Source organism: Kitasatospora sp. NPDC097643 (genome assembly GCF_040302625.1).
GTDB lineage: Bacteria > Actinomycetota > Actinomycetes > Streptomycetales > Streptomycetaceae > Kitasatospora.
Genome location: NZ_JBEOSA010000002.1, coordinates 1 through 230686, shown reverse-complemented (window position 1 = coordinate 230686; position 230686 = coordinate 1). Strand labels below are relative to the sequence as shown.

Here is a 230686-nt window from a genome sequence, read left to right as displayed (position 1 = left end):
GGCCGAGGGTGGGGTGGGTGTCGAGGACGTGCGGGGCGATGGTGACCCGCAGCCCCCAGGAGCGCAGGATCTCGGCCCCGGCGGTGAGCCGCTCGGGGTCGATCGGGCCGCTGGGGGCGATCACGACGACGTGGTCCCCCGGACGGAGGTGCGGCGGGCGGGTCAGCCCTCGGTCGGGCGGGGTCAGGTGCTGGTCCATGGCCGGAATCCTTCCAGGGTGCGGGGTGGGTGCGGGGCGGCGAGGGTGTGGCGGGGGTGACGTGCGCTCAGTTCCGGCGCGGCCCGCCGGGACTGGTATGCCCCGTCCGCTTCAAACCGATCCCATCACCGCCCTGACCTCGGCGAGGGTGGCGTCGGCGACGACGTTGGCGCGCTCGGCGCCGTCGCGCAGGACCTGCCGCAGGTGGGCCCGGTCGGCGGCGAGCTCGGCACGGCGGGTGCGCAGGGGGCGGAGGAACTCGTTGACGGATTCGATGACGGTCCGCTTGAGCGCGGCGGCACCGCCGTCGCCGAGCTCGTCGGCGACCGCCTCGGGTGTCCGGTCCTGACAGAGGGCGGCGAGCAGGACGAGGCTGGAGACCTCGGGGCGGTTGACCGGGTCGTAGCCGATCCGGCGGTCGTGGTCGGTCCTGGCGCCGCGGATGAGCCGGGCGGTCTCGTCCTCGGTGGCGCCGAGGGGGACGGCGTTGCCGCGGCTCTTGCTCATCTTGCGCCCGTCGGTGCCGAGCAGCAGCGGGGCGTCCGAGAGCAGGGCCTGGGGCTTGGGGAAGACCGCGGTGCCGTCGGCGTGCGGGTAGCGCTCGTGGAAGCGGCGGGCGATGGTGCGGGCGACTTCGAGGTGGGGCAGCTGGTCCTGGCCGACCGGGACGAGGTCGGCCTTGCAGAAGAGGATGTCGGCGGCCTGGTGGACGGGGTAGGTGAACATCAGCCCGTTGACGGCGGCCTGGTCGGAGTGGGCGATCTCGTCCTTCACGGTGGGGTTGCGGCTCAGTTCGGCGACGCTGACCAAGCTGAGGAAGGGCAGGAGCAGCTGGTTGAGGGCGGGGACGGCGCTGTGCGCGAAGATCGTGGCGCGGTCGGGGTCGAGGCCGGCCGCGAGGTAGTCGAGGACGAGGTTCTCGGAGTGTTCGGCGAGCCGGTCGGCGAGGTCCCGGTCGGTGATGACCTGGTAGTCGGCGACGACGACGAACATCTCGACGCCCTGGCGCTGGAGGCGGACGCGGTTCTGCAGGGTCCCGAAGTAGTGGCCGAGGTGGAGCGGGCCGGTGGGGCGGTCCCCGGTCAGGACGCGGTGGACGGCGGGAGCGGCGGTGGACGTGGTGCGGGTGTCGGCGGACGTGCCCGGGGTGGACGTGCTCACGGTGGTCATCGGGTTTCTCCTCGGTACGGCGGTGGTGGTGGCCGTCCGGGGCTCGGGCCCGTCCCGTGGAAACGCAGCAGGGCCGTCCATCCCGGACGGCCCTGGTCAGGCGTGAGTGGTGGCCGTCCTAGGACGGCCACCAGCACAGGCCCGCGTAGCGCTTCATGGGGAGAAGGCTAGCGTCGGTCACTCCTCGACCACCAGGGCCGGCCCGGCTGTCCGGACGGGGCGGCTCCGAGGCCTTCGTCGCACCCGGCAGCCGAGCCGCCACACCCCGTAGGGGCGGCGGCGGGCAGCGCGCACTGGCGCGGAAATGACGCTTGGAGCTGGTCGCGCGGTGCGGGAGGATCGTCGGGACCGTCCCCCGAAGGGCCCGCCGATGACCTCGTTCCAGCCGTCCGCCACCGTCCCGTCCTTGCCCGGCCCGCCGACGGACGGTGCCGGCTCTCCGCCCTTGGCCTCGCCCTCGTCCCTGGCCTCGGCCTCGGCTGCCGCGCGGTGCTCGATCGCCAGGGCCGCCGCCGACGTCGGCCAGGGCGCCGGGGCGGCCGGCCGGTCCCGCCACGGCTTGGTGCCGCAGCCCCGCGGGAGCGAGGACGCGACGCGGGCGGGCGCCCCTTCCGAGCGCAGGCCGACGGCGGCCGGCGACCCGACGACGGCCCGGCTGCGGGCGGCGCTCGGCGACCGGCTGCGCGCCGCGCACGCCCAGGGACGGTCGATCGAGGAGCTGGCGGCGGCGTGCAGACGGCCGGTCGAGGAGGTGCGGGCGCTGCTCGCCGAGGGCGCCCGGCACGGCTCGGCTCGTTCGGAGGGGTCGGCGTGGTCGCAGGGGTCGGCTCGGTCGGACGGCGCGGACGGTGTGGACAGCGCGGACGGCTCGGGTGATCCGGACGCCCTGGACCAGTCGGTGGCCGAAGCGGGGGAGGAACGGTTCGTCCCGGTGCTGCGCGCGGCGCGCGAGGAGCCGCGCACCACGCTGACCCGGCGCCCCTCACCCTCGCGCCGGCTGCGCCGGATGCATCCGCTGTCCCCGGACGCCGGGCAGGAAGCGGCCGCACGGGAGACGGCCGCCACCGACCCGCTGTCCACGGCGGCCGGCGCATGGGTCGGGATGACGCCGGGCACCATGACGCCAGGCACCACGACGACGGACGCGGCGGCGACCGGCGCGGCGGCAACGGGCGGATCGGGTGAGGCCCTGACCGCGGGCAACCGCGATGCGCGAGAGCCCGCCCCGGCCACCGAGACGCCGCTCGGCATCCTGATCGGCGGCACCCCGAACCAGCCCGAGGCCGTCGGCCGCCCGGAGGAGCGGGCGCCGGTCCGGGTGGTGGCGGAGCCGGTCCGGATCGGGCGGGGCACCAGCCTGGTGGTGCTGCCGTCCTGGCGCCCCGCCATCGCCGTCTCGGTGCCGACCGATCAGCTGCTGTCCGCGACCGGGCTCACCGTCGAGCAACTGGCCGACGCCCGGCTGACGGTGCTGATGAACCCCGCCGCGCTGCACGACCGGGAGCTGGACCTGCACGGCTGGCGGACCGGCCCGGACGGACGGGGCCGACGCGGCCAACGGCCGTAGGGCACACCCCGGGACGGGCCCGGTGGCGCCGACGACCCCGGCGCTCCCGACCACAGTGGCCGTGCGACCAGCGGCGGAGTGCGGTCAGCGGGCGACCGGGGCGTTCGGGACGTAGCCGAGGTCGACCGGGACCGGCGGGCGGCCGTCGACGGCCCAGCCCGCACGGACGGCGGTCAGCAGCTCGGGCAGCCGGGGCGGCCAGAGCGCGTCGGCGTTCTCGTCGGCGAGGTCCGCCGGGGTCCACCAGCGCCAGTCGAGGATCCGGTCCTCGGCGTGCACCGCGCTGACGTCACCGACCGGGCCGCGGTGCGGCCCCGTGGTGAGGTAGATGTGCTCGTGCTGGCGGACCGGGGTGCCGTGCCAGGTGAAGTCGTGTTCCCAGGTGCAGAGCAGCGGGCCGGGTTCGAGGTCGGTCCAGCCGGTCTCCTCCCAGAGTTCGCGCCGGGCGCCCGTGACCGGGGTCTCGCCGGGTTCCAGGCCGCCGCCCGGCATCGTCCAGTGGACGCCGACCTCGTCGTTGTCCGAACGGAGCAGGAAGACCGAGCCGTTCTCGTCCAGCACCACCGTCCTGGCGGCCTGCCGGGGAACGCGCTTGCGGGGTCGTAGCAGGTTTCGCATCGGATCAATCTGACAGCCGCCGTTCCGGGCGTCGAGCGAATTGGGGCCCGTCCGAATTGGGGCCCGTCGAGACCGGCGCCACCGGCGACCGGTGGCCGTACCCTGACGGCCATGCCCGTACCCGCGATCCTCTTCCCCGCCGACCCGCTCAACCCGCGCCGGCCCGACCCGCACTTCGCCTGGGAGGCCCGGCTGCTGCGGGAGTTGGGCGGCGAGCACCACCTGGTCGACCACGACGCGCTGCTCGCCGGGCACGCGGAGGAGGCGGTCCGGCGGGTGCCCCGGGACGGCGGGCCGCTCTGGTACCGGGGCTGGATGCTCCCGTCCGCTCGGTACGCCGCCTTCGCCGCCGCGCTGACCGCGCGCGGCTGCGGTCTGCTGACCAGCCCGGCCGGCTATGCGACGGCACACGAACTGCCGGGCTGGTACGACGTGTTCGACGGGGCGACCCCGGCCAGCGTGTGGATCCCGTCGACCGGGGTGCCGGCACCGCCCGGGCCGACGGAGCTGGCGGCCGCGGTGGCCCGGCTCGGCGGGCACGGGCCGGCGATCGTCAAGGACTACGTGAAGTCGCGCAAGCACGAGTGGCACGAGGCCTGTTACGTACCCGAGTTGGCCGACCTGGCGGCGGTCGGGCGGGTGGTGGCGCGGTTCGTCGAGCTACAGGGCGAGTTCCTGGCCGGTGGGGTGGTGCTGCGGCGCTACGAGGAGTTCGAGCGGGCGGACGGGGGTCCGGGCTCTGCGGACAGCTCTCCTGGTCCCGCGGGCGGGCGGGGTGGTCGGGCCGCGGAGGCGCGGGTCTGGTGGCTGGACGGCGAGCCCGTGCTGGTCGGACCGCATCCGGACGCACCGCACGACACCGTCGAGCCCGACCTCACCGGCGTGCACGCCCTGGTCCGGACGCTGGGCTGTCGCTTCGTCACCACCGACCTCGCCAGCCGGGCCGACGGCACCGGCTGGCGGGTGGTCGAGGTCGGGGACGGGCAGGTCAGCGACCTGCCGCACGGGATCGATGCGGCGGGGCTGCTGGCCTCGCTGATCGCCGCCTGACGGGCCGGAGCCGACCGGCCGCCAGGCGGCGGGAGCAGGCGGCGCCGTCCCACGGCGCCGTCCCGCGGCGGTGCTACCCGGCGGCGACGGGCTCGACCGCCGGGTGTCCGTCCGCGATGAAGGCCTGCCAGAGCTGGGCGTACGCCCCGCCGCGGGCGAGCAGCTCGGTGTGCGTGCCGTCCTCGACCACCCGGCCGTGGTCCAGCACGACGACCCGGTCGGCGCGCTCGGCGGTGGTCAGGCGGTGGGCGATGACCAGGGTGGTGCGGCCGCCGCTGAGCCGGTCCGCGGCCTGGTTGACCGCCGCCTCGGTGGCCAGGTCGAGCGCCGCGGTGGCCTCGTCGAGCAGCAGGATGTCCGGGTCGACCAGCTCGGCCCGGGCCAGGGCGATCAGCTGGCGCTGGCCCGCCGAGAGGTTGCGGCCGCGGCCGGCCACCTCGTGGTCGTAGCCACCGGACAGCCGGAGGATCATCTCGTGCGCGCCGACCGCCCGGGCCGCCGCCTCCACCTCGGCCGCCGAGGCCGAGGGCCGCCCGTAGGCGATGGCCTCCCGGACCGTGCCCGCGAACAGGTAGGCCTCCTGCGGCACCACGCCCAGCCGGTGGCGGTACTGCGCCAGGTCGTAGCGGGTGAGGTCGACCCCGTCGACCCGCACGGTGCCCTCGGTCGCGTCGTAGAACCGGGCGACCAGCTTCACCAGCGTGGACTTGCCGGCGCCGGTCTCCCCGACCAGGGCCACCGTCTGTCCGGCGGGGATGTGCAGGTCCACCCCGGTGAGCACGTCCGGCGCGCCGTCCGCGCCGCCGTTGTACGCGAAGCCGACGCCCTCGAAGGTGATCTCGCCGCGCAGCCTCCCGGGGACCCGGACCGGTTCGGCCGCCTCGGCGGTGGTGGTCGGGGTGCGCAGCAGCTCGCGGATCCGGCCCAGGCCCACCGCAGCCTGCTGGTAGCCGTCGAACACCTGGGACAGCTGGTTGACCGGGGCGAAGAACTGGTCGATGTAGAGCAGGTACGCGACCAGCGCGCCGACCGTCAGGGTGCCGCTGTCGACCCGGGACGCGCCCACGATCAGCACCAGCGCGCCGGCCACGGTGGAGAGGAACTGGACGAACGGGAAGTACAGCGAGATGTACAGCTGGGCGCGGACCCGGGCGTCGCGGTAGGCGATGCCCCGGGCGACGAAGCGGTCGGTGTTGGCGTCCAAGCGGCGGAAGGCCTGGACGATCCGCATGCCGGCCACGTTCTCCTGAAGATCGGCGTTGACGGTGCTGATGAGGTCCCGGGAGATCTCGTACTGGTCCTTGGACTTCTTGCGGAACACCAGCGTCGCGATCACCAGCAGGGGAAGCACCGCGAAGACCACCAGGGCCAGGCCGGCGTCGATGATCAGCAGTGCGGCGAAGATCCCGACGAAGGTCAGCAGGCTGACCACAGCGGTGACCACGCCGGTCTGCAGGAAGGACGTCAGCGAGTCCAGGTCGGTGGTCATCCGGGTCATGATCCGCCCGGACAGCTCGCGCTCGTAGTAGTCCAGGCCGAGCCGGTTGAGGTGGGCGAAGATCTTGAGCCGGAGCACGTAGAGGACACGCTCGCCGGTGCGACCGCTGACCCGGTTCTCGGCGCTCTGCACCACCCAGTCCAGCAGGACCACCACCAGCGCGGTGAGCGCGGCCACGGCGACCCCGGACATCATGGCCTTGCTGACGCCCTCGTCGATGCCGTGCCGGATCAGGATCGGCAGCACCAGGCCGGCGCCGGCGTCCAGCGCGACCAGCAGGAGGGCGAGGGCGAGCGGGGCCCGGAAGGGGCGCAGCAGGCGGCGGAGGGTGAAGTCCGGGTCGCCGGCCTCGGCCTCGGCGCGCGGGATCGCCGGGGTGTCGGTGGCCGGCGGGAGGGCGGCGACCTTCGCCAGCAGGTCGGGGTCGGGGTCGGCGGTGCGGGCCGCCTTGACCAGGGCGGGGGTGGCCGGGGTGATCTGCGGCGCCTGCTGTGCCTGCTGCGCCTCGGCGGGGGCCGGGGTCCCCGCCGGGGTCGTGGCCGGTGTCGCCGTCGGTGTCGCGGTCGGCTCGGCCTCGGGGTGGCGGGGTGCCTTGCCGGCCTCGGGGTCGGTGATCAGGGCCCGGTACCGGGGACATCGGGCTTCGAGTTCCTCGTGCGTCCCGATGTCCAGCAGCCGGCCGTGGTCCAGGACGGCGATCCGGTCGGCGAGTTGGAGGGTCGAGCGGCGGTGCGCGATGAGCAGCGTGGTGCGGCCGGTCATCACCGAGCGCAGCGCGTCGTGGATCTCCGCCTCGACCTGCGGGTCCACCGCCGAGGTGGCGTCGTCCAGCAGCAGGATGCGGGGGTCGGTGAGGATCGCCCGGGCCAGGGCGATGCGCTGGCGCTGACCGCCGGAGAGGGTCATGCCCTGCTCGCCGACCTTGGTGTCGTAGCCGTCCGGCAGCTCGCGGACGAACTCGTCGGCCTGGGCGGCGCGTGCGGCTGCGACGACCTGCTCGTCGGTGGCGTCCGGGCGGCCGTAGGCGATGTTGGTCCGGACCGACTCCGAGAACAGGAAGCTCTCCTCGGGGACGATGCCCACCGCCGCGCGGACCGAGTCGAGGGTGAGGTCGCGCAGGTCGTGGCCGTAGAGGCGGACGGCGCCGGACGCCGGATCGTAGAACCGGGGCACCAGCTGCGCCACCGTCGACTTGCCGGAGCCGGACGCGCCGACCAGGGCGAGGGTCTCGCCGGGGGCCAGCTTCAGGCTGAGGCCGTGCAGGACGGGAGCCGGGTGCTCGGGGTCGTAACGGAACTCGACCTGGTCGAACTCCAGGGCCACGTCGGGGGTGCGTGGGGCTCCGGCCGGCGCGGCGTCCGCGCGCCCCTCGGCCGGGTGGGCGGTCGGGGTGGCGGTCAGGTCGAGGGCGACGGCGTCCGGACGCTCCTGGACCAGCGGGCGCTCGTCGATCAGCTGGAGGACGCGCTCCACGCCGGCCCGGGCCTGCTGGCCGACCGTGATGACCATGGTGAGCATCCGCACCGGGCCGGTCATCTGCGCGACGTAGGTGGAGAAGGCGACGAAGGTGCCCAGCGAGACCTGGCCCTCGACGGCCAGCCAGCCGCCGAACGCCAGCACCGCGACCTGCGCGAACGCGGGGACGGCCTGCATCGCCGGGTTGTACCGGGCGTTCAGCCGGATCGACCGGAGCCGGGCGGCGAAGAGGTGGCGGGAGGCGTCCTCCAGCTTGTCCAGCTCCTGCGCCTCCTGCCCGAAGCCCTTGACCACCCGGACGCCGCCGATCGCCCCGTCCACCACGCCCGCCACGGCGGCCGCCTCCTGCTGGGCGGCCCAGGTGGAGGGGAACAGGCGCTTGCGGCTGAGCCCGGTGACCCACCACAGCACCGGGGCCATCACCAGGGCGATCAGGGTGAGCGGCGGGGACAGCCAGATCATCACGGCCAGCGACATGACGAACATCAGCAGGTAGCCGGTCATCATCGGCAGCATCGAGAGCAGGCCGTTGACCAGCTGGAGGTCGGAGGTCGCACGGCCGACCACCTGGCCGGTGTCCAGCCGGTCCTGGCGGTGGCCGTCGAGGCGGCCGAGCGAGCGGAACAGGTCGCTGCGCAGGTCGTGCTGGACGTCGACGGCGAGCTGGCCGCCGTAGTAGCGGCGGACCTGGGTGCAGCCGAAGACCACGGCGGCGGCGAGCAGCAGCAGCACCGCCCAGGGGGCCAGCGAGCGGGTGTGCGCGGTGATGACGTCGTCGATGATCACCTTGGTGATCAGCGGCATCAGCGAGGTGACCGCCATGCCGAGGAGCGAGGCACCGAAGGCGAGCAGCACGCTGCGACGCGAGCGCCGGCAGTACCCCATCAGGCGGCGCAGCCAGCTGGCGTGCCGGGGGTCGTCGGGGATCTGCGGTCTCTGGCCGGCCGTCTCCGGGGTCTGGCCGGGGGCCGGTGAGTCGCTCGGGGAACGCTCCACCATGGATCCGTGAGTCTCAGGCATATTTAGGGAGTCTAATCATCTCGTCGGGTGGCCGCCAAGGCGTTTTCCGACCGGGACAGCGCCGGGGAATGAGCCCGGGCAGCCCGGATCGTCCGGTCCGGCGGAGTGGCCAACAGCCCGCGGCCTGCGCTGATTCCCGTTCGAACGAGCGCACTGCCGAACCGGCCCCGCACCTTGCCCCGCCTCCCTCCAGGGTCGCGGACGGACCGGCACCCGCCCAGCGGCCGCGGGGCGGGCGAGCCCCCTTCTTTGGACCTAGGCCGCAGGCATGGCGGGGCACGGGGTCGCGACCAGGCACGGGGCGCAGCTGGGTCCGAGGTCGCAGCCGAGCGCGGGGGTGCAACCAGGCCTGTGGTCGCCGCCCGGGCGGGGTCAGTGGTGGGCGGACGCGGAGTCGGCGGCCGCCGCGAAGGCGCCGTGGGCCAGGCTGTGCAGCAGGGCGGCCATGCCGTCGCGCTGGAGGCCGGTTCGCTCACCCTGGGCCGGGTTGGGGCCGAGGCTGTGCGGGGTCGAGTTGATCAGGCCGAACACGGCGTGCACGGCGGCCCGGGCCACCGGCTCGGCGCCGGGGTCGGCCAGCGGCGGGTAGGCCTGCCGGACCACGTCCACCCACAGCTCGACGTAGCCGCGCTGGAGCCGGCGGACGGTGCGGCGGTCCTCCTCCTTGAGGTTCAGCAGCTCGCGGTCGTGCAGGGTGATCAGGTCGCGGTCGTCGAGGGCGAACTCGACGTGGCCGCCGATCAGGGCGTCCAGCGCGGCGGCCGGACCGTCGCCGCCGCCCGCCCGACGCCGGCCCTCCTCCAGCAGGCGCTCGCTGATGCCGATCAGCAGATCGGCCAGCATCGCGTCCTTGCCGGCGAAGTGGCGGTAGAGACCCGGGCCGCTGATGCCCACGGCCTTGCCGATCTCGTCCACGCCCACGCCGAGGAAGCCCCGGGCGGCGAACAGTCGCGCGGCCTCCCGGCGGATCTGGTCGCGGCGTGGGAGCGCGGAGGCTGCGGGGACGTTCGGCATGCTGCCCATCGTAGACAGTCGGGTTATCGGCCGTTAACCTGGGCGCGTAAGTTAACGTTAATTAACGTGGGGATCATGGGCGACCCGCACCCGGCCGCCCACCTGGTGCCGAGGGCAAGGGAGCTCTTGGGAATGGTCATCTCAACCGCCGGCGTACCCGCCGGCGTCCATGGCAGCGCAGCGAACGGCGCCCCGGCGGCGCCGAGTGCCGTACCGCCGGGAGCCGCCGCTCCGGCACCCCGGCTCGGCACCTCGGTCGACCCGGGCTCCGAGGCCTTCCGGGCCAACACCGAGGCGCATCAGGCCCTGGTCGCCGAGTTGCGCGGGAAGCTCGACGCGGCGGCCCTCGGTGGGGGCGCCAAGGCCCGCGCCCGCCACACGGCCCGCGGCAAGCTCCTCCCCCGCGACCGCGTGGACACCCTGCTCGACCCGGCCTCGCCCTTCCTGGAGCTGGCCCCGCTGGCCGCCGACGGGATGTACGACGGGGCCGCGCCCGCGGCCGGAGTGATCGCGGGCATCGGCCGGGTCGCCGGCCGCGAGGTGGTGGTGGTCGCCAACGACGCCACTGTCAAGGGCGGCACCTACTACCCGATGACGGTGAAGAAGCACCTGCGCGCCCAGGAGGTCGCGCTGGAGAACCGGCTGCCCTGCGTCTACCTGGTGGACTCCGGCGGCGCCTTCCTCCCCATGCAGGACGAGGTGTTCCCGGACCGCGACCACTTCGGCCGGATCTTCTACAACCAGGCCCGGCTCTCGGCCGCGGGCATCCCGCAGATCGCCGCCGTGCTCGGCTCCTGCACGGCCGGTGGCGCGTACGTCCCGGCGATGAGCGACCAGGCCGTGATCGTCCGCAACCAGGGCACGATCTTCCTGGGCGGGCCGCCGCTGGTGAAGGCCGCCACCGGCGAGGTGGTCACCGCCGAGGAACTGGGCGGCGGCGAGCTGCACTCCCGTACCTCGGGCGTGACGGACCACCTGGCCGAGGACGACACCCACGCCCTCTCCATCGTCCGCACGATCGTGGCCGGGCTCGGCCCGCGCCCGGCCAGGCCGTGGCCGCTCACCCCGGTCGAGCCGCCGGCCGTGGACCCGGCCGGGCTGTACGGCGCCGTGCCGGTCGACCCGCGCACGCCGTACGACGTGCGCGAGGTGATCGCCCGGCTGGTCGACGGCAGCCGGTTCGCCGAGTTCAAGGCCGAGTACGGCGCGACCCTGGTCACCGGCTTCGCCCGGATCCACGGCCACCCCGTCGGCATCGTCGCCAACAACGGTGTGCTGTTCGCCGAGTCGGCCCTCAAGGGCGCCCACTTCATCGAGTTGTGCGACCAGCGCGGCATCCCCCTCCTCTTCCTGCAGAACATCACCGGCTTCATGGTCGGCCGGCAGTACGAGTCGGGCGGCATCGCCAAGCACGGCGCCAAGATGGTGAACGCCGTCGCCTGCACCCGCGTCCCGAAGCTGACCGTGGTGATCGGCGGCTCGTACGGAGCCGGCAACTACTCGATGTGCGGCCGGGCCTACTCGCCCCGCTTCCTGTGGATGTGGCCGGGCGCGAAGATCTCCGTCATGGGCGGGGAGCAGGCGGCCTCCGTCCTCGCCACCGTCCGCCGCGACCAGTTGGAGGCGCACGGCGAGCAGTGGCCGACCGAGGCGGAGGAGGAGTTCAAGCGCCCCGTCCGCGAGCAGTACGAGCGTCAGGGCAACGCCTACTACGCCACCGCACGACTCTGGGACGACGGCGTGATCGACCCGATGGACACCCGCACCGTCGTCGGCCTCGCCCTCACCGCCTGTGCCAACGCCCCGCTCCCGGCGCCCGCGCCCTACGGCGTCTTCCGCATGTGACCCCCTCCTTCCGGGCGTGACTTCGACGGCGCCGGCGCACCGCCCCGGCCGGCGCCGTTCCCGCCCACCGCCACCCTCCACCTCCTTCGTACGGCTCCCCTCGACCCGGAGGAACGCCTCCCATGTTCGACACAGTTCTGGTCGCCAACCGCGGCGAGATCGCCCTCCGGGTGATCCGCACCCTGCGGCGGCTCGGCGTGCGTTCGGTCGCCGTGTTCAGCGACGCGGACGCCGACGCCCCGCACGTCCGCGAGGCGGACGTCGCGGTGCGGCTCGGCCCGGCCGACCGCAGCGACAGCTCCGCCGCCGAGACCTACCTGCGGACCGACCAGATCCTCGCCGCCGCCCGCCGCACCGGCGCCCAGGCCGTTCACCCCGGCTACGGCTTCCTCGCCGAGAACGCCGGCTTCGCCCGCGCCTGCGCCGACGCGGGCCTCGCCTTCATCGGACCTCCTCCCACTGCGGTCGAGCTGATGGGCGACAAGATCAACGCCAAGGAGGCCGTCCGGGCCGCCGGCGTCCCGGTCGTCCCCGGGAGCCAGGCCACCGCGCCCTCCGACGACGAACTCGTCGCGGCCGCCGACGAGATCGGCTACCCGGTGCTGCTCAAGCCGTCCGCCGGCGGCGGCGGCAAGGGCATGCGCCTGGTGCGGGACCCGGCCGAGCTGCCCACCGAGATCGCCGCGGCCCGCCGCGTCGCCCGGACCGCGTTCGGTGACGACACCCTGCTGCTGGAGCGCTGGATCGACCGCCCGCGCCACATCGAGGTGCAGGTGCTCGCCGACGCCCACGGCACCACCGTCCACCTCGGCGAGCGCGAGTGCAGCCTTCAGCGCCGCCATCAGAAACTGATCGAAGAGGCTCCCTCCGTCCTCCTCAACGAGGAGACCCGTGCCGCGATGGGCGCCGCGGCCGTACGCGCCGCGGAGTCCTGCGGCTACACCGGGGCCGGCACCGTGGAGTTCATCGTCCCCGGCATCGACCCGGACTCCCCCGCCCCCGCCGAGGGGGTACGGGACTTCTTCTTCATGGAGATGAACACCCGTCTCCAGGTGGAACACCCCGTCACCGAGCTCGCCATCGCCGTCGGCGCCGACGCGGCCCGCCTCGACCTGGTGGAGTGGCAGCTGCGGATCGCCGCCGGCGAGCGGCTCTCCTTCGGCCAGTCCGACATCTCCTTCCTGGGCCACGCCATCGAGGCCCGTATCTGCGCCGAGGACCCGGAGCGCGACTTCCTGCCCACCGGCGGCCGCATCCTCACCCTGGACGAGCCCCAGGGCGAGGGCGTGCGCGTCGACTCCGGGGTCGCCCCCGGATCCGTCATCACCAGCGCCTACGACCCCATGCTCGCCAAGGTCATCGCGTACGGGCCCGACCGCCCGACCGCGCTGCGCCGGCTCCGTGCCGCGCTGGCCGACACCCGCATCCTGGGCGTCACCACCAACACGGGCTTCCTCCGACGACTGCTCGCACACCCCGACGTCGTCGCCGGCCGACTGGACACCGGCCTGGTGGAACAGACGGCCCAGCAGCAGCCGGCCCTGCTCGCCGCGCCGTACTCCCCGGCCAACGCGGCCCAGGACCACCCCGCGCACCGGACCGACGCCGCTGCGACCGACCCGCTGACGGCCGAACCACCGTCACCTGCCCACCTCCTCTACTACGCGGCCGCGCTGGCACGGCACCTGGACCTCACCCCGCCCGCCGACCCGGACGGCTGGACCGACCCGTTCTCCCTTCCCTCCGGCTGGCGCCTGGGCGGCACCCCCGCCTGGACCACCCACCGACTCCGCACCCCCGGCCAGGATCCGGTGCCGGTGCGCATCCGTTCGATCACTGCGGGCAACGTAACCGACGCCACTGACAATTCCTCCGGCGTCACCCGCGAGGTGGAGCTCCAGCTGGACGGCGGCCCCGTGCACCGCGCCCGGGCGACCCGGTCCGGCGACCGGCTGCACGTCACCGTCGACGGTCTGCAGACGACCTTCACGCTGGCCGTCGACGCCACCCCCGGACTCCCCGCCGGCCCGGTGACCTGGCTCGGCATCGAGGGCGACGCCTGGCCGCTGCACGCCTACGACCCGGTCGTCGAGAGCACCGGCGGCGCCGGCGCGCACCACGGCGCCCTGACCGCCCCGATGCCCGGCACCGTCACCGTCGTCAAGACCACGGCGGGCGAGACGGTCCGCAAGGGCCAGCCCCTGCTCGTCCTGGAGGCCATGAAGATGGAACACGTGATCGCCGCGCCGCACGACGGCGTCGTGACCGAGCTGCGGGCCACCGCCGGCGCCACCGTCGCGATGGAGGAGCTGCTGGTCGTGGTCGCCCCCGCCGAGGAGGGCGGCGCCGAACCGGCCGCCCCGGCGGACGCCGAGGCCCCCGCGGAGGTGCGGTCGTGACCGCCCCCACCCCCGCCCGCGAGCCCGACGCGCTCGACCTGGGCCTGCCGGACCCGGTCCGCGCCCCGGGCCTGCCCGAGCAGGTCCGGATCCACGAGGTCGGAGCGCGCGACGGGCTGCAGAACGAGGGCTCGCTGGTGCCCGTAGAGGTCAAGGCCGAGTTCATCGCCCGGCTCGCGGCCGCCGGGCTGCGCACCGTCGAGGCGACCAGCTTCGTTCACCCGAAATGGGTACCGCAGCTGGCCGACGCCGAGGAGCTGATGCCCCGGCTCGCCGACCTGCCGGAGCGTCACCCCGGCCTGCGACTGCCCGTGCTGGTGCCCAACGAGCGCGGCCTCGACCGGGCGCTCGCCCACCACGCCACCGACATCGCGGTGTTCGCCAGCGCCACCGAGACCTTCGCCCGCCGCAACCTCAACCGCTCGGCGGACGAGGCGATGGAGATGTTCCGCCCGGTCGTCGAGCGGGCCACCGAGGCCGGGGTCCCCGTCCGCGGCTACCTCTCGATGTGCTTCGGCGACCCGTGGGAGGGCCCGGTCCCGGTCTCCCAGGTGGTCGGGTTCGGCGTGCGGCTGCTGGAGATGGGCTGCGCGGAGCTGAGCCTCGGCGACACCATCGGCGTGGCCACCCCGGGCCAGGTCTCCACCCTGCTCGCCGGCTTCGCCCGGGCCGGGGTGCCGGCCGACCGGCTCGCCGTGCACTTCCACGACACCTACGGCCAGGCGCTCAGCAACACCCTGGCGGCGCTGCGCGAGGGCGTCACCACGGTGGACGCCTCCGCCGGCGGCCTGGGCGGCTGCCCGTACGCGAAGAGCGCCACCGGCAACCTGGCCACCGAGGACCTGGTGTGGATGCTGCACGGGCTCGGCATCCGGACCGGGGTCGACCTGCGCGCGCTGGTCGCCACCAGCGGCTGGATGGCCGAGCGCCTCGGCCGCCCGAGCCCGTCCCGCACCGTCCAGGCGCTGCTCGGCGCCTCCCGGGGCTGATCCGCCCCGCGACTCCCCCGGTGCCGGCCGGTCCGCGACCGCAGCCGGCCGGCACCGCGCACCACGTTCATCCCTCAACCGGACCGTACGACCGTCACACCGTCAGACGGACGCCGGTCATCCCGCTTCCGCCCGCGGCCACCCCGGCCGGGCCCCAGGAGGATCACCATGTTCGACCACCGGCTCAGCAGCGAATACGAGGAACTGCGGCGCACCGTCGCCGAGTTCGCCCAGGACGTGGTCGCACCGAAGATCGGCGAGTTCTACGAGCGGGAGGAGTTCCCCTACGAGATCGTCAGCGAGATGGGGCGGATGGGCCTGTTCGGCCTGCCCTTCCCCGAGGAGTACGGCGGCATGGGCGGCGACTACTTCGCCCTCGGCATCGCGCTGGAGGAACTCGCCCGCGTCGACTCCTCGGTGGCGATCACCCTGGAGGCCGCCGTCTCGCTCGGTGCGATGCCGATCTACCGCTTCGGGACGGAGGAGCAGAAGCGCGAGTGGCTGCCCCGCCTGACCTCCGGCGAACTCCTCGGCGCCTTCGGCCTCACCGAGCCCGAGGGCGGCTCGGACGCCGGGGCGACCCGCACCACCGCGCGGTACGACGAGACCACCGACGAGTGGGTCATCAACGGGACCAAGTGCTTCATCACCAACTCCGGCACCGACATCACCGGACTGGTCACCGTCACCGCCCTCACGGAACCGATCGCTCGTTCGAGTGAAGAAGGCGAATTCCGCTCGCCGACGCGCGAAATCTCTTCCATCATCGTTCCCACCGGGACCCCGGGGTTCCAGGTCTCGAAGAAGTACTCGAAGGTCGGGTGGAACGCATCCGACACCCGCGAACTGTCCTTCACCGACTGCCGCGTTCCCGCGGCCAACCTGCTGGGCGAGCGTGGCCGAGGTTACGCCCAGTTCCTGCGGATCCTCGACGAGGGCCGCATCGCGATCGCGGCCCTGGCCACCGGCCTGGCCCAGGGGTGCGTCGACGAGTCCGTCAAGTACGCCGGCGAGCGCCGGGCCTTCGGCCGGCCGATCGGCGCCAACCAGGCCATCCAGTTCAAGCTTGCCGACATGGAGCTGCGCGCCCACACCTCCCGCCTGGCCTGGCGGGACGCCGCCTCCCGGCTGCTGCACGGCGAACCGTTCAAGAAGGAGGCCGCTATCGCGAAGCTGTACTCGTCGGAGGCCGCCGTCGACAACGCCCGCGAGGCGACCCAGATCCACGGCGGGTACGGCTTCATGAACGAGTTCCCGGTCGCGCGGTTCTGGCGCGACTGCAAGATCCTGGAGATCGGGGAGGGCACGTCGGAGGTTCAGCGCATGCTCATCGCCCGGGAGCTCGGCGTCTCGTCCTGAGCGAGCTCGCGGTCAGGGCCTGAGCGACCAGCGCGGTCAGGCCCGGGACGAGCACGCGGTCAGGGCCGGAACGACCGCGCGGTCAGGGGATCACGATCACCGGGCGGTTGGCGCGCCGCGCCAGCCGGCCGGAGACCGAACCGAAGAGCTTGCCGAGCAGGCCGTGCGTGGTGCCGACGACGATCGCGTCGGCGGCGTACTCACGGCCGACCTCCTCGATCTCGTGGCAGATGTCCCCGCCCCGCTCCACCAGGATCCACGGCACCCCGGAAAGGAAGTCCGCGCAGGCGAGTTCCAGACCGAGGACCTCGGTCCGGTGGTCGGGGAGATCGACGAAGACGGGAGGTTCGCAGCCCGCCCAGACCGTGGCGGGCAGGCGGTTGGCGACGTGCACGATCACCAGGCCGCACTGTGAGCGACGCGCCATGCCCACCGCGTAGGCGAGGGCGCGCTCGCTCGACAGGGAGCCGTCGAAGCCGACCACCACACCGTGCTGGAACACCGGGTCGAGCGAGCGCCCGGCCGCCTCCTGGGTGGTCGACTCGGTGGGCAGGTCACCGATCGGGCCGGATGTCTCCGGGCGGTCGCCGCCAGGGCCCGGGCGGCCCGTCACCGGAGGCTCCACAGGGCCGGCCGGGGGCTCGCCACGCCGCTGGCGTGGGCCGGGCCGACCACGTCGGGCGATGTTGCGCACGGCACGCGCGAGGCCTCGGCCGCCGTCCCGGCCCGGGTCCGCACGGCCGTCGTCTCTCCCGGTCCCTGCACCCGTACTGCGGGGCGCGTCCGGTTCCACCGGTCGGGAGAACTCAAAACCAGCCATGGCTCACGGCTCTTCGAGGGAGAGGGGCCGACAGGAGAGGACAACGCTGCCCGGGCAGCAGGCCCGCCCACGGGATGACGTCGGTCTGCGCCGCGCAGCACCGTATGTGACCTGTTCCTTTCAGAGTACGACGGGCGCGTGGCGCCGCCCAGCGGCAAGGCCCCGGAGCGACGTTGTTCCCGCGAAAGGGGGATGCGCCCGCCGGTGGCAGTGCGCCCTGCCCGAAGGCGATCGCGCCCCCTCCAGAAAGGAGGTTCTCTGGAGCTTGACTGAGCGGACCGGGTGACGCAACAGGCCAGCGGAACACCGTGACCGGACTGTCATGGATCGGCGACGATCCGTTGCGGGGCGTCGCGAACTGTCACACCCCACCAGCCCCGTCGGCCCCGACCGGCCCGGCGGGTCCCACCCGCCCAACGCGCCGTGGAACCCGATCCAGCCACTTCGCACGGCTTCGCGACGCTGTTTGGCATTTGCCAAGTGCATAGGCGCGGCCGCTGGCACCATGCTCGGCATGCCCCTGCTCCTGTTCGACCTCGACAACACGCTGCTCCCCAGGGACGCCGCTTTCCGGGCCTGGGCGCAGGAGTTCCTGTCCGAACGCGACCTTCCGCCCGGCGACATCGACTGGTTCGTCACCCTCGACGGTGGCGGCTACGTGCCGCGCAGCACCGTACTGTCCGCCGTCCGGCGCCGCTACGGCCTGGACGTCTCCGCCGAGTTCCTGCTCGCGCACTACCGACACGGCATCAACTCCCACATCCACTGCCCGCCCGGGCACGTCGACGCGCTGCGGGCGGCGCGGGCGGCCGGGTGGACGCTCGGCATCGTCAGCAACGGCGGCACCGGGCCGCAGTTGGAGAAGATCCAGCGGACCGGGCTGGGGCCACTGGTCGACGGGTGGGTCATCTCGGAGGAGGCCGACTGCGTCAAACCGGACCCGCTGATCTTCGAGATAGCGGCCCGGCGGTGCGGCGTCGCGCCCACCGGGGGCTGGACGACGCGCACCTGGATGATCGGCGACCACGCGCCCGCCGACATCGCCGGGGCCGAGCTGGCCGGGCTGCGCAGCGTCTGGCTGCACCACGGCCGCCCCTGGGCCGAGGCCGGCTACCGGCCGACGCTGAAGGCGGCCGGTCTGCCGGAGGCCGTCGGGCAGGTGCTCGCGGCCCGCGGCGCGCCGTCCCCCCGGCCGGGCATCCGCGCGGGCGGTCCGGCCCGACAGCGGTCCGCCGGGATGGCGGCGCGCGCGACGGCGCTCCGCGGCGCGCGGTCCGGCGCACGTCCGATGACGGCCGCCCCGGACAGCCCCTGTGCACCCGTTCCCCTGTTCGCCGGGACGGCCGGCGACGCGGGCCGGGGGACGGGCCCGGGAACGGGTTCGGATGTCCGAAACCGCTCCAGTGAGCTTGCCGTGATCGCCGAAGCGCGCTCGGCGGCGGGCACGGCACCGGGACAAGCCGTGGGATAGCCGTGGGGCAGGCGGGGGGCCGGGCTCAGGTACGGGCTCGGGTGCGGACGGCCGGCCCGGCACCCCGGTGGTGCGCCCAACGGCCGTCCGTACGAGGGGTGATGGAACAGGGGCCGGGTAGCGGCCGTCCGGGAAGCGAACGGCCGTCGGGCGCCGGCGGCCGTAGCCGTCAGCCGGCGGCCGTCAGTCGTCCACGGCTGCGCGGGTCCACCAGCAGGTGCGGGCCTGTTCGGTGAAGCCGAGGGTGCGGTAGAGCGGTTCGCCCTGCGAGGTGGCGACCAGGGTGGCCGGGCGGTCGGGGTGCGCGTGGGCCAGGGCGGTCCGCAGGACGGCGCGCGCCACCCCCTGGCCGCGCTGGTCGGGCAGGGTGGCGACCCAGTACACCCCGGTGGCCCGCCCGTCGTCGAAGGTGAGGCAGGCGCCCGCCGTGACACCGTCGACGCGCCCCAGCCAGGCCCGGCAGCCGGGGTCGCCCAGCAGTTGCTCCGGGAGCGCGCCGCCACGGGTCCAGGGCTGCCGGTTGGGCAGCGGGAAGCCGTCGACGACGGCCCGTTCGACCTGCGCGAAGGTGTCGCCGTCCAGTGCCTCATCGACCGTCAGTGAACCGCCGCCGTACGCCTCGGAGACCGCCGGGAGTACCGCGGTGGCGCCTTCGACCGGGCCGGGCTCCCGGGTCATCACCGGCATGACCGACGTCCGGTCGGCACCGAGGTGGCCCAGGTCGAGCCCGCCGTACGGGTCCTCCACGGTGAAGCGGACGGTCGCCCAGGCGTCCAGGACAGCCACCAACTCCTCTTCCACCGCTGCTGGTTCGGCGTAGGGGCGGGTGACCACGAAGCGGTGCGGGTCGTCCGGGGTCCGGGCGCAGCGGACCGCCGTCCAGCCCCGGCGGGTACTGGACTGCCAACCGTGCGCGCGGGCCTGGGCGAGCCAGAAGGCGGCGGCATTGTCGTTGGCCTGTTCGAGCCGGCTGAGGGTGTTCACAGCAGGACCGTAACGCCGGCTTCCGCACCCCGCTTCCGCCGCCCCGGCCCTGGCCGGATGAAGCCTGGGAGGCGCACGGTGCCGGCTCGTGCGCCCTCTCGTGCACCGCCGATTTTCGGTCAATTTCGCGCGGATCCCTCCTCCTTGGGCAAATCCGCAGCCCAGACCCGCCGACCGGGCGCGCGGAAGCCGGACGCCCCAGGACCGGTCCTGCGACAACCAGCCACCGTTGCACCGGCCCTCTTCCCAGAAGGGTCGACGGGTGCCACGCTTCGTGATCGAATGCATCACGCCAAATTGCCATGTCGACATAGCGTCGGATGGTGAACTTGTCACAACGGCAATGGTCCGCCCGATAGATTTCGATCTTGGCTAGCAGTGCCGCACCACCCACACCACACCACCGAGGGGGCTTGAGCGCCTTGAGCAGGGTGAGCAGGAGCGACGCGGGTCCTGACAGCGGCCAGGCGGTGGCCGGCATCGCGGGTCGGACCGCGAGAAGCACTGGCACCTCCGCGATCGCCGCCACCACCCGCACCTCCGGCACCCCGGGCCACTCGGGCGCCGCCACGCATCCCACGTACCCCGCGGCGCCCGCCCCCGGCGCCGTCGCCGGCCCCTCGGCCGCCTTCGGCGGTGCCGAGCACGGCGGACCGGTCGCCGGCCGAGGCCTCGTCAACCCCGGTCCGCCCTACGGCTCGGAGTACTCCGCCCACTCCGCCTACTCCGGCTACACCGGGGCGCACGGCATCCCCGGCCCGAACGGCACGTCCGGCGGCCCCGGCTTCCCCGGCGGCCCGGCCGGGTCGCTCGGCAGCCTCGCCCTCGGCGCCGCCGGGCACGGGCCGCTCGGCCACGGCGGCGGGGCCGGCGCGAACGGCTCCGCGACCCCGGTGGTGGCGAACGCACCCCGCAAGCTGTCGGGCCGGCGCCGCCGGGAGACCGTCGCGGTGCTGATCTTCGGCGGGGCCCCGATCTTCGAGAGCTCGATCCCGCTCTCCGTCTTCGGGGTCGACCGCCAGGATGCCGGTGTGCCGCGCTACCGGCTGCTGGTCTGCGCCGGCGAGGACGGCCCGCTGGCCACCACCGGCGGCCTGACCCTCTCCGCGCCGTACGGTCTGGAGGCCCTCGCCCGGGCCGGCACGATCGTCGTACCGGCCTGGCGCTCGATCTCGCAGCCCCCGCCGGTCGAGGCGATCACCGCCCTGCGCAAGGCCCACCACGAGGGGGCCCGGATCATCGGACTCTGCACCGGCGCCTTCGTGCTCGCCGCCGCCGGTCTGCTCGACGGCCGCCCGGCGACCACCCACTGGATGTACGCGCCGACGCTGGCCAAGCGGTACCCCCGGGTGCACGTCGACCCGCGAGAACTCTTCGTCGACGACGGCGACGTGCTCACCTCGGCCGGCACCGCCGCCGGCATCGACCTCTGCCTGCACGTGGTGCGCAGCGACCACGGCGCCGAGGCGGCCAACGCGCTGGCCCGCCGTCTGGTGGTGCCGAGCCGTCGCGGCGGCGGTGGACAGGCCCAGTACATCGATCAGTCTTTACCGGAGGAGATCGGCAACGACCCGCTGGCCGAGGTGGTCACCTGGGCGCTGGAGAACCTCAACCAGCAGTTCGACGTCGAGGTGCTGGCGGCGCGCGCCTACATGAGCCGTCGCACCTTCGACCGGCGGTTCCGCACGCTCACCGGCAGCGCGCCGCTGCAGTGGCTGATCACCCAGCGGGTGCTCCAGGCACAGCGGCTGCTGGAGACCTCGGAGTTGTCGGTGGACGACGTCGCCCGCCGGTGCGGGTTCCGTTCGCCGGTGGCACTGCGCGGACACTTCCGCCGTCAGCTCGGGGTGTCCCCGGCCGCGTACCGGACCAGCTACCGGGCGCGCCGGCCCGGGCCGCAGTCGGCCGCGCCGGCCGGTCCGCACGGCGGCGACCTGCGGCTGCCCGGCGCCCTGCCGCACGCGGCGGCGACCGCGGCCGCGGCGGCGAACGGGGTGCCGTTCGGCGGGGCGCACGGCGGGCAGCCGGCGCACCCCGGCATGGCCGGACACCTCGGGCACCCCGGCCAGGGCGTGCCCGGAGCGCCGGTACCGGCCGGGGCTCACGCGCAGCACGGCCAGCACGGCCAGCCGGTGCCGGTCGTGCACGGACAGCCGGGCCCGCACGGTCAGCCCGGTCCGTTCGGTCCGGGACAGGCCGGGGCGCCGGCCACCCAGGCGTTCCACGCCCGCGCCGGGCAGCCGTACCCGCACCAGCCGGCCGGTCAGCCTCCGCACCCCGGGCAGCAGGGTGCGGGGCGCGGTCCGGCGCGGCCGCCGCTGGTGCCGCCGCAGGCCGGGCCGGGGGCGGGGCGTCCGCCACGCACCGCGGAGCACGCGGCGGCCGAGGACGGGCTCCCCCAGCCGGGGGCGCGCGGCCAGGGCCAGGGGCACCGCAGCGCGGGCGAGCGGCCCGCCGACGAGCCGGGCGGCGGGGCGGGCTCCGCCGCGCGCGGTCACGGCGCGGCCGGCGGCCGGGGTGCGGCCCCGTCCCCCGCCGGGCAGCCGGCGGCCGGGGCGGGCGAGCTGCGGGGACGGCAGGCCCGGGTGCCGCAGGTCCGTCCGCAGGGCGGCCGGGCCGGGGCCGCGGACGGTGCCCGTGCGGCGCGCGAGGCCCGTCCGGCCCGCGACGGCCACCCGGCCCGCACCGGCCGGGACGGCGAGCATCCGGACGGTCACGGCGCCCACCCCGGCGCCGACGAGCACCGGGCCGAGGGCCATGCCCCGGCACCCCGCTCGGCTCCACCGGTGCCCGCGGCGCGTGATCGCGCCGTAGGGTGAGTTGCGTGAATGACCGTTTGGTATGGATCGACTGTGAGATGACCGGCCTCGACCTCGACCAGGACGCCCTGGTCGAGGTCGCGGCACTGGTGACGGACTCCGAGCTGAACATCCTCGGCGAGGGTGTCGACGTCATCATCCGCCCGCCGGCGGAGGCGCTGGCGAACATGCCCGAGGTGGTGCGCGCGATGCACACCGCCTCCGGCCTGCTGGACGAGCTGGAGCACGGCGTGACGCTGGCCGAGGCCGAGGCGCGGGTGCTCGCGTACGTGCGAGAGCACGTGCCCGAGGCCGGCCGGACGCCGCTGTGCGGGAACTCGGTGGCCACCGACCGCGGCTTCCTGGCCCGGGACATGCCCGCGCTGGAGAAGCACCTGCACTACCGGATCGTGGACGTCTCCTCGATCAAGGAGCTGGCCCGCCGCTGGTACCCGAAGGCGTACTACAACAGCCCGCAGAAGGGCGGTAACCACCGGGCGCTCGCCGACATCCGCGAGAGCATCGACGAACTGCGGTACTACCGCGAGGCGGTGTTCGTCCCGCAGCCCGGTCCGGACACCGACACCGCGCGTGCCATTGCCGAGAAGTACCAGGCCGCGACGGACTGACCGGCGCGACCACCGGCCCGGCCGGGCCGGTGGGGCACCTCCGCGGGGTTCGCGGGGGTGCCCGCGTTCGCCCGGCGGAAACCCTGGCGCGAGCACCCTCTCGGATCCTGTAGAGTTCTTCCTGTCGGAACGGGAACGCGAGAGCGGGAACGGACCGGACAGATGGTGGGTGTAGCTCAGTTGGTAGAGCACCTGGTTGTGGTCCAGGTGGTCGCGGGTTCGAGTCCCGTCACTCACCCCAGAGCCCGAGGGGCCGATCTCTTCAAGAGGTCGGCCCCTCGGGCGTTTTCGCGTTCCCTCAGTTCTCCGCGCCGCCAGGACGGTTCGGGTTTTCCCCTCGCCTGGCCTGCCGCCCGAAGCTACCGGCTAGTAACATCGTCGCCATGACGACTCCTTCGATCGGCCAGCTGCTCGACTCCACCGTGCCGATGGCGCACACCCTCAAGCTCGAGTACCTGGAGACCACCCCCGAGCGCGCCGTGCTCCGGCTGCCCGACCAGCCCGCGTACCACAACCACGTCGGCGGACCGCACGCCGGCGCCATGTTCACCCTCGCCGAGTCCGCCAGCGGCTGCATCGTGCTCGCCGCCTTCGGCGACCAGCTCTCGCGGGCCGTGCCGCTCGCCGTGAACGCCGAGATCGCGTACAAGAAGCTCGCCATGGGCGATGTCACCGCCACCGCCGTGCTCGGCCGCCCCGCCGCCGAGGTCGTCGCCGAGCTGGACGCCGGCGGCCGCCCCGAGTTCCCGGTCACCGTCGAGATCACCCGGGCCGACGGCGCCGTCACCGGTGTGATGACCGTCACCTGGACCCTGCGCCCCAACTCCTGACCGCCCGGCGGTCGGTGGCCCCGGGGCTCCGGCCCCGGGGCAACTCGCACGATGACTGTCCGTGACGGCGGGCGTGACCTCACACCCCGTCCGCTCGTTCTCAACTCACGTGCGAGCCAATCACGCGAGCAGGCCCCAGGAACCCGCCCCCCGCGGCGTCGCCCGCGCACGACGCACGCCCGGCCGGTGGCTGCCCCGCCCGCGCGCGGTCGCGGCCGGCGGGGCCCTGCTCGCACAGCTCTGGGGCCTCGGCGCCACCGGCGCGTACGCCGCCGCCGACCCGCTGCCGGAACAGGCGAACCCCACCGTCCGACGCACCCTGGGCGGGGGTACCGCAGTCGGTGGGGCGGCGGTCGACGGGACGGGCGCCGGTGAGGCGGTCGGTGGGGCGGCGCACGACGGCCCGGCGCACGACGGAACGTCAGCCGGACCGGGGCACCAGCCAGCCGGACAGACCGCCCACACCCCCGGGCTGGTCGGGGAACTGACCGGCACCGGTGGCGCCCCCGACACCGTCCCCGGCGCCGTCGGCGGAGTCCTCCAGGACCGGATCCGCGCCGGCGGACTGCCCCTGCCGGGCCAGCGGGCGGCCGTCCCCGACGCCTTCGCGATCGCCTCCGGCCTGCTCGGCAGCGTGCCCGCCCAGGCCCACCCCGCCGACACCCGCGCTCCCCGGAACGGCGAACCGGCCGCACCGGCCACCACCCCGCACAGCGGCAGCGGCAGCCGCCCCGGCCACCCGGGCGCCCCCGCACCCACCGCGCGACCGACCGGGGCGGGCGCTGCTCCCCCGGCCCGGGAGAACGCGGCGCGGGACGGGCACGGCGCACCTGGACCGGCCACTGCCTCCGGCCGGGCCGGCGGCACCACCCCCGTACCGGTCGGCACCGGGACGCCGGAAACCCTCGCCCTCAGCGACACGGCCACCGTGACGGCGGTGGACGACGGGGCCGGCAGCACCGCGACGGCTGTCCTCGCCCCCATCGCGGCCGGACTGCTGCTGACCGGCGCGGCCATGTGCAAGCACCGCGGGCTTCCCCGCGGGCACTGATCGGGCGCAGGCCTGAGCGGCTCAGGCCTGCGCGGCCGTCTCCGCAGCCAGGTCCAGCGCCAGCAGCGGGAGTTCCCGGCCGGGGATCGAGCCGGACGGCGTGGAGCCGATCCGGGTGGCACCCATCGCCCGGTAGAACGGCTCCGCGTTCGGGTCGGCGTCGATGAGGAGCCGGCGGAAGCCGAGCCCTTCGGCGTGCTCGCGGACGTGGTCGAGGAGCGCCCGGCCGATGCCGCGGCCGATGTGCTCGGGCTCGACGAAGAGCATGTCCAACGCGCCCTGCGGCGGGGCGCCGACCACCGTGGCGAAGCCCAGCACCCGCTCGCCGTCCTCGGCCACCACCGCGTGGATGCGGCCGATCGTCGCGGCGTCCACGGTCAGTTCGTCGCGGCAGGCGGCCATGAAGGCCTCGTCGTAGCCCCAGTAGGCCTTGGACCGCAGGGCGATCTTGGTGAGCAGCTCCGCCTCGTCCGGTCGTGCCGGTCTGATGTGCATGGCATCCCCTCGGTCGGCGACCACGTCCGGATTCCGGACGGTGGCGGCCATTGTCAGCCGCAACTCGGCGCACCGCCAGCGGATTTGCCGACGGCACGGGGCGGGCGGAGCACGGCGCACCGGAAGGTAGAGGCGCGGGGCAGCGGAAGACGCCCGGGGGCGGGGAAGGGGTGGGGGCCGTGGCGGCGGAGCGCGACGCACCGGTAGGTGAGAGGCGCGGGGGCAGCGGAACACCCGGGCACGGCGGCGGCGAAGTCCGCGACGGGACTGCGAAGCGTGACGCGTCCAGGACGCCCGAGCCCCAGGGGTCAGTGGAAGACGCCCGGGGGCGGTGCTGGGGACGGGGTGGCGGTGGTGTCCGTGGTGGGGGTGGCGCCGGCGGCGAAGTCGGCGAGGGGGCGGCCGTGTTCGACCCGGCCGTGGGCGGCGTCGGAGGCGACCCGGCGGGTGAGGTCGGCGATCGGGAGGGGGGTGTGGGCGGCGGCGAGGACGAGGTTGCCGAAGCGCTTGCCGCGCAGGACGGCGGGGTCGGCGACCAGGCACAGTTCCGGGAAGACCGCGCTCAGGGTGGCGATCTGGGAGCGGGCGAAGGTCAGGGCCGAGCCGTCGGCGATGTTGGCCGTGTACCAGCCGCCGGGAGCGAGGGCGCGGGCGGCGAGGGTGGCGAACTCGACGGTGGTGCAGTGCGCCGGGGTCCGGGCGCCGGAGAAGACGTCGGCGATGACGAGGTCCACGCCGCCCTCGGGGGCGCGTTCCAGCACGCTGCGGGCGTCCGCGCCGCGGACCTTGATCTGCCAGCCGCGTTCCAGCGGGAGTTCGGTGCGGACGAGTTCGGTGAGCGCGGTGTCGATCTCGGCGACCTGCTGCCGGGAGCGGGGCCGGGTGGCCGCGACGTAGCGGGCCAGGGTGAGGGCGCCGCCGCCGAGGTGCAGGACGGTGAGCGGGCGGCCGGGCGGGGCGACCAGGTCGATCAGGTGGCCGAGCCGGCGCTGGTACTCGAAGCCGAGGTGGGTGGGGTCGGCGAGGTCGACCAGGGACTGCGGGGCGCCGTCGATCAGCAGCGACCAGGCGGCCGACCGGTCGCGGTCGGGGCGCAGTTCGGCCAGGCCGGAGCCGACGGGGCGGGTCAGCGGGCCCTGGGCGTGGGTGCGGCCGCCGGGGCCGGTGGCGGTCGGCTCGGCCTCGGCCGCCGTCCGGCCGCGCTCGGCGGCCCGGCCGGTGCTGCGGTCGGCACCACGGGTGGCCCTGCTGCTTCGTCCCATGGCGGCCATTATCGCCGCCGGGCCGCACCACCGGACGGGGCGACCCCGCAGGTCAGCGGTGTCCGCCGCGTGGTCGGCAGCGGCCGCGGCGCCCGTCGAGGGGTCGGCGGCGGCCGCCAGGGCCGCGGGGCGTGCTGGGTGGATCCGGCCGGAGGGGCGGGTCCGGGCACACCGGCCCGGCGGGATCCGCACGGCACGCCCGCTAGAACGGGCCGAGGCCGCCGGCGGTGAGGGTGCAGGCGGCCTCGCACAGGGCGGAGCGCAGGACCCAGGCGTCGGTGGGGCGGCTGGGGCGGGTGGTGCCGGCGGGGGGGATCACCCAGCGCGGGTCGGTGGCGGCGGGCAGCAGGGCGCCGGCCGTACAGGAGCTGCCGGGCAGGTGCCAGCTGTCGCTGGTGCCGGCCGGGACGAGGAAGGCGACGGTGCTGCCGTTGCGGCTCTGCAGCACGGCGCCGCAGGCGCGGCGCAGGCGCAGGATGTCGACCGCCTCCAGGCCGTGGCGCAGGGCGACCGTCACGGTGTCGTAGGTGGTGACCAGGGTGTCCTCGGCCGCCTCGCCGAGGCGGTCGCCGACGCGGTCACCGAGGTGGTCACCCAGCCGGTCACCACGGCGGTCGCCCAGCCGGTGGCCCGGGTGGCGGGCGCCGCAGGGGGCCCGGCCGCCCTCGACCGGGCCCCGGCCGGGGATCCGGTCGTCGGCGGGTTCGGGGAGCAGGGCGGGGGCGGCCGCGGCGAGCACACCTCCGGCGACGGGTCGGTACTGCGGCAGTCCGGTGGCCATCACGGGCCCTCCTGTACCTCGTCGGGTCGGAAGCGATGCCGCCGGGGAGGTGGGGGCCGCCTGGGGGCGGGCGGCGGGCCGGGGCGGCGACCTGGGCTTCCACGTATCAGGACAACGCGGTGCGGGCGGCCCAGGCCACGGGGCGCCTTACAGCAAGGCATGGCATTTCATGGCGGATCTCCGCAACAACGCCCGCTATGTACCGAATTGACCGCACATCGCCCGCACACCGGCTGTGGTCGGTCGGTGACGGCCGGTACTGTCGGTGGCTATGGCAGCCACCCCACCGGCCGAGCCGACCCGCCCGTCCCCCAACACCGTGATGCGCGCGCTGCGCGGCGACCGCTCACCCGGCGAGTTCGCCATGGCCGTGCGCCGGGCCGCCCGCGAGATCGGCGAGCACGTGTCCTGCGACGCCCGGTACGTCGGGCGGGTCGAGTCCGGTGAGATCCGCTGCCCCAACTACGCCTACGAGCGGGTCTTCCGGCACATGTGGCCGGACCGCACGCTCACCGACCTCGGCTTCTCCCCCCGCACCGCCGTCCGCCGCCGCGCAGTGGACGGCCGCGGCGGGAGGGCCGACGCACCCCCGCTCCACCCGGCGTTCCCGTCCGTGCCCGCCCCGCGCTCACCGCTCTCCACTCAACTCCCGTACGCTGCCTCGCCGTACGCGGATCCGGCCGGTCCCGACGGGCCCCCGTGGCCGAGGGCCGGCGCGGTGCCCCGGGGGCCCGATGGATCGCCCTGTCTCGACGAGGAGAACGACGACGTGCGTCGCCGTACGTTCCTGGCCGGCGGCTCGACCGCGCTGGCCACCGTGATCGGCATCGACCGGCCCGCCGCGGCCGTCGCCGACCACGCCACCGGTGGCGCCACCGCCCCGGGCCTGCTCGGCACCGGCGGGTTCGACCCCCGAACGCCCGGTGCCGACGGCTTCGGCACCACCGGCTTCGGCGGCGCCGGGTTCGGCACCGGCGGGATCGTCCCCGGCCGACCCGGGCCGGTACCGCCGCCGCGCCGGGTCGGCTCCGCCGAGGTGCTCGGTGTCGAACAGGCCGTCCGGGACATCCGGCTGGCCGACGACGTCTGCGGCGGCGACACCCTGTTCGAGCTGGCCGGGCAGTCGCTGCGCACCGCGTACGTGCTGCTCAACGAGGGCGAGTACAGCACCGAGACGGAGCGCCGGCTCCAGGCCGGGGCCGGTGAACTCGCCATCTCCGTCGGCTGGTTGGCACACGACTCGAACCGACTCGGGGACGCCCGCTCGCTCTACGCCGAGGCGCTCGCCACCGCCCGGATGGCCGGCGACGCCGCCCTGGAGGCGCACGTCTTCTGCAACAGCGCCTTCCTCGCCCGGGACGCCGGCCGGCCGCGCGAGGCGCTGCGCGCCGCCCAGGCCGGGCAGGCCGCCGCCCGGCAGCTGGACTCCGACCGGCTGCTCGCCCTGCTGGCCATGCGCGAGGCCGGCGGCTGGGCCCTGCTGCGGGACCGCGCCGCCTGTGAACGCGCGCTCGCCCGGGCGTACACGCTGTTCGACCGCGGCCCCGCCGAGGCCGATCCGGAGTGGATGTCCTTCTTCGGCGAGGCCGAGATCGCCGGGCTGCAGTCGCAGTGCTGGTCCGCGCTCGGCGACTGGGACCGCGCCAGCGAGCAGGCCGGGCTGGCCATGGCGCTTCAGGAGCCGCACTTCGTCCGCAACCGGGTGCTGTACACCGCCGAACTGGCCCACGACCGGCTCGGCCGGGGGGACCTGGCGGGTGCGGCGCACCACGGCTCGGCCGCGGTGGCGCTGTTCGGCGAGGTCCGCTCGGCCCGGATCCGGAGCATGCTGGCGGACACCGCCGACCGGCTGCGCCCGCACGCCGCCGTGCCCGAGGTGCGCCGGTTCCTGGCCGGGTACGACCTGGCGGCGGCGGCCTGAGGCCCGGAGCCGCCGGGGTGATCCAACGCCCGACGGGCGGTCAGTGCGCCCAGCCGGCCGTCAGTGCCCGGCGGCCGCCCCCTCCAGGTGGGACAGGTCGTTCCAGACCTCGACGGCCGGGGCGCCGTACTCCCAGGACAGCACGCACAGGGCGGCCGTCCCGAGCTTGAAGCGCTGGGCGAACTCGGGCGGCAGGCCCAGCCAGCGGGCGGTCAGGATGCGCAGCAGGTGGCCGTGGGCGAACAGGACCACGTCCCGGTCGGCGCAGTGCATGACGGTGGTGTCCGGCTCGGGGACGCCGTGCTCCTCGTTGAGCCCGGCCAGGAAGGCGTCCACCCGGGCGGCCACCTCGGAGAGCTTCTCGCCGCCGGGCACGCCGTCGCGCCAGATCAGCCAGCCGGGGTGGTCGGTGGCGCGGATGTCCGGGCCGGTCCGGCCCTCGTACTGCCCGTAGTCCCACTCCAGCAGCTCCGGGCGCTCGACCGCGCGGTCGCCGAAGCCGGCCAGCGCGCAGGTCTCCTTGGCGCGGCCGAGCGGGCTGGTGTAGACCAGCGCGTCCGGCAGCCCGTTCCAGGGGGCCTTGGCCAGCCGGGCGCCGAGCGCCCGGGCCATCGCACGACCCTCCTCGGTCAGCGGGATGTCGGTGCGGCCGGTGTGTCGGCCGGTGGCCGACCATTCGGTCTCGCCGTGGCGGACCAGCACGATTCGGGCGGGCATGGGGGCTCCTCGCAACGGGGCGGTGGCAACGGTCGGTCTCACCCTTGAGCACCGGGTTCCATGATCCCCCACCCGGACGGCGGACACGATCCCGGGCCGTGGCACGCCCCGGGGTCGGGCGGTCGGCGGGCGGCTGTCGGGTGGTTCAGGCCGGAAGAAGCCGGTCCGCACCGCATTGTCGGACCCGGGTGCGACACTGGGCCGCACCATGAACGTCTCGACGAACGTCCCGTCCAACGGGCACGCTGAGCCGCTCGCCCAGCGGCTCGCCGAGCTGCGCGGTCCGGCGCCGCAGCGCAGCCTGAACGCCCGTTCCCTCGCCGCGCTCGCGGCCAATCCGGGCTGCCACCGCCGCGCCGTGCTCGACGCGGCCGGGGTGGACAAGTCCGCGCTGGCCGCCCGGCTGGGCCGCCCCGCGCCCTTCGGGCAGTCCCCGTTCGCGATCGCCCGCGGCGTGATCTTCGAGTCCCGGCTGAAGGCGGACGACTACGCCGCGCTGCTGGAGCCGCTGCGCCGCCACCTCGGTGTCCCGGTGGACGGCGACGCCCCGCTCCAGGTGCCGGACCTGCTGCGCCGCTCCGGCCCCGCCGTCCGGGCCGACCGGACGGCCGAGGCGCTGGCGCGGGCGGCCGCCGACCCGGCTGCCTGGACGCTGCTGGACCACCCGCTGCTGCGCCTGGAGGTGGCCGGCAGCACCGCCTACCTGGAGCCGGACGCGGTCGTGGTGCACGGCGGGCGGTGCACGGTGGTCGAGATCAAGTCCTTCCCGGTGCTGGACGGCAGCGCGGACCCGGCCAAGGTCGGCGCCGCCGCCCGCCAGGCCGCCGTGTACGTGCTGGCGCTCCAGCAGGCGGCCGCCGCACGGGCCGGTCGACCGGTCGCGGCGGACCCGTACACCGAGCAGGCGCTGCCGGGCAGCCCCCGGCTGAGCGTGCTGCTGGTCTGCCCGAAGGACTTCGGCAACCGGCCGACCGCGGTCGCCGTGGACGTCCGCCGCGAGCTGGCCACCACCCGCCGCCAGCTGAGCCGGATGACCGGCATCGGCCGGCTGCTGGACGCGCTGCCGCCCGGGGCCGACTTCGACCTGGCGCCCACGGAGGACGGCGCGCCGGTCCGCTCCGCCGGGGAGCTGGCCGCCTCGGTGGCGGCGGTGCCCGCCGCGTACAGCCCGGACTGCCTGTCGACCTGCGAGCTCGGCTTCCACTGCCGCGCCCAGGCCCGCTGCGGCGACCGGGTGGAGCAGCTGGGCCGGGGCGTCCGCGGCGAGCTGGGCAGCATCCGGACGGTGACCGAGGCGCTGGCCGCCGCAACCACCGGCACCGGGCCGGACGAGGCGGCCGAGCGGCTGGCCTACGCGGCGGCGCTGCGGGCCGAGGCGCTCGGGCGGGTCCCGGCGGGGGCTGCCCCGGTCCCGGCAGGGGCTGTCGTGGTCCCGGCGGAGGCTGTCCCGCTCCCGGCGGGGGCCGCCGGATGAGTCTGCTGACGACGCTCGCGCGGCTGGAGGCCGTCCGCAGCGGGCGGGCCGAGCCGCTGGCCACCGTGCGGCACCGGCACCTGTCCGACCGGCCGATGGTGGTCGTCCCGCTGACCGCCGCCGGTGAGTCCGGCGCGCCGCTGGCCGTCATGCTGGGCACCGACCGGGACACCCCCCGGCTGCACCTGGTGCCGCAGCCGCTCAACCGCACCCTGCGGTTCGACTTCCTGGCCGCACTGGCCGCTGATCTACTGCCCTACCTGGAGTCCTTCGCCACCGACGTGGTGCAGATCGAGGGCTCCGAGAAGGACCCGGAGACCGGCGAGAAGACCCAGGTGCTGCGCGAGCTGTGCGCCGACGCGCCGCAGCTGATCGTGCCGAACGGCGGTGGCGTGCACCACCTCGCGCTGCTCGGCCGCTCCACCCGGTTCCGCCGCACGATCGAGGACGACGAGCCGGGCCCGTACCCGGCGCCGGTGCGGGTGCCGCTGCTCGGCCGCTGGCTGACCCACCTCACCGACCGGGCCCAGGTGCCAGGTTCGAGCCTGCTGCTGCCGATGACCGGCCTGCTGGCCCGGCACTGGGCCACCGGCCAGAGCCACCTGGAGGACCAGCACCTGGCCGCCCAGCTGGCCTGGCACGCCCCGCCGCCCGGGCTGACCGCCGCCGAGGCGACCGAGCGCGCCGAGTCCGCCCGCGACGAGCGGGGGCAGCTGCTGCACCCGCCGGCCGGTCCGGCCACCGATCCACGGTTCGACGAGTTCGTACTGGGCCCGGCGATCGCCCGCTACGACGCCGCCACCGCCGCCCTGCTGCACGGCGTCGAGCAGCGGGACGAGCCGGCCGCCGAGCGCGCCCGGCAGGCCGTCCGGAAGGCCGTCGAGCAGCTGCGCGAGGTGCTGACGGCCGTGCTGCTGCCCACCTGGCACGACGTCTGGCACGGCCTGGACCTGCTGCGGGCGCTGCCGCCCGCCGGGCACCTGGAGGAGCGCTGGACCGGCGACCGCTGGTCGTACACCGGCCACCGGGACCGCCTGGCGGCCGGCGAGCCGCCGCAGCCCCGGCAGGACGACGCCGTCACCGCTGCCCGCAAGCTGGCCCAGCGCGAGCGCGAGCAGGCCCGGCTGGACGTCCAGGAGGCGCTGGACGATCCGCTGGCGATGGCCGAGCACCGGCTGGCCGGCGAGGCGTTCAGCGGGGTGGTGACCGAGGTGGTGCCGGACTGGGACACCTCCGGCCGCTCCCCCAAGCCGCGCCCGCTGGTCACCCTGCGCACCGACGACCGCCCGCACGCCGACCTCGGCCGGGAGGCGCACCGGGTATGGGGGTCCCCCCGGCCGGAGGGCGGGGGAGGCCCGAGCGCGCAGAAGGCCGAGATCGTGGCGGTCGACCCGGAGCGGGGCAGCATCACGCTGCGGATCCTCTCCGGCATGGGCCGCAAGAAGGAGCCGGAACCGGGCAGCCTGCCCGAGCCCGGCGAGCCGGTCCTCTTCACCCTGTTCGAGTTGACGGTGCGCCAGTCCGCGCCGCTGCCCGAGCCGGACGACACCCCGTGGACGCACGGCGGCCCGCCCGGCTCCGCGCCGCCCGGGTCCGCCGGATCCGCCGCATCCGCCGCCGAGGAGTGGGAGTGATGGCCGAGTTGAGCAGCGAGCAGGACCCGGGCGCGGCCGCCGACGCCGCGGTGGCCCGGATCCTGGCGGCGACGGTGCACCCGCCGGCCGGCGCCCCGCGCGGCGTGGTGGTGGACTCCCCGCCCGGCGCCGGGAAGTCCACCCTGGTGGTGCGGGCCGCCCGGGAGCTGGTGGCCTCCGGCGAGCGGCTGATGATCGTCGCCCAGACCAACGGCCAGGTGGACGACCTGGTGGGCCGACTGGCCGAGAAGGCTCCGGAGTTGACGATCGGCCGGCTGCACGCGACGGACTCCCGGCCGGGCCCGGAGGTGCTGCGGCACGCCAATGTCACGCCCTCCGACAAGGTCTCCGACCTGGTCGAGCACGACGTGGTGGTCTCCACCTCCGCCAAGTGGCAGTGGGTGCGGGCCGAGGCCCCGTGGCGGCACGCGATCGTCGACGAGGCGTACCAGATGCGCTCGGACGCGCTGCTCGCGGTGGCCCGGCTGTTCGAGCGGGCGCTGTTCGTCGGCGACCCGGGCCAGCTGGACCCGTTCACGGTGGTCGGCACCGAGCAGTGGGCGGGGCTGTCCTACGACCCGTCGAGCAGCGCCGTGGTCACCATGCTGGCGCACAACCCGCAGATCGAGCCGCACCGGCTGCCGGTCTCCTGGCGGCTGCCGGCCAGCGCCGCGCCGCTGATCTCGCAGGCGTTCTACCCGTACACGCCGTTCCGATCCGGCACCGGGCCGGACGACCGCCGGCTGACCGCCGCCGTCCGGCCGGACGGCTCGGCACTGGACGCGGTGATCGACCGGGCCGCCGAGCACGGCTGGGCGCTACTGGAGCTGCCCGCCCGGCACACCGTGCGGACCGACCCGCAGGCGGTGGCGGCGGTCGCGGCGGCCGTCCGCCGGCTGCTGGAGCGCGGCATCACCGCGCACTCGGAGCAGGGCGAGGCGCCGCTGACCGCGGACCGGATCGCGGTCGGCACCGCCCACCGGGACCAGGCCGCGGCCGTCCGGGCGGCCCTGCTCAAGGCGGGCGTCCCGGTCGACCAGGCGGCGGGGCCGGCGGTCACGGTGGACACCGCCAACCGGCTTCAGGGCCGCGAGTACGACGTCACCGTGGTGCTGCACCCGCTCTCCGGGCGGCCGGACGCCACCGCCTTCCATCTGGAGACCGGCCGGCTCTGCGTGCTCGCCTCCCGCCACCGGCACGCCTGCATCGTGGTGGCCCGGGCCGGGATCGCCGAGCTGCTGGACGACCATCCGTCCACCGAGCCGGTGCAGCTGGGTGTCCCGGTGGCCTTCCCGGACGGCTGGGAGGCCAACCACCAGGTGCTGCACCACCTGTCCGGCCACCGGGTCCACCTGCGGTAGCGGTCAGTCCTCGGTCTCGCACACGGCGACGGCCGTCACGTTCCCGTGCGAGGCCCGGACGATCCAGCTGTTCGGTGCGGAGGAGTCCGGCCCGTTGGCCACGACGGTGTCGTTCGGTCCGGCGGGAGTGAACTCGTAGCCTCCCCCGGTCAGGTGGGTGTGCTCGGGGCAGGTCGCCCTGGACGGACCGCCGGGGGAGCTCACCGGCCCCTTCACCGCGACGGACGTCTCGGCGGCGACGGCCGGTGACGCCGCGGCCAGGCCGAGGACCGGACAGATCAGCAGGACGCCGCTGGACAGGATCTTCGGCACGCGCATGGGGGGTTCTCCCGGTTCGTCGGACGGCGGAACGCCTGGACACCCCGACAACCGGTTCGCATGCGATCAGGACACCCGGCGCCCGAGGCAATCCCCCCGGCGCGTGTCGGGGAATAGCGCCCGCACGCGCACCGTTCCGTTACCGGTCGCTGCCGCGAGACAATGGACGACGGCCACGACCGGGCGGCGCGGACCGGAGCAGCCCGCCCGCCCTCCCTCACCGAGACCCCGGAGGTGTCCGTCCATGCCCGACTCCCCAGCCGAGGCACCCGAGCCCACCCGGCGTCTGCGTCCGGCGCAGCTGCTGTTCGAGCCGCAGTCCGCCGAGCCGGAGCCGGAACGCTTCTTCGACCTGGAGTCGATCGAGGACCCCGCCGAGCTGCTGCGCCGCTCCACCGAGCTGGCGCTGGCCTTCCGCGCGGCCGCCGAGCGGGCCACCGACTTCCAGGCGGTCGCCGCGGCCCAGCTCGCGGACCCGCGCCGCTTCGACGCGTTGTCGGACGCCGAGATCGCGCAGCGCGTGGACTGGACCCCCGACTACGCCGCCAAGATGATCGAGTACGGCCGCGGTCTGCTCCAGCCGCGCCGCCACGAGGACTGAACGCTCGGGGCACGGGCTCACCGAGCCGCCGGGTCACTGGGCCAGGGTCACTGGGCCACTGGCATATGACACGAGCGGCGGAAGGGTACGCCGTTCCCCGCCGCCCTGTCCGGCAAACCGTGCTTTCCGTCCCATCCGGCCCCCGCACGGCGCACGCTGCTGTGCGTGGACATCTGGACGTATCAGTCGGTGGAGTACGTCACCGTGGCCGGGGAGGCCTGGCTCGCCTCCGCCAGCGAGTACCCGCGCAGTATGCGCGCCCTGTGGGAGTCACGCCCCTGGGCGCCCTCCGTGCTGCCCTGCGGGCGCGCCTTCGACGTGATCAGCATGCCGTCGCTGTTCGGCCGCCGGATGCTGGACGAGTTGTGGGCCTCCGGGCCGGGCTGCGGCCCGGTGGCCACCTACCGGGGCCGGATGCTGCTGTTCGTCCAGCCCGGTGCGGGACCCCGGCTGCGCCGGCTGCTGGCCTGGGAGGAGTGGGCCCGGGACGTGCCGCCGCTGCTGTGCCACGGCCGGGGCGACGCGGTGACCGTGCCGCCGGTGCAGCGGATGGTGAACAGCCCGGACTCCCCAGGGCTGGGCGCCGGCCGGTGGATCGTCGCGCCGGAGGACCGGGAGCCGTGGCTGCCGGGCGCCTCGGTGGTGCTCTGGGCCTGCGTCCGGGCGGCCCGCGAGCCGGGTGCGGCCGCTCCGGCCGGGGCGGCCGCCGTGACCGGCGGGTGAACGGCGGGCAACGGTCATTCGATTTGGGATCGGACGCGGGCCGCTGCTAGAGTCTTCTCTGTCAGCAGGCGCCGCTAGCTCAGTTGGTTAGAGCAGCTGACTCTTAATCAGCGGGTCCGGGGTTCGAGTCCCTGGCGGCGCACAGACAGCCGAGAGGCCCCTCGCGAAAGCGAGGGGCCTCTCGGCGTTTTCCGTACGACGCGTTCCCGGACGACGTGCTTTCCGGACGACGACCGGGCGGACGCGGGAACGCGACGGACCGGGCCGCCCGCCGGGGAGGCGGGCGGCCCGACCGGGGTCAGCGCCCGCGCAGCGCGCGGTAGCGGGCGACCAGCTCGGCGGTGGAGCTGTCCAGCTGCTCGGCGCCCTCACCGGTCAGCAGCACCGGCTCGATCCGCTTGGCGAGCACCTTGCCCAGCTCGACGCCCCACTGGTCGAAGGAGTCGATGTTCCAGATCGCGCCCTGGACGAACACCTTGTGCTCGTACAGCGCGACCAGCTGGCCCAGCACCGAGGGGGTCAGCTCGCCGGCCAGGATGGTGGTGGTCGGGTGGTTGCCCTTGAAGGTCTTGTGCGGGACGAGCTCGGCCGGCACGCCCTCGGCGGCGACCTCCTCCGGGGTCTTGCCGAAGGCCAGCGCCTGGGTCTGGGCGAAGAAGTTGGCCAGCAGCAGGTCGTGCTGGGCGACCAGGCCCGGGAGCAGGTCGGCGACCGGCTCGGCGAAGCCGATGAAGTCGGCCGGGATGAGCTTGGTGCCCTGGTGCAGCAGCTGGTAGTAGGCGTGCTGGCCGTTGGTGCCGGGGGTGCCCCAGACCACCGGGCCGGTCTGCCAGCTCACCGGCGAGCCGTCCCGGGTCACCGACTTGCCGTTGGACTCCATGTCCAGCTGTTGCAGGTAGGCGGTGAACTTCGACAGGTAGTGCGAGTACGGCAGCACCGCGTGCGCCTGGGCGTCGAAGAACGCGCCGTACCAGACGCCGAGCAGACCGAGCAGCAGCGGGACGTTCCGCTCCGGCGGGGCGGTGCGGAAGTGCTCGTCGACCAGGTGGAAGCCGTCCAGCATCTCCCGGAAGGCGTCCGGGCCGATGGCGATCATCAGCGAGAGGCCGATCGCCGAGTCGTAGGAGTAGCGGCCGCCGACCCAGTCCCAGAACTCGAACATGTTGGCGGTGTCGATGCCGAAGTCCTGCACGCCCTGGGCGTTGGTGGACAGCGCGACGAAGTGCTTGGCGACCGCGTCGGTGTCGGCGCGCAGGCCGGTGAGCAGCCAGTTGCGGGCGGAGACCGCGTTGGTGATGGTCTCGATGGTGGTGAAGGTCTTCGAGGCGACGATGAACAGCGTCTCGGCCGGGTCGAGGTCGCGGATCGCCTCGTGCAGGTCGGCGCCGTCCACGTTGGAGACGAACCGGACGTCGAGGTCGCGCTTGGTGTACGAGCGGAGCACCTCGTAGGCCATCGCGGGGCCCAGGTCGGAGCCGCCGATGCCGATGTTGACGACGGTGCGGATCGGCTTGCCGGTGTGGCCTCGCCACTCGCCGCTGCGGACCCGGTCGGCGAAGGCGGCCATCTGGTCCAGGACGGCGTGCACCGCGGGGACGACGTTCTCGCCGTCGACCTCGACCACGGCCCCGCGCGGCGCGCGCAGCGCGGTGTGCAGGACGGCGCGCTGCTCGGTGTTGTTGATCTTCTCGCCGCGGAACATGGCGTCCCGCAGCTCGGCGACGCCGGTGGCCGCGGCGAGTTCGCGCAGCAGCTCCAGCGTCTCGTCGGTCACCAGGTGCTTGGCGTAGTCCACGTGCAGGTCGCCGACCTGGAGGGTGTAGCGGCGGCCGCGTTCCGGGTCGGCGGCGAACAGCTCGCGCAGGTGCGTCTCGCCCAGCTCGGCCCGGTGCTTGCCGAGGGCGGCCCACTGCGGGGTCCGGTCGAGCGGGGTGCGGGCGTCGGCGCGGGTCTCCGACATCGGTGGTTCCTCGATTCATCTGGGTGCAGATGGGTGCAGATACCGGCAGGGCCAGGCGGTGGGGCCAGACTGTGAGAAGGCTTCGCGAGGTCGTGCGGGTACTGGTGGTGCGCCGACTCCGTTGACGGCCTGCCCGGGGCTCAGCCTATGCAACGTCCGGCGGGGTCGCTCACATTCCGTTCGCCCACGCTCGACGACGGTCGTCCCGATGCGGCGTCAACGCTCGACGAGGGTCGTCCCGACGCGGCGTCAACGCTCGACGAGGGTCGTCCCGACGCGGCGTCACTTCCGTTCCGAGCGCAGGTCGAGCCCGCGCAGGACCTGGTCGACGAGCTCCGGGTCGGTGCCGGCCTCGCTGCGGGCGACCAGCATCTCGCGCCGGGAGGCGGCGATCATCTCCTGCTCGACGTCGCGGGCGGCGCGCCACCGGGCCAGCCGTACCTTCGCCTCGGCGGCCTCCTCCTCGGCGTAGTTCTCCGGGCAGAGCCGGGCCAGCCGGTCGTGCTGACGGTCCCGCAGGCGGTCGGCGACCTCGGCGGGCAGCCGGTCCTGTTCCTCCAGTTCGCCCAGCCGCCGCAGCCCGGCCTTGGCGGCGCGCCACCAGAGCAGCCGGACGGCCTGCTCGTGCCGGTCCTGGTCGATGTCCAGCTGGAGCCGCTTGGCCAGCCAGGGCAGGGTGAGGCCCTGGACCAGCAGGGTGAAGAGCACCACGCTGAAGGCGATGAAGACCAGTCGGCCGCGCTCGGGGAAGCCGGCGCCGGAGTCGACGGTGAGCGGGATGGCCAGGGCCAGGGCGACGGTGGCGACCCCGCGCATGCCCGACCACCACAGCACCACGCTCTCCCGCCAGCTGAACGGGGTGTCCTCCTCCTCGCCCGACCGCAGCCGACGGGAGAGCCAGCCGGCCGGCAGCAGCCAGAGCAGCCGGACCAGCACCACCACCGCGATGACCACGGCGGCGTCGCCGAGCATGCCGGTCCAGTCCCGGCCGGCCTCCTTCAGCACGGTGGCGAGTTCCAGGCCGATCAGGCCGAAGGCGACCCCGGTGATCAGGATCTCGACGACCTCCCAGAAGGCGTTGCCGACCAGCCGGTAGGAGACGGCGTCGGCGTCGGCGGCCCGTTCGGCGAGGTAGAGCGCGCAGATCACGACGGCCAGCACGCCGGAGCCGTGGATCTCCTCGGCGATGGTGTAGGCGGCGAACGGCACCAGCAGGTTGAGCGCGACCTGTTGGGTCGGGTCGTCCAGGAGTCCGGCCAGCTTGGCGTTGACCCAGCCGAGGGCGACGCCGACGACCACGGCGAGCACCGCGGACAGCACGAACCGCAGCACGGCGCGGTCGGCCGGGAGGTCGCCGGAGACCACCGCGTCGACGGCCAGCGAGTAGATGACGATCGCAGTGACGTCGTTGAACAGGCCCTCGCCCTCCAGGATCGCCACCAGCCGCCGGGGCAGTCCGACGCTGCCCGCCACGGCGACGGCGGCGACCGGGTCGGGCGGGGAGACCAGCGCGCCGACCGCGACCGCGGCGGCCAGTGGCAGCGCGGGCAGCAGCCAGTGCACGGCGGCGCCCACCGCGACCGTGGTGACCACGACCAGCGCGACCGCGAGCAGCAGGATCGAGCGGATGTTGGCCTTGAAGTAGCGGACCGAGGAGCGCCGGGCGACCGCGAAGATCAGCGGCGGCAGGACCAGCGGCAGGATCAACTCGGGGTCGATGGCGATGTCCGGGATCTGCGGGACGAGCGCCATGACGATGCCGAGCATGGTCATCAGGACCGGCTGCGGCACTCCGGTGCGGCGGGCGAGCGGCATGGTCACCACGGAGGCGAGCAGCACCAGGAAGAGCAGGGGCAGCTGACCCACGGGGCGGATCCTCTCGACGGCTGGCGGCACGCGGGACACGGGACACGGGAGTCGGCGCACGGCGGACGGCTGAGCGCCGCCCAGGATAAATCTGACAATGCGCCCATCTCGGTCGACACGCCGGACCGGGATCGACGTCGGGGGTTGACCTCAAGCGCGCTTGAGGTCCGAAGATCAAGGGGCACGGGAACGAGCGGAAGGGCAGGAGAACCCATGAAGGCAGTCACCGTCCCCGAGTTCGGCGGACCGGAGGTCCTACGGGTCACCGAGGTGCCGGTCCCGGTACCCGGGCCGGGCGAGGTGCGGGTCCGGGTGTACGCAGCCGGGGTGCAGCCGGTGGACCTCGCCATCCGGGCGGGCTTCTCCCCGCCGGGGGCACGGATCGAGCCGCCGTTCACGCTCGGCAACGAGTTCGCCGGGGTGGTGGACCAGCTCGGGGCGAGCAGCTACGGCTGGGAGGTCGGCGACGAGGTGCTGGGCTTCCGGCTGCTGGGCGGCCAGGCCGAGTTCGTCACGGTGGACGCCGCCCAGCTGGTCGCCAAGCCCGCCACGATGCCCTGGGAGCAGGCCGGCTCGCTCTCCGCCTCCGGCCAGACCGCGCACCTGGCGCTCAGCCTGCTCGGCGTCGGCGCGGGCGACACCGTGCTGGTCCACGGCGCCTCCGGCGGGGTCGGCACGGTCGCCGTCCAGCTGGCCCGGGCCTGGGGCGCGACCGTGATCGGCACCGCGAGCGAGCCCAACCACGCCTACCTGCGCGAGCTGGGCGCGATCCCGGTCGCGTACGGCCCGGGGCTGGTGGGGCGGGTCCGGGCGGCGGCCCCGCAGGGCGTGGACGCGGCCTTCGACGCCGCCGGGCGGGGCGCCCTGGAGGCCTCGGTCGAGCTGGTCGCCGACCGGGACCGGATCGGCACCGTCGTCGACTACCCGACCGCCGAGCGGCTGGGCGTGCGGCAGCTGCGCGGCGAGCGGACGGCCGCCCGGCTGACCGAGCTGGTCGAGCTGTGGGAGGCGGGCGGCCTGGGGCTGGAGATCGCCGAGACCTTCCCGCTGGGGCGCGTCGCCGACGCCCACCGGCTGGTCGGCGCCGGGCACGTCCGGGGCAAGGTGGTCCTGACGCCGTGAGCCCGGGCCGCCCGGGCGGCCACCCGGGCCGATTGTGTGTTTCGGCCGCTGACCAGGTAATGTTCTCCGTGTCAGCAGGCGCCGCTAGCTCAGTTGGTTAGAGCAGCTGACTCTTAATCAGCGGGTCCGGGGTTCGAGTCCCTGGCGGCGCACAGACAGCCGGAAGGCCCTTCGCGAGAGCGGGGGGCCTTCCGGCATTGTGCCGTGGCACAGCGGTGCTGCGGTGCCCAGCGGTGGAAGCAGCCGTCGAAGTTCGGGGAGAACTCCCGGCCGCCAGACCGGCTCGGGCCCGGTGCGGACGTGCGGTGCGGACGGGCGTCGCGGACGGACCCGCCCCGGTTGCCGGGTGTGACACCCCGTCGAAGGATGGAGAGGTGACCCCGCCCGGCTACCTCCGCTACCCCCATCTGCACGGCGGCCTGCTCACCTTCACCGCCGAGGACGACGTCTGGATCGCCCCGCTGGACGCCGACGGCGGCACCGGCCGGGCCTGGCGGGTCAGCTGCGACCGCACCCGGGTCAGCCACCCCCGCTTCTCCCCGGACGGCCGCACCCTCGCCTGGACCAGCTGGCTCAGCCTCACCCCCGAGGTGTGGACCGCCCCCGTCGAGGGCGGCGAGGCCCGGCGGCTCAGCCACTGGGGCAGCCAGGACACCCGGGTGCGCGGCTGGCTGCCCGACGGCGAGGTGCTGGCCGTCACCTCCTTCCACGAGCCCTTCGGCCACTACACCTGGGCGCACGCGCTGCCGCCGGACGGCGCCCCCGGCCACCGGATGCCCTGGGGGCCGGTCGGCGACGCCCAGATGAGCCGCGAGCGCACCGTGCTGCTCACCGGCGCCGCCCCGCACGAGCCCGCCGCCTGGAAGCGCTACCGCGGCGGCGCGACCGGCCGGCTCTGGGTGGACGGCGAGCAGGTCCTCGCCGAGCACGCCGGCCACCTCGCCTCCCCGATGCCGGTCGGCGAGCGGGTGGCCTTCCTCTCCGACCACGAGGGCATCGGCAACCTCTACTCCTGCCGCCCCGACGGCGGCGACCTGCGCCGGCACACCGACCACGCCTCCTACTACGCCCGCGAGGCCGCCACCGACGGCACCCGGATCGTCTACCAGCACGCCGGCGACCTCTGGCTGCTGGACGGCCTGGACGCCCCCGCCCCGCGCCGGCTGCGCGTCCCGCTCGGCGGCGCCCGGGCCGGCCGCCGCCCGTACCAGGTCAGCGCCGCCACCCAGGTCAAGGACCTGGCCTGCGACCAGAGCGGTCGGGCCGGGGTGATCACCGTGCGCGGCAGCCAGTACTGGCTCACCCACAAGGACGGTCCGGCCCGCGCGCTCGCCGACACCCCGGGCGTGCGGACCCGGCTGCCGGTGATGCTCGGGCACACCGGCGAGGCGGCCTGGATCACCGACGCCGAGGGTGCCGACGCGATCGAGGTGGTGCCGCTGCCCGGGCACGAGGCCTCCCCCGACCTCGGGGGAGGCGAGCGGCACCGGCACCGGGTCCTCGCCGCGGGCCGGCTCGGCCGGGTCCTGGAGCTCACCGCCTCCCCCGACGGCGCCCACCTCGCCGCGGCCACCTCGGACGGGCGGCTGCTGCTGGTGGACACCGCCGACGGCGCCGTCCGCGGGCTCGCCACCTCCGGCTACGGGCCGGTCTCCAGCGCCCGGTTCTCCCCCGACTCGCACTGGATCGCCTGGTCACAGCCGGTGGCCGGGCGCTCGCTGCGCCGGATCCGGCTCACCCGCACCGCGGTGGCCGCGCCGATCACCGAGGTCACCGACGGCCGGTTCGAGGACGAACAGCCGGTGTTCACCCGGGACGGCCGCTACCTGGCCTTCCTGTCCTGGCGCGGCTTCGACCCCGTCCACGACGTGCACACCGGCGACCTCTCCTTCCCGGTGGGCTGCCGCCCGTACCTCGTCCCGCTGACCGCCGACACGCCGTCCCCGTTCGCCGCGCCCGCCGAGGACGGCTCCCCCCGCGGCGACGGCGGCGGCGACGGCACCGTCCGGGTCGACCCGCAGGGCATCGGCGAGCGGCTGCTGCAGTTCCCGGTGATCGCCTCCAAGTACTCGGCCACCGACGCGGTGCGCGGCGGCCTGGTCTGGCTGCGCTGGCCCATCTCCGGCACCCTCGGCCAGACCTTCGCCAGCCCGGAGGACACCTCAGGCCGCCCCTCGCTGGAGTACTTCGACCTGGCCCGGGGCACCCGCACCACGCTGGTCGACCGGCTGGACGGCTACGCGGTCTCCGGCGACGGCGGCTCGGTGGCGGTCTACTCGGCCGGCTCGCTGCGGATCGTCCCGGTCGGCGCCCCCTCCGCCGGGACCACGGTGGACCTGCGCCGGATCACCCACACCGTCCACCCGGCCGACGAGTGGCGCCAGGCCTACCACGAGGCGGCCCGGATCGTCCGGGACCAGTTCTGGGACGCCCGGATGTCCGGCCTGGACTGGCCCGCCCTGGTCGCCCAGTACGAGCCGCTGCTGGAGCGGGTCTCCGCACCGGACGACTTCGCCGACCTGCTGCGCGAACTCCTCGGCGAGCTGGGCACCTCGCACGCCTACGTCACCACCTCCCGGCGCGCCGAGGGGCCCTCGCTCGCCCAGCAGCCGCTCGGACTGCTCGGCGCCAACGCGCACCGCTCCCCCGACGGTCGCTGGCTGGTCGAACGGGTGCTGCCCGGCGAGTCCTCCGACCCGCGCGCCCGCGCCCCGCTCGCCGCCCAGGGGGTCCGGGACGGCGACGAGCTGCTGGCGGTCGGCGGCCGCCCGGTGGACCCGCTGCGCGGACCGCTGCCGCTGCTGGCCGGCACCGGCGGCACCACCGTGGAACTGACCCTGCGCAGCGGCCCGGACGGCCCGGTGCGGCGGATCACCGTCACCCCGCTCACCGACGAGCGACCCATCCGCTACCAGGACTGGGTGACCAAACGTCGGTCCCTGGTACGGGAGTTCAGCGACGGACGGTGCGGCTACCTGCACATCCCGGACCTCGGCGGCTCCGGCTGGGCGCAGTTCAACCGCGACCTGCGGCGGGAGCTGGACAAGCCCGCGCTGGTCCTGGACGTGCGCGGCAACGCCGGCGGCAACGTCTCCGAGCTCGTCCTGGAGAAGCTCACCCGGCGGGTCCTCGCCTGGGACTTCAGCCGGGACCGCCAGCCGGTCCGCTGGCCGCGGCACGCCCTGCGCGGCCCGCTGGTGGCCCTCGCCGACGAGGCGACCAGCTCGGACGGCGACGTGATCATCGCGGCGATCCGGCTGCTCGGCCTCGGCCCGGTGGTCGGCACCCGCACCTGGGGCGGGGTGGTCGGGATGACCGGGCGGCACACCCTCGGCGACGGCACCCAGATCTCGGTGCCGAAGAACGCCTCCTGGTTCACCGGCGGGCTGGGCTGGTCGGTGGAGAACCGCGGCGTCGAGCCGGACGTGCACGTGCTGCGCACCCCCCGGGACTGGGCGCGGGGGCGGCACCCCGAACTGACCGCCGCCGTCCAGCTGGCCCTGGAGCTGCTGGAGGACGCCCCGGCCGCCGCGCCCCCGCCGCCCGACACCCCCCGGCCGGACCTGCGGCGCCCGCCGCTGCCACCCCGGGCGCGGTGAGCCGGACGCACTGATCCCCCCGGAGGCATGCTCCGAGGGGATCAGGGGGCGGGGTCAGTCCCAGGGGTCGCCTTCCGCGGTCATGTTCTCGGCGGCGCGCCGGTCGGCCTCCTCCTGCGCGGCGAGCCGCTCCACCTCCCGGGTCTCCCGGGTCCGCTCGACGTCGTCGCTGTACGCGTCGGCGGCCTCGTCGTGGGCGAGGGCGGCACGCTGGGTGGCGTCCTGCCCGGTGGCCTCGTGCGCCTTGTGGCGGAACCTGTCGAAGATGCCCATGACTCCTCCTCCGGACGGATACCGGGCTGCCCCCACTCTCACACCGGGCGCCCACCCACGCACCTCGAGTCCCCTCGAGTCCCCTCGAGTCCCCTCGAGTCCTCGGTCCCGTGAGTCCTTGGTCCCGACCGAACGCGCCGAAGGGCCGTAGCGGCCCGGCACGGGGCGGGCGGAGGGTGGAGCCGTCGGCCGAACTGACGCCACCGTCTGGAGCCCGCTGTGACCCTCGCCACTTCCGGAAGCCTCGCCCGGCGCACCGCCGCCGAGGACACCCACGACGGACCGCGCCGGCGGGTCGGACCGCTCGCCGCGCTGGACGGGCGGCTGCCCGGCGCGCACGATCTGCTGCTGGTGCAGTGCCCGAGCTCGCTGCGGCCGCTCGCGGGCGGCGGGCTCCCCGACTGGGCCCGGACCGTGCTGCGGGCCCACCCCTGGGTCACGGTCGCCCGGGCGCCCACCGTGGTCGGCACCCCGGCCGACCTGCCGCACCCGACGCGCTGCACCCGCGACACCACGGCCGCCCCCGAGCACTGGATCCCGGTGACCGTGCGCGGCCCGCGCCCCGGACAGCGGCTCGACGCCCTGGTGCCGTGGGCCGCGGTGGCCCGGACCCTGCGGCCCGAGCAGTTGGTCGGTCGGCGGGAACTGCTCACCGCCGAACGGCTCGCGCAGGTCCCGGCACTGGCCCTGCTGCCGGAGGTCGGCCGGCTGGTGGCGGAGCACCGGATGCCCTGGGGCCCGATCGGCGCGGTCGGCTACGAGCTGGGCAGCGGGGTGCCGGTGGCCGGGCCGCTGAGCCCGCTGCGGCTGGTGCTGCGCACCCCGCAGCCGGTCAGCCGGCGGGACGCGCTGCACCTGCGGCGCGCGCTGAGCAAGCTGCCGGTGCCGGTGCAGGCCGAGCTGGAGACCCGGCACGGCGCGGTACTGCTGGCCGAGTACGCTGCCGCGCCGCCGACGCTCACCCTGCTGACCACGGACGGGCCCCGGGAGGTCCACGATCCGTGGTTCCCCCGGGGCCTCGAGCGTCCGGTCAGCCGCTGACGCTGGGCGCGCCGGTCTCCAGGTGGCCGGTGAACCGCTGCGACCAGCTGGCGTCCGCGTCCACTGTGACGGTGAAGTCGTACCAGCCGTTGGTGTAGGCCACCGCGTTGAAGTAGTCGCTGACGCTGCCGCCGGCCGGCACCTGGTACGTCCAGGGGCCGTCCGTCCGGTAGTTGTTCGAGGCGATGGTGAAGGTCATCGGCGCGGTGCCGTTGTTGGCCAGCTTGAAGTACACCGCCAGCTTGCCGGTGCCCGGCTCGACCGCGTACGAGGCGGTGACCGCCGCGTTCTTGCCGGCCTTCGTCGCATCGCCCTTGAAGCGGCGCAGGAAGCGGTTGGGGCCGACCACCGAGAGGTCGTACGGGCCGCCGCCGAAGCCGGTGCCGCAGTTGAAGAAGTCGCTGGTGTTGTTGCCCGGGTCGACGGTGTACTGCCAGGGGCCGCCGCCGCGGTAGGCGTTGGCGTACGCGGCGAAGTGCGCGGACTTCACCGCCGCCGGGCCCGTGTTCTCCATCTTGAGCCAGACCTTCATCACCCCGGCCGAGCCGAACTCCAAGTGGTCCAGGTTGGCGTTCGGCTGGTACGGCAGGGCGCGGGCCTGCCGGGTGCCGGACTCCTGCAACGGCAGCTGGTTGTTGACCGGGGCCGGGTTGGGCAGCGGGCCGCAGGTGGACAGCCCGATGGTCTGCGAGGTGTCGGGCAGCGCCGGCAGGCCGTACACCGGGTTGGCGAAGTCGAAGACGCTGGTCAGGTCGCCGCAGACGCGCCGGCGCCAGTCGCTGATGTTCACGCACTTCGCGGGCGTGCCGAGGGCGGCCGTCCAGGCCTCCAGGAAACGCAGCACCGAGGTGTGGTCGAAGGTCTCGGAGTTGACCCAGCCGCCGCGGGTCCAGGGCGAGACGGCGATCAGCGGGACGCGGAAGCCGAGCCCGATGTTGGTGCCGTTGTAGAACTCGCCCGGGGTGCCGGCCGGGGCGACCGGCGGTGGGACGTGGTCGAAGAAGCCGTCGTTCTCGTCGTAGTTGATGAACAGGACGGACGAGTTGAAGACGTTCGGGTCGGCGTTGAGCGCGTCGATCACGTTGTGGACGAAGTGCGCGCCATCGGCCGGGGTGGCGTACGGGTGCTCGGAGGAGCCCTGGTCGGGGACGATCCAGGAGACCTGCGGCAGGGTGCCGGCCAGCACGTCGGCCTTGATCGCGGCGACGATGTCGTCCGGGGTCCGGCCGGTGACCTTGGGCACCGAGCCCATGCCCTTGACGGCCAGCGGGCTGCCGGCCGGGGCGCCCGAGAACTGGCTGAAGTAGGCCAGGGCGTTGTCGCCGTAGTTGTCGGCGGCGTTCTGGTAGACCTTCCAGCTGACCCCGGCGTTCTCCAGCGCCTCCGCGTAGGTCTGCCAGCGCAGGCCCTTCTCGTCGCCGCCGTCGTAGGCCGGGCCGCCCGCGGTGCCGGCCGGGTCGATCTGGCCGGACCAGTGGTAGGTGCGGTTGGGGCCGGTCGCGCTCAGCACCGAGCAGTGGTAGGCGTCGCAGATGGTCCAGTTCTCGGCCAGCGCGTAGTGGAACGGGATGTCCTGGCGGGTGAGGTAGCCGAGCGTGCGGACGTTGCCCTTGGCGGCGACCCAGTTGTCCATCTTGCCGCTGTTCCACGCGCTGTGCTGGTCGCTCCAACCGTGCGAGAGGTCCCCGTTGCACTGGGCCAGGCGCTCCGGGTCGGCGCCGCCGGCCGGCTTGGTGAGGCTGAACTGCCACGGGTACTGGCGGGACAGGCCGTTGGGCTGGTTGAAGACGCTGTAGCCGCCGGCGATCTGGATCGTGCTGCGGTCGGCGAAGCCGCGCACGCCGCGCAGCGTGCCGAAGTAGTGGTCGAAGCTGCGGTTCTCCTGCATCAGGATCACCACGTGCTGCGCGTCGGTGATGGTGCCGGTCCCCGCGAGCGCGGCGGTGGCGGCGGGCGCCGTGGCCCCGCTGCCCGGGGCGGCCCCCGCGGCGCCGCTCCCGGCCACCGCGAGACCGGCCGCGGCGGCACCGGAGAGCGTGACGAACTTCCTGCGACTCAGCTCGGCCATCAGCCCAGCCCGTCCCTTCACTGGCGATGTTGTGTACACAAGTCGGGCTCATCGATCGCGCAGCATCTTCCACCGGCGCCGAACTGGCCCACCAGATGCGTGCACCAGGTTTGGCGGACTGTTCGTCCGGCCGTCACCGAGCGACGGCCGGCTGAACGCGTGGCGGAAACGACGGGGAGGAACGGGGCCGGGCCAGCCTCAGCGGTCCTGCACGGTGATCCCCAGGGCATGGGCGAACTGCGGGGCCAGCTCCAGGAGTTGGGTCGAGTTGATGACGGCCCCGCGCAGCCCCTGGTGACCGTCCGGGAGGCCGAGCCGGGCGGCGTCGCGCAGGTCCACCTTGCTCAGCGTGGCGCCGCGCAGCCGGACCTCCTCCAGCGTCGAGCCGGGGAAGGAGACCCCGGTCAGCTTCGCCTCGCCGAAGTCCACGTCGCGCAGCAGGCAGTCCTCGAAGACGACGTCCCGCAGGACGGCCGCCCGCAGGTTGACCGCCTCCAGCTTGCAGCCCCGGAACACCACCCGGCGCAGCGCCGAACCGTGCGCGGCGACCCCGGCCAGCACCCCGCCCGAGAAGGCGGCGTCCTGCCACTCGGTGTCGCTGAGGTCGCAGGCCACCCAGCGGCCGGCCTGCACCCAGACCTCGTTGAACCGGGCCTGGCGCAGCTTGACCCCGCTGAGCGCCACCCCGGTGAAGGCGCACTCCAGGAACGTCGCGCCGGCGGCCGACTCGTCGGTGTGCTCGCCGCCGTCGAAGAGTACGGTGTCGTACCGCTCGTCGCTGCGCAGCGCCCCGGTGTGCGGGCTCAGCAGTTCCGCGTACGGGAGGTCGGTGAGCTGGTCGGGAACGGCACGGGACATGGCGGCGGCACCTTTCGGGAGGGTCTCGCCCGCATGCTCGCACGGGGCACCGACAATCCCGCGGCGCACGCCCCGGTCCGGCCGCGGCGGGGGCGGCCGGACCGGGCTCAGCGGTGGATCAGCCGCGCGCCCAGAGGGAGTTGACCCGGCTGCGCTCGGTGCTGTTGGGGTACGGGTTGGTGCAGGAGGTGCCGGGACCGCCGCCCGACATCAGCTCGCTGCACGGGCCGGAGTAGTGGTCCGGCAGGCCGAGCACGTGCCCGGTCTCGTGCGCGGTCACCCGCACCGAGTTGTACTGCCGGTTCTGCTGGTAGTCGAGGAAGATGTAGCCGCGCCCGTGGCCGTCGGTGCTGGCGTAGGAGCCGCGGGAGTCGTTGCCCTCGTAGTAGCGGAAGTCGGCGGCCGAGCCGGAGCGCAGTTGGACGTTGGCGACCGAGCCGTTCCAGATCTGCGCGGCCCTGGCTATCTGGGTGCGGAAGGTCGGGGCCGAGCTGGCGTCGTAGGTGACGACCACGGTGGCCAGGGACGGGTTGGCGGCCTGCTTGGCCTTGGCGGAGGCCATCACGGCCTGGAAGAACGCCTGGTTGTCCGCGGCCTCGGCGGCCGAACCGGCGTACGTCGAGGCGGTGTAGCCCTGGACGGCCGGGGCGGCGGGCGCGGCCACCGCCGTACCGGGCAGCACGGCGAGGCCGGCGGCGAGGGCCAGGCCGAGGGTGGCGGACAGCACGGATCGCTTCATGTGGGGGCTCCGATTCCTGTGGTGTCGTGGCCGGTTGGGGGCCGGCCGTGGGGGGACACCTGGTGAACGGGTGATGTCCCCCGAGCTTCGGACAGTCCGGCGGGCGGGCGGATGATGTCAACCCGCGATAGCGCCGTCCAATACCCCTGCGGGCCGCGGATTTTGACAGACCTTTGGCCGACCTTGACCCACGCATGCCCCTGGCATTCCGTTGCACCGCCGACTACGCTCCGGTACGGGGAAGCGACCCGGCGGCGGGCCGCCCGTTTCCGGCCGGGCGGCCCGCCGCGTTCAACCAGCGGGAATATTGCGTCAACTACCGGTTCGAGCTGGTCAGTTCGCAGGCGCCAGGCCGTTCACCCAGAGGTTGTTGACCCGGCTGCGCTCGGTGCTGTTGGGGTACGGGTTGGTGCAGGAGGTGCCGGGACCGCCGCCCGACATCAGCTCGCTGCACGGGCCGGAGTAGTGGTCCGGCAGGCCGAGCACGTGCCCGGTCTCGTGCGCCGTGACGCGCAGCGAGTTGTACTGCTGGTTCTGCTGGTAGTCGAGGAAGATGTAGCCGTGGCCGTGGCCGTCGGTGCTGGCGTAGGAGCCGCGCGAGTCGTCGCCCTCGTAGTACGAGAAGTCGCCGCTGTCGCTCTCCTGGAGCTGGACGTTGCGCACCGAGCTGTTCCAGATCTGCGCGGCCTGGGCTATCTCGTTGGTGAAGGACGGCGCGTTGGCGGTGTCGTAGGTGACCACGACGGTGCGCAGCCAGGGGTTGGCGGCCTGCTTGGCCTTGGCGGAGGCCATCACGGCCTGGAAGAACGCCTGGTTGTCCGCGGTCTCGGCGACCGAGCCGGCGTACGTCGGGGCGGTGTAGCCCTGGACGGCCGCGGCGGGGGCGGCCGGGGCGGCGGGCGCGGCAACGGCCGCGCCGGGCAGGGCCGCGAGGCCGGCGGCGAGGGCCAGGCCGAGGGTGGCGGACAGCACGGATCGCTTCATGTGGGGGCTCCGGTTTCGCGGTACGCCGGACCGCCGGGGCCGGTGGGGACCGGACGCGGTGTCGGCGCAAGGTGGGGGTTGCCCCGGCCGACGGCCGGGGGCTGCACTGACCCAGAGCTTCAGCCCCACCGGGCCCGTCGCGGATGATGTCAACCGGCGATAGCGTCGTGCCATACCCGTGGTGCACCGGTCGGGCGCCACCCGCACCGACGCGCCGTCAGATGTCATGTCCTTGGCGAGTCAGCCGGACGGCGTCTATGCTCCCGACGTGGAGCTCGACGTGAGACACCTCCGGGTGCTGTGCGCGATCGCCGACACCGGCAGCCTCCGCAAGGCCGCGCTCCAGCTCGGCATGACCCAGCCCTCCCTCACCACCCAGCTGCACCGCATCGAACGCGCCATCGGCGGCACGCTGTTCACCCGGGAGCAGACCGGCAGCCGGCCCACCGCGCTCGGTCACTCCGTGCTCTCCCGGGCCCGTCCGGTGATCAGCGAGATGGCCGCGCTGGTCGCGGCCGCCCGCCAGGAGGCCCGGGACGCGGCCGGCCCCGGGCGGCAACGGCGGCTGCGGATCGGCAGCGTCGGCAGCCGGGCGGTCGCCGCCTGGCTGCGCCGGGTGCACGAACGCCTGCCGGACACCGACACCACCATCCACGTGGACATCTCGGCCAGCGCACTGCTGCGGATGGTCGCCGCCGACCAACTGGACGTGGCCTTCGTGCACGAGAGCGAGGGCTTCCCGCTGCGGGTGCCGCCGGACGCCGAGCACCGGGTGCTGATGGCCCGTGAGCCGCAGTTCGTCGCGCTCGCCGCCGGGCACCCGGCCGCCGCCCGGCCGGTCGTCCACCTGGCCGACCTCGCCGAGGACACCTGGATGGTCGACCCGACCGCCGACCACGAGTACGCGGCGATGCGCCGGGTGTTCACCGAGGCCGGGCTCAACCCCCGGGTGGTGCAGGTGCGGGACAACGCGACCGCCGCCGAACTGGTCGCCTCCGGCGAGGCCGTCCGGTCCTGCCAGCCGACCTCCACCCCCGGCCCCGGCACGGTGGTGCGCCCGGTGCACGGGGACCCGCTGGCCGTCCGGCTGCTGCTCACCTGGCGCGCCCGCGCGCTCAGCCCGCCCGCGCTGGACGCGCTCTACGGCGAACTGCGCGCCGCCTACCTGGAACTGGCCAGGGTCAACCCGGCCTACCTGGACTGGCTGGCCCGGCACGAGCCGGTCCTGCTGGACCGCTCCTGAGGGGCCGCCGACGGCACGCCGTCAGGCCTCCCGGGCGTGCATCGCCACCCCTGCCGCCACCGTCAGCGCGCAGACCAGCCCCGCCGCCAGGACACCGGAGTCCCCGAACGCGGTGCAGGCCAGCACCAGCGCGGCCCCGGTCGGGGCCAGGGCCTGCGCCGCACCGGTCTTGGTGTGCCGGGTGTGCAGCAGCCAGACCATGATCAGGTAGAGCGCGGTGGGCACGGTGACGGTCGCGGTGGCGGCCGTCGCGGAGATCTCCGCCTTGTGCACGGCCGACTCGACCGCCACCTCCAGCCCGGCGCCGATCGCCGCGGCCGCGCCGAACACCAGGTAGTGGCCGTAACCCCAGGCGAACGCCTGCCGGTTGGAGCGCAGGTGCTCGTGGACCGGCCGGGCGAAGTAGATCCACCAGGCCGAGAAGCAGATCAGCAGGCCGCCGACGGCCACCGGTACCAGCCGGCCCAGCTCCTCGTGCTCGTCCACCGCCGACTGCACCGCGACGGTCGCCGCCGCCACCGTCTCACCGAGCACGATCAGGGTGAACAGGCCGTAGCGCTCGGCGATGTGGTGCGGGTGCCAGCTGGTCTGCATCCGCAGCTCGGCGAAGACCGGCACCGCCAGTTCGGCCAGCACGCCGATCGGGATGAGGTACGGCCGAACGCCGTGCGGCAGCACCAGCACGACCACCCAGGCGACCTGGCACACCGTGATCCCCGCCGCGTACCGCAGGGCGACCCTGCGCGCCTCGCCCTCCTCGCTGGCCGCCGCGCGCAGCCACTGGGTGACCATCGCCAGGCGCATCACCACGTACCCGGTGACCGCCAGCACCAGGTCCTGGTCCTCGAACAGCCGCGGCACCCCGGCCGCGAGGATCAGCACCCCGGCGATCTGCACCAGCGTGGTCACCCGGTAGGGCACGTCGTCGCAGTCGTAGGCGGAGGCGAACCAGGTGAAGTTCATCCAGGCCCACCAGATCGCGAAGAACGCGAGCACGTACCCGCGCAGCCCGTCCCCGTAGTGGCCCTGCGCCAGGGCGTGGGCGAGTTCGCGCCCGGCCTGGCCGACGGCCACCACGAAGCAGAGGTCGAAGAACAGCTCCAGCGGGGTGGCGACGCGGTGCGGCTCGTCCCGGTCGCGCGGGACCATCCGGCGCACCGGGCGCGGATCGGTGTGCGGCGGGTGGGGGACGGCGGCGGGATCACTGGCCATCGGCGCTGCTCCGGGGGTCGGGAGGGGCGGTCTGTCCCGCGCATCCTGGCAGCGCCCCGGGCCCGGTGCACGCACCGGCACGACGGTCGCCCCGGCTTCCCGGGGGCGGGCATGATGACCCTGTTCGCCCCTTTTCTCCTTACCGTCAGCCGTAGTTGACGCCTCGGTGCGCGAACCGGGTGACAGCACGGCGGGTTTCCGGGCGCGCCCGCGCGGGACCGCCCGGGCCACCGGACCGCCCCGCTACATTCGTCCCCGGTTGGAAGCGAGCGCGGGTCCTGTGGGGCCCCACGACACGGGCGGCCTGCGGGCAACGCGGAAGGTCAAGGCCGGTGGCAGGACAGCGGGGGCGGCAGAGCCGGCCCTCGCGCGTCCGCACCACCGGCCTCGTGATCACCGCGCTGCTCGCCAGCGCCTGCCGTCGGTCCGGTCCCGCCGCGTCCGCGGCCCGGGCTACTTCTCCCAGCCGACCTTGGTGTAGTCGGTCGAGGCCAGCCCGAACGCGCCGTAGTTGGCCAGACCCTTGCGAGCCGCCACCACGGTCGGCCGCTGGTAGAGCTCGACGGTGTGCCCGAGCTCCCAGATCTTCGCGTCCGCCTGGTTGTACAGCTTCGCGGCCTCCGCCGGGTCCACCGTCCCCGCCGCCTTCTTCAGCAGGTCGTCGACCTCCTGGCTGCCGATCCGCGAGGGGTTGTTGAAGGTGTTGTCGCCCACCGGCAGACGGAAGTTGGGCAGGCTCTTGGAGAGCGGGAACGAGTCGGTGTTGCGCCAGCTCGCGATCTCGAACTTGCCGGGGTTCACGTACTTGGTGAAGAAGTCGTTGGAGGGCACCTTGTCCAGGCTGACCTTGACCCCGGCCGCCTGCCACATCGCGGCCGCGGCGGTGGCCAGGTCGATCTGGGCCTGCGGGGTGGCGTCGTTGATCGTCCAGTGCAGTTCCAGCGACTTACCGTCCTTGGTGCGCGGCTGACCGCTGCCGGCCTCCTTCCAACCCGCGTCGTCCAGCAGCTTCTTGGCGGCGGCCAGGTCGAACTTGGCCCAGTCCCCGGAGTTGTCCTGGTAGCCCACCTGGTTGGGCATGAGGATGTGGTTGCCGAGCGGCTTGAACTGCACCGGCACCCCGTTGTTGGCGATCTTGATCAGCGCGGAGCGGTCCAGCGCCCTGCCGAGCGCCTGGCGGACCTTCTGATCGGCCAGCGCGCCGGACTGCCCGAAGGAGATGTGCACCTCGTCCCACGGGCTGGCGCTGCGGATCACGGTGTCCTTGGCGTCCTTGAGCTGCCCGTACGCGGTGGCGGTGCCGGCCGCGGCGAAGTCGATCTCGTTGTTGAGGTAGGCCTGGGTGGTCGCCGACTGGGACATCACCCGGAAGGTGACCCGGTCCAGCTTGGGCTTGGCCCCCCACCAGGCCGGGTCCGGGACGAGGGTGAGGGTCTGCGCCGTCTTGTCCGCGACGCCGATCTTGAGCGCGCCCGCGGTGATCGGGATCTTCTCCACCCAGCCCTTGTTGAAGTCGTCCGGGGTGGCGATGCCGGCCGCCGGGATCAGCGGGCGGAACAGGTTCTGCCAGTCCGCGTACGGCTCGGCGAAGGTGACCTTCACCTCGGACGGGTCGGCGCCCTGCTCCACCGCGGAGATCTGCTCGTAGCCGGACGGGTCGGAGATGTTGTACGCCGCGTCCTTGCCGTTGCTGGCCTGCCAGTCGGCCTTGAAGTCCAGGTAGCTCAGCGCCTTGCCGTCCGACCACTTGGCCTTGGGGTTGAGCTTGTAGACGACCACCTGCGGCGAGGTCGAGACGACCTTGGCCTCCACCAGGTAGTCGGCGTTCGCCTTGAACGCCCCGGAGGCGTCGGTCCTGAACAGGTCCGGCTCCAGCGTGCGCATGATCTCCACCGCGTCGCCGTAGGTGCCGTCCACCTGGAACGGGTTCCACTGGGTGATCCACTGGTACAGCGGGAAGCGCACCTCGCCGCCGTCCTTCAACTGGTCCGGCGTCTTGGGGTTGATGTCGTCCGCGTCCAGTCTCGGCGGCTCGCTCTTGGTGACGTTGTCGGTCGAGCCACCGCCGCCCGAGGAGCACGCGGTGACCGCCAGCGCGACGGCGACGGCCAGAACGGTTGCCCGGCCGAGACGGCGGGTCGTGGTGGAAGCGTCCATGGGTGTCCCCCAGATGAGGTCGTCAGGAACAGGGAGTTGCGCCCGCGAGGTGTGGCGGGGCTTGAGCGTGGGCAGCCAATTCGCGACCGAGCCAGCAGAACGTAACAGCGGATCAGTTCCGCCACCAGGGGGAGGAGTTCACGTCTGATCCAAACGCCACGGGGCGCAACACCGCCGCAACACCCCGGCTGTCTCCCGCTGCAAGACTCCGACCTGCACCTTCCCCATCCGGCCCGAACCGGGCCACCGACCGAAGGCCACCACCCGATGCCCAGCAGACGCGTCGGCCCCGCCCCCACCCCGGGCAGCCGTTGATGCTCAGATACCTGGCGAAGCGCCTCAGCTACTACGCGGTGCTGCTGATCGCCGCCGTGTTCCTGGCGTACGCGATATCCGCCACCGCCCTGCAGCCGCGCACCTACTTCGACGCCAAGGTCCCCCGCCCGGCGGCGGAGTCGGTCGAGCGCCAGCTCACCGCGCTCAACCTGAACGACCACACCCCGGTCGTCGAACGCTTCGGCCACTGGGCCGGCGGGCTGCTCCACGGCGACCTCGGCCGGACCATCCACGACACCCCGGTGACCGACGACTTCGGGCGCCGGGTCTGGGTCTCGCTGCGGCTGCTGCTGATCGGCAGCCTGCTCGGGATCGTCCTCGGCGTCGCCGCCGGGGCCTGGAGCGCCGTCCGCCAGTACCGGATCTCGGACCGGCTGCTCACCGTGCTGTCCTTCGTCCTGCTCTCCACCCCGGTCTTCCTGGTCGCGCTCCTCCTCAAGAACGGTGCGATCGCAGCCAAGGACGCGGCCGGCCACGAGGTCGTCCCGTTCACCGGGTACGAGACCCCCGGGCTCGGCGGCGGCCTCGGCGCCCACCTCGCCGACTGGGCGCTGCACCTGCTGCTGCCGACCATCTCGCTGGCGCTCGGCGGCCTCGCCACCTACAGCCGCTACCAGCGCGGCACCATGCTCGACGTGCTCGGCTCCGACTACCTGCGCACCGCCGAGGCCAAGGGCCTCACCCGGGGCCGGGCGCTGGTCAAGCACGGGCTGCGGACCGCGGTGATCCCGATGTCGACGATGTTCGCCTACAGCTTCCTGGGCATCTTCACCGGCGCGATCTTCACCGAGACCATCTTCGGCTGGCACGGCATGGGCGAGTGGCTGATCCAGTCGATCAACGAGCAGGACGTCAACTCGGTCGTCGCGGTCAACCTGTTCACCGCCGTGGTCGTCCTCGCCTCCGGCTTCCTCGCCGACACCCTGCACGCCGCCCTCGACCCGCGCGTGCGGTCCTGACCGGAGGTGAACCGAAGTGACCACCGTCGTCGCTGAGTCGACCACCCCGGCCGCCGCGCCCCGGGCCACCGGACGGGGGCGGCTCGTCCTCGCCCGGCTGCTCGCCGCGCGCGGGGCCGCCATCGGGGCCGTCCTCGTCCTGCTGCTGTTCGCGCTCGCCTTCGGCGGCCCGTACCTCACGCCCTGGGACTACGCCACCCCCGACTTCGGCGCGCTGCACCAACCGCCGTCCACCGAGCACTGGTTCGGCACCAACGGGGTCGGCCAGGACGTCTTCGCGCAGACCGTCCGCGGGCTGCAGAAGTCGCTGGTCATCGGCCTGCTGGTGGCGCTGTTCTCCACCGTGCTGGCCTCCCTGGTCGGCGCCTGCGCCGGCTACTTCGGCGGCTGGACCGACCGGGCGCTGATGTTCCTGGTGGACCTGCTGCTGGTCTTCCCCAGCTTCCTGATCATCACCATCGTCTCGCCCCGGCTGAAGAGCACCGGCTGGATCGCCTTCGTGCTGCTGCTCGCCCTGTTCAACTGGATGATCACCGCCCGGGTGGTCCGCTCGATGACCATCTCGCTGCGCGAGCGCGAGTTCGTCCGCGCCGCGCAGTTCATGGGGGTTCGGCCGCTGCGGATCATCGGGCGGCACGTCCTGCCGAACGTCGCCTCCTTCCTCATCATCGACGCCACCATCGCGGTCGGCGGCGCCGTCATGAGCGAGACCGCGCTCTCCTACTTCGGCTTCGGCGTCAAGCCGCCGGACGTCTCGCTCGGCACCCTGCTCGCCGCCGGCACCAGCGAGGCCCCGGTGTTCCCCTGGCTGTTCTACTTCGCGGCCGGGCTGCTGGTGCTGTTCGTCCTCGCCGTCAACCTGATCGGGGACGGGCTGCGCGACGCCCTCGACCCCACCGCCGGGGGCGGCCGCCGGCGGCGGGGGTTCCGCCTTCGCGGCGCTTCCCGGCCTCGCGGCGCATCCCTCCTTGGCGGCGCATCAACCCCTCGCGGCGCGTCCCGCACTCGCAGCGACTCCCGCAGGAAGAAGCCGTGACCACCACCGTCGACACCTCCGTCGCCACCCCCGTCGCCACCCCCCTGCTGGCCGTCCGCGACCTGCGGGTCGACTTCGCCGGGCCGCACGGCCCGGTCCCCGCCGTCCGCGGGGTGGACCTCACCCTGCACCACGGCGAAACCCTCGGCATCGTCGGCGAGTCCGGCTCCGGCAAGTCCGTCACCGCGCTGTCGATCCTCGGCCTGCTGCCGGGGACGGCGAGCGTCCGGGGCTCGGTCCGGCTGGACGGGCGGGAGCTGGTCGGACTGCCCGGCCGGGAGCTGGCCGCGATCCGCGGCCGCAGGGTCGCCATGGTCTTCCAGGACCCGCTCTCCGCCTTCACCCCGGTCTACCGGATCGGCGACCAGATCGCCGAGGCGGTCCGGATCCACCAGCGGGTCGACAAGCCGACCGCACGCCGGCGGGCCGCCGAACTCCTCGACCTGGTGGGCATTCCGGCACCCGACCGGGCCCTGGACAGCTTCCCGCACGAGTTCTCCGGCGGCATGCGCCAGCGCGCGATGATCGCCATGGCCGTCGCCAACGACCCCGACATCCTGCTCGCCGACGAACCCACCACCGCGCTCGACGTCACCATCCAGGCCCAGGTGCTGGACGTGCTGCGCACCGCGCAGCGGGAGACCGGCGCGGCCCTCGTCCTGGTCAGCCACGACCTCGGGGTGATCGCCGGGACGGCCGACCGGGTCGCCGTGATGTACGCGGGCCGGGTGGTCGAGACGGCCGGGGTGGACGAGCTGTTCGCGGCGCCCCGCCACCCCTACACGCTCGGCCTGATCGGCGCGGTGCCCCGGCTGGACGGCCGCGGCGGGCCGCTCGTCCCGATCCCGGGCACCCCGGCGCCGATGGCCGACCTGCCGTCCGGCTGCCCGTTCGCCGCCCGCTGCCCGCTCGCGGAGCCGCGCTGCACCGCGGAGGAGCCCGAACTGGCCGGCGGCGACGGCCACTTCGCTGCCTGCGTGCGCGCTACCGAACTGGCCGAGCGGCGCCCCGCACCGGCCGAGGTCTACCCGGTGCCGACGGTGCCCCCGGCCGCGACCGACGGCGGTGAGCGCGGCACGCGGGCGCCGGTGCTGTCCGTGAGCGGCCTCGGTAAAACGTTTCCGCTCCTCAAGGGCACCGTCTTCAAGCGCCGGATCGGCGAGGTCTACGCGGTGGACGGCGTCGACCTGGACCTCCGGGAGGGCGAAACCCTCGGCCTGGTCGGGGAGTCCGGCTCCGGCAAGTCCACCACCCTGTTCGAACTGCTGAAGCTCGCCGCTCCCGAGACCGGCCGGATCGAACTGCTCGGCCACGACACCGCCACGCTCTCCCGGGCCGAGGCCCACCGGCTCCGGGCCCACCTGCAGATCGTCTTCCAGGACCCGATGGCCAGCCTCGACCCGCGCATGCCGATCGGCGACATCATCGCCGAACCGCTGCGCGCCCAGCACGCCGACCGCGCGGAGATCGCCCGCCGGGTGCCCGAACTGCTGCGCCAGGTCGGCCTCGACCCGGCCCACACCACCCGCTACCCGCACCAGTTCTCCGGCGGACAGCGCCAGCGCGTCTCCATCGCCCGCGCCCTGGCCGTGCAGCCGAAACTGCTCGTCCTCGACGAACCCGTCTCCGCCCTGGACGTCTCCATCCAGGCCGGGGTGCTCAACCTGCTGCAAACGCTCAAGGCCGAACTCGGCCTCTCCTACCTCTTCGTGTCGCACGACCTCTCGGTGATCCGCCACCTCGCCGACCGGGTCAGCGTCATGTACCTCGGGCGGACCGTCGAGCAGGGCGAGGTCTCCGCCGTCTTCGACCACCCCCGTCACCCGTACACCCGCGCCCTGCTCTCCGCCGTCCCGCTCCCCGACCCCGCCGCCGAACGCGCCCGCGACCGGATCCTGCTCGCCGGCGACCCGCCCTCTCCCACCGAACGCCGCACCGGCTGCGCCTTCCGCACCCGCTGCCCCGTCTACGGCCGGCTCGGCGACCCGGCCGCCCGGGCCCGGTGCGAGCAGGAGCGGCCGGCGCTCACCGGCGGCGCCGTCAGCGGCGGCGCTCTCACCGGCGGTGCCCTCGGCGGCCGCGCCACGGGGATCGACCAGCAGGCGGCCTGCCACTTCCCGGAGGGGGCGTGATCACGCACGGCGACCACTCATCGTGATCACCCGAATACGATTCGGCGGATGGACCGGGCGGCGTGTAAGGTCTTCCACGTCAGCAAGCGCCGCTAGCTCAGTTGGTTAGAGCAGCTGACTCTTAATCAGCGGGTCCGGGGTTCGAGTCCCTGGCGGCGCACATGGCAAGGTCTCAGGCCGTCCACTCCGGTGGGCGGCCTGAGTCGTTCCCGGGCTGTTCCCGGACTGTTCCCGGGCTGCTGCTGCTCTGGGCGCACCCCGTCCACGGACGGCTGCGGATCCCCTCCACCACCTTCGCCACGGTGATCGCGGGCGCCGTCCTCGCCGAACTGCTGCTGAACGGCTCGATCACCGTCGACGAGCGCCGGATCACCGGCTTCCAGCCACTGGGCGTGCCCGGGCGGGTGATCGCCGACCGGGTGGCGGCGACGCTGCGGCGGTCGCAGGCCGGGCGCGCCGCGGCGGGTGCGCTCTCCCCCGCCTCCCCTGCCGAGGAGCGGGACCGGCAGCTGGCCGGACTGATCGGGGTGGCACGGCTGGAGCACCGGCTCTACCCGGGCAGGCCGTTGGCGCCGATCCGGCGTGCCGTCCGGGAGCTGCCCCGGACCCTGCCGATCGCGCGGGCGGCGAAGCGGGCGGTGCAGCGGCGTTCGAGCGACGGCGGGTAGCCGGGGGCAGCTGCGGCGGCGCGGCACCAGGGGCCGGTCAGCGGGTGTCCAGGACTGCGGAGGCCACCGCGTCCGGGCGGTCGAACATCACCAGGTGCCCGGCCGGAGCGGTGGTGCGGTAGTCGGCGCCGAGCAGCGCCGCCAGCTCCCGCTGCTCGGCCAGCCAGGCCTCGGTGCGGCGGCTGCGGCAGCCGTCGTCGGCGGCGAGCACGGTGACCGGCAGGCCCTCGGGCAGCGGGCGGGTGCGCCGCAGCTCGTCGAGTTCGGCGGCGACGTCGAGGTAACGGACGTTCTCCCGGAGCAGTGCGCGCAGCGCCCGGCCGGTCCGGTAGCAGTGCCGGACCAGCAGCGGAGGGGCGAGGTCCTCCCGGCGGACGGTGGCGAGCCGCGCGGTCAGCCGTCGGGCCGCGGGGCCGAACAGGTACGGCACGGCGAGGGCGGTGGCCGTGCCCGCGACCGCCCGGGCCGCCAGGTCGCGCAGCCCGGGGGCCGGCAGCGGCCGCGCCGCCGGTTCGACGCTGCCGTCGACCAGGACCAGTCCGGCGACCCGGCCCGGGTGCAGCCGGGCGAAGGCCTCCACGTGGAAGGCCGCGAGGGAGTGTCCGGCGACGGTGCACGGCTCGCGCAGGCCGAGGCCGTCCAGTACCGCCCGGATCCGTTCGGCCTCCCCGGCCGCCGTCGGAGCCGGAGAGGTGGTGGCCGGCTCGGCTGCGCTCAGCCCGTAGCCGGGCCGGTCGAAACGGACCACGGTGCGGTAGGGCGTGAGGAAGGGGACGACGAGGTCCCAGTCGAACCAGCTGCTGCCGAGGCCGCCGCTGAGCAGGCAGACCGGGCCGTTCCCCTCGGTCCGGACGTGCAGCGGGACGCCGCCGACGCGCAGGAACCGCGCCCGGATGCGAGGAGCGCCGGGGGCCGTCATCCGGGCTCCCGCCCGGTCTGAGGGGTCCGCCCGGCCGGTCGGCGCGGCTCGGTCGGTCGGGTCGGCTCGGCCCTTCGGGTCCGCTCGGTCGGTCGGGGCGTTCCTAGCCGGCCGACCCCCGGGCGCGGTGCACCCCTGCGGGCGCGCCCGTCCGGGCGGGCGAGGCTCAGGGCCAGTACGGCCAGCCAGAGCGCGACCAGCAGGACCTGGAGCCGCTGGCCGGCGCCGAGCGCCCAGGTGCCGCGGCCGGCCTGGAAGGCGGCGATCGCGGCGAGGCTCCAGCCGGTGGCGAGGAGTTCGGCGCCGAGCAGCCAGGGCCCGTACCGGCGCACCGGCGGCCAGCAGTCGTAGCGACGGGCGGCCACGGTGAGCGCGACCAGGCCGGTGAGCGCGCCGAGCACGGCGAGGCTGCTGGTGACGGCGTGCGCGGTGTGGGTGGCGGGGACGAGGCCGGCCGTCTCGCGTGCGGCGCACATCTCGTCGCTGGTGGGGGCGCAGCTGAGCGGCAGGCGGGAGTCGGCGGCGGTCGCGGCGCCGAACACGGCGAGGGCCGACCAGCCGGCCACCGCCCAGCGGTGCCGTCCGCCGGGCGCCCTGGTCAGGCCGGTGGCGAGGGCGGTGACGGCGGCGGCCAGCACGCTCAGCCCGGCGACCAGGTCGGTGGCCCGGAACAGGCCGCCCAGTGGCTGGTCCTCGGCAGCGAGTTCACTGATGTACGCCTGCACCGGGTCGAGTCCGGTGCTCAGGACGACCTCCAGCACCCAGGCGGTGTACGCCACGGCGCTGAGCAGCAGCAGGACGGCGACCACTGGCCGCGCGCGGCCGGGCCCCGGGCCGACGAGCCGGGGCCGGCGGTGTCCTCGCTGGGGGCTGGGCACGGTTCCACCCTAACCGGGGGGAAACTTCGCCCCAACCGGACGGAACCGGACACCTCGGCTGCGGAAGCCGGCCCCGTGGTGGCGGTGCCGCAGGAATTGGTACGAGGCACCCCTCGGGACCGTGTATTGTTTTCCAGGTCAGCAGGCGCCGCTAGCTCAGTTGGTTAGAGCAGCTGACTCTTAATCAGCGGGTCCGGGGTTCGAGTCCCTGGCGGCGCACAGACAGTGGGGAGCCTCTCGCAGCAGCGAGGGGCTCCTCAATTTTTTGCCCTCCGACGTCCGATTTGCCTGTGATGTCGGTCTCGATTGCCGGTCCGGTGGAGCTAACCGCCCCGTCCGGCTCGTCCTGGGCAGTAGAACCGGAATCGGGACAAAGATCCCTAACCGCCGATGTCCCCGTCCGTGCAGGCTGGCCCGGTCCGCCCGCAGGAAAGGCCGCGCCTTGTTCCGAAACGCCCAGAGCGGCCGCCGCGTCCCGTCGCTCGGCCTCCGGCCGGTCAAGCGCTTCCAGCGCTCCGCCCCCGCGTCCGCCCCCGTATCCGCCCTCGCAGGCGGCGCCGGCGGCGGGAAGAAGCCGCGCCGCCCCAAGCGCACCGGCTGGCGCCGGCTGATCCCGACCTGGCGGATGACCCTGCTCGGCCTCGCCTCGACGCTGCTGCTCGGCGTCGGCCTGTTCGTGCTGGGGATCGCGCTGGTGAAGGTGCCGGACGCGCACGCCGCGGCGACCGCGCAGAGCAACACCTGGCTCTACGCGGACGGCTCGGTGATCACCCGCACCGGCCAGACCAACCGGCAGAACGTCGGCCTGGACAAGGTCTCCCCCGCCGCCCAGCACGCCGCGCTGGCCGCCGAGGACCGCAACTTCTACCACGAGGGCGCCGTCAACGTGCAGGGCCTGGTCCGGGCCGCGCTCAACACGGCCAAGGGCGAGGGCACCCAGGGCGGCTCCACCATCACCCAGCAGTACGTGAAGAACACGTACCTGAACCAGAAGCAGTCGATCACCCGCAAGGTGAAGGAACTCTTCATAGCCATCAAGGTGGACGCCACCGAGGGCAAGGACGAGATCCTCTCCGGCTACCTGAACACCTCCTACTACGGCCGCGGCGCCTACGGCATCCAGGCCGCCGCCCAGGCGTACTTCGGCGTCGACGCCTCCGCGCTCAACCCCGCCCAGGGCGCCTACCTGGCCACCCTGCTGAACGCGCCGAGCGCGTACGACGTGGCCACCGCCACCCCGGCGGGCAAGCAGAACGCCGTCAACCGCTGGAACTACGTGCTGGACGGCATGGTCAAGGAGGGCTGGCTCTCCGCCGACGAGCGCGCCGCCACCGCCTTCCCGGACGTCAAGGACCCGCAGCCCAACCCGGGCCTGTCCGGCCAGGCCGGCTACCTGGTGGACGCGGCCACCCAGTACCTCACCTCGAACCAGGTGATCAGCGAGACCGAGCTGGCCAAGGGCGGCTACACGATCAAGCTGAGCATCGACCCGAACCGCCAGCAGGCGCTTCAGGACGCCGTCCAGGCGCAGCTGCGCGACACCCTCAACCCGGACAAGCGGAAGAAGGACGCCGCGGCCCAGGCCGGAGCCGTCTCCGTCGACCCGAAGAGCGGCGCGGTCGTCGCCCTGTACGGCGGCGTCGACTACGTCAAGCACTACGTCGACAACGCGACCCGGCGGGACTACCAGGCCGGCTCGACCTTCAAGGCGATCGCCCTGGCGGCCGCCTTCGAGAACAACGCCAAGACCCAGGACGGCCGGACGGTCACCCCGCACACCGTCTACGACGGCACCAGCGGTCGCAAGGTCCGCGGCGGCAAGGGCACCCCGTACGCCCCGCCGAACGAGGGCGACGTGAACTACGGCCAGATCTCCCTCCAGCAGGCCATCGACAAGTCGGTCAACTCGGTGTTCGCGCAGCTGGCCCAGGACACCGGGCTGCCGAAGGTCCGGGACGCCGCGATCGCGCTGGGCCTGCCGGCCAACACCCCGGGCCTGGACCCGGTGCCGTCCATCCCGCTGGGTGCGGCCACCCCGAGCGTGCTGGACATGGCCGGCGTGTACGCCACGCTGGACAACGGCGGCAAGCAGATCACCCCCTGGCTGGTGCAGTCGGTGGACCGCGAGGGCGAGGCCGTGCCGCTGCCCGCGCACAAGACCACCCAGGCGATCGGCGAGGACACCGCCCACGAGGTCACCTCGATGCTCCAGGGCGTGGTGAGCGACCCGGGCGGCACCGGCTGGCGGGCGAAGGCCCTGGGCCGTCCGGCTGCGGGCAAGACCGGCACCACCGACGACCAGAAGTCGGTGTGGTTCGTCGGCTACACGCCGGAGCTGGTCACTTCGGTCGCGCTGTTCGGCCAGGACCCGGGCACCGGCGCCCAGGTCAGCCTGAGCGGCGTCGGCGGGATCGACGGCGCGGCGGGCGGCCAGTACCCGGCGCAGATCTGGACCAGCTACATGAAGGCCGCGCTCAAGGGCCAGCCGGTGACCGACTTCCCGGAGCCCGCGGACGGCGACACCGCGGACACCCCGGACGGCTCGGACACCCCGAACGGCTCGGACCTGCCGACGGCACCGTCCACCCCGCCCTCGGCGCCGAGCCCGACCCCGTCCACGGGGGCCGGTCCGGCCCGGACCGCACCGGGCGGCTGGCCCGGCCGGCCGAGCCCCGGTGGCTCCAGCAGTGCTGGGCCGACCAGCACGCCGACCCAGCCGCCGACCACGCAGCCCACCCCTCAGCCGACGACCACGCCGACCACCCGGCCCAGCCCGAAGCCGACCCCGACCAGCCCGCCCACGACGCAGCCGACCACCGACCCGACCACGGCGCCCCAGCCGACCGGCGGGACGGGCTCGGGGGGCTCGGGCAACTAGCCGGTGTTCGGTGCGGATCCGGTGGGTGAGCCGTGGGTGATATGGGGTGATTGCTCCACTGCGCACAGTTCAGAGCAGGACCAAATGACGAAATGGCGCCTTACCGAATCTCCGGTATGACTGTCACAATGCGTCGGTGCACAGATCAACGGCCTCGCCCACCCGCCCCTCGGGCAGAACCCTCGGCCTCAGCCTCGCGCTGGTCTCCGCGTTCGCCTTCGGAGGCTCCGGCACGGCCGCGAAGCCGTTGATCGAAGCCGGGCTCTCGCCCCTGCACGTGGTCTGGCTCCGGGTCACCGGGGCCGCGGTGGCCCTCCTCCCGATCGCCTACCGGCACCGGGCCGCCGTCCTGCGCCGGCCCGGCCTGCTGATCGGCTTCGGCCTGCTCGCCGTGGCCGGCGTCCAGGCCTGCTACTTCGCGGCCATCTCCCGCATCCCGGTCGGCGTCGCCCTGCTCATCGAGTACCTCGGGCCGCCGCTGCTCATCGGCTACGTCAAGTTCGTCCAGCGCAAGCCGATCAGCCGGGGCGCGGCGATCGGCGCCGGCGTGGCGGTGGCCGGGCTGGCCTGCGTGGTCGAGGCCTGGAACGGCCTGAGCTTCGACGCGCTCGGCGTGCTGTTCGCCCTCGGCGCGGCCTGCTGCCAGGTCGGCTACTTCGTCCTGGCCGACGCCGGACGCCGGGGCGAGCGCCCGGTCGACCCGCTGGCCGTCAGCGCGTACGGACTGCTGATCGGCGCAGTCCTGCTCACCGCCTTCACCCGGCCCTGGCAGGCCGACTGGAGCCTGCTCGGCGGATCCGTGGTGATGAACGGGCACACGCTGCCCGCGGCGCTCCCGGCCGCCTGGATGATCCTGATCGCGACCGTCCTCGCCTACCTGACCGGCGTGATCGCCGTCGGGCACCTCTCGCCGCCGATCGCCGGAGTGGTGGCCAACCTGGAGGCGGTCGTCGCCACCGTGCTCGCCTGGGTCCTGCTCGGCGAGCACCTGGGCCTGCCGCAGATCGCGGGCGGCCTGCTGGTGCTGGCCGGCGCCTTCGCCGCCCAGGGCAGCAAGCCCCCGGAGGCCGCGGCGGCCCCGGCGTCGGCGTCGGCCGAGGCCCCGGGCCCGGTGGTGTCCTCGCGCGTGACGGAGTCAGGTGCGGCGTCCTCGGGCGTGACGGACTCGGGCTCGGGCGCGCCCGCCGTGGCTGCCTCGCAGGACCGGGAACGGGTGGTCGCCGAGCGTGCGGTCAGTGGCCCACCCAGCCGAACCAGTCGGCGTGGTTGAGCGGCCACACGACGGCCGACACCGGCCCGACCACGTTGTCCACCGGCACGGCCCCACCACCCGGGCCGCGCTGGTGGTAGCGGGAGTCCGCCGAGTCGCTGCGGTGGTCTCCCTCGACCCAGATGTAGCCCGCGGGCACCGTCACCGGGCCGAAGTTCAGGCCCGCACAGGAGTCGTCGCCGGGGTGCAGGTACGGCTCGTCGACCTTCTTCCCGTCGACGGTCAGCGTGGTGCCCGCGCACTGCACGGTCTGGCCACCGGTCGCGATGACCCGCTTGACCAGGTAGTTGTCGTCCTTCGGCGGCACCAGCCCGACGAAGGACAGCACCGAGGTCGCCGCGTTGGTGACCGGGTTCGAGTCGACGGGCTGCGGCGGCAGCCAGCCGCCCGGGTCCTTGAACACCACCGGCTGCCCCGGCTCCGGCTTCCAGCCGGTGAGCGGCGCGAACTTGTTCACCCCGACCCGGTCGCCGATCCGCAGCGTGTTCTCCATCGAGCCGGACGGGATGGTGAAGACCTGGAACAGGCAGGTCTTGATCAGCAGCGCGACCACCAGGCCGACCGCCGCCATCGCCGGGATCTCGATCCACCAGGGCCGGGGTCGGCGCCCCGCCCGCCGGGCCTTGCGCCCGCGCGAGCCGCGGGCCCGCCGACGGGCCTCGGCACGGCCGCCGGGAGCGCCGGGGGTACCGGGCGCACCACCGGGACCGTGCCCCGCAGCGGGGGTCGGACCGGGCCCGGCATCGCTGGGCGTTTCGGGCAGGTTCACCGCCATCGTCGCTGCTCCACCTCTCCGGCTGGGGAAATCTGCACGCTACGCCAACCGTGGAGCCTCACGAAATCGGGCTTTTAGCCGCCCCCGACATTCCCCGGCGGGGCGGGCCGACAGCCGCAGGCCCCGACCGACCCAGGGGAGCGCCGCCGGAGCCGGCGCCAGGTGCACGACCAGGGCACCTTCAGGCGCGGGCGATCGCCTCGTGGTGCCGGATCACCTCGGCGATGATGAAGTTGAGGAACTTCTCGGCGAAGACCGGGTCCAGCTTCGCCCCGGCCGCCAGCTCCCGCAGCCGCTTGATCTGGTCCCGCTCGCGCGCCGGGTCCGCCGGCGGCAGCTTGTGCTCGGCCTTCAGCCGACCGACCCGCTGGGTCGCCTTGAAGCGTTCGGCCAGCATGTGGACCACTGCGGCGTCGATGTTGTCGATGCTCTCACGCAGACTGGTCAGCTCCGCCCGCACGGCGTCGTCGATCCCGTCGGTCGGGCCGGCGTCGGGGGTCGTGGGGTGGTCCGTCATCGGGGTGGCTCCGGGCATCGGGGGTGGCACCCGGCCGTACGGCGACCGGGCTCGGGCCCGGGCAAATCTAACAGGGCACCCGGCTCGAACCCGCACGATTTGGCTGATCCGTCCACGATCCGGACAGCGGCCCGGGCTGCGTTCCGGACAGTGTTCCGGGCTGCGTCCGGACGACGTTCCGGGCTGCGTCCGGACGGCGTTCCGGTGGGCGGGGCCGGGTCCCGCCGTAGGCTGGTGCGTGCATGACCGGAAGTGACGAATCAGCAGTCCCTCAGTAACGGAGGTACCGATCGTGGCAACCACCCGCACCGCCCGCACCGCCTGGGAAGGCGATCTGATCCACGGCCAGGGGCAGGTGACCCTCGCCTCGTCCGGGATCGGCACGTACCCCGTCTCCTGGCCGGCCCGCACCGAGGAGCCCAACGGCAAGACCAGCCCTGAGGAGCTCATCGCGGCTGCTCACTCCGCCTGCTTCTCGATGGCGTTCTCGCACGCCCTGGCGGGCGCCGGCACCCCGCCCACCAAGCTGGACACCCAGGCCGACGTCACCTTCCAGCCCGGGGCCGGGATCACCGGCATCCACCTGACCGTCATCGGCGAGGTGCCCGGGCTGGACGAGGCCGGCTTCATCCAGGCCGCCGAGGGCGCCAAGGCCAACTGCCCGGTCAGCAAGGCCCTCACCGGCACCACCATCACCCTCACGGCCAAGCTGGCCTGACGCCCCGCCGGATCTCCCCGCCCCGCCCCGACGCGACCCCGGCGCCACTCCCGGCGCGCGCCCCGCGCTCAGGGGCGCGGCTTCGGCGCACGCGCCCCTGGCGCACATCATGTGATGTGCACCGGGGGCGTCTGCACGTTCTGCCATGCATGATCCCAAAGGGGGCGAATCACCCTGGCGGCGGTCACCGCCCGTTGTCACCGCGGCCTATGATCGGCCGCAGCGCCCTGTTCTTCACACGGGTCTCCGCGCGTCAGCGCCCCACGCCGGGCGCCCCGCACCGGACCGACTCCGAGGACCGCGACAGAGTGCGGAGCCGACCGCCGGAGTCCCGAGCGACCGGCCGGACCAGCGTCAAGCGTCAGCAGCGGACGGGAGCATGCCGTGCCGGGCCAGAACGAGGGGGCCGACGCACACCACCCACGCGTGCGGCACGAGGAGGCGCAGCACCGTCGCCCCTTCACCGCGCCGGCCCTCCACCCGGCCACCGACCCCACCGGCGCCGCCGGTTGTGCGGGGGCGGCGAGCACCGTCCTGGACGGCCCCGGCCCGCTCCTCTGCCCCACCTGCTCGGCGCCGCTGACCAACGGCGCGCACCCGGCCGCAGTCCCCGACGGTGCAGTCCCCGACGGCGCGGACCGCGAGGAGGGCGGGTCCGACCGCCTGCTGGCCGCGCTGCGGGCCAGCGAGTCCCGCTTCCGGGCCGCCTTCTGCGACGCGGTCATCGGGATGGCCCTGATCGACCCCGAGGACCGGATCATCGAGGTCAACCCGGCCTTCGCGGCACTCATCGGACGCGGCGTCGGAGAACTGGTCCGCACCCATCTGCACGAGATCATCGACCCGGGCGGCATGCCGCGCCGGCTCTTCCCCGAGCTCGTCCGCAGCGGGCGGGAACGGTTCCGCGTGGAGAAGCAGCTCAAGCACCGCGAGGGCCGGACCGTCTGGAGCAAGGTCACCGTCTCCCTGATCCGGGACAGCGCCGGTCAGCCGCTCTACACCCTCGCGCTGGTGGAGGACATCACCGAGCAGCGGCGCCTCGGCGACCGCCTGGAGTACCAGGCCCTGCACGACCCGCTGACCCGACTGCCCAACCGGACCCTCTTCTTCGAACGCCTCGACGCGGCCTGCCTGACGGCCACCGCTGCGGCCGGTCCGGGGGCCGAGGTCTCGGACGCCGACGGGGCCGGGGCCGGGGCCGAAGTTGGGGCTGCTCCCACGGCTGGACCCGCGCCGGCATCCGTGTCGGTGTCACTGCCTGCGCCGGCACCGCTGACGGAAGCGACGACGGGACCGATGACGGCGAACGGGCGCCGGGTGGGCGTCTGTTACCTGGATCTGGACGGCTTCGCGGCGATCAACGAGACCCTCGGCCACCACATCGGCGACCAGTTGCTGATCGCCGTCGCCACCCGGCTGCGCCGCGGGTTCTCCGGCCGCGACGCACACCTGGTGGCCCGGATGGGCGGGGACGAGTTCGCCGTCCTGGTCACCGACAGCCGGGGCAGCGAGCAGCTGACCGACCTCGCCGCGCGGATCCTCTCGGTGCTGGAACGTCCCTTCGACGTGGCCGGGCACCGTCTGGTGATCACCGCCAGCGTGGGCGTGGTCGAGCGGTCCGTGCACGAGACCACCCCGACCGACCTGGTCAAGGACGCCGACGCCACGCTCTACTGGTCCAAGGCCGACGGCCGCGCCCGCTGGACCCTCTACGACCCGGACCGCGGCGCCCACCAGCTGACCCGCCAACTGCTCGCCACCGCACTGCGGCCGGCCCTGGAACGCGGCGAGTTCACCATCGAGTACCAGCCGCTGGTCGGCCTGGCCGACGGCGCCGTACACGGCGCGGAGGCCCTGGTCCGCTGGCGTCACCCCCGCTACGGGACGCTCTCCCCGGACCGCTTCATCCCGCTCGCCGAGGAGACGGGCGCGATCGTGCCGCTCGGCAAGTGGGTGCTGGAGGAGTCCTGCCGTCAGGCACGGCAGTGGCTCACCGAGTTCCCCGAGACCGAGACCTTCGTGAGCGTCAATCTGGCGGCCCGGCAGATCTGGGATTCCGACGTGGTCGCGGACGTCGCCCGGGCCCTCGAACGCACCGGACTTCCGGCCCGCCTGCTCCAGCTGGAGATCACCGAGAGCGCCCTGCTCGGCCCCGGCGGCCGCCCGCTGCAAGCCTTGCAGGCCCTCGCGGACATGGGCGTGCGGATCGCGATCGACGATTTCGGCACCGGCTACTCCAACCTGGCCTACCTCTCCCGGCTCCCGGTGCACGTGCTCAAGCTCGACGGCACCTTCATCGAGGGCTTCCGCGACCCGGCTCCGGCCGGCCGCCCGGAGCTCCCCGAGCTCGGCTCGCGCCGAAGCGACGCCGACGAGCAGATCGTCGGGGCGATGGTGCAGCTGGCCCACACCCTCGGCCTGACCGTCACGGCCGAGGGCATCGAGAACGCCGCCCAGGCCGAGCGGCTGCGGCTGACCGGCTGCGACACCGCCCAGGGCTGGTACTTCGCCCGGCCGGGCGAGGCCGAGCGGGTCGCGGCCATACTCCGCGAGGGCCGGCCCCGCCCGGTCGGCCGGTAACCGGATCCGGGCGGGGAGGCCGGGCAGGGGCAGGAGCGGGGACATGGGCAGGGGCTGCGGAGGCCGGGTCGCGTCACCCGGCCCGCGCGCTGTCAGTCCGCTGCCGTCCGGATCGTGCCGTCAGGCTCCTGCCGTCAGGCCGTACGCCTCGGCGATCAGGCCGTAGGAGCGGAGCCGGGCCTCGTGGCCGTGGATGTTCGAGGTGACCATCAGCTCGTCCACCCCGGTCCGCTTGCGCAGGGCCTCCAACCCGTCCGCGACCTGGCCCGGGGTGCCCAGGACGATGTTGTCGAGCCAGCCGTCGATGAAGTCCGCCTCGACCGGGCTGTACGGGTAGGACTCGGCCTCCTCCGGGGTCGGGACCAGCCCGGGGGTGCCGCGCCGGATCCGGAGCATGCCGAGGGCGCCGGACCGCGCGAGGCGACGGGCGGTGGCCTCGTCATCGGCGGCCACCGCGCCCACCCCGATCAGCGCGTACGGCTCGGTGAGCACCTCTGACGGCCGGAAGGAGTCCCGGTAGAGGTCGAGGGCCGGGAGCGTGTTGGCGCTGCTGAAGTGGTGCGCGAACGCGAACGGCAGACCGAGACGGCCGGCCAGCTGGGCGCTGAAGCCGGAGGAGCCGAGCAGCCAGATCGGCGGGCGCCCCTCGCCCTTGGGGACGGCGGTCAGCCGGGAGTAGGGGTGCCCGGGCGGGAAGTCGCCGTCCAGGAAGTGGGTCAGCTCGGCGAGTTGCTGCGGGAAGTCGTCCGCGCCTTCGGCGAGGCCGCGGCGAAGCGCCCGGGCGGTGGCCTGGTCGGTGCCGGGGGCACGGCCGAGTCCGAGGTCGATCCGGCCGGGGTGCAGGGCCTCCAGCAGGCCGAACTGCTCGGCGATGGTCAGCGGGGCGTGGTTGGGGAGCATGACCCCGCCCGAGCCGAGCCGAAGCCGAGTGGTGTTGGCACCGAGGTGGGCCAACAGGACGGCCGGGGTTGAGCTGGCCACCCCGGGCATGCCGTGGTGCTCGGCCACCCAGAAGCGGTGGTACCCCCACTGCTCGGCCTTCTGGGCCAGCGTGGTGGTCACGGTCAGCGCCTCGGCGGGCGTGTAGCCGGCGCCGACGGTGGCGAGGTCGAGGATCGAGAGCGGAGCGGGTGCCGTACCGCGGGCGGTGCCCCGGATCGCCGCGTCGGCCCGCGGCTCCGTCCCGTGCTCGTGCTCCTGCTGGTCCTCGGTGGTCATGCCCTCCGCCCTCCTGGCTGTCCTTGAGCCGGTTGTTCCGGGCGACCGCGCGCAGGGCTCGGGTGGCCCCGCGGTCGCTGCTTCCGTAGGGGGCCAACCACCGCGCCGGGCCCACTGTTCCCGGCTCCGCGACGCCCGGGCGCCGACCTGCCCAGAGGCTGTTCCGGGCCTGCACAGCACCAGTCCACCAACCGATCGTTCGGCCGACGGACAGTCAACATTGCTGCTCGGATGGCGACTTCACGCCAGCGCCGGAAGTCGCCAGGCCCAGGGCTCGCGATCGGCGGCCGGCGTCCGGCAGGCTAGTGATCAGGAGCGGGTCACCCAACGGGATCCGCGATCCGCCAGCAAGATCGTCGGGCTGGACCAGCGCCGATCGATCCCCGCGAGCCCCCGGAGCGGCACCCCGCTCCGGGGGCTCGCGCCTTGGTGGCGCCGGCCGCCCCGAGGCAAGGGCCACGACCGAGGCCAGGCCACCCCTGTCCGATGCGACGCAACGCGTGAGCGTCCGGCCACAAACCACCCCGCCACTAGCCAGGCTCCGGCAGCCCGAGCCACACTGGCCGCGGACCACAGCAGCTCAGCCTTTTGCGACGTTGATCGCCGTCCGTGAGACCCGGTACACCCGGGGTGCTTCATGGCATGAAAAGTCGAGGCGCTAGCGTTGGACCCCAGCAGCCACCTGCTCCCCCGGGCGGCGTGGAGGGAGTAAGGTCTTGGACTTCGTGGCGGCGATCGGATCCTCGTGGATCTGCGCCCTGGCGCTCTGCGCCGTGCTCGGGGACGCCCTGCTCCCATTCCTCCCCAGCGGAACGCTGGTCATCCTCGCCGTACTCAAGACCGCCCAGATCGACGGCGCTCCGGTCATGCTCGGCCTGGGCGTGGCGGCGGCGTCCTTCCTCGGCGACCTCCTGCTGCTGCACCTCGCCCGGCGCGGCGCCCCGCTCCTCCAGCGCAGACTCGCCCGGCGCCCGCGACTGGCGGCCAGCGTGACCAGGGTCCAGCGGGCACTGATCGAACGCCCGCACGGGGCGGCCGCCGCGATGGTGGTGATCGCCCGGTTCGTCCCGGCCGGGCGGACCGTGCTGGACCTGGCCATCGGCCACTCCGCCGCCCATCCGCACCGGTTCCTGCACTGGTCGGCGTTGGCGGCACTGGTCTGGGCCGCGTACATCGTGACGCTGGGCTGGCTGAACAGCCACTGGTTCGACACCGCGTGGCTGAGCATGGCCGTCTCCTGCACTGCCGCCACCATCGTCAGCACCGCCATCGCGCGAATAGTTCGCCGCAGCCGGCGACTGACCTCGCTCTGAACCACTCCGCGCCGGCCGCTCCACGCGCCGCGGCCTCGGTCTGCCCGGACGTGCGGCGGACCATATCAGGCACCGGCGAACTCCAACCGGCCCCGGCGAAGCGGCGGTACCGTACTCCCTTGGCGCCGTGAGGTGCGAAGCGTCACAGGTCGGCAACAGACAACGCATCCGTGCAGCCCAGCCGGGTGCGGACGACGTGTTGACTGTCGTCGGACCTCGGCGACCTTGGTGGCCGTTGCGACCACATGACATGCTAACGGCGGAATAATCATCAATTGCCCGATTTGACCGGTAAGGCCTGAGCAGCCCTCACCACCGGCGTCGGTACCCAGGGGAGACCATGACCAGCATCTCGCGCAGGACGGTGCTCAGTGCGACCGCTGCGACCGCAGCCCTCGGCGCGGTCTCGGCCTGTTCCAGCAGCGGATCAAGTAAGAGCCCGGTCTCCTCCCCCACCTCCGGCGGCAGCACCAGCGACGCCCCGCAGACCGGCACGCCCGACCCGGCCAAGGCGGTGGTTCCCAAGGGCACCCCGATCGGCGACGGTTCCAACGCGGACACCGGCCCGCAGCCGAACCAGCCGAAGCCCGAGAAGCTCAAGCCCGGTGAGCGGCCGCCCCAGTTCGTCGTGTTCTCGTGGGACGGCGCGGGCGGCACCGACGACAACCAGTTCCCCCGCTTCCTCAAGCTGGCGGAGCAGTACAAGGCGTCGATGACCTTCTTCCTCTCCGGGATATACACCCTGCCCAAGGGCAAGGCCGACCTGTACCACCCGCCGAAGCACTCGGTCGGTGCCTCCGACATCCCGTACCTGTCGGACGGCGCGGTCAAGAGCACGATCAAGCTCATCAGCCAGGCCTGGCTGGCCGGGCACGAGATCGGAACCCACTTCAACGGGCACTTCTGCTCCAGCCGCCCGGACAAGAACGGGGTCAACATGTGGACCCCGGAGGACTGGCAGAGCGAGATCGACCAGGCGATCGGCTTCGTCACCCAGTGGCGGACCAACACCGGTTTCACCGACGTCGACCCGCTTCCCTTCGACTACAAGAAGGAGCTCATAGGCGGCCGGACCCCGTGCCTGGAGGGGCAGAAGGCACTGCTCCCGACCGCCGCGAAGCTGGGCTGGAAGTACGACGCCAGCTCCTCGGGCGGCCAGCAGATATGGCCGCAGAAGGTGCAGGACGGCAAGGTCTGGGACTTCCCGCTGCAGTCGATCCCGTTCCCCGGGCACACCTTCCAGGTGCTGTCGATGGACTACAACATCCTGGCCAACCAGTCCGCCGGCACCACCAAGGGCGACCCGTCCAAGTACAACGACTGGCGCAACCAGGCCCGGGACTCCTACCTGGCCGGCTTCGACCGCGCCTACAACAGCAACCGCGCGCCGTTCTTCATCGGCAACCACTTCGAGCAGTGGAACGGCGGCATCTACATGGACGCCGTCGAGGAGACCCTCAAGACGATCGCGAGCAAGCCGGAGGTCCGGCTGGTGTCCTTCCGGCAGCTGGTCGAGTGGCTGGAGGTGCAGGACCAGTCCACCCTGCGCAAGCTGCGCACGCTCAACGTCGGCCAGGCTCCGACCGGCGGCTGGGAGACCTTCCTGGGCGCGGCGGGCTGACAACGAGGCCCACGGCCGCACACTCGACCACCTCGGCCGGCGACTGACCACCCGGTACCCGCGAGCCGGCGGACCGACGACCTGTGGCCGTGCCGGCCGCCACAGTCGGCGGGGTGAGCGCCGCGGCCGGTCGAAGTCGTCGGCGTCCGGCCGCTATTCAGCGGCGGGCCCGTCCGCGAGCAGGCTCCGGACGATGCTCTCGGCCCCCGCCTCGCCCCAGAGGATCGAGTAGTGGTTGCTGCCGGACACGAGCGCGGCCGGCACCCGGGCCGGGTCCAGGCCGGCCCGGGCGAGCCGCTGGTGGCCGTAGAGGCCCTGTGGTTCGTCGAGCAGGCCGCGTTCCGCCCAGATCAGCTCGGCCGGGCACGGCAACTGATGCACGGCCTCGGCCGCTTCGCGGTCCAGCAGGACCTGGGCGCCATCGACCTGGACGGCCTCCAGCACGCAGGAGGAGTGCAGTTCGGGCTCGGTGCCGATGAGATCGCGCTGGGTGTAAGTATCGATCTCCGCCGACCACCCGGCACTCAGGGCCGGGTGGTCCCGCCAGAACTTCCGGTAGGCCTCCCGGTCCGGAAAGGTCATCGACAGCCGCGCGAGCGCAGGCCCGAGCACCGCGGCCAGGGCGTCCTCCTCGCGGACGCCGTCCGGCAGCGGGAAGCTCACCCCGCCGTCCACCAACAGCACCCGCCGGACGAGCTCCGGATGCCGGACGGCGGCCAGGGCGGTGACCCAGGCGCCCATGGAGTGGCCGACCACGGTGGCGGGCCCCACACCGAGGGCCGTGATCAGCGCGGCCACGTCGTCGGCGTGCCGGGCCAGCCCGTACGGTCCGGCGACCGCGCGGCTGGCGCCGCGGCCCCGGAGGTCGGGCGCGAGTAGGGTGACCCGCCCGGCGAGCCGTCGCGCGACCTCGTACCAGGCAAGCCCGTTGGCGGTGATGCCGTGCACCGCCACGACCGTCGCGGCCCCCGGCTCGGCGGCGGGCCACCGCAGGACGGTCAGGTCCCCACCGGACACGGGGACGCTCAACTCCTCCGGCTTCAGGGATGACTGGCTCACGCGGGGCTACCTCCGGCGGGGCGAGCGGTCCGGACATTCGCCGGCGTCCGGACGGAACGGGCGGATCTGGCGGCGCGGATGCGGGCAGGCAGTCTAGCCAGGCCGCCGGGCAGCAGGTAGACCACCACGACGAACAAGCCGCCTAGCAGGAAGAGGGGTTGGGAGAGTGGCACCCGCAGCGCTGCGGGCAGCTCCGCGATCGTCGCGGAGTTGGCGAGGTCCCCGAGGCGGTGGCCGGCCCAGGTGTAGAGGACGCCGCCGAGCAACGGGCCCCAGCGGGTGCCGGATCCGCCGAGAACCACCATGACCAGGAGAGCGAGGGTGGCGTCCGAGCTCGCGGCCTGCGGGGTGGCCCCGCCGGTCAGGAGCAGGTAGACCACCCCGCCCAGCCCGGCGAGCGCCCCGGCGAGGACGAAGGCGACCAACTTGTAGCCGTAGGGCCGTAGTCCGAGCACCTCGACCCGGCGCTCGTTCTCCTTGATGCCCTCCCAGACCCGACCGGTCGGGGAGTTGACGGACCAGTGGACCACGGCGAGCGTCAGCACCAGGTAGCCGACGGCGATCCAGTAGAGGTTGGCGGTGTTCTCGATGCCGAGCAGCCCGGAGGGCAGCAGGTCGGCCGGAGCGGAGCGGCCCTCCTCGCCACCCGTGACGCCACCGGGGTTGCGCTGGACGAGGATCGAGCCGGCTTGGGCGAAGGCGAGGGTGACCATGGAGAAGCCGATGCCGGTGACGCGGAGGCTGACCGAGCCGAGCAGCAGGGCCAACGCCGCGGTACAAGCGACGCCGAAGAGCGCGGCGGCGGCGAACGGCAGTCGCAGCTCCAGCATGCCGAGGTCGGTGGCGTAGAGGCCGGTCGCGAAGTAGAGCGCGTGGCCGAAGGAGAGCAGTCCGGTACGGCCGAGCAGGAGGTCGTAGCCGGTGGCGAGGGCCCCGTAGAGCAGGCACAGGGCGAGGAGTTGGAGACTTCCGGGGCTGCCGAGCGGGCCGTCGAGCAGTCCCGGGACGGGAAGCGCACTATATGGGGCGACAAGGAGCGTGATCAGCAGAGCGATCGGCCACCAGCGTAGTGCTCGGTTCGTTCGTGTCCAGCGGTGATTGATTGAATCACCTGTTCGAGTGACGGCTCTCCACTCGTTCGTGTGTCCAGGCGGTATTTCGGCTTGGCTGATGTCGGTCCCCTCTGCCACAGTGCCGGTGTCGACGGAGCTGGTGTCAGTCCCCTTCGCCGACAGGGTGGTTGCGGCAGGGCTGGTGTCAGTCCCCCCTGTTGCAGCGGCGGCGCCACGGTCGACCGCGGGGCCACCGGTGCTCGTGATCGGAGTATCGGCGCTCACGCGAGCCTCCCGGTGAGTCCACGGGGTCGGACCAGAAGCAGGACGGCGAGCAGGACGACGACCGAGAGGTCGCCGAGCCCGGCACCGGTGTAGTAGTTGGCGAACTGCTGCACAAGGCCGACGCCCACCGAGGCCGCGGCGGCTCCGGTGACCGAGCCCATGCCGCCCATCACCACGACGACGAAGGCGAAGATGAGCAGGCCGGTCCCCTGACCGGGGTTGACCGAACCGAAGTAGAGGCCGCCGAGGGCGCCGCCGAGCGCGGCGGCCGCCCCACCGAGGGCGAAGACGAGGGTGAACGCCCTGCGGACGTCGATACCGAGCGCCGTGACCATCGCCCGGTCCTCGACGCCGGCCCGGACGATCAGCCCGTAGCGGGTGCGGGCGAGGAACAACCGAAGAGCGAGCAGCAGCACCGCAGCGGCGGCCACGAGCACGAAGCGATTGACCGGGACGGTCGCACCGAGCAGGTGCCAGGTGCCGGAGAGCACGGCCGGCTGGGGGAAGGGGCGGGCGTCCGCGCCCCAGATCCCCATCAGGAGGGCGGGCACGGCGAGGCCGACGCCGACAGTGGCGAGGATCTGGTCGCGTGGGCGGCTGTAGAGCGGCCGGATCAGGAAGAGCTCCAGCAGGACGGCCGCGGCCGTCCCGACCAGGGTGCCGAAGGGCACGGCGAGCCAGAAGGAGAGGCCCGCCTCGGCACCGGCCCACCAGGTGGCATAGGCGCCGATGGAGAGCAGGGCGCCGTGCGCGAAGTTCAGCACGTCCATCAGACCGAAGATCAGCGACAGACCGGAGGCGACCAGGAAGTACAACGCACCGAGACCGAGTCCGGTACAGGAGAGGAGAACGACGGTGTCCATCAGGGCTTCACCTCGGCGGTGACGACAGCGGCGGCCGGGGAGCCGACCGGCGGGGAGCCGCCGGCGGCCGGTCGGCGGGTGCCGACACCGAGCAGACGGCGAGCGGCCTCCTCATCGGCCAGCAGCGCGGCGGTGTCGCCCTGGTGGGCGGTACGACCGTCGGCCAGGACGGCACAGGTGCCGGCGAGTCGGCGGACGAGGGCGAGGTTCTGCTCGACCAGGAGAACGGGCACGGCCTCGGCCGCCCGCGCCAGCACGTCGGCCACCTCGGCGACGATCTTCGGCGCCAGACCCTTGGTGGGTTCATCGGCGATGATCAACCGGTTGCGATTGAGCAGCGTCCGGCCGATCGCCACCATCTGCTGCTGGCCACCGGAGAGCGTCCCGGCCAACTGTCCGGCCCGCTGCTTGAGTTCGGGGAAGAGCTCGTGAACGAGCCGATAGTTCGGCTCGTCCCCGCCCGACACCCCGATCGGCGCTCCGCCCGACGCCCCGTCGACATCGCTCCGGACGGCGCGCTCGGCGAGGCGAAGGTTCTCGGCGACCGTCAGACCGGCGAAGATCCCGCGGTCCTCGGGCGCATAGCCGACGCCATGACGAACCACCAGGTGCGTCGGGAGGGAGGAGAGTTCCACACCGGAGAAACGGATGCTTCCGGTACGCGGCACCAGGCCCATCACGGCCTTGACGGTAGTGGTCTTGCCCGCGCCGTTTCGGCCCAGAAGGGCGGTGACCCCGGCGGGCGCCACGTCGAGGTCGACGCCGTGCAGGATGTGCAGCCCGTCGATGACCACCCGCAGATCGCGGACGGAGAGGAGGGGATCGGTAGCGGACACGGACGTTGGATCCGCGGCAGGAGAGGAGGTCACAGCGCCTCGCCCAGGTAGGCCTGTTGCACGGTGGAGTCGGCCATCACGGCCTCGGGGGTGTCCAGGGCGAGCAGCGCGCCGTGGTGCATCACGGCCAGACGATCGGCGAGCCCGAGCAGGACGTCCATGTGGTGTTCGACCATCAGGACCGTCCGGCCGAGGTCGCGGTGCACGGAGCGGATCAGTTCGGTGAGGGCGGGCACCTCCTCGGCGCTGACCCCGGCCATCGGCTCGTCCAGCAGGATCAGACGGGGGTCGGCGACGAGCAGGACGGCAAGCTCCAGCTTGCGCTTCTCGCCGTGCGAGAGCGCGCCGGCCAATGTGCCGGCGCGATGGGTGAGTTCGGTGCGGCGCAGGGTCTCGGCCAACTGGTCCTCGTAACGATCGGCGCGGCGCCAGATCCGGTACGAGGCACGTGGTCCGGCCGCCGCCTGGGCGGCCAGGCGGACATGGTCGGCGACGGTCATCCCCGGCCAGAGGGAGGAGGTCTGGAAGGTCCGGCCGAGCCCGCGGCGCGCCCTGGCGTGCACGGCCTCGGCGGTCACGTCCGCACCGTCGAGGTGGAGACGGCCCTGGCTCGCCGGGTAGATGCCGGAGATCAAGTTGAAGAGGGAGGTCTTGCCGGCACCGTTGGGCCCGATGAAGGCGATGAACTCGCCCTCGCCGACCGAGAAGGAGACGTCCTCGACGATCGGCACACCGCGGACGGACCAGCCGAGCCCGTCCAGCCGCAGCACCGGGGCGGTCCGGCCGCCGCCCTCGGAGAGCGGTGCCGCACCGACGGGACGGGAACCGGAGGAGGAAGGAGTGGAAGCACGCACGGGCATGGGGATCAGCCCGCCATCGGGGTGACCGGGGGCGCCACCTCGTCCGCGGTCAGGGTCTTCTCCACCGAGGGCTTGGCTGCGGCACCGGTGCCGGTCAGCCGGACCTGGAACATCGGCTGGAGGAGGGCGTGGTCCTCGGCGCGCACCGTGGTGCGGCCCTTCACCCCGTCGAAGCTCCAGCCCTCCAGCGCCTTGACCAGGGACGACGTGTCCTCGGCGGAGCCGTGGTTGGCCTCGACGGCGTGCACGATCAGCTGGGCGGCGGTGAAGCCGTCGGGGGTGAAGATGTCGGGCCTCCCGCCGGCGGCGGTGACGGCCTCGTCCATGGCCTTCTCCACCGGGGTGCCGGCGGCGCCACCGAAGTAGTGATTCAGAAAGGAGATCTTCTCGCCGGCCGGACCGAACAACGGGTAGGAGGCGGCCAGGTCCAGGCCGGTGACGACCTTGGTGCCGGTGAACACGTCCTGCTGGTTGAGCGCCGTCCACAGGGCCGACGCGGTGTCGCCGGCCCAGGCGACGAACAGCAGGTCGGGCTTGGCGGTCTTGGCCTGGGTGGCGAACGGGGTCAGGTCGGTGGCGCTCGGCGGGGCGAGCACCTGCTCGACCGTCGCGCCCTGGGTGCCGAGCACGGCCTTGACGGCGGCCACGTTGGCCTGCCCGAAGGCGTTGTCCTGAGCGAGCACGGTGACCTTCTTGCCCTTGGCGTCACCGATGAACGAGGCCGCGGTGCGGATGTCCTGGTAGGACTGGCGGCCGGAACGGAAGGTGTACTTGTTCAAGCCGGTGACCTTGTCGGCGGCGGCCGGGCCGCTGACGAAGAGCACCTTGTTCTGGGCGGCGATCGGGCCGACCTGGAGGGCGACGCCCGAGGCGGTGGAGCCGGCCAGGACCTTGTAGCCCTTGCCGATCAGGTCCTTGGCGGCGGACACCGCCTTGGCCGGGTCGCCCGCGTCGTCCTGCTCCTCGAACTCGATCCGGTGTCCGTCGACCGCACCAGTGCCCTTGGTCGCGTAGGCCAGGCCGGCCTTGAAGCCCTCCAGGTACTGCTTGCCGTAGGCGGCGAGCGGCCCGGTCTTGGAGTACACCAGGCCGACCTTGACCGGGCTCTTCGTGCCGCCGGCGTCCGCCGAGCTCGTCCCGGCGGTGCCGGCCTTGGCGCAGCCCGCGGCGAGCAGCACGCAGGCCGCGACGGCGGCGAGCTTCCGGGCCGGGCCGCCGGTCACGGCCTCGCCCGGGCGGGCGCCGGAGGCGGTCCTGGTGGGGACTGTCGAGCTGCGCATGGTGACCGACTCCTGGGGGTGCGGCGGGTGGATGCCGGAACCGTAGGTGTGCGGTGGGAGGGGCGACATGTGCCCGGGCGACGCATCAGCCCGCGTTGATGTGGCTTCGGTCGACATACCGCCCGGCCGGCGCCGCCCCTCGGGCATCCCGGTGTGGCCCGCCGACACGGGCCCGTATCCGGGCATGGGGGCGGGCGCCATGGCTGGGGTGGCCCGTGCCCGGTGACGGTGGAGGGGCGGGGCGGCCCCTCGGCAGCGCCCTCCGGTGGAGCCATCCGGCAGCGCTCTCCGGTGGAGCCGCGCGTCCGGCTTCAGCGCCTCCGGTAGAGCCCTTCGGTATCAACCGCCCGCCCGGCCGCCCCGCCCTCCCTCTCCCACGTCCCACTCCTCATGAGGTGATCCCTTGGACAAGGTCCTGGACTCCCCCGCCGATGCCGTCGGGGACATCCCCGACGGTGCGGTGCTGGCCGTCGGCGGCTTCGGCCTCTGCGGCATCCCGAGCACGCTGATCGATGCGCTGGAGGCCGCCGGCGCCACCGGCCTGCAAGTGGTCTCGAACAACTGCGGGGTGGACGACTGGGGGCTGGGCCTGCTGCTGCGGGCGGGCCGGATCGCCCGGATGACCTCCTCGTACGTCGGCGAGAACAAGGAGTTCGCCCGGCAGTACCTGTCCGGTGAGCTGGAGGTGGAGCTGACCCCGCAGGGCACGCTGGCGGAGCGGTTGCGGGCCGGCGGCTCCGGCATCCCGGCGTTCTACACCCCCGCCGGGGTGGGCACCCAGGTCGAGGAGGGCGGGCTGCCCTGGCGCTACGCGGCGGACGGTTCGGTGGCCCTGGCCTCACCGGCCAAGGAGGTCCGGGAGTTCGGCGGCCGCCGGTACCTCCTGGAGGAGGCGATCACCGCGGACTACGCGCTGGTCCGGGCCGAGGTGGCGGACCGGCACGGCAACTGCGTGTTCCACGCGGCCGCCCGCAACTTCAACCCGCTCTGCGCGGCTGCCGGCCGGATCACGCTGGTCGAGGCGGACCGGATCGTCGAGCCCGGAGCGCTGGATCCGGACGCCGTGCACCTGCCCGGGGTGTACGTGGACCGGGTGGTGGCCGCCGACCCCGAGGACCGGCGCATCGAGCGCCGGACCGTCCGCTCCGCACTCCAGGAGGCCTGAGCCGATGTCCACCACCCCGGCCGCCCTGGCCACCTCGGCCACCCCGGCCATGCCGTCCATGTCGTCCATGCCGACGAGCCCGGCCACCCCGGCGAGTGCCGGGCGCGTTGCCCCGACCGCGCTCGACCCGCGCAACGCACTGGCCGCGCGGGCGGCCCGTGAGCTGCGCGACGGGCAGTACGTGAACCTGGGCATCGGCCTGCCCACCCTGATCCCCAGTCACCTCCCGCCGGGTGTGGAGGTGGTGCTGCACTCGGAGAACGGCATCCTGGGCGTGGGGCCTTACCCGCTGGACGGCACCGAGCACGCCGATCTGATCAACGCCGGGAAGGAGACGGTGACGGTCGCACCCGGCGCCGCGTACTTCGACTCGGCCTTCTCGTTCGGCATGGTCCGGGCCGGCCGGATCGACGTCTCGGTGCTCGGCGCGATGCAGGTCTCGGCCACCGGCGATCTCGCCAACTGGATGATCCCCGGCAAGACGGTCAAGGGCATGGGCGGCGCGATGGACCTCGTGCACGGGGCCTGCCGGCTGATCGTCGTCATGGAGCACACCGCCCGGGACGGCTCCCCGAAGATCGTCGAGGAACTCTCACTTCCCGCTACAGGGAGGGGAGTTGTGGACCGGATCGTGACCGACCTGGCCGTCGTCGACGTGACCCCGGAGGGGCTGCGGGCGGTGGAGACGGCACCGGGCGTGGGGTTCGCGGAGGTCCAGGCGGCGACCGGCGCGCCCCTGCTCCCGCCGCGCTGAACGCAGCGGAACCCCGAACTGGCCGAACGGGCCAAACGCGCCAACCGCCGTGACCCGGCCGGATCGCCGTCCCCTGGATGGTCCGGCCGGAGTTCACCCGCCCTTTCGGGGCATCTCCGGCGAACTCCCGCACGAAAACCGCACCGATATCACCATCCGGTCGCGGTGTGGCTTGGAACCGTACTTTCTTCACGCCTACGCGGTGATCATTTCCCAGATCGGTTGCGATCACGCCTGCCCTCCGGGAGAGTTGGCAGGGTCATGGATCCCGCGCACCCGGAGGGGAAGCCGGGAAGCGCCGGATCCCGCATTCGAAGTCACCGCGCAGTCGCACAATAAAATCGCTCGCATACGCTTTACGCGATTGACAGCCCGGAAACTGCCTGGAAACACCGCAGTTCACCGGGCGGTGTTCTGCTTGGACGGCTTCCGAGGCAGGCGAAGCAAAGCTCCGGGGGGAGCGGATCCAGCCCGTCGTACGCGGCCGGTCGGGCGCACCAGAGGACATCGGGTCGCATACCCCCGGTCGGAACACGCACCAAGGGGTCCGCCACCACGGTCGGCCCCGCCGGGGGGAGCTGACGATGACCTTGCCGTTCTCGCGACAGAAGGACGCCGGAACGGCCCGCGGACGAAGCGCCGGGGACGTCGACGACGCCCTGGCCGCCGTACCCGTGCCCGAAGCCCCTTACGACTACGGCCACTTCAGCCGGCTCGCCGGTCCGGCGGTCGATCCGGACGAGGACGAGGACCTTCACGACGGCGTGTACGGCAGCGTGTACGGCCCCGGCGCGTACGGCGAGGAAGCGTACGCCGACGACACGTACGCCGACGGCACGTACGGCGGCACGCGCGAGGACGGGCACGAGGACGGGTACGACGGCGGGCGCGACGCCCCGTACCGGGTCCAGTACCGCAGCCTGTTACGCCGCGAGCCGCACCGGATCCGGGCCGGGCTGCTGTTGGCGGCGGCCCCGGTGGTGGAGGCGGTGCTGCTGATCTGGCTGCTGCTGCCGGAGCACTGGCCGGAGCGGCCCGGCGAGACGGACGCCCTGGTGCTGCTCGGCGACAAGGTGATGATCGGGATCATCGCCGTGGTCGAGGTGTTCCGGCTGGTCAACGTGGTCTCCAACACCCATGCCACGCTCGTCGCCCGCGATCCGGTACCGGTGACGCCGCGGTCCGGCACCCGGGTGGCCTTCCTCACCACCTGCGTGCCGGGCAAGGAGCCCCCGGAGATGGTGCGGGCCACGCTCGTCGCGGCGCGTGCCGTCCGGCACGACGGCCCGTACGACGTCTGGCTGCTGGACGAGGGAAACGATCCTGCGATGCAGGCGCTCTGCGCCGAGCTGGGCGTGCACCACTTCAGCCGGTTCGGCCGGCCGCACTGGAACCAGCCCCGGGGCCGCTTCCGTGCCCGTACCAAGCACGGCAACTACAACGCCTGGTTGCAGGCGCACGGGGACGACTACGACTTCTGGGTCTCGGTCGACACCGACCACGTCCCGCTGCCGGACTTCTGCGAGCGGATGCTCGGCTACTTCCGCGACCCCGACGTGGCATTCGTGGTCGGACCCCAGGTGTACGGGAACTACCGGAGCTCCGGTTCGGCCGTCACCAAATTCGCGGAGAGCCAGCAGTACCTCTTCCACGCACTCATCCAGCGCGCCGGAAACCGTTACGGCGCGCCCATGTTCGTCGGCACCAACAACGCGGTGAGAATCCGCGCGCTCCAGTCGATCGGCGGGTTGTACGACTCCATCACGGAGGATATGGCGACCGGCCTGGAGTTCCACCGGAGCCGAAACCCGGAGACTGGTGAACGCTGGAAGTCCGTGTACACCCCGGACGTCCTCGCGGTCGGCGAGGGACCGGCCTCCTGGACCGACTTCTTCTCCCAGCAACTGCGCTGGAGCCGCGGCACCTACGAGACGCTGCTCACCCAGTACTGGCGGGTGCTCTGGCGGCTGTCGCCCGGGCGGCTGCTCAACTACTCGCTGATGGTCGGCTTCTACCCGATGGCGGCCCTGACCTGGCTGCTCGGCGGGGTGTCCAGCGTGCTCTACCTGGTGTTCGGCGCCTCGGGCGTCCACGTGTCGTCCGAGATCTGGATGATGCTGTACAGCGACGCCGCCGCCCTCCAACTGCTGCTCTACACCTGGAACCGCAAGCACAACGTGAGCCCGCACGAGCCGGCCGGCTCCTCCGGGGTCGCGGGCATGATGATGTCGGCGCTGTGCGGTCCGGTCTACGCGGCCTCGCTGTTGCAGGCGCTGGTACGGCGGCGCAGCCGCTTCGTGGTGACGCCGAAGGGGCGGTCGATCAGCCCCGACCGGGTGGGCACCTTCCGCTTCCACCTGTTCTGGGCGCTGGTGTTCGGCGGCGCGATCGCCGCGTCCTTCCACACCGGCTACGACCACGCCGCCATGCGCACCTGGGCGTGGCTCGCGCTGGGCCTGACCGTACTGCCGGTCCTGGTCCTGGCCGGCGACGCCGTCCGCCGTCGGCGCACCCGGCCCACGGCCACCCTCACCGTGACCGGCGGTCGCGCGGAGGCCCCGAAGGTCGTCCTGGAGAAGCGCCGCCCCCGGCACGCCCGCGACCCACGGAACGCGTCGACGGATCCGGTGGGCCCGGTGGGGCCCGCGCCGCTCCCACCGACCACCGCACCGGCCCTGGACGGCACGACCGCCACCACCCGCTGAACCCGCCCCGCTCGCCACACCCCGCACGTCTCGCCCCGCACTCCGCACGAACCGCACGCCGCACGCCGCACCGACCAAGCGCACGAACCGAACCGAACGAGGGGACCGACCACCGTGAAGATCCACAAGACCGGCCGGACCAAGCGCTTCGCCCTCGGCAGCACCGTCGCGCTGACCGTGGCCGGGATGAACGCCCCCGCCGTCCTCGGCTTCGCCACCGAGCAGTACCACCAGTACGTGATCAACCGCCCCGAGTACAAGGCGGAGTACGGCCACTGGCAGACCCTGACCCTGCCCGCCGAGTTCCGGGTCAACGCCGTCCACGCCACCCTGCTGCGCACCGGCAAGGTCCTCATCGTGGCCGGCTCCGGCAACGACGAGAAGCACTTCGCCGCGGGCACCTTCAAGAGCCTGCTCTGGGACCCGGCCAACAACACCTACAAGCTGGTACCCACCCCGGCCGACATGTTCTGCGGCGGCCACAGCTCGCTGCCCGACGGCCGGCTGCTGGTGGCCGGCGGCACCGCACGGTACGAGAAGCTGGCGGGTGCGGTGAAGAAGGCGGCCGGCGTCATGCGGGTGCGCAACGAGAGCCCGGAACGCGCCCGGACCTTCCCCAAGGGCACGGTCTTCGTCGCCCCGAACGGGCGCGAGTACGCCTCCACCGCCGCGGTGACCGTCCCGGCCGCGGTGAAGACCGGCTCGGGCAAGCAGACCGTCGTCACCGCCGGCGAGCAGCACGTGTTCGTCGAGGCGGTCGGGGAGGGCGCCGACTTCGTCGCCAACTCCCGTACCCAGTACCGGATCAAGGGCCTGACCGAGGCCGACGCCCACAACCTGTACGGCCAGAGCGAGAAGCTCACCCTGGACAAGCAGGAGTACCAGGGCATCCGCTCCGCCTTCGAGTTCAACCCGGACACCGAACTGTACGAGCAGGTCACCGACATGGCGTACGCCCGGTGGTACCCGACGCTGACCGGGCTCGGCGACGGCCGGGTGGTCACCGTGTCGGGGCTGGACGACACCGGGGAGATCCTCAACGGCAACAACAACGAGGTCTACGACCCGAAGAGCAAGACCTGGTCCAAGGCCCCCGACCGGTACTTCCCGACCTACCCGTCGCTCTTCCTCACCGCCGCCGGCAAGCTCTTCTACTCCGGCTCCAACGCCGGTTACGGCCCGGCCGAGAAGGGCCGCGCGCCGGGCGTCTGGGACCTGTCGAACAACGGCTTCCAGCCCGTCCCCGGCCTGCGCGACCCCGCCCTCACCGAGACCTCGTCCTCGGTGCTGCTGCCGCCCGCGCAGGCGCAGAAGGTGATGGTGCTCGGCGGCGGGGGCGTCGGTGAGTCGCCGCTGTCCACCGCCCGCACCGACATCGCCGACCTGTCCGCCGCCGAGCCCGTCTTCACCCCGGGCCCGGACCTGCCGGCGGGCGGCACCCGCTACCTCAACAGCGTGATCCTGCCGGACGACACCGTGTTCACCACCGGCGGCTCCAGCGGCTACCGGGGCCGGGGCGGCAGCGACCTGCTCAAGGCGCAGGTCTACCACCCGGGCAGCAACTCCTTCACCACCGCCGCCGAGCCGACCGTCGGCCGCGACTACCACTCCGAGGCGCTGCTGCTGCCGGACGGCCGGGTGGCCGTGCTCGGCTCCAACCCGCTGTTCGCGGACAAGGCCGAGACCACCCCGGGCGGCTTCGAGCAGCGCATCGAGATCTACACCCCGCCGTACCTGTTCCACGGCGACCGCCCGCAGGTGGGCGCCGCGCCGGAGACCGCGAGGCTCGGCGGCACCGTCACCGTCGGCACCGGGCGGCCGGACGCGGTCACCACGGCCAAACTGATCCGGCCGAGTTCGGTCACCCACGTGACGGACGTCGAGCAGCGGTCGGTGGCCCTGGACATCACCGGGCGCTCGGCGGACGGGGTCGCGCTCGCCCTCCCGGGCAACCCCAACCTGTTGCCGCCCGGGTGGTACATGCTGTTCCTGACGGACGCCGCCGGGACCCCGTCGGTCGCGCGCTGGATCAAGGTCACCGGGTGAACGTCCGGGCAGTGCGCAGCCCCAGCGGGCAGGACAGCCCCAACAGGCGGGAGGGCCTCAACTGGCAGGCCGGCCTCAACGGGCGGACTGCGCCAGGCCCAGCGCGTACGGCAGCCAGAACTCGCCCGCCCGGGGCTCGCCCCGGCCGCACTCGCCGTCCGACTCCCCCGGGTTCTTGATCCACAGGTACGCGTCGACCCCGACCCGGCCGGTGTCGGCGGTCGGCCGCTCACCGAGCGCGCGCCCGGCTGGGTTGCACCAGGCGTCGCCGCCCAGCGGCCCGTTGCCGTTGCGGCTGGTGTCGATGACGAAGTGCTTCCCGCCCAGGGCGGCGGAGAGGCCGGCACCGTACGCCGCGTTCCGGTCGGTGCCGTAGTAGTTGGAGACGTTCACGGCGAAGCCGTCCGCCGCGCCGATCCCGGACTTGCGCAGGGCGGTGGCCAGTTCGGCCGGGTCCAGCGACCAGCCGGGGTTGCCCGCGTCGACGTAGACCCGCACCTGCGGGCGCTTCTTCAGCTCCTGGACAGCGAAGGCCAGCAGCCCGTACCGCTCGGCGGCCAGGTCGCCCTTGAGCCCGCAGTTGTCCAGGGTGTGCGCGACGGCGTCCGGCTCCAGCACCACCCAGGCCTTGCGGTCGCCGAGCGCCTCCGCGACGCCGCTGATCCAGGCCCGGTAGGAGGCGGCGTCGGTGGCGCCGCCGGCCGAGTAGAGGCCGCAGTCGCGGTGCGGGATGTTGTAGGCGACGAAGACGGCCGTGCGGTCCGCCTCGGCGGCCCGGCGGCTCACCTGCTCGGCGATCTCCTTGGCGCCCTGCTCGCCGAGCCACTGCGAGGAGGGCTGGGCGGCGATCCGCAGCAGCGTGTCGGCCTCGGCCGTCCGGCCCTGACCGCGCAGGGCCGCGACCTGGCGGGCGGCGGAGGTCTGGTCGGAGACGTAGAAGGCCTGTCCGGGGAGCTGCGGGAGGCCCGCCGACCCGGGTGCGGCACCGGAGTTGGGCGCGGCACCGGGACCGGGTTCAGCAGCCGAGCCCGCCGGTCCGGGGCTCGACGCGGTGGTGCCGCTCCGGCTGCCGGTCGAGCCGCCACAGCCCGCCGCACCCAGCGCCAGTGCGACCAGGACCGCCCCCACGGCCCGTCGGAATCCCGCTGTCCGTCCCACCCGGCGCACGTGCCGCCCCTCCCCCAGACCCGGTCCGGCGACCCGGTCGGCACCAGCTAAGCACACCCGGTGCGGGGTGGCCGCCACGGGCGGTGAACGGAGGGTGGCCGTGAGCGAACGAGGTGGCAACGCGCCCCACCGCCCGCCCACGCCCCCCGGTGGGTGCTCAGCCCTGCTTCAGGTCCGGCACCCGCCAGTCGATCGACTCGCCGCCGAAGCCGTCCAGCGCGGCGTTGATCTGCGAGAACGGACGGCTGCCGAAGAACAGCTTGGCGGACAGCGGCGACGGGTGCGCGCCCTGCACCACCACGTGCTTGTCGGTGTCGATCAGCGGCAGCTTCTTCTTCGCGTAGTTGCCCCACAGCACGAAGACCACCGGCTCCTCACGCTCGCTCACCGCCTTGATCACCGCGTCGGTGAACTTCTCCCAGCCCTTCGCCTTGTGCGAGTTGGCCTCGTGCGCGCGGACCGTGAGCACCGCGTTGAGCAGCAGCACGCCCTGCTCGGCCCAGTGCATCAGGTAGCCGTTGTCCGGGGCCGGGATACCCAGGTCGGCGTCCAGCTCCTTGAAGATGTTGCGCAGCGAGGGCGGCGTCTTGGTGCCGGGCAGCACCGAGAAGCTCATGCCGTGGGCCTGGCCGTTGTCGTGGTACGGGTCCTGGCCGAGCACGAGCACCCGGACCTTGTCGTACGGGGTGGCCTCCAGCGCGGCGAACTCCTGGCCGCTCGGCGGAAACACCTCGTGCTCCGCGCGCTGGGCCGCCACGAAGGCCGCCAGCTCGGCGAAGTACGGCTTCTCCGTCTCGGCGCCCAGCACCGCGCGCCAGGACTCGGGCAGCTCCAGACCGCCGCCCGCGCCGGCCCCGACCACGCCCGCCTCGACCGTGTCCGTCACGACATCTACCTCCCACACCGCGGCCTTTGGGCCGCACGCCCTTTTTCACCCCGAACGCTACACAGCCCCACTGACAGCTCACTCCACCGGAGCGGAGACCGGGGAATCGACGGCGGCGGGCGCCGGGGAGCCGAGGGCAGCGGAGGCGGCGGAGGCAGAGGAGGCGGCAGCAGCTCGCGCCACCCGCAGGTGCTCCACCACGTTGAGCCCCACCAGCAGCGCCGCCAACGCCACCAGCACCGCGAGCGCCGGCAGCCGGACCATCGCCGGGAGCAGCGCCAGCACCAGCACCGCCGCGGCGATCCGGGTCGTCGCGACCTGCCGGAACATCATCCAGCGGGTGTACCCGAAGGTCAGCAGGTACAGCGCGCACCCGCCGTACAGCAGCGCCACCGACCCGGGGCCGAGCGTCTGCCACGGGTCCGCGACGGTCTCCCCGAAGCCGACCGCGACCCCGATCACCCCGGCGGCCAGCGCCAGGTGCCCGTACTGGAAGATCCGGCGGATGACGTCCCGGCGGGAGTCGGCGATCACCACGGCGTGCCGCATCGCGTCCGCCGCGTAGACGAAGTACTGCCACCACAGCCCCGCCGAGATGGTGAACGCGGCCGCGACGGCGGCGAGTTCGGCGGCGTCCAGCCGGGCACCGGCGGCCGTCCCGCCGATCCCGACGATCGACTCGCCGAGCGCCACCAGCAGGAACAGCGCGAACCGCTCCGGCATGTGCGCCGGGTGGTACGCGACCGCGGCCAGTCGCCGCCGGAACACCACCGGGGCGGCGAGGTCGCAGAGCGCCGCCGCCGCCCACAGCGCCAGTCGCGGCCCGTCCGGCAGCAGTCCGCCGACCACCAGCAGCGGCCCGCTGACCAGCACCCCCGCCCCGTACGGACCGCGCCAGACGCCGGGGATGCGGATCAGCAGGAGCAGCAGCACCACCCGGGCCAGCCAGTACCCGGCGCCGAGCAGCACGCCGCGCCCGCCGTACGCGCCGGGCACGGCGAGCGCCATGAACAGGCCCGCCAGCCCGACGGCGAGGATGCCCAGGCGGTCCCGCGGGTTGTCCACGTCCCGGATGTTGGCCTGCACGGTGGTGCCCACCCAGCACCAGTACACCGGCACGAAGACCACCAGCGCCCGGGCGACGCCCGTCCAGTCGTGGTGGTGGTGCAGCAGCCCGGACACCTGGGTGATCGCGAAGACGAAGACCAGGTCGAAGTAGAGCTCGGCCCAGGTGACCCGCTTCTCCTCCGCGAGTCCCGGTGCTTCCCCCGTCGTGCTCATCCGCCCCTGCCTCCCCACACATACGAATCCACCGGTACGAAACCAGCGGTACGAAACCGCCGACAGGAAACCGCCGGCACGAACCCGCCGGTGCGCAACGGGCCCCGCTCCGGCGAACGGCCGGAACGGGGCCCGCGACGGCACCGCAGAGGCTAGACCAGGTCGACCAGGTCCGCGATCGACTTGACCACCCGGGTCGGCCGGTACGGGAAGCGCTCGACGTCGGCGGCGGCGGTGAGGCCGGTGAGCACCAGGATGGTCTCCATGCCGGCCTCCATGCCCGCGACGATGTCGGTGTCCATCCGGTCGCCGATCATCACCGCGGTCTCGGAGTGGGCCCCGGCGGTGTTCAGCGCCTCACGCATCATCAGCGGGTTGGGCTTGCCGACGAAGTACGGCTCGACGCCGGTGGCCTTGGTGATCAGCGCGGCGACCGAGCCGGTGGCCGGCAGCACGCCCTCGGTGGAGGGGCCGGTCTCGTCCGGGTTGGTGCAGATGAACCGGGCGCCCTGGTTGATCAGGCGGATCGCCTTGGTCAGCGCCTCGAAGCTGTAGGTCCGGGTCTCGCCCCGCACGAATAGAACATGCTTCGCATACCCTGGCTCCAGCACAACCGAGAGAGTCACATGCGCATAGTAGTCGGCGGGTACGCCCGCATCAGTGATGTTGGAGAGCTAGGGGACGGCCGAGATGGCAAGGAAGGGGTCATCCGACAACAGGAGGACATCCACGCGCTCGTCAAGGGCCGTGGCCTGTCTCTGGGCCGGATGTACGTCGACAACGACTTGTCGGCCTTCAAGCGCCGGGTAGTCCGGCCTGACTACCAGGACCTGGTGCACGACCTGGAAGCTGGGGCCGTGTCGGGGATCGCGGCATACAACATCGACCGCATCACGCGGCAGCCACGCGAGCTCGAACGCATCATCGACATCTACGAGACGGCTCGCCGGCCTATGGTCTTCGCCACAACCGCCGGCGACTACGACCTCGCGACAGAGGACGGCCGCTTCAACGCCCGCCTGTACGTCATGATCGCGAACAAGTTCTCCGCCGACGCAGCCCGGCGTGTCGCACGACAGAAGAAGGCCACCGCCACCTCGGGGCAAGCTCACCAGGGCCAGCGTGCCTTCGGCTGGAAGCAGGATGGGACAGTCGAGGACTGGGAGGCTGCGCTCATCGACAAGTCCCAGCTCGACATTCTGAATGGAAAGCTGCTTTCCGAGGTGCACGCCGAGTGGGCAGAGCTGGGAGTGCGCGGCCCCCAGACTCCTCCCGGGAAAACTCTCTCGTATTCCAGTGTGCGATATATCCTCACTAATCCTCGCCTCTGCGGCTACCGGGCATACATACCTGTAGCGGTTCGCGAACAGCAAGGCCGGGTGGACCCTTGGGAGCACATCCTCGAGCGGACCGACGGAACTCCCGTCATCGGCGAATGGGACAAGGTCAGTTCTGCCGACCAGGTCCGAGCAGTGGTGGATGTCCTAAACGCACGCAAGCCGAAGGGCCGTGGTCGCAAGAAGGGATCGACTGTGACGGTCCGCAAGCTCACCGGGACGTCTCGCTGCGGCGACTGCGGACACGGAATGACTTCCGGCCAGTACACGGAAGGCACTTCGAGCTTTGAACAGTGGGGCTACTACTACCACTGCAAGAAGTCCGAGGGCGGATGCGGCAAGATGAGCAGGTGCGGCCCGCCCATTGAGGACCTGGTTGATTCCGCGCTCCTGGCGCGACTCCAGCAGGCGGCGAAGGGCTCCAAGCCTCAGAAATCGCAGGACGACCCAGCGCTAGTAAAGGCGCGAAAGGAACTCGCCCAGGTCGAAGCCGACATGGCCGAGGCCCGCCAACTGCGCGAGTCCGGAGAGTTCCCGCTTGGCGAATTCGTCCGGGAAATCAGTCGCCTGGAGACCAAGCGAGATGAACTGTCAGCGAGCGTCTCCACCATGAACGTCATGGGCCCTCAGACGGGCGTCTCCGCCGCTGAGCGAATACTACGCGAATGGGATGGATACACCATCCCAATGCAACGGTCGGTGATCAGCCGGTTTGTCGAGGCCGTAGTGATCAAGAAGCAGGGCAAGGGTGGAAATCATGAATTCAGGCCCGAGCTAATCGAGATCGTCTGGAAGTAGTCGCTACTGACCGGGTGCGTCGTCGGATTCTTCAAGTCGAAATCGTCGGCGCACCCAGTCAACGTCATCAGCAGTCAGCTCAGGCGCCTTCGCGAGCTCTCGAGCGAGCCACTCTTCCTTGGTCATCGAGCTACCGATCCGATCACGCCATGCCGCCGATGCGGCCCCTTCACGCGCACCCGGCACGCGGCCCCGCCTTCAGGGCGCGATCAGGATCCAGAGATTCGCGGATTTGGCTCGGCTGCCATCGGGTGATAGGTGCCCCGGGAATCCCAGCGCGGTGACCCGCAGCGCTCCGGCTGCCCCCACGGGGCCATCACCAGCCCCCATGGCCCACGACCAAGAGGTCCTGACGCATCTATCCACCGGCGACCGCCATCGCGAGCCACGGATCCCAAGTCAGGCGTCCTGCCGGGTCTTCACAAGAGGCCGCCGGCCCCGGACTCGCCCACGTGCCGGAGCCGGGTCCCGCAAGCACCGGTGTAGCGTGAGGCGGCTGAATTGTCGGTGCTATCCGATACGTTGGGTCTGTCAGTGGGGTGTGTCGGGAGGATCGACGTGGGTGACCTGCAGGAGCGTGCCAAGAATCGCCTGATCATGCTGGATGGACACTTCGCACATCCTGTGAGGGTCGAGCACGTCGAGGAGATCGGCTCGGACGTCTACCTGGTCCGCGTCCGGCACGCGAACGGCGCCCCAGACGAGACTCAGGTTTTCGAGGCCGAACTGGAAGCGGCTCTGGCGCAGTCTGCGGTGCAGCCGGCACTGGTCAGCTCCCAGGACCTCTTCCTCTGGGTTGAGTCTCAGCGCATCCGGCTCGCCTTCGCCCACGACCCCCTCTTTGCTGTGTCCATGAGCGGCGTCCGGGGGTTGCCTCACCAGATCGAAGCCGTCTACCGCCACATGCTGCCGCAGCCCCGGCTGCGCTTCGTCCTTGCGGATGACCCGGGTGCGGGCAAGACGATCATGGCGGGTCTGCTGCTCAAGGAGTTGAAGCTCCGAGGCGTCGTCGAGCGGGTGCTGATCCTCTGCCCGGCTCCGCTCACCACGCAGTGGCAGGACGAGATGCTGGACAAGTTCGACGAGCAGTTCGAGGTGGTGAGCGGAGAGCAGGTACGCCACCAGGTGGGACGCAGCCCCTGGGAGCGCTACCCCTTGATCGTGAGCAGTCTCGACTTCGCCAAGCGCGATGACGTTCGCGATGACCTCCTGCGAAACCAGTGGGACCTGGTGATCGTGGACGAGGCGCACAAGGCGTCCGCGTTCACCAAGCGGGGACAAGACGAGCGAGTCGTCAAGACCAAGCGCTACTCCGTTGTGGAGGGCGTGGCGCAGCAGGCTGACAGGCTTCTCCTGCTGACGGCGACGCCCCACTCAGGAGACGAGGACAGGTTCACCCGCTTCCTCGGCCTGCTCGACCCCGATCAGTTCTCCACGGCGGATCTGGTAAAGAAGCAGATCGCCAACGACGACAACCCGTACTTCCTTCGCCGCCAGAAGGAAGATCTCGTCGATGAGCACAATGGGGCGCTCTTCGTCGAGCGCCACGTACGCACCCAGCCTTTCCAGCTCTCGCCTGCCGAGTACGAGCTGTATTTGAGCGTCACCCAGTACGTCAATACCTACCTTGGGGCGAGCGGCGGCTCTCGCGGAAACGCGGTGGCACTCGCCCGGACTGTGCTCCAGCGACGGTTGGCATCCAGCCTCGGAGCAATCCGATCATCGCTCGCAAAGCGCGCGAACCGACTGGAAGAACTGGCTGAGCAGCTCGCCGGGATGCGACCGGCCGACCGCAATCGCCGCCTGGCGGCGCTGGGCCGTATTCCGGCGGACAGCGACTTCGACGACGTCGAGGCCGAGTCAGATGATATCGACGAGACTGTCGATGACCTGCTGGCCACAGAGGTCAGCAGCGCAGGACAGATTTCACAGTTGCGCGTTGAGGTGGCCGAGCTGCGCAAGCTCGTCGCGCATGCCGACCGCGTCCGTTCCCAAGGAGAAGAGCGAAAGCTCGCTGCTCTTCGCGACTGCCTGGAGCGGGCCGAATTCCAGGAGCTGCGGGACGGCCGCGGGAAGCTGCTGATCTTCACCGAGCACAGGGACACGCTGGAGTATCTGCGGCAGCACTTGGAGGAGTGGGGCTACGACGTTTGCACTATCCACGGAGGCCATCCGCCGGCGGAGCGCAAGCGTATCCAGCATGACTTCCGGCAGAACAAGCAGATCTGCATTGCCACTGAAGCGGCTGGCGAAGGAATCAACCTTCAGTTCTGCCACTTGATGATCAACTACGACCTGCCGTGGAATCCCGTTCGCCTTGAGCAGCGCATGGGTCGCGTTCACCGGATCGGCCAGAGCGCCGACTGCTGGATCTTCAACTTCTGCGCCACCAACACGGTGGAGGGTGAGCTCCTTGAGAGGCTGCACGCGCGCCTGGAGGCCATGCGCCAGGACCTCAATGGCCGCGTCTACGACGTCATCGGCGAGCTGTTGACGATCAACGGTATCGACTTCGAGCGCCTCGTAAAGGAGACGCTCGCAAATCCGACTCGCGCAAACCGTGATGCGGCAGTGGCAGAGATCAACCGCCTTGACTCGGAGAAGCTGGCCGAGTATGAGGAGGCCACCGGAATCGCTCTCGCCAAGAAGTATGTCGACATCGAGTGGGTCCGGGGACAGAACTTCCTGTCCGATGAGCGCCGCCTCATGCCGGAGTACGTCGAAGAGTTCTTCCTGCGGGCCGCAGGCCGGCAGCACCTCCGGGTAGAGCGGCGCGCTGACCAGCTGCTTCGGGTCGAGCACGTTCCGGCGGCTCTCCGCAGCGATGACCTCCTCTCGGTGCGGCACCGCGGGCGCCCCGCTGCCGACTACCGCAAGCTCACGTTCCGCAAGGAACAGCGCGACCGAGTTGAGCATGAAGACGCGACTCTCTGCTCCCCTGGCCACCCCCTCTTCGCAGCCCTCGCCGAGTCGCTCGAGCGAGACCTGACGGCCGAAGGCGTGCCCCAAGGCGCAGCCGTGTTCATCGATCCGGGCACCGCGGCGCCGTACTTCGTACACCTGTTCTCGTACCAGATCGTCGGCGAGGATCTGCACGGCTCCCCGGAGCAGGTCTTCTCCGAGGTTGTGGCAGTGATAGAGGACCACGATGGCCTCCACCGAGGCCCAGCGGACGTTCTGCACACGCTCACGCCCGCTGCTGGTGACAACGTGGAGCCGCCCTCTCCGGACCACATCAAGCTGGCCACCGACTGGCTGCGGGTCAAGGTGCAGCTTCCCCGCTCCTCCGCCGAGCGGACCAACCGCTTGGAACACGCCAGACTTCGAGCCACCTACCTGAACGAGGCGATGGCCGCCCAGAAGCGCCGCCTGGAGGACCGATGGGTCTCGTACAACTCGAAGATCGACGCCGGCGACGACTCGTACCGCCTTCTGCGCGACAACACTGACCGGCAGCTCAAGGAGCTCGGCCACCGACGTGCGTCGAAGCTGGAGTCGCTCAACCGCCTCGGCGTCGTCCGGCCGGGCAAGGTGACTCACCTCGGCACGGCGGCCGTGATCCCGCCTGCGACCCCAGACGATCCGGACGTCGATGTCATGCGGCCGAGCAAGGCCGTCGAGGACGCCGCCGTGGCCGTAGCAATGGACTTCGAGCGCGAGGCGGGGTGGACCCCTGAGTATGTTGGGGATCTGCGGGATGGCTCGGGCTTCGACATCCGCTCCACCAGGACTCTGCCTGACGGATCCAGTGAGGTGCGTCGCATCGAGGTCAAGGGCCGGGGCGTTCCGGCTGGCGACGTGGGCCTGTACCGTACAGAGTGGTATGCCGCCCAGCGCTGGGGAGCGGGGTTCTGGCTCTACGTCGTCTACAGCGCGACGTCGAGGCCGAATCTGCTGCGCGTCCAGGACCCCTACCACACGCTTCCCAACGTTGCTGCCATCAGGCAAATCACCGGGTATCGGGTGCCGGGCGCTAGTATCCGAGCTCACGCGGTCGGCAACATCGAGACCGTGGGGCGAGAGGACTAGCGTGCGCGACAGCAGTGAAAAGCGGCTCATCGAAGACGTCATCCCGATCGACGTCATCAGCCGCACCAGCGCGAGCGAGAAGGTCGGAGGGCGCGTCGGACACCCGGCGTCCCTCCACCTCTGGTGGGCCCGCCGGCCTCTCGCGGCCTCTCGTGCTGCCGTCTACGCCGCTCTCGTGCCCGCGGCCGGGCGGACCCGGTCCGTTGACGAGCTCTCCGACTTCTTCGACGCCCTGTGCACCTGGGGCGGCCCAGCGCAGCCCATCGAGACCGCCCGGGAGGAGGTCCTTGCCGCGAATGGCGGCGAGGCCCCGAAGGTAGTCGATCTCTTTTCCGGCGGGGGCGCCATCCCGCTGGAGGCACTGCGGCTCGGATGCGAAGTAACTGCCAATGAGCTGAACCCTGTCGCTCACCTCATTGAGCGGATGCTCATGGAGTACCCGCAGAGCTATCCCGGACTCGGCGACGACATTCGCCGGTGGGGAACCGCCTGGATCGACGAGGCGTGGACGGCACTGTCAGACCTGTACCCGGCGGTCGATAGCGGTACTGGTCAGACGATGATCGGCGAAACCGACACGGATAAGCGCCTTCCTCTCGCCTACATCTGGACCCGGGCGGTCCGCTGCCCGAACCCGGCCACTCCTGAGCATGACGCTCACCTCCTCCGTCAGACATGGCTCGGCCGGAAGAAGGGGCGCTATATCGCTCTGAAGCCAGTCCCTGACCGCGCCACCTGGTCCCTACGCTACGAGGTTGTGGAGGCCACCACGGAGGAAGGTCTCGGTTTCGATCCCGCAGAAGGATCACGCGGCGGAGAGGTGACCTGTCGCATTTGCGGTGCTCCGGTCGAGAGCCGGTATGTAAAGGAAGAGGCCCGTGCCGGTCGCATGACCACGGCACCGCTGACTGCCCTGGCACTCAAGCCTTCGGGCCGCGGTCGCGACTACCTTCCGGTAGGGGAATATGACCTCCCCGACGATGCCGAATGCATGAAGCGGTTGGCGGAATTGCCGATCGACCCGCTCGATGAGCCGCTTCCCGGAACGATGCGAATCACCGGCGGAACCTGCATGGTGTACGGATTCTCGCACTATCGAGATCTGTTCACCCCGCGCCAGCTTCTCGCCCTGAGCACTCTTGCCGTTGGCATCCGTAAGGTGCATGACGCGGCTCGCGAGAGCGGAATGGATGAGGGGCGCGCTGCAGCTGTTGCCACGGCCTTGGCCATGGCTCTGAACCGAGTAGCCGACCGACTGTCGAACTTGTGCCGCCTGGACACCAAGAATGAGGGCGGAACCAACACTTTTGCACGGCAGGCCCTACCCATGGTCTGGGACTTCTACGAGGCAAACCCCTTCGCTGGCGCCTCCGGCGACGTGCGCAAGTACCTCAAGGAGACGGCAAACCTCGTTGACCGGCTGGCGACCATTCGGAATCCTGCCAAGTGTGTCCGCGGATCTGCAGCCGCCCTGCCGCTTCCGAATGACTCACAGGACGCCGTCGTTACCGACCCGCCCTACTACGACAACATCTCCTACGCGGACCTTTCGGACTTCTTCTACGTCTGGCTGAAGCGATCGGTCGGGTTCCTTTACCCGACCGATCTTGGCGGGGAACTCACTCCCAAGAGGAGTGAGGCGGTCGTGGCGGCATACCGCCACGCGGGAAGTAAGGACGCGGCGCGTCAGCACTACGAGACGCTGATGGAGCAGGCATTCCGTGAGGCGCATCGGGTCCTGAAGCCAGGAGCTCCCCTGGTCTGCGTATATGCGCACAAGACCACCTCCGGCTGGTCAAGCCTTGTGGAGGCACTGCGCGTAGCGGGCTTTACGATCACTGAGGCGTGGCCCCTCGATACCGAGATGCCGGAGAGGGCGGTTGGTCGGGGCACGGCCAGCCTGGCGTCGTCCATCTTCCTTGTGGCTCGGAAGCGCAACCCGAACGCCGGGGTGGGCAGCGAGGGCGAGGTCATGGCCGAGCTCAACGACATCATCAAGGAGCGGTTGGAGAGGCTGGAGAACCTCGGCATCACCGGTGCCGATCTCGTCATCGCGACCGTGGGTGCCGGCCTCCGGGCCCTGACGCGCTTCGAGCGAGTTGAGCAGGACAACGGAGACGTCCTTCCTGCGGAACGCTTCCTGGAGATGGTGCAGACCCGGGTCCTCGACGCGATCTTCGGGTCGCTCGCCGGTGTCGACCCAGTGACTCGCTACTACGTCGCAGCCCAGTACTCCTACGGCTATGGCCAGGTGCCGTTCGACGAGGCCAACAACCTGGCGAGAATGACCGGAGCGGACCTCGACAGTCCCAACGGTCTGACGAACGGCGTAAACCCGCATGTGTCGAAGGCGAAGTCTGCCGTGATCCTTCGGGACTTCGAGGACCGGGGCCACGACGAGCGGCTGGGGCAGCCGAACGTGGACGGCGGAGGCACGATGCCGCTGATCGAGCTCTCCCCGCCGACCGCCGTGCCCCTCATCGACGTGGCACACGGAGTGCTCTGGAGGGCCGAGCACAAGCCTGCCGACGTCCGCCCCTACCTGCTGTCGGTGAATGTCGACGTGATGAGGCTCCAGCAGCTCATCCAGGCGCTTGCTGGTCGAGCGCTGCGCTCAACCGCCAATGAGGCTAAGAGTCGTGAGGCAAGTGCCGCTGAGCGACTGCTAGTTTCATGGCGAAGCATCATTGGGGAACAGGGACTGATCTAGCGTGACAAACGTCGCCACGCACACAGAGATCGAGGGGGAGTAACGCCGTGAGCTCCGGGTACCGGCTGGCACCGTGGACAGACGTCGCCCGTCCGCACGAGGATGTAGCCGCTGGCGTGCTGGACATGGGAACGTACGCGGCCAACCTGGCCGGCGTGTTCCGTGGCCGGCCGGGCATCGCCCCCGTCTACACCGACGCTGGCAAGTTCTACGAGGCGACCTACCTGACGGCCAAGATGAGCGAGCTGCTCAACGACGTCATGGAGGTCCTTGCGGGCGGTCAGGGGTCGCACGTCCTTCAGCTCCGCACGCCGTTCGGCGGGGGCAAGACGCACAGCCTCGTAGCCCTGCTGCATCTGGTTCGCGACCGGCAGGCCGCCATCTCCGCCTGCTCAGCGCTCAAGGACATCGCAGACCCCGGGGACGTTCAGGTTGCCGTCCTGTCGGGCGAGGAGCTTGATCCCCTGTCTCCGATGAAGGCAACAGGGATCGAAACCTCCACGCTGTGGGGCGAACTGGGCGCACAGCTCGGGCGCTACGAGCTGGTGGCTGAGCATGACCGCGCAGGCTCCGCGCCAGGTGGCGACACCCTGCGCCGCGTGCTCGGCGACGGGCCGACGCTCGTCCTGCTCGACGAGGTGCTGGTGTTCGTCGAGAAGGCGATGGCCATTCCTCGGGGTGAGTCCACTGCGGGCCGCCAGGCCATGCTCTTTGTCCAGGCCCTGACCGAGGCGATCAGCTCCCACCCGAAGGCCGTCATGGTCTACAGCCTTCAGGCGAGCGTTGGTGAGGCTGTCGGTGCCGAGGGGCTCCTCAGCGACCTTGACAAGCTGGTTGCCCGCGTAGACGCGAAGCGCGAGCCTGTCGCTGATGACGAGGTCCTGCGTGTGGTGCAGCGGCGCCTGCTCGCCGAGATCGGCGATGAGACGGTCCATGGAGAGGTCGCGCGCGCATACGCTCAGCTCCTGCGGAAGCAACTCCTTGCCACGGCGGAGACCAGCGATGGCCGGCGCGAAGCAGAAGTCGCCGCCGACAACCTGGAGAAGCGGATTCTCGCTGCCTATCCGTTCCACCCCGACCTGCTCGACCTCATGTATCACCGCTGGGGCTCACTTCCTTCCTACCAGCGCACCCGGGGAGCACTGCAGTTCCTCGCCGCCGTGGTGCACATCCTGTGGCGCAACGGCGCCAAGAGCCCCCTGATCGGCCCTGGAGACATCGACTTCACCGACGAGCAGGTTCGCGGCGCCTTCTTCTCGCAGGTCGGGGAGCGGGAGCGGTTCACTGCTGTTCTCTCCAGTGACATCACCTCCTCGGGATCCGGCGCGGCCACGGTGGACCGGCGTCTGGGCGCCGACAGCCCGACGATCTCGCAGCTTGCGGTGGGCACGCGGGTCGCGAGTGCAGTCATGCTCTACAGCTTCGGGGCGCGCGAGGGCGAGGACCGCGGTGTCCTCGAATCTGACCTTGTCCGCGGCGTCCTGGTGCCGGGCCTCGACCGCAACGTTGTCCTCGCGGCACTGCACGACTTGCGGGAGGAGGAGCTCTACCTCCACTACACCGGCCGCCGGTACCGATTCGAGCCGACGCCAAACCTGACCAAGCTCGTTAGGGACGAGGCGAACAAGCTTACGTCGCAAGAGGTTCTTGCTGACGTCCGATCAGAGCTTGAGCTGCAGCTGAGGGGAAGCCTCGGGGTCTCTCTCTGGCCTGACGGCCCTGGTGGCATCGCTGACGAGCAGCCCCTGTTCACCGTTTGCTATCTCCACCCGGACTGGTCGGAGGACCGCGAGCCTCTCGGGAAGTTCGTTGAGCAGGCGGGCAAGGCCGGGGCGCGGCGGTATCGAAACGGTGTCGCCTTCGTGCTGCCCGACAACGCCCAGTTCGACCGGGCGCGCCACGCCATTCGGCTGCGCTTGGCTGCCGACAAGCTGCTGACAAAGGCCGCGAAGTACGGCTTCAGCCCGGAGCAGATCGACGAGCTGCGCGAGAAGTCAGGGAATGCTCGGCGGGATGCCTCCGCGGCCCTGGGCATGGCCTACAGCGCCGTCGCGGTGCCGGCTCGACCTCGGGCTGGCGACGACGCCCCGTATTCCCTGGAGACCTTCGATCTGCGGACGATGCTGGCCGCGGGCCGGGCTCTCCACGAGCGGGTCGTCGAAGCCCTGAGCCAGCGGGTCTTTAGCTCGGTGACTGCGTCCAAGCTTGTGGCGCTGTCCGGTCTCGGACCCGACCGAAAGATCGTGAGGTGCTCTGAGCTCGTCGACTGGTTCTACAGCTACTACGAGTTCACCAAGCTCTGGAAGAAGCAGGCGATTGCGACCGCCGTTGCGAACGCAGTGGCCTCGTCGGAGCTCGGATACGTGGTTGGCCTCTCGGAGGAGCAGGGATCGCTGCGCCCCCGCGACTCGCGGCAGATTCGCCTCGGCGAGCGAGTTCCTGCCGATGAGATCGATCTCTCCGACGACTCGGCGATCCTGTGGCATGACTACGCGCGGGAGCTCATGCAGGAGGTGTTTCCCTCCCCAGGGGAGCCCGCGGCTGAACCCACGCCCAAGCCTCAAACCACTGCTGGCGCTGGGGCAGGCCCCAGTTCTGTATCGAGCACCACACAGCCGACTCCGCCGGCGCCTCCTGCCCCCGCCGACGTGGTGCGGAACGTCAATATCCGCGCGAAGGTTGATAAGTCCGGGATCGGCGACCTCTATCGCTCGCTCGCCTGGCTTCGCGAGCAGCCCGGCGCAGTCGATGTCGAGATTCATATTTCTGCTGAGGGCCCGTTTGATCGGATCGCCTTCCGGAACGGCCTGGTTGAGCCGATCGAGGAGAGCGATCCCAACGCCGAGGTCCGAACAGACTGAGAACGTCGTTCTACTTTGCGCCTACTGGCCCCGCAAGGGCACCCAGAGCACCGCTCTGCCCGGCGGGGCCAGTATTGCGCCACCCAACTGGCGCAGGTCAGCGTCTCTTTACGGTGTGAGCTGAGCCTATGGGCCGCTGGTGCTCGGCGTTATCCGGCATGCAGATGAGCGTCACCCATAGGAGTGACGAGAGGACGTAGCAGCCCCGGAGGGCGGTGGCGCTCGGTAGCTTCGGGACCCGGTGAGAGGAGGGCGGGTGCTGACCGGGCGGAAGTACCGGCTGGAACTGAGCGTCGAGCAGGCCATGCTGGCCGAGATGGTCGGTTCGATCTGTCGCACGGTGTGGAACGTCGGGCTGGAGCAACAGCGGGAGTACCGGCGCCGTGGCCGGTCGATCGGCTATGTCGAGCAGTGTCGGCAGATGGCGGAGGCGAAGGCCGACTTCCCGTGGCTCGCCGAGGCCCCGTCGCACGTCCTTCAGCAGGTGCTTCGGGACCTGGAGGGCGCCTGCCGGCGGCACGGCCCGTTCCGGGTTCGGTGGCGTTCGCAGCGTCGCTGGGCTCCGTCGATGCGGTTCCCGGACGGCAAGTTGATCCGGGTGGAGCAGGTCTCCCGAAATTTAGGCCGGGCGCGGTTGCCGAAGCTAGGCTGGGTCCGGTTCCGCTGGTAGCGCTCGCTGGGCGGGCAGGTCCGCGCCGCCACAGTCTCCCGCGACGGCGGGAAGTGGTACATCGCGTTCAGGGTGGATACGCCGGAGAAGGAGACGACCGTCTCACTGGAGCGCGGCCGGGTGGGCATCGATCGCGGTGTCGTGGAGGCGGTGGTGACCAGCGACGGGCGGATGTTCGACCGGGCCTTCATGACGCCGCGCGAGACCGAACGGCATCGTCGGCTGTCCCGGCAGCTGCAGCGTCGGCGTACCGGCTCGGCACGGTGGCACGCGACCGCGGACGCCATCGTCGTTCTCCACGCTCGAGTTCGCCGCCGCCGCGCCGACTTCAACGCCAAGACCGCCCGGAACCTGGTGACCGGCTGCGCGTTGCTGGTCCTGGAGGACCTGAACGTGCGGGCGATGACCGCCTCGGCCGCCGGCACCGCCGAGCGGCCGGGCACCGGGGTGGCGCGCAAGCGGGGCCTGAACCGGTCAATCCGCGACAAGGGCTGGTTCGCGCTGGAGCTGGCCTGCCGCAGCGCGGCGCGCACGACCGGCACGGTCATCAGGAAGGTGAACCCCGCCTACACCAGTCAGACCTGCCCGCGATGCAGGAACGTGGACAAGAAGTCGCGCGAGAGCCAAGCCGTCTTCGCGTGCACGTCCTGCGGACACCGCGAGCACGCCGACGTTGTGGGCGCGAAGAACACTCTGGCCGCCGGGCTCGGCGGTTACAGGACGTGGAGACCTCCAGCCGTTGGGCGGGTCTGTGAAGCGTCAACCGCCCGGGAGCGGCCGGCTGCGAGGCTGCCCCGCCCCCGGGAGTCCTCGGAGGCCGTCGGGCCGACGAGGAGGAGGCCAAGCAAGGGTGTGTTGGACGCCCAGCGCCATCCGGGGCAGTTGCCGCTGTGGTGACCCGGGTGACGCGTGCCGCCGGCCCTTGGCCGGAGGTGGGTCGCTTCGGTCGCTTCGCGCGGGCTGCGGGAGTGGATGCGGCGGTCCTGGTGCTGCAACACCAAGGAAGGCGCCGGTCATGCCCGCATCGTCCCATCGGAGCCGGCCTGGGCGGAGTCGCTCCGGACGATTACACCAATCTGGTACGAGGAGGAATACCGCGTTCCTCTTCCAGATTGGTCTTTGGGTACGGTCGTGCGGAGGGGGCGTGGGTGGCTGATCTGAAGGTATTCCGGCTCGGGGAGGACGGCCAGGACGTGGAGCTGCGCAGCTCGACCGTGGCGCTGGAGGTGCAGTTGCAGCGCCGGGTGGAGGCGAGCATGGAGGCGATGCTCGGTATCCGGTTCCTGGCGTCGGAGTACCCGACTGGTCCGTGGCACCGGGGGCGGGTGGACTCGCTGGGGCTGGACGAGAACGGCGTACCGGTCGTGATCGAGTTCAAGAAGGGCAATGACAGCGGGGTCGTCTCGCAGGCCGTCTCCTATCTCACCTGGGTGAAGAGCAGCCACCACGAGTTCGAGGCCCTCGTCCGGGAGAAGCTGGGCCCGGATGCGGCCGAGTCCATCGACTGGCGTGCGCCCCGGGCGCTGTGTATCGCGGCCGGGTTCTCGCACCACGATCGGGTGGCCGTTGGTGACCTGGGGCGGCAGTGGCCGATCGAGCTGGTCCGCTACCGGATCTTCGACGGCGGGCTGCTGAGCCTGCAGCTGGTCGAGCCGGTCTCCGCCGCAGTTAGCCCGGCAACCGTACGCAGATCGCCCATGCCTTCGGTGCCGGCGGCTGCCGCCGAGACGGCCGAGCTGCCGGTCGTCGGCGACGTACCGGAGTGCCTCCGGGAGCTCTACGGCGAGCTGGACGAGGTGCTCACCGCGTCGGGCGAGGTGGAGACCGTCGTCCTCAAGCACTACATCGCCTACCGGCGGCTGCAGAACGTGGCCAGCGTGATCTTCCGGCCGTCCGCCTCGCACCGGGTGATCCTGGCGTACCTGCGGCTGGACCCGGACACGGTGGAGCTGGAGGAGGGCTTCACGCGCGACATGCGCGGGATCGGGCACCTGGGCACCGGGGACCTGGAGGTGCGGATCGCCTCGGCGGGCGACCTCAAGAAGGCGGGACCGCTGATCGAGCGGGCGGTTCAGACGGCCTGACGAAACGGCGAGGGCGGCTGGAGCTTCATGCTCCAGCCGCCCTTCTGTGTCTGCGGGCCGGTCGGTGCCGACTGCCCATGGTTCTCACCGTCACGCCTCCGGTCCGGCGAGGACGAAGTCGTCCTGCGTCAGCTCGGCGCGCAGACGCTGTTCGGCCACGTCGGCGTAGTGCGGCGAGAGTTCGGCGCCGACGAATCGCCGGCCTTCGCGTAGGGCGGCGACGCCGGTCGAGCCGCTGCCGGTGAACGGGTCGAGGACGGTGCCGTTCTCGGGGCAGATCTGGACGAGCTGCTGCATGATCTCCAGCGGTTTCTGGGTGATGTGGACGCGGTCCTTGCGGGGCTGGCTGGCGATGAAGTGGCCGGGCAGGTAGAGGTCGCGGCTGTTGTCGAGGGTGCCCTTGACGCCCCAGATGATGAACTCGGCGCTCTGCTTGAAGCCGCCCTTGCGTGGACGGCTGGCGGGCTTGATCCACGGGATGGTGCCCTGCCACGTCCACCCGGCCATCTGCAGCGCGTCGCTGGTGGTGGGCTCCTGTCGCCAGTCGGAGAAGACCATCGCGACCGAGTGCTCCGTGCTTGCCCGGTACGCCTCGGTCAGCAGCTCGGTGAGCCAGGACCGGTAGGAGCGCTGGTCGCGGTTCTCGCCGGGGAAGGTCTTCAGGTCGTGGGCGCTGTTGCTGGTCACGTACTTGGCGCGGGCCTCGCGGCTGGTGCGCTCGGAGCTGGTCCGGCCGCCGCTGTTGTAGGGCGGGTCGGTGATCACCGCGTTGACGCTCTCGTCGGGCAGGGACTTCAGGACGGTGAGAGCGTCGCCTCGGTGCAGCTTGTAGCTCATGGGTTCTTCCTTCAGGGCGTGGTTGGGCCCGCTCCGGGCGGCGCCCGGCGGCAGCCGCCGGGAGCGGGGATGTCGAGGAAGGTAGCGGCGATCGGCGGCCGGACCTAACGAGGGGCGACGCAGGTGGGGGCCTGGTCGGGGGTCGTTTGGTGCGGCCGACTTTCGCGTCTACTGTCTCGCCATGCCAACCGGGCAGCAGGCCGAACGAGCCTGGGCCCGGCGCGTGTTGCCCTGTGCTGCCCTGTGTTGCTCTGTCTCGCGGAGCCACACGGGCGGCACCTTCCTTCCCCCGATTCCGAGGAGCGCCTTCGTGTTCCGGCTGAGATTACGAGCGCGGCTGGCTGCCGCGCGTGACCCGAGACCGGCGTCCGGGAGCTACCAACTCCTCTGACCCGGGCCCGCCCTGAGCGAGGGCGGTTTCACAACCGGCGCGGTGCCGGTGACTTCTTCGCACGAGAGTCCGGCACCGCGCCCTCCTACGAATCCCGCAAGGAGCCGCTGCGATGCAGCATGCCCTGGCACACCCGTGCCCTCATCGTCCCCCGCCAACTGCCCTGTATCGATTCGGCGATGGGCTGCGGCCGTGAAGAAGACCGCTGGCACGCTCGTCGGCGTTCTCGCCTGCGGCCCACTGATGCTGGCTCTGCCAGTGGTGATCGTCGGCGCGGGCAACGCGTCGGCGTCCGCCTGTCCGACCGGCGGCGGTACACAGGCTGTGGACAGTTCCGCCGTCGCGGCGCAGGTGGAGTCGATCCTCAAGGGCTCGAGCCCGCTGTCGGCACCGGCCGTGGCCGGGCTGGACAAGCCGGACGAGCAGATCCCGAACGCCAAGACGATCCAGGCCACCGGTGTGGCGATGCACATCCCCCTCCGCGGGCAGATCGTCGCCCTGGCAACAGCCCTCCAGGAGAGCGGACTCCGGAACATCAACTACGGGGACCGCGATTCGCTGGGCCTGTTCCAGCAGCGTCCATCCCAGGGCTGGGGCACGCCGGCGCAGATCATGCAGCCGGTGTACGCCTCGACCAAGTTCTACGAGGCGCTCAACCAGGTCAGCGGTTGGCAGTCGATGACCATCACCCAAGCCGCCCAGGCGGTGCAGCGCAGCGGGTTCCCCGACGCCTACGCCAAGTGGGAGCCCCTGGCGACCGCCCTGCAGAAGGCGATCGAACCGCTGCTCACCCCCACCGGCACCGCCTCGCCACCACCGGACGGGAGCCCGACCCCGGCGCCGACGCCTTCAGGCGGCGGCACCGCGAGCCCCTCGCCGAGCACCGGCGGCTGCGGAACCTCGACAACGGGTGGCGACGGCACCAACTTCGGGACGATCCCGGCGGGCTCACTCCCGGCCGGGTACACGATTCCGACCGACGCCCCCCAGCAGGTCCAGACGGCAATCCGTTGGGCGCTCGGCCAACTGGGCACCCCGTACCAGTGGGGCGGGACGTGCGAGAACTCGCACGGGCCGGACCCGATGGGCCGGTGCGACTGCTCCTCGCTGATGCAGATGGCCTACAAGGCCGCCGGCATCTCCCTGGAGCGGACCACCTACGACCAGGTCAAGCAGGGCACGGCCGTCTCGGCGGACGCCCTCAAGCCCGGTGACCTGCTCTTCACCCGGGGCACCGCCGCCGTGCCGGAACACGTCGGGATGTTCATCGGCTCGGGGCTCGTCGTGCAGGCCCCGCACACGGGTGACGTGGTCAAGATCTCGACGCTCGCCGAATGGCGGCCGGAGATCCTCGCGGCCCGCCGCGTCGTCTGACCGGCGCTTCTCCCACCTTCCCCTCCCCCTCCTCCCCTCTCGGGCTGCCTTCGCATGCCCATATTCGAACTGGAGTTCTCATGTTTCTCGCCGACGCGGCCACGCAGCTCGCCTTCGACCCCGGCATCACCCCGAACGAGGGCGGGCTGCCCGGCCTTTCGGTCCTCAAGCAGGTGATGGGCTCGCTCAACCTGTTCGGGATCATCGCGATCGTCGGCGCGCTCGCGGTGAGCGCCGGGGTCTGGGCCTGGGGCCACCACTCGGGCGGCCACCAGGCCGAGGCCAACGGCAAGAAGGGCGTACTGGTCAGCGCGGGCGCGGCCTTGCTGATCGGCGCGGCGAACGGGATTGTCGCCTTCTTCTCGGGCCTTGGCGGTCAGGTCCACTGATGCAGAATCGTTCCTTCACCCGTGAAGGCGTGTCCGGCGGCGCATCGCGCGTGCGCCGCCGGGCGCTGCTCGGCCTCGTGGTCCTGGTGGTCCTCGTCGTCCTGGCCGGCGCCCTCGCCTTCTTCACCCGCGATACCCGGGCCACGCCCAACCCGGCTTCGCCGGTGGCCAGTTCGCCCTCCCCTGTCGGGGCTTCCGCGTCGGCCTCGCCCACGGGCACTGCCGGTTCGGTGCCGTCACCGCCGTCGACGCACGATCCGATCGGCTACGCGAAGGCTGCGGCGGTGGCGCTGTGGTCGTACGACACCCGCTCGTACTCGCAGCCGGAGCTGGTGGCCGGCCTCCACCGGTGGCTGACGACCGAGGGGAGTTACGCGGACGCCGGCTCGGTGGACCGCCTGGTGCCCTCGCCGCTGCTGTGGGGACGGATGGCCGACTCCGGCCAGTTCGCCACCGCGACCGCGGACGAGGCGCACTTCCCGGACACGTTCACCAGGGCGCTGCAGGCCGATCCGGGGGCGATCAAGCAGGCGTACATCTACGCCGTCACCGTCACCGGCAAGCAGTCGATCGCCTGGAACGGCGCCCCGCAGGGCGGGGCCGAGGACCGCTCGTCCACCCTCGCCGTCCAGTGCCGCCCCGACCGTCCCTGCGCTCTGGTCGGCGTGCTGCCGACCGTCTCGCCCTAACCCCAGGAAGGAGGTTCCCCCATGGGTGTCTGCGACGTCCCCATGATCAGCCAGGTGTGCGACGCGGTCGACGCGATCAACTTCGTCTCCGATCCGGGCAAGAGCATCACTGACGGCATCGGTGCGTGGATCACCAAGTCGATGACGGAGCTGGCGACCAGCGCTGTCAACCTCGCCTCGCAGGGGGTCAACCAGACCACCGGCATCGACCTGAACGCCGGTTGGTTCAGGCAGAATTACGAGCTGATCCTGCCGATCGGCCTGATCCTCACGGTCGGCACGTTCTGCGCGCAGCTGATCCTCGCCGCCTGGCGCCGTGACGACCGGGCGCTGGCCCGCGCGGCCTGGGGCACGATGACCGGTGTCCTGTTCTCCTTCTGCGCGATCTCCTTCACCTCGGTGGCGGTGACAGTGGTCGACGCGTTGTCCGATGGGCTGTTCAAGGCCGCCGGGACCACGTTGGAGGACGCGATCCGGCGGATCATCAAGGTCTCCGAACTCGGCTTCATGTACGGGCTCGGCTGGACGATCCCATCCCTGGTCGCCATCGGGTGCGCGATCGGCGCGTTCCTCTACTGGGGCACGATGGTCGCCCGCAAGGTCGGCATCCTGGTCTTGGTCGTCCTCGCGAGCTTCGCGGGTGCCGGCGGAGGCTGGGAGGTCGCGCAGCGCTGGCGGCGCGGCTGGATTGAGGCCACCGCCACCCTGGTGGCGTCGAAGCTCCTGATGACCATCGTGTTCATTACCGGCATCTCCGCGATCGGCAACTCGAACGCCCATGACGGGATGAGCGCCCTCTCCGACGCCATGGCCGGTGTCGTGATCATGGTCTTGATCCTGCTCTGCCCGTACGCCTGCTACAAGTTCATCCACTGGGCGACGGACGGCTCGGGCCACGAGGACATGCACCGCACCAGCGTCGCCGGTGTCGCGGTGGCCGCTGGGGCGGCGAAGACCGCTGCCGGCCTCGCGATGCAGATGGGCACCGGTGTCCCGGCCCCGCAGGGCCCCAGCCAGGTCCCCGGGATGAACGGCGGCGGTGCCTCCTCCGGCATCGACCCGACCGGGCGGATCAGCAAGGAAGGCATCGACGCCGGCCCCGCGCAGCAGCCGACGAAGTTCCGCTTCGGCGAGGACCCGGCAGCGCCCGGTGACCGCGGGCGCGCCCTGGTCACCCGGCCTGGCATCCCGGCCCTGATCACCCGGGCCGCCTCCGGCTCAGGTGGTGGGCAGCCGTCGTCCGGCGGCGGCCAGAACGGAGCCGCAACCCAGCCTGCCACTCCGTCCGCGCCGGAACTGTCGACGACCCCGGCTGCACCCGCGCCTTCGGCGCCGAGTCCGGCCCCCTCGGTCCCGGCACCACCTCCACCGGCAGCCTCCGGACCGTCTCCGGCCGGAGCACCGTCCCGGTTCGTCTTCCCGAACCGGCCCACCGAGCCCGGTTCCTGACCGGCTCTTGTTCCTGGGGCGGGCGGCCGTTCGCCGCCCGCCCCAGGGCCCCCGGTCCGAACTCTCGAAGGAGCCCCGCGATGACGTCCAGAAGAGCGCCGCGCCCCCGACCGCCACCCGCATGCTCACCACCCTGGAATCCCAATGCCCTCCTCGACGCCCGACGCCACCCCTGCGTCCGTCAAGTTCCCCCACCGCAGCCGCCGAGGCATCCTGCTCGGCCTGAGCGCGCCGCAGCTGATCGCCTGCGCTGCCACCGGCCTGATGCTGCTCCCTGTCCTCACCACCCGGGGCGTCACTGGCGCCCTGCAGCTCATCCCCCTGTGGGCCGCTGTCGCCGCCCTGGTGTTCATCCGCTACCGGGGCCGCACCCTCGCCGACTGGGCACCGATCGCCGCCCGCTACGGCCTGCGGCGCCTGCGCGGACAGCTGGTCTGGCTCGTCCGCCCCTCCTCCCGCCCGGTGCGCGAGGGTCTGCTCCACCTGCCCGGCAGCGCGGCCAGCCTGCGCGTGGTCACCGCCCCGGACCGCCGCTACGGCGCCGTCCACGACGCGCACGCCGGCACCCTCACCGCGATCGTCAAGGTCTCCTCCCGCGCCTACGCCCTCCTCGACCCCGGTACCCAGAGCGCCAACGTCAACGGCTGGGGGCGTGCTCTCGCGGCGCTGGCCCGCACCGGCCATGTCGCCCGGATCCAGGTGGTGGAGCGGACCGTCCCGGACACCGGCGACGCGCTTCGCCGTTACTGGGAGGAGCACGGCCACCCCGACGCGCCGCTCGCCGGCGAGCTGTACGGGGAGTTGATCCGGGGCGCCGGTCCGGCCGCCGCCCCGCACGAGGCATACGTCGCCGTCGCCATGGACTTCAAGGCCGCCCGGCGGCTGATCAACCAGGCCGGAGGCGGCCTGACCGGCGGCTTCGCGGTCCTGGCCCAGCTCACCTCCGCGTTCGAGCAGTCCGCCCGCACCGCCGGCCTCAACCCGACCGGCTGGCTCAACGCCAACGAGATCGCCGCCGTCGCCCGTACCGCCTATGACCCGAAGTCCCGTGCGGCGCTGGACCGCTGGTCCGAGGACGGGCGCCCGGCCGCCGACCCGGCCGCCGCCGGTCCGGTGGTCGTGGTGGAGAAGGCCGACCACATCTCGACCGACTCCGCCCACCACACCACCTACTGGGTGGAGAACTGGCCCCGTACGCAGGTCAACCCCGGTTTCCTGCACCAGCTGATGTTCGCCTCGGGTGTGCGCCGCACGGTCTCGCTGTCCTACGAGCCGAAGGACCTGGACTCGGCGATGCGCGATGTCCGCCGCAAGAAGGCGTCGGTGATCGCGGACTCGGCCGAGCGTGCCCGCAAGGGCCAGGTGGCCAGCGAGGCCGACTCGGTGGAGTACCAGGACATCCAGGATCGCGAGCGGCAGCTGATCGCCGGCCATGCCGACGTCGCCCTCACCGGGCTGCTGACCGTCTCCGCCGACACGGAGGACGAACTGCGCTCCGCCTGCGCCGTGGTGGAGACCGCGGCCGTGGGCGCCCAGCTCGACCTGCGCCCGCTCACGTGGCAGCAGGCCGAGGCGTTCACCGCCTCCGCGCTGCCGTTCGCCCTCGCCGCCTGATGCCGGCCCGCCCTCCCTCTGAAAGAGCACCCTGATGCCGGCCACCCCCGCCACCGCGCAGGACTTCGTCCCGTACGCGACCGCCGCGATCGACTTCCATCGCGCGCTCAACGTCCCGACCGGCCCGCTGGTCGCCTCCCGCGCCGAACTCGACTGCCTGCACGAGCACTTGGTCTCCCTGCACGGCCTCCTCGACGCCCACACCCAGCGCACCTCCCCCCTACTGCCGGCCGAGGGCGACCACCTCAAGGCCGCCCGCACCCGCCTGTGGCAGGCCGCCGACCACCTCCACGCCGCCTACCACGCCTCACCCCGGCCCGGCAGCGGTGAGGTCCCCGGCCCCGACGCATGCCGCGCCCGCCTTCCCGAGGGCGCGCCGGAGCTGACCATCTGCCGCCGCCACCAGGAAACCGCCCAGCTGGTCCGCCGCCGCACCACCCCCGCCGACCTGCACGCCCCGTTCACCGGCCTCGTCCGCCGCTGACTCTCACCCCCCGGAATCCGTGATCATGCCCAGGAACCGCGCCACCGCCTCCCACTTGTTCGTCCCGCGCAAGACCAGCCGAGCCGACCGGCGCTCCGCCCGTGCCGGGTTCGCCGAGGCCCGCACCAAGGCCCGCCTCGCCACCCTGCCGACCGTGCGACGCGAGCGCGAGGCCGCCGACCCCGAGCTGCGGCCCGTCTACCCGGTCTCCGGCCGCCCGGGGCCTGCTTCCGCGCGCGGCGGCAAGCTCCGCCTGCCCAAGCACCGCATGACCACCGCTGTCGCCGGCGGGGCCTACCCCTTCCTCGCGGAGGCCGGCCTCGGCGCCGAGGGGATCTTCATCGGTCGCGACCTCCACGCCGAAGGCTCGTTCTGCTACGACCCCTTCGCCCTCTACAACTCCGGCCGAATAGAGGGCTTCACGAACCCGAACGGGATCCTGTGCGGCATCATCGGCATGGGCAAGAGCGCGCTCGCCAAGTCCATCGCGACCCGCGCCATCGCCCACGGCTACAAGATCTACATCCCGTCCGACCCGAAGGGTGAGTGGTCGGGCCTGGCCGAGGCCCTCGGCGGCCAGACGATCGCGCTCGGCCCCGGCCTGCCCGGCAAGCTGAATCCGTTGGACGCACCGCAGCGTCCGGACGGGGTGAGCGAGGAGGACTGGACCGCCGAGGTCCGCAAGCGGCGCCTCCTGCTGTTGGCCAGCCTTGCGGCCACCGTGCTCAAGCGCGATCTGCTGCCGATGGAGCACACGGGCCTGGACGTCGCGCTCGACCTGGCCGTCGCCGACGCCGAGGCGACGGGCACGGTGCCGCTGCTCGGTGACATCGCCCAGGCTCTCGGCCGACCTGAGCGCCTGGATGCCGCCCTCGGTGACCAGGCCGGCAGCCTCGGCCACGCCACCGATGACCTCGCCCACGCTCTTCGCCGCCTTGTCCACGGCGACCTGTCCGGCATGTTCGACGCGCCGTCCACCGTGATGTTCGACCCGGACGCGCCGATGCTCTCGATCGACCTCTCCCGGCTCGGCAGCAGCGGCGACGACACGGCCCTGGTGCTGGCCATGACCTGTGCGAGTGCGTGGATGGAGTCCGCCCTCGCGGACCCCGCCGGCGGTCGCCGGTGGGTGATCTACGACGAGGCGTGGCGGATCATGCGGCACGTCGGCCTGCTGGAGCGGATGCAGCAGCAGTGGAAGTTGTCGCGGGGTCTCGGCATCGCCAACCTCCTGATCTTGCACCGCCTTTCGGATCTGCTGTCCGCAGGCGACGCCGGTTCGCGTGGTCGCGTGCTCGCCGAGGGACTCCTGGCCGACTGCAGCACCCGGATCATCTACCGGCAGGAACCGGACCAGATCCCCGCCGCCATGGCCCTGCTCGGTCTGACCGGCGTCGAAGCCCAGGCCATCGCCGCCCTCACCCGCGGCCGGGGCCTGTGGAAGGTCGCCAGCCTGAGCTTCATCGTGCAGCACCTCCTCCACTCCAGGGAGAAGCAGCTGTACGACACCGACTTCCGCATGGCCGCTTGACCGGCCCGACTTCAGGAATCCTGAACCCGATTGTCTACCAACGACGTTGTGTCCTACCTCGACCACGCCCATCTCACGGCGGCCGACTTCACGGAGTTCGAGCAGCTGGTCGCCGCCCGCCCCGACCAGCGCCCCGCCCTTCACACCAACTGGCACCCCGTACTGACCTCCACCCAGCGCGACGGCGCCCAGTGGGTGTCCTCATCCGCCGTGTTCAAGCCCTGCGATGCCCGCATCGACAGCGAACTCGGCGAGGAGACGTACGTACAGGTGTACTTCGACGAGGACGGCCGGGCACTGCCCGACCGGCCCCGCCGCCCCGTGCCCGTTCCGCCGCTGGCCGCCGAGCTGGCCGAGCACCTGCCCGGGTGGTCCGTCCAGCCCTGTCCCCTCAACCCCGGCCGGGATCTCGTCGAACTGCGCGAACGGCTCTGGGGTGGAGGTCCAGCGCCCTGGGACAGCGTCTCGGCCCCGCACACCGCCCTGCTCCTCGCGGGCCCCGGCGGTGAGCGGTTCCTCGCCGTACGGCCGCGCCCCGGCCACGAGCTGGTGGTCCGCGCCGCCCTGCCCGACGACGATCCCGACAGCCTCCTCGGCGGCATGAAGCCCCCGGCCCGCATCGTGTTCCCCGCCGACGCGACGCCAGCCACGGTGGCGGCCGATGTCCGGGACCGCCTCGCGCCCGGCTACCGGCAGGCCGCCTGGCAGGCGCGGACGAACTCCTTCGCCTTCGCCGCCGAGGGCCTGCAGCGACTGAGCACCGTCTACATCCCCGGAACCGGCTTGCCTTGGAGCCGTCGTGGGGAGGCCGGCGGCTTCGAATCCGAGGCCGGCCGCAACCGTGCGGCCTGGCGCTACATCACCACGCTCACCGACCAGGGTCCGCACCTCGTGGCCGGCATCCGGGCCACCGCCCGCGTCGAGGACCACCTCGACCCCGTCACCGGCCCCGCCCTGCGACGGCTCGGCGAATCCGAGAGGACGCTCGGACGGCTCCGGGAGATCCGGGAGGGCTGGCAGGACGCCATGGACTGCGTCCTCCCCGGGCACCCCACGGCCCAGCAAGCCCGGGACCGCGCCGTGGACCTGCGCAACCAGGAGGCGTGGCAGGCCGCCGCACCGCTCAGGGACGGCCCGCTTCCCGCGCTCGCCGCGCACGTCGCACCAAAGATCGCCCAGCCAGTGCAGGACCGCGAGCAGCAGGTCAAGGCCGCGCTCGCCCGCACCGGCCATCCCCGAGGCGACTCCTCGGTGACGCCTGCACCGCCCCTCCCGCCGGTTCTCGGCACACCCCGCCGCACGCGGTAACCGCCTACCACCGCTTCGCAGCCGGACCAAGTCCGTTGTCCCCGGCATCATCAGCGCCCCACCCAAAGCGCCCCGAGTGCTCGCCCCCAGGAACACCCATGCAACCCTCTGATCTGACCGTCCTGTTCACCGAGAACGCTTTCGGTGTCACCGCTCACGTCTACGGCCCGGACACCCTGACCGACCGCAACGCCACCGGTCCGGCCCGGCGCTATCTCCCTGTCACCCGCCCCCTCGCTCAGCGGGGCCTTGAGACCGGAGTCGACTTCGGGGCGGACGACTACATCGTCGACGCGGGTCTGCCTGACGGCAGCCGCCTCGTGATCTCGCCGGAGCAGTCCGGCCATACGGACGACACCGCACCAGACTGGCTGGTGACTCATCACTCCAGCCCCGACGACCCTGAGCTGTTCGAAGTCGTCTACGACAGCAGGCTGAACGGGCCCGACGCCCGCAACGCGGGAGACGTGTCCAAGCTGCTCGCCGCCGTCGACGAGCACCTCGACGACCTCGGCGTTCCGTCCCGCGAGCAGGTCCGGGCCGTACGCGAAGGCGCCGAGTCCGCACTGCACCGCGCCGGGTTCATCCCCGTCGTCCGCATCCACGAGACCCACCACCGGCTTCCCGCCGCCATGGTCGACCCCGGCGAGCGCCGGGTCGCCGTCACACGGGCCGTCGACTACCTGCGCTCCGCCGGCTACCGCTTCACGTGCCCGGCGGACCTGATCGACCACAGCCTTCCGCCGGCGCTGCCCCCGGCCCGGTCGCTGGCTCAGGTCAGCGAGACCATCGCGGAGGCCGGCCACACCCGGGAGGCAGTCGACGCGCTGAGCGAGCTGACCGCACCCGGTGACGGTGTCCTCGACCAGACCGTCGCGGTCCTGCAGGAGACGGCCTCCTGGTGGGAGGGGCTGGGCGGCGCCGCCGATCCGCACTACGCGGCGCGCCTGCGCTACATCGCGGACATGGCGGACGGCTACGTGCGGGAGATCCGGGCGATGCGCGGCGACCTCGCCGACCGACACGCCGCCCACCCCAATCGGCCCCGGTCCGCAGCCCTGGTCGCGGCCGGTGGCCCCAATGCCCGGGTGCTCGCCGCGCTCGCCACCTCCCCCACCTCCACCCGCACCCTCACCGGCCACCCGGCCGAAGCCGTCCTCGCCTCCCCGGTCGGCGCCGTACGCGCTGCCGGCCCGCGCCGCTGACCCCTGTCCAGGAAGGAAGACCGCTGTGCCCCGCCGATGCAGACCGCGCCTCACCCACCGGTCCACCGTCCGAACCAGCAACGCGGAGCCCCACCGTGCCTACCGCCGCACCCACCCAGCTGCCCGACGTCGCCATCGGGCACCACCCGAACCACGGGATCGTCGCCTCCCTCCCCACCCAGAACGCCGCCGCCCAGTGGTTCCTCGAACGCCTCGACTTCCAGCAACTGCCCGACAACCCAAGCCTGTACGCGCTCACCGACCAGCACCGAGAAGCCCCCGACCGCGCCGCCTGGGCCGCCAAGCTCCTCACCGGCGCCGGCTACCGGGTCGACACCGACATGGCGCTCACCCCCAACGAGAACACCGGAACCCGGGAACAGGCCCGCTCCCGGCTGCCCGCCACCGAACCGGCCCCGGACACCGCTCCGGACGTCGCCTTCGCCGAGCACCCCCAGCTCGGTGTCGTCGCTGCCACTGCCGACACGATCAACGCGGTCGAGCGCGGCGGTCAGATCCTCGAAGACCACGGCTGGCGGTTCAACCACGTCCTCGACGTCTACACCCTGCCGCTCACCGTCGAGCGGGGCGAGTCGCTGGAGCGCATGGCCGCCGCCACTGCCGCCATGCACCGTGCGGGCGACTTGCAGGTCGCAGTCCAGCCGCATCTCGCCGATGACCTGACCGCCCGCCGCGCACCGGCCCAGCAGGCTTTCACCACGCACAAGTTCCGCGTCAACGAGGCCGTGCTCAAGGCACCCGCCGCCGTGTCGACCGCCGTCGCCGTGAGTCCGCCTCCGGCGGCCGTCGACCCGCGCATCGCGTTCGCCCGTGCCCGCTGACCACCCCATCCCCACCCCTACCAAGGAGCAGAGCAATGGCCGTGAAGAAGGTCTGGCAAATCACCCACGCCTGCGGGCACGACAGCGAGCGGGACCTCAGCGACCGGCCGGCCGACCGCCGCGCCGGCTTCGCCGACTGGCTCGCCAAGCAGGACTGCACCGACTGCTGGCGCGCCGCGAAGGCCGGCGACGAGGCCGAGAAGGCCGCCTGGCTTCAGGCCAAGCGCGCCGCCGAACAGGCCGAGTCGGAAGCCTGGTCCGCGCAGTACCGGATGCCGCCGCTGGAGGGCACCGAGAAGGGCATCGCCTGGGGCGTGCGCTGCCGCCACCAGGTCCTCGCCGCCGCCTACACCGCTCTCGTCCTGGACGGCGGCATGCCGGAGTCCGAGTGGGAACGGATCGAGGACCAGGCGCGGACGATCACCCGCGCGGGCTGGTGGATCGACCAGCGCACCTCGGAACCGGGCGACCTGGAAGAACTGCTGGAGTCCGCCGTGGACGCCGACCGGCCGACCGAGAACCCCTTCATGTGACCTACCGGTGCCCTGCCCGGCGCAGGACACCGGCCCCAACTCCCCGCACCGCACCACGATTCGGAACACAGCACCATGGCTACCTACCCGCTGCAGTGCACCGTCCGGCGCACCGAGAGCACCCTCGACCTGCTGAACACGTTGGACGCGCTCAACGACGACCCCGACTTCGAGCCGGGCCTGTTCGCTACGTGGTCGCCCGGTCCGCCCGATCAGGAGTTCTACGACCTGCGGGACCTGGCGGCGCTGCTGGACGAACCGCGGGCGCTTCGCAAGCCCCGCACCGGCCACACCCCCTCCCCGCGCCTGACCTGGCACTGCTCGATACGCAACACCACCCAGTCCGGCCTCAGCGACGATCACTGGTGGCACCTGCTGCAGCAGGTGCTCAATGCCACCGGCATCCAGCCGCAGAACGATCCCAACTCCTGCCGCTGGCTGGCTGTGCGCTCCACCGCCGACAGGCTCGACATCGTCGCCACCGTCATCCGCCAGGACGGCAGCTGGGCCCGGCTGCACAACGACCACCAATTCGCCCAGTACGCCTGCGAGCGCTTCGCTGCGGACCACGAGCTCAACTCGCCGAAGCGACTCCGCTAGGCGTGATGGACGGCCCGGCCCGAGCGCGGCTTCTACCACCGATCTCCGGCCGGGCCAAACCCCTGATTCTGCGGACTCTGTCCCCGTCAGCCCGCTCGCCGGGCACCGCCCGTCCGAGAAGGGGACGCCGTGATCGCCCACCTCCAGCGCGCCACCACCACGGCCGCGCTGATACCCGCCCTGTACGGCCTGGACGAGCCGGGCGACCGGCTGCGTCCCCGGCTGATCGGCGCCGACTACCGGGGCGCCGACAAGCAACTGCCTCTGTTCGGTGACCCGCTGGAGGTCCTCGGCGGCGGCGTGGTGGACGCCCCCGCCCTGCGGATCGGCTCCCGCGTACCCGCGCGCCCGGTGTGGATGTGCTCGGTGCGATCCGACCCGCGCCACCCGGACCTGAGCGACGCCCAGTGGGCCGACGTCGCCCGGCGTCTGGTCACCGCGACCGGGCTCGCCCCCGCCGGCGACCCGAACGGCTGCCGGTGGGCGGCAATCCGCAACGGCGACCGGTCGGTGCACGTCGTCGCCACCGTCGTGCGCGAGGACGGATACATCCACAACACCTACCGCGACCCCTTCCACGTGCAGGCCGAGTGCACCCGCATCGCCGCCGAGCTCGGCCACCTCACCCGTACCGTCACCACCGCCAAGGACCACCGGATGCCCTCCATCACCATCAGCGCCGAGCCCAGCGGCAGCGTCGTCGCCACCGGCGCCAGCGACGACCTGTCGGCCACCCTGCTCCGCCACGCAGGCTTCAAGCAGATCGACGACTGGCACGGCCGCCGCCACCGGCTGCCCACCACCACCGACCCCGCCGACCGGGCCTCCATCGCCACCCACGCCACCGAGATGCTGCGCGCCGCCCGCTACACCGTCGACCTCGACCCCAAGCTCGACACCGAGCTCAAGACCGAGCCGCTCAACACCACAGGTCAGCAGATCCTGAATCTCACCGACGAACTGCGCGGCGCCACAACCTTCACCGAACTCGCCGGGGCGCTCGACGAGCTGTTCGACCCGGACGACGGGATGCTGGTGCGTCTCCAGGAGGCCCTGGAGATCGCCTCCGAGCAGATCACCGAACTCGACCCCGACCAGTTCGCCCTCTCCGACCGGTTCGGCTTCGCCTCCGACCAGTTGGTCACCGCCCAGGCCGAACTCGCCGGGGCCGTCGACGAGGTGCAGCGCGCCATGTCCCACACGGCGGACCGTGCCGACGACCTTCGCACCCGCGCCGCTCTCGCCCGCAGCACCACCGCCCCGGCCGCCGCCAACGCCCCGGACCTGCCCGCCGCTTGGCGCACGCCCGTACCGGCCGCAGCGGCAGTACCCGCCGGCCGCACCCGCTGAAACGTTCCTGCACGTCACTACTTCCTGGGAGCCCTGGTGCCCGAGCACTACTCGTCGATCGGAGAAGCGGTCGGCGCCGCCATGCAGCACAACATCCGCCTGGCCTACCGCGACCAGCAGACCCTCGCAGCCGGCGAGCCACTCCAGGTCCGATACATCCCGCCGCCCACCGCCGACCCCCGCTCGCTGCCGGGCATGGTCGTCCGGCTCGAGGAGGACGCGAGTCCCGGTGACGTGGCGGCGATCTTCGAGGAGACGACCAGTGCCCTGGTCGGCCCGCTGACGCAGTTGACCGAGCTGGTCGCGGCCGGGGCCGACTGGGCCCGCGCCAGGGTGGACTTCTACTCTCCCGGCTACAACCTGTCCCACGACACGTGGGCGCGGCTGGCCACCGCGCACCAGGCGCTCCTCACCGTCCGGGAGGACCTGGAGACCGCCACCGCGAGGATCCCCGACTGCCCCGCTGAGCCGAGCCGCTCAGGCCACTCGGAGACCATGCCGGTGCTGCGGACCCGTGAACTGCTGCACGACGTCATGGGCAGCGTGCCGCCGCCCACATCGGAGGCCCAGCGCCGTCAGGCAGCCGTCGCCGGCTCTCCCCGGCGCGTGCCCCAGCCGTCCACCGTCCCCGAGCCCACTGCCGCGCCGACCACGGCCCCGGCCGCGCAACCGCGCCGTACCCGCTGACAGCAGCACCGAGAGGACCGACCACCATGGGAAACCTCGCCGACACCTACGGCACCGACGTCGAGATCTACCGCGGCGGCGACGACCGGATCTGGGCTGACTGCCGTACCGATGCCCCTGGTCTCATCGACCGCACCCTGCGCCAGTTCGGCTTCACTGCCCCACCCGACCCCGGCAACCCCGCCTCCTACAGCCTCCCGCCGGAGCGGCCCCGCGCGGACCAGCTGACCGCCGCGTCCGGCGCGGCTTACCTGCTTGGCGTCCAGCAGCACCGAGTCGCCATCGAGCCGGAGTTGGTCGTCGCTCTCGACGGCATGGACGACCCCGCCGAGCTGCGGCGCGCGGCAGCCCTCGCCACCTCCCCCGCGACGCGCGCGACCGCCACCGTGCAGCAGCCGCCGGCCCCGCCGACGCCGACGTCCGAGCGCCCGAGCAGCCGCACCTGCTGAAACGTTCCTTCCACCTCGCCCCGATGGAGAGCAGCCCCGTGACGATCCGTTCGAGAGCCGAGCGCGCCCCGCCCACCGCCCGCTCGCACCCACCTGGACTCTCCCTTGCCCGCCCCGCGCACCGGCGCACCGTCGACCTCCACCGGCACGGACGCGCTCCTCTACCTCCTGTTCGCCGTCGTCGGCGCCGCCATCGCCTTCGGCTCCCTCGCCTGGCTGACCGGCAACCTCACCAACTACTGCTTCGGGTCCGGACCTTGGGCGCCGTTCCACGTCGCCGACGCCCTCCTTCACCCCGACCGGCTGTGGCCCCACCTCGCCCCGACCTCCGTCCTGGTCGGCGCCCGCATCGTCCCCGGCGCCCTCACCCTCGCCATCACCGTCACCGTCCTGGTGCTGTGGCTGCGCCACCGCTCTGGTAGCAGGAGCGGCATGGCCCGCAAGGCGGACATCGCCCCGCTCCTCGACAGGGAGATCACGCAGAAGGCCCGCAGCCTGCGCCCGAGCCTGAAGGACCACAAGGAGATCGCCCCCGCCGACCGGGGGATCCTGGTCGGCACGCTCTCCCCCGGCAGGGCCGAGGTCCGCGCGAGCTGGGAGGACGTGATGGTCGCCATCATGGCGCCCCGCTCCGGCAAGACCTCGGGCATCGCGATCCCCGCGATCCTCGCCGCCCCAGGCCCGGTGCTGCTGACCAGCAACAAGGCGGCGAACGACGCCTTCACCGCCTGTGCCGACGCCCGCGCGAAGGTCGGCACGGTCTGGACCATGGACCCGCAGCAGATCGCGCACCACCCGCGCGAGATGTGGTGGGACATCCTCGCCGACGCCCGCGACCTCGCCGGCGCCAAGCGCCTGGCCGGACACTTCGTCACCGCCTCCGTCGACGAGTCCAGCGGCTCCGACTTCTGGTCGACCGCGGCGAGCAACACCCTCGGGTCGCTGTTCCTCGCCGCCGCGAGCCACCGCCGCCCGATCACCGACGTGCTGGCCTGGCTCGCCTCCCCCTCCGACCGCACCCCCGTCGACCTGCTCACCGACGCCGGCCACCACGCGGTCGCCGCCCAGCTCCAGGGCACCGTCACCGGCGCCACCGAGACCCGGGACGGCATCTACGAGACGGCGCGCCAGTACGCGAGCTGCCTGCTGGACCCGGAGATCGCCGCCTGGGTCACCCCCACACCGGGCCTGGCGGAGTTCAAGCCGTTCGACTTCGCCTCCTCCCGCGACACCCTGTTCCTGCTGAGCAAGGACGGCGGCGGCTCGGCCTCGGCGATCATCGCGGCTGCAGCCGATGCGGTGATGCGCGCGGCCGTCATCGTCGCCGAACGCTCCGGCGGCCGACTCGACCCGCCCGCGCTGTGTGTCCTCGACGAGGCCGCGAACGTGTGCCGCATCAGCGACCTGCCGGACCTCTACTCCCACCTCGGCAGCCGGGGCGTCATCCCGATCACCATCCTGCAGTCCTACCGCCAGGGCCAGCGCTGCTGGGGCGAGGCCGGCATGGACGCCCTCTGGAGCGCGGCCACCACCAAGATCATTGGCTCGGGCATCGACGACGCCGACTTCGCGGACCGGCTTTCCCGGCAGATCGGCGAGCACGAGGTGCAGACCGTCTCCGTGTCCGACTCCGGCAGCGGCAAGTCGACTTCGGTGTCGATGCGCACCGAGCGGATCCTGCCGCCCGACGAGATCCGCGCGCTGCCCAAGGGCAAGATCCTGCTCTTCGCGACCGGTATGCGGGTGGCGATGCTCGACCTCAAGCCCTGGTACAAGGAGCGCTCCGCCAAGGAGATCGGCCCGGCCTCCGCCCGCGCCACCAAGGCCATCACCGAACGCGCCATCGCCAAGGCCACCGCCGACCGCGACGGCTTCACGCTCTCGGCATGACCCGGCCCCACCGGCGGCGCTGACCGGGAACCCGCCCCTTCTCCGGCCGGCGCCGCCCCCAGCCGCTTACTCGCCTCCGCCTCGAATCCGGAAGGTCCTTTCATGTCCGACACCAACTCGCCTGCTGCCCAGCACCGTTCGGCCCCCCTCGCCGGGGCGCCGGTTGTCCGCCGGGGCGGCCAGTGGTGGCTGATCACCGGCACCGGCTCGATCCTGGCCACCGACCCCGTCTTCACCGGTGAGCTGGACCGCTTCGCCGCCGCGATGGCCGCCGCCGACCGCGAGGTCGACCGGCTCCGGGACAAGCAGGCCGCCACCCGGAAGAAGCGGAAGGGGAAGCGGCGGTGATGGACGCACTGCTCAAGGGCGAGCAAGCCCTTCTCGGCGCGGTCCTCCTCGACCCGGCCCAGCTCGACACGCTGGCCTGGCTGACACCCGCCGACTTCTACCGCCCGGCTCACCGAGCCCTGTTCGCCGCGATGCGGACCCTGAGCAACGATCAGCGTCCGGTGCGGGAGGCTGACGGGACAGTGCCGCTCACGTGGGTGACCGACACGGTCGCCGAGGCGAGCCGCCAGGTGCGCGGGTTGAACGCCTCGTACCCGTTCACCCTGATCGCCGCGTGCCCGCGCCCGCAGAACGCCCCGGTGTACGGCCGGATGGTGCTCGAAGGGTCCATCCATCGCACGGTGCTGGAGCACGCCGTCCGTCTGGAGCACGTCGCCCGCATCGATGCCGAGCAGCACCAGGTCGAGGGCGTCCTGCACCACGCCGATGCCCTCACCGGCGTGCTCGGCGACCTCGCCCACCGCTGGGGCACCGAGCCCCGTCCCGTCCCGCCGCCCGGTCCTGGCACGAGCACGGCGGCGTCACCGGTCGGGCCCAAGGAGACCGAGGACGAGCAGTTCCTCCTGGCCGTCCTCGTCCACCAGCCCGCAGCGATGGCCGAGGTGTACGACTGGCTGCGGCCCGGCGACTTCGCCGACGCCGGCCACGGCCAGGTCTACCGCTGCCTCGGCGCTCTCCACCACCGGGGCGAGCCGATCGACGAGGTGACCGCCCTGTGGGAGGTCCAGCGGCGCGGCCTGCTGGCCGATGGCACCCTCTCGCGCGAACAGCTCGACAGTCTCTTCGGTGGCCCGGGGGCGGGTTCGGCCGAGTGGCTGGGCGACCAGGTCATCCGCTCCTCCATCGCGCGCACCGCTGCCGGGGCCGCCACCGCCATCAAGGCGTTGGCCGAGGCCGAGGCGATGGCACCGGGCCGTCTCATCGGGCAGGCCCTGCATGCCCTCGGCCCGCTCGACGAGGTGCACGCCCGCTGGCGTACGGCCAACGGGCAGCCTTCCCCGGCAGCCGAGAGCGCTAGCCCAGCACAACGCCCCGATCCTGCGGCCCGAGTGCGCGCGGCGCTGTCCCGAAGTCCCCAGCAGCGCCTCGCTCCGAGGACCACCCCGCCCGTTGCCGCCATGTCCAGGACCGGCGCCACGACCACGTCACCTGTCCGCACCTCGCCCACCCACCACCTCCGGAGCACCCCGTGAACAGCCCGATATCGGAGGCACTGCTGCTGCACGCCACCGCGACCGCGATCGACGCCCAACGCGAAAAACTGCCCCAGGTCAGCGCCCCGTTCCGCCTGCCCGACCCCATCGGCGTGGCCCGGCAGACCACCGAACTCGGCGGCCTCATCGCCGAGCTGGGAGACGAGTACCTGTTCCGTGCGGACGCTTCCGCGCCGCAGGAGCACACCACGCACGCGGCCGAGGCGTTCGCCAACGCAATCGGCAGCGTCGCCCAGGCCGCCTCTGCCCTCGGCACCGTGGCCCAGCAGCTCGCCTTCGTCGCCCGAACAGCCAACAGGCGTGGTGAGCCCGGCTACGAAGACGCTCACACCGATGCCGGGCAGATGATCGAGCTCGCCGTCGAGACAGCATGCGACGACCTTGCCGAGGCCGCCCAGATCCTGCGGACCGCCGCCTCGGCCGTCTCCCCGCCGCCCACAGTCCAGCTCCAGCGGGCCGCCCTCGCCCGCTCCCCCGGCGCTTCGACAGCATCTCCGGCGCCAACCACGACCGCTGTTGCGCTGGCAGCCCAGCGCGCTCCGGCCCGCGCCCGATGAACCGTTCCGCCGCCCCTTCGACCTTCACCCCAGGACCTGACCATGCTTGACGACGACGCCCACGACTACGCCGTCCGGCTCGAGTCGGCCGCGACCGAGCTCGTCCGTGCCAGCGCACGGCATCCGTACTCCTTCTCCAACGCCTACGGCAACGGCCGCGAGGTCACCGTCTGCGATCTCGCCGAGGCCGTGGAGCGAGTGGAGTACCACCATCACGCGGCCATCAGTGAGGCGAGCTTCCACTCGCAGGATCCCCGTTCCAGTCCCCGCTCTGCTGTCCTGGCTCGGGAGTGGAGTTCCATAGGGACAGCCCTGGCCCAGGTCAGCCTGGATCTCACGCGGGCAGTGGAGGTGGCGAGCCGTCTCGCCGACGCCCGTGTACGGGCTCCGGAGACCGCCAGCGCCTTCGAGCGGCAGGCCGCCACCGAGGTCTCCCGCCTCCTCGCCAACGCGCGGGCGGGAATCGACCGTGCCGTCGACATGATGTTCGACAGCGCCCACCACCTGACTGGCAGGCGCCCGATGCCGGCACCGGACCTGGCCGCACTCTTCGCCGAGACCGTCACGGAGGAGCTGGGTCCGACGTCCCAGCGGGAAAGGGCCGCGCTGGCCCGGTCCGGCAGCACCCTCACTGTCCTGCCGGCCGCCCCGACCACGCCCACACCCACCGCGACTCCCCACTCTCCCCGAGGCCGACGGTGACGGACATGGTCCCGGACACCACAGGCGGCCCGCTGATCGGGTCGCTGTGCAGCGGATATGGCGGCCTCGACCTCGGCGTCCAGGCCGCGCTCGGCGGCCGTCTGGCCTGGCACGCCGAGACCGAGCCCGGCCCGTCCGCGATCCTCGCCCGTCACTGGCCCGGCGTGCCGAACCTGGGCGACATCACCAGCATCAACTGGTCCACCGTCCCTGGGGTGTGCGTCCTCACGGCGGGCTTCCCCTGTCAAAGACGTCTCGGTCGCCGGCCGCCGTGCCGGGCTCAACTCCGAAACCCGATCCGGTCTTTGGCTGCACGTGGCTCGCGCTGTCGAGGCCCTGCGCCCGCACCTCCTGGTGGTCGAGAATGTACGAGGACTGCTCACCTCCCCCGCTGTCGCCGCCTCCGGTGGCGACGTGGAGCGCTGCCCGTGGTGTCTGGGAGACGACCCAACCCAGCCTGATCTGCGGGCACTTGGCGCCGTACTCGGCACCCTGGCCGAGCTTCGGTACGACGCGAAGTGGCTCGTTCTTCGCGCCTCCGACGTCGGTGCACCCCACCACCGAGCCAGGGTCTTCCTCACCGCCTGGCCCGCCGGCCACGGCGCTGCTCAAGACCCCGACGAGCAACATCGGCTCCAACGGCGGCTCGCAGCACCCGGAGAAGAGGAAGCGCGGCGGCCACGGCCCGAACCTGGCGGACGAGGTGGAGTGGCTGCTGCCCACTCCCAAGGCGTCGGACGGGATCAAGGGCTCGCCGAACCAGCGGCACGGCGGCGGGGACCTGACCCTGCCCTCGGCAGCAGCTTCGCTTCGGCCCTCCTCACCCCGCAACCCGGCCTCACGCTCCCGGCGCCGGGCCTCGCCGGTCTCGACAGCAGGGGTACTGCCGCTGTGGCCGCAGGACGGCTCGACCCCGGACGGTGGGGACCGTACGCCGCAGCCGTCGCCCGATGGGAGACGCTCACCCGCCCGGCGCCGGCGGCCACCGATGCGGGCGGCAAGCTCCGGGCGGAGTTCGTCGAGTGGATGCAAGGGCTTGAGGCGGGCTGGGTGACCGCCACCCCAGGTCTCGGCCGCCCAGCCCAGCTCACCGCGCTCGGCAACGGCGTCGTCCCCCAACAGGCCAAGAGGGCATTGGAGTTGCTGGCCCCTCCGTTCCCGCGCTGTGCCCGCTGCCATGCCGCGTGAGGGGCTTCTACCTCCTTTTCCCGGCCGCACCAAATCCCGGAATCCGCGGACTCTTCTCCCCGCAGCCGCACCGACCCGAGGGGGCTGTCATGCCTGCGCATGCCCCGGTCCGGCGCGCCCGCGCGCCGCCGGCCGTACGACCGAAGGACCTTCTCCTTGAGCACCACCACCGCCTGCGGCCAGGCCCAGGACAGCGGATACCGCGCTGTCCTGGGTACGCCGTACGTCGCCCGCCTGCTGGGCGGCACCCTGATCGGCCGCCTTCCCACCGGCATGGCGCCGATCGCGATCCTGCTGCTGGTGCGTGCCGAGCACGGCCCGCTCGCCGTGGCCGGAGCCCTCGGCGCCCTGTACGGCCTCGCCTGCGCGCTCGGGCAGCCGCTGCTCGGACGCCTGGTCGACCGCCACGGCCAGACCCGGGTCCTCGTCGCCGCCACGGCCGCCGCCAGTGCGGCGTTCCTTCTGCTGCCGTGCACCGGCCGGGCGCGCCACCCGGTGCTCGCCGCGCTCACCGTGCTGGTGGCGGGGCTGGCAACGCCGCCGCTGGAGGCCGGCCTTCGGGCTCTGTGGCCGGTACTGCTGCCGGACGCTGGGCGCCAGCGCAGCGCGCTCTCGCTGGACAGCAGCACCCAGGGCCTGGTGTTCGTCGCCGGTCCACTCTTGGCCACGGGCTTCGCGGCCGGTGCCGGTGCGGCCACCGCGCTGGTGGCGACCGCGGCGCTCGGCCTACTCGGCACCGGCCTGGTCGTCACCTCCCAGCCCTCCCGCGCCTGGAAGCCATCCGAGTTCACCGAGGCGGTGCACTGGACGGGTCCGTTGCGTGTTCCGGGGCTTCGGGTGCTGTTCGCCGCGCTGATCGGCACCGGTGTCGCGCTCGGCGCCGTCAACGTCCTGGCGCTGTCCGTCGCCGAGCGCCACCACGCCGGGTGGCTGGCCGGGGTGATGCCGGCCGCGCTGTCCATCGGCAGCATGCTCGGCGGCCTCGCCTACGGCCGCCACGCCTGGCCCGGTGCCCCCGCCAAGCACCTGGTCACCGCCTCGGTCGGCTTCGCGGCAGGATGGCTGCCGCTGCTGCCCGACCCCGCGCCCGCCGCCGCCGTCCTGGGCGCCGTGCTGCCCGGCACCTTTCTCGCACCGCTGCTGACCGCCGCGTTCCTCACCGTCGACCGCCTCGCCCCCGAAGGCGAATCGACCGAGGCGTTCGCCTGGCTGATCGCCTGCATCGGCGTCGGCCAGGCCGCCGGCACCGCCCTGGCCTCCCTCGCCTCCGCCCCACTGCTCGTCGCCGCCCCACTGCTCGTCGCCGCCGTCCCGCTCGCCGGGGCCGCCTTCGCACTGTGGCTGCTCCACCGCTTCAACGACCGCCTCTCCTCCTGACCACCCCGAAGGACACTGCCGTGAACACCACTCTCTTTGCCGCCGCAACTCCCCTCACCCGCATGCACGTTGTATGGGACTGGAACGGGACGGTCAAGGACGACCTCGACGACCACGTCGCCGCGCTGAACGCGACGCTGCCCGCCCTCGGCGGCGAGGCGGTCGACCAGGAGACCTACCGGGCCAAGCACACCGTGCCGATCCCCGACTTCTACGCCCGCCTGCTCGGCCGCACCATCACCGAGGAGGAGTGGCTCTCCAGCGACAACGCCTTCCTGGACCACCTGCGGGCCCAGCCGGTGCGGGTGCGCGAGGGCGCGATCGAGTTGATGGCCGCGCTGCGCGAGGCCGGCCACACCCAGTCGCTGCTGTCGCTGTGCCCGCACGACACCCTCGTGCGCGAGGTCGAGGAGGCTGGCATCGGCCACTTCTTCACCCGGGTCGAGGGCCGCACCGGGCCCTCCGGCGGCACCAAGGCCGCCCCGCTCGCCGCTCACCTCGAAGCCCTCGGCCTCACCGGGCAGGCGCACCAGGTGCTGCTGGTCGGCGACGCCGTCGACGACGCGGATGCCGCCCACGCCAACGGCGCGTTCGCGGTGCTGCACACCGGCGGGCTGCACCACCCCGCCAAGCTCGCCGCCTCCGGCCACCCGCTGACCGACACCCTCACCAGCGCCGCCGCCCTCGGCCTGCGTCTCGTCCAGGACCGCTCCGCCCAACTGGCCTGCGCCTAGCAAGGATCGGCGGCCGGACCAAACCGCCGATCCTGCGGACCATCTCCTCACCAACCGCTGCACCGGAGCCCTGCCGTGACCCGAAGAAGACCAGCCGACCCCGCCCTCCCTGTCCGTCCGAATCCCCTGGATGTGCCATGTCCGAGTCCGACCCGATGCCGGGCACCCCCGAGCCCGAGCCGATCCGTATCCCCGACGAGGACCTCGACGACCTCGTCAGCGCGCTGAACCGCACCATGGCCGAGGTCCGCCAGCACGGCGTGATCCTCGACCGCCTCGGCTCCGAAGCCGACGACGAGACTGTGTCCGGCTCGGCCACGCCGGACACCGCGCCCGAGGGCGAAGCCGGCGGTGCCCCTTCGCTGTTCATCCTCGCGATGGGCGGTGCCCAGTACGCCGCCGAACTGGCCGAGCTTTCCTTCTGGGTCACGCACATCCTGCTGCCCGTCTACGGCAGGGAGATCGGCTCCACCCGGCCGTGGTGCGCGCAGTGGCACGAGCACCCGGAGGCCGTCGCCCGCCTCCACGCGCTCTGGCTCGCGTGGCAGCAGCTGACCGCCGCCGAGGCCGGCCAGAGCGGGCCCTCGACGTGGCACCGCGACCACCTGGACCACGCCCTGCTCCAGCTCCGCGCTCCGGACGGCCCGTTCGCCGCCTGCACCACCAGCCCCTCCCGGCTGGCCCACCGCGTCCTGACCACCCCCGACCAGCTGGGACTCGCCGCATGACCACCCTCGACTTCCGCCTCGACGGCCTCAAGCCCGCCGACGAGTCCCCCGGCCATGCGTACAACTACCCCTGGGAGAAGGACTTCCAGCTCATCTCCCACCACGACGTGGGCGAGCGCAGCTTCATCATCGCCTTCGACAAGACAGCGACCTGGGACTACCCCAACAAGGCCAACATCGTCTCCTTCGACGTCGACCGCGACACCAGCCGAGGCATGTTCAGCATGCACCGGGAAGGGCACGCCACCTTCGCGTTCGCGCAGAACTGGCTGGTCAACCGCGGCTGCCCGCCGGACAAGGTCGCACCGGTCTTCGACGTCCCCCGCCCCGCCGACGAGCTGTCCGTCCGGGTCGAGGACCGCATCCGGCGCGCAGGCGACAGTCTCAAGGTCGCCGACTACCAAGTGATCGACGACTCCGACACCGAGGGCTGGAGCGTCGCCGTCGACCGCGAGGCCAGCGAGCTGCCCGTCCGCGTGTTCCTGGAGACGCTTCAGCCCGACCAGTTCACCTACACGGTGCGCGAGGGGGCCTTCGCCGACCACGCCGCCGCCGACGACTGGCTGGAGAACCGCTCGACCCCGCTGCCCGAGCCGCCCGAGTACCGCCGCGACGCCGAGGCCCTGCGCACCAGCGCCGCGCTCGCCCGCAGCACCACGGCCCCGGCCGTCACCGCCGCTGGCGTCCTGGCCGCCGCGCCCGCAGCCGCCGCCGTCACCCAGCCCGATCGGGGGCGGTCGCTGTGAGCCGCGCCAAGTTCGCCTTCTCCGCCCACCCCGACGCCCTCGCCGACCTGCGCCAACTCCCCGAGCCCATCCGCGACCAGGCCCTGCTGCACCTGCAGGACCTCGTCCGCGGCGAACGCGTCGCCACCCGTCTGGAAGGCCGGCTGAAGGGGTGCCACAAGATCTACCTCGGCGTCGGCGACCAGTGGGCCAGCCACCGCCTGATCGTCCAGTTTCGCGACGCCGCGCCCGAGTCCCAGCACCGGCGCGAGGTGCACCTCGTCGCCGCCGGGCCCCGGCTCGACTACGCGGTCTACCGCTCCGCCCAGAACCGCCTGGGCCGCACCGGCCTCAACCTCCCGCCCGGCCTGGATCCGGCCCGGGAGGCCCAGATCCGGCAGCAGCAGGAAGCCCGCGTCCGCGCGGCCCGCGCCCGATCCGTTCGCCCCGTACCGGGAACTGCTGGCGCACCCACCTACACCACCGCATCCCCCGGCTTCGCCCCCGGCGCTGCCCCCCGAAAGGCCCGATGATGACCGCTCCCACCCCCACGCACACCGACCTCGCCGCATGGCTCGCCGAGGCCGCCGAAGCCGTCACCGGCATCGTCACCGCCGAGCACGTCACGCCGCGCTCGCGCTCTCACCTCCACCCCGTCCTCGGGCCGCTCACCGCCGGGCCGAAGGTGATCACGGCACTCGCTTTCCGGCTGGAGGAGCTGCTGGAGGAGCGGCTGCCGACCACCCCCGCCGCCCTGTTCGCCCTCGCCTCCTACGCCTCCGCCCTGGGCTGGCTGAGCGAATCGCTCGCCGACCTCACTCAGGCCGTGGACCGCTTGACCGTCGAGGCCGGCCTGCAGTCCGACGACGCGACCACGGCACCGGCCGAGGTCCCGGACTTCGACCTGTCGGCCTACGCCCCGCAGGACCAGGAGGCCATCACCGCCCTCGCTACAGAGGCCGCCCTCCCGCCCGGCCGCTACCTGCAGATCCTGGGACAGGCCCTGCTCGCCGCCACCGAGTTCACGGACGCGTGCACGGAGATCATCATCGCCCTGGCCGAGGATGCCCGCCGCCTCCTGGACGAGGAGGTCAGCTTTGTTCGCCTCGGCGGCGAAGGCCCCGACAGCCTGCCCACCCTGGTCCGCTCCCTCCTCGCCCGGATGGAGACGGCCGGATGAACCCCCACGACCCGCTGAAGAACCCCGGCGCGCACCTGGTCTTCGACCGGCTCGGTGTCGAGAACCCCTGGGAGCTGTATGCGCGCCACCCCGGCGAAAGCCCTCTCACCCGCCTCGCGTTCATGGTGGCGTCCTGCGCCCGCGACGTCGACCGGCTCCACCAGGACCTCACCGCCAAGGCCCAGCAGGTGACCGAGCGTCTGGCGCCGATCGCCCGGGGCGATCACGCCTCGATGCGCGGGGTCAACGGAGTCATGCAGTCCGCCGGCCTTCAGGTCGAGCTGCTCGCCACTCGGCGGGGCGCGGCGTCCGAGCAGCTCTCGGATGTGGTCAGCGCGTACGAGCGGTGTACCGAGGAGGGCCTGGCGGATCCGGGGAGTCCTCTTGCCGTCAAGCGCGCGGCGGTCACCGCCTCCCCGGCGCCGGCCGCCGAGCGCGACCTTCCTGGTACGCCGTCGAGGTACGACCCCCGGACCCGGGAGTTCGAGGCGCTGGCGGCGATCGACCGTGGTCGTCTGCGGCTGTGCAAGAGCGCTGTCTACGGCTACACGTTCACCTCCGATGGCAGTGACGTGGCGCCGTCGGTCTGGGCGCACACCGTCGAGGCGCTGATGGCCGAGGACCTCGTGGCCGCCGATACCAGCACCTCGTCCTACCGGCCCGGCCATCTGCTCTCGCTGACGCCCGCCGGACAGGCCCTCCTGGATGCCTCGCGCACCGCCGACCAGCGCGTCGCCGCAGCACTGGCCCGCACCCCCGCACGCCCAGTCGTCACGCCCGCGACCGGCCCCGCCCAGGCGGTGCCCCCGTCACCATCGGCCCGGCCCTCCCTCTCCTCCTCCCGCACCCGTTGAACAAGGAACTCCCGGCCATGTCCATCCAGCCGTCCACCCCGATGAGCACCACCGACGCGCAGCGCACCGAGGCCGCCCTTCGCCGTCTCGCCCCGAAGTGGACCACCCACATCGTGCACACGGTCGCCAAGTACGGCCCGGAGATGCGCGTTTCGGACGTAGCCCAGCACTTCCCGGCACTGTCGCAGTCGTACGTCAGCAAGCGCCTGGCCACGACGTCCACCGACGGCCTGGTGGCCCGCGACGGCGAGTTCGACCGCTGGGCCCCCTACCGGCTCTCGTCCGCGGCCCGCACGCTCGGCCCCGTCTACCGCGCTCTCACCCAGTGGTCCTCCGACCACATCGACCGCACCCCGCAGGGACGGTACGACCGGGTCGAGACCGCCATGCACCGCCTGCAACTGACGGACACCACTGAAACCGTCCGCCTGCTCTCGGAGCGCGGAAGCCTGCGCCTGACCCACCTGGCCGAACTGCTCTACTCCCCGCCGCAGTTCGCGGCGGCCCGGCTGAACCGCATGCAGGCGGACGGCCTGGTTGCGCGCGCCGACAACCGGCACGGCGCCCCCTACCTCCTCACCGACGCCGGACGGGCGCTCGGGCCCGTCTACACCGCCCTCCAGCAGTGGGAGCACCGGCACAGCGGCGCTGCTGCCCGCGCGGTGCCGGCCGCCGAGCGCACCATCGGCGCCCCCGCGCAGTCTGTCCGGACCGCTGCCGCCCTGCGCCGCAGCCCCGCCCCCTCCGCGCTGTTCAGCCACCCCCCGGTGCCGCAGCCCCGTGTCCCCGCCGGCGTCACACCCGCCGCCTCCTTCTCGTACTCGTACGGCCGGTGAGCACCGTGAACTCCCGCCACAGACCGGCTCTCTGTCCCCCGCGCCCCGGGTCCGCACGCTGCCCCGCCAACGGCGGTGTGCGGGCCCGCTCCCCGCCACGCTCAGGAGCCCACCCGTGCCCACCGTCCCCTATCTTGTTCGTCCGCTTCGTCTCGCCGGTCCCGGCGACCAGCGACTTGTCACCGGCCAATTGGTCTCGGCCCCCGGCTGGAGCCGCGCCCGTACAGCGGACGGGGGTGCCAGCTTCACCAGTCCCTGCCGCACCGCCGTCTTCACCAGCTCCGGTCCACCCGAGAACCCGGGCAGGTGGAGCGTCCACGGCTACACCGTCTCCGGCTCGGAGGCGCTGTGGAGTGCGGTGTTCGGACCCGGCACGCCCGCCGAGATCACTGCCGCCTTCACCGCCGTCCTCGTCGACGGCCTGCGCAGCCGGCACCGCGACTACCTGCTCGGCGGACCCCACCACCTCGACTGCACGCCTGGGTCCGTCTTCGCCGACCGCGGCTGGCAGCCAGACCCCGGCCCGCAGGGCTTCCACGACCAGGTCGCGCCGGACGGGACCGCCCTCTACCGGCACCGCGTCGGATACCAGCCCGCCGACGAGGAGATCGCCGGCCTTGTCCCGCCGTCGTGGAGCATGATCGCAGGCGACCCGCAACACCCCTTCTGGCATGCGGACTTCAGCATCGGTGTGCCGTTCTACCCGCTCGTGCGCGCCGCCCTCGCCTTCAGCTCCTCCGAACCTGTTGAGCGGCCTCTCGGCGCCGTCCCCGCCCGCCACCTGCCCCACGTCACCGCCCGCCGCGCCCCGATCCCGGCCCTCGCCCGGCCGCAGCGCGCCTGCACCCCGCAGGGCCCCGCCGTCCCGCCCGCCGCGCTGCCGGTTCCCGGAGCACGCCGGCGCTGACCCCCGGAGAACTTCCATGCCGTACATCTCCGAAAAGCCCCGCGAGTACCGCGTCCAGCCTCGCTACTTCGCGGACACCAAGGTCGACGTCACGGAGGCCATCACCCCGCTGGTCAAGGCCGGGTGGGCCGCCACCAACGACGACCTGGGCAACACCTACGTCACCGCACCGGACCTGACCGCCCGCCTGGCGTTCCTACCCGAGGGCCCGGACTCGACGCTCTGGAAGATCAGCGCCGGTCCGGAGCCGACCGTCCCCCAGTGGCTGGTCACCTTCGACGACCGGGTGCCCACCGAGATCGTCCAGGACTTCACCACCGCCCTCGCCGACGCCTACACACGCGGCCCCGACGCCTACCTCGGCGCCGGCCGTCCCGCACCGCACCGGGCGGCCGGACAGTGGGTGGACCCGGTCGTCCTCCAGAGCCCCGATCAGCTCGTCACTCGATCGACGCGCCCCGGCTTCCTGCGGCACGTCGAGGAGATGGACGAGACCACCGAACGCTGGCTCTTCGAGGCCGGCCCGCCCGAGCGCCGCTGGTACGCCAGCGCCTCCTCGCACCTGCCCGCGCCTCTTCTGGACACGCTCACCACTGCCGCCTTCGACCCGTCCCCGGTGCACCGGTACCTGCGGCGCGATCAGCTTGCGCGCCTGCCCGAGGGCACCGTCGCCGCGCCCACCGCGCCCAGCCCGCTGGAGGTCGCACGCGTCAGGGCGGCCACATCCCGCTCGCTCTCCGTCCCCCAGGCCGCCACGTCCGTGCTCGCCCACACCACCTCAACCCGTCCTCCGGCGCTCCCAAAGCCCGTGCTCGCCGGCCGCGCCCGCTGACCCGCACGGAGGAGCAAGCCATGTCCAAGTCCATTGAATGCCAGGCGAATTCCAGATCGCGCCGCCGCAACTCCCGGAAGGAGACCCCGTTGCGTATGCCCCTCCTCGGCCTGCCCCTCACCCCCGTCGAGACGAGCACTCTGCGCTACCTGACCGAGGGCTACACCGTCGCCGAGATCGCCCGCAGACAGGGCGCCCGCGCTGCAACCGTCCACTCCCGCGCCGCCCGAGTCCGCCGCAAGCTCGGCGCCGGCAGCAACGACCACGCCGTCCAGCTCTACGCCCAGCAGCAGGCCGCCGCTTCCCGCCCGGTCGCTGAGCAAGCTCCCTTGGAAGACACCGTGTCCGACCCGACTGCCCTCGACCACGCCGACTCGATGATCGAGAAAGCCTGGGGCCGGCCGATCGCCGAACTGGAGAAGGCGTCGGTCCGCACGCCGGTCGAGGACCCGCTGCTGCGAACGGCGATGCACACGCGCTCGCACCTCGTCGTCGTCTCCAACGCCGCTGTCGTGCACCAGGAACGGCTGCACGCGCTCACCCGGCCCGGTCACGTCCCGGCCTTCTATGACCTCGACCGGATCACCCAGTCCGCGAGCGCACTGCGCACGGCGTACGCCGAGAGCAACACCGCCTTGCAGGCGATCAGCCACGTCATCGATGCCCGCGAACTCGCACTCAAGGCCGATGGCGGCCCGGACGCCGCGCGCGTGCGGGCCGCCACCGCCCGCACCTCGCAGGCACCCCAGCCTCTGGGGCTTCCCGCGGATCGGCCTGCCCCGCCGGCCGCCGCCGCTTCGGCCAGGCCCGTGCCGAACCGGCATTAGGCGCCGGTCAGTTCGCCTCGCGGTCGCGGTGGGCGCCCGGATCCATGGCGCCCACCGCGCGGGCCAGCTCCTCCACGGTCAGCTCGACCCGCTGCCCGTCCGCCAGCCGTGCCGCCACCGTGTCGTTCTGCTGGCGCTCGGTCGGGCTCACGGTGCGCACGGCCCACTGGCCCTCGCCGATCACCGTGACGTCGCCCATCGTCCAGGCTCGCCCCGCGCTGCGGATCTTGCGCTCCAGTGCCGCCATGTCCCGGCCTCTGCTCGCCACCAACGCCGTCGTCCCCCTTCGCCCCGTACGGCCTCGCGCCGTAACCCTGATTCAGCACCCGGGTGCCCCGATCCATTCCCTTCCAGTTCGCCCACGGCAGAGTCCGATCGCCGATAACGACTACGAACTTCGGGACGCTGCATGTCAAAGTACTCACGTCGCCGAAACCGCAGGTCAACGAAGGGACCGGCCCCCGTGAACACCCCCAGCAGCCTCCTGCCCGCCCCCGTCCGCCCCGCCACCGAGGGCCGCTCCTGGCTCTCCTCCGACCACTGCGCGGAGCCCGTGCTCGCCCTCCTCAGTGGCCTCGGCTGGCCGATGGTCGACACACCGGAGGCGAACGTCCACTGCACCAGCCCGGACGGCCGGGTGTACGTCGGCTGGCTGCCGGAAGACCCCGGCGCCTGGCAGCGCGGCATCGTCTGGCGCATCCAGGTCCAGCCCACCGGCGCCGACGCCACGTCGTGGACCCAGGAGTTCGGCATCCGCACGCCCTCCGAGGCCGTCGCCGGATTCCTCGCCGCGCTCATCGCCAACCCCACCCGCTGACCTCGGCCAGCCCCTGCCCCCGGAGGACGTGCCATCCCCCGGCGGGCACTGTCCAACCGACCAACCCACCACAGGAGAGCACGCGTTGGCCTTCGTCCGCACCATCGAGTCCGCCCTCACCGACGAACTGCCCCACGGTGAGAGCCCCGTCGCCGGACGTCCGGTCTACCAGTCCTTGCGGCAGCGCGGCCTCGCCGTCGAGCCCGTCCACACCGGCGGCGGCTACTTCGCCCTGTACCTGTCGCTACCCGACGGGCACATCCTGGTCACCGACGATGACGGCCAGATCGCGCGCCCCTCCGAGTTCCACTCCGCCTGGCTCGCCTGCTTCTACCCCGAGCCGACCTCGCCCTTCGATGCCGACGAGGAGGACGTGGTGGACGTCTACGTCGGCGACGGGAGCCTCTCCCTCGCGGACGACTGCGCCGCTTGCGCCGACTCGGTCGCCCTCTGGCTCGCCACCCGCCAGGCCAGCATCTCGACCGGCCCGCGCATCGTCAGTCTCGACGCCGGGGCTGCCACCCCCGTCAGCAGCTCCCTCACCCTGGCCAGCTGACCGCTCGCCTTCAGCACGGCACGGGCCCCGCCGCGCGCCCGCTTCCGGGCACCCACCGCAGCGGCGGGCCCTTTCCCGGCCCCTCCCGTAACTCCCGTTCCGACGAATGGAATCCGCACGTGAAGCTCACCATCGACCCAACTCGTATCCCCGGCCCGGCCATCGCCGCGCTTGGAGCGCTCAACGCCTTCGCCGTCGAACCGGGCTCCGCCGCCTTCTCCCTCAGCCTCTGCGTGACTGTCAGCGGCCTGCTGAGCGCCTTCGACGACATCCACGAGCTGGGCCTGCGCCGCGACCGGAAGGTCATCGCCCACCTCGCCAAAGTGCCGGACGGCGCCCGCGTGCGCCAGATCGGCAACGCGCTCGACCTGGCAGACCGCACGGTCGCCAGATCGCTCGACCGCCTGGCCGCTGACGGCCTCGTGGTCCGCGAAGCCGAGGGCGAATCCCTGCCGATGCGCTCCTACCGGCTTGCCGACTGAACCAACCGCGCTCCCGGGCCGCACCGCCCGGGATGAAACCGCCGACCAGCAGGGAGAGGCCCACGAGCACCCACCACGTCGACTTCCACCCGGTGGTCGTCTCCGCGACCACCGAGCACCAGGCCAGCCACGGCATCCTCGCCAGCGTTCACCTGCGGATCGTCCGCGCCGACCAAGTCCGCTCCGGCGACCTGATCGTCTCCGCCTTCGAAACCGCGCAACCCCGACGACTCCACCGGACCGCCTACTTCGCCGCCGGCCCCTACCAGGCCTGCCCGGAGCCCTACCACCCCACCTGCGGCTGCGGCGTCTGCGGCCTCCCCGAAGTCCATGGCCCTGACGGCACCGTCGTCCTCACCACCGGCCATCCCTGGGACACCTGCGACCCGTGGCCCGCCGACGACCTCGTCCTGATCCGCCCCCACCGCGACCTGCACGGCACGCCACTCTCCTCTCCCGAGCTGACCGCCCCACCGACCACGAGGACCTGATGCCCGCCCACCGCGCCCCGCTGACCAACCACCACGCCGACCGCAGCCTCTGCCCGCCCGAGCACAAGCACACCAGTTCCGGCAAGCCGCTCCACCCCGACTGCCCCGGGCGCTCCTACTCCCAGGCCGTCTGCACCTGCGGCGGCTGGGAGTTCAAGAACTCCGGCAAGGGCTACGTCAACGAGTCCCGCAGACAGCACCTCGCCACCCACCCCAAGCCCGCCCCGAACGGCCCCGCCGTCCTGCGCGAACTGCTCCACCTCGACCTCCCGTGACCGCCGCCCACACCCGCCACCCCCTCTCTACCCGGAGACCCGAATGCCCCAGCACTTCACCGTCGCCCACCTGATCGCCCAGCTCCAGAACCTCGACCCCACCCTGCAGGTCCGCCTCGCCGTCAACCCCGACTTCCCCTTCGCCCACTACGTCGGCACGGACGTCATCGTCCACAACGGCACCGCCTACCTCGGCGAGGACGGCCAGGAGGGCTACCTCCCGCCCGCCGTCCGCGACCACCTCGCCTGGTCCTGACCCCACCCGAAGGAGACCCACATCCCCACCACCCGTCACGTCGCCCGCCCGCAGCCGCTCGACCGCTTCGCACTGCACCCCATGCCCCCGTGGGCCAGCGGAGCACTCGTCCACCGCGTCCCCACCACCCCCGACCAGCCGGTCGAGGCCCTCTGGCTCCCGGCCACCTCGCCCCAGCTCCGCTTCGGCCGCATCCTGCTGCGCTGGGAGAAAGCGCCCGGGGCCGGCTGGGACGTCACCGCCCGCCTCGGCCTCGCCACCGGCGACGTCCACCTCGCTACTTGGCCCGCCGCCCCCGACGACTGGCCGCGCCTGGTGCGCCCCACGCTGTCCGAGGTCACCGGCTTGTGCTCCGCCCTCTCCGTCGCCACCGCCGCCCTCGAACTCGCCAACCGCCTCGCCGACTCCTGAGCACCACCGCACAAGGCCGCCCCGCGCCGACCAGACCGGGGCGGCCTCGCCGTACGCCCGGCCGACCGGCAGCGCGTACGCTCGTCACCGAACCACGGAGGAAGGACATACGCATGGCCGACGACCAGCAGCTCTGGGGCTACGCCGAGGTCGCCGCGCACCTGGGCATCAGCGTCGGCGCCGCCCGCAACCGCAAGAACAGAGGCACCCTTCCCGCCCCCGACGACACCAGCATCTCCGACCGGCCCCGCTGGAAGCCCTCCACCTTCGAGAGCTGGAAGCCGGTCGGCCAGGGTCACCGAAGCGACCTCCTCGACAACCCGGCCACCGACACCAGCAGCTGATGGAGTCCGCCGTGCCCGCCTCTCCGAGGCCCTCGCCCCCGTTCCCCGCGCCCGACTCCGCCGTGCTCGCCCTGATCGTCGCCAACGCCATCAACTCCGTGACCTCCGGCGAAGCCACTATCGAGCAGGCGATCCTGCACGCAGCCGTCCACGGCTGGTACGAGGGCCACATCGAGGGCGAAGACGCCCGCCCCGGCTGCGACTTCCGGGGCCCGATCCAAGCGCGCCCGTGACCGGACAAGCCACAGGAGGCCGCCACCCGGTGACCGATCACCCGATCCACCGCCCCGGCGCGCTCATCGTCTGCTGCACCCTCGCTGCCCTGGGCGCCGCCGTTGCTGTCCCGGCCGCCCTGGCCGACGCCTACGCGGTGTGCGCCGTGGGGCTTTTCGCCCTCGGTGGCGGCGCGCTGGCCGCCTACCGCACCGTCCGAGGCAGCGAGCACCGGACCGACCACGCCGTCCTCGAGCGGCTCCGGCAAGACCCCGCCCTCGGCCCCGAAGCCCTCGCCGACCAGCTCGGCCTGCGCCCGGCCGCCGTCCGGCTCAGTCTTCGCCGGTTGACCGTCTCCGACCAGCTCCCCCCGTCCGCAGCGCCTCCCGGCTAGGGGCGCTGGCCAGCAACGATGAGGACCGCCACCGATACCGGTGGCGGTTCCTCACTGTTGTCCGCTCTAAGCTACCGGCGGAGAGTGCTCATTCTGGCGTGTTGTATTCCGCGATCCCGCTGGCTGGTATCTCAGTCCTCGGTCTCTGAGCCTGCGTCGACGGTCCGTCTGTACTCCCAGTGGTCCTGGTCCATCTGGATGCCGAGGTGGATGGGTGCCGGGTAGCGAGTGCGGTAGTTCCAGTGAAGGGCGTGATCGCACAGGCGGGCGGCGGCCACGGCGTAGGCGACAGGGTCATGACCGTCGGGGAGGTGGAGGACGCTGATCTCCGTGGCGGTGTGGCTGTACCAGGCTTCTGCCTGTTCCTCTGCCGAGGTGCTGGCCCAGCGGGTGTACTTCTCGCCGGCGCGGGCGTGGCGCGAGCCTCCCTTGTACTGCTCAGGCAGGTTGCAGAGGATGAAGTTCCGAGTGGTGCCCTTCATGCGGAAGATTCCCGTGGAGAGCTTCCGTTCTTGGAATTCGGCTTCCCCTTCGTCCGTCTTCTCGAGTCGTTCGACGAGGGCGGGAGTCGCGACGTGCTCGGTGCCCGCGGTGACGCGGAGAACGGCTCGGGGGCGGTGGCCGGGAGGGAGACTGAAGCCTGGCAGGGCGGTGCGCTTGTCGAGGGTGCCGTCTGGTTCGGGTGTGCGGCCAAGGTGGCGGTTCGCCAGCAGCGGCCAGATGCTGCGGGCTTCGTCGCCGGAGACATAGAAGTTGTAGCCAGCAGCGGCGTTGGCGAACGAGCCGAGTTCCCACAGGGCCTTGTCGATGGAGCGGGGCAGCTGTGCGTCGCGGCGTCGGCCTTCGGGAAGGCTGCGGGCACGGTGAAGGGCGTTGGCAGTGGCGTAGTCGAGCCAGAGCCCTCCGGGAGAATCCGCGTCGGGCAGGTAGGCAAGGGACTGCCACAGTCCGTCAGGACCGGGCACGAGTGCGACCAGGGTCCAGATGAGGCGCGGCTCCTCGGTCGCAGGGCCGCGACGATCGCCGAGCTGTTGGCGCAGGTGCAGGCCGACGTGGACGAGCGGTTCCTTGATCCCGTTCGGACCGAAGGTCAGGGCGTCGGTCAGGCGGGGGTGGATCAGGCCGGCTGAGCGGTGGAGGTCGGCGATGGCCATGTGGCCGCGGTGGTCTCCTTCAAGTTCACGCCCGAGCAGGTCGAGATCGGTGATGACCTCGCGTTCCTTCTTCCGGGGGTTGCGCCGTCCGGGCTTGTGAGGGGTGAGGAACTGGGTGAGAACTCCGAGGCGGGCGAGTTCACGGACGGCATGCGGCTTGGCGTCGAGCTCGTAGGGGTCGATGACCGTGGAGTCGGTCTTGCGGGATTCGCGGCGCTGGCGGCCCCATGCCTTGGCGTCGTACTCGGTCTCGCACAGGGCGAGCAGTCGGGTCCCTTCGGGGGCATCGAGTCCAGCGAGTTGCCGGGCCAGGGTGGGGCGCTGCTTGTGGTGGTCACCGTGTCGGAGGAGGTCGTCTGCGGGTTGCAGGAACGCCTCGACGTGGTCGTTCAGCGGTACTGGCGTTCCCTCGGGCATGCCGGTGGCGGCGAGGTCGGGGCGGCTGTAGTGGTAGGCGAGCAGGCGCTGCATGCGGGTGCGCTCGTCCTGGTGGCGGTAGAGGACGAGGATCCGCAGGCGTTCGCGGCCGGCGATGATGAGGATCTCGCCCAGGCGGGGGTCGTCGAGCAGGACGCTGTCGCGGCCTTGGTCGGTGCTGCGGCGGCTGCCGAAGGCGCGTCCGGCGACCTGTTCGGCTTGCAGCAGCGGTTGGTCGAGGGCGGTGCTGGCGTAGCGGGCGAGTTCGCGTCTGGAGTGCATGCCGTCGCCCTTGCCGATGGAGTACGTGCCGGAGAAAGGGATGAGGGCGCGCAGGTCGCCGGGTGGTCCGGTGAGGTCGCAGGCGCTGGGGGCGAGGAAGTCGGTTTCGCCGACGGCGCGGGGGAAGACGTCTTCGCCGTGCAGGCGGGTCCAGGCGTCCAGGGCGAGGCGGGTGGTGTGGTCGACGTGGGTGTGGTCGCCGCGGCCTCCGAAGGTGAGATTGAGGAGAGGGCCGTCCGCGGCGCGGGGGGCGAACCAGCCGGTGCGGGCGCTGCGGAGGGTGTTGCTCAGACGGGAGACGACCGGCTGGATGGCGGCGACCGGAATGTTCAGCCCGGGGTAGGACTTTACGGCCACCTTCAGGCGTAGGGCTGCGCAGTGGGTGCGGGTCTTCCACTCCGGGGTTTCCTCGCCGGGGCTGTTGGTGTCCTTGTCGCCGTACGCGGCGCCCCAGGTGTTCGTCCACAACAGGTCGGTGTCCCAGACCAGGAGGTTGCCGTCCAGGTCGGGGCGGAAGCGGACGGTCTTGCCGTCGATCTGCCAGGGCTCGGCGGCGAGCTTGCTGGCGACGGCCCAGCTGGCTGCCCTCCACGCCCAGCCGGGGGCGTCGATGCAGCCGCCGGTGGGGGTGAAGTGCCCCCACAGTGGGGTCTCTTCGGGGGCGGTGCCGGCGATCAGGTCAGCGATCTCGCTCTGGTAGGCAAAGGAGAAGCGGTCGCGTTCGGTCTGCAGGAGCGCCTGTTCCCACAGGACGATCGCGTCGTGGAGGTCGTCACGGTCGATGGGGCGGCTGGTAGCCAGGTACTTCGGCGGGTGTTCCTTGCTCTGGGGGTAAAGGGCCGCGCAGGTGTAGCCGGTGGCACGAAGGACGGTGAGCAGGCCCGCGTACGGCAGGTTTCCCTTGGACCCGGTGATTCCGCGGTACATCTGCCGCAGGGCTGGCCATGCTTTGTCGATCTTGTCGGGCAGCGGGTAGAGGTAGGTAGTGCCGAGGAGGTTCTCGTCGGTGTGGGGGGCAAGCAGGGACAGCCGGGTCTGGGTACTCATCAGGGTCTTTCGTACTCGGCCGCGCTGGCGCGAGGCAGGGGGACGTGGACCAGGTGGGGCTGGTCGGTGGAATGGGCGAGGTCGAGCCAGGCGGTGAGGGTGGATCCGTAGGTGCGGCGCAGTTGGTACTGCTGGTGCTCGGTGAGTTGGTCGTAGTAGGCGCGCAGCAAGGAGGGGTAGTCGGTGCCGAAGTGGGTGGCGAAGAAGGCGTTGTCGACGAGGTAGAGCTGTACGGGGGTGCCGCCGCGGCGGGCGCGTCCGGCGAGTTGGATCATGTCGACGAGAATCCCGGCGAGGACTTCGATCTTCAGGAACTTGGGGAGGCGGGAGAGCATCGGGCTGGCGCTAAGGAGCTGGTACAGGCGTTTGTGGGCGGCGCGGCTCTGGTCCGCGAGCATGCGGGCAGGGTCGGGTCCCGCGCGGCCGGCGGCGATTCCGGCGGCGCCGATGCTGGCGTACATCGATGTCGGGGAGTGAAGGTCGGCGGGGGGCCGGGTGGCGACCCAGACCGAGGCGAGGGCGGAGCGGTCGGTGCCAGGGACGAGGATGTTCAGGGCGCGGGCGACCAGGCGCATCGGTGCGCAGATCACCTTGACGTTGGGGTGGGTGAAGGGGAGGTCTTCGAGCTGGTCGACGGTGATCATGACCACTCCCTGGGGCGGGGCGACCCCGCCTGGCGGCGTGTTCTTCTTTTTGACCACCACGGCGATCCAGGAGGGATCGGGGATCACGGAGGCGATGCCGGCAGCGAGGACCATGGCCTGGCTGTAGGCGTTGGAGACGACCATCGCACGGGCCCGGTCGCGTTCGTGGTTCTCCAGGTATCTCAGGTGTTCGGAGAGGCGGTCCGTCCACAGGCGGGCGCCGAGGTCGAGGAGCCGGGCGGGCTTGCTGGCCTGGTCCTGGCCGCCGATGGCGATGGGGTTCCAGCCGTTGGGGGTGTCGGAGACGTTGCCGGGCCGGGCGGTGACCGACCCAGGTGTCGCGTCGGTCATCACGTAGGCGGGCAGCGTGTGCAGGTGCTCCTTGGCTGCGCCGGGGAAGTACGCGGTCGCGGACAGGGCCAGGATGCTGCGCTCCACCCCGGCGGTGGCCAGGGCGATGGTTCCGCCGAGTTGGACGGTACTCGTGTGGGGGTCGCCGCTGAGGGCCTGCACGGACAGGCGGCCTCCGCCGTGCTGGTCTTTCTCAACCTTGAAGCCGATCAGCTGGTAGCCCAGCGGGCCGAAAGGCAGTGCAGGATTGCGATTGAAGGTCCCCAGGGCCTTGGCAAGGTCCCGGCCGGCTGTCATCTGCTCTCGGCGTCCCATGCCGGCCAGGACGGCCTTGAGGTGGCGCAGGGACTGGCGAAGGCTGCCAAGCCAGGCACGCACCAGCAGGGCGTTGGTGATCTCGCGGCGTTCGTGCTTGGGGACGCCCAGTTTGGCCAGCGCCCTGTCAATTTGAGTCTTCACCGGGGGCAGGGCGTCGTGGCTTTCGTCGCGGCTGACGGCCTTCTCCAGCAGCGCGGCAAGTTCGGCGTAGCGGGGCGGAGGGGGGTTCCTCTTCTTTTTCTTCCGGTCGGGGAAGATCTTGCGGAAGTCGCGGTAGACATCGGGGTCGATCGGTTGGGTGATGTCCACGTGCAGCAGCTTGTCGAGCAGCCACCGGTCCCACGCTCCGGGCACGTGCCAGCCGGAGTTCAGCCGGTCGTCGTCATCGTGCTCGGCGGGGTCCAGCCACAGGTCGCCTTCCAGGACGTAGTTGAGGAACTGCTCGCCCAGGCTGCGGGCCTTGAACAGGACGGGGACCAGGCGCCGGTCGCTGGCCGCGTCCAGGACCTCGCGTTGCCGGTCGACCTCCACCAGCAGCGATGATCTGTGGGTTCCCCGGCTGGCCAGGGTGAACTCGTCCGTGCCCATCTCGCACCAGCTCTGTTGCATCCGGTCGACTTCGTCGACCAGAAGCACCGGGTACCGGCGCATCACGAACTCCAGGAGGCTGATGCGGTCCAGCACGCCCTTGTCCGTCTCCACAGGTACTGGCACCGACCCGCCCAGCAGGTTGTGGTGGTTGGTGACGATCACGTCCGCGTCCACAGCCTCGCGGATCAACGCGTACTTACCGCACACGCCCAATCGCGGGCAGGCATGCGCAGGGCTCGGTCCCTCGCGGTCGTCCGCGGCATCGGCGGCCCTCAGCGACAGGCACGGCTCAGCGCCGCGCCGCACCGGCTCCCCGTCCGTGAGCCACGTCGACAGGTCGCAGCCGTAGGCCAGTTCCTCGAACCGCTGCTCGCGGCCCTGGACCAGGGCCCGCCCGGCCTGCTCGGCCAGCCGGTAGCCGGAAACCAGCGGCACGACCTTCAGCGTGGGGTGAGCGAGAGCGAACTCGGCTGCGGTCTTCCGAACGAGGTCGTCATCTTGCCGGATCTGTTCGTCGAGAGCATGCCGAGTGAGTTCGCCCTCAGCCTCACGCATGTGCTCGGTGTTGCTCAGGCTCTCGTGGATCTGGCCGACGACGACCGCGACCGGCCCGGTCCGGTTCTGGGCCAGCAGGGGCGCCGCAGCCCTGAGCAGGACGGTCTTCCCGACTCCGGTCGGCGCGTTGACGACCGTGACGTTGCCTGCGGGCATCCGCAGCCGGGTGACCTTGCGGTCATCCAGGTCCAGCAACCGTCCGAAGAACCGGCCCATCAATCCGGGCTTCCAGCTGTTGCGCGCGTCCGCGGCCACCTGCCGGCCGACCGCCCGGAGCATCCGGCGGCGCGACAGGACTACCTCGGCTCGGTACGGGGCGGTGCGTACCCGCAGGGGGGTGACTCCGTCCTCGCCTTCCCCATCCGGGATCGTGACGACGGAGTCCTTGCCGAAGGCCCACATTCCGGCCGTGGCCACGGGCTGCGGACCGCGGCTGCGGTAATAGATCTCCTCTGCCTCACGCACCAGGCCCCTCGCGAGCTCCAGCGGTTGCTGCGCGTGGGCGACGAGCAGGTACTGTGCCTTGCTCCGCTCAGTGCCCTCCGGCATCCGGTACAGGCTGTCCGGCTGGCAAGCCCACCAGCACGCGAGCTGATGGAATTCCTTCCGGTCGGCCAGCTCTGGAGGCCGCACGTGCCAGTAGTTGCCAGCGATCTCCCGTACCCAGCGAGGAAGTTGAGGCCAGCGATCCCACAGATCGGTGCGCGCGGCGGCGAAAACGTGTGCTTGGTCCAGCGGGACAATCCGCAGCCCCTGGGGGTCGACGAACCCGAAGTATTCGTCCGCCAGCGCCAGCGGAATGGCCAGCCCGAGCTTCCGCAGTGCCCACTCGTCCTCGGCCTGGTCCCTCACCGCACACCCCTGGCAGCGCGCTTGACCTGCTCGACGAGGCGGGTGAGCGTGAGCACCTTCGTCCTCCGCCCGGTCAGCCGAGCCTTGAGATACGCCACCTCGTGGCCCTGGTGGTCCGGAACGACGATGCAGAGCGCATACGGCTTCGGCTCGCGTTCCAGCAGCGCCTTGGCGAGAGCGGCGGCCGACGCCCAGTCCTTGGCATCCACTCGCCATGTCCGCACCCGCCGTCCCGGCACGGCGACCGTGATCCTCAAGTCGTACTCGTCGGGGCGCAGCTCGCCCGGCCACATCTCCACCCGCACGTGGGCCTGGGCTTTCAACCGGTCACGCAGTTCGATCTCCAGCAGGGTGGGCAGCACTCCGTACCGCCATACGGGACGGCTGAGCGCCAGGTGATCCACGCTGGCGGGAAGACCGACTACCGGCTCCGACGCCCTGCCCGTACCCACCAGGGTCGGCGCCACGCCACGCCCGCCCCGCTCCAGGGACAGGCGGTAGTGCACCCCCCGAGCCCGGTGCGCCTCACAGCGCACCTCGACCTCCTGGCCGGTCTCCACCACCCGCATCGGCCAACGGCACTTCGGGCACGGATACCACCAGCCCTCCAGCTGACACCACGGCCAGTCGCTGACCGCCTCGAAGAAGTCGAAGCGCATCCACAACCGATCCCACCGCTTGCGCAACACCCGCAGCGGCCCGGCCGGACACTCCGCCAAAAGGGCCCGCGCCTCCCGGTACTCCTCCGGCTCCAGCCGACGCATCACCTCGAACAGACGCCGCTCCTCCTGCTCCGCCCTCACCCGTGCCCAGGGCCAGTGACGGTCCAGCGCCGCCTGCGGAACAAGATGTTCCCGACACAGGTCCTCCAGCGCGTCACGGACCAACCCGGCACCGTCCATCAGCCGCAACTCACCGAACTGGTCATCGACATCACCCGGCGGAGGCAGGAGCGGGGCGAGCGGGGCGCGTAGGCCCTGGCGGAACTCGCCCATGCCCAACTGCAATGCCCGACCGGGCGCGTGGGCTGCGCGCAGCGCGCCGAGACAGTCCATCAGCATTGCTGCCCGCCGTGCGGTCTCCAGCCCGGTGTCAGTCTCAGCTGCTACTGCCAGGCAGCAGGCGGTCAATGCCTGCTCCCGGCGAATCCGCACGTCATCGCATTCCTTCAGCGCCACACGCACAAGATGGCGCATGAACAAGGAACTCTGCAGCATAGGCTGCATTCGTGCACGCACACACCACTCGCACAGCCCATCAGCGCCACCAAGCCCGCCCTTCGGCCGTCACCAGTGACCCGTGGCTCTGGGCCACCGTTGGCGGTGAAGCCTTTCCGAGCGGCATGCCGCCCGCGACACCGCGCGGAAAATGGCAATGGTTCCTGCCCGTTCGCACGCTCGATGCGGGCTGGCGACTGATCGAAAAGGCTGTACATGAAGGCAAGCTGGGGCCAAGCGCCAAGGTCGCCACGCTCGGAAACCCCTTCGACGGAGATCCCACCCGCCGACCGGTGATCATCTTCACCGAAGACTGCAACGACGAAGAGGACATCCATCGAGTGCTGATCGCACTGCGAGACCTCGGCGTCAACGACGCGCTCGCCTACAAGACGGATGAAGCGACCAGGCTGGGCGAGTACGGCGGCAGGGTCAGCACCTACACCAGCCCCACAGGCACCACCAAGCTCGTGCGCCGCACCCCGCGCTACGCCACACCTGCCTGATCCATCATGAACCAACCCAGCACCGGACTTCAGGGCCCCGGGGCACCCAGGACTGGTCCGGTCCGGCATTGCCGTTCTGTGTTGTCTCCAATGCAACATCGTTGCCTCGGTTACGCGCCTCGTCCTGGTGCCGGACGAGGGGGCCGACTCGGAGTCGACCCCCTCGGAAATCCGCTGACCAGTGGCCTGTACCGGTCGCACCGAACGTTGCATTGAATGCAACACCGCTCATTAGTCCAGGTAGACGCCGGCAAAGGTGCCATCGAAACCCAGAGCCACCCGCCCGGCACCGGTCGACGGGTGGCGGGTCCAGGTCGGGTCGGCGATCAGGGCGTCGAAGTCCTTGCGCGTGATCTCCGGCTCTAGCCAGTCGTTGCCGCAGCGGCAGCACACCCACACGTCGCGGCCCTGGTTGAGCAGCAACCAGTCCCGGCGGGCCCGGCAAGCGGAGCACGTCACCGGCATGCCGCGCAGGGCCAGTTCGGCCGGGTGGAGGATGCCCCGGACAGCTTCCGGGCCGCTGGGGGTCTGGGTCTCGTACTCCAGCTGCCGGAGCGGGTCGGAGCCGACCGGGACCGGGGTGGCGATCGGGGTCGGAGCGGTGGTGGTGTGCTCGGTTCTGGTCACGTGCTCTCCGTTCGCGGTGCTCGGGTACTTGCGTAACACCTGGTGGAACCGGGTGTCGAGGGGTTTCGGGACAGCCGCCCGCAGCGTTGCCGGGTCAGCGGCGTGGTGCCGGGCGGCGCGGGTCGGTCACAGGCTGGGTCGGTGCTGGCTGGCTGGTGCGCGCCTGGGCCGGAGTGGTCCGGGCCCGGGTGCCGGCGGTCGTGCGGGTTCGGGGGCGTTCGGGGTTGGCGGGCAGGTCGGCGAGGCGGCGGATGCGCCAGACGAGGACGTCGTTGGTGTTGCGGGCGGTTTCCAGCTCCCGGCGATCGACGGCCTTCTCCAGGAGGGCCTTGGGGTCGTGGCCGGCCTTCTCCGCTTCTGCGAGGACGGCGGCCAGGGCGTCGTGCTCGCGGGCCGGGCCCTGCTGGGTGCCGGCACCGCCGAGGACGGTGCGGATGGTGGTGTCGTGGCGGCGGCGCTCGCCTTCCGGGAGGGCACGGCCGATCTCGCGCATGGTGCGCATGGGGGTGGCTGCGGCCTGCTGGTAGGCGGTGCGCAGGTGTTCGGCGGCCTGGCGGGAGGCTGCGGCCTGCTGGGCGTGGCCCCTCGCGGAGTGCCATCGGGCTGCGGCCAGAGCGACCAGGACGAGCGTGGACAAGACCATAGCGGTGGTGCCGCCGTCCTCTCCACGTCCGAGCGCACTGCCGGCGTGGACTATTCCGCGGGCGGCCGAGCGCAGGGCGCGGATGTCGGCGTTCTCGGCGCGGACGTGGCTGCGGGTGGCGCGTTCGAAGGCGCGGGCGGCGTCTCGCAGTTCGGTGCGGGTGGCGGCCGGGGAGGTCTGGGCGAGGGCGTCGAGGAGTTCACCGGCGCCGACGAGGTGGGCGGCGGCTTCGTCGTCGTCCTGGTCGAGGACCGCGGCGGCGCGCTCGGCGGTGCCGGCAGCTTCTCGGCGGCGGCGCGCGGGCGCGGAGCGGCCGGAACGGGTCGGGCGGTTGTCCGTCTCCGGGTCGGCGGTGGCGGGCGCGGTGTCCAGGCGGCGGCGGATGCGCGGGAGGGAGAGGTCGGGGGCCAGGGTGCTGCCGGGGAACCAGATCGGCTCGCCGTCGCGGTTGCGGTCGCCGGGCAGGGCGACGCTGTAGCCGAGAACGTCGCCGGAGGGGGCGTTGCGCAGCTTCACGCGAAGGCCGGCCTCGCGCAGCCGGGTGAAGAACTCCTCTTCTCCGGCGGCTCCGGCGACGGCCTGGCGGACGGCTTCACGCAGGCTTTCGCGCGGGGTCTCGGTGCGGCCGGTGCGCTCGGCCTTCCACTGTTCCTGGCTGGTCGGGTTCTTCGCGGCGGTACCGTCGCCCGGGTTGAGTTGTCGCAGGCCGTACTCCTTCTCTATGAGGCGGGCTTCGGCCTGGGCCTTGCGCTTGTCGAAGCTCAGGGCAGCCAGGCGCCCGTCCTGGCGGACCAGCGTGGCGGCGATGTGGATGTGGTCCTCAGCGTGGCGCACGGCGACCCAGCGGCAGGCGGCGGCGTCGCCCTCGGGAGCGATGCCGGTGGCGTGGACGATGCGGCGGGCGATGGCGGCCCACTCGGCGTCGTCGAGGTGGCGGTCACCGGGTGCGGTGCGCAGTGAGCAGTGCCAGACCTTGTTGGCCGGGGCCTGCTTGCCGAGGGCCTTGACCGGCTGGTCGAGCTGGTTGGCGAGCTTGGCGACCTGGTGCCGCTCCGGGTTGGGGCCCGGGTCGGGCGCGAAGTTGTTCCAGGAGGCGACGAGGTGCTGGTTGGTGTGCTCCTCGTGCTTGCCGGGTCCGAAGAGGTAGTCGATGAGGGGGAAGGAGCGGTCGGTGCCGGTGCGGATCTTGGGGATCACCGGCGGACCAGCCAGTCGACGGCGTCGTCGACCGCGTCGATGGAGGCTTCGACGCGGGCCAGGAGCTGGCGCAGCTCGGCGCCTGGCTGGCCGCCGGCGTTCACGTAGTGGGCGAGTTGGTTGAGGTTGTTGCCTACGGCGCCGAGCTGGCGGTTGGACTCCATGAGTTCCTGGATGCCGCGCCGGTAGTCGGCGACCGCCGCGCTGGGGTCGGTGCTGGCGGCTGCGGCCACGGCAGCGGCAGCGGTGTAGCCGCCGGGGGCGAGTTCGGCTCGGGCGGCGGCGCGCTGGAGGAGAGACCACTCGGGGTCGCTGAAGCGCGGGCAGATGCGGTTGGTGCGCGGCACGCTCTGGCGCAGGCGGCGACGCGGCGCGGCGCGGACGGCTTCAGCGATCGGTTGGGTCTGCTGCTCCTCCCTCGTCGTCGGCACCCCTGGGCCGACTCCCCGATCGTCGGCAGGCCCCCCTGGGTCTGCCGCCGACCGGGGAGCCTCCGCCCCCTCCGGGGCGGAGGCGGGGTAAGGACTCCTTACCCCACAACTTGCTCCGCCAGGAGCCTGGTCACGGTCACTCTCCGGTGCCTGCGTGGTGACGTCCTGGTCGGAGGCGGTCACCGGCTGGCCTCGCTGTCGCGCTGGCGGATTTCGAGGAGGAGGTCCTCGACGAAATCGAGGGCGAGGACGGGGTGGTGGAGGGTCCAGGGGCGCGAGTGTCGGCCGCGCTGGACGCTGCGGACACCGTCCGGACCGGTTTCGACGCGGTGGACGTGGCCGCGCTGGGTCAGGACTGCGAGCCAGGAGTCCGCCTCGGCCCAGGTGGCGGGGGTGGTGCGCATGGTGGGGTGCTCCCGTTCGGCGGTGGTGCGGGTAGGTGACCGCCGGGGTGGCCTGGTCGGTCACCCCGGCGGTCAGTGGTAGGTCAGTTCCGGTCAGCGGTGACCGGCTGACCGTGCTGTTCGCGGAGCTGGGCCATCAGCTGGGTCAGGGTGTCGGAGGACAGGGGGATCTGCTGACCGCGGATCGCCTGCGCGACGACCTTGCGGGTCAGCTTGTCCTGCTGGCTGACCGCCTGCCGTGCGATCTTCAGCAGGTCCTCGGTGTCCAGGTCAGGGCGGCGGTCAGCGTCCCGGTCAGTGACCGGCGGGGCGGTGACCGGCGGCTTGACCGGCTGTCCGGTGGCCTCGGTGGGGCTGACCGGCGGTGCGGTGACCGGCGGCTTGACCGGCTGTCCGGTGGCCTCGGTGGGGCTGACCGGCGGTGCGGTGACCGGCGGCTCGACTGGCGGTCGGTCAGTGACCGGCTGGCCGCTGTCCGGGTGACCGCCCAGGTCAGAGGGCTTGGTCAGGCTGACCGCGCTGACCGGGGTCAGCTGTGGCTGGGGGGTCGGGTCGGTGACCGGGCGGCTGACCGTGGCGGTGACCGGGCCGCTGTCCGGCTGACCGGGGGCGGGGTGACCGGCGCTGTCCTGAGCGGCGGTCAGTGCCACCGGCCGCTCGGTCAGTCCGGTCTCCTGGGCGGTGACCTGACCTCGGTTCGGGGTGGCCTGACCCCGGTCAGTCTCGGCCGGTCGGTCAGCGTGACCGTTCCGGTCGGTGGGGCTCACCGGTCCTCGGGCGATGAGGATGTAGAGGTGGACGGCCCCGGCCAGGGCGAGGGGAGCGATGGTGGACAGCACCGCGACCACCGTGTCGCCGAGCCGGAGGCCGGCGGTTATGTCTTGCTCGTTCAGCCGGACGGCGTGCAGGGCATTGGCCCACAGGCTCGTCCCAGTGGCCGCGCCGAAGAGCGTCCACACGTAGATCCGGGCCCTCAGCGGTGCGGTACGCAGGACCAGCAGGGCTCGCACCCCGTAGGCGATAAAACCATCGACGATGATCGGGAAGAGGTAGGTGAGGAAGCCCCGGACATGGATGGCGACGGCCATCTGCTGGAGAGCGGAGAAGCTCAGCGCGCAGCCGGAGGCGCCGAGGGCGATGACGACGGCCCTGTCCCAGGCGGTGACGTGGGCGGCGGACGGGGCGGTGGCGGTGGCGGTGCTCATGCGGCCGTCCCGAAGTCGGCGCAGGTCAGCTGGGCGGTGCTGGTAGTGCCGTGGCCGGCCGAAGCGGCGCGGGTGGCTTCCTCGGCGATCTGGCGGTGGCGGATCGCGCGGCGGGTTTCGCGGTAGAGCTTGAGGGCGTGCTCCGGGCTGATCTTGAGGAGCCGGGCGAGGCGGTCGACGGGGACGCCCTGGCGGTACCCGGCGAGGACGACCGCGCGGCGCTCGGCCTTCGTGAGGGCGATGTCGCGCCCGGCGAGGGTGGCGTTGACTCGGCTGTAGTCGAGGCGGTCGTTGATCCTGGCGTGCAGGGGTTCGCGCTCCTCCTCGGTGTAGCCGCCCCGGATGCCGTGGGTGTCGCCCGTCTCCAGGGCGGCGTCCAGGCAGATGCGGGCGACCGGGCACTGGGCGCACAGCGCCTTGGCGGTGGCGATCTTGTCGGCTTCCTCCGGCCCGGGGAAGAAGGTCTCCGGGTCGACGGGGTTGTACTCGGTCGGGGTGCAGACGGCCTGGTCCTGCCAGGTGTGGTCGCCGAGCGAGCGGTGGCGGGCAGGGCTGGTCGTGGTGGTCATGCGGGGTTGCTCCGATCGCTCTCCGCGCGCGAGGTCGGGCGTCGGCGGAGAGGGCGCTGGGTCGGTGAAGGGTGATCGGCTCGCCGTGGGGCGGCCGGGCGCGGCGGGCCGTCAGGCGGCGCGCTGGAGGCGTCTGCGGTCGACCAGTTCGAACTCGACCCGGGTGGTCATCTGGGCGAGCCGGGAGGTGACGCGGTCACCGAGGTGGGCCTTGAGGTCCCTGATCTGCAGGTTCGTGGTGATCAGGGTGGGGAGCATGTGGTTGTACCGGCGGTTGATCAGCCGGTAGGTCTGCTCTTCGACGAACTCCGAGCTCTTGGCGGCGCCGAGGTCGTCGAGGATCAGCAGCGGCACCCGGCTGTAGGCGGCGAGGGCCCGCTCCGAGTCGGTGTCCGAGCTGGGCCGAAGCTCGGCGTAGAGGTCGGCGGCGGTGGTGGCGCGCCAGCGCACGCCGATGCCGGCCTGCACGAGGGCGCGGACGGCGCCGTACGCCTCGTGGGTCTTCCCCGCGCCGACGACTCCGGCCATCAGCAGGCTGGGGCCTGTGGTGACCTGGCTGCGGGCGCCGGTGCTGGGAGCGGTGGCCAGGGCGGCGACCTGCCGCACCCAGGCCAGGACCTGCGGGTGCGTGGCGAGCGCGTCGCGGTAGCGCGGCGGCAGCCCGGCCGACAGCGCCGCCTCCGCCGAGCAGGGCTCCGGCTCGTCCGGCAGGGCGTCGACCGCGTGCTGGTCGATGCCCCGGGCGGCGAGGATGCGGGCCATCCGGTCGAGCGCCGAGGGGGCGTCGGCGAGGGTCTGCGGGTAGCGGCGAGTGCGCATCACAGCTCCTCGGCGTAGGCGGTGGCAGCGTCGACCGGGTTGGTCCACGCCTGGTGAGCGGGCACGTTAGGCCGGAATCCCGGCCGCGCCAAACCGGCCCCTCGTGCGTTCATGGCGTCGTTGACCAGGCTCGGCAGCCGGGAGGGGTGGCCCTGGATGTCGGCGAAGCGCCGCAGCCCGGTGCGGACGTGGTCGGCGGCGATGCCCTCGTCCAGCAGGGTCTTGACGACCTTGCCGAGGTGGCCGATCACGCTGCCCGGCGGGCGCTCGGCGCAGGAGGCGACGTACTCGCCGACCAGCTGGCCTGCCGAGACGGCCTCCGCGTCGGGCGCCTGGCGCCCCGTAGGGAAAGAAGATCCAGGATCCAAGATCCTAGATCCAGGCGCCGAGGGCTCCGGGAGGCTTCGGCGAGCCTTCGGGGAGGCTTCGACGAATGCCATCTGACCTGCGGTTTTCTGGGCGGTCGGGACGGGCTGCGGCTCGGCGTCGATCGCCGGAGCGGCTGCTCTGGTGGCGGCGGTAGCCGTCTGGGCGGTGGCAGCCGGGAGGGGCTCGTTCGGCTGCTGGAGGGCTGCGGGAGTGTTCGCCGAAACCTCGGCGAACACTCGGGGAGCGCTTGCGGCGGCCTCGGCCACCGTGCCCGGGGTGTCGGCGAGGGCGGCCCGCTGGATGCAGGAGCCCTTGCAGACGCCGCACCGTTCCGGCTCGCAGTGCGGGCAGGCCGGCAGACGGCTGAGCGACGGCTTGTCGATCTTCTGGTGGTTGCGCCAGGTCGGGTAGTGGAAGTACCGCCGTCCGTCGCAGCCGGTGTACCGGCAGACCGCTCCAGCGGTGGCGAGTTGCTGCAGGTGGTCCTCGACGTCTGCGCGGCTGATTTCCTCGCGCATCGGCCAGACGAGGCCGTAGACGATCGCTGCGTTGTCGCGGTGGCGGCCGTGGTCGTCGGCGTGGTTGGTCATCCCGAGGAAGGTGACCATGGCCGGGATCGACACCTCGGCCAGCGTCTCGGAGACCCAGGTCTCCGGCTTGACCGATCGAATGCGGGCCATGTCAGCGGCCCCGGACCGCGGTGACGGCGAGCTGCCCGGTGGCGAGGTCGAGGCTGTGCGGGCAGGTCCAGTCCGCCTCCGGCCAGGTCCGCTGCACCCAGCGGGCCGCGACCTTGGTGGTGGTGCGACTCAGCTCGAGCTGCTCGCCGCGCTCGTCGATCGCCACCGTGTAGGGGTGAGGCCACCGGCGCTTCGGGTCGGCGAGGCTGACGTGGACGCTGACCGCGCCGGGGATCATGTCCGCGAGCTGGACGCCAAGCCGCTGCTGGCTCGGGCTGGGCGCCGCGTAGCGGGCTTCCCCTGAAAGACTTGGCATGCGATACTCCTGGATTCGTAGGAGCGCGCGCGGCGGTCTCTCGTGCAAAAGAAGTCCCGCCGCTCGCGAGTTGTGATTCGGCACCCTCGGGTGCTGGCCCGGCGTCCAGGAGTTGGTAGCTCCCGGGCGCCGGTCTCATTTCGCCCTGATTCGTGCAGGGCTCGCCCTCTGCGGCACCGCTTCCCCCCTCTGCTCGTTGGGCGCCGCCCTGCGGGGACGACGAACATACGTAGACGCCTGCGGCAAGTCCATCCCTTACCCCGCAGAGCACTACGGGTCGGGCAGGGCTCGCGACGGCCGGTGTCTGGAGTCGTTCCACGACCGGTCGGCGCCACCTGATTGCCGAATCCAGCGGCCCGTTGCGCAAGTGACCGCAACAAGGCAGCATGCAAACGGGTCGCCAGAGGCTGGCGCCGTGGAGAGGCGGAGCCCCTCCAGCGGTGCGATACAGAAACGTACGTTAGTTGCGCAGATGTATCAAGCCTGGACTACAGTGGTCCCAACACCGCCCCGACCTGCCCGCTCATCACCCCGCTGGAGTTCATGTGCCCCCACGTCAATTCGACGGCAAGCGCGTACGCGCTGCCCGGCGGGGCATGGACCTTAACCTGGATGAGCTGGGCGCCGAGGTCGGCGTCAGTGGGCCCACCGTCTCCCGTTGGGAGAACGGCGAGGACCATCCCAAGGGCGAGAAGCTCCCCGCGATTGCAGCAGCGCTCGGTCAGCCGCTCGATGCTCTCTTCCCCCATGACGGCCCGGCGGACCTGCAGCTTCTTCGGTGCGATGCCGGCCTCAGTGTGGCGCAAGCCGCCGCGATCATCGGCACGAGCCGCGCACCAGTGAGCAACGCGGAGTCCGGTCGGCGCAGGCTCAGCGATGCCTACGTGCTACCGCTCGCCGAGGCGTACGGGGTGACCGAGGCGGTCCTGCTAGCTGCCCAGGACTGCTCGTTCGGCCTTCGGCCCGCAGCCTCCCGTCACGAGCAGGCACCGGCCCCCCGTACCATCGGCGAGAAGATCAACTATCTCCTGGAGCACGGGTACGCGGGCCAGGAGGCACCGTCTGACGACGAGATCGCGCGCGCCGTGAACGCCCACGCGGGCGAGGCAATCGTTACGGTCGAGGACATCGCCTCCCTGCGCACGGGCGCCACGACCGACGCTTCCGATGCAGTGCGCGCCGGCCTGGCCGACGCGCTCCAGGTCGACGCCGCCCTCTTCCAGGACGGTGCCGAGGTCAGCCCAGCGGCTCGCGAGTTCCTGGAGGCGATCCGCTTCCTCGGCTCGATCCAACGGGGACAGATTCTCGGTCTTGCTGCACGCGGCAACGGCGGGGGCCTGTCCACCGAGATGATGGCCACGATCAACAATCTCGTCGGGGAGCTGCGGCACAAGCTGCCCGAGGTGCAAGACGGGGACTGACGCCGAGCTGCGCCCGCCGGGCGAACCCGGAGCACCCCACGCGCGCTGCCGACGCCCTCCTCGACATGCCGACCAACGGGCGCGACTCAGCTGAGCCCTGCCGCAGTACGCGGACAACGGGCTGGCCCTGGAAGCGAACAGGCCGCCCGGTCAGCAGCCGGATGGCGCGGTGGGACCGGTCTCGCGTCAGAAGTATTCAAAGATCAATTAAGACTCCGCCCTGCAATTTCGATCTTGGAATTATCACGCTAAGTAGTGCGATATTCGCAACATGCCGGTCCGGTCGTATCACACGTTGATCCTTGTACGATTAGCTCTGGGTCAGGCCGCCGATCGGCTGTAGTGCACCTCGAGCACAGTTCTCCTAGCTACTAGCGCCTCGCGTACGAGTATCGGGATGGGGCTGGCGGTGAAAACCAGTGGCATTTCAATGGAGCAACTATGCGTTGGCGCAGAGACCCGTCACGGCGCGCACTTGTGAAGGAATGCGAGAAACTGCTCGCCGACCTCCCTACCCCAGCTCCATTCAGCGTCGAAGCGCTGGTGCGAAATATGGAGGGAGCGCTGGGTCGCCAGATTCGGCTAGTGCCGCTGGATGACCCCGATGGGGGGCTGGGCACGGCATGTGGCCTCCGCGTCAAGGCGCCGGAGTTCACAATCATTCTCTATCGTCGCCGTACAAGTCGAAATCAAACCGAGCACATCATCCTCCATGAGCTCGCACATGAGTGGCTGGACCACGGGACTACTCTGACGGCTGCGGAGGTTGAGCGATACGTCCCTGAGCGGATTCGCCAGGAGGTAATTCGTCGTTTCCCGTCAACTCTGGTGCAAGGGCGCGTAGATTTTGGCAGCCCCGAGGAGCAGCAGGCCGAGCTTTCAGCCTCGCTGATAAAGCGGTTGGCTCGCCGCCAGTCGATCGCGGGAGATGACATGGTTAGTCTCCTTGAGTCCTCGCTCGCCCACCCAGTTGCTCCGCCACGACGCAGGCGCTAGCCGCGATCGCGCGGCGACCACGGAGTGAGAACGCCAGCCTTGCGATTCACTCCATATCAAACAGTCCATCTGCTGGCAATTAAGGCTGTCATCAGTCGACCTTCCGGTCGGCAAGTAGGCAGTCTGCACAGACAAACCACTGGTTACATGTTCGAGTACTTTAAATACCTGACTGCGATAGTGATGGCCGCAATCGCCATATGGCGATTCCCTGCGGTTCGTTACGGTGATTTTCACCGCCGGGCACTCTGGGGCGGCTATGCAGGATTCGCCGTAGCCCTGTGGCTGTACACGCCGGCAGTAATGAATGCCGTAGATCGCATTCCCGTGGTGGATCTAGACGCCCTGCTGAGACATTTTGCCAGCACTGCAGCGACCATCGCAGCCCTGACCTACGTCTCCACTAGCTACGGGAAGAGCACGGAGGCAGTTGTGCCCCGTCACGTAGTGGTCTCGCGGTGGATCGCCCGTGCGTCCTATAGGGCGGGGGCTGTTGGCGTCGTTTTGCTCACGGTCCTGTTTTTTACGGTGGTGGACCGCAGGGTGCAGAGCCAAGATTTCCTCATCGACCACGCTGGGCAGTGGGGTGTCGCGGTCTATATGAGCGTCTTCTATTTCTTCCCGCTTGTCACGGCTGCGGTTTGCGGCTACCAGTGGACGAGAGCGGCGCGGCAGGCCGAGTGTGCGAGCATGCGCATCGGGCTGACTTTGATGGCGGTTGCGATGTGGATGGGGCTTGTCCATTCACTGGCCCGTCCCGGACTCTTGTGGGTCGCGGTGATCTTCCCCATGAGTCCCTCCACAGTGCAGCTCGTCGTAGACGCCGAATCGCTATGGATGGACCTGCTTTTCCTTATCGTCGCTATTGGAGCGAGCATTCCGACTAGTCGCGCGGTAGTGGGCCGATGGAAGACGTGGCGTACCCTGAACCGGATCTATCCGCTCTGGTTCGACCTGGCGGAGGCATTTCCTGGGACGAGCCTGTATCCACCCGGGAAGCGCCTCACGGAATTTATGCAAGTGCGCGTTCCGATTGACGTCCGCCTCGATCGGTGGACTCAGGATATTGCTGACGCCTGTGAGAAACTGCGCTATTACGCTCCACGGGGCCTGATATTCGCCGCAGAGGATTTTACCGCCTCCCATTCCGATCCTGAGCCGGCCGCAGAGGCATACTGGATTAAGGCCGCACTCAAGGCCGTTGACACCGCACCTGCAAGTGTGGACGCCTCCGTCCCTCTGCGAGAGAAGCCCTTCGTTGATACCGACAGCGAAGCGGCGTGGCTCGCACGCGTCAGCGCGGCCTATTCGAATATTACTGAGGACCAGGCGCAGGAGCTTCTCGTGTACGCGGCAGGAGCGGAGTTCGAAGAGGAATGCCCCAAGGTCCGGCCCGCGACGTAGCGATCTTGAACGGGTCGGAGAGTGAGATTTAGCACCATCCGCTTCGTGGACTGGTTTGGTACCGTGGGTGTGCGGGCTAGTAGGTCTTCATCCGCCCGTGGGTGCACCCTGGCCTGCGACGCACAGTTGCTGTCGTCACCATATGTAGCCGGGGCCGTGATGCCGTCCTTTCTGGATGGGCGTCCGAATTCTCAGCAATCAATGGAGTTCCCGCATGTCCAACCGCACTGGCCTCATCCTCGATTTCGGCGGAGTGCTCACCACGCCGCTGCTTCCGGCAGTGCTCGCCTTCGAGCAGCGTGAGGGCCTGCCGCAGGGCGCCTGTCTTACGGCCCTGTACAAGGACGAGACAGGCGTCCGGATCACGAGTGACCTTGAGCGTGGCGCGGTCTCCCAGACTGAGTGGAACGAGTTCGCTGGCAAGATGCTGGGCGTGTCCCCCGACAACCTCATGGGCCGCATCTTCGGCGACCTGCGCCCCGAGCCGCGGCTGATCAACGCGGCTGCTGCAGCGAGGCGCGCGGGGATCAAGGTGGGCATCCTGTCCAACAGCGTGGGACTGGCCCCCTGGGACTTGTACGACGGCTATGAGCTTGAGCGGCTGTACGACGTCGTGGTGATCTCTGAGCAGCACCTGATGCGCAAGCCCGACCCGGAGCTGTTCGAGGTTACGCTCAAGCTGATGGACCTGCCGGCCGAGCAGTGCATCTTCGTCGACGACACTGAGGCGTACGTGCAGGCAGCGGAGCAGCTCGGCCTCGCGGGGGTGCACAACCAGGACCCCACGCGGACGGTCGCCACTCTCTCCGACCTGCTCGGCGTGGACCTCACTGCGTAGTAGGCCGGCGCCTCGGAGGTCCGAGGACAAGAACAGCGAAGGGACTGCAGCGTTGTTCCCCTGCCGGAGCACCGCTACGGTCCCTTCGCTGTCGTACCGGCAAGCGGTCGTCGCCGAGGCGTAGACACGCGCCCAGGAGGCGGCAGCGGTCGGCGTGCACTACCTGCGATGTGACACTCACCTCGATCGTAGGTCGAGTGTGTACCGCAGCTCGGGAATGGTGAAGCCCCTGATCGTTTCTTCGCGGGTGATGCCGTCGGTACACCAGCCGTGCCGTTCGTAGAGTCTGCGCGCGCGGGCGTTGGCGGTGAGCACCCACAGCGTCGCCTTGTCGAACCCGTCGCGGTGCAGGACGTCGTGAGCTGCTCGGACGAGATTGGATGCCAGGCCGTTCCCCCATTGTTGCGGTGCCACGTTCAGCGCCCAGAGTTCTCCCGCGCCGTCCGCGTCCGCGTCGCGGCCAGGACCGACGTGAGCGAAGCCCAGTGGAGCTCCGCTCACCTCAGCGACCAAGATCTTCTCTCTCGGGTCACGGTCCCTACTCAAGGTCAGTTGCCACGTTGCCGTGCGACGCTCCAGCGTCGTCGCGTCGAGCAGGCCCTGCGGCATGAGGCCGGCGTACCCGAACAGCCAAGCATCAAGGTGCACTCGGGCCAGCGCTGGACCGTCGCCGGCGACCGCTTCTCGGATCAGCATGTTGAAGTCCTTCCGGTCTGTTACCCGCCCCTCGGCGAGGCGGGTAACAGGAATCAGCGGCGTCCAGCTGCCATCAGGTGAAGATGATCGATCACCGAGTCCGTGTCCGTCAGGTCAGCCAGGACCACGTGGGCGCCAGCGTCTCGTAGCTGGTCGGCGCTGTGCACGCCCGTGGCGACAGCGATGATCTCCGTATCGTTCGCCAGTGCGGCCTCCACGTCGCGGGGAGTGTCGCCGACCAGCACGACGGGGGTTGACACGGGAAGCCCACATGCCTGGCTCACCCGGAGCCGAGCCACCGGGACGAGAGCCTGCCGCTCCACATCGTCGGCTCCGTAGGCACCCACTCCCAGGTCCACAAGGCCATCAAGGTCGAATGCCGACAACTTCGTTCTGGCGTTCTCGGCGATGTTCCCCGTCAGCACGGAACTGATCAGCCACCCCTCACGCTGGACCGACTCCAGCGTCTCTCTCACGCCCGGCAGGACGCACCCTCGGCGGCGCAGCTCGGCCGTCAGCTGACGCCCGGCCGTTTCAAGGGCACCATTCACCACTGGCCATTCCGGCACTGCCAGGCCGTGCAGGAGGAACATCTCGCGCATGATCAGGCGGTCGGTCCGGCCGTCTGTCGCTGCCGGCGCCACGGGTGGGTGCCCCGCGATGGACGAGAACGCGCTGGCATAGATCTCTTTGCTCACGCCCCCGTTGTCGATGAGGGTGTGATCGATGTCCCACAAGACGATGAGCACCATTGGGTCAGCGTAGGCAGCACGTCGGGCAATCGTCGGCCGCGTCGCGTCCCAAGACGTCCTTGCGAGTCCCGGCGGGGTCCGGTTGGATATCGGCTGTGAACGAGCGATTGCGCTCCGCACTCGCCCAACGCGGCGTGCCCCCCGCGGCACTCGCTACGGTCTGCGAGGTGGACCCCAAGACCGTGATCCGCTGGTTAGGCGGTCGCGTACCCCATGCTCGCCACCGGTGGGCTGTTGCCCATCACCTCCAGGTGGACGAGACCTTCCTCTGGCCGGAGCCCCATCCCCGAACCGCGCAGGTCGCCGGTCCCGGCGCCGGCCTCGTGGCCACATACCCAGACCGTGCCAGCGTTCCGCGGGAGTTGTGGCTCTCCCTGCTGCTGGAAGCTGAGCAGGGCATCGACGTGCTGGTGTTCTCGGGGACGTTCTTCGCCCAGTCGAACCCGCGCATCGCCACGATGCTGGCGCAGCGCGCGGCGGCCGGAGTGAAGGTCCGGCTGTGCTTCGGTGACCCGCACGGTCGCGCGGTGGCGATCCGCGGACGTGAGGAGGGCATCGGCGATGCCCTCGCAGCGAAGATCGGCGCCTCGCTGACCTACTACCGGCCGTTGCTGGGCACGTCCGGCTGCGAGATCCGCCTTCACGACACCACGTTGTACAACTCATTGTTCCGCTACGACGACGACCTGCTGGTAAACCCGCATGTCTGGGGCCGACCAGCGTCCGCCAACCCGCTGCTGCACCTTCAGAAGGACGGCGAGTTGGGCTGGTTCGACGGCTACGCTCAGAGCTTCGACGCGGTCTGGGGCTCCGCCCGGCCGTGGACCAACGACACGGAGGGGAGCCAGTCTCATGGCCGGAAGGACTGAGTACTACGGCGATCCGGACGCACCGGCGGCGAACTCGCTGGTCCCTGCGAGCAACCTGCTCGTGCAGAACGAGGCCGGCGAGATCCTGCTGCAGCGCCGCCGCGACACCGGGCAGTGGGCGCTGCCCGGCGGGAAGCAGGATATCGGCGAGTCCGCCGCCGATTGCGCGGTGCGCGAGTGCGAGGAGGAGACCGGGATCAAGGCGGAGATCACCGGTCTGCTTGGGGTCTACTCCAACCCGGAGCACATCGTCGTCTACAGCAGCAACGGCGAAGCCCGCCAGCAGTTCGAGGTGGCGTACATCGGCCGCCCGCTCGGCGGTACCCCGACGATCAACGAAGAGGCCGACGGTGTGCGCTGGGTGCGGCCGGTCGACCTGGACGAGTACGACATCCACCCGAGCATGCGTCAGCAGATCGGCCACTTCCTCAGTGGCCGGTACCCCTACCTCGGCTGACTCGCGACGGCGTGCCGGTGTTCGGTGCGGGCCACCGCCGCCTCGAGCTCCGGCTGCGCGCGCTGGATGAACCGTCCCACCAGCGTGCCGACTCCGTACCGGTTTACGATCTCCGCGACCCGGTCACGGGCGCTGGTCGGCCCTCCGTCGGGAGTGGTGGTCATGTCGCAGAAGATCAGGGCGTCCACCAGCACCTGGTCATCGAGCATCGGGAACTCGTCCTCCAGCGTCTCGCGCAGCCCGCGCTCCTCAGCTTCCAGCAGGGCGATCGAGTGGTTGGCCACCAGTCGCACGAGACGCGCGTCCGCGCCGTGCTCGTCCCGCAGGAATCGGGCGCCGTCGAGGGGATGAAAGCCCGTCAACGCCAGGCGGGGTGCGTAGCCGACATCGTGGAGTACCGCGGCTGCGACCAGCAGGCCATCATCCGGCCCGGCGACCGCGGCCAGCTGTTCGGCTTGGCGTGCAACCCCCTGGGAGTGCGACCACCGCCTCGGCAGGGTGTCCGCCAGCTCCTGCTCGGCGATCCGCCGCGCCCACTGTGGCAAGGTCTCCGTCACGGTGTCAGCCTCCCCGCCTGCCTGTCGCCTGGTGCATGCGTTGCTGCAGGAGGGCACGCACTGTCTGGGCCACCGCCGTAGCGATGGCCCAGGCAGCGGCCTCTCCTGCACGGCAGGCCCGGATGCGCTGTTCCGGGCCTGCCGGCGGTACGACTACCTCGTTGCTGCCGGGGTCAAGGATTTGCAGCCGAGCCAGCGCTGCAGCACCGGAGGAACCGCGACGGTGCCGTCCGGCTGCTGGTGCTGTTCCAGCAGAGCCGGCACCAGGCGGCTGGTCGCCAGCCCGGAGCCGTTGAGGGTGTGCACGTAGCCGGGCTTTCCTGTTGCGGGGCGGTAGCGGATGTTGCCGCGCCGGGCCTGGTAGTCCCGGGCGTTCGATACCGAGCTCACCTCGACGTAGCCGTCGATGCTGGGCAGCCAGACCTCGACGTCGAAGGTCTTGGCCATCGAGGCGCTGGTGTCCTCGGCGGCCAGCCGGGTGATTCGGTGGTGCAGGCCGAGTGCCTCGACCAAGTTGGCTGCCTTGGTGAGGAGTTCCTCGTGGGCGGCGTCGGAGGCGTTGGGGTGAGCGAACTGGAACATCTCGACCTTGTTGAACTGGTGGCCGCGAAGGGTTCCACGGTCGGCGGCGCGGTAGCTGCCGGCCTCGCGCCGGTAGCAGGGCGAGTAGGCGACGTACTTGCGCGGAAGTTCGTTCTCCGTCAGGACCTCGTCCCGGTGGAGGTTGACCAGGGCGGTCTCCGAGGTCGGCAGCAGGAACCGCTGCGGCCCGGCCGGACCCTGTTCGAGCGCGAATACGTCCTCGGCGAACTTGGGGAACTGTCCTGCGGCGTATCCAGCCTGATAGGTCAGCAGGTGCGGCGGCAGGATCAGCTCGTAGCCGTCCTGGACGTGGGTCTCGATGAAGAAGTTGAGCAGCGCCCATTCGAGGAGGGCGCCGTTGCCGCGGTAGACCCAGTTGCCGGTGCCGCCGAGCTTGACCCCGCGCTCGTAGTCGATCAGCCCCAGCCGGCGGGCCAGATCGACGTGATTGTGCGGCTCGAAGTCGAAGGCCGGCCGGGTGCCGTGCTCGCGGACGACCTGGTTCTGCTCCTTGCCGCCGGTCGGCACGTCCTCGTCGGGCAGGTTGGGCAGTTGGTCGAGGAATGCCTGGCGCTCGCCGGCCAGGGCGGTGAGCTGCTCTTCGAGTGCGGCAAGGCGGGTACCGAGTTCGGTTGCCTCGGTGCGCTTGGCGACGGCGGCCGGGTCCGCCGGGTCGAGCCGCGCGATCTCGCGAGAGATCTGCTTGCGCTCGGCGCGTAGCGTCTCGACCTCGGTCGTGCCATGCCTGTACTTCTCGTCCAGGGCGAGGAAGGCGGTGAGGTCGATGTGAACGGCTCGCTTCGCCAGCGCGCGCTCGACGCGCTGGGGGTGCTCACGGATCACGGTGATGTCTAGCATTTTCGGGTCCCATCGATCAGTCGGAGTCCGACGTGATCCCTTGGGGGCGTGGGCGAGAAGGGAACTCGCGGTGCCACCACGCCTTCGCCGTCATCCGGAGATGACGGCCTCGACAGCTCGATAACGGGAGCGAACCGGCGGGGCATTGGGCCGCAATCGGCCGTTCCTCCCCGCACTCGGGAGGGGATTCACCCCAGGACGCGAGACTGCCTTCCCAGCTGCCGGCAGCTCTCTCGGCTCGCGTGCCCTGCGGCTACTTGTCTCCGTCAGCGCGTTGCCCAGAGGATAGAACGCCCAGGGCGCCACGAGCAACGCAGAATCGCCGTCCAGATTCGGCCGATCACCCTGAGTGACGTCTCGGTTGTGGGTACGGATCAGTGCACTGCCGGCTCAGCGGCCTCCGTGCCACGGTTCTCGTGAGGGCCGGCCGTCGAACCTGATAAGCGCTGCTCGGCCAGCGCGATCAGTCCGCGCACTGCGTCCGAGACGTTCGGCGGCAGGGCGTTCGGCCTGGCCCAGATGAAGTCGTCGTGCTCGCTCAGGATGATGGGCTCGGTGCTCGGCGCGGTGGCGGTGAAGGCGTACTGCCGGCCTCGCTGTCCCTTGCGGTTGGTGTAGTCGACGGAGCCGAGGTAGCCCGTGATCGTCACCGCCAGGCCGCACTCCTCCAGGGTCTCCCGCAGAGCGGCCTCCTCCACGCTTTCACCGGGTTCCACGCCTCCGGACGGAAGCTCGTACTGGCCCGCCATGCAGTCGCCCTGCTTCCGTCGAAGGAGCAGGATCCGGCCGCGGTCGCGGACCAGGCATCCGGCGCCGAAGCGCTCGATGCCGTCACGAGCAGCGTCCTCCACGGGGGCAAGGACGGACGGCGGGATGTTGCGGCACATGCGCTGCCCCTCAGGTCCGGACCGCTCAGGGTGAGCTGGGCCGTTACGTGCTGATGGTCATTCTCGTGCCGAGCCTGGGGCCGGGATCGTTGCAGGCCACCTGTCCGTCTACGGCGTGTCGCGGTGATCCGCCCATCGGCTGGCAGCATGGGCGGCCCGGACGCGGTAGTCGTACAGCGCACCGGGCGGGTAGTGGTCGATGCGGCTGCTCCAGTAGGTCGCCAGGATCCGGGCGACGGTCGTGACGGCCTCGCGCGGCGCCGCGTTGAAGGCCGGGACGGTCTGGACGAGTGCCTCGGCGCCGCGGGGGCTGTGCCCGGCCACGATGAAGTGCGGCACCATGAACGCGGTCACCAACCAGCCCGCCCCCAGGCGGCTGGAGCCCCAGTCGATCACGTGGACCTCGCTGTTGATGATCAGGTTATCCGGCCGCGGGGAGCAGTGGAGCAACGTGCCACCGGCAAGAAGTTCCGCCGGCGCTGTCCGGTAGGCACGGTGGTCGCTGATCGCAGCGGCACCGGCGAACGGGCTCGGGGTCAGGAGGTCGATCAGCGTGGTGATCTTCTCCAGGACCATGGGGATGTCCGGTGAACGCGGGCTCAGGTCGGGGTGGCGCCCGTCGACGTGCTCGAAGATGAGGGCGAGCCAGCCGTCCACGGTGTCGGTCCACAGCAACCTGGGCCCGAGGCCGGTTGGCAGGACGGAGTTGATCCCGGCTTCCAGCTGGTGGTCCTTCGACCGCGGGTGGCCGACGGCTATCGCCTTGAGGAAGACGCGCCGGTGGGCCAGGGTGAGGGCGGCGCTGATGCCGGGGGTGTGGCCTCCTGGGCGCTCCTCGAAGTGGAGGACGGGGCCGAACTCTCGTTCCACCGCTACGCGTAAGGGGGTGGGGATGATGCCGCCGGGGTGGTTCAACGGGTGGTCTCCTCGATGACGTACGGGCCGGCCACGAGCGCGTCCAGGCCGCAGCGCAGGAAGGTGCTGACCGCATCGCTCGGGGTGCAGACGATCGGCTCGTCCGCGCCGTTGAACGAGGTGTTCAGCACGACGGGTAGACCCGAAAGCTCGTGGTAGGCGTCAATGACGTTCCACAGCAGCGGGTTTGTGTCCCGGTGTACGGTCTGGACGCGGGCTGAGCCGTCCACGTGGACCACGGCTGGAATGCGATCCCGCTGTTGCTGGTGCACCGTGCCGGTGGCCAGCATGTACGGGTAGACGAGTGCGCCGGCGGACGGCAGGGCGAAGAAGTCGTTGGCGTGCTCTGCCAGTACGGCCGGCGCGAACGGGCGAAACGCCTCTCGTTGTTTGATCATGGCGTTGATCCGGGAAGCGGTCGTGGCGTGCTGGGGGGAGGCGAGGATGCTGCGGGCTCCCAGCGCCCGCGGTCCGAACTCCATGCGGTCCTGGAACCAGCCGATCACCTTCTCTTCCCTCAGTAGCCGGGCGGCCTCCCGGTACGGCTCGGCCGTGTGCCGCACCCGGTACCGGTAGGCAGGGATGCCGCTCAGGGCGGAGCGGATGGTCTCCTCGTCGTAGGAGGGGCCGAGGAAGGCGTGTCGAAGCGGGCGCCGGACTGGGCTGGCCGCAGTGGCCAGCGCCGCGCCGATGGAGGTGCCGGCGTCGCCTGCTGCGGGCTGGATGAAGATCCGGTCGAACCGACCCGAGGCGATCACCGTGGCGTTGGCGACGCAGTTGAGTGCGACGCCGCCGGCCAGGCAGAGCGATCGTCGCGGTACAAGGCGCTGGGCGAAGGCGAGGTAGGAGCCGACCAGCTGCTCCAGGAGGTGCTGGAGGGCGCGGGCGATGCCGCGGTGCCGATCGGTGATCGCGTCCTCGGGCCGCCGGGGCGGCCCGAGGAGTTCGACCAGAGCAGGGCTGAACAGGTTGCGCTGGGCGCTGGGCCGGCGGTGGTGGTCGAAGTAGCGCAGGTTCAGATGCAGTCGGCCGGTGCGCTGGTCGAACCAGGCGAGGCGCCTGATCCGGTCGAAGTACTGGGGGCCTCCGTAGGCTGCCAGGCCCATCACCTTGTACTCGTCGCTCTGCGGCCGGAAGCCGAGGTACCGGGTCAGGGCGCTGTACAGGTATCCGAACGAGTGCGGGTAGACGATGTGATGGCGCCTCGTCATCCGGCCGCCGGTGCCGTCGTAGATCGCGGCGGTCTCGTACTCGCCGCGGCCGTCGAGGGTGACGACCACGGCGTCGTCGAAGGGGGAGGTCAGGTAAGCGCTGGCGGCGTGCGCCCGGTGGTGCGGCACGGGTATGAGCGGCAGGTTGCCTGGTAAGAGGCCGCTGCGGCGAACCATGTGGGGCAGTCTGCGCCGGGTACGGTACTTGTCCAGGTCGGACAGCAGCGAGCCAATCGACGCCGGTGTGCCGTAGTGCAGGTTCGACGGCGCCAGGAGAAGGTGGAGTTTCGGGTCGACGAACAGCGCTGCCTGGTCGAGGTCCTGCGGGTGGGCGCCGGCCAGGTTCAGGCAGGCCCGGATCGCCTGCTCGGGGAACACCTTCGTGTTCTTGATCCTATTCAGGCGCTCCTCTTCGACGGCGGCGACCACCGTCCCGTTGTGAACGATGGCCGCCGCCGCATCGTGGGTACCGAAGTTCAGCCCCAGGGTCAGAGTCAACAGCGCCTGCCGATCCGTTCGCGGCCTCCCATGCACGGGCGCAGGGCTCTGAAGGCGAGGGTCACGCTGTCGGCCTGGACGTGGCTCTCGGGGGCCGTTCGTGGCAGGGCGAGGTCCATCACAGGAGGGCCTCCTTGAGTCCAGTGCGGGGACCGGAGGGCCTTGAGCGTTGCGAGTTCCGGACGGTGTCGAGCACTTCGTTGACGTGCTTCGGTGAGGACATGGTGATGGCGATGGTCTTCACACGCGGATCACGTAGCGCCCATGTGAGAGGACGGAGTCTGGTGCTGGCGCTGCGGGCGAGCGGGTCGATCAGGGCGCCGCGGTTGAGCGGCGACATCCCGACGAAGCTGCGGCCGGCCTGCGAGATCTGGGCCAGGTGGGAAATCGGCCAGGGTGAGGCGAGGTGGTACTGGGCGGCGACGGCCGTGATCGACTCCTCGCGAAGCGCGGCACAGACCGCGGCCGGGCCGTGGCAGTAGGCGTAGACCGCGCTGATCCGCCCGGAAGCGAACGCGACCCGGGAGCCATGCCGGTAGAAATCCCTCAACGCCTTGTGGTCGTTGAGAAGTTCGGCCCGCTCGGTGCGCTTGAGGTCAACCTGGAGGACTACCGCGTCGATCCGGGCGATGCCCAGCTGGCCGGTGGACATCTCGATGGCCGTATTGATGCGCGCCTCGAGATCCCCCCGCAGCGGGCACTCCGCCTTGACCAGGTGGCGGAGCCCGGCAACGGGGCCGACCTCGTCCAGCACCTCCCGCACCGCCCACTGCGTGCCGAGATGCGGGTTGGAGTGGATCGTGCGGACCCCAGCCTTCAGCGCGGTACGCAGCGCTTCCAGTCCGGGCCGGGAGTCCTTGCCGGGCAGCAGACGGCCGGCGACGAACGTCGAGGTGCCGAAGCACAGGCGCTCTAGGCCCGTCACATCTCGCCCCGTGCTTCCAGCGCCTCGCGGGTCAAGATGGTGCGGAAGTGCGCGATCGACTTCTGTTCGCCGACGACCTTGTCGAACCGCAGCTCGCCGAGCTGGTCGCGGTAGTGCTTGCGGTTCGGGTTGTCGATGTCGAACTGCTCGCTGTCGCGGTAGCCGGTCAGCCGCTTGAACGTCTCACGCTTCTCGTCCAGGGACATCCCCCAGAGGACTGGGGGGTTCTTCTGGCTGATGCAGACCGTCGTCATCCCGTTCGGGCTGATCCGCAGCTTCCAGCAGCCGCCGCACGGGTAGTCCCAGGAGAACATCGCGAGCACCGCGACCTTCACCCCCGTGTCACCGATCTCGTAGTAGTTGTAGCTCGGGTTGTCGCCCTCGATCGACTCCCGCCGCACCGACCGCAGCTCACCCGCTTTTGCGAGCGCTTCGAGGATTGCCTGCTCCTCCACGAACTGGTTCTTCCAGAATGCCTCGCCCTCAGCGCCGAGTTGGGCGGGGTTCGAGGGGAAGAACTGGTTCAGCTTGATCGCCAGCTGGCCCGCTCCTCCGCTGTTGTTCAGCTGACGGGCGTAGTCGATGAAGGCGGGCAGCTCGTGGAGGGTGTCGCGCATCGTCACGCACGAGATCTTCGTCAGGGTCGGCAGCAGCTCGACCGAACGCTCGATGCTGCGCAGGGTGTCACTGTGAAAGCCGCGGCGGGTGATCAGCAGATTGCGCTGCTCATCCAGGGTGTCGATGCTGACGATCGCCCGGGTCAGGCCGGCGTCGACCGCCTCCTCGATGAAGTGGTGCAGGCGGTAGCCGTTGGTCGTGACGATCTGCTGGTCGTAGCCGATCTCCTTGCCGGCGCGCAGCAGATCCACGAAGTCGCGCCTCACGGTCGGCTCTCCACCGGTGTAGTGGACCCGCCGGAAGCCGATGTCGTAGCCGGCCTGCAGGACCTCGATCGCCTCCTCCAGCGAAGGCTGAACGATGACTCCCTGCTTCCCTTCCGGCAGGCAGTACTGGCAGCGGATATTGCAGCGGGACGTGATGCCGAACCGGAGGTTCCATTTGCGCATGCCGGGCGAGTACCGGTTGTCCATCACCTTCAGGGATGTCTGCCTGGCTTCGTGCTTCACGGGCATCTGCCTTTCAGGGGAATAAGTTCCAGGAAGAGAGCTGCGCGAATTGAGCCGGTTCCAGAAGTGGGCGCTGTTCTTCAGGCTGCGAGCACCTTGCGCCGCCAGAATGGAGAATTCGCCCGATTCTGGCGGGTCTACTGGGTTCCTTCCAACCACGTTTCGGGACGTTCTGGGAACGTCCCGAGACGTATCCGGTGGGGGTTGCCTGGCTCCAGCGCGGATCGCAGCGCGGAGCCGAGTCTCACCGCACGGCTAGCGACGGCGGGACCCGGATCGGGGTCTACCGAGGGAGGTGAATGCTGGTCGTCCCGCCTATTGCTACGAGCCACCAGGGCGCGATGACGTTACGCCCATAGGCCCAACTGGCATTCACGAAGACAGCGAGTTCGACACCGATATAGGCCAGGCTCTGGCCTCCGTGCCAGCGTTACGCGCGGTGTCTGGCTGTTCGCCGACGGCACCGGCCTGCCGAGAAGAGCACGCTGCCAATCAGGGCGCTGGAGGGCGCGTGCCCCGGCGCCGGCAGCGGTGCGCTTACTCAAGCGTTGGCCAGCCACAGACCCTTGTATTGGATCTTGGGGTGCCGGTGGTCTCTTGTGGTGGCACCGGCCGGGGTGTAGCCGCAGGACCGCAGCAGGTCCACCGTCGTGGACTGGTCTCGTTCCTCGTTGTAGACGCCGATGATCAATCGGCCGCCCGGGGCGACGACATGGTCCATCAGGTGGGCTACGTACGTTCCACGCAGATCCGTCGGCACGTAGTCCACACCGGTGCGAACGGCGTCGAAGCGGCCTGGAGGCTTCCAGCCCATCGCGTTGGCGGTCCAGATTCGACGCGCCCACTTCGGGCAGCGGGTACGGGCGAGGGCGGCGAGGGCGGTGGAGATCTCCACCCCGTAGGGCTCGATGATGATTCCGGCCTCGGCCGCCCAGTCGGTCAGGCTCTCCATCAGGTGGCCGTTGGCGCATCCGATGTCGAGGAACGTCCCACCATGGGGCGGGAGCAGGTCGACGAGCAGGCCGCGGGCTTCTCGCCAGCGGGCCTCGTCACCGCTGTGGCCGGACTGGGCCCGCGGGTTGTCGCCGTTAAGGTAGGCCGGTTCGATGACGCCCAGGACGGCGGCGTGCCACTCGGTGGCCGTGATCTCGCCCGCCTGGTAGGCGTCGTCGATGGGTGCCAGGTCGTTCCAGCCTCGCTCCTTCGCGCTCGCGATGTCCTCGGCGTCGTGGCCGACCGGACGGCGCGCGGTGGGATCCATGCGTTCTCCTTCCCTATTCGCTGACGTTGGCGTCTTGCAGCCAGGGTGACGTTCAGTCCCCTTGAAGAGCGTGGATCAGTCGCGCGGCCTCCCGGTGCGCCGGCCCCATTCGGGGGTCGTTCGGACCGGCATGTGGTCCGACGATCTTCGCCAGCACGAACAGCTGCATCACCACCCCGTCGCGGCTCTCAAGGTCTGCCCGGCGCTCCCTGCGTACCCGGTCCGCGAGCGCCGGTACGGCGAGAGAGGCGGCGTACAGCGACGCCGAGTCGAGTCCGCGAGGCGCCATCCCCCAGTCCTCCCAGTCGAACATGCAGAACGCACGAGGGCCGGTGAGGTTCGCCCAGTTCAGATCGGCGTGAGCAGGGCACCACTGGTCCACCCGAGTTTCGTGCGCTCCGGGGAAGGCGGCCTTGATGGTGTCGTCGACCAGCTGCTGCGTGATCTGTTCGGTGTCCGGGGCCGCCACGCGGGCCGTTCGTTGAAGGGCCAGCTCTTCCAGCGAGGCGTTCAGCGAGCGCCACCAATCGTCCGGCAGTTCCGGGTCGACGGACACCACCGCGGCTCCGACCGGGCGTTCGGGCAGCAGCGAGGTCTCGTCCGCGTGCCAGATCGCCTGGTCGTCCGGGTCCTGCCATGTCGTCGACCCAAGCCAGCGTGGCATCGCCACGCCGGCCAACACCGCGGCGGCTTCGAATCCGCCCCAGCCCTGTTCCCGCGCCCGCGCCCAGGGGCGGCGTTCGACCCGGGCCCAGGTGCCGCGGTCGGTGCCAGCTCCGACCGTACGGCGCTTACGCACCACGCTTCGCCGGTCCAGCCTCGTGCCGAGGTGCTGCTCCACCTGGCTTAGGATGTGATCGACGGGCTCCTGCCGGAGGTCCACGGTCTACCGGACGAGGCCGGCGTCGGTGCCCTGCGGCGGGGTAACACCGGTCAGGCCACGTGCCCGCTCGGCGAGGAGCGGGGCGAGTTCTGGGTAGTACCCGCGATCAACGGCCTGGAGCATCTCCGCAATGGCGATCAGCTGCCCCACGCGGCCGGCCGGGGTGTCGAGGATGTCGGCGAACTCCGTACGGATCCGGTCCGCGACGGCGGGCACGAGGAGGCTGCTGACCCACAGGACCGCCGAGTCGTAGCCCACCGGCACCTGACCCCAGCGTTCCCAGTCGAGGATCTTGAGCGGCTGGGTGGTCAGGTTGGCCCACTGGAGATCACCGTGCCCGGTGGTCCGCTCGATTTCGGCTGGGGCCGGGATGCCGAGGTACTTCGGGAAGACCTCTTCGACCCAGGTCTGGCGCAGGGTGATCTTGGTGCTCGGTGCTTCCGCGATGCCGTCCAGCGCGTGCCGCAGCCCGGTCCACCAGCTGTCGTCCAGTCCGGGGTCGGCGCGGAGGTCCGGGGTCGAGGAGATCGCGGGACCGACCAGGTCGAAGACGTCGGCCTGGTAGAACCAGCCGGAGTCGGTCCAGTCGACGGTGTCGTGGAGCCGGGGGCGCGGGACGGAGGCGGGTACGAGCTGTTCAGCGCCGAGGGCGCCCTGGCCGGTCGGCCGGGGCGCCCGGAGACGGCTGCTTCTGGAGACCCGGAGCCAGACGTTCTCGGCCCGGCGGCCGACCGTGGTTCCGGAGGTGCCGAAGACCTGCGGTCCGGTGCACACCAGGCCGAGGAATCCGGCGGCCTTCTGGTGGGCTGCCGTCAGGTCGTGCCGGGTGTCGTCATTCGGCTGAAAGGACATCGAGCACCGTCCTGAGTCGTGCGTCGGGGATCGGCTGGGCGAGGGCGTCCCGGGCATCCTCCCAGTGCTGGAGGGTGCTGGTCGAGGTGAGGACGACGTTCAGCGCGGGGCAGGCACCGATGAGCTGGAACGCGGCGGCGTGCGGGGTCGATCCCGGTTGGATGAGGTTCACCAGTTCGGGTGTCATCAGGCCCGGCAGTTCGCCTCCGTGCAGGGGTGCGGAGGCGAACGTCGTAATCCCGGCATCGCGCGCGTGGACGAGCGGCCCGCTTCCGTCGAGGGCCTGGGTGATGGGCTCGGCCATGACGAGGCTGACCGGCAGCTGGATGCCCGCAAGGTGGTGATTCGCCGTACCGGCTGCTTCGCCGGCGAGCGCGATCAGTTCGGCGATGGTGAACGCCTGGTTGGTGAAGCCGGCCCAGGTGGCGACGCCGTACCCCCCGATACGGCCGGCCTGCGCGAACTCCTCCAGCACGGCGAACGCGGCGCGGAGGTTGTGGTGCAGCTGCTGGCGGTCGTGGGCGGACCGTTCGGGGTTGTGGACGAAGACGATGTCGGCACGACCGAGGGCGGCGAGCGAGTCCTCGGTCTGGGCGCGGACGTCGGCGGGGGCGAGGCTGTGGCGGCCGTCCGGGTAGAAGCCGGTCTTCGTCGTCACCTTGACGGTCGGGTGCTCGGCGAGCACGGGGGCCAGGTCGTGGTGTGCCCGGCCGTGGCCATAGTTGGGGGCGGTGTCGATCCACTTCGCGCCGACTGTGAGGGCGGTGCGCGCCGCTTCGCCGGCGGCGCGCACCCGGTAGGTCCCCAGGCCGAGGTCCGGGCTCACCGGCCGACCCCGACCGCGGCGAGGACCTGGCCTTGAAGGAGGACGGTGAGGACGCTGGCCACGTCCTTGACCTCCAGGCAAGCGGCTTCGGCGAGTTCCCCGATGCTGACCGGGTCTCCGGTCAGCAGGGCCTGCAGAACCGGCCCGACCGGCGCGGAGAAGTCCCACGCGGTTCCGGCGGCGGACAGGGTGACGGTCCGGGCGGTGGAGTCGCTGGTGAGTTCGGCGCGTGGGGAGGTGATCCGCACCTTGATCTCCGGATCCGCGGGGAGCGTGTCCACGAAGGGCAGGGACGGGGCCGGTCGGCCGAAGTGGGTGGTGCCGGAGGCCGTGGCCCAGCGGTCGATGAGGTCGGGGTCCGACAGTGCGGTGAGCACCGCAGCCCTCAGATCGGCCAGGTACCCGGCTTTCTCGTCCGGTCCGGCGTGGAGCGGCACGTCCTTTCGCACGGCGGCGCTCTCGTGCAGCTCGTCGACCAGCCAGCCCAGGAGCGTGGCGCCGGTCTGGGCGACGAGTCCGAAGGTGAGGTGCAGCGACTCGCTGCCCTGGTCAGCAGTGACGCTGTGCCACCAGCCGCGCGGCAGGTACAGGACGTCGCCCGGGTGGAGGACGAAGTCCGCGACCGGTTCGCCCTCGGGTTCCTGCGGGGAGTCGACGTCGCGGAAGGTCGGGGCCTGCCGGGTGGGCTGCCACAGCCGCCAACGTTTCGCCCCGTACTGCTGGACCACGATCACGTCGTGATCGTCCCAGTGCCGGCCGAAGCCCTCCTTCTCCGTCCAGGAAGCGTAGAGGTTGGTCTGCACGGGCGTGCCGATGAAGCGCTCCAACGCCTCAGCGGCGGCGCGGATCGGCGGGTGGATCTCGTCGATCGCGTCCACCACGAGCGAGGCGCCCTCGGCTAGCTGAGCGTGCAGCTGCGCAGGGTGCAGCCGGTTCCAGGTCACCCCGCGCCGGTTGGTCGCCGGCGTCGAGTACCGGCCGACGGGGACGGTCTGCCCGTCGTTCGACAGCCGCAGCCGCGGCGGGTCGATGCGGTGGGTGGCGAGGATGGTGTTCAGGTCGTCCCAGGACAGGAGGGGGGCGGTGTTGGTGCCCTCGGCGGGGATCACGGTGTAGGAGCGGTGGAGCGCCTGGGTGAGGAACTGGTCCCCACCCAGGCGCACCGCCCACGAGGCGGTCTCATGCATCGTGGGCGGTCTCTCAGGTGTCGTTCTGGTCGGAACGGCCACCGGTGTTGTCGGACGGCACGTCGGCCCGCGAACGCGCCGCGCGGATGCTGCGGGCGGCGACCACGAGGCCGCCCCCGTCGTCCTCAGGAACAGCGGGCGTGGTGATCTCCATGCCGTTGACCTTCCTTCTCTCTGGTGCTCGCCGGTCTGTCCGGCGAGACCAAGAGAATCGCTGCGAACGGCTTCTGAACAGAGCAGAATTGATGCATCGATGATGCATTCGTGAGGCAAACCGGCGGCTGGCCTGGCAGCTTCGAGCGTCGGCGGATCTTCCAGTAGATCTTGGGGGGTGGGTGATGGGTGCACGACGAGAGCGGTTCATCGCGTTGCGAGCGAGCGCGGGTTACACCCAGGAGACCCTGGCAGCTGCAATGGGAGTCGACCGGACGACGGTAGGCAGGTGGGAGCGCGGCACTGGCCTCCCTCGCCCGTGGCAGATACCGAAGCTCTCTACGTTGCTGAGCACCAGTCACAATGACCTCGCTGTGCTCCTGGGTCCTCCCGAGCCAGCCGCCCAGGCCGATGGGCCGGCGACCGCGCGAGAAGCATCGCTGCCTGACGACGGCAGACAGTGGGTCCAGCGGCAGGCTCCGGACAAGCCCGACCTTGAAGGTGGTGTGACCACTACGGCAGTTGGTGCCGCGACCATGGCGCTCATGGACGGCAGCGTCCGGGTTGGCTGCCGTACCTCGGATGGGAGGATCATCTTCGTGAGCATGCCGCGTCGGGCCCTTCTTCGCGGCGTCACGGCCGCCGCTGGCGTCACGCTCTTGTCCGGTCTCGCGGTGCCCGAGGTCCAGGCACTCCCGCCCGTCCTGTCCACGGACGTCCACCCGGTCGAAAGCATGAGGTCGCTCCGCAGGTCTCTGGTCGAGTGCGACAACATGCTCGGACCCCGCGAAGTCGTCACGACGGCTCAGGAGCACGTGCGCCTCATCCAGCATCTTCGCCGTGAGGCTTCGGGCCAGGACCGGCAGAGTCTGCTTCAAGTACAGGCCGAATACGCCGAATTCTGCAGCTGGCTGTATCAGGACAGCGGCGACCACCGCGCCGCCCAGTACTGGGCGGACCGTGCCGTCGACTGGGCGAACGCCTGCGGAGACCGGGACCTTGTCGCCTACATCACGGCCAGGAAGGCCCAACTCGCCGGTGACATGCTGGATTCGGTCGAAGCCATCGACCTCGCGGCCTACGCGCAACGTCTGGCACGGCCCGGGAGCCGCTTGAGTGCCATGGGAGCGGTCTACGGCGCCCATGGCCACGCGCTTCTCGGCGACGAGTTGACCTCCCAACGTACCTTCGACCAGGCGCTGGCCCTGCTCGCTCGGCCGCCCGAGGCTCCCGACGGCCGAGGTCGATGGCTGGACGCGGCGTACATCGAGGCTCAGCGCGCACGCTCGTTGTCGCTGCTCGGCCGCCATCACGAGGCAGTGCTCGGCTTCGAACGGGCGATCCGTTCCCTGCCGGCCAACTACCGCCGAGACCGCGGCGTCTATCTCGCCCGCTTGACCATCTCTCAGCTGGCCGCACAAGGCCCGGAGCAAGCAGCCACAACCGCGCACGCGGCGTTGTTGATCGCCGCGAGCACCGGGTCCTCCCGGATCTTCAGCGAACTGGCCAGCCTCGACGGGCGGATGCGAAAGTGGCGGCACGTACCCGAGGTGGCCCGGTTCCGGCAGGCACTCGACAGCCACCTGCTCCATGAAGTGTGATCAACACTGACCGCTCCCGCTCGCTGAGAGAACGGACCGCCGATGTCCTCCCGCCCCTTCGTCCTTCTGAGTGTTGCCACCTCCGTCGACGGCCACATCGACGACACCTCGCCCGAGCGTCTCCTGCTGTCGAACACCGAGGACTTCGATCGAGTCGACCAGGTCCGCGCTGCCTCCGACGCCATCCTCATCGGCGGCAACACCCTCCGCCGCGACAACCCCCGCCTGCTCGTGAACAGTGAGAAGCGCCGCGCCGATCGGGTAACCGCCGGCAAGCCCGAGTACCCGCTCAAGGTCACCATCTCCGCCAGTGGGGACCTGAGCCGCGACCTGAAGTTCTGGCACTTCGGCGACAAGAAAGTCGTCTACACCACCGACGCCTCCGCGCCGAAGCTGCGCGAAACGCTCGACGGCCTGGCCGACGTCGTCAGCACCGGCCCCACCGTCGACTTCAGTGCGCTCCTCGACGATCTCGCCGCCCGCGGCGTCGAACGCCTCATGGTCGAGGGCGGCGGGCAGATCCACACCCAGTTCCTCTCCCAGGGGCTGGTGGACGAGATCCACCTCGCCATCGCCCCGCTGCTCGTCGGTGACGCTGCCGCACCGCGCTTCCTCCACCCCGCCGACTACCCCGGCGGCAGCACCCACCGGATGATGTTGCTCGGCGTCCAGACCCTCGGGGATGTCGTCGTCCTGCGCTACGCACCGAAGGCTCAGACCGCCTGACCTGGCCGAAATCCTGCCCGTAGAGTGCGCTCAACCGCCGGAGATCAGCCCCGGGATTCGCCCGGGGCTGCAGTGGCTTGCGCATGTGGGTCGTGCCATCCGGCGGGCGGATAGCCTACGGCGGGGCGGGCAGCGACGGCCGGGAGGACCGCATGACCATCAAGGGCAGCATCGGGCTTTCGCCCGCGTGGGTGGCTCAGAAACTCGTGGCGTTCGATGAGCTCCGGTTCGCGCAAGGCTCTCTCTGGTGGTTGCAGTCCGATCCGAACCACGGCGGCGTGCGCCGGATCATGCGGTCGAGCTCCACCGGACCGGGCCGCGCCGTGACCTCACCGCAGGTCCCGGTCGGCGGTCAGCTCCACGCCTACGGCGGCGGCACCTTCGTGGTCGGCCCGGACACGGTGTGGTTCGTCGGCGACGACGGTCGATCCGTCTTCGGTCTCGGCGCGGACGGGCCCCCGGTACGAGTCGCTGTCGGCGGAAGGGATGTCCAGTTCGGGGAGCTCGCCCTCGCCGCCGATAGCCTCCTTCTGGCGGTCCGCGGCGGAGAGGCCGCCGACGAGATCGTCTCCGTCTCCCGGTCCGGGGATGTCCGCGTGCTGGTCCGGTCGTCCGGATTCCTGGCCGCGCCGCGACTCGAAGGTGGTGTCCTCGCCTACCTGGAGTGGAATCGCGACGAAATGCCATGGGACGGCTCCCGGCTCCTGCTGACCGATGCCCGGCCAGGCCGGTCGAGTCTGGCCACCGTGGTGGCGGGCAGCCCCACCGAGTCGGTGGTGCAGCCGTTGTGGGGTCCGGGCGGCTCGCTCTACTTCATGTCCGACCGCACGGGCTGGTTGAATCTTCACCGCTTCCGCGACGGTGTCGTCGAGGCCATCGCGCAGGTCGACGCGGACTGCGCGCCAGCGCCGTGGGAGGGCGGCTACCAGTCGTACGGCTTCACCTCGTCCGGCGGAATCGTCCTGACCACGAGCGACGGCATCCGCAGCGAGCTGCTGCTGGTCGACGGCACGGTAAGGCGTCGGCTCGCCTCGAACCTCACGTCCATCAAGCCCTACGTGGCCGTCTCCGGTGAAACCGCGGCCGTGATCGGGTCGACCCCGAGCCGGCCGCCGTCCGTCTGGGCCGCCGACCTCACCTCCGCGCCCTGCGGCGCCCGCCCGGTCGGCGGGGAAGGCCACCAGCCCGCACCCTGGGCCGTGCTGCCGCCATCCGTGGAGACAGTGACTTCGGCGCACGGCGCGCTGCGGTATCTGCTACACCGCTCCCACGACCGGCAGCCGGGACCACTGCTCGTCCGAGCCCATCCCGGGCCGACCGACGACGTCCCGCTGCGTCTCGACTGGACCACCCAGTTCTTCGTCAGCCACGGGTTCTCGGTCGCCGAGGTCCTGTACCGGGGCAGCACAGGCCAGGGCCGCGCGTTCCGGCAGTCCCTGCACGGCCACTGGGGTGACTACGACGTCGAGGACTGCGCGACCGTCGCCGAGCACCTCGTCAGGGCCGGCGTGGCGACGGCCGATGCGGTGTTCATCAGCGGCGCCAGCGCCGGCGGCTACACCGCGCTCCAGGCGGCCTGCCGGCCTGGACCTTTCTCCGGGGCGACAGCGACGTCCGCCATCATCGACCCCGCTCGGTGGGAGCGGTCGGTGCCCCCGTTCCAGCGCCCGCACGCCGCCGTCCTGGCGGGGCCCGCCGGTGCGGTACGGCCCGAGCGCGTGAAGATCCCTGTCCTGCTGATCCACGGATCGGCCGACACCATCACCTCTGCCGAGGACGCCATGCGGCTCGCCGACCAGCTCGCCGGGTCCAGCAGCGCACACCAGCGCCTCCTCCTCGAAGGCGGCGACCACTACCTCTCGGACCCTGTGTCACGCGAGCAGTCCCTCCAGGCGGAGATCGCGTTCTACCGGCGGATCATGCACCGCGGGCCATCGTGAGCGCGAGCCGGTCCGCCTCCGGCAGGACTGCCCGGGTGTACTCGCGGAGATCCTGGACAGGGGCGTAACCGGCGTGGGCGTCGAGTTCGGCGAGGACGCCGGCCACGCGCTCCACGCACCGTCCCGAGCCTGTCCTGGCCGCGTACGCCACGGCGTCCAGGCCGGTCGCGCACGCCAGATCGAGGTCACCGGTGCGGAGCCAGGTGGAGGCGAGAAGCGCAGCGTCGATGGCGAGGCGGCGGACCTTGTCCCGGCCGACGCCGTCGAGCGCCTCCGCCAGCTGGGTCCTCGCGGCCGGGGCGCGGCCGAGGTCGTGCCAGCAGTGCGCTACCTCGTCCGCCAGGTAGGCGGGCGTGAAGTAGCGGATCCAGTCGGGTTCTTCCTGCGGATTCGCCGTGCCGAGCAGCTCCTCGGCTTGCAGGATCAGCTTGGTAGCCTCGCTCTCCCGGCCCAGTCGGGCGTTCGCGCGCGCGACCACTGCGGTGATGGCCGACCTGGTCGCGGGGCTCGTCGCAGTGCCTGCCGCAGCGTGAGCCGAGGACGCCCACCGCAGAGCTGTCTGTGGCTCGTCACAGTGCAAGGCGAGGTGGCCCAGGTTCACGGCCACCAGGTAGGCGCCGTACGCCTGGTCGTTCGTGGCTGTGGTCAATGCCAGTGCCCGCTGGTAGTACGCCTGCGCCTGCGCCGGGCTCCCGGTGTCGACGGCCTGGTAGCCGGCGAGTTCGAGGAAGCCGACGGTAACCCGGGCGCGATGGCGCGCGACCCGCTCGTCGGCTGCGGGACGGGCAAGCAGTGAGTCGAGTTCACCGGCGATGTAGGACCTGACCTGGGGCGCGAACGACCGGGCACCGTGAGTGTGATCGAGTTGGCGGAACATCGCGAGCATGCCTGCGGCGACACCCACTTCCTCGTCGGTGACCCACAGCCTCCGTTCCTGCAGATCGGCAGGTGGCGTCGCGTAGACGGCGGCCCAGTCGCTGATCTGGGGAGCCCCGATGTCGAGCCGCACACCGGTCGCCTCAGTGGGCGCCGAGGGACGCGGCGCCAGCTTCCCGACCGGATCCTTCGTTGCAGAACCAGCAGACCTCTCCGCCTGCTCCTGGGTCTGCCTCAGGATCTCGTCCAGTTGACCAGGGGTTACACCGAGCACCTCCGTCAACTTCGGCCGCTGCCAGGTCTGCGGCTCGCTCTTACCTAGCTCCCACCGGCCCACGGTGGTGCGGTCCAGGCACATCGCAGCAGCGAAGCTCTCCTGCGTGTAGCCCGCCGCCGCCCGCCGCGCTGCGAGCGCTGACCGCTTCCGTACAGCCATAGGCAAACATCCCAAGTTTCCTGACGCCCGAAGAGATGCAGGCCAGAGCGCTCTTTGCATCACCTGCGCCTCAACTACGCATCAAGTTTGCCGTGTTCACCGCCAGTTCGTGCTGCTTCTGTATGACCCGCCGAAGAAAGTTGGCATTCCTGACTGGCCAGTTCTCGCTTCGACGCCGCGCTTTCACCCCATTTGGCCTTTCGCCCTCGCTCTGCGCGCTGCCCGCATCCCCTCTAGGAAGGACCGCCAATGGACACCGCATCCGTCTCTCAGTCGGGACAGCTTGTCCAGCACCCGGCGGGACACGATGGTGATCTCCGGGGAGCGGTGGAGGAGCTTCAACTCGGGCGGTGGATGTCGGCCCGGACGCTGCTTGCCCGGACCTGGGGCGACCCAGCGTTGTGGACTTCTCGCACTCAGGCGCTCGGCGCGGTCTCGGCCCGCACAGACATCCTTGAGCATTGGACGGCCGAGGAGCCGAACGGCTTCGGCCTGGTCACGCTTCAGGCCCGTGCCGCTGTCGAGTTGGCCCTCATGGTCCGGCAGCAGCGGGCCGACCCGCGGGAGCTGGCCGTCCTCGAGCACTCGGCCCGGCAATGGTGCTGGCGAGCGGCTTCCACTCTCGCCGCCGACCCCGTGCCGTGGATCAGCCTTCTCGCCCTCGCGCAGCTTGACCTCGCCCAGACCCGTCCTGAGCATCGGGTTGGGGCCCCCGACCAGATGCTCCCGCCCGGCCCGTGGGGTCTGCTCGACCAAGCCCGGCGAACGGACCCGTGGAACAGGGAGGCGTTCCACCGCATGCTCCGCTTCTGGCTCGCCCGCGGCGAAGGCGGCGCGGCGACCAGCTTCCTGGCGACCTATCTGCCCGGCGCGCCCACCGGCTCACCGCTTCACGCCCTCCCGCTGCACTTGTACGTCGAGCGCTACCACCGGGCGGAGCGCAAGGAGGCGGTCCAACTCCAGTGGACGGATGAGGAAACGGTCCGCGCCACGGTGCTTCGTGCCTATGAGCACTGGCAGGCCGCGCCCGGCAAGAAGGGCAGGTGGCCGGTCGTGGATGAGAACCACCTCGCTCACGCGCTCTGGGCGACCCGCCAACGCCAGCAGGCCGCCGAGGTGTTCGCGGCCCTAACCCCGTTCGTGTCCTCTCAGCCCTGGGTGAGCCTGACGGACCGGCCGAACGAACTGCTCCGCCAGGCCATGGCCCAGTCGTTCGCCGCCTCCCGCTGACGCCTCTCCGCCTGGCCGCCCGCTCGGGCACCCGCATGCCGCATCTTCCTACGGAGGTCTCACAGTGCAACGGTCCCACCGCTCCGCTCCCACCCGCGGGGACGACGACCATCTGCGGTCGTTGGGCTACGAGCCCGAACTGGTCCGCCGGATGGGCCCCTTCGGCAACTTCGCCGTCAGCTTCTCGGTCATCTCAGTGCTCAGCGGCTGCATGACGTTGTTCGGATTCGGGTTGGTCACCGGCGGTCCGGCCGTGATGATGTGGGGCTGGGTCGGCGTCGGCCTGGCCGTGCTCCTCGTCGGCATGGCCCTGGCCGAAGTCACCAGCGCCTACCCCACGTCCGGCGGCCTCTACTACATGGCCCAGCGCCTCGGCGGCCCGCGCTGGGGATGGGCAACGGGCTGGCTGAACCTGCTGGGTCTGCTAGGCGGGATCGCCGGCATCGACTACGGCGCCGCCTCGTTCATCGCGGCGTTCGCCGGGCTGCAATGGGGTGTCGAGCCGACACCGGGCCTGATCCTGGCGATCTTCGCGGGCGTTCTGGTGCTCCACGCCCTGCTGAACGTCTTCGCCGTCAACGTAGTGAGCCTGCTCAATGGCATCTCAGTGTGGTGGCACCTGCTGGGTGTGGCGGTGATCGTCGGCGTCCTCGCCATCGTCCCCTCCCATCACCAGAGCGCGGCCTTCGTCTTCGGTCACTTCGTCAACGAAACCGGCTGGTCGAACCCGGTCTACGTGAGCGCGGTTGGCCTACTGCTGGCCGGCTACACGTTCTGCGGGTACGACGCTTCCGCCCACATGTCGGAGGAGACGAAGGGCGCGAGCCTGGCCGCGCCGCGTGGCATCGTCCGGTCGATCTGGGTCTCGCTGCTGGCCGGGCTCGTGCTGCTGGGCGGCCTATTGTTTGCGGTGCAGGACTACTCCGCCACTGCGGGCGCGGCGGTGCCGCCCGCGCAGATTTTCCTGGACGCGGTCGGGACGGGCGGGGCGAAGCTGTTGTTGGTGGTCGTGATCGGCGCCCAGTTGTTCTGCGGCTCGGCCGAGACCACCGCGGCGAGCAGGATGATCTACGCCTTCTCGCGGGACGGCGCGCTGCCCGGCTCGGCGACTTGGCGCCGAGTGTCGCCGGGCGGGGTGCCGGTGGCAGCGGTGTGGCTGGCCGTCTCGGTGGCGTTCGTCCTGGCGGTGCCCTCGCTGTGGTCGCCGGTCGCCTACGGGGCGGTGACCGCCGTGAACGTCATCGGCATGACACCGTCGTACATCATCCCGGTGTTCCTGCGGTTGCGACAGGGGGACCGGTTCGTCCCGGGGCCTTGGAATCTGGGGCGCTGGAGCCGTCCGGTCGGGATCGCCGCCGTGGCGTGGGTGGTGGTACTGACGGTGCTCGTGTGCCTGCCGCAGCGCTTCCCGGTGACCGTCGAGACGTTCAACTACGCCCCCGTCACCCTGCTGGTCGTCCTCGTCCTGGCGGCGGGCTGGTACCGCATGGCCGGCGCGAAGTTCAGCGTCCCGGTCGTCGAGGACCCCTACCTGGCCCGGGTCGAGGCGCAGATCGTATGAGGGCAACCATGCGCGCCGTCCGTTCCCGTACGGCCCGTACGACAGCCGACGTCACTTCGCCGGTCGGGCCGCTGCACCAGCTGGTGGACGCCTTCGGTCTCGACACTGTGCTGCTCGCGACCGTTGACGTGCAGGGCAGGCTCAAGGGCAAGGCGTACGAGGCGAGGACGCTGGTGGAGCGGCTGCGGTCGGGCCGGATCTCCCCAGAGATGTGCGGATACGTGATCGGCACCGACCTGGGGATGGCCGCCCCGCAGACCGGCGCGTTCTCCTGGCAGACGGGGTTTGGGGACGTCGCGCTGCTGCCCGACCTTCAGAGGGCGCGGGTGCTGCCTTGGCTACCAGGTACGGCGGTGGTGTTCGCCGATCCGACCAGCGAAGGGTGGCCGCACCCGCTGGGCCCGGTCACCGCGCTGAACGAGCAGCGCAACCAGCTCGCCGGTCTGGGCCTGACCGCCGCTCTCGGGGTCGAGACGGAGTTTGTCGTCTACGAGGGCACCACCCGAGACGCCGCGGCGGCCGGCTGGCGGGGGCTTCGCCCCGCCACGTGGGACAACCGCGACTACGCACTCGACCAGCCGGGGGCGGTCGCCGAGTTCGGAAGGCGCCTTCGGCAGGTCCTCGCCGAAGCCGGACTTCCCGTCGAGGCGGTCAAGTTGGAAGGTGCTCCGGGTCAGACCGAAGTCACCTTCCCGTACGGGGAACCCCTAGCCATGTGCGAGCAGCACGTGCTGTTCAAGCACGCCGCCAAGGCCGTGGCGGACGAGCGGGGCATGGCGGCGTCGTTCATGGCGGCCCTGCCGGGCGGGGTCGGCAGCGGCATGCACTTGCACGTCTCCTTGCACTCTGACCGGGGCCCTGTGTTGGGCACCGGCGCGGGCGCGGGGAAGGAACTGTCAGAGCTGGGCGAGCAGGCGGTCGCGGGGCTGCTGACCGTGCTTCCCGTCACCGCGCCGCTGTGGGCGCCGTACGTGAACAGTTACAAGCGCCTGCGGGAGCACTCGTTCGCACCGGACCGCTTCACCTGGGGTCGCGACAACCGCTCCTGCGCGGTGCGGGTCGTCGGCCACGACAGCAGCTTGCGGCTGGAGGTGCGCCTACCTGGCGCCGACGCCAACCCGGTGCTCGCGGTGGCGGCCGTCCTCGCCGGCATTCGGCACGGCATCGCGGCCGGACTCAAGCCTCCGCCAGTGAGCACCGGCGACGCCTACCAGGACCACCACGCACGGCCCGTACCGCGCTCTCTGGCCGAGGCACTCGCCGCCTTCGAGAGCAGCACACTCGCCGCGGAGCTGCTGGGCGAGCGGGTCGTCACGCATCTGGCCAGCGTCGCGCACCTGGACCTGGAGCACCACGCCGCCCGCGTCACCGACGCCGAGCTGGAACGCGGATTCGCCCAGGCATGAACCCCGGGCCGGCTGCGGGTCGATCCCCCTCCCCGCCGCCGGCCCGGACCAACCCCCACTCCCCGCTTCCCCGTTGGAGGCCAACATGGACACCACCATCTGCTCCGCCACCGGTCCGGCCGCGGCCGTGCCCGAGCTGCTGTCGGCCCCGCACCTGGTTAACGTCGCGGCGCCCGGCATGCAGGGCCTGGCCCTGTGGCTGGCCGGGAACGGCGCCGACGTCACCGGCAGCGTCCCGCCCGAACACCAGGACAGCCCCGCAGTTGCCGCTCTGAGAGCGGCCGGGGTAAAGGTCGAGGCCGGCTTCGCCAAGGACCACGTCCAAGCCGATCGCACCGCGGTGGTGTGGTCGGGCGCCGTCGTCGAGCCGCATCCCGAGCTGGACCGCGCGCAGGTGCTGCGGCTGCCGGTGCTCGGGCATGCCGTCGCGCTCGCGGCCGTCGCCGCGCAGACCGGGACTTCGGCGGTGGCGGTTGGCGGCAGCCACAGCACCACGACCGCGGCAGCCGCCCTGGCTGCAGTGCTGGACGACGGCAAGACGGGCTGGATTCTGAACGCCCCGGCCCGCAAGGGCCACGCCGGGCATGCCGGGGAAGGCCGACTTGTGGTCGACCTCGCGCCCGACACTGCCACCCACGAGGCGGCCCCGCCCGGCGCGTGGCAGCACCGCCCCGCACCGCACTACCTGAACAGCCAGCCGCGGCTGGCCGCCGCGCTGATCCTCACCACCGGCGCAAACAGTCCCCACTACGAGGACAACATCGAGGGCCTGAACGCCGCCGAGCACCTGGCCCGCCTCGCCGACGTCGTCGTCCTGCCGACCTGGGACAGCAGCGCGAAGATCCTGCGCGAGCGCCTGACCGACCGGCCCGCTCGGCCCGGTCGGCCCAGCCTGCGGGTGGTCACCGTCGGCCTCGAACGCACCGACGACGTATGGATCATGGTGCCCCGCTGGACCGGCGAGGAGCACCACGTCACCATCCGCTACCAAGGCAGCCAGCACGCCTTCGCCCTGCCGATCGCCGGCCGTCACCACGCTCTGGCCACCTGCACCGCCATCGCCACCGCCCTGGTCCTCGGCGAGGACCCCCAAGCCGTCGCCGAGCGCATCCATGCCTTTCCCGGAGCCGAACGCTCGCTGGCCACGCTCGGCACCCAAGCCAAGATCACCGTGATCGACTCCCGCGCCCGCCACCCCCGCGAGGTCACCGAGGACCTCATGGCCGCCCGCATGCTGACCGAGGGCTCGGTCATCGCCGTCCTGGAACCGGACGGAATCGCCCGCACCCGCGCGCACGCCGACGACCTCGGCACCGCGCTCGGCGAAGCCGACCTGGCCCTGCTGCTGCCGGTCAGCACCCCGCTGACCACCATGCACGCCGTCGAGGACCCGCTGGACGCCGTCGAGCAGGCCGCCCTCCAGCGCCTCGGGGCGGGCACGGTCCACCGCATCCGCTCCGGCCCGAGCGAGCCCGGCGTCGAGCAGCAGATCGCCGACATGGCCGCCCCCGGCGACCTCGTCCTGGTCATCGGCACCAACGAGGCCACCCGGCTCGGTCCCCGGCTGCTGTTCCATCTCGCCGCGCCCAACGCACCGATCCCCCACCAGCTGTGACCCGCCCGAACCACCACGTAGGAGGACGCCGTGACCGTCGGCCCACTGCCCGAACTCTCCAAAGCGGAACGCCAGCTGATCACCCTCGTCGCCCAGGGCAACAGCGCCTCGCAGATCGCCACTGCCCCCGGGTCGAGCAAGGACACGGAAGCCGCCCGCGAGGCGATCCAGGCGCTGTTCGCCAAGACCGGCACCCGCACCGTGCCGCACCTCGCCGCCTGGGCCACCGCGCACCGGATCGTCACCGAGCCGGTGCGCCCCACCGGCGCTCTGAGCGTCAAGCCTCAGCTCCCACCGCGGCTGGCCCAGATCCTGCGCGGCTGGTCCGGTGGGCGAACCACCCCGGAGCTGACCGCCGACTTCGGTATCTCCCCGACAACGATGCGCAGCTACGTCAAGACCCTGTTCACCTACCTCGGCGTCGACAGCCGGCCGCAGGCCGGCGTCGTCGGGGTCCTCGCCGGCCTCGTCCGGCTCAGCGACATCGACCCATCGTGGCCCGCCGAACCGCTCGCCGCGGCCGTCGGCAGCGGAGCGGCGCGTTGAGCATCCGCCGTTCCGCCGCCCGCGCCGCAGCGCTGGCCACGGTGTGCTTCCTGCTCGGCGTCCTCGTCGGCGGCGCCACGCTCTACCTCCTGGAGCACCGCACCCAGTCCGGCCAACCCGTGTACCTCGGGATCTTCACCGCCGTCTCGTTCTCCACGCTGGCCGCCGTCGACCGGCTGGTCAACCGCCGCACCCCACCGAAGAACGCCGCCGCCGAGCCCCGGCGCCCTCCGGCCGGGTGACAACGCGCACCACGCTGCTCACACCCATGGCGGCCGTCCGGGCCAGGGCCGCACCCCTTTCGACCACAGAGAGCCGATGAACACCCCACCCGACCACCGCGCAGCGGGCACCGTCGCCAGCCGGGACCTCGACGGGCACCTGCGCAACCGCGCCGCCGTCCTCGTGGACCTCACCTCGCTCACCGACCTGCCCCGAACCGCACTGTCCGGCAGTGACCCCGCCCTGCTGGTCAGCGGCGCCCCGGGGCAGCTCACCACCCCGGCGCCACTGCTGCGGCTGCTGCTGCGCGCCCGCTCGATCGCGATGCCGTGCGCCCTGATCGCCCCCTCCCTCGGTGACGACCTGACCCGGCAGTTAGCCAACCTGCGCGTCGCGCACCTGTGGTCCGCCGCTGTCTGCTCCACCGAGCACACCGCGAACGGCACCAACCCCTACCGGGCCGCCGCCGACCTGCTCGATCAGCCGATCGGCCGCTGCCTGGTCGTCACCACCGCCCCGTCGCCCAACGACGCCGTCACCAGCGGTGCCCGCACGACGCTGGTCAGCACCGGCGGCTCCTTGGCACCCGCAGCACCGGCGGAGCACCTCACCGACGCCGAGCGTCAGCTGGCGCACCTGCTCGCGCTCGGCCACAGCACTGATTCGGCCGCCACCGCCCTCGGCCGCCGCCCCGCGACCACCGCGAGCGCGGCCTGGAACCTCAACCGGCGCATGGGTTTCAGCGACCGCACCCGAACCATCGCCCATCTCATCGCCGCCAAGCTGATCGACGCCGGGCCGCTGCGCGCGGCCATATCCGCCGAGCTCCCGGCCCTCGATCCGGCCGAACACCGCGTGCTCACCCTCCTCGCCACCCACGACGCGCGCTCCGCCGGCCGCACCCTGGGGCTCGACGAAGCCCAGGTCGGCCAGCTGATCCGACAGGCCGTGTCGCACCTGGGCGCAGCCAACCGCACCCACGCCGTCGCCATGCTCCTGCTGGGCCGCCCCGCGCAGGCCGCCGCCAGCGACCCGGATACGTCGTGAACACGCAGCTGCGGTACCTCGAGGTGCCGGAGCCGTACGCCCCGGACGGCCGCCCAGCGGTGTTCCTCGCCGGGGCAACCGTTGACTGCCCGGACTGGCAGAGCGAAGCGGTCGACCTGTTCGCCGTCGCGGGCTTCGACGGCACGGTGCTCAACCCCCGGCCATCGCGCAACCCGGCCACCAACCCCTACCTCGCGTGGCTGCCGTTCGGCTGGCAGGACCGCAACATCCGGCGCACCGACGTCGTCCTGTTCTGGAACCCGATCGGCCACGTGCGCGTGCACGACTGCTACGAGGCTGGCCTGTTCTCCCCGTACGGCGGGACGGTGGTCGTCGGCTGCGACCCGGCCGACCCCGTCCAGCGCGCCAACCGTGTGCTGCTCGCGAACCTCATGCCGTGGTTGCCGGTGGCCGACACGCTCGCCGACACCGTCGCCGCAGCCCTCGCCGCGCTCGCAGCCCGCGCCTCCGCTCACCGCTGACCACCCACCCACCCGCCCACGTCAGGACCCCATGCACACCGTCACCGCCCCTACCCGGATCGAGGACCACGCGCTCCTCGGCAACACCGTCGCCGCCGCCCTGGTCCGCCCGGACGGCTCCATCAACTGGGCCTGCCTGCCCGGCTTCGACTCGCCGGCCGTGTTCGCCTCGCTACTCGGCACCGCCGACCATGGCCTGTGGCGCGTCGGCCCGGCCGTATACGACGGCTCACCGCCCCCGGCGACCGACCGCCGCCACTACGTGGGCAACTCTCTGGTCCTGCGCCAGGAGTGGGACACCCCCGCCGGCACGGTCACGGTCACCGACTTCATGCCGGCGCCCACGGTCAGCGACCACGCGGAGCCGAGGATCATCCGGATTGTCGAAGGCGTCAGCGGCGAGGTCCGCGTCGCCAGCGTCTTCCACCCCCGTCCCGGCTACGGCGCCACCCGGCCGCGCGTCGAGCGGACCACCCGCGGAGCCTCGCGGCTGTGGGTGGTCGCCCACCCGGACTCGTACTGGCTCGACGGCCCCCAGCACACCGCCAACGGGCGGGGCGTGTGCCGGGCCGACTTCACCGTCCGCGCCGGCCAGATCGTCGTGCTCACCCTCGTCTGGGCTCCCTCTCACCGTCCCGCGCCCGTTCCGCCCGACGCCTTCTCCGAGCTCGACGCGACCGCGGAGTTCTGGGAGCAGTGGGTCGCCGGCTGCACCTACCGCGGCCCGGACCGCGAGGCGGTGGTGCGCTCCGCCCTCACTCTCAAGGCACTTTGCCATCCGGGTGGCGGTGTCGTCGCCGCGCCCACCACCTCCCTGCCCGAGCAGCTCGGCGGCGAACGGAACTGGGACTACCGCTACGTCTGGCTGCGCGACAGCGCGCTGACCATAGCCACGCTGCTGCGGCTCGGCTTTCTCGACGAGGCCCGCCAGTGGCGCAGATGGCTGGTCGACACCGTCAACCCCGAGCGCCTCCAGCCGATCTACCGCGTCAACGGCGATGCCGACCTCGACGAGGAGGTCCTGGACCACCTGCCCGGCTACGACGGCTCCCGGCCGGTGCGTATCGGCAACGGCGCCGCCGGCCAGCTCCAGCTCGACGTCTACGGCGAACTCGCCGACACCCTGCTGCTCGCCGAGGATGCCGGCCTCCCTCCGTCCCCGCAGTGCGACGCCCTGCTCCTGGCACTCGCCGAGCAGCTGGAGCAGCGCTGGCACGAGCCCGACGAGGGCATCTGGGAAATCCGTGGCCCGGCACGGCACTTCACCCACTCCAAGGTCATGTGCTGGGTCGCCGTGGACCGGACCTTGCGGCTGCTGGAACGCCGAACCACCACGGCCCCTGCCGTCCTCGTCCGCCTCGCCCGCCTGCGCGCGGAGATCCACGCCAACGTCTGCACGCGCGGCTTCAACTCCGAGACGGGCACCTTCACCCAGTCCTACGGCGGCCGGGCCCTCGATGCCTCCCTGCTGCTCCTGCCGCTGGTCGGCTTCCTGCCGCCGGACGACAAGCGCGTCATCCGCACTGTCGAAGCTGTCCAGCGCGAGCTCACCGAGCACGGGCTGGTGCTGCGTTACGCCACCCGCGGGGATGCCGGCGGCAACGTGGACGGGCTCGCAGGCCATGAGGGCGCCTTCCTGGCCTGCACGTTCTGGCTGGCCGAGAGCCTTGCCGTCATCGGCCGGCACGCCGAAGCCCGCGAGCTGTTCGACCGGCTACTTGCCCTGCGCAGCGATCTCGGGCTCCTCGCCGAGGAGTATGACCCCCTCGCCCGGCGGCAGCTCGGGAACTACCCGCAGGGGTTCTCCCACTGGAGCCTGGCGGACGCGGCCGTCCGCCTGGCCGCCAGGCTGCAAACCCAGTACCCGGCGCTGCCCGGGCCGCGCGCCGGCGTCGGCGAGGCGCTTCCCGCCGCTGTGGTGGCGTAGTGGACAAAAGCGATGTGCGCAATGCCCGCCTCCCGCCGAGCATGGCGCGCTTGTCAGTCCCCCGTGGCACACTGCCCTGTTCGACCCGTAACCGCCCTACCAGTATGACGGGTTGGGGCTGTTCACCGGATCGTGTGGCTTCTGCCGCGACACGCCGACACGGCCCCGCCGGGCCGCCTACGGTGGGACAGCCGCCCACGCACTCACGTACGACGAACGATCACCAGTTTGATCGCAGCTTCGCCATGCCCTGAACCGGACGCGCTCCCCGCGCCGGTTCCCTCACACCCTGGGAAGGAGACGTCCCGTGCCGCACACGCTGGTTGTGGGAGTCCACCTGGTCCTGATCGAGAACGGCCGGGTGCTGCTCGGACAGCGCGCCAACACCACCTTCGCTGACCAGCACTGGCACGCCCCGGCCGGCCACCTCGAAGCGGGAGAGTCTGTCCTGGCCGGCATGGCCCGCGAGGCCGACGAGGAACTCGGCATCACCATCCGGGAGGAGGACCTCGACCTGGTGCACACCCTCCACCACCTCGACGCCGACGACGGTGCCGGACGCCTCCAGCTGTTCTTCGCCCCTCGCGCGTACACCGGCAAGATCACCAACCGCGAACCGGCCAAGTGCACCGCCCTCCTCTGGTGGCCGCTGGACGACCTTCCGGAGCCGATCGTCGGCTACACCGCCGATGCGCTCGCGCAGATCACCGCCGGCCGCCCGCTGTCCGTCGTCGGATGGCCGGCATGAGCACCACGAGCCACCCAGGACTCCCGTCGGCCGGGGCGCCCGCCGGGAGCGCGGAGACTCGGCTCGTAGTCGTCCGGGGAAACTCGGCGTCGGGCAAGTCGTCGGTGGCTGCGGGCATCCGGGACCGATTCGGCCGGGGCCTGGCCATCGTCGCGCAGGACAACCTCCGACGCATCGTGCTGCGCGAATGGGACCGGCCCGGCGGCGCGAACATCGGCCTGATCGACACGGTGGCACGGTACGCGCTGGGCGCCGGCTACCACGTCGTCATCGAAGGCATCCTGTACGCCGATCACTACGGCGAGATGCTCACGCGCCTGGTGGGCGACCACCGCGGCATCACCCGCTGCTACTACCTCGACGTCCCGATCGACGAGACGCTGGTCCGGCACGCCTCGAAGGCCGATCGCGAGTACCTGACGGCCGTCACCGAGCGTGAACTGCGCGACTGGTACCGCGAGCACGACGTCCTTCCCGGCGGCATCGAGACCGTCATCGGCAGCGACAGCACCCTCCACGACACGGTCGACCGCATCCTGCGCGAGACCGCGCTCTCCCAGTTGCCCCCGCGCGACACGTAGAAGCGCAGTTACTCGACCGTCGCCTCCCCTCCATCGCCCCCTCAACCTTCAACCAGGAGCACCTGATGCACGAGACGAGCAGGCTGTCAGTCTGCGTCATCGCCCACGACTTGAACAGCGACCGGATCGCCACCCTCCTGTACGGGCAGCGCAGTTGGACCCCCGGGCCCGCGTGGACGATCCCGGGTGGAAAGGTCGACCCCGGGGAAGAGATCCCCGATGCTGCCGCCCGGGAGCTACGTGAGGAAGCCGGGCTCATCGCCAAGCCATCCGACCTGCGCCTGGTGCACACCATCCAGGCTAAGGAGGGCTGGGACGGGCGCGGCGGGTTCATGCTGTTCGTCTTCGCCACCAGCGAGTTCACGGGCGAGCTGGTCAACGTCGAGCCGGACAAGCACCTGGAGGTGCGCTGGCACCCCGCCGCAGGCGTCCTGCCCAGCCCGATGTTCCCGACCTCCAAGGCCGCGGTGGAGGCGTACCTGGCCGGTGGGCCCGCGTTCTCCACCCACGGATTCGACCCCGCCTCCGGACAGCGGGAGCTCGTCGAGACGTGACCGGCGCCCGTCTGCACCGTGCCGGGCGAGTGCGCCCGCCCGGCACGGTGCAGACCGGTCCAACCCTGCCCGGTCCGTACCGGTCGCCCCACGGCTACGCCGGACCCTGACGGCACTGGCGCCCGACCACCGCGTTCCCCTCTGCGAAAGGGAGTATGTGACCAGCACGCCCAAGACCTCGACGGACTCCGTGCCGGACAGCGAGCAGCTGCTGTTCGGCGGGCCGATGCGCTACGACTACGGCTGGGCCAAGCACGAGATGGCCAGTGGCGAGGTGACGTTCTGGGCGGTCGCCCGGCAGATGCCGCGCTTCCTGCGCCTAGCTGGAGGTATGGCGTGGCAGGCCGACCGCGCGGCGCTGCTGACCCTGGTCGGCGCCGAGATGATGCGCGGGCTGGCCGCCGCTTTCGCGCTGATCGCCACCAACCACGCCCTGGCCGCACTACTCGCCCCCGGCCATGTCGCCGACGTGCTGCGAGCCGCCTCGCCGGCGATCGTGATGGTCGGATTGATAGCGGGCCTGTCCTCGGTGCTGTCCGCCGCCTCCGCCTGGGCCGGAGGCAGGCTGGAACCAGCGGTCTTCCGCCAGGCCACGATGGAGTTCCTGGGCATCGTCGGCCGCTCCGAGCTGGAGGCGATCGAAGACTCCGAGTTCCTCGCCGAGGTGGACAGCGCCCGCTGGGGCGCGATGTCGCTGCAGCGCATCATCGGCCAGGCCACCTCCGTCCTCACCGCCACCTTCAGTCTCGTCTCCGCAGCCGGCGTCCTGTCCGTCCTCCACCCCGCCCTGCTGCCCATGCTGCTGCTGATCACCGCCCCGCGCGGCTGGGGAGCTGTCCGCACCGCCCGCCGCCACTACGCTTCCAGGCGGGCCTGGCTCCAGCACTCCCGGGCCAGCAGCGCTCTGGCGGACATGCTGATCCGGCCGTACTCCGCGGCCGAGCTGCGGGTGCACGCCTGCGGGCCGTTCATCCTCCACCACTACGAGCAGATGGCCCGCGCCGCCGAGCAGGAGCAGGCCCGCCTCGCCGGCGCTCGGGCCCGCACGGACCTGCTCTCCGCGGCGCTGGCCGGCGCCGCCACCGTCGGCGCCTTCGCTCTCCTGGGCTCGCTCGTCATGAGCGGGGCGATCCCACTGGCCGCCGCCGGGACCGCCGTGGTGGCCATCCGCACCGGCTCGGCGAGCATCGGCGGCCTCGTCTCCCAGATCAACCAGCTGTACGAGGAGTCGCTGTTCGTCCGCGACCTCGACCAGCTGCGCCGCGAGGGCCACCGCCGGGCCATCCCCACCGGCGGCACACCGCTGCCCGAGCGCCCCGAGACAATCACCGTCGAGGACGTGTCCTTCACCTACGACGGCCGCGAGACCCCGGCGCTGGACAAGGTCACCATGACGATCCCCCGGGGCAAGGTCATCGCCCTGGTGGGAGCCAACGGTTCGGGCAAGTCCACCCTGGCCAACATCCTGTGCGGGGTCTACCAGCCACACCAGGGCCGCGTCCGGTGGGACGGCATCGACACCGCGACCGCCGACCGCGACCAGCTCTTCAGCAGCGTCGCCCTGCTCGCCCAGAGTTTCCAGCGCTGGTCCTTCACCCTGCGCGCCAACCTGCTCCTCGGCCGCCCCGAAGTCGCCTGCGAGCAGCGACAGCTGGAGACCGCCGCCGACTATGCCGACCTTCACCCGGTGGTTGAGGAGCTGCCGCGCGGCTGGGACACCCTCGTCGCCAAGGGCTTCGAGGGCGGCGTCGGCCTCTCGGGCGGCCAGTGGCAAAAGGTCGCCCTCGCTCGAACTCACCTGCGCCTGACCACGCCGGATGCCCACGGCCGGCTCCCCGCCCTCGTGGTGGTCGACGAGCCGACGTCCGCGATGGACCCGGAAACCGAGGTCGAGGCGTTCGAGCAGATCCGCCAGCTCACCGCCCTCGGCGTCACCGTCATCCTCATCACCCACCGCCTCGGCGCCACCGCCAAGGCCGACCGCATCTTCGTCCTCGACCACGGCCGCCTCGTAGAACAGGGGAGCCACTCCGAGCTCATGGCCCAGGAACCGGCCACGCGCTACCGCGAGTCGTATCTCCTCCAGGCCGCCCAGTACGACCTCGGCGACCGCCTGCCCCACCAGGCCGCCCCGACGACCGCCAGTGCCTGACCCGCTCTTTCGGTCGTCTCCGATCCGAGCCGATCCGGCCCGCAGGAGAAGCCAGTGACTGCACCGACCCCGTCCGAGGCCGCAGCCGTCCGCCGCCACCTCGTGGGACGACCTGCTGGCCCGCGGCACCGAGCACATCCAGCGTGCCTTCCACGAACTCACCGCCGCCACCAGCGACTACGTCGGGCACAGCCCGGACCTGATCTGGGGAAACCTGAAGACTCCCGCGTACGCGCAGGAGGTCCTGCGCAAGTCACCCCCTGGGGCGGCTGGAACGACAGCAAGGAGAACCCCCCGAAGTGATCTCGTACAAACTGCTCGCCGAACAGGCCCTCGCCGAAGGCGTCCAGAAGCTCGCGGCCGGAACCGTGGTGCGCGACCAGCAGGGCCGCGTCCTGATGCTGCGCCGCAAGCAGGACGACGTGCTGCCCGGCCTGTGGGACTACCCGGCCGGCGGACTGGACGACGGCGAGGACCCCAGGGATGGGGCGATCCGGGAGCTGGCCGAGGAGACCGGCATCCACTGCGCCGACATCGAGTACGTGCGGGCCCTGGACTTCGTCAACACCCGGGACCGCCTGACCCGCCAGTTCGTCTTCACCTGCACCGTCCCGGACGAGACCGCGGTGACCCTCTCCGAGCACGACGCCTTCGGCTGGTTCCGCCCGGACGAGCTGCCACCGACCAGCGATGGCTACCGCGAGGTGATCGGCTGGCTCACCCACCGCCTCGCCGCCGGCTGGAAGCCCGTCAGCCGCTACCTGGCCACGATCGACCGGCCGATGACGTGGGCCTGCTTCCTGGTGCGCGACCACGAGGGTCGCGTCCTTGGGATGCGCAACTCTGTTGACGCCGAACGCTGGGACTGGCCGGGCGGGAACTCCGAGCCCGGCGAGTCCCCGTTCGACACCGCGCTGCGCGAGGCCCGCGAGGAGATCGGCCTCGACCTGCTCGCGGAGAACCCGGACCCGGTCGGCCGACAGCGGCTGATCGCCGTCATCCACCAGCAGGCCGACCACGTCCGCCCCGTGCCATCGATCGGCTGGGTCTTCGACGGCGGCACGCTCACCGAGGAGCAGCAGGCCCGCATCGTCCTCGACCCGGCCGAGCACTGCGAGTTCCGCTTCGAGACGGACTACAACTGGCGCCACTACTTGACTCCGAAGGAGTACCGGCAAGACCTCCAGGTGCTGCGCGCCGCCCGCTCCGGCCGGGTGCTCTACATCGAGCGTCCGACCCCGGAGCCGCAGGATTTCGAGGGCATCGTGGTGTTCGTCACCACCCCGGACGGCGAGCTGCTGGTGCACCACCGGGACGAGAAGGACGGCATCGCCTGGCCGGGTTACCGAACCCCGATCGGCGGTTGGCGTGAGCACGACGAGACGCCGCCCGAGACCGCGACCCGGGAGGTGTTCGAGGAAGCCGGGATCACCATCACCGACATCCGGGAGCTGCCCGGCCCTCGCCACGAGCGCGTCTCGGCGATGACCCGTGTCCTGCACGCGGTGTACACCGGCCCGAAGGACGCGATCCGGCTCGGCGACGAAGGCCAGGGCATCGCCTGGGTGCCCTTCGCCGAAGTCGCCGAGCTCAAGACCCCGCCGTACGTCGCCCACTACCTCGGCCTGATCGGAGCCTGACCATGTCCGACTTCTACTGCGAGCAGGTGCTCAACGGCCTCACGTCGGTGGACACCGTCCAGGAGACGGACCTGGTCCTGGCCTACCACCACACCCGGCCCAGCTACCCGGTGCACATCGTGGTCGTGCCGAAGCAGCACATCCCCTCGCTCGAAGACCTGGGCAAGGGCGGCGAGGAACTGCTGCTGGAGGTGATGCGGGTCGTCCGGCAGGTGGCCACCCAGGTCCGGGCCGAGCACGGCGCCGCGTGCGTCGTGACGAACCTCGGCGACTACCAGGAGTCCAAGCACTTCCACGTGCATGTCCTCTACCGGGGCGACAAGCCCGAGGGCCTGGCCTGAACCCGGCTGCGCCAGCGAATAGGAGACTGCCCACGATGCCGCAGTGGATTCCCCCCGCCGAATACCTCAAGACGATGCCGCAGGCGCTCCACGGCTGCGCCGTGTCCGTTACGGACCAGCGCAACCGGGTCATGCTGCTTCACGAAGCCCCGAACGAGCAGCGGGACGCCTTCGGCGCCGAGCCACGCTGGCTGTTCCCCGGAGACCGCCTCGACCACAGCGAGAACCCGCTGCGAGCCGCGGCACGCGAGACCCTGGAGGAGACCGGCCTCGACCTCACCGGCATCCTGCGCCCCCTGGCGACGGACCTTCGCGACCCGACCGAGCATCGGCCGGCCGTAACGGACTACCACTTCGACGGAGGCTGGCTCACCGCCGCCCAGGCCGAAGCGATCCGGCTGTCCGACGAGCACGACAGCTACGCCTTCCGCAGCGTCACCGACTGGCAGCCGATCCTGCCGCCCAACCGCTACGACCTGCTGTCTTCGCTCACCCAAGCCCGCACGGAGAGCCGCCAGCTCGTCCTGCACAACGGGCGTCCGATGTAGCACCCGTGACACCGCAGCCAGTCCTGCCCGAGGAGCCGACCTTGGTCCGCATCACCAACTTCAACGCCTACAAGCTCAAACTCACCGATCGCAACACCGCTGACTGGAGAGCCCGCGTCACTGCCATTCAGGAGGTGGCGCCCGACATCCTGACTCTCCAAGAGGTCCTCGTCGACGAGGAACTGAAGGAGAACGAGACGGAGCTTGACCGCGCGCAGCGGTGGCGGGCCGAGGCCGGCGAGATCATCGGATCCCTCGCGGCCGACTGCGGCCTGACCGCCACGACGATACGTGCGGACGGAACGCCTGGTGGCATCGCCATGGCGAACAACCAGCACCGGGGCTGGTACACCGCCATCCTCTGGAACCCGGAGACCGTGCGCGCGGTCCCCGGTGGGTTCCGCCCGTTCGGCGCACCGGACTTCTGGCACGGCTGCACGACCCTGCAAGTCGATGTCGGCGCGGCGGAGCCCCTCCTTGTCGGGAGCTACCACGGTGACCCGTTCCGGCCCGACGGCCGCGCGAACGAGGCTCTACGGCTCAAGGGGATCTTCCGCCGCACCGGCGGGGCGAAGCCGGGCATCCTGGCGGGCGACTTCAACTCCATCTCCGCCGCCACCACGTCCGACGGCGTGTACTACGACGCCGAGCCCTACACCGACCAGGACCACGACGACCTCGAGTACCAGTGCATCGCCGAGACCGTCGGCGGGGAGAATCTGGCCGACCGCCGGCAGACCGCAGCGTTGCTACGGCGCGGGTTCATGGTCGACGCCGCAGCCCAGTTGGCGGCACCGTGGCAGCCGACCGTCGGCTACTGGGCCGATGGGCAAGGCGATCCGGACCCGTGGGGCGAGCGCCGCATCGACCTGATCCTTGCGACCCGGCCCGTCGCCCCCGCCCTGGTCCACTGCCGTGCCCACGTCAGCCCGGCCAGCGAGGCTGCGGCCGACCACCGCCCCGTCTACGCCGACCTGGACGTCAGCGCTATCCCGGCCCGGCAGGAGGCACGGTGAGGAAGTTCATGACCACCAGCCGCTGGTGGGGACGCCAGGACGGCCCGGCTGAGGACTGGGTGCGACCACACGTCCTGTGGTTACCCCAGGACCAGCCGCAGGTCCTCGAGTACTTCGCCCGGCTGCGCGAAATCACCGAGCAGTACCCGGACGTGATCGCACCAACTGCCGACGACGACCTGCACATGACGATCCAGAAGATCCACCCCCTGACCGCCGCCGGCGCGCGGGTCGACGGGGCGATCCTCGCGAGCGCCGCCACCGCAGTCCAGAAGGAACTCGCCGACCTGGAGCCGTTCACCATCGAGATCGGCCCGGCCCGCGCCTCCGGCTCCGCCGGCCTCGTGGACATCTGGCCGGAGCACGGCCCTGACCGGCTGTACCAGCGTGTGCGGGCAGGGCTCACCGCCGCCGGTCTCGAACTCCCGCCCGCCGAGACGCACTTCTGGTGCCACATGTCGTGCGGCTACGGTGTCCAGGACACCGACACCCCCGAACTCGCCGCCCGCTCGGACCGCCTCGCCTCCGACCTCGGCCGCCGGATCCGGCCGGGAATCCGCACCAACGCCACCGTCTCCAGCGTGTGGCTGGTGTGGGAACGCCAGCACCCCGCCCCGGTCCCCCGCTACACCTTCGAGCGCGTCCACCAACTGCACCTCGGCCAGTCCTGACCAACAGCGGCCAGACCGAGCCGCCCACGCGGAACGGCCGCCGCACCAATGTGACGGAGAAGCGATCGTGGAGAAGTTCGTTCCGAAATTCCAGGGCGCGCCGTGGCCCGACGGTGCCCGCGTCCTGCACGTCTACGCCGTTCCGAACCTGCAGACCGACCTCCCCCTGGCCCGGCTGGTCAACGAGTGCCGGGACGCGATGAGCCCCTACCCGATCACCCCGATCGGCGACGACACGCTGCACTGCACCATCGAGATGGTCGCCGACACCACCGCCGACAAGATCACGCCGGAAGAGCGCGACGACCTTGTCGCCGCCCTGCACACGCACCTGGCCTTCACCGGCCCGCTGGAAGTCACGGCCGGCAGCCCGATCGCCAACCGGGCCGGGGCCTTCCTGGACCTTTCGCCCGACGAGAGGCTGGTCGACCTGCGCGAGCATGTCCGCGACGCGATCCGCGAGGTCCGCGGGCCCGGCGCGCTGCTCCACGACGGCGGCCGGCACCACATCTCACTCGGCTATGCCTGGGCCGAGGCGTCTTCCGACGCGCTGCAGACGGCCCTGCGGAAGATCTCGCCCAGCCACGTCCCCGTTTGCTTCACCGCGCTCCACCTGCTCGACGTGAAGTTCCAGCAGGTCCCGCGTCCGGGTGCCGAGTTGGCCTGGGAACTGACATGGGAGCTGGTCGCAGCCATCTCCCTCACCAACGGCTCCGACGACGCCCAGCCGTCGCAGCCCGCTCACTGACACCCGTTCACTGTCCCGCCCGGCGCAGGCACGCGTCGGGCGGCGACAACCCTTCCACCAGGCTCCACACCGCAGCCCGTTCCCAGGAGGAACCGCATGTCCGACCCCACCGTCCCCGCCCCGGGCCTCACAGCTGCCGGCCCGACCGCCATCGACTGGCCGGGTCTTCTCCGGCAGGGAACCGGGCCGACCCAGGCCGAGTTCCGCCGGCTCGTCGAGCAGACCACGCACTACCACGGCTACAGCCCCGACCTCGTCTGGGGAAACCTGCAGACCCGTGCCTACGCTGAGGAGGTTCTGCGCCTCGTCGTCGACCTGCACGGCATCCCGCGAGACATCGAGGCCGGTGCCGCCGAGCGCGTCGCCCGCGCCCAGTACTTCGGCGTCGGCGGGCGCAGCTTCCACGTCCTACTCAGTGAGCAGGCGCTGCTCACCGGCATCGGTGGCCCGGAGGTCATGCGTGCCCAGCTCGAACACCTCCTGGAGGCCCTGACGTTGCCCGGCCTCACCCTTGGCATCATCCCCGCCCGCGCCCGGCTCGCCGTCTATCCCGGCGACGGATTCGGGATCTTCGACGGCGCCCGCGTCGAGGTCGAGGGTTACCGAGGGGGCGAGACGATCACTGACGCCCGTGTTCAGATCTTCCATCGGGCCTTCGACCGGCTTCACGAGTCCGCGGTGTACGGCGACGACGCCCGGGCCATCGTCACCACGGCCCTGCACGCCTGCTGAGCTCCGGCCGCCGCTTTCACACCGCGAAGGACACCGCCGATGTCGACCTCCGCCACCGTGCCCGTCGTCCGCACGGGCGAGCGTTCCGGACAGGACAACCGCCCCACCGAGGACCGGATCGTGGTGCTTGAGCACGCCCTGGTCGTTCTGGACGGCGTCAGTACCGTCACCGACGATCAGCCGCGCGGCGGCTGGTACGCCGGGGCCCTCGGCGAGCGGATCGCCAACCTGCTGACCCGCACACCCCGATCCGATCTTCGCGAGGTCCTCACCGCAGCCATCGGCGGCCTCGCCCGCGACCACCACTTGATCCCAGGGCGCTCCCCAGCCGCGACCGTCGCCGTCGCCCGCCTCGCGAACCATCAGATCGACGTCGCCGTCCTCGGCGACAGCCCGATCACAGCAATTCACCTGGACGGCACCCTTCTTCAGCTCCGGGACGACCGCCTCGCGCACCTCGTCGACGCCCAGCCCCAGGCGGCCCTCTACCGGTCCCGGCTCCGCGCCGGCCACGGCTTCGACGAGCAGCACCGCGAAATCCTGCGCGAACTGCGGGACTTCCAGAACACCCAGGTCAACCGCCCCGGCGGGTACTGGATCGCCGAAGCCGACCCCGAGGCCGGCCATAACGCCTTCGCCGCGACCTGGCCGGCCGAGGGGCTCACCGACCTGTTCCTGGCCACCGATGGCATCACCGAGGCCGTCGATGCCTACCGCCTCCTCACCTGGCCACAGATCGCCGCCCTCTCTCGCGCAGTCGGGCCGGACGCCGTCATCGACATCATCCGCGACCTCGAAGCCCAGGACCCGGACGCCCGCCACCACCCCCGGTACAAGCCCTCTGACGACGCCGCCCTCGCCCACTGGCTGCTTGCCACCCCGCAACCCGGCCGCCCGTGATCCGAGCAAGCCAGAATCGGAAACAGCTATGCAGCCAACCAGGGCGATCGATGACAACAACGCAATTATGGTGGGGCAGTGACCTGGAACTTCACCACGAGCCACATCGGCCACGACGGCGTCGGCAACCTCACGATGGAGGTCTGCCACCGTCGCGCGGATTACGGCAACCGGTTCGGCGGGGTGTTCTGGCTCGGCACCCCGCCGCTGGCAGACGGCGCGCCGGAGCTGGACGTGTGCTGCCCGCTGTGCATGGCGGACCGCGGCCTGACCGTCTCCGGGGTCTGGGGCGGCCCCGCCCAGCTGACCTGCATGTGCGCTCACTCGTGGACGCCCCGGCTGCCCGGCCTCTCACCCGAGGACGTTCTGCGGAAGCTCGTGCGCCTGGCTCTCACATCGGATCCCGGTCCCGCTATGCCGTTGTGGCGGATGCGGGCCGACCACGACGCCAAGCCTCCCACCCCGCTCCAGCAGGCCGTCCATCCGTACGTCGCCGACGCCTCTCGCGCACTCAACCGTCGAGAGTGGCAGTTCAGCGACCGCGAGTGCTCCGTGGCCTCCGACCTGCTGACGCGGGCAGGCTGCCGGGTGTACTGGAGTCCCGAGGCGCTGGAGGCGCTGGCGCAGGAGAGGCAGACCGACGAGGACCACCTCAGGTGGGTTCATGAGAGTCTCCGGGCGCTGGAGGATCACAGCGGAACGACCGGCGACCGTCTCGGGCAGTTCCTGTCGGACTGCGCCGCCGCGCTGCAGCCAGCTGCCGGTCTGACCGTGGACGACCTGGAACCCGGCAAGACGTTGTCCGGCATGCCGCCCGTGCTGGAGGACGCCAGCGGGGCTCTCGGCAGCGTCCACGTCGTCCTGACCGCGGGCGCCACCGGCGACGTCGATTACTGACGCCGGCCACAACGTGCCGCACCACCCCTTGCCACGAGGTGTTCGGCCGGTCCTCGGCGGCCCGCCGCCTAGGATCGACGCATGGTCAGCATCGGTGGGCAACGGTGGGAGGAAGCCCGGGCCAAGGCCCGCGAGTTCCAGCGTTTTGATCGCAACCTACGGGATGTCCTCGCCCTGATCTACTACCTGATCGCGGCTCAGGACGGCGGCTCCATGGACCAGGTCTCCCTGCGGTCCGTCCGCTACCGCCTGGCCGATCCGCACCGCCTGCACCGAGACCTCACCGAACTGCTGCCCGGCCCAGCACGTGAGGAGGACGGGACCAGACCGGTCGAGACCGGCCTGGCCGACCTGACGCAGGCACGGCTGCTCGAGCACGCCCAGGACTACGGCCCGTTCACCGGCCCGCCCCCCGTGGAGGGAACGATCTGGAAGCTCTGGCACGCGCTGAACGCCCAGCACGGCGTGCCGCTGGAGGACACCCTGCCGTCCGACATGGTCACCGAGGACATGTACGGCAGGTACCGGTCGAGCGGGATGACCGTCTTCCAGCACGCCGTACGCGAGCTGACCAGCCACGTCGACCAGCTCCTCCTACCGGCCAGCGGAGCATTGAGCCTTCAGGCCCACGTCCAGGTCACCGGAGGCATCCACGCCGGACGGACCGGCCGTCTCCGCGCGGTCACCTGGGGCACCGACGACGAGCAGCTCACCTGCACCGACACCCCCGCGGTCTTCCGGGTCGACTTCGACGACCGTCACGGAAGTGCCGACATCGCCCCCGGCGACGTGGAGAAGCTGCCCGAGTGGGACCGGCGGTTCGTCGTCGTCCACGCTGGCGAGCCGCTGCCTACCGAGTGGGCTGCCGCCGTGCTGCTGGCCGCCACCGGTCCGTCGCCCGCCTGGCACGACGAAGCCGTTGAACGCCTTCGGCGGTGGCAGGGAGGCGGACGCATGGTCGTCCTGGTGGCCCGGCCGGGGCACGGCCAGGCGTTGAACGCCGAGGAGGAGCAGTGGGTTGACTCGGCCGCCGGCTGGGCCGACGAGATCATCGCCCTCGAATCCGAAGACAGCTCCTCCCCGCCTCGGCTCACGCCCGACCGGCCAGCCGACGCCCTCCGCCACCCTGCGCGTCTGACCCTCGCAGCCTCCCCCGGACGCGCGCCAGCCCCCGAAGGCGCACCCTCCTGGGCCCGGACCCACCGCGTCACCGTTGCGCCCACGATCGCCGGGGCAGTCGGGGCCGCGCTGAGCCGGATCGGCCGAGGACACCAGCGGGCCGCCGGGAATCGCCAGGTGCCGCTTCTCGTCGCCAACTCCGCAGCGTTCATCGGCTGGTCCGTGGAACAGCTCACGGCCGGCACGGTGCTGGAAGAAGCCCGGGTGGAGTGGGTGTGCCGCGAGGAGGATGCCGGTGAGCCGATCTCCTGGTGGATCCTTCGCGCCCGCCTCCGGCACCAGGACCTCTCTCGCAGCGAGCAGACCGTGCTCGCACACCCGGGCCTGCTGAGCGTGGTCGTCTACCACCCGCAGGAGCCGTGGACGGACACCGAGGTCGTCCTCCTCCCCAGCCCCGCAGCCGCCCGTGGGAAAACGCGCGAGTTCCTGCGCCTTCCCACCGTCATCAACAACGTGCGCGCCGGCGGAGGCAACACCGACCGCGCCTGGTCGTTCCTCGTGGAAGGGCTGAGCCTGTTCCTCGACTCCGATCGCCTGCGCGGGAGCGCGTTCCGCAACGACAGCCACCTCACCTCGGCCCACCGCAGCGTCGTCCGCGTCGCGTTGACCGACCGGGAGTTCGACGCACTCCAGGACCGACTCGAGCTGAGCCCGGACGGCGCGCCGGAGGTGCACCGGTTGGCTGACCTCATGGCGAACCCGGTCTGCGACTGGGCCACCCTGGGCGCCATCACCACCGCCGTGCAGCCCAACCCGCCGCCCGCGTCCCTTGACCCGTGGGCCGCGCGCCAGAGGATGCTGCAGTGGCGCGAGGCCGTCCGCCGGGCGGACACCCTCGCCGCTCCCCACCACGAGGGATCGAACGATGCCGCGGACTCTGCCGCCGTCCGGGACGTCATCACGATGACCCTCTACGCCCTCCACCTGCGCGAACGACAGCCAGTTGCCGAAGTGTCGTGGTGGACCGTCCTGTTCCACCTCCAGGACGCCCAGTACGTCATCGACCTGGTGGAGCAAACGCTCCAGGACACCGGCCACGACGTGATCCCACGGCTCAGCTTCAGGTCGCCCGACCAGAGGAGAGCCGACCCCATCGCCCGGCGGTGGGACCGGCTGAACCGCCCCCAGGGCCCGCCTGCGGCCGGACCACACGACGGCCCCGCTCACAGGCCCGATTCCGGACCCAACGTACGGGGCGGCCGACCCGACCCGATCATCAACGCGTGCGTCCCTCGTGCCGCCGACGCCGTCCACGCCGTCCTGGAGGGCGGTTTCATCGAGCATCAGCGCATCCGGGTCACAGCCGGCCCGTACGAGGGCCGTGCCGGCTTCGCACGACGCCCCGCCTGGAGGCTGGACCGCGAGACCTTGCAGATCGTGGTGCCCCCTGCCGCATACGTCGTCGACCTCGACGGCCTCGACGGCGCGGTGGAGATCGACGCCAGCCAGCTCACCGGCCACACGGACAGGAACAGCTGGCCCGGCGCCCCACCTGCCACGCCGAACGGCCCGGCCGCCGACCCGACCGCGCGATAGGCTCACGTTTCGGCGTTGGTCCCAACCTGGCCCGCCGGACGCCGTTCTCCGGGGTCGTCGGCTCCCAGCAGCTCGGCCGGACATCACGGCGCCACCGAAAGCTACGGGAGGGAAATTCGGTGAACGATCTCATGAGCCAGCTGCCCCGTCCGCTGGTTGAGCGGATGGGCCGGATGAGCGGCATGGCGCTGCGCGGCGTCATCGCCCTGGTCGACGAGGAGCCGGACACCTTCGCCGCGCTGGTGGACCGGATCGGCACCTGGGACGACGATCCAGGACGTTCGCCGTATCCAATGCCGCGCTACAAGTTCGCGGTCACCGAGGCGCTGCGCGTCGTCAACAACGGCTTCACGGCTATCGAAGAGCACGGCCCCCTCCTCAATGAGGCGGTGGTGGAAGGCGCCCGGCCGCTGATCGAGTCGTTCGCGCCCGCGGAGTTCCGCGACGCCGCCCTGCAGAAGCTGGCGACCTTCCCTCCCGGCAGGGAGCCGATGGACCTCTCCGGCGGCGATGAAGTCGGGCCCGTGGATTACGTCATCGCCGCGGCAGCGGCGGCGTGGATTGCCGGCGGCGCGGGCGGGCGCGTGGCGATGCAGCAGAATCTGCGGCTGGCCTTGTTGAAGGAGGTCCGCCGCGCAGAGAGCGTGGCCACCGGCGCGCCGGAACGCGAACAGGTCAACGACGTCAGCGACGCTGACGCGCTTGCGTTGCTCGCCGACCTGTACGGCGAGGACTACGTCCGGCTGATCCCCGGCCCGCGGCAGCGGGGCCCCTGGGAGTGGGACATGCTGGCCGTCCTGAAGATGCACCTGCTGGAAACGCCCGCCGACGCCACCACCTCCGAGCAGGCCGAGGAACTCAAGGCCAGGCTTCTCACTGTGCTGCAGGCTGCCACGGCCACGCTCACCCAGGCGCCGAAGCCCTCGGTGCGCACGGTCGGTAAGCGGGTCCAGCCCAAGCGCCAACCGAAGCGGCAGCGGAAGGGCAAGTAGTAGGCGGCGCTCCGGGTTGGCCGGAGCGCCGGCGGCAGGGCCTCCGCCCGACGTGGCGGGTGGCCAGCTCGTCATCCCACGGACGCAGCCTGCGACATGCTCTAGGGTCAGATGTGGCTGACAGGCAAGGCGCCTCGGGGCCGGAAGGGTGAACGAACCGATGCTGGGACAACGTCGAATCGCGGTTTTCGGTGCGGGCTACATCGGCCTCGTGACGGGCGCCTGCTTCGCGAAACTGGGGCATGACGTCGTCGTTCGGGACATCCAGAAGGAGCGCGTCGAGCTCCTCCGGAGCGGCGGGGTTCCGATCCATGAGGACGGGTTGGCGTCGCTGATCGCGGAGAACGCCGGCCGCCTGACGTTCACGTTGGACGCGGAAGAAGCCGTTCGCAACGCCGACGTCGTGTACGTGTGCGTGGACACCCCGTCGACGCCCTCCGGGGATGCTGATCTGTCCAGGATCTGGCAGGTGATCGAGACCCTGCGGGATGCTCGTCATCTGGCGGCGGTGGTGGTCAAGAGCACGGTGCCCGTGGGCACCGGCGCCAGGGTCAGGGCCGCGATGGACCGCGCCGGTCTCCGGCATGTGGGGTACGCGTCGAACCCGGAGTTCACCGCGGAGGGCCACGCCGTGCGGGACTTCATGCACCCTGACCGGGTGGTGATCGGCGCTGACGATCCCGAGACGGCCAAGCTGGTCGCCCAGCTGCACGAAGGCGTAGACGGCCCGATCGCCGAGATGGACGTCCGCTCGGCGGAGATGGTGAAGCTGGCAGCCAACGCGCTGCTGGCCACGAAGATCAGCTTCACCAACGAGATCGCGACGATCTGCGAGGCCACCGGCGCCGACGTCGAACACGTGGTCCGCGCGGTGGGGCTCGACCACCGGCTCGGGCCGCACTTCATGCGGCCTGGCGTCGGCTGGGGCGGCTCCTGCTTCCCCAAGGACTCCCGAGCGCTTCGGGCCCTGGCTGGCAACGCCGGGTACTCCTTCCAGCTGCTCACCTCCGTCATCGAGGTGAACGACCTGCAGCCGAGGCGCGCGATCCAGCGGCTGAAGGACGAGCTGGGCGGTGCCTTTCACAACCGGACCGTCGCCCTGCTCGGCGTCGCGTTCAAGCCCGGAACGGACGATGTTCGCGAGGCCCCGAGCACGATCATCGCCTCCCGGCTCCTCTCCGAGGGCGCGGCGGTCCGCTGCTGGGATCCGCTGGTCCGCCAGCTCGACACCGCGCCCTGGTCGTCGACCACGCGCTGCACCACCCCGCTGGAGGCGATGACCGGCGCCGACGCGGCGATCATCGTGACGGAATGGCCGGAGCTTCAGGACGTCGCCTGGGACCAGGCTACGGCCCTCATGGCGCGTCCCCTGGTCTTCGACGGCCGCAACCTCCTCGACCCGCAGCGGATGGCCTCGCTCGGCCTCACCTACATGAGTGTGGGCCGCACGACCGTCCGCGGTTCGGCCTGATCCGAAACGCGATGGCCGGGGCAGCGAGTGTCGCTGCCCCGGCCATCGCGTTCGCCCTCCCGTGAAGTGGCTACCGGCGGCAGTCCTCCTCGTCGAACGGAACCGGTGGAGCTGAATGCGCAGCCATGCAAGTCACCTACGCCCGGTCGAACCGACCCACTGCGCCCAGTCGGCCAAGCTTGCTGGTCGCTATGCGCGGATGCTCGCCAACACCCTGTCGTACATGTGGCCGTACCGGTCGGTGATGGTGCGCCAGCTGTAATGCTGGACGACGAAGTCACGGGCGTGGCGTCCGCGCCGTTCGATCTCCCCGGGACGGGTGAGGGCCTCCAACAGGGTGGCGTGCAGGTCTTCGGCGTCACCCGGCACTGTGAGCCACCCGGTGGGCCGGGGCCCGTGGGTCCGGATGGTGGCGAGGGGACCGCCGCTGGCGGTCGCGACGACCGGGGTGGCGGAGGCCATCGCCTCCAGGCAGACCAGCCCGAACGGCTCGTCTACGGAGGGCGTCACGAACAGGTCGCTGGCGTTGAGGCCGTCGATCAGGTCGCCGTGCGGTCGCCATCCCGCGAAGTACACGTCGTTGCCGATGCCGAGGCGTTCGGCCAGGGTGTGAGGGTGTTCGCCCTCCCACTCGCCCGGGAAGCCGCCCAGCACCAGCAGGGCCGGGCGCACTGGCGCGCTCTCCTTGAGGGCGGCGAAGACGTGGAGCAGCAGATCCAGGCGCTTGAAGTCCAGGAAGCGGCCCATCCACAGCAGCAGGGGGCGCCGGTTGCCCGCGTCGTCGCACAGCATGCGGTCCACGTCGGAGTGGGTGTAGGTGATCGTGCCGGGGCCGTGGCCGGGCAGCCAGCCCTGCGGTTCCTCGACCAGCCAGCGGTGCAGGAGGGTGCGCTTGCCGGTGTCGTCGAGGGTGGGGTGGGGCTGGAACAGGTTGGTGTCGACGCCGTTGGGGATGACCTCGAGTCGGTCTTCGGGGATGTGGAGGAGCTCGTGGGCGAGGGCGCGGTCCTGCTCGGAGACGGTGACGATGTGCTCGCTGCTCTGGGCGTGTTCCCGCAGGGTCTGGATCCAGAACTCGGCGTGGGCCCAGCTGCGCCAGCGCTCGTCTGGCGGGTTCTCGGTGCGGTCGCCGGCCATCTCCTCGCGCCGGGCGAGTTCGGCGACGCTCAGGCTGGTGGCAGCGGCTCGACTCACACGGTCCAGGGCGCCCTGGAGGAACTTCAGGTCGGTGCCGTGGAGGGTCGTCACGACGGTGCGCTCGAGGCGGCGGGCTGCGGTGTGCTGCGGGGTGAGGTGGTGCAGGTGGAGCAGGCCACCCTCGCCGGCGCCGTGGTCGGCGAACTGCCGGGTCCAGTAGTCCTCGAGGTGCGCGTTGGTGCGGGGGGAGACCGCGGCGAAGACCCGGTCCGGCACGCCGGGGCGGTCCTCGTAGGAGGGGTGCAGGGGGACGGGCATCTCCAGGGGGTCCAGCCCGGCGGCGTGGGTGGTCGCGGCGAGGTTGTAGTCGGAGGCCACCAGGTGGGCCGGGCCGTAGAAGGTGGGCGCGTGGGAGTACTCCCCGGGCTCGCCGAGGGATCCGGCGAAGACCCGGGCGGGGCGGCCCTGGACGCGCAGCTGTTCGGTGAGGTTCTTCGCGACGAGGGCGGACCCGCCACGGGGGTAGAAGATGAGGCCGTGATCGACGGGGACGAGGCGGTTCATGTGCGGCTCCTTGTCTGTGATGCGCCGTGGGTCAGGGCAGGTCGACGAGGATCGACGGGCAGGGGATCGCATCGTGGTGGCTGGTGGCGATCAGCTGGTACATGGCGGCGTAGACCTGGTGGGTGAGGGTCTGGCCGTCGAGGAATGCGATCTTGTCGGTGACGTCCGAGCTGGTGGTGCGGCCGGCGGCCATCGAGAGGAAGGCTGCGGTGATGTCGCGGGGGGTGACGGCGCTGCTGGTGTGGGCGTTCTCGTAGACGGTCTCCAGTCGACCCGTGGCGCTGATCAACGGGTTGCGCCGGTGCTCGACACGGATGGTGTACGTCTCGCCGACCGCGTCGTTCTTGGTCAGCCGCACGTGCTGGAGGTTGCCCTGATGCAGGTCGATGACGTACTGCGACATGCGGCCCTTCTCTCGGAACGCGACGTCGTCCTTGGCGTCGCGGGCCAGAGTGCCGATGGTTCGGTTGGAGAGGGAGTTGGAGGTGAAGGTGTAGGTGAGGACGCCGTGAGAGCGCTGCCGGGAGTCGAGGAGTTCCACGGTGAAGCCGAAGTCCATCTCGGCCAGAAGGACGCGCTCGGGGAGGTCCGCAGCGGGCAGATCAGCCTCCGAACGGAGCCGCAGGAGGGCGGCGAGGGCATCGTTTTGGCCGGTCGCCAGGTGGTCGCCGACGCGGCGGACGTACTGCAGGGTCAGGCGCAGTGCGCTGATCTGGCCGGGGGCGAGCAGGAGGTAGCGGGTCAGCTCGTCGAGGTAGTGGTAGCTGCTGAAGCTGAGCGCCCCGACACCGTGGGTGTAGCCGTGGGCGTTGCCGAGCGCGTACTCCTCGGGGAGGCGGAAGTGACCGCCGGCAACGTCGATGCGGCCCATGGTCAGGGGCTGCTTGTGGTCGTCGTGGATTTCGCGGATCAGCTCGCCGACGTGCAAGAAGGCGTCGTTGGCGCGTCGCCGCAGAGGTACCGCGAACAGGTGGCCAGGGTGAGCGCGGTGGGCGCGCAGCAGCGTGTCGAAGCGGTGGTGGATCTCGGAGGCGCGCTCGGGGTTCCAGGCGGCATCCTCGACGCAGACGATCGGCTTGTCGCACAGGACGTGGATACCCTGGTCGGTGGCCCACTTGAGGTAGGGGTAGTGGGCGACGGGGTCGCAGGCGACGATGACCGCGTCGAAGCGGTGTTCCTGGTGGGCCTGCTGCAGGCGGTGCTCGAGCCGGTCGGATGTCTCGCCCGGACGGGGCTTGATCCACACGGGCTTGTCCCGCTGAACGAGGGTGTCGAGGTCGGGCATATGGGCCAGGAGCGCCGGGTTGTAGGGGTCGCGGGGGTCGCAGATGGCGGCCACGCGCACGGGGGTTGCGTTCCTCTGGAGGGCGAGGATGGCCGGGATGTGGTTCTCGGCCGCGGCCCAGTGGCCGCAGCCGCCGACCAGCAGGACGCTGATCGGCTGCGGTGCAGGTGAGGGCATGGTGGTGCCTTCCCGAGCCGCCACGATGTGGCAGCCCATCAGGAGTGAGACTGGGCAGGCGGGTGGTGGTCTGCTCAGAGATCGAGCAGTTCGGCGACCAAGGCCCGCAGGTACCGGCTGCCGCCGGTGCTGAGGGCGTGGTCTCGGATCGTCGCCAAGGTGGCGGTGTCCGTGCGGCCGAGGGCGTCGCGCACCTCGGGCAGGTAGGGCAGGGCGACGGTGAGTGCGGTGACGCCCAGTGAGGCCAGGACGACGGCGCCCGCCGGGTCGCCCGCCAGCCCTCCGCACGCGGACACGGGGATGCCGTGGTCGGCGCCCGTCTCGGCCACCGCCCGCACGGTGCGCGTGACGGCTACGTGCAGCGGGTCGATGTCGCGGGCGAGGTCCGCGCTGGTCCGCGACATGGCCGTCAGGTACTGGGCGAGGTCGTTCGTGCCGATGCTCAGGAAGTCGACGTGTCCGGCGAACTGGTCGACGGCCAGGGCGCAGGCCGGGACCTCAACCATCACGCCGAGCGGGAGGGCGGGGGCGTCCATCTCCTCCTGCACCCTGCGGGCCGTCTCGGCGGCCTGGAGGAATTCCTCGATGCGGGTGACCATCGGGAACATCAGGCGCAGCTGGGCTCCGTCGTCGCGGGCGGCCCGGTAGGCGGCCCGCAACTGCGGCAGGAACAGGTCCGGTCGGCGCAGACTCAGGCGCAGGCCGCGCACGCCGAGGAACGGGTTGTCCTCGCGGGGCAGGCCGAGTGCCGGCATGTCCTTGTCGCCGCCGATGTCCAGCGTTCGCAGGGTCACGGGGGCACTGTCAACGGCACGGGCGATCTCACGGTAGGCGCGGTAGTGCTGTTCCTCGTCGGTGAGGTCCTGTTCCCGGCCGAGGAACAGCAGCTCGGTGGCGAGCAGGCCGAGGCCGTCGGCGCCGGCCTCGCCGAGCTCGGCAGCCTGGGACGCCCGCGTGATCGTCCCCGTAAGGATGACCGGCGCGTTCCCCGCGTTGGCTCGCGCTCGCGGCTTGGTCAGCCGGCGGTCGCGGTGGGCGGTGGCGGTTGCCAGGTCGCTCCCCGACAGCCCGCTGTAGAGGGCGCCGGTGTCGCCGTCGAGGGCACACATCGCCCCGTCCGGGACGGCCAGAACCGAGTCGCCAGCCGCGACGGTCGTCGGGATTCCGAGGCTGTAGGCGACTTGCACGGCATGGGAGGTGGGGCCTCCGGCGGCCGTGCAGAACGCGGCGATCCGGGTGAGGTCCAGGGCGGAGGTGTCCGCGGGCGTCAGGTCGTAGGCGATCAGGATGTAGGGTCCGTCGACTTCGGGCTGAGGGCCATGCAGTTGGCGCGCCGGGGCCACCGCGAACCCGCGGGTGCCAGCTGCTCCATCGTGCCGGATGACACAGCCGGAGAACACCAGCGGGTTGTCCTTGACGCCGTTCGCGCGCAGGTCCCCGGCGCTGCCGCCCTCGATGTCCTGGGTCGGGTCCTTGCTGCTGGCCGTGGAGTTCATGTCGGTGCCTCCCTCGTCGGGAACCGGGATCGTCCGAGGTGCGCCGGGTGCGACCGACCGGGCGTTGGGCAAGGTCGCTGCTGCGGCGAACCGTTGTGGCCGCAAACTGGCGCGGGCCGCCGGCCGTGCGAGTTCCGTGCGCGGCGGGCTCACCAGGTCGGCAGGCCCGCGGGATCGCTACTGTCCGCCCGCACCGGGTGGTGACGGAAGCTGCCGCGCGTTGCCTCGCGCTGCCTCGTGTTGCTCCCTGTTGCCTTCGGGTGCATGGGACTTGATCAGTGGTGACGCATCGTCAAAGCTGGAGCCGACACCATTGCAGGGAGGGCATCGTGGCCAAGGCGGTCGAGGTCGGGCAGTCCATCCACCCGCTCACCGCGTTGCTGGTCCGCGACGGGCTCAGTGCCACGCGCTACCTCACGCGGATTGACCAGGCGCACCAGGAACTGGGTTTCGGAGCGATGGCTGTCCGCAGGGAGAAGCTCACGCGGTGGACACGAAAGGGCGTGACCCCCGAACGGCCTGCGCTGCTGGCCATGGCCCGCTACCACGGCATCGCCCTCACAGACGTCGACCGGTACGGCTGGCCGGACTTCCTGTACCTGGCTCTCCACGACGATGGCGTCATCCTGGAGTCGCCCTGGACGGCAGCGGGTACGGTCCTCTCACTGACTGACCTAGGAGGTCACGTGGACCGGCGCGCCTTCCTCATCACGTCCACCGGCGCGCTCGGGGCGATCCTCGCCCAGTGGCAAACCGCCGATCCCTCGCTCGCCCTCCCCACCACGGGCCGCAGGCTCGGCACGAGCGACGCCCAGCTCTTCGAACTTCGCCTGGACGCACTTCGGCATCTCGACGACACCGTGGGATCCGAGCAGGTCTACCAAGGCGCCGTCTTCGAACTGCAGATGATCCGGGACCGGATCATCAACGCCACCTACACCGAGGAGACCGGCCGCCGGCTGTTCGCCGCCGCAGCCGAGGCGTCCCGGCTGGCCGGATGGTGCGCCTACGACGAGGGCCGGCACGCCGCCGCCGAGCGGCACTTCGTCACCGCCCTGCGCGCCGCCGCCACCGCCCAGGACCCGACTCTGGGCGCCCTCGTGCTCGGGTTCTGGGCCAACCTCCGCTACAACGCCGAGAAGAGCGATCCCCGGGGCGCGCTGCACCTGATCGACGCGGCGATGTCCGACCGGAAGAAGATCTCCTCACCCCGCGTACGGGCCATGCTCCACGCCCGCGCGGCCCGAGCCCACTCCAAGGCCGGCGAGAGCACCGCTGCCTACGGTCACATCGACAACGCGCTCGCGGCATACGAAAGCGCCGAAGCGATCGAGGCCGACCTGCCCGCCCTGTACTGGCTGTCACGGGGCGAGATCCACCAAGTCGCCGCGAGCTCGGCGCTCAGCCTGGGCGAGCCTCGAAAAGCCCTGGACCACTTCACCGCCGCCGCCACCCAGGAAGACCCGTACGACACCGAACGCGAGATCCGCGGCACCGTCATCTACGAGGCCCGACGCGCCGAGGCCCATCTGGCGCTCGGCGAACTCGACGCCGCCGTCACCATCGGACACCACGTCATCGACGCGATGGGCGGCGTCGACTCAGCCCGCTCCACCACCACACTCGCCGACCTGCGCACACAGTTGCGCCGGCACCGGCACGTCCCGACCGTCGCCGAGTTCCTCAGCATCTCGGCCTGACCTCAAGCGATCGGCCCCTTCGGGCCGACGGCACCGAACGTCCAGGAGGCTCACCCGTCTGTCGGCCAGGCCCGCGAGCCCGGCCGATTAGACGGGGTATGCACCTGGACGTCCGGCGCGAAATCCAGCTGAACGCCTGTTCCCGGAGTCGCACCGCCCGTCCGAAATCCGCGTTGGGCACCAGGCGCGGCTCTACCTGTCCAGCGTCCGGTGGTACGGAGCACTGCTGTACATGGAGCGGGTGAGCCTGCGCGGCCGGTCGCCGTTCCGGTAGGCGCAGCCACGGTGCGAGACCCGGTCGTTCCGGAAGATCAACATTTCCCCCGGTGCGAGACGGATGCGAGCGGAATGCGCTTCTACCGCCGGTCCGCGAAGGTAGTCCAACGCCCGTTGCAGGGCGGGATTCCCCGGAGTGTTCCACAGCTCGGTCGTCCCGTCCGAGAAGCGGGTGACCAGCTCCCCATCGACCCGGCCGAAGGCCGGCCCTGCGGCGCCAAGGCGCGCGGGGTCCGCAACGGCGATGGTCGCGAACCGCGTCAACGCCTCAGGGTGCTGCAGGCTCATCGCCGCGTCCTCATCGGCCACCGACAGCTTCAAGAACGCCTCGCAGGAGAAGAACAGTTCCGTCTCGCCACCGGTGTGCGCCGGTTCCAGGCAGTGCAGAACGGTCGTCTTGATCCCACCGAGGGGTTCCAGCAGACCATCCACGTGGAACTGCTGGCCCGCCATCTCGGACCACGGCAGCACCGAGGTGCTGTCCCGGGGGATCTCGTTGTACGGCCCCACCTGGCCAACCACGTCACACACCTCGGGGTCCCTGTAGAGGACCGGCGTGTAGGCGTCGGACAGGCCCAGCGATCGGGCGATGTTCCTGTGCGCGTCGAACGGGTCATCCGCCGTCACCAGCGCCGAGATGACGGCGTACCCGCGTTCATTCACTTCGGAGATCAGTTCAAGATCCGTCACGTGCGAGCCTCCTCTTGCATGTGCTGTGCGGTATTCCTGCGGCGGTCTCGAGTCAGACACATCGCGCGCTCTTGGCCGATCTGTCCAGGGCGCCAGGCTCCTTTGCGGTGCCCAGCGCGGCGAGCGGACGGACTGGCTTGGTCGGCCTGGCCGTCACGTGGTCGGTGCCGATGCCGTCGTCCACCCCAGCCTTGACGTTGGCGCCTCTCTGGGCAACGGCCGCGACATATAAGGCAACACGAGACGACAGGCGGGAACCGTCAACAGCCGGATGGGGGTCAACAGACGGCAACGACGAGCCCGATGCTGCCAAGACGGGGCCCCCGCCGAGCGAGCAATACCCAACTCAGTGCCGGTCGGACGGTTGGCCCGCCACCGTACAAGCGGTGGAAATCCTGTTGCCCACCCCAGCTCACTGCCGCTTCTATTGCAGGATGGAGACGACAACTCGCTCTCTGAGCAAGGAATTTCAGCGTGACGGCTACTGCGTTCTGCCCGATGTGCTCACCGCCGAGCAGGTGGACCACTGGCGCTCGACGCTCGCGCGGCACGTTACGGCCCAACCGCCCGAGTCCGGCCGCACCGGTCCGTACTTCCTGTGGCCGGCCCTCGCCGATCACGCCGACCTGCGCGCCCTCTACGAGGAGAGCGGCATCAACAGCGCCGTCCGCCCGTTCCTGCGGCCCGACCTCGCCCTGCCGGACCCGGAGGTCGCGCAGCTGGCGATCACCCTGCCTCCGCACCCACGCCACCCCGGCGCCCCTCACATCGACGGCCTCACCCCCACCGAGGACGACGGCCGCCCCGGCACGTTCACCGTCCTGGCCGGCCTCCTACTCACTGACCAGCGCCAGCGCGACCGCGGCAACCTGTGGGTGTGGCCGGGCACGCACCTGAGCACGGCAGCGTGGCTGCGCCGCCACGGCGCGGACGCCCTGCGCGACGCCGCGCCCTACCCGCCCGTGGACCTGCCCGCCCCGCTCCAGGTGACCGGCGCGGTCGGAAGCCTGGTCCTCGTCCACTACCTGCTCGCCCACAACATCGGCGGCCACTTCGGAACCGCCGACGACGAGCGCCGCGAGACCGTGTACTTCCGGCTGCGCACCGTCGGCCATCGCGAACGCTGGCGTGCAGCGGTGACGGACCCGCTGTCGGAGTTCGCGCTGCCGGATTAGTCGGGGCTTCGTCACGGGCGGCGCGCGATGATCGCCTCCGTGCGGATCGTCTGCTCGAAGGTGCCAGACGGGTCGAAGGCCAGCAGGGCGTCGCGGACGTCGTTCACGAACGCCTTCGTATCCGGGCCGAGTTGGCGCGGGCTGCTGTAGCTGTAGGAGAGCTGCAGGCCGGCCACCTCGTCCGCGGTCCGGGTGATCGTCCGGTCCCAGTGTGCGGTCTCAATCCGAGAGAACGGGGAGCGGGCCAGCACGTCCTGGTGGCGCCCGGCCGGGTGCGCGTAGGTGCCGCGCCCGGCCCGGCGCTCCGGGCCGAGGTATCGAACCCGGACCTCCCTGATCACCTCCGACCAGGGCTGCGGCGCGATGTCACCCCGAGGCCCGCCGGAGGCCAGTACGATCGCACCTCCCTCATCGATGAGAGCGTCCAGATCCCGGGCGACGGCGACACGATCCATCCAGTGGAAGGCGGCTCCGACGGTCACCAGCCGTAGCGGCGGCAGGTCCATGCTGGCCAGTTGCGCCGCCTCGCCCAGACGCCACTCGATGTTGGTCACGCTGGCGGCTGCGGCGAGCGCTCGGGCCTCGGCAAGCATGCCCGGTTGCGGATCGACGGCAATCACCGAGCTCACCAGGCAGGCCAGGGGCAGGGCCACCGCTCCAGTGCCGGTGCCCAAATCCAATGCGCACCCGGTTCCGTCAAGGCCGATGCGTTCAGCGACGTGGGTGAACATCCGCTCGTCGTAGCCCGGCCGATAGGCCGCGTAGTACGGCGCCGTGCCGTCGAACAGCTCGGCCGGCTCATTCCTCGTGTCCGCCACGCAGCCATCCTGCCACCGCCGCACCAGCCACAGCGGTCGGTGTCCAGCCTCCGGGAGTCGAGCGGCGGTCCAAGTGTCCACGCTTGAAAGCCAGTCGGCGCTGGTTCATCAGACACAGCTGGCCTCTGAAACGTTGCAGTGCCGTGGCCGTACTCGGCACGCGCGACCTCGGCGCCTCGGACTTCTTGTGCAATGTGTCCGCCAGCCCGACAGCCCCTGCAAGCAAAGGCCCCAGACGACTAGGCTGGCCCGAGTTGGGGCAGCCAGTGGCGCCCGACCGGCCGCTGGTGTCCGGTCCGGTGCGATTCAGATCCATCGCAAGACCAAGGAGACACCAACGTGGCAGACCGCAAGCCCATCGAGTCATGGCTGACCGACATGGACGGGGTCCTCATTCACGAGGGCACCCCGATCCCGGGGGCGGACGAGTTCATCCGCAAGCTGCGGGACTCTGGAAAGCCGTTCCTGGTGCTGACCAACAACTCGATTTACACCCAGCGCGACCTGCACGCCAGGCTCGCCCGAATGGGACTCGACGTGCCGGTTGAGCACATCTGGACCTCGGCGCTGGCCACGGCGAAGTTCCTCGCTGATCAGCGTCCGAACGGAACCGCCTACGTCATCGGGGAAGCTGGGCTTACCACCGCACTCCACGATGTCGGTTACGTTCTCACGGACACCGATCCCGACTTCGTGATTCTCGGCGAAACGCGAACCTACTCCTTCGAAGCAATGACCAAGGCCGTTCGCCTCATCAACGACGGCGCTCGGTTCATCGCCACCAATCCGGACGAGACCGGCCCGTCCGCTGAAGGAGCACTCCCTGCAACGGGAGCCGTGGCGGCCCTCATCACGAAGGCGACGGGCGTCGAGCCCTACTTCGTGGGTAAGCCGAACCCCTTGATGATGCGCGCTGGCCTTAACGCCATCGGCGCCCACTCCGAGCACAGCGCGATGATCGGGGACCGCATGGACACCGACATCGTTTCCGGCATGGAAGCAGGAATGACGACCTTCCTGGTTCTCACAGGGCTGACTCAGGCCGAGGACGTCGAACGTTTTCCGTACCGTCCGACCCACGTGGTCAAGTCGATCGCCGACCTGGTCGACCTGGTCTAAGGGACCGAGCGAAATTCGGGTGCTAATCCGACCGAGAAGCGCCGGGAGGGCAAGTCGATCTGGGCCGCTTGTCACTCCCGGCGGCTAAGGTCTGGGATCCGTCCACACCGATGGTTTCGCCTTGAGGAGCAGAGAGTGGCAGGTCCTGACCCTACCCACGCAGGACTGCCTGCCCTGTTCATGGCAGAGCTTTCCGTGTGGCGCGACCGCTGGACGATGTGCATCGTCGGCCCCGATCGCGCTGTCGTGACTGAATCCAATATCGACCTCGGCCCGGCCGACCGTCACACCACTGCCCATCGCGACGATCCGGGCCGGTGGTTGATCGACGTCAGCGGCGACATCGTCCCCGTCCCCCCATTGCACGAAGCTGGACAGGCGGCTGAAGCGGCCGGGTTCGTCGTCGCTGTCGCCGCCCGAGCCGACAGCAAAACCGACCAGGGCTGGACCCAGGTCACACGGGAGATGTGGACCGCCCCCTGCCAACCCGTAGCGCTGTAGCGCACCCCGCTGACTGGCGAGGGGCTCGGTACCTCACGGAACGGCCTCCCGCCGTCACGTGGCCAAGTGGTGCCGACAGGCGCCCACCCGAAGTTGTCGAACCCCATAGAACGCCGAAGGCCCTCCCGCTATTGTGGGAGGGCCTTCGCAGTGTCGAGCTTGCTGTAGTCGATCTGTGACAGGTGGCAACGAACCGCAGGTCAGGGGCAAACACGTTTTATTCGTGCGGGTCTCGCCGAGCACGACGTAGTCCGGGTTGTTGTCGGTCAGCACGTAACCGGCCTGGTACAGGGCGGTGGTGAGACCGGCCTCGCCGATGACGTACGCGGTGCCGCCGGGGCGCTGCCCCTTGAGGAACTTCGCGGTGGCCAGGGCCGAGGTCCAGATGCACTCCTCCGGCACCTCCAGGCCCATGCCGGCCAGGCGGGCGCTCAGGTCGCGCGGAGTGTAGATCGAGTTGTTGGTGAGGACGAGGAACGGCTTGCCGGACTCCCGCAGCCTGCGCAGGAACTCCTCCGCGCCGGGGATCGGCGTGCCCTCGTGGATGAGGACGCCGTCCATGTCGGTCAGCCAGGACTCGATGGGCTTGCGGTCTGCCACGTGCGTGTCTCCCGAGTGTTGCAAACGTCGTGCGATGCCCTGACGGGGCACAGCGTAGTCCGCACAGGTGGTCGACGGCGGCCGGTACGGCTCGGGCCCGGACGGGCTCAGGCGTGGACGGGCGCGGGCTCGGGCAGCGGGACGACCGGGAAGTCGATCTCGGTCCGGCCGACCGAGTTGAAGTAGTTGGTGAAGGTGTTCAGCGCGACCGCGCCGATGATCTCGCCGATCTCGCCGTCCCCGTAGCCGGCGGCCCGGACGTCGGCGAGGTCCTGGTCGGAGACGAAGCCCTTGCTGCGGAGCACCGCCCGGGCGAACCGCAGGGCCGCGGCCTCCTTCGGGTCGGCGGCCGCGGCGTGGCCGCCGGCGGCGAGGTCGGCCTGGCTGACGCCCGCCTTGGCGCCGAGCACGTGGTGGGCGGCGAAGCAGTAGTCGCAGGCGTTCTCGACGGCGGTGACCAGGGCGATCTGCTCGCGCAGACCGGCCCCGAGGCGGCCCTTGGCCAGGGCCCCGCTGAACGAGAGGTAGGCGTCGAGGACGGCGGGCGAGGAGGCCATCGCACGCATCATGTTCGGCGTGACGCCGAGGGCCCGCTCGACCTTGTCGAGGAGGGCCTTGGCGGCGGGTTCGGCGGTCGCGGGGTCGACGGTGCCGAGTCGAGGCATGGCTGTGCTCCGTTTCGCGGTTCGCGTTTCACGTTCGTTGGCAGTGCCAAGTTGTTGTTGGCAGAGCCAAATATAGTTGGCACTGCCTAGAATGCAAGAGCGGCCGGAAGGCGCACCCCCACAGGCCCACGGGAAGGAGGCCGGACGCGATGGCGGATCAGCTGCCGGGGCTCTCGCCCAGCGAACAGCTGCTCATCGGACTGACCAGGCTCGGCCAGGCCGTCCGCCTGAGCACCTGGCACCACGGCGGGCCGGTCCGGCTCACCCCGCTCCAGGCCGACATCCTGCTGTTCCTCGCCGGCGACCAACGGCCACGCCGCCAGGGCGAGATCGTCACCGCCCTCGCCTCCACCGCACCCACCGTCAGCGACGCCGTCCGCACCCTCGTCGGCAAGGAACTGGTGGACCGTCAACGCGACCGGGCGGACTCCCGCGCCGTCACCCTGCGCCTCACCGAGTCCGGACGCACCGAGGCCGAACGGCTCGCCGTCGTCCCGCCCCCGCTGGCCGAGGCGCTCGACGCCCTCGACGGGGACACCGTCGCCGCCATGCTCCGGGGCACCACCACGATGATCCGCACGCTCCAGCGCCACGGCGCCATCCCGGTCTCCCGCACCTGCGTCACCTGCCGCTTCTACCGGCCCGACGCCCACCCCGAGGACCCGCACGCCCCGCACCACTGCGACTTCGTCGACGCGCCGTTCGGCGACGGCCGGCTGCGCCTCGACTGCCCCGACCACGAACCGGCGGTCTTCCCGGACAGCGCAGAGGTGCCCGGCAGCACGGACCCCCACCGAAACCAGGAGCAACCGGGCACCCCGTGATTGAGTGGGGCTCATGACACCGCAGACCCCCCACCCCCTGCCCGACCGGCCGCTCCGCGTCGGCCTGATCGGCTACGGCCTGGCCGGCTCCGCCTTCCACGCCCCGCTCATCGCCACCACCCCGGGGCTGCGACTGGACGCCGTGGTCACCGCCAACCCCGAGCGCCGCGCCCAGCTGCACCACGAACACCCCGGCGCCCGCGCCCTGGACACCCCCGACCAGCTGCTCGCCGACCCCGACGCGCTCGACCTGGTCGTCATCGCCTCCCCCAACCGCACCCACGCCCCGCTCGCCCGCGCCGCCCTGCGCGCCGGGCTGGCCACCGTCGTCGACAAGCCGCTGGCGGGCACGGCCGCCGAGGCGCTGGAACTGTGCCGGCTCGCCGAGGCCCGGGGCGTCCTGCTCTCCGTCTTCCAGAACCGGCGCTGGGACGGCGACTTCCTCACCGCCACCCGGCTGGTGCGCGGCGGCGCGCTCGGCCGGGTGCACCGCTTCGAGTCCCGCTTCGAGCGGTTCCGCCCCAAGCCCAAGGCCGGCTGGCGCGAGCTCGCCGACCCCGCCGAGGTCGGCGGCACGCTGTACGACCTGGGCAGCCACCTGGTCGACCAGGCGCTCACCCTGTTCGGGCCGGTCGAGACGGTGTACGCGGAGATCGACGTCCGCCGGGACGGCGCGGTCGTCGACGACGACGCCTTCCTCGCCCTCACCCACGCCTCCGGCACCCGCTCGCACCTGTGGACCAGCGCCATCACCCCGCTGATCGGCCCGCGGCTGCGGGTGCTCGGCGACACCGCCGGCTACGTCAAGCCCGGCATGGACCCGCAGGAGGCCGACCTGCGGGCCGGCCTGCGCCCCGACGACAGCCGCCCCTGGGGAACCGACCAGCCAGCCCACTACGGCACCCTCGGCACCGACGAGTCCGCCATCACCCTCCCCACCGACCCGGGCGACTACCCCGCCTACTACGCCGGCATCGCCGCCGCCCTCGCCGCCCCCGGCACCCCGCCCCCGGTCGACCCGCACGACGCGGTGGCCACGCTCACCGTCCTGGAGGCCGCCCGCGCCTCGGCCGCCACGGGGACGACGGTGCGGCTGGACTGAGGAGGTTCACCGGGTTCCTGCCGCCCCCTCAGCTCGGCTCATGCGATCGTCAGATGAGCCCTCTGGGGAAGCGGCAGGTCACCGGCGAGGACCGGCTCGGCGCCGGCACCCTCAAATCCCAATGATCTCCACCGCCGAGCCCAGCCCCCGGAAGTCCGCGACGTTGCGGGTGTAGAGCGGCAGGCCGTGCGCCGAGGCGACCGCGGCGATCATCAGGTCGATCCGGCGCGGCCGCGGCTGTCGGCCCGCCGCGATGGTGAGCGTCACCAGCGTGCCGTAGCGGGCCGCGGCGGCCGCGTCGAAGGGCAGCGGGTCGAAGTCCGCCATCGCCGCGCCCAGCACCTCCAGCCGTGCCGCCCGGCTCACCGGGTCGCGGGCCATCGACACGCCCTGCTGCAACTCGGCGAAGGTGATCGCGGTCAGCTCCGGGACGGCCGGCAGATCGGCCGGGCTCAGCAGCGCCAGGTCGATGTAGACGCAGGTGTCCAGCACCCCGGCCGGCCGCCGCCGGGGCGCCCGCCGCCGCTCAGCCACGCCGCCGCTCGAACGGGTCGTCGCCCTCGTCCCCCACCAGTTCCTCCGGCCCGAAGTACTCCTCGGCCTCCTTGCGCATCTCCTGGTAGTCCACCCGCGGCAGCTTCACGTGCCGGGCCACCAGCTCCTCCGCGGTGAGCCGCCGCCGGCCCGCCACCGGCCGCAGCTCCGCGACCTCGACCCCGTTCCTGGTGATGTGGAAGGTCTCCCCGGCCTCCACCGCGTCCATCACCGCGGCGGAGTTGTTCCGGAACTCCCGCTGGGTAATCGTCTTCATGCTCCCCAAGGTAGCCCCGTGTAGCACCGTTGGCTACGGATCCCGCACGGGCCCCGGTCCTGTGCGGGTCTCGAAACGGGAACCGGGCGAGCCCTATGATCGTCCTCGATCTGTGAAGCAGCCGAGGCGCCCGGAGTAGCCGGAGCGCCCGGAACGGCGGCACCGAGGGGAGAGCGGGGCATGAACATCGTCGCGATGCTGCTCGGGCTGCTCCGGGTGCTGACCGGGGAGTGGGTGGCCGACGGGCGGACGCTGACGTCGGTGGCGGCGGTCGCGGCCGTGGTGCTGGTGGCGGGAGCCGTCGCGGGCACGTTGGCCGGGGCGCGACTGCTGGGGGCGCGGGCGCCCGCGGTGGTGCGCAGCGGTGTGCTGCGGCGCCGGGCGTTCCGTACGGCCTTCCTTCCGCAGCGTGATCCGGATGCCCGGGGCAGGCGACGCCCGAGGGCACCGGGTGCGGCCCTGGCGGCCGCGTAGTCCTTCACTGCCCGTTGCAGTCGGGCAGTCCGCCGTAGTTCCGCGGCCGTCCTCCGTCGACCACTCGTGTTCCGAGACCCCGGAGGGCTCGCTCCATCATGTCCGTTCTCGCTGTCCTCGACCCGGCCGTCGCCGTGGCCCACGCCGCCGTCGCCTCGCTCGCCCACGTCCTGCCGACCGCCCTGGCGATCGTCCTGTTCACCGTCGCCGTCCGGCTGGCCCTGCACCCGCTGGCGCGGGCGGCGGCGCGCGGGGAGAAGTCCCGGGCGCGGCTGGCGCCGAAGGTCGCCGAGCTGAACAAGAGGTTCAAGAACCGCCCGGAGAAGCAGCGGGAGGCGCTGGCCGAGCTGTACCGGAAGGAGCAGGTCTCGCCGTTCGCGGGGTGTCTGCCGGTGCTGGTGCAGATCCCGTTCTTCTCGGTGATGTACCGCCTCTTCACCACCCCGAACGACCTGCTGGACCACACCCTGTTCGGGGTTCCGCTGGGCCTGCACGTCGGGGGTGCGCAGGGGGCCGGGCAGCTGGTGGTGTTCGGGCTGCTGTACGCGGGGCTGGCGGCGGTCGGGTTCGTCAACTTCCGCCGGGCCCGGCGCGCGGCGGCGGCGCAGCCCACGCCCCAGCCGGGGGCGGGGCTGCTGCCGTACCTGTCGTTCGGTTCGGTGCTGTTCGCGGCGCTGGTGCCGGTCGCCGCCGGGCTCTACCTGCTGACGACGAGCGTCTGGTCGGCGACCGAGCGGGCCTGGCTGTACCGGGACGGGGCGCAGGCCCCGGCGGCCGCGCTCGTGGTGTAGCCGTACCGGCCCGTCATGGCCGTGGTCAGAAGTGGCGCAGCAGTTCGGGGAAGGTCTTGAGCTGCAGCGTCGCCTCGTCCGGGCCGAGCTCCGCGTGTTCCAGCACCCAGGTGTGCTCGTGCGGGATGAAGACCGTGCGCAGGCCTGCCCCGCGGGCGGGCGCGATGTCGGACTTGGGCGAGTTGCCGATCATCCAGGTCCGGTCGACGTCGAGGCCGAGCTCGGCGGTCAGCCGCCGGTAGGTGTCGACCGACTTCTCGGCGACGATGTGGACGCCGCGGAAGTGGTGGTCGAGCGCGGAGGCCGCGACCTTGCTCTGCTGCTCGTCCTGGTCGCCCTTGGTGAGCAGCAGCAGGTGGTGGCGCTCGGCGAGCTGCGCGAGGGTGTCGGCGACGCCGGGGATCAGCTCGACCTCGCGGGTGGTGAGCGGCGTGAGCAGCTCGTCGATCCGGGCCTGCTCCTCGACCGACGGGATGCGGCCGGTGAGCCGCTGGACGCAGTCGGCGAGGCTCTGCCGGAAGACGGCGGTGCCGTAGCCGAGGGCGGCGGAGTTGGCGGCCTCGACCTCGTCCAGGACGGTCCGGGCACGGTCCCGGTCGGCCGGGGCGGAGACCCAGGTCAGGAAGCCGTCGATGACGCGCTCGAAGAGGACGTTGTTCTCCCAGAGGGTGTCGTCGGCGTCGAAGACGAGGATCTGGTCGGTGTGCATCCGGGGGTTCTCCAGGTCGAGGTCGAGGTCGAGGTCGAGGTCGAGGTCGAGGTCAGGCGAGCAGGCGGGCGGCGCGGTCGAGGGTTTCGCGGAAGTTCGCCTCGGTGGTGCGCTGCCTGGCCTCGTCGACGGTGAGCCACTCCAGCGGGGAGGCCGGGTTCTCCGGGCGGGCCGCGTCGGGGGTGCCGGTGGCGAGCAGGAAGCGCAGGTCCGCGTGTTCGTGAGCCGGTTCGACGGGCGAGGCCGGGACGGGGACGACGGCGAGGTGGACGAGACCGGCGTCGGGCCACGGGGCGAGGTCGGTCAGCCCGGTCTCCTCCAGGCCCTCGCGCAGGGCAATGTCCAGGGGCAGCGTCTCCCCCGGGTCGCCGTGGCCGCCGACCTGGAGCCAGGCCTGCTGGCGGACGTGCCAGCGCAGCAGGACGCTCCGGGTGGGCGGGTGGACGATCAGCGCGGAGGCGGTGAAGTGCAGCGGGGTGCCGCGGTCCCAGGCGTCGGCGGCGCCGACCAGGCGGCGGGCGCGGGCCAGGTCGGCGGTCTCGGTGGGGCCCTGCGGCCGGTGGCGGTCGAGCAGCTCGGCAAGGCCGGGGCTCTGCGCCGCGCCCGTGGTCACCATGGTCAGCTCTCCTCGTTCCGTCCCGGGGGCCTGGTCCTCGCCCCAACCGGCTTGCGGGGGCGGGCGATCGGGCCCGGCCCCGCGGTTGCGGCGAACCCGCGCAGCCTAGCCCGGGGGGTCGTGCGTCGGCACACCGTTTTTGCGCGGTCCCGGGGGTGTGCGGGCCGGTTCGGGCTGGTCAGGAGGGGTGTCCGGGAGGCCTTAGCCTGTGCCGGGGGGTCGTCTCGGAACAGGTGGAGGGATTCGTCATGGTGGCTACTCCGGCACTCGCGGAGCTGCGCGAGGTCTGCCAGCCGCAGGCCAAACTGCAGAGCCGCAACGGTGAGCACTGGGCGGGCCGGCTGTACATGCGGCGCCTCTCGCTGCGGACGACCCGGCGGCTGGTGCGCACGTCGGTGTCGCCGAACACGCTCACCTGGGTGATGGTGGTCTGCGGGGTCGGCGGCGGTGCGGCCCTGCTGATCCCCGGTCTGACCGGCGCGGTGCTGGCGGCGGTGCTGTTCCAGCTGTTCCTGCTCTTCGACTGCGTGGACGGCGAAGTGGCCCGCTGGAAGCGCCAGTTCAGCATGGCCGGGGTGTACGTCGACCGGCTCGGCGCCTACCTGGCGGACGCGGCGCTGATGATCGGCGCGGGCGTGCGGGCGGCCCGGGGCGGGTCGGAACTGTGGGTCTCGGTGGGTCTGGCGGCGGCACTGGGCGTGGTGCTGCTGAAGGCCTCGACGGACCTGGTGGACGTGGCCCGGGCCCGCAGCGGGCGTCCGCCGGCGGACGAGGAGTCCACCCAGCCGCGCTCCCAGGGCATCGCGACCGCGCGGCGGCTCGCCTCCCTGTTCAAGATCCACCGGGTGACGAACGGCATCGAGGCGTCCCTGGTGCTGCTGGCGGCGGCCGTCGTGGACGCGGGGCTCGGCAACCTCGACGCGACCCGGGCGACGGTCGCGGGCATCACGGTGATCACCTGGGGCATGGTGGTGGCGCACCTGGCGTCGATCCTGTCCTCTTCGCGCCTGCGCTGACGTACCGGCCGACGTACCGGCCGACGCATCGGCCGACGTGTCGGCCGACGTGTCGGCTGACGTGTCGGCTGACGCATCGGCTGACGTGCCGACGGGCCCGGCTCCGGCGCGCCGATGACGGGCGGCTCCCCCGCCCGAGGGAGGGATCGGCGCGAAGCCCGTCGGCGGGCGGACGACCCGGACCGGGCCCCGGCGGGAGGGTGGACGCATGACGACGCCGCAGACCGCCGCCACCACCACCGCCGCCGGTTCCGTTCCGCCGCCGCCCCGCTGGGCCGTTCGCGCCGCCCACGTCGCCGCGGTGACCGCGCTGCCGGCGGGCCTGTGGCGGCTGGCACTGGTCGCGGGCTGGCACGGCGGCTACACGGACGAGGGCTACCGCGCGGTGGGGTTCACCGGGTGGGACGGCGTGTGGCCGGTGACGCTGAGCGTGCTCACCGAGGCGCTGGCGCTGCTCACCCTGGGGCTGGTGCAGTCCTGGGGCACGGTGGCGCCGCGTTGGCTCCCGGTCCTCGGCGGGCGGCGGCTGAACCCGCGCCGGGTCGTCCTCGCGGCCTCACTGGGGGCCGCCGGGCTGGTCGTCCTGTGGACCCCGTTCGCTGCCTGGTGGGCGGTATCGCACCCGAACATGACCCCGCTGGGCCACACCCTGGTCGGCTTCCTCTACCTGCCCGCGGTCGCCTGGGGCCCGCTGCTCGCGGCCGTCACCGTCTCGTACCACCGCCGGCACCGCGCAGGAGGAAACCGGGCCTCTGCCCAGCTGAGTCGTTGACGGCCCTACCCCTGCGCGTACGCGGTGAGGACGGTGTCCAGCAGGCCCGGGAAGCGTTCCTCCAGGTCGGCGGCGCGCAGGGCGGTGAGCCGGCGGTTGGCCTCCTCGCGCTGGCGGATCAGGCCGGACTCGCGCAGCACCTTGAAGTGGTGGCTGAGGGTGGAGGCCGCGACGTCCACCGGGAAGGTGCCGCAGGCGCGTTCGGGTTCGGCGCGCAGGGTGCGCACGATGGTCATCCGGGTGGGGTCGGAGAGCGCGTGGAGCACGTCGAGCAGGTCGATCTCGCCGGTCGCGGGGTGGGCGAGCGGCGTACGGCGTCGGCTGCTGCGAGACACGGGCCAACCTCCTTGATCTCGGATGTTCGACAATCATCGAAACTGCGTGGTACCACTGGGCACGTCAATTTCGTCGTTCGTCGAACATCGTAGTTGAGGGGGAGCGCCATGCGCGCACTGGTGATGACCGCACCCGGCGGGGCCGAGAACTCGGAGGTGCAGGAGGTCGAGGCGCCGCAGCCCGGACCGGGCCAGGTGGCGGTGGACGTCGCCTACGCCGGGCTGAACTTCGTCGACGTGATGACCCGCCGGGGCGACGCCGCCTACGCGGGTGGCTGGCCGTACCGGCCGGGCAAGGAGGTCTCCGGCACCGTCCGGGCCGTCGGCGAGGGCGTCACCGGCCTGACGGTGGGCGACCGGGTGGTGGCCGCGCCGGTCGGCGGCGGGCTGGCCGAGGTGGTGGTCGCCGAGGCCGCGCTCACCGTGCCGCTCCCGGACGGGCTCGCGCTGCGCGAGGCGGCCGCCGTCCCGCTCGGCCTGGCCACCGCCGTGCTGCTGCTGACCGACGCGGGCCGCTTCACCCCCGGCGACACCGTCCTGGTGCACTCGGCCGGCGGCGGCATCGGCGGGGCGATCGCCCAGCTGGTCCCGCTGCTCGGCGGCGGCCGGCTGATCGGCACGGTGGGCCGCCCGGAGAAGGCCGCGGCCGTCGTGGCGTCCGGGTACGACGCCGCCTTCGCCCGCGACGGAGGCCTCGGCGACGCCGTCAAGGCGGCCACCGACGGCCGGGGCGTCGACCTCGTGCTCGACCCGCTGGGCACCGAGGCCCTGGAGCTCGACCTGGACGTCACCGCGCCGGGCGGCCGGATCGTCCTGTTCGGCAACGCGGGCGGCGGCGCCGTCGCCGACCTGCCGCCGCTGAGCCGGCTGATCGCCGGGAACCTCACCGTCACCGGCTTCAGCCACCGCTTCCTGGCCGCCACCGCCCCGGACCGACTGGCCCGCGCGATCCGCCGGGTGGTCGACCTGCTCGCCGCCGGCGGGCTGGAGCTGCCGGTCACCGAACTGCCCGGCCTCGCCGACGTCCCCGCCGCGCACGACGCCATGGCGGAACGGCGGGCGACCGGCAAGTACGTCGTCCGGGTCGGCGGTTGAGCCAGGATCAGAGGCTGAAGCGGCTGCCCGGCGCGGCGTAGTCGACCGGTCCGGCGAACCGGGTCGCGGCCCGGGCCACCGCCGGCTCCGGGGTCAGGAACGGCCCGAGGTGGGTGACGATCAGGCGGCCTGCCCGGGCGGCGGTGGCGGTGTCACCGGCGTCCTCGGGGGTGTGGTGCACCTGCGGCTCGCCGGCGGCGGGCGCCTGCGCGAGGTCGGCCTCGCACAGCAACGCGTCGCACCCGGAGGCCAGTTCGGTGAGGGCGGCGCACGGCGCGGAGTCCCCGGAGTAGACCAGCGACCGGCCGGCGCCGTCGACCCGCAGGGCGAACGCCGGGACGTCGTGCCGCACGGCCCGGCTGGTCAGGACGAGTTGGTCGGATTGGCCCGGCTCACCGGGCGGGCCGACGGACACCCGGTGCCCGTCGGTCAACTCGGTGACCGCGAAAGCGGATTCGATCGGGCTGCGGACCGCCGTGTTGGTCAGGAAGTCCGCCAGCCGGTCGGCGATGCCCGGCGGCCCGTAGAGCGGGATCGGCGCGGCGAGCCGGAGGTCCGCGTACCGGGCGCCGTAGAACGCGGTGAGCAGGTCCGCGCAGTGGTCGGCGTGCAGGTGCGAGATCCAGATCGCCGACAGCTCGTCCAGCCGCACGTGCCGTCGCAGCGGGCCCAGCGTCCCGGTGCCCGCGTCGACCCAGACGTGCGTCGCGCCGCTGGAGACCAGGTAGCCGGAGCACGGGTTGTCCGGGCCCGGGTAAGGGCTGGCACTTCCCAGGACGGTGAGGCGGAGCCGATCGTCGAGCATCCCGGAAGCCTACGGCAGGTCAGTTCCAGCGGCCCCCGGCGGCGGACCGGGCGACGAAGTCCTCGAACGACCCGGCCGGGCGACCGAGGGCCTTCGAGTCAACTCCAGCTCAGCGCACCGACGTTCCGGATTCCGGACGAAACCGGGGGCGGTGGCCGCCCTCCCGTTCGGTCCAGACCAATTTTGGTCCAGACCATTGACGCGCGGGCGGGCGGGACCAGAGGATCTTCCGCGGCCGACGGTGATCGCGACACCGGGGCCGGCACTTCCTGTGAACCTTCCGTCCCAACGAAAGGCAAGGAACCATGCGCACTGTCGTCAAGGCCGCCGTCACCACCGCCGTCGCCGGGGTGCTCGCCCTCGGCCTCACCGGCACCGCCTCCGCCGCCACCGGGCCCGCGAACCTCACCGGCCTGGGCTGCCCGGGCTCGTACACCAACAACAACAGCGCCAACGGCGGCGCCACCGGCTGGACCCAGTACCTCCAGTACACCTACACCGGCGGCAACGGGTTCCGGTACGGCCACTACACCGTCTACTACTGGTCGGTGAACGGAAGCAGCAGCTACCAGGGCACGAACGACTACCGCTGCTACTGACGGACCTCCGGGGACGGGCGGGCATCCCGCCCTCCCCGGATCCGTGCCAACCACGGCCCTGCGCGAGAAGTCGGCCCAGCCGCGGCGCACCACGAGTGCCTCGGCGACCAGCTCGGCGACGGCGCGGCGGACGGTGCTCACGGAGGCCCCGTGCGCCCGGGCGAACTCCTGCTCGGTCGGCAGCCCTCATGCTGGAGTGGGCGGATGGATCATGAAGAAGTGCTCGCCCTGTTCGACCGCCAGATGAGGCGC

206 protein-coding genes, 5 tRNA genes and 5 pseudogenes (1 of these 216 cut by a window edge) are annotated in these 230686 nt (G+C 71.7%); 137 read left to right on the top strand and 79 right to left on the bottom strand.

Annotation, left to right across the window (positions count from 1 at the left end):
* Positions 1-199 carry the 5' end (the start) of a S66 peptidase family protein gene (locus ABTY15_RS03125; protein ID WP_350575052.1) on the bottom strand. The gene continues 761 nt to the left of window position 1, outside the view, so the window shows 199 of its 960 coding nt (coding positions 1-199); its start codon is at positions 197-199; the stop codon falls past the left edge of the window.
* Between the two features lie 111 nt (positions 200-310).
* On the bottom strand, positions 311-1369 hold the full coding sequence (gene trpS, locus ABTY15_RS03120; protein WP_350575049.1) for a tryptophan--tRNA ligase: 1059 nt from the start codon (positions 1367-1369) through the stop codon (positions 311-313).
* Between the two features lie 370 nt (positions 1370-1739).
* Between trpS and ABTY15_RS03115 the strand changes: the two genes are divergently transcribed.
* Complete coding sequence (locus ABTY15_RS03115; protein WP_350575046.1) at positions 1740-2936, top strand: hypothetical protein; 1197 nt, start codon at positions 1740-1742, stop codon at positions 2934-2936.
* A gap of 84 nt (positions 2937-3020) precedes the next feature.
* On the opposite strand, the gene ABTY15_RS03110 is transcribed toward ABTY15_RS03115, so the two are convergent.
* A complete protein-coding gene (locus ABTY15_RS03110) occupies positions 3021-3554 on the bottom strand; it encodes an NUDIX hydrolase (RefSeq protein ID WP_350575043.1) in 534 nt (177 codons plus the stop codon).
* Between the two features lie 111 nt (positions 3555-3665).
* Between ABTY15_RS03110 and ABTY15_RS03105 the strand changes: the two genes are divergently transcribed.
* Positions 3666-4604 carry an ATP-grasp domain-containing protein gene (locus tag ABTY15_RS03105; RefSeq protein WP_350575040.1) on the top strand — a complete coding sequence of 313 codons (939 nt, stop codon included), beginning with the start codon at positions 3666-3668 and terminating at the stop codon, positions 4602-4604.
* 73 nt (positions 4605-4677) lie between these two features.
* Here ABTY15_RS03105 and ABTY15_RS03100 read toward each other — a convergent pair whose 3' ends face one another.
* Both ABTY15_RS03100 and ABTY15_RS03095 read right to left on the bottom strand, forming a co-directional pair.
* Positions 4678-8463: an ABC transporter ATP-binding protein gene (locus tag ABTY15_RS03100; RefSeq protein WP_350575087.1), complete on the bottom strand. Its 3786-nt coding sequence runs from the start codon at positions 8461-8463 to the stop codon at positions 4678-4680.
* Between the two features lie 507 nt (positions 8464-8970).
* Positions 8971-9612: an SACE_7040 family transcriptional regulator gene (locus ABTY15_RS03095; protein WP_350575037.1), complete on the bottom strand. Its 642-nt coding sequence runs from the start codon at positions 9610-9612 to the stop codon at positions 8971-8973.
* A gap of 132 nt (positions 9613-9744) precedes the next feature.
* Between ABTY15_RS03095 and ABTY15_RS03090 the strand changes: the two genes are divergently transcribed.
* The 4 genes from ABTY15_RS03090 (at position 9745) to ABTY15_RS03075 (ending at position 16204) form a co-directional block, all read left to right on the top strand.
* Positions 9745-11457 (top strand): carboxyl transferase domain-containing protein, encoded by a 1713-nt coding sequence (locus ABTY15_RS03090; protein ID WP_350575034.1) that lies wholly within the window; start codon positions 9745-9747, stop codon positions 11455-11457.
* Between the two features lie 122 nt (positions 11458-11579).
* Complete coding sequence (locus ABTY15_RS03085) at positions 11580-13856, top strand: ATP-binding protein (RefSeq protein WP_350575031.1); 2277 nt, start codon at positions 11580-11582, stop codon at positions 13854-13856.
* Positions 13853-14845 carry a hydroxymethylglutaryl-CoA lyase gene (locus tag ABTY15_RS03080; protein ID WP_502893407.1) on the top strand — a complete coding sequence of 331 codons (993 nt, stop codon included), beginning with the start codon at positions 13853-13855 and terminating at the stop codon, positions 14843-14845. The genes ABTY15_RS03085 and ABTY15_RS03080 overlap by 4 nt, the downstream gene beginning before the upstream one ends.
* 168 nt (positions 14846-15013) lie before the next feature.
* A complete protein-coding gene (locus ABTY15_RS03075; protein WP_350575027.1) occupies positions 15014-16204 on the top strand; it encodes an acyl-CoA dehydrogenase family protein in 1191 nt (396 codons plus the stop codon).
* Positions 16205-16286: 82 nt separating this feature from the next.
* On the opposite strand, the gene ABTY15_RS03070 is transcribed toward ABTY15_RS03075, so the two are convergent.
* Complete coding sequence (locus tag ABTY15_RS03070) at positions 16287-16766, bottom strand: universal stress protein (protein ID WP_350575076.1); 480 nt, start codon at positions 16764-16766, stop codon at positions 16287-16289.
* 772 nt (positions 16767-17538) lie between these two features.
* Between ABTY15_RS03070 and ABTY15_RS03065 the strand changes: the two genes are divergently transcribed.
* Complete coding sequence (locus ABTY15_RS03065) at positions 17539-18495, top strand: HAD family hydrolase (protein ID WP_350575023.1); 957 nt, start codon at positions 17539-17541, stop codon at positions 18493-18495.
* A 183-nt stretch (positions 18496-18678) separates the two neighbouring features.
* On the opposite strand, the gene ABTY15_RS03060 is transcribed toward ABTY15_RS03065, so the two are convergent.
* Positions 18679-19479 carry a GNAT family N-acetyltransferase gene (locus ABTY15_RS03060; RefSeq protein ID WP_350575020.1) on the bottom strand — a complete coding sequence of 267 codons (801 nt, stop codon included), beginning with the start codon at positions 19477-19479 and terminating at the stop codon, positions 18679-18681.
* An 893-nt stretch (positions 19480-20372) separates the two neighbouring features.
* Between ABTY15_RS03060 and ABTY15_RS03055 the strand changes: the two are divergent.
* The 5 genes and pseudogenes from ABTY15_RS03055 to ABTY15_RS03035 form a co-directional block, all read left to right on the top strand.
* Positions 20373-21371, top strand: a pseudogene (locus ABTY15_RS03055) (helix-turn-helix domain-containing protein); the annotation flags it as partial.
* 932 nt (positions 21372-22303) lie between these two features.
* Positions 22304-22906 carry an oligoribonuclease gene (gene orn / locus ABTY15_RS03050; protein ID WP_350575018.1) on the top strand — a complete coding sequence of 201 codons (603 nt, stop codon included), beginning with the start codon at positions 22304-22306 and terminating at the stop codon, positions 22904-22906.
* A 165-nt stretch (positions 22907-23071) separates the two neighbouring features.
* Positions 23072-23147: transfer RNA gene (locus tag ABTY15_RS03045), tRNA-His, on the top strand.
* Between the two features lie 142 nt (positions 23148-23289).
* Complete coding sequence (locus ABTY15_RS03040; RefSeq protein WP_196948999.1) at positions 23290-23736, top strand: DUF4442 domain-containing protein; 447 nt, start codon at positions 23290-23292, stop codon at positions 23734-23736.
* A 109-nt stretch (positions 23737-23845) separates the two neighbouring features.
* A complete protein-coding gene (locus ABTY15_RS03035; protein WP_350575015.1) occupies positions 23846-24787 on the top strand; it encodes a hypothetical protein in 942 nt (313 codons plus the stop codon).
* Positions 24788-24808: 21 nt separating this feature from the next.
* Here ABTY15_RS03035 and ABTY15_RS03030 read toward each other — a convergent pair whose 3' ends face one another.
* From ABTY15_RS03030 to ABTY15_RS03020, 3 genes are all read right to left on the bottom strand, one after another.
* The gene (locus ABTY15_RS03030; RefSeq protein ID WP_350575012.1) at positions 24809-25282 is read right to left on the bottom strand and encodes a GNAT family N-acetyltransferase; all 474 of its coding nucleotides are present in this window, start codon (positions 25280-25282) and stop codon (positions 24809-24811) included.
* A gap of 308 nt (positions 25283-25590) precedes the next feature.
* On the bottom strand, positions 25591-26544 hold the full coding sequence (locus ABTY15_RS03025; protein WP_502893406.1) for a spermidine synthase: 954 nt from the start codon (positions 26542-26544) through the stop codon (positions 25591-25593).
* A 202-nt stretch (positions 26545-26746) separates the two neighbouring features.
* Complete coding sequence (locus ABTY15_RS03020; RefSeq protein ID WP_350575007.1) at positions 26747-27325, bottom strand: hypothetical protein; 579 nt, start codon at positions 27323-27325, stop codon at positions 26747-26749.
* Between the two features lie 271 nt (positions 27326-27596).
* On the opposite strand from ABTY15_RS03020, the gene ABTY15_RS03015 reads away from it, so the two are divergent.
* Entirely contained in the window at positions 27597-29246 is a 1650-nt protein-coding gene (locus tag ABTY15_RS03015) for an NsdA family TPR-like regulatory protein (protein WP_350575004.1), read from the top strand.
* Between the two features lie 60 nt (positions 29247-29306).
* Here ABTY15_RS03015 and ABTY15_RS03010 read toward each other — a convergent pair whose 3' ends face one another.
* Positions 29307-29963: a histidine phosphatase family protein gene (locus tag ABTY15_RS03010; protein ID WP_350575002.1), complete on the bottom strand. Its 657-nt coding sequence runs from the start codon at positions 29961-29963 to the stop codon at positions 29307-29309.
* A gap of 208 nt (positions 29964-30171) precedes the next feature.
* On the opposite strand from ABTY15_RS03010, the gene ABTY15_RS03005 reads away from it, so the two are divergent.
* The 3 genes from ABTY15_RS03005 to ABTY15_RS02995 are packed head-to-tail and all read left to right on the top strand — an operon-like array spanning position 30172 to position 34432.
* Entirely contained in the window at positions 30172-31437 is a 1266-nt protein-coding gene (locus ABTY15_RS03005; RefSeq protein ID WP_350574999.1) for a hypothetical protein, read from the top strand.
* A complete protein-coding gene (locus ABTY15_RS03000) occupies positions 31434-33071 on the top strand; it encodes an ATP synthase subunit B family protein (protein WP_350574996.1) in 1638 nt (545 codons plus the stop codon). Before ABTY15_RS03005 ends, ABTY15_RS03000 begins: the two co-directional genes overlap by 4 nt.
* The gene (locus ABTY15_RS02995; protein WP_350574993.1) at positions 33071-34432 is read left to right on the top strand and encodes an AAA domain-containing protein; all 1362 of its coding nucleotides are present in this window, start codon (positions 33071-33073) and stop codon (positions 34430-34432) included. Before ABTY15_RS03000 ends, ABTY15_RS02995 begins: the two co-directional genes overlap by 1 nt.
* A 3-nt stretch (positions 34433-34435) precedes the next feature.
* Here the strand turns inward: ABTY15_RS02995 and ABTY15_RS02990 are convergent, their stop codons facing one another.
* On the bottom strand, positions 34436-34750 hold the full coding sequence (locus ABTY15_RS02990) for a hypothetical protein (protein ID WP_350574990.1): 315 nt from the start codon (positions 34748-34750) through the stop codon (positions 34436-34438).
* A 244-nt stretch (positions 34751-34994) separates the two neighbouring features.
* Between ABTY15_RS02990 and ABTY15_RS02985 the strand changes: the two genes are divergently transcribed.
* The 3 genes from ABTY15_RS02985 to ABTY15_RS02975 all read left to right on the top strand — a co-directional run bounded on the left by ABTY15_RS02985 (position 34995) and on the right by ABTY15_RS02975 (position 36216).
* The gene (locus tag ABTY15_RS02985; protein WP_350574987.1) at positions 34995-35351 is read left to right on the top strand and encodes a DUF8844 domain-containing protein; all 357 of its coding nucleotides are present in this window, start codon (positions 34995-34997) and stop codon (positions 35349-35351) included.
* A gap of 165 nt (positions 35352-35516) precedes the next feature.
* Positions 35517-36074: a bifunctional DNA primase/polymerase gene (locus ABTY15_RS02980; RefSeq protein WP_350574984.1), complete on the top strand. Its 558-nt coding sequence runs from the start codon at positions 35517-35519 to the stop codon at positions 36072-36074.
* A 68-nt stretch (positions 36075-36142) separates the two neighbouring features.
* A tRNA-Lys gene (locus ABTY15_RS02975) sits at positions 36143-36216 on the top strand.
* 156 nt (positions 36217-36372) lie between these two features.
* Here ABTY15_RS02975 and pgi read toward each other — a convergent pair.
* Both pgi and ABTY15_RS02965 read right to left on the bottom strand, forming a co-directional pair.
* Positions 36373-38034, bottom strand: coding sequence for a glucose-6-phosphate isomerase (gene pgi / locus ABTY15_RS02970; RefSeq protein WP_350574981.1), 1662 nt, complete (start codon positions 38032-38034; stop codon positions 36373-36375).
* A 282-nt stretch (positions 38035-38316) separates the two neighbouring features.
* On the bottom strand, positions 38317-39900 hold the full coding sequence (locus ABTY15_RS02965; protein WP_350574978.1) for a Na+/H+ antiporter: 1584 nt from the start codon (positions 39898-39900) through the stop codon (positions 38317-38319).
* Between the two features lie 213 nt (positions 39901-40113).
* On the opposite strand from ABTY15_RS02965, the gene ABTY15_RS02960 reads away from it, so the two are divergent.
* The 3 genes from ABTY15_RS02960 to ABTY15_RS02950 all read left to right on the top strand — a co-directional run bounded on the left by ABTY15_RS02960 (position 40114) and on the right by ABTY15_RS02950 (position 44621).
* On the top strand, positions 40114-41022 hold the full coding sequence (locus ABTY15_RS02960; RefSeq protein ID WP_350574976.1) for an NADP-dependent oxidoreductase: 909 nt from the start codon (positions 40114-40116) through the stop codon (positions 41020-41022).
* Between the two features lie 78 nt (positions 41023-41100).
* Positions 41101-41174, top strand: a tRNA-Lys gene (locus ABTY15_RS02955).
* A 222-nt stretch (positions 41175-41396) separates the two neighbouring features.
* Positions 41397-44621 (top strand): S41 family peptidase, encoded by a 3225-nt coding sequence (locus ABTY15_RS02950; RefSeq protein ID WP_350574973.1) that lies wholly within the window; start codon positions 41397-41399, stop codon positions 44619-44621.
* A gap of 54 nt (positions 44622-44675) precedes the next feature.
* On the opposite strand, the gene ABTY15_RS02945 is transcribed toward ABTY15_RS02950, so the two are convergent.
* Positions 44676-44894, bottom strand: coding sequence for a hypothetical protein (locus tag ABTY15_RS02945; protein ID WP_350574971.1), 219 nt, complete (start codon positions 44892-44894; stop codon positions 44676-44678).
* 219 nt (positions 44895-45113) lie between these two features.
* Between ABTY15_RS02945 and ABTY15_RS02940 the strand changes: the two genes are divergently transcribed.
* Positions 45114-45935: a phosphoribosyl-dephospho-CoA transferase MdcG domain-containing protein gene (locus tag ABTY15_RS02940; protein ID WP_350574968.1), complete on the top strand. Its 822-nt coding sequence runs from the start codon at positions 45114-45116 to the stop codon at positions 45933-45935.
* Here ABTY15_RS02940 and ABTY15_RS02935 read toward each other — a convergent pair.
* The 4 genes from ABTY15_RS02935 to snpA (ABTY15_RS02920) form a co-directional block, all read right to left on the bottom strand.
* Complete coding sequence (locus ABTY15_RS02935; protein ID WP_350574965.1) at positions 45925-48003, bottom strand: phosphocholine-specific phospholipase C; 2079 nt, start codon at positions 48001-48003, stop codon at positions 45925-45927. The two genes, ABTY15_RS02940 and ABTY15_RS02935, sit on opposite strands and share 11 nt — an antisense overlap.
* Before the next feature lie 198 nt (positions 48004-48201).
* Entirely contained in the window at positions 48202-48861 is a 660-nt protein-coding gene (locus ABTY15_RS02930) for a pentapeptide repeat-containing protein (RefSeq protein ID WP_350574962.1), read from the bottom strand.
* A gap of 118 nt (positions 48862-48979) precedes the next feature.
* A complete protein-coding gene (snpA, locus tag ABTY15_RS02925) occupies positions 48980-49600 on the bottom strand; it encodes a snapalysin (RefSeq protein WP_350574959.1) in 621 nt (206 codons plus the stop codon).
* Between the two features lie 333 nt (positions 49601-49933).
* Complete coding sequence (gene snpA, locus ABTY15_RS02920; protein WP_350574956.1) at positions 49934-50584, bottom strand: snapalysin; 651 nt, start codon at positions 50582-50584, stop codon at positions 49934-49936.
* A gap of 268 nt (positions 50585-50852) precedes the next feature.
* Between snpA (ABTY15_RS02920) and ABTY15_RS02915 the strand changes: the two genes are divergently transcribed.
* Positions 50853-51827 carry a LysR family transcriptional regulator gene (locus tag ABTY15_RS02915; protein WP_350574953.1) on the top strand — a complete coding sequence of 325 codons (975 nt, stop codon included), beginning with the start codon at positions 50853-50855 and terminating at the stop codon, positions 51825-51827.
* Between the two features lie 21 nt (positions 51828-51848).
* Here the strand turns inward: ABTY15_RS02915 and ABTY15_RS02910 are convergent, their stop codons facing one another.
* Both ABTY15_RS02910 and ABTY15_RS02905 read right to left on the bottom strand, forming a co-directional pair.
* Positions 51849-53039, bottom strand: a complete 1191-nt coding sequence (locus tag ABTY15_RS02910) for a low temperature requirement protein A (protein ID WP_350574950.1) — start codon at positions 53037-53039, stop codon at positions 51849-51851.
* 453 nt (positions 53040-53492) lie between these two features.
* The gene (locus tag ABTY15_RS02905; RefSeq protein WP_350574947.1) at positions 53493-55196 is read right to left on the bottom strand and encodes an ABC transporter family substrate-binding protein; all 1704 of its coding nucleotides are present in this window, start codon (positions 55194-55196) and stop codon (positions 53493-53495) included.
* A 314-nt stretch (positions 55197-55510) separates the two neighbouring features.
* On the opposite strand from ABTY15_RS02905, the gene ABTY15_RS02900 reads away from it, so the two are divergent.
* The 5 genes from ABTY15_RS02900 to ABTY15_RS02880 all read left to right on the top strand — a co-directional run bounded on the left by ABTY15_RS02900 (position 55511) and on the right by ABTY15_RS02880 (position 60327).
* Positions 55511-56491, top strand: coding sequence for an ABC transporter permease (locus tag ABTY15_RS02900; RefSeq protein ID WP_350574944.1), 981 nt, complete (start codon positions 55511-55513; stop codon positions 56489-56491).
* 16 nt (positions 56492-56507) lie between these two features.
* On the top strand, positions 56508-57527 hold the full coding sequence (locus ABTY15_RS02895; protein ID WP_350574941.1) for an ABC transporter permease: 1020 nt from the start codon (positions 56508-56510) through the stop codon (positions 57525-57527).
* Positions 57524-59659, top strand: coding sequence for an ABC transporter ATP-binding protein (locus tag ABTY15_RS02890; protein ID WP_350574933.1), 2136 nt, complete (start codon positions 57524-57526; stop codon positions 59657-59659). Before ABTY15_RS02895 ends, ABTY15_RS02890 begins: the two co-directional genes overlap by 4 nt.
* Before the next feature lie 86 nt (positions 59660-59745).
* Positions 59746-59819 (top strand) — tRNA-Lys (locus ABTY15_RS02885).
* Position 59820: 1 nt separating this feature from the next.
* Entirely contained in the window at positions 59821-60327 is a 507-nt protein-coding gene (locus tag ABTY15_RS02880) for a GPP34 family phosphoprotein (RefSeq protein WP_350574930.1), read from the top strand.
* Between the two features lie 37 nt (positions 60328-60364).
* Here the strand turns inward: ABTY15_RS02880 and ABTY15_RS02875 are convergent, their stop codons facing one another.
* Positions 60365-61246 carry an alpha/beta fold hydrolase gene (locus ABTY15_RS02875; protein ID WP_350574928.1) on the bottom strand — a complete coding sequence of 294 codons (882 nt, stop codon included), beginning with the start codon at positions 61244-61246 and terminating at the stop codon, positions 60365-60367.
* The gene (locus ABTY15_RS02870) at positions 61243-62055 is read right to left on the bottom strand and encodes a DUF998 domain-containing protein (RefSeq protein ID WP_350575072.1); all 813 of its coding nucleotides are present in this window, start codon (positions 62053-62055) and stop codon (positions 61243-61245) included. Before ABTY15_RS02870 ends, ABTY15_RS02875 begins: the two co-directional genes overlap by 4 nt.
* Positions 62056-62269: 214 nt before the next feature.
* Here ABTY15_RS02870 and ABTY15_RS02865 point away from each other — a divergent pair.
* The 3 genes from ABTY15_RS02865 to ABTY15_RS02855 all read left to right on the top strand — a co-directional run bounded on the left by ABTY15_RS02865 (position 62270) and on the right by ABTY15_RS02855 (position 66272).
* Positions 62270-62343 (top strand) — tRNA-Lys (locus ABTY15_RS02865).
* A gap of 223 nt (positions 62344-62566) precedes the next feature.
* A complete protein-coding gene (locus tag ABTY15_RS02860; protein WP_350574925.1) occupies positions 62567-65002 on the top strand; it encodes a transglycosylase domain-containing protein in 2436 nt (811 codons plus the stop codon).
* A 136-nt stretch (positions 65003-65138) separates the two neighbouring features.
* Positions 65139-66272 carry an EamA family transporter gene (locus ABTY15_RS02855; RefSeq protein ID WP_350574922.1) on the top strand — a complete coding sequence of 378 codons (1134 nt, stop codon included), beginning with the start codon at positions 65139-65141 and terminating at the stop codon, positions 66270-66272.
* Here ABTY15_RS02855 and lepB read toward each other — a convergent pair.
* Both lepB and ABTY15_RS02845 read right to left on the bottom strand, forming a co-directional pair.
* On the bottom strand, positions 66235-67047 hold the full coding sequence (gene lepB, locus ABTY15_RS02850; RefSeq protein WP_350574920.1) for a signal peptidase I: 813 nt from the start codon (positions 67045-67047) through the stop codon (positions 66235-66237). The two genes, ABTY15_RS02855 and lepB, sit on opposite strands and share 38 nt — an antisense overlap.
* 181 nt (positions 67048-67228) lie before the next feature.
* Positions 67229-67564 carry a chorismate mutase gene (locus ABTY15_RS02845; protein WP_350574918.1) on the bottom strand — a complete coding sequence of 112 codons (336 nt, stop codon included), beginning with the start codon at positions 67562-67564 and terminating at the stop codon, positions 67229-67231.
* Positions 67565-67856: 292 nt separating this feature from the next.
* Between ABTY15_RS02845 and ABTY15_RS02840 the strand changes: the two genes are divergently transcribed.
* Both ABTY15_RS02840 and ABTY15_RS02835 read left to right on the top strand, forming a co-directional pair.
* Positions 67857-68282, top strand: a complete 426-nt coding sequence (locus ABTY15_RS02840) for an OsmC family protein (RefSeq protein ID WP_350574915.1) — start codon at positions 67857-67859, stop codon at positions 68280-68282.
* Positions 68283-68666: 384 nt separating this feature from the next.
* Positions 68667-70862 (top strand): putative bifunctional diguanylate cyclase/phosphodiesterase, encoded by a 2196-nt coding sequence (locus tag ABTY15_RS02835; RefSeq protein WP_350574913.1) that lies wholly within the window; start codon positions 68667-68669, stop codon positions 70860-70862.
* A 120-nt stretch (positions 70863-70982) separates the two neighbouring features.
* Here the strand turns inward: ABTY15_RS02835 and ABTY15_RS02830 are convergent, their stop codons facing one another.
* Entirely contained in the window at positions 70983-72080 is a 1098-nt protein-coding gene (locus ABTY15_RS02830; RefSeq protein WP_350574910.1) for an LLM class flavin-dependent oxidoreductase, read from the bottom strand.
* A 725-nt stretch (positions 72081-72805) separates the two neighbouring features.
* Here ABTY15_RS02830 and ABTY15_RS02825 point away from each other — a divergent pair.
* Positions 72806-73393 (top strand): DedA family protein, encoded by a 588-nt coding sequence (locus tag ABTY15_RS02825; RefSeq protein ID WP_350575069.1) that lies wholly within the window; start codon positions 72806-72808, stop codon positions 73391-73393.
* Positions 73394-73733: 340 nt separating this feature from the next.
* The gene (locus ABTY15_RS02820; RefSeq protein WP_350574908.1) at positions 73734-75014 is read left to right on the top strand and encodes a polysaccharide deacetylase family protein; all 1281 of its coding nucleotides are present in this window, start codon (positions 73734-73736) and stop codon (positions 75012-75014) included.
* Between the two features lie 153 nt (positions 75015-75167).
* On the opposite strand, the gene ABTY15_RS02815 is transcribed toward ABTY15_RS02820, so the two are convergent.
* From ABTY15_RS02815 to ABTY15_RS02790, 6 genes are all read right to left on the bottom strand, one after another.
* Positions 75168-76073: an alpha/beta fold hydrolase gene (locus ABTY15_RS02815; RefSeq protein WP_350574906.1), complete on the bottom strand. Its 906-nt coding sequence runs from the start codon at positions 76071-76073 to the stop codon at positions 75168-75170.
* Positions 76070-77176, bottom strand: a complete 1107-nt coding sequence (locus tag ABTY15_RS02810; RefSeq protein ID WP_350575067.1) for a branched-chain amino acid ABC transporter permease — start codon at positions 77174-77176, stop codon at positions 76070-76072. Before ABTY15_RS02810 ends, ABTY15_RS02815 begins: the two co-directional genes overlap by 4 nt.
* A 230-nt stretch (positions 77177-77406) precedes the next feature.
* A complete protein-coding gene (locus ABTY15_RS02805) occupies positions 77407-78273 on the bottom strand; it encodes a branched-chain amino acid ABC transporter permease (RefSeq protein ID WP_350574904.1) in 867 nt (288 codons plus the stop codon).
* The gene (locus tag ABTY15_RS02800; RefSeq protein ID WP_350574902.1) at positions 78273-79109 is read right to left on the bottom strand and encodes an ABC transporter ATP-binding protein; all 837 of its coding nucleotides are present in this window, start codon (positions 79107-79109) and stop codon (positions 78273-78275) included. Before ABTY15_RS02800 ends, ABTY15_RS02805 begins: the two co-directional genes overlap by 1 nt.
* A 29-nt stretch (positions 79110-79138) precedes the next feature.
* Positions 79139-79969 carry an ABC transporter ATP-binding protein gene (locus tag ABTY15_RS02795; protein ID WP_350574900.1) on the bottom strand — a complete coding sequence of 277 codons (831 nt, stop codon included), beginning with the start codon at positions 79967-79969 and terminating at the stop codon, positions 79139-79141.
* A gap of 5 nt (positions 79970-79974) precedes the next feature.
* Positions 79975-81249, bottom strand: a complete 1275-nt coding sequence (locus tag ABTY15_RS02790) for a substrate-binding domain-containing protein (RefSeq protein WP_350574898.1) — start codon at positions 81247-81249, stop codon at positions 79975-79977.
* A gap of 403 nt (positions 81250-81652) precedes the next feature.
* Here ABTY15_RS02790 and ABTY15_RS02785 point away from each other — a divergent pair, with 403 nt between their 5' ends.
* From ABTY15_RS02785 to glxA, 4 genes are all read left to right on the top strand, one after another.
* The gene (locus tag ABTY15_RS02785) at positions 81653-82414 is read left to right on the top strand and encodes a CoA transferase subunit A (protein WP_350574896.1); all 762 of its coding nucleotides are present in this window, start codon (positions 81653-81655) and stop codon (positions 82412-82414) included.
* A gap of 4 nt (positions 82415-82418) precedes the next feature.
* A complete protein-coding gene (locus ABTY15_RS02780) occupies positions 82419-83168 on the top strand; it encodes a 3-oxoacid CoA-transferase subunit B (RefSeq protein ID WP_502893405.1) in 750 nt (249 codons plus the stop codon).
* Between the two features lie 584 nt (positions 83169-83752).
* Positions 83753-85873, top strand: a complete 2121-nt coding sequence (locus tag ABTY15_RS02775) for a glycosyltransferase family 2 protein (protein ID WP_350574893.1) — start codon at positions 83753-83755, stop codon at positions 85871-85873.
* A 114-nt stretch (positions 85874-85987) separates the two neighbouring features.
* The gene (gene glxA / locus ABTY15_RS02770) at positions 85988-87919 is read left to right on the top strand and encodes a radical copper oxidase GlxA (RefSeq protein WP_502893404.1); all 1932 of its coding nucleotides are present in this window, start codon (positions 85988-85990) and stop codon (positions 87917-87919) included.
* Between the two features lie 75 nt (positions 87920-87994).
* Here the strand turns inward: glxA and ABTY15_RS02765 are convergent, their stop codons facing one another.
* The 4 genes and pseudogenes from ABTY15_RS02765 to ABTY15_RS02750 form a co-directional block, all read right to left on the bottom strand.
* The gene (locus ABTY15_RS02765; RefSeq protein ID WP_350574891.1) at positions 87995-89047 is read right to left on the bottom strand and encodes a glycoside hydrolase family 6 protein; all 1053 of its coding nucleotides are present in this window, start codon (positions 89045-89047) and stop codon (positions 87995-87997) included.
* Between the two features lie 196 nt (positions 89048-89243).
* Positions 89244-89972 (bottom strand): uracil-DNA glycosylase, encoded by a 729-nt coding sequence (locus ABTY15_RS02760; protein ID WP_350574888.1) that lies wholly within the window; start codon positions 89970-89972, stop codon positions 89244-89246.
* Between the two features lie 78 nt (positions 89973-90050).
* The gene (locus ABTY15_RS02755) at positions 90051-91253 is read right to left on the bottom strand and encodes a low temperature requirement protein A (RefSeq protein ID WP_350574885.1); all 1203 of its coding nucleotides are present in this window, start codon (positions 91251-91253) and stop codon (positions 90051-90053) included.
* Between the two features lie 152 nt (positions 91254-91405).
* Positions 91406-91828: pseudogene (locus ABTY15_RS02750) on the bottom strand (HAD hydrolase-like protein); the annotation flags it as partial.
* Positions 91829-91879: 51 nt separating this feature from the next.
* On the opposite strand from ABTY15_RS02750, the gene ABTY15_RS02745 reads away from it, so the two are divergent.
* From ABTY15_RS02745 to ABTY15_RS02715, 7 genes are all read left to right on the top strand, one after another.
* On the top strand, positions 91880-93388 hold the full coding sequence (locus ABTY15_RS02745; RefSeq protein WP_350574882.1) for a recombinase family protein: 1509 nt from the start codon (positions 91880-91882) through the stop codon (positions 93386-93388).
* 558 nt (positions 93389-93946) lie between these two features.
* The gene (locus ABTY15_RS02740; RefSeq protein ID WP_350574880.1) at positions 93947-97417 is read left to right on the top strand and encodes a helicase-related protein; all 3471 of its coding nucleotides are present in this window, start codon (positions 93947-93949) and stop codon (positions 97415-97417) included.
* 1 nt (position 97418) lies between these two features.
* Positions 97419-100127, top strand: coding sequence for a DUF1156 domain-containing protein (locus ABTY15_RS02735; protein WP_350574877.1), 2709 nt, complete (start codon positions 97419-97421; stop codon positions 100125-100127).
* A gap of 47 nt (positions 100128-100174) precedes the next feature.
* The gene (locus ABTY15_RS02730) at positions 100175-102988 is read left to right on the top strand and encodes an ATP-binding protein (protein WP_502893403.1); all 2814 of its coding nucleotides are present in this window, start codon (positions 100175-100177) and stop codon (positions 102986-102988) included.
* Positions 102989-103244: 256 nt separating this feature from the next.
* A complete protein-coding gene (locus tag ABTY15_RS02725; RefSeq protein WP_350574874.1) occupies positions 103245-103658 on the top strand; it encodes a helix-turn-helix domain-containing protein in 414 nt (137 codons plus the stop codon).
* A 6-nt stretch (positions 103659-103664) separates the two neighbouring features.
* Positions 103665-104555: an RNA-guided endonuclease InsQ/TnpB family protein gene (locus ABTY15_RS02720; RefSeq protein WP_502893409.1), complete on the top strand. Its 891-nt coding sequence runs from the start codon at positions 103665-103667 to the stop codon at positions 104553-104555.
* Positions 104556-104806: 251 nt separating this feature from the next.
* Positions 104807-105742 (top strand): DUF5655 domain-containing protein, encoded by a 936-nt coding sequence (locus ABTY15_RS02715; protein WP_350574869.1) that lies wholly within the window; start codon positions 104807-104809, stop codon positions 105740-105742.
* 90 nt (positions 105743-105832) lie between these two features.
* On the opposite strand, the gene ABTY15_RS02710 is transcribed toward ABTY15_RS02715, so the two are convergent.
* A complete protein-coding gene (locus tag ABTY15_RS02710; RefSeq protein ID WP_350574867.1) occupies positions 105833-106579 on the bottom strand; it encodes a DNA-methyltransferase in 747 nt (248 codons plus the stop codon).
* A gap of 634 nt (positions 106580-107213) precedes the next feature.
* Here ABTY15_RS02710 and ABTY15_RS02705 point away from each other — a divergent pair.
* The 34 genes and pseudogenes from ABTY15_RS02705 (at position 107214) to ABTY15_RS02540 (ending at position 136373) form a co-directional block, all read left to right on the top strand.
* Entirely contained in the window at positions 107214-108344 is a 1131-nt protein-coding gene (locus ABTY15_RS02705) for a C40 family peptidase (protein WP_502893408.1), read from the top strand.
* An 80-nt stretch (positions 108345-108424) separates the two neighbouring features.
* Positions 108425-108733, top strand: a complete 309-nt coding sequence (locus ABTY15_RS02700; protein WP_033819819.1) for a DUF6112 family protein — start codon at positions 108425-108427, stop codon at positions 108731-108733.
* Positions 108733-109422, top strand: a complete 690-nt coding sequence (locus ABTY15_RS02695; RefSeq protein ID WP_350574860.1) for a hypothetical protein — start codon at positions 108733-108735, stop codon at positions 109420-109422. The genes ABTY15_RS02700 and ABTY15_RS02695 overlap by 1 nt, the downstream gene beginning before the upstream one ends.
* A 21-nt stretch (positions 109423-109443) precedes the next feature.
* Entirely contained in the window at positions 109444-110871 is a 1428-nt protein-coding gene (locus ABTY15_RS02690) for an SCO6881 family protein (RefSeq protein WP_350574858.1), read from the top strand.
* A 144-nt stretch (positions 110872-111015) separates the two neighbouring features.
* Positions 111016-112485 (top strand): SCO6880 family protein, encoded by a 1470-nt coding sequence (locus ABTY15_RS02685; RefSeq protein WP_350574855.1) that lies wholly within the window; start codon positions 111016-111018, stop codon positions 112483-112485.
* Between the two features lie 34 nt (positions 112486-112519).
* Positions 112520-112969, top strand: coding sequence for a DUF6238 family protein (locus ABTY15_RS02680; RefSeq protein WP_350574853.1), 450 nt, complete (start codon positions 112520-112522; stop codon positions 112967-112969).
* Between the two features lie 25 nt (positions 112970-112994).
* Complete coding sequence (locus ABTY15_RS02675; protein ID WP_350574850.1) at positions 112995-114500, top strand: putative type IV secretion/conjugal transfer ATPase; 1506 nt, start codon at positions 112995-112997, stop codon at positions 114498-114500.
* A gap of 48 nt (positions 114501-114548) precedes the next feature.
* The gene (locus ABTY15_RS02670; RefSeq protein WP_350574847.1) at positions 114549-115808 is read left to right on the top strand and encodes a hypothetical protein; all 1260 of its coding nucleotides are present in this window, start codon (positions 114549-114551) and stop codon (positions 115806-115808) included.
* A 98-nt stretch (positions 115809-115906) separates the two neighbouring features.
* Positions 115907-117013, top strand: a complete 1107-nt coding sequence (locus ABTY15_RS02665) for a hypothetical protein (protein ID WP_350574844.1) — start codon at positions 115907-115909, stop codon at positions 117011-117013.
* A gap of 95 nt (positions 117014-117108) precedes the next feature.
* Positions 117109-117855 (top strand): hypothetical protein, encoded by a 747-nt coding sequence (locus tag ABTY15_RS02660; protein WP_350574841.1) that lies wholly within the window; start codon positions 117109-117111, stop codon positions 117853-117855.
* Between the two features lie 35 nt (positions 117856-117890).
* Positions 117891-118388 carry a hypothetical protein gene (locus tag ABTY15_RS02655; RefSeq protein ID WP_350574839.1) on the top strand — a complete coding sequence of 166 codons (498 nt, stop codon included), beginning with the start codon at positions 117891-117893 and terminating at the stop codon, positions 118386-118388.
* 75 nt (positions 118389-118463) lie between these two features.
* Positions 118464-118988, top strand: a complete 525-nt coding sequence (locus ABTY15_RS02650) for a hypothetical protein (protein WP_350574836.1) — start codon at positions 118464-118466, stop codon at positions 118986-118988.
* A 129-nt stretch (positions 118989-119117) separates the two neighbouring features.
* Entirely contained in the window at positions 119118-120338 is a 1221-nt protein-coding gene (locus ABTY15_RS02645) for a hypothetical protein (RefSeq protein WP_350574833.1), read from the top strand.
* Between the two features lie 36 nt (positions 120339-120374).
* Positions 120375-121025 (top strand): hypothetical protein, encoded by a 651-nt coding sequence (locus ABTY15_RS02640; RefSeq protein ID WP_350574830.1) that lies wholly within the window; start codon positions 120375-120377, stop codon positions 121023-121025.
* 26 nt (positions 121026-121051) lie between these two features.
* Entirely contained in the window at positions 121052-121474 is a 423-nt protein-coding gene (locus ABTY15_RS02635) for a hypothetical protein (RefSeq protein ID WP_350574827.1), read from the top strand.
* 105 nt (positions 121475-121579) lie between these two features.
* Entirely contained in the window at positions 121580-123364 is a 1785-nt protein-coding gene (locus tag ABTY15_RS02630; protein WP_350574824.1) for a type IV secretory system conjugative DNA transfer family protein, read from the top strand.
* A 102-nt stretch (positions 123365-123466) separates the two neighbouring features.
* A complete protein-coding gene (locus ABTY15_RS02625; protein ID WP_350574821.1) occupies positions 123467-123712 on the top strand; it encodes a hypothetical protein in 246 nt (81 codons plus the stop codon).
* Positions 123712-124905, top strand: coding sequence for a DnaB-like helicase N-terminal domain-containing protein (locus ABTY15_RS02620; RefSeq protein WP_350574819.1), 1194 nt, complete (start codon positions 123712-123714; stop codon positions 124903-124905). Before ABTY15_RS02625 ends, ABTY15_RS02620 begins: the two co-directional genes overlap by 1 nt.
* Positions 124902-125483 carry a hypothetical protein gene (locus tag ABTY15_RS02615; RefSeq protein ID WP_350574816.1) on the top strand — a complete coding sequence of 194 codons (582 nt, stop codon included), beginning with the start codon at positions 124902-124904 and terminating at the stop codon, positions 125481-125483. Before ABTY15_RS02620 ends, ABTY15_RS02615 begins: the two co-directional genes overlap by 4 nt.
* A gap of 42 nt (positions 125484-125525) precedes the next feature.
* The gene (locus ABTY15_RS02610; RefSeq protein ID WP_350574814.1) at positions 125526-126185 is read left to right on the top strand and encodes a hypothetical protein; all 660 of its coding nucleotides are present in this window, start codon (positions 125526-125528) and stop codon (positions 126183-126185) included.
* Positions 126186-126190: 5 nt separating this feature from the next.
* Positions 126191-126373, top strand: a pseudogene (locus ABTY15_RS02605) (DNA cytosine methyltransferase); the annotation flags it as partial.
* A gap of 22 nt (positions 126374-126395) precedes the next feature.
* A pseudogene (locus tag ABTY15_RS02600) lies at positions 126396-126716 on the top strand (DNA cytosine methyltransferase); the annotation flags it as partial.
* A gap of 360 nt (positions 126717-127076) precedes the next feature.
* Positions 127077-127373 (top strand): hypothetical protein, encoded by a 297-nt coding sequence (locus tag ABTY15_RS02595; protein WP_350575093.1) that lies wholly within the window; start codon positions 127077-127079, stop codon positions 127371-127373.
* Between the two features lie 156 nt (positions 127374-127529).
* The gene (locus tag ABTY15_RS02590) at positions 127530-128750 is read left to right on the top strand and encodes an MFS transporter (protein ID WP_350574811.1); all 1221 of its coding nucleotides are present in this window, start codon (positions 127530-127532) and stop codon (positions 128748-128750) included.
* A gap of 62 nt (positions 128751-128812) precedes the next feature.
* Positions 128813-129484, top strand: coding sequence for an HAD family hydrolase (locus tag ABTY15_RS02585; protein WP_350574805.1), 672 nt, complete (start codon positions 128813-128815; stop codon positions 129482-129484).
* 137 nt (positions 129485-129621) lie between these two features.
* Positions 129622-130212, top strand: coding sequence for a DUF4913 domain-containing protein (locus tag ABTY15_RS02580; RefSeq protein WP_350574797.1), 591 nt, complete (start codon positions 129622-129624; stop codon positions 130210-130212).
* Complete coding sequence (locus ABTY15_RS02575) at positions 130209-130958, top strand: glycosyl hydrolase (RefSeq protein WP_350574794.1); 750 nt, start codon at positions 130209-130211, stop codon at positions 130956-130958. The genes ABTY15_RS02580 and ABTY15_RS02575 overlap by 4 nt, the downstream gene beginning before the upstream one ends.
* Positions 130955-131470, top strand: a complete 516-nt coding sequence (locus ABTY15_RS02570; protein WP_350574792.1) for a hypothetical protein — start codon at positions 130955-130957, stop codon at positions 131468-131470. Before ABTY15_RS02575 ends, ABTY15_RS02570 begins: the two co-directional genes overlap by 4 nt.
* Positions 131470-132117 carry a hypothetical protein gene (locus ABTY15_RS02565; RefSeq protein WP_350574791.1) on the top strand — a complete coding sequence of 216 codons (648 nt, stop codon included), beginning with the start codon at positions 131470-131472 and terminating at the stop codon, positions 132115-132117. Before ABTY15_RS02570 ends, ABTY15_RS02565 begins: the two co-directional genes overlap by 1 nt.
* Positions 132114-132971, top strand: a complete 858-nt coding sequence (locus ABTY15_RS02560; RefSeq protein ID WP_350574789.1) for a hypothetical protein — start codon at positions 132114-132116, stop codon at positions 132969-132971. The genes ABTY15_RS02565 and ABTY15_RS02560 overlap by 4 nt, the downstream gene beginning before the upstream one ends.
* Before the next feature lie 17 nt (positions 132972-132988).
* Positions 132989-133807, top strand: coding sequence for a winged helix-turn-helix transcriptional regulator (locus ABTY15_RS02555; protein ID WP_350574787.1), 819 nt, complete (start codon positions 132989-132991; stop codon positions 133805-133807).
* A gap of 115 nt (positions 133808-133922) precedes the next feature.
* The gene (locus ABTY15_RS02550; protein ID WP_350574786.1) at positions 133923-134714 is read left to right on the top strand and encodes an SPDY domain-containing protein; all 792 of its coding nucleotides are present in this window, start codon (positions 133923-133925) and stop codon (positions 134712-134714) included.
* A 16-nt stretch (positions 134715-134730) separates the two neighbouring features.
* Positions 134731-135546, top strand: coding sequence for an SPDY domain-containing protein (locus ABTY15_RS02545; protein ID WP_350574784.1), 816 nt, complete (start codon positions 134731-134733; stop codon positions 135544-135546).
* Between the two features lie 20 nt (positions 135547-135566).
* Positions 135567-136373, top strand: coding sequence for a LuxR C-terminal-related transcriptional regulator (locus ABTY15_RS02540; protein ID WP_350574782.1), 807 nt, complete (start codon positions 135567-135569; stop codon positions 136371-136373).
* A 7-nt stretch (positions 136374-136380) separates the two neighbouring features.
* Here ABTY15_RS02540 and ABTY15_RS02535 read toward each other — a convergent pair whose 3' ends face one another.
* On the bottom strand, positions 136381-136620 hold the full coding sequence (locus tag ABTY15_RS02535; protein ID WP_350574780.1) for a hypothetical protein: 240 nt from the start codon (positions 136618-136620) through the stop codon (positions 136381-136383).
* 216 nt (positions 136621-136836) lie between these two features.
* Between ABTY15_RS02535 and ABTY15_RS02530 the strand changes: the two genes are divergently transcribed.
* The 10 genes from ABTY15_RS02530 to ABTY15_RS02485 all read left to right on the top strand — a co-directional run bounded on the left by ABTY15_RS02530 (position 136837) and on the right by ABTY15_RS02485 (position 140612).
* Entirely contained in the window at positions 136837-137190 is a 354-nt protein-coding gene (locus ABTY15_RS02530) for an SPDY domain-containing protein (RefSeq protein ID WP_350574778.1), read from the top strand.
* A gap of 85 nt (positions 137191-137275) precedes the next feature.
* The gene (locus ABTY15_RS02525; RefSeq protein WP_350574776.1) at positions 137276-137746 is read left to right on the top strand and encodes a hypothetical protein; all 471 of its coding nucleotides are present in this window, start codon (positions 137276-137278) and stop codon (positions 137744-137746) included.
* Positions 137747-137865: 119 nt separating this feature from the next.
* Entirely contained in the window at positions 137866-138228 is a 363-nt protein-coding gene (locus ABTY15_RS02520) for a helix-turn-helix transcriptional regulator (RefSeq protein ID WP_350574774.1), read from the top strand.
* Positions 138229-138260: 32 nt separating this feature from the next.
* A complete protein-coding gene (locus ABTY15_RS02515; RefSeq protein WP_350574772.1) occupies positions 138261-138719 on the top strand; it encodes a hypothetical protein in 459 nt (152 codons plus the stop codon).
* The gene (locus tag ABTY15_RS02510; RefSeq protein WP_350574771.1) at positions 138719-138994 is read left to right on the top strand and encodes a hypothetical protein; all 276 of its coding nucleotides are present in this window, start codon (positions 138719-138721) and stop codon (positions 138992-138994) included. The genes ABTY15_RS02515 and ABTY15_RS02510 overlap by 1 nt, the downstream gene beginning before the upstream one ends.
* Positions 138995-139037: 43 nt before the next feature.
* On the top strand, positions 139038-139250 hold the full coding sequence (locus ABTY15_RS02505; RefSeq protein WP_350574770.1) for a hypothetical protein: 213 nt from the start codon (positions 139038-139040) through the stop codon (positions 139248-139250).
* A gap of 81 nt (positions 139251-139331) precedes the next feature.
* Positions 139332-139661: an esterase gene (locus ABTY15_RS02500; RefSeq protein ID WP_350574768.1), complete on the top strand. Its 330-nt coding sequence runs from the start codon at positions 139332-139334 to the stop codon at positions 139659-139661.
* 113 nt (positions 139662-139774) lie between these two features.
* Entirely contained in the window at positions 139775-140005 is a 231-nt protein-coding gene (locus ABTY15_RS02495; RefSeq protein WP_350574766.1) for a MarR family transcriptional regulator, read from the top strand.
* Between the two features lie 11 nt (positions 140006-140016).
* Positions 140017-140238, top strand: a complete 222-nt coding sequence (locus tag ABTY15_RS02490; RefSeq protein WP_350574764.1) for a hypothetical protein — start codon at positions 140017-140019, stop codon at positions 140236-140238.
* Positions 140239-140267: 29 nt separating this feature from the next.
* Positions 140268-140612 (top strand): Lrp/AsnC family transcriptional regulator, encoded by a 345-nt coding sequence (locus ABTY15_RS02485; protein WP_350574762.1) that lies wholly within the window; start codon positions 140268-140270, stop codon positions 140610-140612.
* Positions 140613-140743: 131 nt separating this feature from the next.
* Here the strand turns inward: ABTY15_RS02485 and ABTY15_RS02480 are convergent, their stop codons facing one another.
* Genes ABTY15_RS02480 through ABTY15_RS02470 form a run of 3 tightly spaced genes read right to left on the bottom strand, consistent with a single transcriptional unit; the run spans position 140744 to position 148040 of the window.
* A complete protein-coding gene (locus ABTY15_RS02480; protein WP_350574760.1) occupies positions 140744-143512 on the bottom strand; it encodes an RNaseH domain-containing protein in 2769 nt (922 codons plus the stop codon).
* A complete protein-coding gene (locus ABTY15_RS02475; protein ID WP_350574759.1) occupies positions 143512-146823 on the bottom strand; it encodes an ATP-dependent DNA helicase in 3312 nt (1103 codons plus the stop codon). The genes ABTY15_RS02480 and ABTY15_RS02475 overlap by 1 nt, the downstream gene beginning before the upstream one ends.
* The gene (locus ABTY15_RS02470; RefSeq protein ID WP_350574757.1) at positions 146820-148040 is read right to left on the bottom strand and encodes a restriction endonuclease-related protein; all 1221 of its coding nucleotides are present in this window, start codon (positions 148038-148040) and stop codon (positions 146820-146822) included. The genes ABTY15_RS02475 and ABTY15_RS02470 overlap by 4 nt, the downstream gene beginning before the upstream one ends.
* Before the next feature lie 11 nt (positions 148041-148051).
* Between ABTY15_RS02470 and ABTY15_RS02465 the strand changes: the two genes are divergently transcribed.
* On the top strand, positions 148052-148546 hold the full coding sequence (locus ABTY15_RS02465; protein ID WP_350574755.1) for a putative phosphothreonine lyase domain-containing protein: 495 nt from the start codon (positions 148052-148054) through the stop codon (positions 148544-148546).
* 231 nt (positions 148547-148777) lie between these two features.
* On the opposite strand, the gene ABTY15_RS02460 is transcribed toward ABTY15_RS02465, so the two are convergent.
* The 9 genes from ABTY15_RS02460 to ABTY15_RS02420 form a co-directional block, all read right to left on the bottom strand.
* A complete protein-coding gene (locus ABTY15_RS02460) occupies positions 148778-149173 on the bottom strand; it encodes a hypothetical protein (protein ID WP_350574753.1) in 396 nt (131 codons plus the stop codon).
* A 94-nt stretch (positions 149174-149267) separates the two neighbouring features.
* The gene (locus tag ABTY15_RS02455) at positions 149268-151013 is read right to left on the bottom strand and encodes a relaxase/mobilization nuclease domain-containing protein (RefSeq protein ID WP_350574751.1); all 1746 of its coding nucleotides are present in this window, start codon (positions 151011-151013) and stop codon (positions 149268-149270) included.
* Positions 151010-151444: a MobC family plasmid mobilization relaxosome protein gene (locus ABTY15_RS02450; RefSeq protein WP_350574749.1), complete on the bottom strand. Its 435-nt coding sequence runs from the start codon at positions 151442-151444 to the stop codon at positions 151010-151012. The genes ABTY15_RS02455 and ABTY15_RS02450 overlap by 4 nt, the downstream gene beginning before the upstream one ends.
* 179 nt (positions 151445-151623) lie before the next feature.
* Positions 151624-151848, bottom strand: coding sequence for a hypothetical protein (locus tag ABTY15_RS02445; protein ID WP_350574747.1), 225 nt, complete (start codon positions 151846-151848; stop codon positions 151624-151626).
* Positions 151849-151931: 83 nt separating this feature from the next.
* The gene (locus ABTY15_RS02440) at positions 151932-153053 is read right to left on the bottom strand and encodes a DUF2637 domain-containing protein (protein WP_350574745.1); all 1122 of its coding nucleotides are present in this window, start codon (positions 153051-153053) and stop codon (positions 151932-151934) included.
* Positions 153050-153622, bottom strand: coding sequence for a WhiB family transcriptional regulator (locus ABTY15_RS02435; RefSeq protein WP_350574743.1), 573 nt, complete (start codon positions 153620-153622; stop codon positions 153050-153052). The genes ABTY15_RS02440 and ABTY15_RS02435 overlap by 4 nt, the downstream gene beginning before the upstream one ends.
* 111 nt (positions 153623-153733) lie before the next feature.
* A complete protein-coding gene (locus tag ABTY15_RS02430; protein WP_350574741.1) occupies positions 153734-154441 on the bottom strand; it encodes an ATP-binding protein in 708 nt (235 codons plus the stop codon).
* Entirely contained in the window at positions 154441-155490 is a 1050-nt protein-coding gene (locus ABTY15_RS02425) for a hypothetical protein (RefSeq protein WP_350574739.1), read from the bottom strand. Before ABTY15_RS02425 ends, ABTY15_RS02430 begins: the two co-directional genes overlap by 1 nt.
* 1 nt (position 155491) lies before the next feature.
* Entirely contained in the window at positions 155492-155806 is a 315-nt protein-coding gene (locus ABTY15_RS02420; protein ID WP_350574737.1) for a transcriptional regulator, read from the bottom strand.
* A 545-nt stretch (positions 155807-156351) separates the two neighbouring features.
* Between ABTY15_RS02420 and ABTY15_RS02415 the strand changes: the two genes are divergently transcribed.
* From ABTY15_RS02415 to ABTY15_RS02405, 3 genes are all read left to right on the top strand, one after another.
* On the top strand, positions 156352-157227 hold the full coding sequence (locus ABTY15_RS02415; protein WP_350574735.1) for a helix-turn-helix domain-containing protein: 876 nt from the start codon (positions 156352-156354) through the stop codon (positions 157225-157227).
* A gap of 1143 nt (positions 157228-158370) precedes the next feature.
* Positions 158371-159627, top strand: a complete 1257-nt coding sequence (locus ABTY15_RS02410; protein WP_350574733.1) for an MAB_1171c family putative transporter — start codon at positions 158371-158373, stop codon at positions 159625-159627.
* A 214-nt stretch (positions 159628-159841) separates the two neighbouring features.
* Positions 159842-160465 (top strand): HAD-IA family hydrolase, encoded by a 624-nt coding sequence (locus ABTY15_RS02405; protein WP_266269115.1) that lies wholly within the window; start codon positions 159842-159844, stop codon positions 160463-160465.
* A gap of 177 nt (positions 160466-160642) precedes the next feature.
* Here ABTY15_RS02405 and ABTY15_RS02400 read toward each other — a convergent pair whose 3' ends face one another.
* Both ABTY15_RS02400 and ABTY15_RS02395 read right to left on the bottom strand, forming a co-directional pair.
* Positions 160643-161161 (bottom strand): GNAT family N-acetyltransferase, encoded by a 519-nt coding sequence (locus tag ABTY15_RS02400; protein WP_350574731.1) that lies wholly within the window; start codon positions 161159-161161, stop codon positions 160643-160645.
* 53 nt (positions 161162-161214) lie between these two features.
* Complete coding sequence (locus tag ABTY15_RS02395; RefSeq protein WP_350574729.1) at positions 161215-161913, bottom strand: HAD family hydrolase; 699 nt, start codon at positions 161911-161913, stop codon at positions 161215-161217.
* A gap of 95 nt (positions 161914-162008) precedes the next feature.
* On the opposite strand from ABTY15_RS02395, the gene ABTY15_RS02390 reads away from it, so the two are divergent.
* A complete protein-coding gene (locus tag ABTY15_RS02390; RefSeq protein ID WP_350574727.1) occupies positions 162009-162782 on the top strand; it encodes a DUF5919 domain-containing protein in 774 nt (257 codons plus the stop codon).
* Positions 162766-163239, top strand: a complete 474-nt coding sequence (locus tag ABTY15_RS02385) for an NUDIX hydrolase (RefSeq protein WP_350574725.1) — start codon at positions 162766-162768, stop codon at positions 163237-163239. Before ABTY15_RS02390 ends, ABTY15_RS02385 begins: the two co-directional genes overlap by 17 nt.
* On the opposite strand, the gene ABTY15_RS02380 is transcribed toward ABTY15_RS02385, so the two are convergent.
* From ABTY15_RS02380 to ABTY15_RS02320, 13 genes are all read right to left on the bottom strand, one after another.
* Positions 163227-163796 (bottom strand): HD domain-containing protein, encoded by a 570-nt coding sequence (locus ABTY15_RS02380; protein WP_350574723.1) that lies wholly within the window; start codon positions 163794-163796, stop codon positions 163227-163229. The genes ABTY15_RS02385 and ABTY15_RS02380 overlap by 13 nt on opposite strands.
* Before the next feature lie 153 nt (positions 163797-163949).
* On the bottom strand, positions 163950-165236 hold the full coding sequence (serS, locus tag ABTY15_RS02375) for a serine--tRNA ligase (protein WP_350574721.1): 1287 nt from the start codon (positions 165234-165236) through the stop codon (positions 163950-163952).
* 374 nt (positions 165237-165610) lie between these two features.
* The gene (locus ABTY15_RS02370) at positions 165611-166123 is read right to left on the bottom strand and encodes an NUDIX hydrolase (protein ID WP_350574719.1); all 513 of its coding nucleotides are present in this window, start codon (positions 166121-166123) and stop codon (positions 165611-165613) included.
* A 108-nt stretch (positions 166124-166231) separates the two neighbouring features.
* The gene (locus tag ABTY15_RS02365; protein ID WP_350574717.1) at positions 166232-167038 is read right to left on the bottom strand and encodes a hypothetical protein; all 807 of its coding nucleotides are present in this window, start codon (positions 167036-167038) and stop codon (positions 166232-166234) included.
* Positions 167035-168747: a carbamoyltransferase family protein gene (locus ABTY15_RS02360; protein ID WP_350574715.1), complete on the bottom strand. Its 1713-nt coding sequence runs from the start codon at positions 168745-168747 to the stop codon at positions 167035-167037. The genes ABTY15_RS02365 and ABTY15_RS02360 overlap by 4 nt, the downstream gene beginning before the upstream one ends.
* Before the next feature lie 118 nt (positions 168748-168865).
* Positions 168866-169672, bottom strand: a complete 807-nt coding sequence (locus ABTY15_RS02355) for an aldo-keto reductase family protein (RefSeq protein WP_350574713.1) — start codon at positions 169670-169672, stop codon at positions 168866-168868.
* On the bottom strand, positions 169669-170799 hold the full coding sequence (locus tag ABTY15_RS02350; protein ID WP_350574711.1) for a radical SAM protein: 1131 nt from the start codon (positions 170797-170799) through the stop codon (positions 169669-169671). The genes ABTY15_RS02355 and ABTY15_RS02350 overlap by 4 nt, the downstream gene beginning before the upstream one ends.
* A 541-nt stretch (positions 170800-171340) precedes the next feature.
* Positions 171341-172060 (bottom strand): class I SAM-dependent methyltransferase, encoded by a 720-nt coding sequence (locus ABTY15_RS02345; protein WP_350574709.1) that lies wholly within the window; start codon positions 172058-172060, stop codon positions 171341-171343.
* A gap of 52 nt (positions 172061-172112) precedes the next feature.
* Complete coding sequence (locus tag ABTY15_RS02340) at positions 172113-172943, bottom strand: hypothetical protein (protein WP_350574707.1); 831 nt, start codon at positions 172941-172943, stop codon at positions 172113-172115.
* 3 nt (positions 172944-172946) lie between these two features.
* Positions 172947-173795 (bottom strand): hypothetical protein, encoded by an 849-nt coding sequence (locus tag ABTY15_RS02335; protein ID WP_350574705.1) that lies wholly within the window; start codon positions 173793-173795, stop codon positions 172947-172949.
* A complete protein-coding gene (locus ABTY15_RS02330; protein WP_350574703.1) occupies positions 173776-174621 on the bottom strand; it encodes an aldo/keto reductase in 846 nt (281 codons plus the stop codon). The genes ABTY15_RS02335 and ABTY15_RS02330 overlap by 20 nt, the downstream gene beginning before the upstream one ends.
* Positions 174618-175808, bottom strand: coding sequence for a cupin domain-containing protein (locus tag ABTY15_RS02325; RefSeq protein ID WP_350574701.1), 1191 nt, complete (start codon positions 175806-175808; stop codon positions 174618-174620). The genes ABTY15_RS02330 and ABTY15_RS02325 overlap by 4 nt, the downstream gene beginning before the upstream one ends.
* Before the next feature lie 13 nt (positions 175809-175821).
* A complete protein-coding gene (locus ABTY15_RS02320) occupies positions 175822-175962 on the bottom strand; it encodes a hypothetical protein (protein ID WP_266269138.1) in 141 nt (46 codons plus the stop codon).
* Positions 175963-176146: 184 nt separating this feature from the next.
* Here ABTY15_RS02320 and ABTY15_RS02310 point away from each other — a divergent pair, with 184 nt between their 5' ends.
* The 3 genes from ABTY15_RS02310 to ABTY15_RS02300 all read left to right on the top strand — a co-directional run bounded on the left by ABTY15_RS02310 (position 176147) and on the right by ABTY15_RS02300 (position 180228).
* On the top strand, positions 176147-177562 hold the full coding sequence (locus ABTY15_RS02310) for a helix-turn-helix transcriptional regulator (RefSeq protein WP_502893402.1): 1416 nt from the start codon (positions 176147-176149) through the stop codon (positions 177560-177562).
* Between the two features lie 42 nt (positions 177563-177604).
* On the top strand, positions 177605-178288 hold the full coding sequence (locus tag ABTY15_RS02305) for a RibD family protein (protein ID WP_350574699.1): 684 nt from the start codon (positions 177605-177607) through the stop codon (positions 178286-178288).
* A 323-nt stretch (positions 178289-178611) separates the two neighbouring features.
* A complete protein-coding gene (locus tag ABTY15_RS02300; protein WP_350574698.1) occupies positions 178612-180228 on the top strand; it encodes an alpha/beta hydrolase family protein in 1617 nt (538 codons plus the stop codon).
* Here the strand turns inward: ABTY15_RS02300 and ABTY15_RS02295 are convergent.
* A complete protein-coding gene (locus tag ABTY15_RS02295) occupies positions 180206-181540 on the bottom strand; it encodes a helix-turn-helix domain-containing protein (RefSeq protein WP_350574696.1) in 1335 nt (444 codons plus the stop codon). The two genes, ABTY15_RS02300 and ABTY15_RS02295, sit on opposite strands and share 23 nt — an antisense overlap.
* Before the next feature lie 249 nt (positions 181541-181789).
* On the opposite strand from ABTY15_RS02295, the gene ABTY15_RS02290 reads away from it, so the two are divergent.
* The 25 genes from ABTY15_RS02290 to ABTY15_RS02170 all read left to right on the top strand — a co-directional run bounded on the left by ABTY15_RS02290 (position 181790) and on the right by ABTY15_RS02170 (position 208282).
* Complete coding sequence (locus tag ABTY15_RS02290) at positions 181790-182770, top strand: hypothetical protein (protein WP_350574694.1); 981 nt, start codon at positions 181790-181792, stop codon at positions 182768-182770.
* Between the two features lie 64 nt (positions 182771-182834).
* Complete coding sequence (locus ABTY15_RS02285) at positions 182835-184331, top strand: amino acid permease (RefSeq protein WP_350574692.1); 1497 nt, start codon at positions 182835-182837, stop codon at positions 184329-184331.
* A gap of 8 nt (positions 184332-184339) precedes the next feature.
* Complete coding sequence (locus ABTY15_RS02280; RefSeq protein WP_350574690.1) at positions 184340-185737, top strand: glutamine synthetase family protein; 1398 nt, start codon at positions 184340-184342, stop codon at positions 185735-185737.
* Between the two features lie 85 nt (positions 185738-185822).
* Positions 185823-187352 carry a Mur ligase domain-containing protein gene (locus ABTY15_RS02275; protein ID WP_350574688.1) on the top strand — a complete coding sequence of 510 codons (1530 nt, stop codon included), beginning with the start codon at positions 185823-185825 and terminating at the stop codon, positions 187350-187352.
* 30 nt (positions 187353-187382) lie between these two features.
* Positions 187383-187898, top strand: a complete 516-nt coding sequence (locus tag ABTY15_RS02270) for a helix-turn-helix transcriptional regulator (RefSeq protein WP_350574686.1) — start codon at positions 187383-187385, stop codon at positions 187896-187898.
* A complete protein-coding gene (locus ABTY15_RS02265; protein WP_350574684.1) occupies positions 187895-188140 on the top strand; it encodes a hypothetical protein in 246 nt (81 codons plus the stop codon). The genes ABTY15_RS02270 and ABTY15_RS02265 overlap by 4 nt, the downstream gene beginning before the upstream one ends.
* 76 nt (positions 188141-188216) lie before the next feature.
* Positions 188217-189167, top strand: coding sequence for a hypothetical protein (locus ABTY15_RS02260; protein ID WP_350574680.1), 951 nt, complete (start codon positions 188217-188219; stop codon positions 189165-189167).
* On the top strand, positions 189164-189649 hold the full coding sequence (locus tag ABTY15_RS02255) for a hypothetical protein (protein WP_350574678.1): 486 nt from the start codon (positions 189164-189166) through the stop codon (positions 189647-189649). Before ABTY15_RS02260 ends, ABTY15_RS02255 begins: the two co-directional genes overlap by 4 nt.
* A 31-nt stretch (positions 189650-189680) precedes the next feature.
* The gene (locus ABTY15_RS02250; protein ID WP_350574676.1) at positions 189681-191576 is read left to right on the top strand and encodes a glycoside hydrolase family 15 protein; all 1896 of its coding nucleotides are present in this window, start codon (positions 189681-189683) and stop codon (positions 191574-191576) included.
* A gap of 307 nt (positions 191577-191883) precedes the next feature.
* Positions 191884-192324 (top strand): NUDIX hydrolase, encoded by a 441-nt coding sequence (locus tag ABTY15_RS02245; RefSeq protein WP_350574674.1) that lies wholly within the window; start codon positions 191884-191886, stop codon positions 192322-192324.
* Positions 192321-192905 carry a P-loop NTPase family protein gene (locus tag ABTY15_RS02240; protein ID WP_350574672.1) on the top strand — a complete coding sequence of 195 codons (585 nt, stop codon included), beginning with the start codon at positions 192321-192323 and terminating at the stop codon, positions 192903-192905. The genes ABTY15_RS02245 and ABTY15_RS02240 overlap by 4 nt, the downstream gene beginning before the upstream one ends.
* A 65-nt stretch (positions 192906-192970) precedes the next feature.
* The gene (locus ABTY15_RS02235) at positions 192971-193459 is read left to right on the top strand and encodes an NUDIX domain-containing protein (RefSeq protein ID WP_350574668.1); all 489 of its coding nucleotides are present in this window, start codon (positions 192971-192973) and stop codon (positions 193457-193459) included.
* A gap of 157 nt (positions 193460-193616) precedes the next feature.
* Positions 193617-195611, top strand: coding sequence for an ABC transporter ATP-binding protein (locus ABTY15_RS02230; RefSeq protein ID WP_350574666.1), 1995 nt, complete (start codon positions 193617-193619; stop codon positions 195609-195611).
* 299 nt (positions 195612-195910) lie between these two features.
* A complete protein-coding gene (locus tag ABTY15_RS02225; protein WP_350574664.1) occupies positions 195911-197251 on the top strand; it encodes an NUDIX hydrolase in 1341 nt (446 codons plus the stop codon).
* Between the two features lie 2 nt (positions 197252-197253).
* Positions 197254-197592: an HIT family protein gene (locus ABTY15_RS02220; protein ID WP_350574662.1), complete on the top strand. Its 339-nt coding sequence runs from the start codon at positions 197254-197256 to the stop codon at positions 197590-197592.
* A 35-nt stretch (positions 197593-197627) separates the two neighbouring features.
* Positions 197628-198140, top strand: a complete 513-nt coding sequence (locus tag ABTY15_RS02215; RefSeq protein WP_350574660.1) for an NUDIX domain-containing protein — start codon at positions 197628-197630, stop codon at positions 198138-198140.
* Positions 198141-198181: 41 nt separating this feature from the next.
* The gene (locus ABTY15_RS02210) at positions 198182-199156 is read left to right on the top strand and encodes an endonuclease/exonuclease/phosphatase family protein (RefSeq protein WP_350574658.1); all 975 of its coding nucleotides are present in this window, start codon (positions 198182-198184) and stop codon (positions 199154-199156) included.
* Between the two features lie 8 nt (positions 199157-199164).
* On the top strand, positions 199165-199827 hold the full coding sequence (locus ABTY15_RS02205; protein WP_350574656.1) for a 2'-5' RNA ligase family protein: 663 nt from the start codon (positions 199165-199167) through the stop codon (positions 199825-199827).
* A gap of 67 nt (positions 199828-199894) precedes the next feature.
* A complete protein-coding gene (locus ABTY15_RS02200) occupies positions 199895-200575 on the top strand; it encodes a hypothetical protein (RefSeq protein WP_350574654.1) in 681 nt (226 codons plus the stop codon).
* 96 nt (positions 200576-200671) lie between these two features.
* On the top strand, positions 200672-201307 hold the full coding sequence (locus ABTY15_RS02195; protein ID WP_350574652.1) for a DUF5753 domain-containing protein: 636 nt from the start codon (positions 200672-200674) through the stop codon (positions 201305-201307).
* Between the two features lie 39 nt (positions 201308-201346).
* Positions 201347-202207: a PP2C family serine/threonine-protein phosphatase gene (locus ABTY15_RS02190; RefSeq protein ID WP_350574650.1), complete on the top strand. Its 861-nt coding sequence runs from the start codon at positions 201347-201349 to the stop codon at positions 202205-202207.
* Positions 202208-202285: 78 nt separating this feature from the next.
* Positions 202286-203104, top strand: coding sequence for a hypothetical protein (locus ABTY15_RS02185; protein ID WP_350574648.1), 819 nt, complete (start codon positions 202286-202288; stop codon positions 203102-203104).
* Between the two features lie 81 nt (positions 203105-203185).
* Positions 203186-205819, top strand: a complete 2634-nt coding sequence (locus ABTY15_RS02180; RefSeq protein ID WP_350574646.1) for a hypothetical protein — start codon at positions 203186-203188, stop codon at positions 205817-205819.
* A gap of 119 nt (positions 205820-205938) precedes the next feature.
* Positions 205939-206811 (top strand): hypothetical protein, encoded by an 873-nt coding sequence (locus ABTY15_RS02175; protein WP_350574644.1) that lies wholly within the window; start codon positions 205939-205941, stop codon positions 206809-206811.
* A 148-nt stretch (positions 206812-206959) separates the two neighbouring features.
* Positions 206960-208282 carry a UDP-glucose dehydrogenase family protein gene (locus ABTY15_RS02170; RefSeq protein WP_350574642.1) on the top strand — a complete coding sequence of 441 codons (1323 nt, stop codon included), beginning with the start codon at positions 206960-206962 and terminating at the stop codon, positions 208280-208282.
* Positions 208283-208471: 189 nt separating this feature from the next.
* Here ABTY15_RS02170 and ABTY15_RS02165 read toward each other — a convergent pair whose 3' ends face one another.
* The 3 genes from ABTY15_RS02165 to ABTY15_RS02155 form a co-directional block, all read right to left on the bottom strand.
* Complete coding sequence (locus ABTY15_RS02165) at positions 208472-209983, bottom strand: glycosyltransferase (RefSeq protein WP_350574640.1); 1512 nt, start codon at positions 209981-209983, stop codon at positions 208472-208474.
* Positions 209984-210014: 31 nt separating this feature from the next.
* Positions 210015-211445: a Gfo/Idh/MocA family oxidoreductase gene (locus ABTY15_RS02160; RefSeq protein ID WP_350574638.1), complete on the bottom strand. Its 1431-nt coding sequence runs from the start codon at positions 211443-211445 to the stop codon at positions 210015-210017.
* Positions 211446-211519: 74 nt separating this feature from the next.
* Complete coding sequence (locus ABTY15_RS02155) at positions 211520-212941, bottom strand: putative PEP-binding protein (protein WP_350574636.1); 1422 nt, start codon at positions 212939-212941, stop codon at positions 211520-211522.
* 329 nt (positions 212942-213270) lie between these two features.
* On the opposite strand from ABTY15_RS02155, the gene ABTY15_RS02150 reads away from it, so the two are divergent.
* On the top strand, positions 213271-214641 hold the full coding sequence (locus ABTY15_RS02150; RefSeq protein WP_350574634.1) for an NsdA family TPR-like regulatory protein: 1371 nt from the start codon (positions 213271-213273) through the stop codon (positions 214639-214641).
* 192 nt (positions 214642-214833) lie between these two features.
* Here ABTY15_RS02150 and ABTY15_RS02145 read toward each other — a convergent pair whose 3' ends face one another.
* Positions 214834-215607 (bottom strand): TauD/TfdA family dioxygenase, encoded by a 774-nt coding sequence (locus ABTY15_RS02145; protein WP_350574632.1) that lies wholly within the window; start codon positions 215605-215607, stop codon positions 214834-214836.
* Positions 215608-216041: 434 nt separating this feature from the next.
* Here ABTY15_RS02145 and ABTY15_RS02140 point away from each other — a divergent pair, with 434 nt between their 5' ends.
* A complete protein-coding gene (locus ABTY15_RS02140) occupies positions 216042-216782 on the top strand; it encodes a phytanoyl-CoA dioxygenase family protein (protein WP_350574630.1) in 741 nt (246 codons plus the stop codon).
* Positions 216783-216793: 11 nt separating this feature from the next.
* Here the strand turns inward: ABTY15_RS02140 and ABTY15_RS02135 are convergent, their stop codons facing one another.
* Positions 216794-217600: a class I SAM-dependent methyltransferase gene (locus ABTY15_RS02135; RefSeq protein WP_350574628.1), complete on the bottom strand. Its 807-nt coding sequence runs from the start codon at positions 217598-217600 to the stop codon at positions 216794-216796.
* Between the two features lie 339 nt (positions 217601-217939).
* Here ABTY15_RS02135 and ABTY15_RS02130 point away from each other — a divergent pair, with 339 nt between their 5' ends.
* The gene (locus ABTY15_RS02130; protein ID WP_350574626.1) at positions 217940-218719 is read left to right on the top strand and encodes an HAD-IIA family hydrolase; all 780 of its coding nucleotides are present in this window, start codon (positions 217940-217942) and stop codon (positions 218717-218719) included.
* 180 nt (positions 218720-218899) lie between these two features.
* Positions 218900-219220, top strand: a complete 321-nt coding sequence (locus ABTY15_RS02125; RefSeq protein WP_350574624.1) for a hypothetical protein — start codon at positions 218900-218902, stop codon at positions 219218-219220.
* Between the two features lie 222 nt (positions 219221-219442).
* Here ABTY15_RS02125 and ABTY15_RS02120 read toward each other — a convergent pair.
* Positions 219443-219820 (bottom strand): annotated as a pseudogene (locus ABTY15_RS02120) (HAD family hydrolase); the annotation flags it as partial.
* Positions 219821-219927: 107 nt separating this feature from the next.
* Positions 219928-220485, bottom strand: coding sequence for a carboxymuconolactone decarboxylase family protein (locus tag ABTY15_RS02115; RefSeq protein WP_350574622.1), 558 nt, complete (start codon positions 220483-220485; stop codon positions 219928-219930).
* A gap of 149 nt (positions 220486-220634) precedes the next feature.
* Between ABTY15_RS02115 and ABTY15_RS02110 the strand changes: the two genes are divergently transcribed.
* Positions 220635-221309: a MarR family winged helix-turn-helix transcriptional regulator gene (locus tag ABTY15_RS02110; protein WP_350574621.1), complete on the top strand. Its 675-nt coding sequence runs from the start codon at positions 220635-220637 to the stop codon at positions 221307-221309.
* A 13-nt stretch (positions 221310-221322) separates the two neighbouring features.
* Complete coding sequence (locus tag ABTY15_RS02105; protein ID WP_350574620.1) at positions 221323-222411, top strand: Gfo/Idh/MocA family oxidoreductase; 1089 nt, start codon at positions 221323-221325, stop codon at positions 222409-222411.
* A 111-nt stretch (positions 222412-222522) separates the two neighbouring features.
* On the opposite strand, the gene ABTY15_RS02100 is transcribed toward ABTY15_RS02105, so the two are convergent.
* Together ABTY15_RS02100 and ABTY15_RS02095 are read right to left on the bottom strand one after the other, a co-directional pair.
* Positions 222523-222945, bottom strand: coding sequence for a type II toxin-antitoxin system VapC family toxin (locus ABTY15_RS02100; RefSeq protein ID WP_313763913.1), 423 nt, complete (start codon positions 222943-222945; stop codon positions 222523-222525).
* Entirely contained in the window at positions 222938-223222 is a 285-nt protein-coding gene (locus ABTY15_RS02095) for a type II toxin-antitoxin system Phd/YefM family antitoxin (protein WP_350574618.1), read from the bottom strand. The genes ABTY15_RS02100 and ABTY15_RS02095 overlap by 8 nt, the downstream gene beginning before the upstream one ends.
* Before the next feature lie 180 nt (positions 223223-223402).
* Between ABTY15_RS02095 and ABTY15_RS02090 the strand changes: the two genes are divergently transcribed.
* Both ABTY15_RS02090 and ABTY15_RS02085 read left to right on the top strand, forming a co-directional pair.
* The gene (locus ABTY15_RS02090) at positions 223403-223696 is read left to right on the top strand and encodes a DUF6412 domain-containing protein (protein WP_350574616.1); all 294 of its coding nucleotides are present in this window, start codon (positions 223403-223405) and stop codon (positions 223694-223696) included.
* A gap of 98 nt (positions 223697-223794) precedes the next feature.
* Positions 223795-224487, top strand: a complete 693-nt coding sequence (locus ABTY15_RS02085; RefSeq protein ID WP_350574614.1) for a YidC/Oxa1 family membrane protein insertase — start codon at positions 223795-223797, stop codon at positions 224485-224487.
* 25 nt (positions 224488-224512) lie between these two features.
* Here ABTY15_RS02085 and ABTY15_RS02080 read toward each other — a convergent pair whose 3' ends face one another.
* Positions 224513-225196, bottom strand: a complete 684-nt coding sequence (locus ABTY15_RS02080) for an HAD family hydrolase (protein ID WP_350574612.1) — start codon at positions 225194-225196, stop codon at positions 224513-224515.
* A 52-nt stretch (positions 225197-225248) separates the two neighbouring features.
* Positions 225249-225812, bottom strand: coding sequence for an NUDIX hydrolase (locus ABTY15_RS02075; protein ID WP_350574610.1), 564 nt, complete (start codon positions 225810-225812; stop codon positions 225249-225251).
* A gap of 248 nt (positions 225813-226060) precedes the next feature.
* Between ABTY15_RS02075 and ABTY15_RS02070 the strand changes: the two genes are divergently transcribed.
* Complete coding sequence (locus tag ABTY15_RS02070; RefSeq protein WP_350574608.1) at positions 226061-226828, top strand: CDP-alcohol phosphatidyltransferase family protein; 768 nt, start codon at positions 226061-226063, stop codon at positions 226826-226828.
* A gap of 208 nt (positions 226829-227036) precedes the next feature.
* On the top strand, positions 227037-227600 hold the full coding sequence (locus ABTY15_RS02065; RefSeq protein WP_350574607.1) for a hypothetical protein: 564 nt from the start codon (positions 227037-227039) through the stop codon (positions 227598-227600).
* Between the two features lie 5 nt (positions 227601-227605).
* Here ABTY15_RS02065 and ABTY15_RS02060 read toward each other — a convergent pair whose 3' ends face one another.
* Positions 227606-227935 carry an ArsR/SmtB family transcription factor gene (locus tag ABTY15_RS02060; RefSeq protein ID WP_350574605.1) on the bottom strand — a complete coding sequence of 110 codons (330 nt, stop codon included), beginning with the start codon at positions 227933-227935 and terminating at the stop codon, positions 227606-227608.
* A gap of 108 nt (positions 227936-228043) precedes the next feature.
* On the opposite strand from ABTY15_RS02060, the gene ABTY15_RS02055 reads away from it, so the two are divergent.
* Positions 228044-229030 carry a quinone oxidoreductase family protein gene (locus ABTY15_RS02055; RefSeq protein WP_350574603.1) on the top strand — a complete coding sequence of 329 codons (987 nt, stop codon included), beginning with the start codon at positions 228044-228046 and terminating at the stop codon, positions 229028-229030.
* A gap of 7 nt (positions 229031-229037) precedes the next feature.
* Here the strand turns inward: ABTY15_RS02055 and ABTY15_RS02050 are convergent, their stop codons facing one another.
* The gene (locus ABTY15_RS02050; protein WP_350574601.1) at positions 229038-229835 is read right to left on the bottom strand and encodes an MBL fold metallo-hydrolase; all 798 of its coding nucleotides are present in this window, start codon (positions 229833-229835) and stop codon (positions 229038-229040) included.
* A 305-nt stretch (positions 229836-230140) separates the two neighbouring features.
* Here ABTY15_RS02050 and ABTY15_RS02045 point away from each other — a divergent pair, with 305 nt between their 5' ends.
* Complete coding sequence (locus ABTY15_RS02045; protein ID WP_350574599.1) at positions 230141-230434, top strand: hypothetical protein; 294 nt, start codon at positions 230141-230143, stop codon at positions 230432-230434.
* Positions 230435-230686 lie beyond the last annotated feature (252 nt).

Bases quoted from the DNA above. Each gene is read 5' to 3' on its own strand.
- ABTY15_RS02395 (WP_350574729.1), bottom strand. From the start codon at position 161,913: ATGGTGCTCATCGTCTTGTGGGACATCGATCACACCCTCATCGACAAC.
- ABTY15_RS03005 (WP_350574999.1), top strand. From the start codon at position 30,172: ATGAACGTCTCGACGAACGTCCCGTCCAACGGGCACGCTGAGCCGCTC.
- ABTY15_RS02280 (WP_350574690.1), top strand. From the start codon at position 184,340: ATGCGCGCCGTCCGTTCCCGTACGGCCCGTACGACAGCCGACGTCACT.
- ABTY15_RS02235 (WP_350574668.1), top strand. From the start codon at position 192,971: ATGCACGAGACGAGCAGGCTGTCAGTCTGCGTCATCGCCCACGACTTG.
- ABTY15_RS02695 (WP_350574860.1), top strand. From the start codon at position 108,733: ATGCAGAATCGTTCCTTCACCCGTGAAGGCGTGTCCGGCGGCGCATCG.
- ABTY15_RS02610 (WP_350574814.1), top strand. From the start codon at position 125,526: ATGCTTGACGACGACGCCCACGACTACGCCGTCCGGCTCGAGTCGGCC.
- ABTY15_RS03000 (WP_350574996.1), top strand. From the start codon at position 31,434: ATGAGTCTGCTGACGACGCTCGCGCGGCTGGAGGCCGTCCGCAGCGGG.
- ABTY15_RS02515 (WP_350574772.1), top strand. From the start codon at position 138,261: ATGAAACCGCCGACCAGCAGGGAGAGGCCCACGAGCACCCACCACGTC.
- ABTY15_RS02555 (WP_350574787.1), top strand. From the start codon at position 132,989: ATGTCCATCCAGCCGTCCACCCCGATGAGCACCACCGACGCGCAGCGC.
- ABTY15_RS02250 (WP_350574676.1), top strand. From the start codon at position 189,681: ATGCACACCGTCACCGCCCCTACCCGGATCGAGGACCACGCGCTCCTC.
- ABTY15_RS02310 (WP_502893402.1), top strand. From the start codon at position 176,147: ATGGGTGCACGACGAGAGCGGTTCATCGCGTTGCGAGCGAGCGCGGGT.
- ABTY15_RS02665 (WP_350574844.1), top strand. From the start codon at position 115,907: ATGCAACCCTCTGATCTGACCGTCCTGTTCACCGAGAACGCTTTCGGT.
- ABTY15_RS03085 (WP_350575031.1), top strand. From the start codon at position 11,580: ATGTTCGACACAGTTCTGGTCGCCAACCGCGGCGAGATCGCCCTCCGG.
- ABTY15_RS02540 (WP_350574782.1), top strand. From the start codon at position 135,567: ATGTCCAAGTCCATTGAATGCCAGGCGAATTCCAGATCGCGCCGCCGC.
- ABTY15_RS02880 (WP_350574930.1), top strand. From the start codon at position 59,821: ATGGCAAGGTCTCAGGCCGTCCACTCCGGTGGGCGGCCTGAGTCGTTC.
- ABTY15_RS02275 (WP_350574688.1), top strand. From the start codon at position 185,823: ATGGACACCACCATCTGCTCCGCCACCGGTCCGGCCGCGGCCGTGCCC.
- ABTY15_RS02705 (WP_502893408.1), top strand. From the start codon at position 107,214: ATGCTGGCTCTGCCAGTGGTGATCGTCGGCGCGGGCAACGCGTCGGCG.
- ABTY15_RS02070 (WP_350574608.1), top strand. From the start codon at position 226,061: ATGGTGGCTACTCCGGCACTCGCGGAGCTGCGCGAGGTCTGCCAGCCG.
- ABTY15_RS03030 (WP_350575012.1), bottom strand. From the start codon at position 25,282: ATGCACATCAGACCGGCACGACCGGACGAGGCGGAGCTGCTCACCAAG.
- ABTY15_RS02095 (WP_350574618.1), bottom strand. From the start codon at position 223,222: ATGAAGACGATTACCCAGCGGGAGTTCCGGAACAACTCCGCCGCGGTG.
- ABTY15_RS02905 (WP_350574947.1), bottom strand. From the start codon at position 55,196: ATGGACGCTTCCACCACGACCCGCCGTCTCGGCCGGGCAACCGTTCTG.
- ABTY15_RS02780 (WP_502893405.1), top strand. From the start codon at position 82,419: ATGTCCACCACCCCGGCCGCCCTGGCCACCTCGGCCACCCCGGCCATG.
- ABTY15_RS02220 (WP_350574662.1), top strand. From the start codon at position 197,254: ATGTCCGACTTCTACTGCGAGCAGGTGCTCAACGGCCTCACGTCGGTG.
- ABTY15_RS02205 (WP_350574656.1), top strand. From the start codon at position 199,165: ATGACCACCAGCCGCTGGTGGGGACGCCAGGACGGCCCGGCTGAGGAC.
- ABTY15_RS02960 (WP_350574976.1), top strand. From the start codon at position 40,114: ATGAAGGCAGTCACCGTCCCCGAGTTCGGCGGACCGGAGGTCCTACGG.
- ABTY15_RS02075 (WP_350574610.1), bottom strand. From the start codon at position 225,812: ATGGTGACCACGGGCGCGGCGCAGAGCCCCGGCCTTGCCGAGCTGCTC.
- ABTY15_RS02545 (WP_350574784.1), top strand. From the start codon at position 134,731: ATGCCGTACATCTCCGAAAAGCCCCGCGAGTACCGCGTCCAGCCTCGC.
- ABTY15_RS03010 (WP_350575002.1), bottom strand. From the start codon at position 29,963: ATGCCCGCCCGAATCGTGCTGGTCCGCCACGGCGAGACCGAATGGTCG.
- ABTY15_RS02710 (WP_350574867.1), bottom strand. From the start codon at position 106,579: ATGAGCTACAAGCTGCACCGAGGCGACGCTCTCACCGTCCTGAAGTCC.
- ABTY15_RS02410 (WP_350574733.1), top strand. From the start codon at position 158,371: ATGTTCGAGTACTTTAAATACCTGACTGCGATAGTGATGGCCGCAATC.
- ABTY15_RS02435 (WP_350574743.1), bottom strand. From the start codon at position 153,622: ATGACCACCACGACCAGCCCTGCCCGCCACCGCTCGCTCGGCGACCAC.
- ABTY15_RS03100 (WP_350575087.1), bottom strand. From the start codon at position 8,463: ATGGGGTACTGCCGGCGCTCGCGTCGCAGCGTGCTGCTCGCCTTCGGT.
- ABTY15_RS02690 (WP_350574858.1), top strand. From the start codon at position 109,444: ATGGGTGTCTGCGACGTCCCCATGATCAGCCAGGTGTGCGACGCGGTC.
- ABTY15_RS02140 (WP_350574630.1), top strand. From the start codon at position 216,042: ATGGAGACGACAACTCGCTCTCTGAGCAAGGAATTTCAGCGTGACGGC.
- ABTY15_RS02650 (WP_350574836.1), top strand. From the start codon at position 118,464: ATGGCTACCTACCCGCTGCAGTGCACCGTCCGGCGCACCGAGAGCACC.
- ABTY15_RS03015 (WP_350575004.1), top strand. From the start codon at position 27,597: ATGGCAGCCACCCCACCGGCCGAGCCGACCCGCCCGTCCCCCAACACC.
- ABTY15_RS02900 (WP_350574944.1), top strand. From the start codon at position 55,511: ATGCTCAGATACCTGGCGAAGCGCCTCAGCTACTACGCGGTGCTGCTG.
- ABTY15_RS02655 (WP_350574839.1), top strand. From the start codon at position 117,891: ATGGCCGTGAAGAAGGTCTGGCAAATCACCCACGCCTGCGGGCACGAC.
- ABTY15_RS02115 (WP_350574622.1), bottom strand. From the start codon at position 220,485: ATGCCTCGACTCGGCACCGTCGACCCCGCGACCGCCGAACCCGCCGCC.
- ABTY15_RS02830 (WP_350574910.1), bottom strand. From the start codon at position 72,080: ATGACCACCGAGGACCAGCAGGAGCACGAGCACGGGACGGAGCCGCGG.
- ABTY15_RS02635 (WP_350574827.1), top strand. From the start codon at position 121,052: ATGGGAAACCTCGCCGACACCTACGGCACCGACGTCGAGATCTACCGC.
- ABTY15_RS02500 (WP_350574768.1), top strand. From the start codon at position 139,332: ATGCCCCCGTGGGCCAGCGGAGCACTCGTCCACCGCGTCCCCACCACC.
- ABTY15_RS02680 (WP_350574853.1), top strand. From the start codon at position 112,520: ATGCCGGCCACCCCCGCCACCGCGCAGGACTTCGTCCCGTACGCGACC.
- ABTY15_RS03115 (WP_350575046.1), top strand. From the start codon at position 1,740: ATGACCTCGTTCCAGCCGTCCGCCACCGTCCCGTCCTTGCCCGGCCCG.
- ABTY15_RS02085 (WP_350574614.1), top strand. From the start codon at position 223,795: ATGTCCGTTCTCGCTGTCCTCGACCCGGCCGTCGCCGTGGCCCACGCC.
- ABTY15_RS02445 (WP_350574747.1), bottom strand. From the start codon at position 151,848: ATGCGCACCACCCCCGCCACCTGGGCCGAGGCGGACTCCTGGCTCGCA.
- ABTY15_RS02320 (WP_266269138.1), bottom strand. From the start codon at position 175,962: ATGGAGATCACCACGCCCGCTGTTCCTGAGGACGACGGGGGCGGCCTC.
- ABTY15_RS02820 (WP_350574908.1), top strand. From the start codon at position 73,734: ATGACCAGCATCTCGCGCAGGACGGTGCTCAGTGCGACCGCTGCGACC.
- ABTY15_RS02795 (WP_350574900.1), bottom strand. From the start codon at position 79,969: ATGCCCGTGCGTGCTTCCACTCCTTCCTCCTCCGGTTCCCGTCCCGTC.
- ABTY15_RS03040 (WP_196948999.1), top strand. From the start codon at position 23,290: ATGACGACTCCTTCGATCGGCCAGCTGCTCGACTCCACCGTGCCGATG.
- ABTY15_RS02495 (WP_350574766.1), top strand. From the start codon at position 139,775: ATGGCCGACGACCAGCAGCTCTGGGGCTACGCCGAGGTCGCCGCGCAC.
- ABTY15_RS02240 (WP_350574672.1), top strand. From the start codon at position 192,321: ATGAGCACCACGAGCCACCCAGGACTCCCGTCGGCCGGGGCGCCCGCC.
- ABTY15_RS02575 (WP_350574794.1), top strand. From the start codon at position 130,209: ATGACCACCCTCGACTTCCGCCTCGACGGCCTCAAGCCCGCCGACGAG.
- ABTY15_RS02370 (WP_350574719.1), bottom strand. From the start codon at position 166,123: ATGTGCCGCAACATCCCGCCGTCCGTCCTTGCCCCCGTGGAGGACGCT.
- lepB (WP_350574920.1), bottom strand. From the start codon at position 67,047: ATGGCGGTGAACCTGCCCGAAACGCCCAGCGATGCCGGGCCCGGTCCG.
- ABTY15_RS03020 (WP_350575007.1), bottom strand. From the start codon at position 27,325: ATGGCCACCGGACTGCCGCAGTACCGACCCGTCGCCGGAGGTGTGCTC.
- ABTY15_RS02195 (WP_350574652.1), top strand. From the start codon at position 200,672: ATGTCCGACCCCACCGTCCCCGCCCCGGGCCTCACAGCTGCCGGCCCG.
- ABTY15_RS03095 (WP_350575037.1), bottom strand. From the start codon at position 9,612: ATGCCGAACGTCCCCGCAGCCTCCGCGCTCCCACGCCGCGACCAGATC.
- ABTY15_RS02505 (WP_350574770.1), top strand. From the start codon at position 139,038: ATGCCCCAGCACTTCACCGTCGCCCACCTGATCGCCCAGCTCCAGAAC.
- ABTY15_RS02110 (WP_350574621.1), top strand. From the start codon at position 220,635: ATGGCGGATCAGCTGCCGGGGCTCTCGCCCAGCGAACAGCTGCTCATC.
- ABTY15_RS02125 (WP_350574624.1), top strand. From the start codon at position 218,900: ATGGCAGAGCTTTCCGTGTGGCGCGACCGCTGGACGATGTGCATCGTC.
- ABTY15_RS02535 (WP_350574780.1), bottom strand. From the start codon at position 136,620: ATGGCGGCACTGGAGCGCAAGATCCGCAGCGCGGGGCGAGCCTGGACG.
- ABTY15_RS02045 (WP_350574599.1), top strand. From the start codon at position 230,141: ATGCGCACTGTCGTCAAGGCCGCCGTCACCACCGCCGTCGCCGGGGTG.
- ABTY15_RS02420 (WP_350574737.1), bottom strand. From the start codon at position 155,806: ATGCCAAGTCTTTCAGGGGAAGCCCGCTACGCGGCGCCCAGCCCGAGC.
- ABTY15_RS03065 (WP_350575023.1), top strand. From the start codon at position 17,539: ATGCCCCTGCTCCTGTTCGACCTCGACAACACGCTGCTCCCCAGGGAC.
- ABTY15_RS02470 (WP_350574757.1), bottom strand. From the start codon at position 148,040: ATGCTGCAGAGTTCCTTGTTCATGCGCCATCTTGTGCGTGTGGCGCTG.
- ABTY15_RS02560 (WP_350574789.1), top strand. From the start codon at position 132,114: ATGAACCCCCACGACCCGCTGAAGAACCCCGGCGCGCACCTGGTCTTC.
- ABTY15_RS02260 (WP_350574680.1), top strand. From the start codon at position 188,217: ATGAACACCCCACCCGACCACCGCGCAGCGGGCACCGTCGCCAGCCGG.
- ABTY15_RS02510 (WP_350574771.1), top strand. From the start codon at position 138,719: ATGCCCGCCCACCGCGCCCCGCTGACCAACCACCACGCCGACCGCAGC.
- ABTY15_RS02745 (WP_350574882.1), top strand. From the start codon at position 91,880: ATGCGCATAGTAGTCGGCGGGTACGCCCGCATCAGTGATGTTGGAGAG.
- ABTY15_RS02155 (WP_350574636.1), bottom strand. From the start codon at position 212,941: ATGAACTCCACGGCCAGCAGCAAGGACCCGACCCAGGACATCGAGGGC.
- ABTY15_RS02425 (WP_350574739.1), bottom strand. From the start codon at position 155,490: ATGGCCCGCATTCGATCGGTCAAGCCGGAGACCTGGGTCTCCGAGACG.
- ABTY15_RS02790 (WP_350574898.1), bottom strand. From the start codon at position 81,249: ATGCGCAGCTCGACAGTCCCCACCAGGACCGCCTCCGGCGCCCGCCCG.
- snpA (WP_350574956.1), bottom strand. From the start codon at position 50,584: ATGAAGCGATCCGTGCTGTCCGCCACCCTCGGCCTGGCCCTCGCCGCC.
- ABTY15_RS02165 (WP_350574640.1), bottom strand. From the start codon at position 209,983: ATGAACCGCCTCGTCCCCGTCGATCACGGCCTCATCTTCTACCCCCGT.
- ABTY15_RS02990 (WP_350574990.1), bottom strand. From the start codon at position 34,750: ATGCGCGTGCCGAAGATCCTGTCCAGCGGCGTCCTGCTGATCTGTCCG.
- ABTY15_RS03025 (WP_502893406.1), bottom strand. From the start codon at position 26,544: ATGGGACGAAGCAGCAGGGCCACCCGTGGTGCCGACCGCAGCACCGGC.
- ABTY15_RS02400 (WP_350574731.1), bottom strand. From the start codon at position 161,161: ATGCTGATCCGAGAAGCGGTCGCCGGCGACGGTCCAGCGCTGGCCCGA.
- ABTY15_RS02050 (WP_350574601.1), bottom strand. From the start codon at position 229,835: ATGCTCGACGATCGGCTCCGCCTCACCGTCCTGGGAAGTGCCAGCCCT.
- ABTY15_RS02105 (WP_350574620.1), top strand. From the start codon at position 221,323: ATGACACCGCAGACCCCCCACCCCCTGCCCGACCGGCCGCTCCGCGTC.
- ABTY15_RS02580 (WP_350574797.1), top strand. From the start codon at position 129,622: ATGTCCGAGTCCGACCCGATGCCGGGCACCCCCGAGCCCGAGCCGATC.
- ABTY15_RS02295 (WP_350574696.1), bottom strand. From the start codon at position 181,540: ATGGCTGTACGGAAGCGGTCAGCGCTCGCAGCGCGGCGGGCGGCGGCG.
- ABTY15_RS02585 (WP_350574805.1), top strand. From the start codon at position 128,813: ATGCACGTTGTATGGGACTGGAACGGGACGGTCAAGGACGACCTCGAC.
- ABTY15_RS02180 (WP_350574646.1), top strand. From the start codon at position 203,186: ATGGTCAGCATCGGTGGGCAACGGTGGGAGGAAGCCCGGGCCAAGGCC.
- ABTY15_RS02935 (WP_350574965.1), bottom strand. From the start codon at position 48,003: ATGGCCGAGCTGAGTCGCAGGAAGTTCGTCACGCTCTCCGGTGCCGCC.
- ABTY15_RS02080 (WP_350574612.1), bottom strand. From the start codon at position 225,196: ATGCACACCGACCAGATCCTCGTCTTCGACGCCGACGACACCCTCTGG.
- ABTY15_RS02910 (WP_350574950.1), bottom strand. From the start codon at position 53,039: ATGGCCAGTGATCCCGCCGCCGTCCCCCACCCGCCGCACACCGATCCG.
- pgi (WP_350574981.1), bottom strand. From the start codon at position 38,034: ATGTCGGAGACCCGCGCCGACGCCCGCACCCCGCTCGACCGGACCCCG.
- ABTY15_RS02190 (WP_350574650.1), top strand. From the start codon at position 201,347: ATGTCGACCTCCGCCACCGTGCCCGTCGTCCGCACGGGCGAGCGTTCC.
- ABTY15_RS02055 (WP_350574603.1), top strand. From the start codon at position 228,044: ATGCGCGCACTGGTGATGACCGCACCCGGCGGGGCCGAGAACTCGGAG.
- ABTY15_RS02385 (WP_350574725.1), top strand. From the start codon at position 162,766: ATGGCCGGAAGGACTGAGTACTACGGCGATCCGGACGCACCGGCGGCG.
- ABTY15_RS02685 (WP_350574855.1), top strand. From the start codon at position 111,016: ATGCCCTCCTCGACGCCCGACGCCACCCCTGCGTCCGTCAAGTTCCCC.
- ABTY15_RS02875 (WP_350574928.1), bottom strand. From the start codon at position 61,246: ATGACGGCCCCCGGCGCTCCTCGCATCCGGGCGCGGTTCCTGCGCGTC.
- ABTY15_RS02305 (WP_350574699.1), top strand. From the start codon at position 177,605: ATGTCCTCCCGCCCCTTCGTCCTTCTGAGTGTTGCCACCTCCGTCGAC.
- ABTY15_RS02160 (WP_350574638.1), bottom strand. From the start codon at position 211,445: ATGCCCTCACCTGCACCGCAGCCGATCAGCGTCCTGCTGGTCGGCGGC.
- ABTY15_RS02755 (WP_350574885.1), bottom strand. From the start codon at position 91,253: ATGAGCACGACGGGGGAAGCACCGGGACTCGCGGAGGAGAAGCGGGTC.
- ABTY15_RS03105 (WP_350575040.1), top strand. From the start codon at position 3,666: ATGCCCGTACCCGCGATCCTCTTCCCCGCCGACCCGCTCAACCCGCGC.
- ABTY15_RS02620 (WP_350574819.1), top strand. From the start codon at position 123,712: ATGGACGCACTGCTCAAGGGCGAGCAAGCCCTTCTCGGCGCGGTCCTC.
- ABTY15_RS02405 (WP_266269115.1), top strand. From the start codon at position 159,842: ATGTCCAACCGCACTGGCCTCATCCTCGATTTCGGCGGAGTGCTCACC.
- trpS (WP_350575049.1), bottom strand. From the start codon at position 1,369: ATGACCACCGTGAGCACGTCCACCCCGGGCACGTCCGCCGACACCCGC.
- ABTY15_RS02325 (WP_350574701.1), bottom strand. From the start codon at position 175,808: ATGCATGAGACCGCCTCGTGGGCGGTGCGCCTGGGTGGGGACCAGTTC.
- ABTY15_RS02430 (WP_350574741.1), bottom strand. From the start codon at position 154,441: ATGCGCACTCGCCGCTACCCGCAGACCCTCGCCGACGCCCCCTCGGCG.
- ABTY15_RS02290 (WP_350574694.1), top strand. From the start codon at position 181,790: ATGGACACCGCATCCGTCTCTCAGTCGGGACAGCTTGTCCAGCACCCG.
- ABTY15_RS02930 (WP_350574962.1), bottom strand. From the start codon at position 48,861: ATGTCCCGTGCCGTTCCCGACCAGCTCACCGACCTCCCGTACGCGGAA.
- ABTY15_RS02995 (WP_350574993.1), top strand. From the start codon at position 33,071: ATGGCCGAGTTGAGCAGCGAGCAGGACCCGGGCGCGGCCGCCGACGCC.
- ABTY15_RS02625 (WP_350574821.1), top strand. From the start codon at position 123,467: ATGTCCGACACCAACTCGCCTGCTGCCCAGCACCGTTCGGCCCCCCTC.
- ABTY15_RS02480 (WP_350574760.1), bottom strand. From the start codon at position 143,512: ATGAGTACCCAGACCCGGCTGTCCCTGCTTGCCCCCCACACCGACGAG.
- ABTY15_RS02675 (WP_350574850.1), top strand. From the start codon at position 112,995: ATGCCCAGGAACCGCGCCACCGCCTCCCACTTGTTCGTCCCGCGCAAG.
- ABTY15_RS03090 (WP_350575034.1), top strand. From the start codon at position 9,745: ATGGTCATCTCAACCGCCGGCGTACCCGCCGGCGTCCATGGCAGCGCA.
- ABTY15_RS02805 (WP_350574904.1), bottom strand. From the start codon at position 78,273: ATGGACACCGTCGTTCTCCTCTCCTGTACCGGACTCGGTCTCGGTGCG.
- ABTY15_RS02065 (WP_350574607.1), top strand. From the start codon at position 227,037: ATGACGACGCCGCAGACCGCCGCCACCACCACCGCCGCCGGTTCCGTT.
- ABTY15_RS02775 (WP_350574893.1), top strand. From the start codon at position 83,753: ATGACCTTGCCGTTCTCGCGACAGAAGGACGCCGGAACGGCCCGCGGA.
- ABTY15_RS02345 (WP_350574709.1), bottom strand. From the start codon at position 172,060: ATGGATCCCACCGCGCGCCGTCCGGTCGGCCACGACGCCGAGGACATC.
- ABTY15_RS03075 (WP_350575027.1), top strand. From the start codon at position 15,014: ATGTTCGACCACCGGCTCAGCAGCGAATACGAGGAACTGCGGCGCACC.
- ABTY15_RS02090 (WP_350574616.1), top strand. From the start codon at position 223,403: ATGAACATCGTCGCGATGCTGCTCGGGCTGCTCCGGGTGCTGACCGGG.
- ABTY15_RS02440 (WP_350574745.1), bottom strand. From the start codon at position 153,053: ATGAGCACCGCCACCGCCACCGCCCCGTCCGCCGCCCACGTCACCGCC.
- ABTY15_RS02845 (WP_350574918.1), bottom strand. From the start codon at position 67,564: ATGACGGACCACCCCACGACCCCCGACGCCGGCCCGACCGACGGGATC.
- snpA (WP_350574959.1), bottom strand. From the start codon at position 49,600: ATGAAGCGATCCGTGCTGTCCGCCACCCTCGGCCTGGCCCTCGCCGCC.
- ABTY15_RS02215 (WP_350574660.1), top strand. From the start codon at position 197,628: ATGCCGCAGTGGATTCCCCCCGCCGAATACCTCAAGACGATGCCGCAG.
- ABTY15_RS02700 (WP_033819819.1), top strand. From the start codon at position 108,425: ATGTTTCTCGCCGACGCGGCCACGCAGCTCGCCTTCGACCCCGGCATC.
- ABTY15_RS02985 (WP_350574987.1), top strand. From the start codon at position 34,995: ATGCCCGACTCCCCAGCCGAGGCACCCGAGCCCACCCGGCGTCTGCGT.
- ABTY15_RS03110 (WP_350575043.1), bottom strand. From the start codon at position 3,554: ATGCGAAACCTGCTACGACCCCGCAAGCGCGTTCCCCGGCAGGCCGCC.
- ABTY15_RS02335 (WP_350574705.1), bottom strand. From the start codon at position 173,795: ATGTCCTTTCAGCCGAATGACGACACCCGGCACGACCTGACGGCAGCC.
- ABTY15_RS02565 (WP_350574791.1), top strand. From the start codon at position 131,470: ATGACCGCTCCCACCCCCACGCACACCGACCTCGCCGCATGGCTCGCC.
- serS (WP_350574721.1), bottom strand. From the start codon at position 165,236: ATGCTAGACATCACCGTGATCCGTGAGCACCCCCAGCGCGTCGAGCGC.
- ABTY15_RS02945 (WP_350574971.1), bottom strand. From the start codon at position 44,894: ATGGGCATCTTCGACAGGTTCCGCCACAAGGCGCACGAGGCCACCGGG.